At 67.6% G+C, this 227,479-nt stretch carries 202 protein-coding genes, 1 tRNA gene and 1 riboswitch (2 of these 204 cut by a window edge); of the genes, 90 read left to right on the top strand and 113 right to left on the bottom strand.

All coding sequences use genetic code 11. The features are described from left to right. Window positions 1-124, top strand: the 3' portion of a protein-coding gene (locus ACG3SL_RS12530) for an ATPase domain-containing protein (protein ID WP_448661480.1). Its footprint begins 1,373 nt before the window's first position; only the last 124 of its 1,497 coding nucleotides appear in the window; its start codon lies beyond the left edge, outside the window; its stop codon occupies window positions 122-124. Further along, window positions 121-2,133 (top strand): ATP-binding protein, encoded by a 2,013-nt coding sequence (locus tag ACG3SL_RS12525; RefSeq protein WP_448661479.1) that lies wholly within the window; start codon window positions 121-123, stop codon window positions 2,131-2,133. Before ACG3SL_RS12530 ends, ACG3SL_RS12525 begins: the two co-directional genes overlap by 4 nt. A 3-nt stretch (window positions 2,134-2,136) precedes the next feature. Here the strand turns inward: ACG3SL_RS12525 and cobU are convergent, their stop codons facing one another. Then, on the bottom strand, window positions 2,137-2,652 hold the full coding sequence (cobU, locus tag ACG3SL_RS12520) for a bifunctional adenosylcobinamide kinase/adenosylcobinamide-phosphate guanylyltransferase (protein WP_448661478.1): 516 nt from the start codon (window positions 2,650-2,652) through the stop codon (window positions 2,137-2,139). A 29-nt stretch (window positions 2,653-2,681) separates the two neighbouring features. Continuing rightward, window positions 2,682-2,886, top strand: a riboswitch (cobalamin riboswitch). 143 nt (window positions 2,887-3,029) lie between these two features. On the opposite strand from cobU, the gene ACG3SL_RS12515 reads away from it, so the two are divergent. The 12 genes from ACG3SL_RS12515 (at window position 3,030) to ACG3SL_RS12460 (ending at window position 14,477) form a co-directional block, all read left to right on the top strand. Further along, window positions 3,030-4,964 carry a TonB-dependent receptor plug domain-containing protein gene (locus ACG3SL_RS12515; RefSeq protein ID WP_448661477.1) on the top strand — a complete coding sequence of 645 codons (1,935 nt, stop codon included), beginning with the start codon at window positions 3,030-3,032 and terminating at the stop codon, window positions 4,962-4,964. Further along, window positions 4,964-5,962, top strand: a complete 999-nt coding sequence (locus tag ACG3SL_RS12510; protein WP_448661476.1) for an aminotransferase class I/II-fold pyridoxal phosphate-dependent enzyme — start codon at window positions 4,964-4,966, stop codon at window positions 5,960-5,962. The genes ACG3SL_RS12515 and ACG3SL_RS12510 overlap by 1 nt, the downstream gene beginning before the upstream one ends. Beyond that, window positions 5,962-6,573 (top strand): cob(I)yrinic acid a,c-diamide adenosyltransferase, encoded by a 612-nt coding sequence (gene cobO, locus ACG3SL_RS12505; RefSeq protein WP_448661475.1) that lies wholly within the window; start codon window positions 5,962-5,964, stop codon window positions 6,571-6,573. The genes ACG3SL_RS12510 and cobO overlap by 1 nt, the downstream gene beginning before the upstream one ends. After that, window positions 6,573-7,394 (top strand): ABC transporter substrate-binding protein, encoded by an 822-nt coding sequence (locus ACG3SL_RS12500; RefSeq protein ID WP_448661474.1) that lies wholly within the window; start codon window positions 6,573-6,575, stop codon window positions 7,392-7,394. The genes cobO and ACG3SL_RS12500 overlap by 1 nt, the downstream gene beginning before the upstream one ends. Continuing rightward, the gene (locus tag ACG3SL_RS12495) at window positions 7,391-8,362 is read left to right on the top strand and encodes a FecCD family ABC transporter permease (protein WP_448661473.1); all 972 of its coding nucleotides are present in this window, start codon (window positions 7,391-7,393) and stop codon (window positions 8,360-8,362) included. The genes ACG3SL_RS12500 and ACG3SL_RS12495 overlap by 4 nt, the downstream gene beginning before the upstream one ends. Then, entirely contained in the window at window positions 8,359-9,135 is a 777-nt protein-coding gene (locus ACG3SL_RS12490; protein WP_448661472.1) for an ABC transporter ATP-binding protein, read from the top strand. Before ACG3SL_RS12495 ends, ACG3SL_RS12490 begins: the two co-directional genes overlap by 4 nt. Beyond that, window positions 9,135-10,061 carry an adenosylcobinamide-phosphate synthase CbiB gene (cbiB, locus tag ACG3SL_RS12485; protein WP_448661471.1) on the top strand — a complete coding sequence of 309 codons (927 nt, stop codon included), beginning with the start codon at window positions 9,135-9,137 and terminating at the stop codon, window positions 10,059-10,061. The genes ACG3SL_RS12490 and cbiB overlap by 1 nt, the downstream gene beginning before the upstream one ends. Further along, a complete protein-coding gene (locus ACG3SL_RS12480; protein WP_448661470.1) occupies window positions 10,049-11,524 on the top strand; it encodes a cobyric acid synthase in 1,476 nt (491 codons plus the stop codon). The genes cbiB and ACG3SL_RS12480 overlap by 13 nt, the downstream gene beginning before the upstream one ends. Beyond that, window positions 11,521-12,528 carry a nicotinate-nucleotide--dimethylbenzimidazole phosphoribosyltransferase gene (gene cobT, locus ACG3SL_RS12475; RefSeq protein WP_448661469.1) on the top strand — a complete coding sequence of 336 codons (1,008 nt, stop codon included), beginning with the start codon at window positions 11,521-11,523 and terminating at the stop codon, window positions 12,526-12,528. Before ACG3SL_RS12480 ends, cobT begins: the two co-directional genes overlap by 4 nt. A 1-nt stretch (window position 12,529) precedes the next feature. Continuing rightward, window positions 12,530-13,318 carry an adenosylcobinamide-GDP ribazoletransferase gene (locus ACG3SL_RS12470; protein ID WP_448661468.1) on the top strand — a complete coding sequence of 263 codons (789 nt, stop codon included), beginning with the start codon at window positions 12,530-12,532 and terminating at the stop codon, window positions 13,316-13,318. Beyond that, complete coding sequence (locus tag ACG3SL_RS12465; protein ID WP_448661467.1) at window positions 13,315-13,932, top strand: histidine phosphatase family protein; 618 nt, start codon at window positions 13,315-13,317, stop codon at window positions 13,930-13,932. Before ACG3SL_RS12470 ends, ACG3SL_RS12465 begins: the two co-directional genes overlap by 4 nt. Before the next feature lie 113 nt (window positions 13,933-14,045). Further along, the gene (locus ACG3SL_RS12460) at window positions 14,046-14,477 is read left to right on the top strand and encodes a hemerythrin domain-containing protein (RefSeq protein ID WP_448661466.1); all 432 of its coding nucleotides are present in this window, start codon (window positions 14,046-14,048) and stop codon (window positions 14,475-14,477) included. A 15-nt stretch (window positions 14,478-14,492) separates the two neighbouring features. Here the strand turns inward: ACG3SL_RS12460 and ACG3SL_RS12455 are convergent. From ACG3SL_RS12455 to ACG3SL_RS12440, 4 genes are all read right to left on the bottom strand, one after another. Further along, a protein-coding gene (locus tag ACG3SL_RS12455) for an IS630 family transposase (RefSeq protein ID WP_448661465.1) occupies window positions 14,493-15,456 on the bottom strand; the annotation gives its coding sequence in 2 pieces (ribosomal slippage) (window positions 14,493-15,104 and window positions 15,106-15,456; 963 coding nt in all). A 297-nt stretch (window positions 15,457-15,753) separates the two neighbouring features. Further along, window positions 15,754-16,995 carry an adenosylmethionine--8-amino-7-oxononanoate transaminase gene (locus tag ACG3SL_RS12450; protein WP_448661464.1) on the bottom strand — a complete coding sequence of 414 codons (1,242 nt, stop codon included), beginning with the start codon at window positions 16,993-16,995 and terminating at the stop codon, window positions 15,754-15,756. Next, window positions 16,992-17,624, bottom strand: coding sequence for a dethiobiotin synthase (gene bioD / locus ACG3SL_RS12445; protein WP_448661463.1), 633 nt, complete (start codon window positions 17,622-17,624; stop codon window positions 16,992-16,994). Before bioD ends, ACG3SL_RS12450 begins: the two co-directional genes overlap by 4 nt. Further along, on the bottom strand, window positions 17,621-18,742 hold the full coding sequence (locus ACG3SL_RS12440) for an 8-amino-7-oxononanoate synthase (protein ID WP_448661462.1): 1,122 nt from the start codon (window positions 18,740-18,742) through the stop codon (window positions 17,621-17,623). Before ACG3SL_RS12440 ends, bioD begins: the two co-directional genes overlap by 4 nt. A 92-nt stretch (window positions 18,743-18,834) precedes the next feature. On the opposite strand from ACG3SL_RS12440, the gene ACG3SL_RS12435 reads away from it, so the two are divergent. Next, the gene (locus ACG3SL_RS12435; RefSeq protein ID WP_448661461.1) at window positions 18,835-19,932 is read left to right on the top strand and encodes a PLP-dependent cysteine synthase family protein; all 1,098 of its coding nucleotides are present in this window, start codon (window positions 18,835-18,837) and stop codon (window positions 19,930-19,932) included. Here ACG3SL_RS12435 and ACG3SL_RS12430 read toward each other — a convergent pair. Further along, a complete protein-coding gene (locus ACG3SL_RS12430; RefSeq protein ID WP_448661460.1) occupies window positions 19,929-20,393 on the bottom strand; it encodes an Lrp/AsnC family transcriptional regulator in 465 nt (154 codons plus the stop codon). The genes ACG3SL_RS12435 and ACG3SL_RS12430 overlap by 4 nt on opposite strands. A 104-nt stretch (window positions 20,394-20,497) precedes the next feature. On the opposite strand from ACG3SL_RS12430, the gene phhA reads away from it, so the two are divergent. Continuing rightward, window positions 20,498-21,364, top strand: coding sequence for a phenylalanine 4-monooxygenase (gene phhA, locus ACG3SL_RS12425; RefSeq protein ID WP_448661459.1), 867 nt, complete (start codon window positions 20,498-20,500; stop codon window positions 21,362-21,364). 35 nt (window positions 21,365-21,399) lie between these two features. Here phhA and ACG3SL_RS12420 read toward each other — a convergent pair whose 3' ends face one another. The 15 genes from ACG3SL_RS12420 to ACG3SL_RS12350 form a co-directional block, all read right to left on the bottom strand. Further along, window positions 21,400-22,998, bottom strand: a complete 1,599-nt coding sequence (locus ACG3SL_RS12420) for a family 43 glycosylhydrolase (protein ID WP_448661458.1) — start codon at window positions 22,996-22,998, stop codon at window positions 21,400-21,402. A gap of 126 nt (window positions 22,999-23,124) precedes the next feature. Further along, window positions 23,125-25,629, bottom strand: a complete 2,505-nt coding sequence (locus tag ACG3SL_RS12415) for a hypothetical protein (RefSeq protein WP_448661457.1) — start codon at window positions 25,627-25,629, stop codon at window positions 23,125-23,127. Continuing rightward, the gene (locus ACG3SL_RS12410; RefSeq protein WP_448661456.1) at window positions 25,626-29,378 is read right to left on the bottom strand and encodes a hypothetical protein; all 3,753 of its coding nucleotides are present in this window, start codon (window positions 29,376-29,378) and stop codon (window positions 25,626-25,628) included. Before ACG3SL_RS12410 ends, ACG3SL_RS12415 begins: the two co-directional genes overlap by 4 nt. Window positions 29,379-29,388: 10 nt before the next feature. Next, window positions 29,389-29,823: a GPW/gp25 family protein gene (locus tag ACG3SL_RS12405; protein ID WP_448661455.1), complete on the bottom strand. Its 435-nt coding sequence runs from the start codon at window positions 29,821-29,823 to the stop codon at window positions 29,389-29,391. A gap of 2 nt (window positions 29,824-29,825) precedes the next feature. After that, window positions 29,826-30,125: a PAAR domain-containing protein gene (locus tag ACG3SL_RS12400; protein ID WP_448661454.1), complete on the bottom strand. Its 300-nt coding sequence runs from the start codon at window positions 30,123-30,125 to the stop codon at window positions 29,826-29,828. Window positions 30,126-30,160: 35 nt separating this feature from the next. Further along, entirely contained in the window at window positions 30,161-31,960 is a 1,800-nt protein-coding gene (vgrG, locus tag ACG3SL_RS12395; RefSeq protein ID WP_448661453.1) for a type VI secretion system tip protein VgrG, read from the bottom strand. Beyond that, the gene (locus ACG3SL_RS12390) at window positions 31,957-32,655 is read right to left on the bottom strand and encodes a CIS tube protein (RefSeq protein WP_448661452.1); all 699 of its coding nucleotides are present in this window, start codon (window positions 32,653-32,655) and stop codon (window positions 31,957-31,959) included. Before ACG3SL_RS12390 ends, vgrG begins: the two co-directional genes overlap by 4 nt. Before the next feature lies 1 nt (window position 32,656). Further along, the gene (locus ACG3SL_RS12385) at window positions 32,657-32,845 is read right to left on the bottom strand and encodes a DUF5908 family protein (RefSeq protein ID WP_448661451.1); all 189 of its coding nucleotides are present in this window, start codon (window positions 32,843-32,845) and stop codon (window positions 32,657-32,659) included. A gap of 17 nt (window positions 32,846-32,862) precedes the next feature. Then, a complete protein-coding gene (locus ACG3SL_RS12380; RefSeq protein WP_448661450.1) occupies window positions 32,863-33,387 on the bottom strand; it encodes a phage tail protein in 525 nt (174 codons plus the stop codon). Beyond that, complete coding sequence (locus tag ACG3SL_RS12375) at window positions 33,388-33,840, bottom strand: phage tail protein (RefSeq protein WP_448661449.1); 453 nt, start codon at window positions 33,838-33,840, stop codon at window positions 33,388-33,390. Between the two features lie 52 nt (window positions 33,841-33,892). Continuing rightward, window positions 33,893-35,899: a phage tail sheath family protein gene (locus ACG3SL_RS12370; protein ID WP_448661448.1), complete on the bottom strand. Its 2,007-nt coding sequence runs from the start codon at window positions 35,897-35,899 to the stop codon at window positions 33,893-33,895. Between the two features lie 49 nt (window positions 35,900-35,948). Further along, window positions 35,949-37,250, bottom strand: coding sequence for a hypothetical protein (locus ACG3SL_RS12365; protein WP_448661446.1), 1,302 nt, complete (start codon window positions 37,248-37,250; stop codon window positions 35,949-35,951). After that, window positions 37,247-37,849 carry a DUF4255 domain-containing protein gene (locus tag ACG3SL_RS12360; protein ID WP_448661445.1) on the bottom strand — a complete coding sequence of 201 codons (603 nt, stop codon included), beginning with the start codon at window positions 37,847-37,849 and terminating at the stop codon, window positions 37,247-37,249. Before ACG3SL_RS12360 ends, ACG3SL_RS12365 begins: the two co-directional genes overlap by 4 nt. A 117-nt stretch (window positions 37,850-37,966) precedes the next feature. Continuing rightward, window positions 37,967-39,316 carry an ATP-binding protein gene (locus tag ACG3SL_RS12355; protein WP_448661444.1) on the bottom strand — a complete coding sequence of 450 codons (1,350 nt, stop codon included), beginning with the start codon at window positions 39,314-39,316 and terminating at the stop codon, window positions 37,967-37,969. After that, window positions 39,303-43,190 carry a contractile injection system tape measure protein gene (locus tag ACG3SL_RS12350; RefSeq protein WP_448661443.1) on the bottom strand — a complete coding sequence of 1,296 codons (3,888 nt, stop codon included), beginning with the start codon at window positions 43,188-43,190 and terminating at the stop codon, window positions 39,303-39,305. Before ACG3SL_RS12350 ends, ACG3SL_RS12355 begins: the two co-directional genes overlap by 14 nt. A gap of 226 nt (window positions 43,191-43,416) precedes the next feature. Between ACG3SL_RS12350 and ACG3SL_RS12345 the strand changes: the two genes are divergently transcribed. From ACG3SL_RS12345 to ACG3SL_RS12325, 5 genes are read left to right on the top strand one after another with little or no spacing between them, the layout of a single operon-like run. Further along, window positions 43,417-44,163 carry a GntR family transcriptional regulator gene (locus ACG3SL_RS12345; RefSeq protein ID WP_448661442.1) on the top strand — a complete coding sequence of 249 codons (747 nt, stop codon included), beginning with the start codon at window positions 43,417-43,419 and terminating at the stop codon, window positions 44,161-44,163. Window positions 44,164-44,198: 35 nt separating this feature from the next. After that, a complete protein-coding gene (locus ACG3SL_RS12340) occupies window positions 44,199-46,298 on the top strand; it encodes a TonB-dependent receptor (protein ID WP_448661441.1) in 2,100 nt (699 codons plus the stop codon). A 26-nt stretch (window positions 46,299-46,324) separates the two neighbouring features. Beyond that, complete coding sequence (locus tag ACG3SL_RS12335) at window positions 46,325-47,449, top strand: serine hydrolase domain-containing protein (protein WP_448661440.1); 1,125 nt, start codon at window positions 46,325-46,327, stop codon at window positions 47,447-47,449. Then, window positions 47,446-48,213 (top strand): SDR family NAD(P)-dependent oxidoreductase, encoded by a 768-nt coding sequence (locus tag ACG3SL_RS12330; RefSeq protein WP_448661439.1) that lies wholly within the window; start codon window positions 47,446-47,448, stop codon window positions 48,211-48,213. The genes ACG3SL_RS12335 and ACG3SL_RS12330 overlap by 4 nt, the downstream gene beginning before the upstream one ends. Further along, on the top strand, window positions 48,210-49,490 hold the full coding sequence (locus ACG3SL_RS12325) for an MFS transporter (RefSeq protein ID WP_448661437.1): 1,281 nt from the start codon (window positions 48,210-48,212) through the stop codon (window positions 49,488-49,490). Before ACG3SL_RS12330 ends, ACG3SL_RS12325 begins: the two co-directional genes overlap by 4 nt. Here the strand turns inward: ACG3SL_RS12325 and hmgA are convergent. Continuing rightward, a complete protein-coding gene (gene hmgA / locus ACG3SL_RS12320; RefSeq protein ID WP_448661436.1) occupies window positions 49,487-50,770 on the bottom strand; it encodes a homogentisate 1,2-dioxygenase in 1,284 nt (427 codons plus the stop codon). The genes ACG3SL_RS12325 and hmgA overlap by 4 nt on opposite strands. Before the next feature lie 324 nt (window positions 50,771-51,094). Further along, window positions 51,095-52,138 (bottom strand): 4-hydroxyphenylpyruvate dioxygenase, encoded by a 1,044-nt coding sequence (gene hppD, locus ACG3SL_RS12315; RefSeq protein ID WP_448661434.1) that lies wholly within the window; start codon window positions 52,136-52,138, stop codon window positions 51,095-51,097. A gap of 107 nt (window positions 52,139-52,245) precedes the next feature. Between hppD and ACG3SL_RS12310 the strand changes: the two genes are divergently transcribed. Next, complete coding sequence (locus ACG3SL_RS12310) at window positions 52,246-53,745, top strand: UxaA family hydrolase (protein ID WP_448661433.1); 1,500 nt, start codon at window positions 52,246-52,248, stop codon at window positions 53,743-53,745. Between the two features lie 122 nt (window positions 53,746-53,867). On the opposite strand, the gene ACG3SL_RS12305 is transcribed toward ACG3SL_RS12310, so the two are convergent. Both ACG3SL_RS12305 and ACG3SL_RS12300 read right to left on the bottom strand, forming a co-directional pair. Beyond that, the gene (locus ACG3SL_RS12305) at window positions 53,868-55,739 is read right to left on the bottom strand and encodes an ABC-F family ATP-binding cassette domain-containing protein (protein WP_448661432.1); all 1,872 of its coding nucleotides are present in this window, start codon (window positions 55,737-55,739) and stop codon (window positions 53,868-53,870) included. Between the two features lie 70 nt (window positions 55,740-55,809). After that, window positions 55,810-56,385 carry a 3'-5' exonuclease gene (locus ACG3SL_RS12300; RefSeq protein ID WP_448661431.1) on the bottom strand — a complete coding sequence of 192 codons (576 nt, stop codon included), beginning with the start codon at window positions 56,383-56,385 and terminating at the stop codon, window positions 55,810-55,812. Window positions 56,386-56,885: 500 nt separating this feature from the next. Between ACG3SL_RS12300 and ACG3SL_RS12295 the strand changes: the two genes are divergently transcribed. Then, the gene (locus ACG3SL_RS12295; RefSeq protein WP_448661430.1) at window positions 56,886-57,782 is read left to right on the top strand and encodes a hypothetical protein; all 897 of its coding nucleotides are present in this window, start codon (window positions 56,886-56,888) and stop codon (window positions 57,780-57,782) included. Here ACG3SL_RS12295 and ACG3SL_RS12290 read toward each other — a convergent pair. Beyond that, a complete protein-coding gene (locus ACG3SL_RS12290) occupies window positions 57,779-61,015 on the bottom strand; it encodes a PAS domain-containing protein (RefSeq protein ID WP_448661429.1) in 3,237 nt (1,078 codons plus the stop codon). The two genes, ACG3SL_RS12295 and ACG3SL_RS12290, sit on opposite strands and share 4 nt — an antisense overlap. 117 nt (window positions 61,016-61,132) lie before the next feature. Then, window positions 61,133-61,711, bottom strand: a complete 579-nt coding sequence (locus ACG3SL_RS12285; RefSeq protein ID WP_448661428.1) for an alpha-ketoglutarate-dependent dioxygenase AlkB — start codon at window positions 61,709-61,711, stop codon at window positions 61,133-61,135. 148 nt (window positions 61,712-61,859) lie between these two features. On the opposite strand from ACG3SL_RS12285, the gene ACG3SL_RS12280 reads away from it, so the two are divergent. Next, window positions 61,860-62,171 (top strand): helix-turn-helix domain-containing protein, encoded by a 312-nt coding sequence (locus tag ACG3SL_RS12280; RefSeq protein WP_448661427.1) that lies wholly within the window; start codon window positions 61,860-61,862, stop codon window positions 62,169-62,171. Here ACG3SL_RS12280 and ACG3SL_RS12275 read toward each other — a convergent pair. The 4 genes from ACG3SL_RS12275 to manD all read right to left on the bottom strand — a co-directional run bounded on the left by ACG3SL_RS12275 (window position 62,117) and on the right by manD (window position 66,562). Further along, window positions 62,117-63,079, bottom strand: a complete 963-nt coding sequence (locus ACG3SL_RS12275) for a 1-phosphofructokinase family hexose kinase (RefSeq protein WP_448661426.1) — start codon at window positions 63,077-63,079, stop codon at window positions 62,117-62,119. The genes ACG3SL_RS12280 and ACG3SL_RS12275 overlap by 55 nt on opposite strands. A gap of 2 nt (window positions 63,080-63,081) precedes the next feature. Continuing rightward, the gene (locus ACG3SL_RS12270; protein ID WP_448661425.1) at window positions 63,082-64,092 is read right to left on the bottom strand and encodes an AAA family ATPase; all 1,011 of its coding nucleotides are present in this window, start codon (window positions 64,090-64,092) and stop codon (window positions 63,082-63,084) included. A gap of 98 nt (window positions 64,093-64,190) precedes the next feature. Next, entirely contained in the window at window positions 64,191-65,339 is a 1,149-nt protein-coding gene (locus tag ACG3SL_RS12265) for an endo-1,4-beta-xylanase (RefSeq protein WP_448661424.1), read from the bottom strand. Between the two features lie 11 nt (window positions 65,340-65,350). Next, window positions 65,351-66,562: a D-mannonate dehydratase ManD gene (manD, locus tag ACG3SL_RS12260; RefSeq protein WP_448661423.1), complete on the bottom strand. Its 1,212-nt coding sequence runs from the start codon at window positions 66,560-66,562 to the stop codon at window positions 65,351-65,353. A gap of 125 nt (window positions 66,563-66,687) precedes the next feature. Between manD and ACG3SL_RS12255 the strand changes: the two genes are divergently transcribed. Continuing rightward, window positions 66,688-68,835: an alpha-glucuronidase family glycosyl hydrolase gene (locus ACG3SL_RS12255; RefSeq protein WP_448661422.1), complete on the top strand. Its 2,148-nt coding sequence runs from the start codon at window positions 66,688-66,690 to the stop codon at window positions 68,833-68,835. Window positions 68,836-68,863: 28 nt separating this feature from the next. Next, a complete protein-coding gene (locus ACG3SL_RS12250; RefSeq protein ID WP_448661421.1) occupies window positions 68,864-70,657 on the top strand; it encodes a glycoside hydrolase family 43 protein in 1,794 nt (597 codons plus the stop codon). Between the two features lie 137 nt (window positions 70,658-70,794). Here ACG3SL_RS12250 and ACG3SL_RS12245 read toward each other — a convergent pair whose 3' ends face one another. Beyond that, window positions 70,795-71,130 carry a hypothetical protein gene (locus ACG3SL_RS12245; RefSeq protein WP_448661420.1) on the bottom strand — a complete coding sequence of 112 codons (336 nt, stop codon included), beginning with the start codon at window positions 71,128-71,130 and terminating at the stop codon, window positions 70,795-70,797. 331 nt (window positions 71,131-71,461) lie between these two features. Here ACG3SL_RS12245 and ACG3SL_RS12240 point away from each other — a divergent pair, with 331 nt between their 5' ends. Continuing rightward, window positions 71,462-72,463 carry an IS30 family transposase gene (locus ACG3SL_RS12240; protein WP_448661419.1) on the top strand — a complete coding sequence of 334 codons (1,002 nt, stop codon included), beginning with the start codon at window positions 71,462-71,464 and terminating at the stop codon, window positions 72,461-72,463. A 62-nt stretch (window positions 72,464-72,525) separates the two neighbouring features. Here ACG3SL_RS12240 and ACG3SL_RS12235 read toward each other — a convergent pair whose 3' ends face one another. Next, on the bottom strand, window positions 72,526-74,961 hold the full coding sequence (locus ACG3SL_RS12235) for a glycoside hydrolase family 3 N-terminal domain-containing protein (protein WP_448661418.1): 2,436 nt from the start codon (window positions 74,959-74,961) through the stop codon (window positions 72,526-72,528). Between the two features lie 161 nt (window positions 74,962-75,122). On the opposite strand from ACG3SL_RS12235, the gene ACG3SL_RS12230 reads away from it, so the two are divergent. The 5 genes from ACG3SL_RS12230 to ACG3SL_RS12210 all read left to right on the top strand — a co-directional run bounded on the left by ACG3SL_RS12230 (window position 75,123) and on the right by ACG3SL_RS12210 (window position 81,096). Continuing rightward, on the top strand, window positions 75,123-76,238 hold the full coding sequence (locus ACG3SL_RS12230; protein ID WP_448661417.1) for a LacI family DNA-binding transcriptional regulator: 1,116 nt from the start codon (window positions 75,123-75,125) through the stop codon (window positions 76,236-76,238). Between the two features lie 86 nt (window positions 76,239-76,324). Next, window positions 76,325-77,731 carry a sugar porter family MFS transporter gene (locus ACG3SL_RS12225; RefSeq protein WP_448661416.1) on the top strand — a complete coding sequence of 469 codons (1,407 nt, stop codon included), beginning with the start codon at window positions 76,325-76,327 and terminating at the stop codon, window positions 77,729-77,731. Between the two features lie 153 nt (window positions 77,732-77,884). Beyond that, on the top strand, window positions 77,885-79,660 hold the full coding sequence (locus tag ACG3SL_RS12220; RefSeq protein WP_448661415.1) for an IlvD/Edd family dehydratase: 1,776 nt from the start codon (window positions 77,885-77,887) through the stop codon (window positions 79,658-79,660). A gap of 58 nt (window positions 79,661-79,718) precedes the next feature. Then, the gene (locus ACG3SL_RS12215; RefSeq protein ID WP_448661414.1) at window positions 79,719-80,402 is read left to right on the top strand and encodes a GNAT family N-acetyltransferase; all 684 of its coding nucleotides are present in this window, start codon (window positions 79,719-79,721) and stop codon (window positions 80,400-80,402) included. A 55-nt stretch (window positions 80,403-80,457) separates the two neighbouring features. Beyond that, window positions 80,458-81,096: a TetR/AcrR family transcriptional regulator gene (locus ACG3SL_RS12210; protein WP_448661413.1), complete on the top strand. Its 639-nt coding sequence runs from the start codon at window positions 80,458-80,460 to the stop codon at window positions 81,094-81,096. On the opposite strand, the gene ACG3SL_RS12205 is transcribed toward ACG3SL_RS12210, so the two are convergent. The 12 genes from ACG3SL_RS12205 to ACG3SL_RS12150 form a co-directional block, all read right to left on the bottom strand. After that, window positions 81,097-81,987, bottom strand: coding sequence for an SMP-30/gluconolactonase/LRE family protein (locus ACG3SL_RS12205; protein ID WP_448661412.1), 891 nt, complete (start codon window positions 81,985-81,987; stop codon window positions 81,097-81,099). A 1-nt stretch (window position 81,988) separates the two neighbouring features. Continuing rightward, on the bottom strand, window positions 81,989-82,783 hold the full coding sequence (locus tag ACG3SL_RS12200) for an SDR family NAD(P)-dependent oxidoreductase (protein ID WP_448661411.1): 795 nt from the start codon (window positions 82,781-82,783) through the stop codon (window positions 81,989-81,991). Between the two features lie 63 nt (window positions 82,784-82,846). After that, window positions 82,847-83,974, bottom strand: a complete 1,128-nt coding sequence (locus ACG3SL_RS12195; RefSeq protein ID WP_448661410.1) for a fumarylacetoacetate hydrolase family protein — start codon at window positions 83,972-83,974, stop codon at window positions 82,847-82,849. A 129-nt stretch (window positions 83,975-84,103) separates the two neighbouring features. Next, window positions 84,104-84,760: a dTMP kinase gene (locus ACG3SL_RS12190; protein WP_448661409.1), complete on the bottom strand. Its 657-nt coding sequence runs from the start codon at window positions 84,758-84,760 to the stop codon at window positions 84,104-84,106. A gap of 45 nt (window positions 84,761-84,805) precedes the next feature. Beyond that, complete coding sequence (locus ACG3SL_RS12185) at window positions 84,806-86,425, bottom strand: putative bifunctional diguanylate cyclase/phosphodiesterase (protein WP_448661408.1); 1,620 nt, start codon at window positions 86,423-86,425, stop codon at window positions 84,806-84,808. Window positions 86,426-86,531: 106 nt separating this feature from the next. Then, window positions 86,532-87,692 carry a helix-turn-helix domain-containing protein gene (locus ACG3SL_RS12180; protein ID WP_448661407.1) on the bottom strand — a complete coding sequence of 387 codons (1,161 nt, stop codon included), beginning with the start codon at window positions 87,690-87,692 and terminating at the stop codon, window positions 86,532-86,534. A gap of 83 nt (window positions 87,693-87,775) precedes the next feature. Next, complete coding sequence (locus ACG3SL_RS12175; protein ID WP_448661406.1) at window positions 87,776-88,294, bottom strand: hypothetical protein; 519 nt, start codon at window positions 88,292-88,294, stop codon at window positions 87,776-87,778. A 63-nt stretch (window positions 88,295-88,357) separates the two neighbouring features. Continuing rightward, window positions 88,358-89,404 carry a sigma factor-like helix-turn-helix DNA-binding protein gene (locus ACG3SL_RS12170; RefSeq protein ID WP_448661405.1) on the bottom strand — a complete coding sequence of 349 codons (1,047 nt, stop codon included), beginning with the start codon at window positions 89,402-89,404 and terminating at the stop codon, window positions 88,358-88,360. Window positions 89,405-89,853: 449 nt separating this feature from the next. Then, window positions 89,854-90,900 (bottom strand): peptidoglycan-binding protein, encoded by a 1,047-nt coding sequence (locus ACG3SL_RS12165; RefSeq protein ID WP_448661404.1) that lies wholly within the window; start codon window positions 90,898-90,900, stop codon window positions 89,854-89,856. Beyond that, on the bottom strand, window positions 90,897-91,322 hold the full coding sequence (locus ACG3SL_RS12160) for a hypothetical protein (RefSeq protein WP_448661403.1): 426 nt from the start codon (window positions 91,320-91,322) through the stop codon (window positions 90,897-90,899). Before ACG3SL_RS12160 ends, ACG3SL_RS12165 begins: the two co-directional genes overlap by 4 nt. Next, window positions 91,319-92,677 carry a flagellar protein export ATPase FliI gene (fliI, locus tag ACG3SL_RS12155; RefSeq protein ID WP_448661401.1) on the bottom strand — a complete coding sequence of 453 codons (1,359 nt, stop codon included), beginning with the start codon at window positions 92,675-92,677 and terminating at the stop codon, window positions 91,319-91,321. The genes ACG3SL_RS12160 and fliI overlap by 4 nt, the downstream gene beginning before the upstream one ends. 11 nt (window positions 92,678-92,688) lie before the next feature. Next, entirely contained in the window at window positions 92,689-93,084 is a 396-nt protein-coding gene (locus tag ACG3SL_RS12150; protein ID WP_448661400.1) for a flagellar biosynthesis repressor FlbT, read from the bottom strand. A 167-nt stretch (window positions 93,085-93,251) separates the two neighbouring features. On the opposite strand from ACG3SL_RS12150, the gene ACG3SL_RS12145 reads away from it, so the two are divergent. Genes ACG3SL_RS12145 through ACG3SL_RS12135 form a run of 3 tightly spaced genes read left to right on the top strand, consistent with a single transcriptional unit; the run spans window position 93,252 to window position 97,651 of the window. Beyond that, window positions 93,252-94,589: a flagellar hook protein FlgE gene (locus ACG3SL_RS12145; RefSeq protein ID WP_448661399.1), complete on the top strand. Its 1,338-nt coding sequence runs from the start codon at window positions 93,252-93,254 to the stop codon at window positions 94,587-94,589. A gap of 24 nt (window positions 94,590-94,613) precedes the next feature. Continuing rightward, complete coding sequence (locus ACG3SL_RS12140) at window positions 94,614-96,734, top strand: flagellar hook-associated protein FlgK (protein WP_448661398.1); 2,121 nt, start codon at window positions 94,614-94,616, stop codon at window positions 96,732-96,734. A gap of 11 nt (window positions 96,735-96,745) precedes the next feature. Continuing rightward, window positions 96,746-97,651: a flagellin gene (locus ACG3SL_RS12135; protein WP_448661397.1), complete on the top strand. Its 906-nt coding sequence runs from the start codon at window positions 96,746-96,748 to the stop codon at window positions 97,649-97,651. Window positions 97,652-97,745: 94 nt separating this feature from the next. Here the strand turns inward: ACG3SL_RS12135 and ACG3SL_RS12130 are convergent, their stop codons facing one another. Next, window positions 97,746-99,530, bottom strand: coding sequence for a hypothetical protein (locus ACG3SL_RS12130; protein ID WP_448661395.1), 1,785 nt, complete (start codon window positions 99,528-99,530; stop codon window positions 97,746-97,748). Further along, on the bottom strand, window positions 99,530-99,778 hold the full coding sequence (locus ACG3SL_RS12125) for a hypothetical protein (RefSeq protein ID WP_448661394.1): 249 nt from the start codon (window positions 99,776-99,778) through the stop codon (window positions 99,530-99,532). The genes ACG3SL_RS12130 and ACG3SL_RS12125 overlap by 1 nt, the downstream gene beginning before the upstream one ends. Window positions 99,779-99,857: 79 nt before the next feature. Here ACG3SL_RS12125 and ACG3SL_RS12120 point away from each other — a divergent pair, with 79 nt between their 5' ends. Then, the gene (locus ACG3SL_RS12120; RefSeq protein WP_448661393.1) at window positions 99,858-100,283 is read left to right on the top strand and encodes a hypothetical protein; all 426 of its coding nucleotides are present in this window, start codon (window positions 99,858-99,860) and stop codon (window positions 100,281-100,283) included. A 77-nt stretch (window positions 100,284-100,360) separates the two neighbouring features. On the opposite strand, the gene ACG3SL_RS12115 is transcribed toward ACG3SL_RS12120, so the two are convergent. The 4 genes from ACG3SL_RS12115 to ACG3SL_RS12100 are packed head-to-tail and all read right to left on the bottom strand — an operon-like array spanning window position 100,361 to window position 102,880. After that, a complete protein-coding gene (locus tag ACG3SL_RS12115; RefSeq protein ID WP_448661392.1) occupies window positions 100,361-100,882 on the bottom strand; it encodes a MotE family protein in 522 nt (173 codons plus the stop codon). Further along, window positions 100,879-101,313 (bottom strand): DUF6468 domain-containing protein, encoded by a 435-nt coding sequence (locus ACG3SL_RS12110; protein WP_448661391.1) that lies wholly within the window; start codon window positions 101,311-101,313, stop codon window positions 100,879-100,881. Before ACG3SL_RS12110 ends, ACG3SL_RS12115 begins: the two co-directional genes overlap by 4 nt. Next, a complete protein-coding gene (gene fliM / locus ACG3SL_RS12105; RefSeq protein WP_448661390.1) occupies window positions 101,310-102,332 on the bottom strand; it encodes a flagellar motor switch protein FliM in 1,023 nt (340 codons plus the stop codon). Before fliM ends, ACG3SL_RS12110 begins: the two co-directional genes overlap by 4 nt. Then, on the bottom strand, window positions 102,329-102,880 hold the full coding sequence (locus ACG3SL_RS12100) for a flagellar basal body-associated FliL family protein (protein WP_448661389.1): 552 nt from the start codon (window positions 102,878-102,880) through the stop codon (window positions 102,329-102,331). The genes fliM and ACG3SL_RS12100 overlap by 4 nt, the downstream gene beginning before the upstream one ends. 112 nt (window positions 102,881-102,992) lie before the next feature. Here ACG3SL_RS12100 and ACG3SL_RS12095 point away from each other — a divergent pair, with 112 nt between their 5' ends. The 7 genes from ACG3SL_RS12095 to ACG3SL_RS12065 all read left to right on the top strand — a co-directional run bounded on the left by ACG3SL_RS12095 (window position 102,993) and on the right by ACG3SL_RS12065 (window position 107,873). Then, window positions 102,993-103,733 carry a flagellar hook-basal body complex protein gene (locus tag ACG3SL_RS12095; protein WP_448661388.1) on the top strand — a complete coding sequence of 247 codons (741 nt, stop codon included), beginning with the start codon at window positions 102,993-102,995 and terminating at the stop codon, window positions 103,731-103,733. A gap of 25 nt (window positions 103,734-103,758) precedes the next feature. Next, window positions 103,759-104,541 carry a flagellar basal-body rod protein FlgG gene (flgG, locus tag ACG3SL_RS12090; protein WP_448661387.1) on the top strand — a complete coding sequence of 261 codons (783 nt, stop codon included), beginning with the start codon at window positions 103,759-103,761 and terminating at the stop codon, window positions 104,539-104,541. After that, complete coding sequence (gene flgA, locus ACG3SL_RS12085; RefSeq protein ID WP_448661386.1) at window positions 104,541-104,969, top strand: flagellar basal body P-ring formation chaperone FlgA; 429 nt, start codon at window positions 104,541-104,543, stop codon at window positions 104,967-104,969. The genes flgG and flgA overlap by 1 nt, the downstream gene beginning before the upstream one ends. A gap of 11 nt (window positions 104,970-104,980) precedes the next feature. Beyond that, the gene (gene flgH, locus ACG3SL_RS12080) at window positions 104,981-105,724 is read left to right on the top strand and encodes a flagellar basal body L-ring protein FlgH (protein ID WP_448661385.1); all 744 of its coding nucleotides are present in this window, start codon (window positions 104,981-104,983) and stop codon (window positions 105,722-105,724) included. Window positions 105,725-105,991: 267 nt separating this feature from the next. Beyond that, entirely contained in the window at window positions 105,992-106,849 is an 858-nt protein-coding gene (locus ACG3SL_RS12075) for a flagellin (protein WP_448661384.1), read from the top strand. A 167-nt stretch (window positions 106,850-107,016) separates the two neighbouring features. Next, window positions 107,017-107,418 carry a hypothetical protein gene (locus ACG3SL_RS12070; protein ID WP_448661383.1) on the top strand — a complete coding sequence of 134 codons (402 nt, stop codon included), beginning with the start codon at window positions 107,017-107,019 and terminating at the stop codon, window positions 107,416-107,418. A gap of 236 nt (window positions 107,419-107,654) precedes the next feature. After that, window positions 107,655-107,873 (top strand): hypothetical protein, encoded by a 219-nt coding sequence (locus tag ACG3SL_RS12065; RefSeq protein WP_448661382.1) that lies wholly within the window; start codon window positions 107,655-107,657, stop codon window positions 107,871-107,873. Between the two features lie 404 nt (window positions 107,874-108,277). On the opposite strand, the gene ACG3SL_RS12060 is transcribed toward ACG3SL_RS12065, so the two are convergent. The 8 genes from ACG3SL_RS12060 to ACG3SL_RS12025 all read right to left on the bottom strand — a co-directional run bounded on the left by ACG3SL_RS12060 (window position 108,278) and on the right by ACG3SL_RS12025 (window position 118,051). Then, the gene (locus ACG3SL_RS12060; protein WP_448661381.1) at window positions 108,278-108,937 is read right to left on the bottom strand and encodes a flagellar hook assembly protein FlgD; all 660 of its coding nucleotides are present in this window, start codon (window positions 108,935-108,937) and stop codon (window positions 108,278-108,280) included. Between the two features lie 9 nt (window positions 108,938-108,946). Beyond that, entirely contained in the window at window positions 108,947-110,536 is a 1,590-nt protein-coding gene (locus ACG3SL_RS12055; RefSeq protein WP_448661380.1) for a flagellar hook-length control protein FliK, read from the bottom strand. A gap of 74 nt (window positions 110,537-110,610) precedes the next feature. Continuing rightward, complete coding sequence (gene flhA / locus ACG3SL_RS12050; protein WP_448661379.1) at window positions 110,611-112,692, bottom strand: flagellar biosynthesis protein FlhA; 2,082 nt, start codon at window positions 112,690-112,692, stop codon at window positions 110,611-110,613. A 3-nt stretch (window positions 112,693-112,695) separates the two neighbouring features. After that, window positions 112,696-114,027, bottom strand: a complete 1,332-nt coding sequence (locus ACG3SL_RS12045) for a sigma-54-dependent transcriptional regulator (RefSeq protein ID WP_448661378.1) — start codon at window positions 114,025-114,027, stop codon at window positions 112,696-112,698. Beyond that, on the bottom strand, window positions 114,027-114,377 hold the full coding sequence (gene fliN / locus ACG3SL_RS12040) for a flagellar motor switch protein FliN (protein ID WP_448661377.1): 351 nt from the start codon (window positions 114,375-114,377) through the stop codon (window positions 114,027-114,029). Before fliN ends, ACG3SL_RS12045 begins: the two co-directional genes overlap by 1 nt. Before the next feature lie 11 nt (window positions 114,378-114,388). Further along, window positions 114,389-115,996, bottom strand: a complete 1,608-nt coding sequence (gene fliF, locus ACG3SL_RS12035) for a flagellar basal-body MS-ring/collar protein FliF (protein ID WP_448661376.1) — start codon at window positions 115,994-115,996, stop codon at window positions 114,389-114,391. A gap of 359 nt (window positions 115,997-116,355) precedes the next feature. Then, window positions 116,356-117,000 (bottom strand): FliH/SctL family protein, encoded by a 645-nt coding sequence (locus ACG3SL_RS12030; protein WP_448661375.1) that lies wholly within the window; start codon window positions 116,998-117,000, stop codon window positions 116,356-116,358. Window positions 117,001-117,016: 16 nt separating this feature from the next. Beyond that, a complete protein-coding gene (locus ACG3SL_RS12025) occupies window positions 117,017-118,051 on the bottom strand; it encodes a flagellar motor switch protein FliG (RefSeq protein ID WP_448661374.1) in 1,035 nt (344 codons plus the stop codon). A gap of 92 nt (window positions 118,052-118,143) precedes the next feature. Between ACG3SL_RS12025 and ACG3SL_RS12020 the strand changes: the two genes are divergently transcribed. Then, entirely contained in the window at window positions 118,144-120,927 is a 2,784-nt protein-coding gene (locus ACG3SL_RS12020) for a hypothetical protein (RefSeq protein WP_448665120.1), read from the top strand. Between the two features lie 3 nt (window positions 120,928-120,930). Further along, window positions 120,931-121,344: a flagellar basal body protein gene (locus ACG3SL_RS12015; RefSeq protein WP_448661373.1), complete on the top strand. Its 414-nt coding sequence runs from the start codon at window positions 120,931-120,933 to the stop codon at window positions 121,342-121,344. Between the two features lie 315 nt (window positions 121,345-121,659). Here the strand turns inward: ACG3SL_RS12015 and ACG3SL_RS12010 are convergent, their stop codons facing one another. The 4 genes from ACG3SL_RS12010 to ACG3SL_RS11995 form a co-directional block, all read right to left on the bottom strand. Then, window positions 121,660-122,136, bottom strand: coding sequence for a nuclear transport factor 2 family protein (locus ACG3SL_RS12010; protein ID WP_448661372.1), 477 nt, complete (start codon window positions 122,134-122,136; stop codon window positions 121,660-121,662). Window positions 122,137-122,305: 169 nt separating this feature from the next. Next, window positions 122,306-122,728 carry a flagellar protein FlgN gene (locus ACG3SL_RS12005; protein WP_448661370.1) on the bottom strand — a complete coding sequence of 141 codons (423 nt, stop codon included), beginning with the start codon at window positions 122,726-122,728 and terminating at the stop codon, window positions 122,306-122,308. Next, window positions 122,728-123,018 carry a rod-binding protein gene (locus ACG3SL_RS12000; RefSeq protein ID WP_448665119.1) on the bottom strand — a complete coding sequence of 97 codons (291 nt, stop codon included), beginning with the start codon at window positions 123,016-123,018 and terminating at the stop codon, window positions 122,728-122,730. The genes ACG3SL_RS12005 and ACG3SL_RS12000 overlap by 1 nt, the downstream gene beginning before the upstream one ends. Beyond that, window positions 123,018-124,121: a flagellar basal body P-ring protein FlgI gene (locus ACG3SL_RS11995; protein WP_448661369.1), complete on the bottom strand. Its 1,104-nt coding sequence runs from the start codon at window positions 124,119-124,121 to the stop codon at window positions 123,018-123,020. Before ACG3SL_RS11995 ends, ACG3SL_RS12000 begins: the two co-directional genes overlap by 1 nt. A gap of 84 nt (window positions 124,122-124,205) precedes the next feature. Between ACG3SL_RS11995 and ACG3SL_RS11990 the strand changes: the two genes are divergently transcribed. Next, the gene (locus ACG3SL_RS11990) at window positions 124,206-124,622 is read left to right on the top strand and encodes a flagellar assembly protein FliX (protein WP_448661368.1); all 417 of its coding nucleotides are present in this window, start codon (window positions 124,206-124,208) and stop codon (window positions 124,620-124,622) included. Window positions 124,623-124,670: 48 nt separating this feature from the next. Here the strand turns inward: ACG3SL_RS11990 and ACG3SL_RS11985 are convergent, their stop codons facing one another. The 6 genes from ACG3SL_RS11985 to flgC form a co-directional block, all read right to left on the bottom strand. Beyond that, window positions 124,671-127,346, bottom strand: coding sequence for a glycoside hydrolase family 3 C-terminal domain-containing protein (locus tag ACG3SL_RS11985; protein ID WP_448661367.1), 2,676 nt, complete (start codon window positions 127,344-127,346; stop codon window positions 124,671-124,673). Between the two features lie 82 nt (window positions 127,347-127,428). Next, window positions 127,429-128,496, bottom strand: coding sequence for a flagellar biosynthesis protein FlhB (gene flhB / locus ACG3SL_RS11980; RefSeq protein WP_448661366.1), 1,068 nt, complete (start codon window positions 128,494-128,496; stop codon window positions 127,429-127,431). After that, window positions 128,497-129,255 (bottom strand): flagellar biosynthetic protein FliR, encoded by a 759-nt coding sequence (gene fliR / locus ACG3SL_RS11975; RefSeq protein ID WP_448661365.1) that lies wholly within the window; start codon window positions 129,253-129,255, stop codon window positions 128,497-128,499. Next, window positions 129,252-129,518: a flagellar biosynthetic protein FliQ gene (locus ACG3SL_RS11970; RefSeq protein WP_448661364.1), complete on the bottom strand. Its 267-nt coding sequence runs from the start codon at window positions 129,516-129,518 to the stop codon at window positions 129,252-129,254. Before ACG3SL_RS11970 ends, fliR begins: the two co-directional genes overlap by 4 nt. Window position 129,519: 1 nt before the next feature. Continuing rightward, window positions 129,520-129,834, bottom strand: a complete 315-nt coding sequence (locus ACG3SL_RS11965; RefSeq protein WP_448661363.1) for a flagellar hook-basal body complex protein FliE — start codon at window positions 129,832-129,834, stop codon at window positions 129,520-129,522. Window positions 129,835-129,866: 32 nt separating this feature from the next. Beyond that, window positions 129,867-130,274, bottom strand: a complete 408-nt coding sequence (gene flgC, locus ACG3SL_RS11960) for a flagellar basal body rod protein FlgC (protein ID WP_448661362.1) — start codon at window positions 130,272-130,274, stop codon at window positions 129,867-129,869. Window positions 130,275-130,389: 115 nt separating this feature from the next. Between flgC and ACG3SL_RS11955 the strand changes: the two genes are divergently transcribed. From ACG3SL_RS11955 to fliP, 3 genes are read left to right on the top strand one after another with little or no spacing between them, the layout of a single operon-like run. Beyond that, a complete protein-coding gene (locus ACG3SL_RS11955; protein ID WP_448661361.1) occupies window positions 130,390-130,626 on the top strand; it encodes a FliM/FliN family flagellar motor switch protein in 237 nt (78 codons plus the stop codon). Then, window positions 130,626-131,189 (top strand): flagellar biosynthetic protein FliO, encoded by a 564-nt coding sequence (locus ACG3SL_RS11950; RefSeq protein ID WP_448661360.1) that lies wholly within the window; start codon window positions 130,626-130,628, stop codon window positions 131,187-131,189. Before ACG3SL_RS11955 ends, ACG3SL_RS11950 begins: the two co-directional genes overlap by 1 nt. Continuing rightward, window positions 131,182-131,910 carry a flagellar type III secretion system pore protein FliP gene (gene fliP / locus ACG3SL_RS11945; RefSeq protein ID WP_448661359.1) on the top strand — a complete coding sequence of 243 codons (729 nt, stop codon included), beginning with the start codon at window positions 131,182-131,184 and terminating at the stop codon, window positions 131,908-131,910. The genes ACG3SL_RS11950 and fliP overlap by 8 nt, the downstream gene beginning before the upstream one ends. Window positions 131,911-132,256: 346 nt before the next feature. Here the strand turns inward: fliP and ACG3SL_RS11940 are convergent, their stop codons facing one another. The 14 genes from ACG3SL_RS11940 to ACG3SL_RS11875 form a co-directional block, all read right to left on the bottom strand. Beyond that, entirely contained in the window at window positions 132,257-132,898 is a 642-nt protein-coding gene (locus tag ACG3SL_RS11940) for a PilZ domain-containing protein (protein ID WP_448661358.1), read from the bottom strand. A gap of 94 nt (window positions 132,899-132,992) precedes the next feature. Then, entirely contained in the window at window positions 132,993-133,430 is a 438-nt protein-coding gene (locus tag ACG3SL_RS11935; protein ID WP_448661357.1) for a hypothetical protein, read from the bottom strand. A gap of 11 nt (window positions 133,431-133,441) precedes the next feature. Next, entirely contained in the window at window positions 133,442-134,290 is an 849-nt protein-coding gene (locus ACG3SL_RS11930) for a flagellar motor protein MotB (RefSeq protein ID WP_448661356.1), read from the bottom strand. A 3-nt stretch (window positions 134,291-134,293) separates the two neighbouring features. Next, window positions 134,294-134,626, bottom strand: coding sequence for a hypothetical protein (locus ACG3SL_RS11925; RefSeq protein ID WP_448661355.1), 333 nt, complete (start codon window positions 134,624-134,626; stop codon window positions 134,294-134,296). Further along, window positions 134,626-135,150: a chemotaxis protein CheD gene (locus ACG3SL_RS11920; protein WP_448661354.1), complete on the bottom strand. Its 525-nt coding sequence runs from the start codon at window positions 135,148-135,150 to the stop codon at window positions 134,626-134,628. The genes ACG3SL_RS11925 and ACG3SL_RS11920 overlap by 1 nt, the downstream gene beginning before the upstream one ends. After that, window positions 135,150-135,539, bottom strand: coding sequence for a response regulator (locus tag ACG3SL_RS11915; RefSeq protein WP_448661353.1), 390 nt, complete (start codon window positions 135,537-135,539; stop codon window positions 135,150-135,152). The genes ACG3SL_RS11920 and ACG3SL_RS11915 overlap by 1 nt, the downstream gene beginning before the upstream one ends. After that, window positions 135,539-136,585, bottom strand: coding sequence for a protein-glutamate methylesterase/protein-glutamine glutaminase (locus tag ACG3SL_RS11910; protein WP_448661352.1), 1,047 nt, complete (start codon window positions 136,583-136,585; stop codon window positions 135,539-135,541). Before ACG3SL_RS11910 ends, ACG3SL_RS11915 begins: the two co-directional genes overlap by 1 nt. Beyond that, window positions 136,582-137,466 (bottom strand): CheR family methyltransferase, encoded by an 885-nt coding sequence (locus ACG3SL_RS11905; RefSeq protein ID WP_448661351.1) that lies wholly within the window; start codon window positions 137,464-137,466, stop codon window positions 136,582-136,584. Before ACG3SL_RS11905 ends, ACG3SL_RS11910 begins: the two co-directional genes overlap by 4 nt. After that, window positions 137,463-137,948, bottom strand: coding sequence for a chemotaxis protein CheW (locus tag ACG3SL_RS11900; RefSeq protein WP_448661350.1), 486 nt, complete (start codon window positions 137,946-137,948; stop codon window positions 137,463-137,465). The genes ACG3SL_RS11905 and ACG3SL_RS11900 overlap by 4 nt, the downstream gene beginning before the upstream one ends. Beyond that, on the bottom strand, window positions 137,945-140,140 hold the full coding sequence (locus ACG3SL_RS11895; RefSeq protein WP_448661349.1) for a chemotaxis protein CheA: 2,196 nt from the start codon (window positions 140,138-140,140) through the stop codon (window positions 137,945-137,947). Before ACG3SL_RS11895 ends, ACG3SL_RS11900 begins: the two co-directional genes overlap by 4 nt. Continuing rightward, complete coding sequence (locus tag ACG3SL_RS11890; protein ID WP_448661348.1) at window positions 140,137-140,502, bottom strand: response regulator; 366 nt, start codon at window positions 140,500-140,502, stop codon at window positions 140,137-140,139. Before ACG3SL_RS11890 ends, ACG3SL_RS11895 begins: the two co-directional genes overlap by 4 nt. Further along, window positions 140,499-140,777, bottom strand: coding sequence for an STAS domain-containing protein (locus tag ACG3SL_RS11885; RefSeq protein ID WP_448661347.1), 279 nt, complete (start codon window positions 140,775-140,777; stop codon window positions 140,499-140,501). The genes ACG3SL_RS11890 and ACG3SL_RS11885 overlap by 4 nt, the downstream gene beginning before the upstream one ends. A gap of 16 nt (window positions 140,778-140,793) precedes the next feature. Continuing rightward, complete coding sequence (gene motA, locus ACG3SL_RS11880; protein WP_448661346.1) at window positions 140,794-141,678, bottom strand: flagellar motor stator protein MotA; 885 nt, start codon at window positions 141,676-141,678, stop codon at window positions 140,794-140,796. Window positions 141,679-141,953: 275 nt separating this feature from the next. Then, on the bottom strand, window positions 141,954-144,362 hold the full coding sequence (locus ACG3SL_RS11875) for an HAD family hydrolase (RefSeq protein ID WP_448661345.1): 2,409 nt from the start codon (window positions 144,360-144,362) through the stop codon (window positions 141,954-141,956). Window positions 144,363-144,477: 115 nt separating this feature from the next. Between ACG3SL_RS11875 and flaF the strand changes: the two genes are divergently transcribed. Beyond that, the gene (gene flaF / locus ACG3SL_RS11870) at window positions 144,478-144,837 is read left to right on the top strand and encodes a flagellar biosynthesis regulator FlaF (protein ID WP_448661344.1); all 360 of its coding nucleotides are present in this window, start codon (window positions 144,478-144,480) and stop codon (window positions 144,835-144,837) included. 294 nt (window positions 144,838-145,131) lie between these two features. On the opposite strand, the gene ACG3SL_RS11865 is transcribed toward flaF, so the two are convergent. Beyond that, a complete protein-coding gene (locus ACG3SL_RS11865; protein ID WP_448661343.1) occupies window positions 145,132-146,907 on the bottom strand; it encodes a methyl-accepting chemotaxis protein in 1,776 nt (591 codons plus the stop codon). A 247-nt stretch (window positions 146,908-147,154) separates the two neighbouring features. Here ACG3SL_RS11865 and ACG3SL_RS11860 point away from each other — a divergent pair, with 247 nt between their 5' ends. After that, on the top strand, window positions 147,155-148,324 hold the full coding sequence (locus ACG3SL_RS11860) for a carbohydrate porin (RefSeq protein ID WP_448661342.1): 1,170 nt from the start codon (window positions 147,155-147,157) through the stop codon (window positions 148,322-148,324). An 87-nt stretch (window positions 148,325-148,411) separates the two neighbouring features. Here the strand turns inward: ACG3SL_RS11860 and ACG3SL_RS11855 are convergent, their stop codons facing one another. Beyond that, the gene (locus ACG3SL_RS11855; RefSeq protein ID WP_448661341.1) at window positions 148,412-150,316 is read right to left on the bottom strand and encodes a HAMP domain-containing methyl-accepting chemotaxis protein; all 1,905 of its coding nucleotides are present in this window, start codon (window positions 150,314-150,316) and stop codon (window positions 148,412-148,414) included. A gap of 233 nt (window positions 150,317-150,549) precedes the next feature. Between ACG3SL_RS11855 and ACG3SL_RS11850 the strand changes: the two genes are divergently transcribed. Both ACG3SL_RS11850 and ACG3SL_RS11845 read left to right on the top strand, forming a co-directional pair. Continuing rightward, window positions 150,550-151,224 carry a hypothetical protein gene (locus tag ACG3SL_RS11850; protein ID WP_448661340.1) on the top strand — a complete coding sequence of 225 codons (675 nt, stop codon included), beginning with the start codon at window positions 150,550-150,552 and terminating at the stop codon, window positions 151,222-151,224. A gap of 106 nt (window positions 151,225-151,330) precedes the next feature. Then, window positions 151,331-151,687, top strand: a complete 357-nt coding sequence (locus ACG3SL_RS11845) for a hypothetical protein (protein ID WP_448661339.1) — start codon at window positions 151,331-151,333, stop codon at window positions 151,685-151,687. Window positions 151,688-151,789: 102 nt separating this feature from the next. Here the strand turns inward: ACG3SL_RS11845 and ACG3SL_RS11840 are convergent, their stop codons facing one another. Together ACG3SL_RS11840 and ACG3SL_RS11835 are read right to left on the bottom strand one after the other, a co-directional pair. Continuing rightward, window positions 151,790-152,404, bottom strand: coding sequence for a response regulator transcription factor (locus ACG3SL_RS11840; RefSeq protein WP_448661338.1), 615 nt, complete (start codon window positions 152,402-152,404; stop codon window positions 151,790-151,792). Then, window positions 152,401-155,055 (bottom strand): PAS domain-containing sensor histidine kinase, encoded by a 2,655-nt coding sequence (locus ACG3SL_RS11835; RefSeq protein ID WP_448661337.1) that lies wholly within the window; start codon window positions 155,053-155,055, stop codon window positions 152,401-152,403. Before ACG3SL_RS11835 ends, ACG3SL_RS11840 begins: the two co-directional genes overlap by 4 nt. 278 nt (window positions 155,056-155,333) lie before the next feature. On the opposite strand from ACG3SL_RS11835, the gene ACG3SL_RS11830 reads away from it, so the two are divergent. The 4 genes from ACG3SL_RS11830 to ACG3SL_RS11815 all read left to right on the top strand — a co-directional run bounded on the left by ACG3SL_RS11830 (window position 155,334) and on the right by ACG3SL_RS11815 (window position 159,844). Then, window positions 155,334-156,755, top strand: coding sequence for an amidohydrolase (locus tag ACG3SL_RS11830; protein WP_448661336.1), 1,422 nt, complete (start codon window positions 155,334-155,336; stop codon window positions 156,753-156,755). Next, window positions 156,755-158,065 (top strand): amidohydrolase family protein, encoded by a 1,311-nt coding sequence (locus tag ACG3SL_RS11825; protein WP_448661335.1) that lies wholly within the window; start codon window positions 156,755-156,757, stop codon window positions 158,063-158,065. Before ACG3SL_RS11830 ends, ACG3SL_RS11825 begins: the two co-directional genes overlap by 1 nt. Before the next feature lie 102 nt (window positions 158,066-158,167). Continuing rightward, window positions 158,168-158,533: a hypothetical protein gene (locus tag ACG3SL_RS11820; protein ID WP_448661334.1), complete on the top strand. Its 366-nt coding sequence runs from the start codon at window positions 158,168-158,170 to the stop codon at window positions 158,531-158,533. Window positions 158,534-158,599: 66 nt separating this feature from the next. Then, a complete protein-coding gene (locus ACG3SL_RS11815; RefSeq protein WP_448661333.1) occupies window positions 158,600-159,844 on the top strand; it encodes a dienelactone hydrolase family protein in 1,245 nt (414 codons plus the stop codon). Between the two features lie 59 nt (window positions 159,845-159,903). Here ACG3SL_RS11815 and ACG3SL_RS11810 read toward each other — a convergent pair whose 3' ends face one another. Further along, window positions 159,904-162,390, bottom strand: a complete 2,487-nt coding sequence (locus ACG3SL_RS11810; RefSeq protein WP_448661332.1) for an alkaline phosphatase PhoX — start codon at window positions 162,388-162,390, stop codon at window positions 159,904-159,906. A gap of 160 nt (window positions 162,391-162,550) precedes the next feature. Between ACG3SL_RS11810 and ACG3SL_RS11805 the strand changes: the two genes are divergently transcribed. Genes ACG3SL_RS11805 through ACG3SL_RS11795 form a run of 3 tightly spaced genes read left to right on the top strand, consistent with a single transcriptional unit; the run spans window position 162,551 to window position 163,952 of the window. Beyond that, window positions 162,551-163,078 carry a hypothetical protein gene (locus ACG3SL_RS11805; RefSeq protein WP_448661331.1) on the top strand — a complete coding sequence of 176 codons (528 nt, stop codon included), beginning with the start codon at window positions 162,551-162,553 and terminating at the stop codon, window positions 163,076-163,078. Then, the gene (locus ACG3SL_RS11800; protein ID WP_448661330.1) at window positions 163,075-163,530 is read left to right on the top strand and encodes a hypothetical protein; all 456 of its coding nucleotides are present in this window, start codon (window positions 163,075-163,077) and stop codon (window positions 163,528-163,530) included. The genes ACG3SL_RS11805 and ACG3SL_RS11800 overlap by 4 nt, the downstream gene beginning before the upstream one ends. Next, window positions 163,527-163,952, top strand: a complete 426-nt coding sequence (locus ACG3SL_RS11795) for a hypothetical protein (protein WP_448661329.1) — start codon at window positions 163,527-163,529, stop codon at window positions 163,950-163,952. The genes ACG3SL_RS11800 and ACG3SL_RS11795 overlap by 4 nt, the downstream gene beginning before the upstream one ends. Window positions 163,953-163,962: 10 nt before the next feature. Here ACG3SL_RS11795 and gspD read toward each other — a convergent pair whose 3' ends face one another. Genes gspD through gspG form a run of 5 tightly spaced genes read right to left on the bottom strand, consistent with a single transcriptional unit; the run spans window position 163,963 to window position 168,152 of the window. Further along, window positions 163,963-166,017: a type II secretion system secretin GspD gene (gspD, locus tag ACG3SL_RS11790; RefSeq protein ID WP_448661328.1), complete on the bottom strand. Its 2,055-nt coding sequence runs from the start codon at window positions 166,015-166,017 to the stop codon at window positions 163,963-163,965. Between the two features lie 11 nt (window positions 166,018-166,028). Further along, window positions 166,029-166,832 (bottom strand): type II secretion system protein N, encoded by an 804-nt coding sequence (locus ACG3SL_RS11785; RefSeq protein ID WP_448661327.1) that lies wholly within the window; start codon window positions 166,830-166,832, stop codon window positions 166,029-166,031. Next, window positions 166,829-167,197 (bottom strand): type II secretion system minor pseudopilin GspI, encoded by a 369-nt coding sequence (gspI, locus tag ACG3SL_RS11780; protein ID WP_448661326.1) that lies wholly within the window; start codon window positions 167,195-167,197, stop codon window positions 166,829-166,831. Before gspI ends, ACG3SL_RS11785 begins: the two co-directional genes overlap by 4 nt. Beyond that, window positions 167,194-167,676, bottom strand: a complete 483-nt coding sequence (locus tag ACG3SL_RS11775) for a prepilin-type N-terminal cleavage/methylation domain-containing protein (protein ID WP_448661325.1) — start codon at window positions 167,674-167,676, stop codon at window positions 167,194-167,196. Before ACG3SL_RS11775 ends, gspI begins: the two co-directional genes overlap by 4 nt. Before the next feature lie 5 nt (window positions 167,677-167,681). After that, window positions 167,682-168,152 (bottom strand): type II secretion system major pseudopilin GspG, encoded by a 471-nt coding sequence (gene gspG, locus ACG3SL_RS11770; RefSeq protein ID WP_448661324.1) that lies wholly within the window; start codon window positions 168,150-168,152, stop codon window positions 167,682-167,684. 45 nt (window positions 168,153-168,197) lie between these two features. Between gspG and gspL the strand changes: the two genes are divergently transcribed. The 7 genes from gspL (at window position 168,198) to ACG3SL_RS11735 (ending at window position 174,210) form a co-directional block, all read left to right on the top strand. Next, complete coding sequence (gene gspL, locus ACG3SL_RS11765; protein ID WP_448661323.1) at window positions 168,198-169,307, top strand: type II secretion system protein GspL; 1,110 nt, start codon at window positions 168,198-168,200, stop codon at window positions 169,305-169,307. Beyond that, a complete protein-coding gene (gspM, locus tag ACG3SL_RS11760) occupies window positions 169,304-169,801 on the top strand; it encodes a type II secretion system protein GspM (protein WP_448661322.1) in 498 nt (165 codons plus the stop codon). The genes gspL and gspM overlap by 4 nt, the downstream gene beginning before the upstream one ends. Beyond that, window positions 169,798-171,279 carry a type II secretion system ATPase GspE gene (gspE, locus tag ACG3SL_RS11755; RefSeq protein ID WP_448661321.1) on the top strand — a complete coding sequence of 494 codons (1,482 nt, stop codon included), beginning with the start codon at window positions 169,798-169,800 and terminating at the stop codon, window positions 171,277-171,279. Before gspM ends, gspE begins: the two co-directional genes overlap by 4 nt. A gap of 2 nt (window positions 171,280-171,281) precedes the next feature. After that, window positions 171,282-171,590: a phage tail protein gene (locus tag ACG3SL_RS11750; protein WP_448661320.1), complete on the top strand. Its 309-nt coding sequence runs from the start codon at window positions 171,282-171,284 to the stop codon at window positions 171,588-171,590. After that, the gene (locus tag ACG3SL_RS11745; protein ID WP_448661318.1) at window positions 171,583-171,915 is read left to right on the top strand and encodes a hypothetical protein; all 333 of its coding nucleotides are present in this window, start codon (window positions 171,583-171,585) and stop codon (window positions 171,913-171,915) included. The genes ACG3SL_RS11750 and ACG3SL_RS11745 overlap by 8 nt, the downstream gene beginning before the upstream one ends. A gap of 18 nt (window positions 171,916-171,933) precedes the next feature. Then, entirely contained in the window at window positions 171,934-173,160 is a 1,227-nt protein-coding gene (locus ACG3SL_RS11740; RefSeq protein WP_448661317.1) for a type II secretion system F family protein, read from the top strand. An 86-nt stretch (window positions 173,161-173,246) separates the two neighbouring features. Next, window positions 173,247-174,210 (top strand): IS630 family transposase gene (locus ACG3SL_RS11735; protein WP_448661315.1). Its coding sequence is split into 2 segments (ribosomal slippage): window positions 173,247-173,597 and window positions 173,599-174,210, totalling 963 coding nucleotides; the frame shifts between segments, so codons are not numbered across the junction. A gap of 42 nt (window positions 174,211-174,252) precedes the next feature. Here the strand turns inward: ACG3SL_RS11735 and ACG3SL_RS11730 are convergent. Further along, window positions 174,253-174,573, bottom strand: coding sequence for a hypothetical protein (locus ACG3SL_RS11730; protein ID WP_448661314.1), 321 nt, complete (start codon window positions 174,571-174,573; stop codon window positions 174,253-174,255). A 104-nt stretch (window positions 174,574-174,677) separates the two neighbouring features. Continuing rightward, a complete protein-coding gene (gspN, locus tag ACG3SL_RS11725; RefSeq protein WP_448661313.1) occupies window positions 174,678-175,313 on the bottom strand; it encodes a type II secretion system protein N in 636 nt (211 codons plus the stop codon). Between the two features lie 95 nt (window positions 175,314-175,408). On the opposite strand from gspN, the gene ACG3SL_RS11720 reads away from it, so the two are divergent. Genes ACG3SL_RS11720 through ACG3SL_RS11710 form a run of 3 tightly spaced genes read left to right on the top strand, consistent with a single transcriptional unit; the run spans window position 175,409 to window position 177,872 of the window. Continuing rightward, window positions 175,409-176,452 (top strand): ABC transporter substrate-binding protein, encoded by a 1,044-nt coding sequence (locus tag ACG3SL_RS11720; RefSeq protein WP_448661312.1) that lies wholly within the window; start codon window positions 175,409-175,411, stop codon window positions 176,450-176,452. Further along, a complete protein-coding gene (locus ACG3SL_RS11715; protein WP_448661311.1) occupies window positions 176,449-176,994 on the top strand; it encodes a type II secretion system protein GspJ in 546 nt (181 codons plus the stop codon). Before ACG3SL_RS11720 ends, ACG3SL_RS11715 begins: the two co-directional genes overlap by 4 nt. Then, complete coding sequence (locus ACG3SL_RS11710; RefSeq protein WP_448661310.1) at window positions 176,991-177,872, top strand: general secretion pathway protein GspK; 882 nt, start codon at window positions 176,991-176,993, stop codon at window positions 177,870-177,872. The genes ACG3SL_RS11715 and ACG3SL_RS11710 overlap by 4 nt, the downstream gene beginning before the upstream one ends. Here ACG3SL_RS11710 and ACG3SL_RS11705 read toward each other — a convergent pair. Together ACG3SL_RS11705 and ACG3SL_RS11700 are read right to left on the bottom strand one after the other, a co-directional pair. Further along, complete coding sequence (locus ACG3SL_RS11705) at window positions 177,869-179,197, bottom strand: sensor histidine kinase (protein ID WP_448661309.1); 1,329 nt, start codon at window positions 179,195-179,197, stop codon at window positions 177,869-177,871. The genes ACG3SL_RS11710 and ACG3SL_RS11705 overlap by 4 nt on opposite strands. Next, on the bottom strand, window positions 179,187-180,587 hold the full coding sequence (locus ACG3SL_RS11700; RefSeq protein WP_448661308.1) for a sigma-54-dependent transcriptional regulator: 1,401 nt from the start codon (window positions 180,585-180,587) through the stop codon (window positions 179,187-179,189). The genes ACG3SL_RS11705 and ACG3SL_RS11700 overlap by 11 nt, the downstream gene beginning before the upstream one ends. A gap of 116 nt (window positions 180,588-180,703) precedes the next feature. On the opposite strand from ACG3SL_RS11700, the gene ACG3SL_RS11695 reads away from it, so the two are divergent. The 4 genes from ACG3SL_RS11695 (at window position 180,704) to ACG3SL_RS11680 (ending at window position 185,666) form a co-directional block, all read left to right on the top strand. Next, entirely contained in the window at window positions 180,704-180,901 is a 198-nt protein-coding gene (locus ACG3SL_RS11695) for a hypothetical protein (protein WP_448661307.1), read from the top strand. Between the two features lie 64 nt (window positions 180,902-180,965). Continuing rightward, window positions 180,966-182,273, top strand: coding sequence for an efflux RND transporter periplasmic adaptor subunit (locus ACG3SL_RS11690; protein ID WP_448661306.1), 1,308 nt, complete (start codon window positions 180,966-180,968; stop codon window positions 182,271-182,273). Window positions 182,274-182,293: 20 nt separating this feature from the next. Continuing rightward, entirely contained in the window at window positions 182,294-182,974 is a 681-nt protein-coding gene (locus tag ACG3SL_RS11685) for an ABC transporter ATP-binding protein (protein ID WP_448661305.1), read from the top strand. Window positions 182,975-183,158: 184 nt separating this feature from the next. Then, the gene (locus ACG3SL_RS11680) at window positions 183,159-185,666 is read left to right on the top strand and encodes an ABC transporter permease (protein WP_448661304.1); all 2,508 of its coding nucleotides are present in this window, start codon (window positions 183,159-183,161) and stop codon (window positions 185,664-185,666) included. Window positions 185,667-185,726: 60 nt separating this feature from the next. On the opposite strand, the gene phnX is transcribed toward ACG3SL_RS11680, so the two are convergent. The 4 genes from phnX to ACG3SL_RS11660 all read right to left on the bottom strand — a co-directional run bounded on the left by phnX (window position 185,727) and on the right by ACG3SL_RS11660 (window position 189,749). After that, entirely contained in the window at window positions 185,727-186,533 is an 807-nt protein-coding gene (phnX, locus tag ACG3SL_RS11675; protein ID WP_448661302.1) for a phosphonoacetaldehyde hydrolase, read from the bottom strand. After that, window positions 186,530-187,645, bottom strand: a complete 1,116-nt coding sequence (locus ACG3SL_RS11670; RefSeq protein ID WP_448661300.1) for a TIGR03364 family FAD-dependent oxidoreductase — start codon at window positions 187,643-187,645, stop codon at window positions 186,530-186,532. Before ACG3SL_RS11670 ends, phnX begins: the two co-directional genes overlap by 4 nt. Beyond that, window positions 187,632-188,918 carry a DUF5690 family protein gene (locus ACG3SL_RS11665; protein WP_448661299.1) on the bottom strand — a complete coding sequence of 429 codons (1,287 nt, stop codon included), beginning with the start codon at window positions 188,916-188,918 and terminating at the stop codon, window positions 187,632-187,634. Before ACG3SL_RS11665 ends, ACG3SL_RS11670 begins: the two co-directional genes overlap by 14 nt. An 87-nt stretch (window positions 188,919-189,005) precedes the next feature. After that, window positions 189,006-189,749: an acid phosphatase gene (locus ACG3SL_RS11660; protein WP_448661298.1), complete on the bottom strand. Its 744-nt coding sequence runs from the start codon at window positions 189,747-189,749 to the stop codon at window positions 189,006-189,008. Window positions 189,750-189,943: 194 nt separating this feature from the next. Between ACG3SL_RS11660 and ACG3SL_RS11655 the strand changes: the two genes are divergently transcribed. Then, a complete protein-coding gene (locus tag ACG3SL_RS11655) occupies window positions 189,944-190,495 on the top strand; it encodes an HD domain-containing protein (RefSeq protein ID WP_448661297.1) in 552 nt (183 codons plus the stop codon). A 62-nt stretch (window positions 190,496-190,557) separates the two neighbouring features. After that, window positions 190,558-191,316, top strand: coding sequence for a UTRA domain-containing protein (locus ACG3SL_RS11650; protein WP_448661296.1), 759 nt, complete (start codon window positions 190,558-190,560; stop codon window positions 191,314-191,316). A gap of 55 nt (window positions 191,317-191,371) precedes the next feature. Here the strand turns inward: ACG3SL_RS11650 and ACG3SL_RS11645 are convergent. Then, window positions 191,372-191,448 (bottom strand) — tRNA-Pro (locus tag ACG3SL_RS11645). A 218-nt stretch (window positions 191,449-191,666) separates the two neighbouring features. On the opposite strand from ACG3SL_RS11645, the gene pnuC reads away from it, so the two are divergent. Together pnuC and ACG3SL_RS11635 are read left to right on the top strand one after the other, a co-directional pair. Next, window positions 191,667-192,227: a nicotinamide riboside transporter PnuC gene (pnuC, locus tag ACG3SL_RS11640; RefSeq protein WP_448661295.1), complete on the top strand. Its 561-nt coding sequence runs from the start codon at window positions 191,667-191,669 to the stop codon at window positions 192,225-192,227. Next, the gene (locus ACG3SL_RS11635) at window positions 192,224-192,760 is read left to right on the top strand and encodes an AAA family ATPase (protein ID WP_448661294.1); all 537 of its coding nucleotides are present in this window, start codon (window positions 192,224-192,226) and stop codon (window positions 192,758-192,760) included. Before pnuC ends, ACG3SL_RS11635 begins: the two co-directional genes overlap by 4 nt. A 94-nt stretch (window positions 192,761-192,854) precedes the next feature. Here the strand turns inward: ACG3SL_RS11635 and ACG3SL_RS11630 are convergent, their stop codons facing one another. After that, window positions 192,855-193,826, bottom strand: a complete 972-nt coding sequence (locus tag ACG3SL_RS11630) for a CsgG/HfaB family protein (protein ID WP_448661293.1) — start codon at window positions 193,824-193,826, stop codon at window positions 192,855-192,857. A 102-nt stretch (window positions 193,827-193,928) separates the two neighbouring features. Here ACG3SL_RS11630 and lepA point away from each other — a divergent pair, with 102 nt between their 5' ends. Next, on the top strand, window positions 193,929-195,737 hold the full coding sequence (gene lepA / locus ACG3SL_RS11625) for a translation elongation factor 4 (RefSeq protein ID WP_448661292.1): 1,809 nt from the start codon (window positions 193,929-193,931) through the stop codon (window positions 195,735-195,737). 143 nt (window positions 195,738-195,880) lie between these two features. Here the strand turns inward: lepA and ACG3SL_RS11620 are convergent, their stop codons facing one another. Then, complete coding sequence (locus ACG3SL_RS11620; RefSeq protein ID WP_448661291.1) at window positions 195,881-198,373, bottom strand: TonB-dependent receptor domain-containing protein; 2,493 nt, start codon at window positions 198,371-198,373, stop codon at window positions 195,881-195,883. 188 nt (window positions 198,374-198,561) lie between these two features. Between ACG3SL_RS11620 and modA the strand changes: the two genes are divergently transcribed. Next, window positions 198,562-199,317 (top strand): molybdate ABC transporter substrate-binding protein, encoded by a 756-nt coding sequence (gene modA / locus ACG3SL_RS11615; protein WP_448661289.1) that lies wholly within the window; start codon window positions 198,562-198,564, stop codon window positions 199,315-199,317. A 127-nt stretch (window positions 199,318-199,444) separates the two neighbouring features. Here the strand turns inward: modA and ACG3SL_RS11610 are convergent, their stop codons facing one another. From ACG3SL_RS11610 to ACG3SL_RS11600, 3 genes are all read right to left on the bottom strand, one after another. After that, complete coding sequence (locus ACG3SL_RS11610; RefSeq protein ID WP_448661288.1) at window positions 199,445-200,251, bottom strand: hypothetical protein; 807 nt, start codon at window positions 200,249-200,251, stop codon at window positions 199,445-199,447. Window positions 200,252-200,753: 502 nt separating this feature from the next. Then, complete coding sequence (locus ACG3SL_RS11605; protein ID WP_448661287.1) at window positions 200,754-202,463, bottom strand: hypothetical protein; 1,710 nt, start codon at window positions 202,461-202,463, stop codon at window positions 200,754-200,756. Further along, complete coding sequence (locus ACG3SL_RS11600; protein ID WP_448661286.1) at window positions 202,460-204,163, bottom strand: Hsp70 family protein; 1,704 nt, start codon at window positions 204,161-204,163, stop codon at window positions 202,460-202,462. The genes ACG3SL_RS11605 and ACG3SL_RS11600 overlap by 4 nt, the downstream gene beginning before the upstream one ends. A 189-nt stretch (window positions 204,164-204,352) precedes the next feature. Between ACG3SL_RS11600 and ACG3SL_RS11595 the strand changes: the two genes are divergently transcribed. From ACG3SL_RS11595 to ACG3SL_RS11585, 3 genes are all read left to right on the top strand, one after another. Then, a complete protein-coding gene (locus ACG3SL_RS11595; RefSeq protein WP_448661285.1) occupies window positions 204,353-205,354 on the top strand; it encodes an IS30 family transposase in 1,002 nt (333 codons plus the stop codon). A gap of 115 nt (window positions 205,355-205,469) precedes the next feature. Beyond that, on the top strand, window positions 205,470-206,159 hold the full coding sequence (gene modB, locus ACG3SL_RS11590; RefSeq protein ID WP_448661284.1) for a molybdate ABC transporter permease subunit: 690 nt from the start codon (window positions 205,470-205,472) through the stop codon (window positions 206,157-206,159). Next, window positions 206,149-206,757, top strand: coding sequence for an ATP-binding cassette domain-containing protein (locus ACG3SL_RS11585; RefSeq protein ID WP_448661282.1), 609 nt, complete (start codon window positions 206,149-206,151; stop codon window positions 206,755-206,757). Before modB ends, ACG3SL_RS11585 begins: the two co-directional genes overlap by 11 nt. A 109-nt stretch (window positions 206,758-206,866) precedes the next feature. On the opposite strand, the gene ACG3SL_RS11580 is transcribed toward ACG3SL_RS11585, so the two are convergent. Next, a complete protein-coding gene (locus ACG3SL_RS11580) occupies window positions 206,867-207,718 on the bottom strand; it encodes a hypothetical protein (protein WP_448661281.1) in 852 nt (283 codons plus the stop codon). A 171-nt stretch (window positions 207,719-207,889) separates the two neighbouring features. Between ACG3SL_RS11580 and ACG3SL_RS11575 the strand changes: the two genes are divergently transcribed. Continuing rightward, entirely contained in the window at window positions 207,890-208,507 is a 618-nt protein-coding gene (locus ACG3SL_RS11575) for a DJ-1/PfpI family protein (protein WP_448661279.1), read from the top strand. An 87-nt stretch (window positions 208,508-208,594) separates the two neighbouring features. Then, window positions 208,595-209,038, top strand: a complete 444-nt coding sequence (locus tag ACG3SL_RS11570) for a metal-dependent hydrolase (RefSeq protein ID WP_448661278.1) — start codon at window positions 208,595-208,597, stop codon at window positions 209,036-209,038. Between the two features lie 32 nt (window positions 209,039-209,070). Here the strand turns inward: ACG3SL_RS11570 and ACG3SL_RS11565 are convergent, their stop codons facing one another. Then, entirely contained in the window at window positions 209,071-210,363 is a 1,293-nt protein-coding gene (locus ACG3SL_RS11565; RefSeq protein ID WP_448661277.1) for a nucleotide disphospho-sugar-binding domain-containing protein, read from the bottom strand. A 167-nt stretch (window positions 210,364-210,530) separates the two neighbouring features. Between ACG3SL_RS11565 and ACG3SL_RS11560 the strand changes: the two genes are divergently transcribed. Continuing rightward, window positions 210,531-211,124 (top strand): hypothetical protein, encoded by a 594-nt coding sequence (locus ACG3SL_RS11560; protein WP_448661276.1) that lies wholly within the window; start codon window positions 210,531-210,533, stop codon window positions 211,122-211,124. Further along, window positions 211,121-211,603: a hypothetical protein gene (locus ACG3SL_RS11555; protein WP_448661275.1), complete on the top strand. Its 483-nt coding sequence runs from the start codon at window positions 211,121-211,123 to the stop codon at window positions 211,601-211,603. Before ACG3SL_RS11560 ends, ACG3SL_RS11555 begins: the two co-directional genes overlap by 4 nt. An 18-nt stretch (window positions 211,604-211,621) precedes the next feature. Here ACG3SL_RS11555 and ACG3SL_RS11550 read toward each other — a convergent pair whose 3' ends face one another. From ACG3SL_RS11550 to rpoB, 4 genes are all read right to left on the bottom strand, one after another. After that, window positions 211,622-212,494 (bottom strand): 2-dehydropantoate 2-reductase, encoded by an 873-nt coding sequence (locus tag ACG3SL_RS11550; protein ID WP_448661274.1) that lies wholly within the window; start codon window positions 212,492-212,494, stop codon window positions 211,622-211,624. Next, window positions 212,491-212,997, bottom strand: a complete 507-nt coding sequence (locus tag ACG3SL_RS11545) for a DUF1993 domain-containing protein (RefSeq protein ID WP_448661272.1) — start codon at window positions 212,995-212,997, stop codon at window positions 212,491-212,493. The genes ACG3SL_RS11550 and ACG3SL_RS11545 overlap by 4 nt, the downstream gene beginning before the upstream one ends. Before the next feature lie 182 nt (window positions 212,998-213,179). Beyond that, window positions 213,180-217,472 (bottom strand): DNA-directed RNA polymerase subunit beta', encoded by a 4,293-nt coding sequence (gene rpoC / locus ACG3SL_RS11540; protein ID WP_448661270.1) that lies wholly within the window; start codon window positions 217,470-217,472, stop codon window positions 213,180-213,182. 136 nt (window positions 217,473-217,608) lie between these two features. Next, complete coding sequence (gene rpoB / locus ACG3SL_RS11535; protein ID WP_448661268.1) at window positions 217,609-221,790, bottom strand: DNA-directed RNA polymerase subunit beta; 4,182 nt, start codon at window positions 221,788-221,790, stop codon at window positions 217,609-217,611. A gap of 358 nt (window positions 221,791-222,148) precedes the next feature. On the opposite strand from rpoB, the gene ACG3SL_RS11530 reads away from it, so the two are divergent. From ACG3SL_RS11530 to ACG3SL_RS11520, 3 genes are all read left to right on the top strand, one after another. Further along, window positions 222,149-224,416 carry a TonB-dependent receptor gene (locus ACG3SL_RS11530; protein WP_448661266.1) on the top strand — a complete coding sequence of 756 codons (2,268 nt, stop codon included), beginning with the start codon at window positions 222,149-222,151 and terminating at the stop codon, window positions 224,414-224,416. A gap of 198 nt (window positions 224,417-224,614) precedes the next feature. Further along, entirely contained in the window at window positions 224,615-225,886 is a 1,272-nt protein-coding gene (locus tag ACG3SL_RS11525) for a hypothetical protein (RefSeq protein ID WP_448661265.1), read from the top strand. 167 nt (window positions 225,887-226,053) lie between these two features. Continuing rightward, a protein-coding gene (locus ACG3SL_RS11520; protein ID WP_448661263.1) for a CocE/NonD family hydrolase crosses the window boundary here: on the top strand, window positions 226,054-227,479 show its 5' portion. The gene runs 509 nt beyond the window's last position; the window shows 1,426 of its 1,935 coding nt (coding positions 1-1,426); it begins with the start codon at window positions 226,054-226,056; the stop codon falls past the right edge of the window.

Genomic DNA, 227,479 nt, shown 5'->3' with positions numbered 1-227,479 from the left:
GATCGGTCGCACCGGCGTTCGCCTGGGCGAGCCGCTGGTCGGGTTCCAGGGCGTGCTGCGCGGGGTGCCCAGCCTGATTGCCGACGCGACGGCCTCCCCTTTGCTGGAAGACGTGCCCGCGTGATCCCCAATATTTCGGAACGCGCGATCCTGCTCACGCCGCACGGGCGCGATTCCGCCATTGCGGGCGCCATTCTGGCCGAGGCGGGGTTGCGCACGCAGGTTGCTGCATCGTTGGCGGAACTTGTGGAGGAATTGGAGCGCGGGGCCGGCTTCGCGCTGCTGAGCGAAGAGGCGCTGCTGACGACCAACCTGACACCACTGGCCCACTGGCTGGAGGCGCAGCCGGAATGGTCGGATTTCCCCTTCGTCCTGCTGACGCGGCAGGGCGGGGGGATCGAACGCAACCCGGCAGCGCGGCGGTTCCTAGACATGCTGGGCAATGTCACGTTCCTGGAGCGCCCGTTCCACCCGACCACGCTGGTCAGCCTGGCGCAATCGGCATTGCGCGGGCGGCGGCGCCAATATGAGGCGCGGTCGCGGCTGGAGGAGCTGCATCGCGGCGCCGACAAATATCGCTCGCTGTTCGAATCGATCGATGCCGGGTTCTGCGTCATCGACATGGTGTTCGATGCGGACGGCAAGCCGGTCGACTATGTGTTTCTGGAGGCCAACCCCGCCTTCGCGCGGCAGACGGGCCTGGAAGATGCCGTCGGCAAATCGATGCGGTCGCTGGCGCCGGGGCATGAGCAGCATTGGTTCGACATTTACGGCAAGGTCGCGATGACCGGCGAGCGCGTCCGGTTCGAGGAACATGCCGAGGCGCTGGGCGGCATCTGGTACGACGTCTATGCCTTTCGCGTCGGCGAACCGCCCGACACCCATGTCGCGGTGCTGTTCACCGATATTTCGGACCGGCGGAAAATGGAGCTGGCGCTGCGCGAGAGCCAGGAACGGCTCAAGCGGCTGAACGAGACGCTGGAGGAGCGCGTGGCCGAGCGCACGCACGAGCTGGAGCTTGCGCAGGAAGCGTTGCGGCAATCGCAGAAGCTGGAATCGATGGGCCAGCTGACCGGCGGCGTGGCGCATGATTTCAACAACCTGCTCACCCCGATCGTCGGCAGCCTGGACCTGTTGTACCGGCGCGGCGCCGGCACCGAGCGCGAGCGCAAGCTGATCGAAGGCGCCGTGCAGTCCGCCGATCGCGCGCGGATGCTGGTCCAGCGGCTGCTGGCGTTCGCGCGGCGCCAGCCGTTACAGGCGACCGCGATCGACGTGGGACAGTTGGTGCACGACATGGCCGATCTGATCGCCAGCACCTGTGGCCCGCGCGTGCGGCTGGACCTGCAGGTCGCTGACGATCTTCCGCCCGCCTGCGCCGATGCGAACCAGATCGAAATGGCGCTGCTCAACCTGGCAGTGAATGCGCGCGACGCGATGCCCGATGGCGGCACGCTGACCATCGCAGTGGCGGGCGTAACGCAGGCGGCGGACAACGTCGCCGAACTGCACGCCGGGCGCTATGTCCGGCTGACCGTTCAGGACACCGGCGTCGGCATGGATGCGGAAACGCAGGCGAAGGCGGTCGAACCGTTCTTCACGACCAAGGGAGTCGGGCAGGGCACCGGGCTGGGGCTGTCGATGGTGCATGGCCTAGCCGCGCAGCTGGGCGGCGCGCTGACGATCGAGAGCGCGCCGGGCGCGGGCACGGCGATTCACTTGTGGCTCCCGGTCAGTGCCGTGCCGCTGCAACAGCCGGTGGCGACGACGGACTCCGCGCCGGCGGCACAGGCATGCGGCACCGTGCTGGTGGTCGATGACGAGGATCTGGTGCGCGCCAGCACCGCCGACATGCTGTCCGACCTGGGCTATGCCGTGATCGAGGCGGATTCGGCGGAACAGGCGCTTGCCGTGCTCGAACGCAATCCCGCCATCGACCTGCTCGTCACCGATCACCTGATGCCCGGCCTGACCGGCACCGACCTGGCCGAACGCGTCCGCGCGATGCGGCCAGGGATGCGCGTGCTGCTGGTGTCTGGCTATGCCGAGACGCGGGGCATTTCGGCGGACCTGCCCCGGCTGTCCAAACCGTTCAAGCAGAACGACTTGGCAATGAGCCTGTCGCAGCTTTGATGGCTATTTAAGCCGCATCTCCAGCCCCGCGACGACCAGCACCACATGGTCTGCCGCCGCCGCCACCCGCTGGTTCAACCGCCCGGCGATGTCGCGGAAGCGGCGGGCGAGGGCGTTGTCCGGGACGATGCCGAACCCAACCTCGTTGCTGACCACGAACACCGGGCAGGGGGCCGCCGCCAGTGCCGCGACCAGAGCGTCGCTGGCCGCATCGGGATCGGCATCGGCGAGCAGCAGGTTGCTCGCCCATAATGTCAGGCAATCGACCAGCAGCACGCGCCCCGGCGCCGCTTCGCGCAGGATCGCGGCGGGGAGATCGGTGGGGCATTCGACCGTGCGCCATTCGGGGCCGCGATCGGTGCGGTGGCGGTCGATCCGGTCGCGCATCTCGGCGTCGAATGCCTGCGCGGTCGCCAGATAGACGCGCTCGCCCGGCACGCCTTCGGCCAGCGCCTGTGCCCGCGCGCTCTTGCCCGAACGCGCGCCGCCCAGCAGCAACGTTACCCTGGCGTCCGTCATTCCCGCTTGCCCTGTCACTGTCTCGCTCATAAGGGGCCTATGCGTCAGGTTCCCAGGGATGGGAATAATAGGGAACGCGGAAGCCGGCGGAAATGCCGGTAAGCCGTGGCTGTCCCCGCAACTGTGACCGGAGAGCGGTCGCCCCACATGCCACTGGCTGCGCGAGCAACCGGGAAGGCGGGGCGGGCGTGATGACCCGGGAGCCAGGAGACCTGCCTGACGCGGTCGGTCCTTTGCGCGGACGGGGTGTTCAGCGTGATCGAGGTTCTTCCTCGCGTGACGACATCGTTCGGGGTGGCGTGCGTGGAAGCGATTCCTCGCTGGTCCTGGTGTGTCTTCGGCGCGCGCGACCCCTGGTTGTTAGACAGGGGAAAGTGATGAACACCCGTATTATCTATGCGTCCGCAGCATCGTTGCTGCTTTCCACCACCTCGGCCTTTGCGCAGCAGGCGCCCGATACGGTCGCGACCGACAGAGACCAGATCGTGGTCACCGCCGGCCGCACCGCCGAGCCGCTGTCGCGCGTCGGCCAGTCGATCACCGTGATCGATGCCCAGGAAATCGCCCGCCGCCAGACCGATACGGTCGCCGATCTGCTGCGCACCACGCCCGGCGTCTCGATCAGCCGCAACGGCCCGATCGGCGCCAGCACTGCCGTGCTGATCCGTGGCGCGGAAAGCGACCAGACCGCCGCGCTGATCAACGGCGTCAAGCTCAACGATCCGTCGTCGCCGGGCGGCGGCTTCAACTTCGGCAATCTGCTGATCGGCAATATCGAGCGGATCGAAGTGCTGCGCGGGCCCTCTTCGGTGCTGTGGGGCAGTCAGGCGATCGGCGGCGTCGTCAACATGATCACCGCCCAGCCGACCGAAGTGCTGACCGTCAATGCGCGCGGCGAATATGGCTATCGCAACACGGCGCAGGGCGTCGCGAACGTGTCGGGCAAGGTCGGCCCGCTCTCGTTCAGCGGCGGCGGCGGCTATTTCCGCACTGACGGCATCTCGGCGTTCAGCGAGGCGCGCGGCGGCAAGGAGAAAGACGGCTACACCAATTACGGCGCCAACCTGGACCTGCGGCTCGCGCTGACTGACGCAATCTCGGTCGATGCGCGCGGCTATTATTCGGACGGCAAGGTCGGGATCGACGGCTTCCCGGCGCCGACCTATGCCTTTGGCGACACGAAAGAGACGTCGAAGTCGCGCGAGTTCGTCGGCTATACCGGCCTGAACGTCGCGCTGTTCGACGGGCGGCTGCGCAACCGCGTCGGCTATGCCTATACCGACACCAAGCGCCGCAATTTCGATCCTGATTCGGTGCCGACCGAGACCTTCGCCGGCAATGGCCGCAACGAGCGGCTGGAATATCAGGGCGTCGCCGACATCCTCGACCAGGTCCAGGCGACCTTTGGTGCGGAGCGCGAGACTTCGCACTTCACCACGTCCAGCTATGGCGGCCCGCAGACGCGCGGGCGGGCGCAGATCGACAGCTTCTATGGCCAGCTGGCCGTGACGCCGGTGTCCGGGCTGACCGTGACCGGCGGCGTGCGGCGCGACGACCACAACCAGTTCGGCGGGCAGACCAGCTTTGCGGCCAGCGGTGTGTTCTCGCCCAATGGCGGCTCCACCACCTTCCGCGCCAGCTATAGCGAAGGGTTCAAGGCACCGACCTTGTACCAGTTGCAGAGCGAATACGGCAACGCGCGGCTCCGGCCGGAGCGGGCCAAGGGATGGGATGCGGGCATCACCCAGCGCGCGCTGGATGGCGCAGTCGAGGCAAGCGCCACCTATTTCCGCCGCAACGCGACCGATCTCATCAACTTCGTGTCGTGCGCAGCACCGCTGACCGGCATCTGCACCGGGCGCCCCAGCGGCACCTATGACAATGTCGCCAAGGCACGGTCCGAAGGCGTCGAGCTGACGCTGGCGCTGCGCCCGGTCGATGCGCTGCGGTTCGCGGCGAACTACACCTATACCGACGCGACCAACCGGTCGGAGGGCACTGCCAATTACGGCAAGAAGCTGATCCGCCGCCCGGATCAGACGATCAATGCGTCGGTCGACTATCGCCTGCCGTTCGGGCTGACGACGGGGGCCACGGTCACGTCGATCGGGTCGAGCTACGACACCGCCAACAACAGCCGCAAGGTGCAGGGCTATGTCCTCACCGACATCCGCGCGGCGCTGCCGGTGCGCGAGGGCGTGGAAGTCTATGGCCGCATCGAGAACCTGTTCGATGAGCGGTACGAGACGATCTATCGCTACGGCAGCATGGGCCGCGCGGCCTATATCGGCGTGCGGCTGCGCTACCAGTGATGGAACGCGACCAGATCGGGCCCTTCGCCGTCCATGGCGGGCGGCTCGATCTGGCGCGGGTGCATTTCCCGGAGGTGACGTGCTGGTTCGACCTGTCGACCGGCCTTGCCCCGTGGAGCTATCTGGCGCGGTGGGAACAGGACTGGATCGAGCGTCTGCCCGATCCGGCGGCGCTCACCGCGCTGGAGGCCTCTGCCGCCCGCTATTTTGGCGCACCGGCCGAGGCAGTGGTCGCGGTCCCGGGGAGCGACGTCGCGCTCCGGCTGCTCGGCGCGCTGCTCCCCGGACGCGCCGCCGTGGCGCGCCCCGGCTATTCGGGCCATGTCGCGATGTGGGGCGGGCGCGACGTGCTGCCTGTCTCCGCCGACACGCTCGCTATTGAAGACGCCGACACGCTGGTGCTTGCGCGACCCGGCAACCCCGATGGCGCGATTGCCGACGCCGCCGCGCTGGAGCGCACCGCCGCGACGCTGGCGGCACGCGGCGGGCATCTGATCGTGGACGAGGCTTTTGCCGACATGATCCCCGACGCCAGCCTTGCCGCCAGCGGCTGGCCGGGGCTGATCGTGCTGCGATCCTTCGGCAAGTTCTTTGGCCTGGCCGGGCTGCGGCTGGGTTTCGTCATCGCGCCACCGGCGATCGTCGCCGGGCTGCGGCAACTGCTGGGCGACTGGCCCGTGTCTGGCCCGGCGGTTGCGATCGGCAGCATAGCCTATGCCGACACCGCCTGGCACGCGGCGCAGCGGGCGCGGATCGCGGAAGGCGCGGCGCGGCTCGATGCGCTGTTGGCCGGCGCGGGACTGGCCATCGTCGGCGGCACGCCGCTGTTCCGGCTGGTAGAGACCCCCGCGCGCGACGCGCTGTTCCGCCACCTTGCCACGGGCGGCCTGCTCACGCGCCCCTTTGCCGATGCGCCCACGCGGCTGCGCCTCGGCCTGCCCGGCAGCGAACGGGCATGGGCCCGGCTGCACCACGCGCTTGACACCTGGAGACTGTGATGACGGAACCCGAAGACCAGTTCGCCCGCCACAATGCCCGGATGAAGCGGGTGCAGGAGGCCCGCGCCAAGATCCAGGCGCGCCATACGCTGGAGCGCGGGCTGCTGATCGTCCACACCGGCAACGGCAAGGGCAAGTCCTCCTCCGCCTTCGGCATGGCGATCCGCAGCCTGGGATGGGGGATGAAGGTCGGCATCGTCCAATATGTGAAGGGATCGTGGGAAACGGGCGAGAAGACCTTTTTCCAGGCCAATCCCGACCTGCTCACCTTCGAAGTGATGGGCGAGGGCTTTACCTGGGACACGCAGGACCGCGCCCGCGATATCCAGGCGGCGCGCGCGGCGTGGGAGCGATCGAAGGAACTGATCCTCGACCCCGCCTATGACTTCGTCATCCTCGACGAACTGAACATCGTGCTGCGCCACGACACGCTGCCGATCGAGGAAATCGTCGCGTTCCTGAAAGAGCGCCCGCTGACCAAGCATATCTGCATCACCGGGCGCAGCGCGAAGCCCGAGCTGATCGAGATGGCCGACCTCGTCACCGAATTCGCCGAAGTGAAGCACCCGTTCAAGGCGGGGTTCAAGGCGCAGAAGGGCGTCGAATACTGATGCGGCGCGCGCTGCCCATCCTGCTGCTGCTCGGCGGATGCGGCGCGGCGGCGTCGGGCAGCGATGCGCCTGGCGGACCGCGCGTGGTGTCGATCAATCCGTGCGTCGACGCGGTGCTGATGCACGTCGCCGATCCGGCGCAGATCGCGGGGATCAGCCATTATTCGCAGGACCCCGACGCGACCTCGATCGACCTCGCGCTCGCCCGCAGGTTCAAGGCGACGTCGGGCACGGCGGAGGAAGTCGTCGCGCTGCGCCCCGATCTGGTGATCGCCGGCGCCCATGTCGCCCCGGCGACCATCGCCGCGCTCAAGCGGATGCATATCAAGCTGATCCAGTTGCCCGTGCCGGACAGCATCGCCGAAAGCACCGAACAGGTCCGCACCATCGCCAGCGCCATGGGCCATGCCGATCGCGGCGAGGCGCTGGTCGGCGCGATCGACCGTGCCGTCACGCGGGCGCAAGTGGCGGGCGCGGCGCCGGTGCCCGCGCTCATCTGGCAGAGCGGCGGGCTCGTCCCCGGCGCGAAGACGCTGCCCGACGAATTGCTGCGCGTCAGCGGGTTCAGCAACTTGAGCGCGGCCTATGGCCTCAAGCGGTGGGACGTGCTCCCGCTCGAATATCTGGTGGCGCGCCCGCCGCGCGTGCTGTTGTCGGTCGGCGATGCGGGGCAGGGCGACCGGATGCTCAGCCACCCGGTGCTCAAGCGGCTGCACGCGAACATCGCGGTGCGCGCCTATCCCGAGCGGCTGATGCACTGCGGCGGCCCGACGATCATCGACGCCACCGCGCGCCTAGCCGCGATCAGGAGTAGCTTATGAACCGGGCGTTGCGCCTGAACCTGTTGCTGGGCCTTGCGGTGGTGGCGGCGATGGTCCTTTCGGTGATGGCGGGGAAGGTGTGGATTCCGCTCTCCGCCCTCAACAGCGGCGATCCGCGCTGGCTCATCATCGTCGAGCTGCGGCTGCCGCGCACCGTGCTGGCGGCGCTGATCGGCGCGGCGCTGGCGCTGTCGGGGGCGGCGATGCAGGGCTATCTGCGCAACCCCATGGCCGATCCGGGGCTGTTCGGCGTGGCGCCGAGTGCGGCGCTGGGCGCCGTCCTGTCGCTCTATTTCGGCTATACGGCCCAGGCATGGCTGTTGCCGGCCTTCGCGCTGGCGGGGGCGGCGGGGGCGATGGCGCTGCTGGCACTGATCGTCGGGCGATCGGGCAATATCCTGCTGTTCACGCTGGCTGGGCTGGTGCTGTCGAGCATTGCCGGATCGATGACCGCGCTGGCGATCAGCCTGTCGCCCACGCCCTTTGCGACGTCACAGATTGTGACATGGCTGGCGGGCGCGCTGACCGATCGGAGCTGGGACGATGTCGCGGTGGCCGCGCCGATCGTCGCCATTGGTGCTGCCCTGATCGCCGCCACGGGCCGCGCGCTCGACGTGCTGACGCTGGGCGAGGGCGCGGCGCGATCGATGGGAGTCGATCCGGTGCGGCTGCAATGGCTGATCGTCGCGGGCGTCGGCCTGTGCGTCGGCGGATCGGTGGCGAGCGCGGGGATCATCGGCTTTGTCGGGCTGATCGTGCCGCATCTGGTGCGGCGTCTGGCGGGCAACAGGCCGTCGGCGGTGCTGCTCCCCTCGGCGCTTGGCGGCGCGTTGCTGCTGCTGCTGGCGGACAGCCTGGTCCGCGCTGCGCCGACCGTCAGCGAACTGCGGCTGGGCATCGCCATGTCGATGCTGGGCGGGCCGTTCTTCCTCTATCTGCTGCTCAGCATGCGCCGGAGGCTGGCATGAACACACTGGTTGCACAGGGGCTGACGGTGGCGCTGGGCGGCGCGACCGTGCTCGACGCGGTGGACGTGACCTTTGCGCCGGGCCGGGTGACGGCGGTGCTGGGGCCCAATGGCGCGGGCAAGTCCAGCCTGATGGCGTGCCTTGCCGGGCTGCGCAGCCCCGATGCCGGGCAGGTGCTGCTGGGCGGGGTGCCGCGCGCGGCGCTGGGGCGGCGCGAAGTCGCGCGGCGGATCGGCTATCTGCCGCAGAGCGCCGATGTGCATTGGGATATCGACGTGGCGACGCTGGTGGGGCTGGGCCGCTATCCGCATCGCGGGCGCTGGGGCGAGAGCGAGGCAGATCGCGCGGCGGTGGCAGCGGCGATGGCGGCGACCGACGTGACGCGCTTCGCCGCGCGCCCGGCCAACACGCTGTCGGGGGGCGAGCGGGCGCGGGCGCTGCTCGCGCGCGTGCTGGCGGGGGAGCCCGAATGGCTGCTGGCCGACGAACCCTTCGCCAATCTCGATCCCGCGCACCAGCTCGACGGGCTGGACGGCCTGCGCCGTGTCGCCGCGCGGGGCGCCGGGGTGGTGGTGGTGGTGCACGACTTGAACCACGCCGCGCGCGTCGCCGATGCCGTGGTGCTGCTGCGCGAAGGCCGCGTAGTGGCGCATGGGGCCCCCGATGCGGTGCTGACGCCTGCGCTGGTCGCCGAGACCTATGGCGTGACCGTGCATGTCGGAACGACGCCCGAGGGGCAGCGATTCCTGATCCCCACGGGGCGCAGCGGCTGATGCTAGACCGGGGCGAACTGGTGCTGGCGACGCTGATTGCCGAGGCGGCGATCGGCTATCCGGCCGCGCTGTTCGCGGCGATCGGGCATCCGGTGAGTTGGGTAGGCGCGCTGATCCGGGGCATCGAGCGGCGCTGGAACCACGGCGCGGCGGCGCGGCGGCGGGTGGCGGGGGTCGCGTTGCTCGGCGTGCTGGTGGCGGTTGCCGGCGCGCTCGGCTGGGGCGTCCAGTGGCTTTGCGGCGGGGGCTGGGGGCAGCTTGCGGTGATCGCGGTTGCGACGACCGGGCTCGCCCAGCGCAGCCTGTACGATCATGTCCGCGCAGTCGCGCTGCCGCTGCGCGCCGGCGATGTCGAGGGCGCGCGGGCAGCCGTGTCGCGCATCGTCGGGCGCGATACGGCGAAGCTGGACGAAGGCGGCATCGCCACGGCGGCGATCGAGAGCCTGGCGGAGAGCTTCTGCGACGGGGTGCTCGCGCCCGCATTCTGGTTCCTGATCGGCGGGCTGCCGGGGCTGTTCGTGTGCAAGGCGATCAGCACGGCGGATTCGATGGTGGGCCACCGCACCGCCCGGTTCGAGGCATTCGGATGGACATCGGCCCGCGCCGACGACGCCGTGAACTATATCCCGGCGCGGATCGCGGGCGTGTTGCTGTGCATCGCCGGGGCGGGCGGATGGCGGACGATGTGGCGCGACGCGCCGCACCACGCCTCGCCCAATGGCGGATGGCCCGAAGGCGCGATGGCGGGCGCGCTGGGGCGGCGGCTGGGCGGGCGCGTCGCCTATGACGGCGAACCCAGCCGGCGCGCAGTGCTGGGGCGCGGGCCGGTGCCCGATGCGCGCGATCTCGACAGGGGGTTGCGGATGTATCTGCGCGCGTGCCTGTTGCTATGGATCGGCGTGGGGGGCGTGGCATGGCTGCTGTGATGCTGCAAGGCACGGGCTCGGACGTCGGCAAGTCGGTGCTGGTCGCCGGGCTGTGCCGTCTGTTCGCCAATCGCGGACTGACGGTGCGCCCGTTCAAGCCGCAGAACATGTCGAACAACGCCGCCGTCACCGCGCCCGACGCGCAGGGGCGGCGCGGCGAGATCGGGCGGGCGCAGGCGCTCCAGGCGATGGCGTGTCGCACCCCGCCGACGGTGGACATGAACCCCGTGCTCATCAAGCCGCAGTCCGATACCGGCGCCCAGATCGTGGTGCACGGACAGGTGGTGGGGCCACTGGCGGCATCGGGCTATCAGGCGCGCAAGGCTGAGTGGCTGGGCGCAGTGCTCGAGTCCTATGCCCGGCTGCGGGCGCAGGCCGATCTGGTGATTGTCGAGGGCGCGGGCAGCCCGGCGGAGATCAACCTGCGCGCGGGCGACATCGCAAACATGGGCTTTGCCCGCGCGGCGGGTGTGCCGGTGGTGCTGGTGGGCGACATCGACCGCGGCGGGGTGATCGCGTCGCTGGTCGGCACCCATGCGGTGCTGGAGCCCGAGGACGCGGCGATGATCCACGGCTTCCTCATCAACAAGTTTCGCGGCGATCCGCGCCTGTTCGACGATGGTTATCGCGCGATCGAAGCGCGGACCGGCTGGCCGGGGCTGGGCGTGGTCCCCTGGCTCGCCGCAGCGCGCCGGCTGCCGGCCGAGGACGCGGTGGTGCTCGACACGGCACAGGCCGGGGCGGGGACAGTGACGATCGCGGTGCCCATGCTGTCGCGCATCGCCAATTTCGACGATTTCGACGCACTCGCGCACGAACCCGGCGTGCGGCTGGTGATGGTGCCGCCGGGCCAGCCGATCCCCGGCGACGCCGCGCTGGTGATCCTGCCCGGCACCAAGGCGACGATCGCCGACCTCGCCTTCCTGCGCGCGCAGGGATGGGACGTCGACATCGCCGCGCATGTCCGGCGCGGCGGGCGGCTGCTCGGCATCTGCGGTGGATACCAGATGCTGGGCGAGAGCATTGCCGACCCCGACGGCGTGGAGGGCCCGCCCGCCACTGTGCCCGGCCTTGGCTATCTGCCGGTCGAGACGCTGCTGACGGGGGACAAACGGCTGACCGAGGTGCAGGGCGAGAGCGTCGCCGAGGGTGCCGCCTTCACCGGCTACGAGATCCATGTCGGGCGCACTTCCGCGCGGGCGCCGCTCGACCCGCTGCTGCGGCTGGGCGACGGTACGGCTGAGGGGGCGATCAGCGCCGATGGCCGCATCGCCGGCTGTTACATCCATGGGCTTTTCAACCATCCCGCCCAGCGCGCGGCATGGCTCGCCCGGCTGGGGGCCGCGTCGGACGGCATCGACCAGACCCACCGTGTCGACGCCGCGCTCGACGCGCTGGCCGAGGGGCTGGCCGCGCATATCGACACCGAAAGCCTATTTTCCATCGCAGGGACTGCATCATGATCGACCAAAGCCTCGCATGGGCGCGCCTCGACGCGCTGGCCAAGCCCGCCGGCAGCCTGGGCAAGCTGGAGGCCGTGGCGGCGCGGCTGGCGGCGATTCAGCAGCGGCTGGACCCGGTCACGCGCCCGCGCCGGCTGGTGCTGTTCGCCGGCGATCACGGCGTGGTGGCACAGGGTGTGACACCCTGGCCCTCCGCTGTCACGGGGATGATGGTGGGCACGATCCTGGCCGGGCGGGCGAGCAGCACCGCGCTGGCGGCGGCGCAGGATTGCGACGTGCGGCTGGTGGATGTCGGTGTCCAGTCGCCGCCGCCCGGACCCTATCCGGCGCATTATCGCTCGGCCCGGGTGGCGCCGGGCACCGCCGATCTCTCCATCGGCGCCGCGATGTCGGTCGCGCAGTTCGATGCCGCATGGGCGGTCGGCGCGGACGAGGCGCGGCAGGCGATTGCCGAGGGGCACCGCATCCTGATCGCGGGCGAGATGGGCATCGGCAACACTACCCCCGCCGCGTGCCTCACCGCGCTGCTTGCCGGGGTGCAGGCGGCGCAGGCGGTTGGACGCGGGGCAGGCGCCGACACTGCGATGCTGGACAACAAGATCACCGTCGTCCGCAGCGCCGTCAGCCGCGCGCAGGTGCTGCTGAGCCGGGACGTGCGCGCCGCCATCGCCAGCGTGGCGGGGTTCGAGATCGCGGCTATGGCCGGGTTCCTCGCCGCCGGGGCTGCCGGGGGGGCGACGCTGTTGCTCGACGGCTATGTCGTCACCGCCGCCGCGCTGGTGGCCGAGCGGCTGGCCCCCGGCACCATCGACGCGCTGATCGCCGCGCACCATTCGGCGGAGCCCGGCCACGGTGCCGCGCTGGCCGCGCTGGGGCTGGAGCCGATGCTCGACTGGCAGATGCGGCTGGGCGAGGGAACGGGCGCGCTGGTCGCGCTGCCGTTGCTCGACAGTGCGGCGGCGATCCTGCGCGACGTGGCGCTCCTGTCCGAACTGGGCGCCTGAGATGGGCGCGACCTGCCCGTGGTGGGCGCCGCCGCTGCTGGCGGTGCAGTTCCTGACGCGCATCCCGGTGGGCGGCACGGCGGGGCTGTCGTCAGCGCAGGTCGCCACCGGGCTGGTGCGCGCCACCGGCTGGTTCCCGCTGGTCGGCGCGCTGGTGGGGGTCGTTACGGCGGGCGTGGCAGTGGGGTCGGCGATGTTGTGGCCCGCCTGGGTCGCGGCGCCCATCGCGCTGATCGTCGAGGCGCGGCTGACCGGCGCGTTCCACGAGGACGCGGTCGCCGATTTCTGCGACGGGTTCGGTGGCGGCCACACGCCGGAGGATATTCGCCGCATTCTGAAGGACAGCCGCATCGGCAGCTATGGCAGCGTCGGGCTCTTCCTCGCGCTGGCGCTGCGTGGCGGGCTGCTGGTCGCGTTGCTCCAGACGCTCCCCCCGCTTGCCGCCGCCGCGGCGATCGTCGCCAGCGCCACGCTGGGGCGGCTGCTCGCGGTCGCCATGATGGCGATCGTGCGCCCCGCGCCCGCCGGCACCGGGCTGGCCAAGGATGTCGCGAGCGGTGTCGGCATCGGCACGCTGGCGGTTGCGTGCCTCACCAGCCTGCCGGGGCTGGCCGCGTTCGCGCTGGCGGAGCCGGGGCGGCTGGCAATAGCGCTTGTGGCGTGCGGCGGCTTCGCGCTGTGGTTCCGCGCGCTGTTGCTGCGCCGGATCGGCGGGAGTACCGGCGATTGCCTGGGGTTCGCCGCTTATGCCGGGCAGTTGCTCCTGCTGCTGGCAGCCGCCGCGCAGTGATCCTGCTGGTCCGCCATACGCAGGTGGCGCTGCGCTGGCGGGGCCGCTGCTATGGGCAGAGCGACGTGGGTCTCAGCCGCGCCGGACAGGCGGAGGTGCGCGCGCTGGCGCAGTCGCTGGCCGCATGGGCGCCCGATCGGGTGCTGTATTCGGGACTGCGCCGTACCGCATTGCTCGCAGTGCCGCTGGCCGCGCGCGCCGGTGTGGCGTGCGAGGCGGTCCCTGCGTGGCGGGAGCGCGATTTCGGCAGCTGGGAAGGGCGCAGCTGGAACGCGATCTACCGCGAAACCGGCAACGCGATGGACGGCATGATCGATGCGCCGGGCACCTTCCGCCCCGGTGGCGGCGAGACGACGTTCGACCTCGCAGCCCGCATCGCGACTGCGCTGGCGATGCTGCCGGCAGGGCGGATCGCGATCGTCACCCATGGCGGGCCCATCGCCGCTGCGCGGGGCATGGCCCGCCGAGTCGCACCGCGCGACTGGCCCGCGCTGGTGATTCCGACGGGGAGCCATGTCGAGATCGATCGGCGGACGGCAGCGGACATGGTAAATCGCGTCCAAGCATTGACCGACAAGCCTTTGATGCCATGGCAGGACGCCAGTAATGGTTGAAGAGGGGCTTGATTGCGCTCCGGCGAAGCGCTGTAATCGCCGGCTGGATAGGGAGAAATACTGAGTCTGTCCCAGACGCGATATTGGTAGAGCAACGCTTGAGAGGTAACGCCATGAAGACCGATGCCCGCGCTGAACTGCTCCGCGATCATGCCGCGATCGAAATGTTATCGGTCCGGCTGTCGACTCTGATCGCGCAGGAGGCGGAGCCGGAGGTGCTGGCGCTGGCGCTCGATCATCTGGTCCAGACCGTGGCGAGCCATCTCGAGGTTGAGGACGAGACGATCTATTGCCTCACCATGGAAAAGGAACTCGGCGCGCCGCCGGCAGAGGTCAGCCGCGCGCATGACGAGTTTCAGTGCCTGAAGGCAAATTGGGGCGCCTATCTGACCGCGTGGAAGGCCGAGGAAATCGCCGCCGACCGCGCAGGCTTTATCCGCGAGACCAAGGCGATGCTGCCCCGTCTGCGCGATCGCGTGCGGCTCGAGACGCACCTGCTCTCGCTGGTCAGCCGGTTCCCGGTCAGCGGGGGTGTGCCGGCATAACCCGCTAGAGCAATTTCACATTGACCGTTGATATCCAGCGGCCTGGAAGAAGTTGGCACATTCGCAGGGCGGGAAGCGATCAAGGAGTTCGCCGATGCGCTCGACAAGAGCATCGACGGTTCGGGCTGGCTGCTGGCGCAGGAGTGCCTTGAGCTTGGCGAAGGCCATCTCGATCGGGTTCATGTCGGGGCTGTAGGGAGGCAGGTAGAAGAGCTGGGCGCGCCGGGCGGTGATCGCCTCGCGGATGCCGGCCACCTTGTGGGCGGGCAGATTGTCGAGCACCACGACATCGCCGCGCCGGAGCGTGGGGGCCAGGACGTCGCGGACATAGACCCGGAAGGCATCGCCATCCATCGGCCCATCGAGCACCCAGGGCGCGGTCATGCCGGTCAGGCGCAGGCCGGCGATGAACGTCATCGTCTTCCAGTGTCCGAACGGCACGCGATCGCGGCAGCGCTCGCCGACCGGCGCCCAGCCATAGAGCCGCGCCATCTTGGTGTTCACCCCTGTCTCGTCGAGGAAGACGAGGCTTTCAGGGTCGATGAACGGCTGGGCTGCCCGCCACAGCTTGCGACGTGCCGCCACGTCCGGCCGCTCCTGCTCGGCTGCGTGCAGGGCTTTTTTTAAACGACAGGCCGAGCCGCCGAACCGCGTTCCACATCGCACCGGTGCTGAGCCCGATCCCATGTTCGGCCAGCAGCCACGCCTGCGCCTGCGCCAGCGTGATCCCAGGCCGCGAGCGGATGTGCGCCGCCAGCACCAGTTCCTGTGCCGGGGAGAGTTTGCGCGGAGGACGGCCGCGGTTCGGGTTGATCCCGGCATCACCGGTCAGCCGCCGTCGAATCCGCGCCTTGTAGATATAGGCAATACTGACCTTGAAGATTACTGCTGCCGCGCGGACCGGCATCCCGCTGTCCACCGCCGCCAGCACCCGATCACGCAAATCCTGCGAGTAACTCTGCCCAGGTCGCCAACCCATCGCCGCCTCCTTCGTGACGGCTGCCTATGAATCACACGATCAGCGAAAAGGGAATCCCCCGTGATTCCACCCGTCGTGAACCCGCTCTAGGTCGGATCGACACTCAGCAAGCCCCTTCCCCGGCGGGCAGGGGTGATCGCATCCCAAAACACGCCGTCACCCTGAACTCGTTTCAGGGTCCAACCCTCCACGGGCGACGCCACAGCCTTTTGCACGTTGGATGCTGAAACAAGTTCAGCATGACGGAAGGGGGAGGGTTGCCTCGCCTTCCCTAATGCGATTCGCCTTCGATCGACCCTACCCCAGCCATTCCTCGACGACTGCATATACCCGCGCCAGGTCCGCCGCGTCGATGCAATAGGGCGGCATGACGTACACCGTGTTGCCCAGCGGGCGCAGCAGCACGCCGCCGGCCAGCGCCGCCGCGCGCAGTGCCGGGCCCACATCCGACAGATAGCCCGCCCGATCGTCGCGGATCTCGAACGCCGCGATCGTGCCCAGCCGGCGCGTGCCCGACACGCGCGGCAATCCGGCGATCCGGTCCAGATGCGCCTGCTGGCGCGTGCCCAGATCTGCGATGCGCGCGCGCACCGGCTCGTCGCGCCAGATCGCCAGATTGGCATTAGCGGCGGCGCAGGCGATCGGGTTGGCGGTGTAGCTGGACGAATGGAAGAACATCCGCGCGCGATCGTCCGAGTAATGTGCGTCAAAGATCGGCGCGGTCGCCATCGTCACCGCCAGCGGCACCGATCCGCCGGTCAGCCCCTTGGACAGGCACAGAATGTCCGGCACCACCGCCGCCTGTTCGCACGCCAGCACCGTGCCGGTGCGTCCCCATCCGGTCATCACTTCGTCGGCGATGAACAGCACGCCGTGGCGCGCGCAGATGCGATGCATCTCGGCCAGCACCCATGTGGGGTAGAACAGCATCCCGCCCGCGCCCAGTACCAGCGGCTCGACCAGGAACGCGGCGGGGCCGGTGGCGCAGGCGGCTTCCAGCGCATCCAGCGTCGCCTGCTCGCTGCCCGGCGCAGGAAAGGGGATGCGCTCCACATCGAACAATATCGGCTGATAGGGGCGGTTGAACACCCCGCGCTCGCCCACCGACATGCCGCCGATCGTGTCGCCGTGATAGCCATGCTCCAGCACGACGACGCGGTGGCGCGGCGCCCCACGATTGTCCCAATAACCCAGCGCCATCTTGATCGCGACTTCGACGCTGGTCGATCCGCTGTCGCTGAAGAACACATGCGCCAGCGGCTCCGGCACGATCGCGCGCAGGCCGGCGGCGAGCGTTTCCGCCGGTTCATGCGTCCAGCCCGCGAAGATGATCTGGTCGAGAGTGCCCGCCTGCTCGGCGATAGCGGCGGCGATGCGCGGGTGGCAATGGCCGTGCGTTGTCACCCACCACGACGAAACGGCGTCGATATAGCGCGCGCCATCGGCGGTGTAGAGCGCCGCGCCCTCCGCCCGCGCAACGCAGGGAATGGGCTCGCCCAGCCCGTGCTGGGTGAAGGGGTGCCAGATGGGGGAGGTCATGGGCGGAAGTCCGTAAGCGTGAAATTCCCGGCAAAGGCGCGGGCGAGGCTGGCGGGGTCCAGCGCGTCGATCCGGGGCAGGCGGCCCAGTCGCCTGACCTTGCCAATGGCGGCGATGGTCTGCTCGCTGTCGGGATTGGCGTCGCCGTTGAACGCCACGCCCAGGATCGGCACGCCGCGCGCGCGCAGCGCCTCGATCGACAAGAGGCTGTGGTTGATCGTCCCCAGCGCCGTGCGCGCGACCAGCACGACCGGCAAGTGCCAGCGGGCGAACAGATCGGCGAACAACAGGCTGCGCGTCACCGGCACCAGCACGCCGCCGGCACCCTCGATCACCAGCGGGCGAGGGCCCGGCGGCGGCGGATCGAGCGCGTCGGCGTCGATCGTCACGCCATCGATCTCGGCGGCAAGGTGCGGCGAGCAGGGGGTGTGCAGCCGATAGGCTTCGGGTCGGATGCGCGCGGGCGCGATGCCCGCCAGCCGGGCGATGCCGTCGCTGTCGCTTTCCGGGGCAAGGCCGCTCTGGATCGGCTTCCAATAGTCGGCATCCAGTGCCTGTGTCAGCGCGGCGGCGAACACGGTCTTGCCTACGTCGGTATCGGTGCCGGTGACGACGATGCGCTGGGTCATGCCAGCGCCTCCGCCAGCGCCGTGCCGAGCGCGTCGATGTCGGCTTCGTCCACATTGCAGGTGATCGACAGCCGCAGCCGCGCGCTGCCCTGTGGCACGGTCGGCGGGCGGATGCCGCGCACGTCGAACCCGGCGGCCTGGAGCGCGGCGGCGGCGCGCATCGTCGGGCCGTCTTCGCCCAGGATCAGGGGCAGGATCTGCGATCCCGTCGCCACGGCGCCCAGCGGTGCCAGCACCTGCGCGGCATGAGTCGCCAGCGCGTGCAGCCGCGCGCGGCGCTCGGGCGCGGCGATCAGGCCTAGTGCGGCACGCACCGTGGCCGCGATCAGCGGGGAGGGCGCGGTGGAAAAGATGAAGCCGCGCCCGCGATTGACCAGGAAGTCGCGCAGGATCGCGGGGCCGCACAACAACGCGCCCTCGCACCCCAATGCCTTGCCACAGGTGTGCAGCGTGATGAGGTTCTCGCGCCCGGCGAGGTGGGCGGCCAGGCCCCGGCCATCGGTGCCGAACACGCCGGTCGCATGGGCCTCGTCCACCACCAGGATCGCGTCGCTCTCGTCCGCCAGCGCCGCCAGGGCGTCGAGCGGGGCGCTGTCGCCGTCCATGCTGTACAGGCTCTCGACCACGATCCACGCCCGCCCGGTACCGCCGCTGCGCCGCCAGCCCAGGATCGCCTCGCGAAACACCTGCACATCGTTATGCGCGGCGCTGGCCGTGGCGGCCCGCCCCAGCCGCATCCCCTCATGCGCGCTGGCATGGACCAGCGCGTCGTGCACCACCAGGTCGCCCGACTGGGGCAGCGTCGCGAGCAGCGCCGAATTGGCCGCATAGCCGGTCGAGAAGAACAGGGCCGCTTCCGACCCGAAGAAGCGGGCCGCTTCCGCCTCCAATGCGTCGTGCTCGGGATGATTGCCGCGCAGCAACCGCGATCCGCCCGAACCGATCGGCACGCCGCGTTCCAGCGCCGCCGCCGTCGCCGCGCGCAGTTCGGGCGCGCCCGCCAGCCCCAGATAGTCGTTGGACGCGAAGTCGCGTCCCGCCTGTGGCCGCAACGCGCGCAGCCGATCGCGCGCCGCCAGTTCCGCAAGATGGCGCTGCTGATGCTCGAAAAATTGCATGGCGCGCGCCGTACCGCCATCCATCGCCCCGCGCCATCCCCCGCGCTTTACGGGCTCGACGGCGCCGCCTGCGCTCGCCTAGAGGCCCCCTCATGGACTCCACCGACACTGCACCGCTTCTGACGACAACCTGCGACCGCGCCTGGCGCGACGCCGCCGTGCGGACGGTGGAGGCGGAACTTAATCGCTCCGCCGATACGCATCTGGTCCGCGTCGAGCTACCCGGCGCGCCGGGTATCACGCTGTATCTGAAGGACGAAAGCAGCCACCCGACGGGCAGCCTGAAGCACCGGCTGGCGCGGTCGCTGTTCCTCTACGCGCTGTGCAATGGCTGGATCGGGCCGCAGACGACGATCGTCGAGGCGTCGAGCGGATCGACGGCGGTGTCGGAGGCGTATTTCGCGCGGATGCTGGGGCTGCCCTTCGTCGCGGTGCTGCCGCGCGGGACGTCGCCGGAAAAGATCGCGGCGATCGAGTTCCATGGCGGCCGCTGCCATGCGGTGGACGACCCCCGGTGCGTCCGGTCGGAAGCCCAGCGGCTGGCGGCGGCGGCGGGCGGCCACTTCATGGACCAGTTCACCTATGCCGAACGCGCAACCGACTGGCGCGGGAACAACAATATCGCCCAGTCGATCTTCGAGCAGATGGCGCAGGAGGCGCATCCCGTGCCCGAGCACATCGTCTGCGGCGCGGGGACCGGCGGCACGTCGGCGACGATCGGGCGCTATATCCGCTATCGCCGGCTGCCGACGCAGCTGTGCGTCGCGGATCCCGAGGCGTCGGTGTTCCATCGCCATTATGCCGACCGCGCGGTGAGGGCGGTGGACGGCGCGCCCTCCTGCGTCGAGGGAATCGGGCGGCTCCAGCTCGAGCCGTCCTTCGTCCGCGACGTGATCGATCGGATGATCACCGTGCCCGACGCCGCCAGCATGGCCGCCGCGCGACGGCTCAGTCGCGTGATCGGCAAGCCGTGCGGCGCATCGACGGGCACGAACCTTTGGGCGTGCGCCACGCTGATCCGCGAGATGCGCGCGGCGGGGCGGACGGGCTCCATCGTCACGCTGCTGTGCGACGATGGCCGGCGCTATGCTTCGACCTGCTACGACGCGGACTGGCTGGACGCGCAGGGGTTCGACATTGCGCGGCTGGATGCGACGCTGGACGACCTGTTCTTGCCGCCAGCGTCTTAAGCGAGGGGTAGGGCGGTGGTGTATTTGACCAGCGCCAGCGCGAAATGCGACGAGGCCGACCCGACAGAGGGGTGTTCCAGCAGCGTGCCCATCAGAAAGCGCTCATAGTCCGCCACGTCGGCGGCCACGACGCGCAACAGATAGTCCCAGTCGCCGGACATGGAATAGCATTCGAGGATTTCGGGGCGCGAGCGGACAAAGGCCTCGAAGCCCGCCCGCACATCGCGGGTGTGGCTGCGCACGCGGACATTGCACAGCACGTTGACGCCCCGGCCGATTGCCTTGGCATCCAGCAGCCGCACGCTTCCTTTCAGAACCCCGGCGGCCTCCAGCGCCTTCACGCGCCGCCAGCACGAGGCGGCGGAGGCGCCGACGCGTTCGGCCAGGTCGGCATTGCTCAGCCCGCCATCGCGCTGAAGCGCGTCGAGGATGCGGCGGTCGATGGGATCGAGATGGATCATACAGCTCGCATATCCTACGATTCGGAAACGTTCGTTTCGCATATCGCTGCCAAAGCCGCAAATTTGAAACGAAATTCCAGCGATTCGGTGCAATACTGCCCGGCATGGCTACCGATACGATTTCCCCGCCGCCCGGCGCTGCCGCAGACTGGACCATTCCGCAGGACTGGGCGCGCTACACCGCGCAGGAACATGCGACCTGGGACCGATTGTTCGAGCGGCAGGCGCGGATGCTGCCCGGTCGCGCGGCGCCAGAGTATCTGGAGGGGCTGGACGTGCTGCGGATGGACCGCCCCGGCATTCCCGATTTCGACGCGCTGTCCGAACGGCTGATGCGCGCGACGGGGTGGCAGGTCGTGGCGGTGCCCGGACTGGTGCCCGAGGACGTATTCTTCGATCACCTCGCCAACCGTCGCTTCGTCGCGGGGCGCTTCATCCGCACGCCCGAACAGCTCGATTACCTGCAGGAGCCGGACATTTTCCACGACGTGTTCGGCCATGTCCCGTTGCTCGCGAACCCGGTCTTCGCCGATTACATGCAGGCCTATGGCCAGGGCGGGCAGCGCGCGGGGGGAATGGGCGCGATCGACAATCTCGCGCGGCTATACTGGTACACGGTCGAGTTCGGGCTGATCCGGTCGGACGCCGGGCTGCGCATCTATGGCGCGGGGATCGTCTCGTCCTTTGGGGAGTCGGTGTTCGCGCTCGACGATCCTTCGCCCAACCGGCTGGGGTTCGACCTGAAGCGGCTGATGCGCACCAAATACCGGATCGACGACTACCAGCAGAATTACTTCGTCATCGACAGCTTCGACCAGCTGCTCCGCCAGACGCTCGATACCGATTTCGGGCCGCTGTACGCGGAAATCCAGGCGCTGCCCGAGATCGAGATCGAGGCGATCCTGCCGACCGATACGGTGTATACGCGGGGCACGCAGGCCTATGCTCGGGGCAAGGCCGCGCTGGCATAGGTCCTCAAAAATCCTCCCCCGGAGGGGGAGGAATGCTACAGCGCCCGGAACCGGAAGTCGCGGAACCGCGCCGCCCCGCTGCCCGCCGCGTACAGCCCCGGCCGCAGCATCAGGAAGCCGCCGCGCACATTGTGGTGGTAGCCCGACACTTCCATGCCGCGATCGAACCGTTTCCACGTCGCGCCGCCATCGCCGCTGGTGTGGAAGGAGACGATGTGGCGATTGTTGGTCACGCGCATCCGCATCCGCGTGCCGTGCGGATTGGCGGGGCGTCCGCGCTCGATGCCATATTGGTGGGTGACGAAGCGCCCCCTGTCGAACCCCAGCCCGCAATAGAGCTTGTCGTCATAGAACAGCAGCAGCCCCGCCGTGGTGCCGGGATCGATCTCCACCTCGCATTCGAACTGATAGGCGGGGTCCCCCGCGATCAGCAGCAGCGGGGAGGAATCGACCGGCGCGGTGCCGCGTGCCTGGAGTATCAGCGCGCCGTCCTGCACCTGCGCGCGGCTGCTCTCGTCGGGGGCGGGGCGGAAGAAATTCCACTTGCTGCCCAGTGCCAGCGTCGTGAAATCATCGGACAGTTTCTGGCCATGGGGCAGGGCAGTGCCGCCCCTGGGCTTGGCGATGGGTTGCGACAAGTCGCCGCCCTTCATGCGGAACCAGCCGTCCGGCGTCCATTCGATCGGATCGAGCAGCGTCTGGCGGCCCAGCGTCCAATAGCCGTTTTCGAACCCGTGATAGACCGCCCACCAGCTGCCATCCGGCGCCGCAACCAGCGAGGCATGGCCGCGCGACCACCATTTTTCGCCCATGTCGACGGTGCGGACCAGCGGGTTGGCCGGGCAATTCTCCCACGGCCCGTGGATCGAGCGCGATCGCGCGGCGATGACCATGTGCCCGGTCGGCGGCCCCGCCGTGCCGCCCACGGCGGTGATCATGTAGAACCAGTCGCCATGCCGGTGGATCTTCGGCCCCTCGGGCGAGAAACCCTCGACATCCCAATCGTCCGGGTAGCGCCACGGATCATAGACATGCTCCGGCGTGCCCGCGAGCGAGAGCCCGTCGTGGGACAGCCGCACCCGATCGCCGCCCGACAGGAACAGCCAGCGCGAGCCGTCCTCGCCCACCGCATGACACGGATCGATATGGTTGGGCAGCTTCAGGTCGATGGGGTCGCTCCACGGCCCGTCGATATGGTCGGCCCACAGGACATAGATCGAATTGGGCTTCGCCTTGACCGGCACGTACAGGAAATAGCGGCCCTCGTGCTTCTCCAGGCTGACCGCCCAGACCGAGCCGATGTTGCGCGTCAGCGCCGCCTTGCGCGGTTGCCAGTTCACCAGATCGCGCGAGTGCCAGATCGTCAGCCCCGGATAGGATTCGAAGCTGGAAAAGGTCATGTAATAATCCGCGCCGTCCTTCAGGATGGCGGGATCGGGCCGGTCGCCGGCGATCAGCGGATTGCGGAAGCGTCCGTCGCCCAGATCGGCGATGCGCTGGTTGTCGAATCCGCGTCGCCATTGCGGGACGGAATCGGGCACGGGGCCTGCCTGCGCCGCGCCTGGACGGAGCACTGCCGCCGCCGTCCCGGCCAATGCCGCGCCAAAGGCGTCGCGCCTGCTGAAGCCGCTCATCCGTCCTTCCTCCATGGTCGCGGGCGCCTTTGCCGGTACCTCGCCGCTTACCCCGCTATCTTATGACACCGGTTGCATGTGGCGTATCGGACTGGATGCCGGACGGCAAGGCAGGCGGACGGGGGTTCAGGCGCCCGCGGGGCAAGCGCGCTCGTGGCGCTCCAGGAACTCGGCCAGGTTCCTGCTCGTCTGGGCGCGAGCGGCGGGGTCGCCCGAGCGTAGCGCGTCGGTCCAGGCGCGGTGGAGCGCGTGGAACCGGCGCATCGCGCAGTGGTCGAGGAACACCGGCTCGACCAGCGTGTGCGACGGCATGTTGGCGCGGACGATCCCGCTCGCCTGTTCGCGCCAGCCATCCGCGCGGGCGTCGTCTTCGCAGGCCGGGAGGACGGCGCTGATGCGGAAGCTATAGGCCCGGCGCGGGGGTGGGGGCGGCGGAGGTGGCGGCGGAGGAGGCGGGCATTTGCACGGGCAATCGCAGCCGCAGTGGCAGCAAGGCGGGGGCGGCGGCGGACAAGGTGGAGAGGGCGGGCACGGCGGGTGCGGACGCTCGCCGGCATAGCGCAGCAGCACCCATTCGACGAGCGTCAGCTCCGTGGCGCCGGTGACGGCGCGTAGCAGCCGGTGGGTGAGCGCCACCGCCCGCGCCGCATCCGGCAATTCGCCCACCACCCAGCACCGGCCATCCAGGTCCTGGCACAGCAGATACACCGGCCCACCCCCGCTCAGCGCGCCCAGCCGATAGCGCGCGGGGTCGCCCAGCGCGGGGAGCAGCGCGGCAGCCACGCTGTGCCCGGTCAGCGGCGAGGGACCATCCGCCACGCCCTCCGCCGCGCCCAGATCGACCGGCAGGAACGTCTGCGCCGCCACTGCGCCCAGCTCCGGCGGAAGCAGGCGGCCGAAGCTGGCGGCATCGGGATCGGCGACGACGGCCGCGCCATCGCTGCGCAGGATCGATTCGAGCAGCGACAGCTCGATCCGGCAGCGTATGTCGAGCCCCGCCGCCGCGCTGTCCCCGGCGAGGCGGAGATAGTCGAACCCGCGCCCGCGATCGCGCGTGGCGGGCATCATCCGCGCCAGCAGCGTGCGCTTGGCCTCCACCAGCGCGTCGGCGGGGGGCGTCAGTGCGTCGCCGCAACCGCTGTCGGCGGGCAGCACGAGCTGTTCGGCGTAGAGCGAGAGCAGGAAATCGAGCACCTCGTTCTGGCGTGCCGCCACCGGGTCGCCGGCGGCGATGAGCGCTTCCATGCCAACGGTATAGCCCGGCGACAGTACCGCACTGGCATCGGGTACGATCCCGCGCAGCGATTGCCAGGCATAGGTGCGCGCGCCCCCGGCGGAGACCGAGAACAGGTCGCGCGTGAACCCCAGTTGCGCGCAGAAATCGGCCATCAGCTGGTCGAACACCATCAGGTATCCCTTGAGCTGGTGGACCTGCGCTTCGCGCGCGGTAGGGGAATTGGCGGGTAGTCCGTAATGGCTGATGCCATAGACGGCGGGGAACTGGTCCTGCACCGATTCATAAGCGGTCAGATCCGCGCGGCGGCCGGTGGGTGCGGGATAGTGGCGGCGATAATCGGGCCCCAGGGGATAGGTTCGGTGCTGTGCGGTCCAGGCGCGGTCCAGGTGGCGCTGGACCTTGCGCGTATCGACTGGGCAGCGGGCGGCGCCGTGGTGCAGGCGGATCGATCCGCGTGCGATCGCGGCGGCGCTGTCGAGCACCAGGATCGCGTCGTCGTCGATCGCGATGCTTTCGCCGGGGTGATAGCGGTGGCCCGCCACCTCCACCACCAGATGCGAGACGGACAGCACGCCGGGGACTTCGGCGAGGATTTCGAGCAGATAGTCGACCGGCATGCGTAGCGGGCGCGGGGTGAGTTGGTCGTCGGCGATGAATCCGCGCAGCATCAGCGGGCCGTCGAAGATCTCGGACGTGGTCTGCCCGGCAAGCAGTGCCGCGTCGAGGCTGTGGCGGCGCGGCTCGGGCGCGAGCGCGAGGGCTGCGGCAAACAGCATGTCGGCCAGCACCACGTCCGGGTCGGCATGGTCGTCCAGCTGGACTTCGGCGGCGATGCGCGCCGGGATCGTGCGCAGGATCACGATCCGCTCGATATCTTCGCACAGCGCGCGGTGGGCGGTGTAGCAATCGCGCACGCGCCGGCGCACCGTTTCGGGATCGGGGCCGTGATCGGGGCAGCACGGATCGATATCGGGCACGAACAGCGCGATCTGGTACAGCCCGCCCACGCCGCGGGCCAGCGCCTGCGGCAGCGGGGTGACCCAGGCATTGGCAAGGTCGGCGACGCGATCGAGCAACAGCCGGCGCAGGTCGGCAACCGTCACCGGGTTCACCGGCATGATCGCGCGCGCGGGGTACAGCCCCTGGCGGCGCAGCCGGACGCGCCCGGTGGCGGGATCGGCGAGCAGATCGGCGGCGGGGAAGCTGGCGCGATAGGTGAGTTCGGTCAGCGCGTAGCAGAGCTGCTGAAGGATGGTGACGCCGGGATCGGACCAGTTGTGATTGGTCCACACCGTCCCCGAAAGCCGCTGGATCAGCGCCATCCCCTCCGCCAGCAGTGCGACATAGTCTGCGCCGGCGGGCAGGGGGGACGGGACAGTCGCGTCGTCGGTCATACGACCCCCGCCGCGTACATGCGATAGGCAGTGGAACCCTGGAGCGCCGGGTCGTCGCCTGCCTGCGCCTTGCCCTTGATCGTGTGGGCCAACGCGGAGGTGAGGTAGTGCCAGCCTTCGGGCGCGGGGGTCTGTGGGGCCAGCGCGATCGTGCGGATCGCGCGGACATAGGGGCGGCTGCGGATGAAATGCGCGACTTCGCGCAGCGTGTAATAGTCGCGCGAGCGGGGGCCTAGCGCGGGGGTGGGCCAGGGCGAGAGATAGGCGATCAGTTCGTCGTTCAGCAGAGCGGCGCTACCCTCGGCGGAATCGGCGTTGGTAAACACCAGGTCCGCCGTCACCACCAGGCGGACATAGTGCGGATCGCCCACGTGCAGCGTCACGAAGCCGCTGATCCGGGGCGTCAGATAGCTCTGGATCGCGCTCAGCTTCTGCGCGTCGTTCGACGGCGCCGTGCGATCGGCGATGGCGGGCGTTTCGGGGCCCGGTATCGGCATTACCCAGACATGGCCGGGCGCAGGCCGCGTGCCGCCGTCGCTGGCCGGCACCACCGCGACTTGCCATAGCGAGGGAAAGGCGGCGAGGAGCAGGGTGGCATAGTCCCAGTCCTGGATCGCGCGATTCTTGTGCCGCAGCCGTTCCGCGAGCCAGCCGCCAAAGGCCGCGCCCTCCAGGATCGGCGCGCCGCCGGAAGAGGGCATGGGCTGGTCGACCGAGTCCAGATCGCTGCGCGCCGTGGCGGGAGCCGTGATCGTACCGGCGGGCAGCGGCGTGGCGAGTGTGGCGCCGCCGCCGGGGCCCACCCAGGTCGCGGTGCCGGCGTTGGCGACGACCGCCGCCAGATCGGGAAACACCCCCGGCGCCGTCTCCACCCCGGCACGGATCCAGGTGAAGGGCGTGGTGCCCGACAGCGCGACCAGCCCGGAAATGCGCAGGTCGTCGGTCGTGTCGCGCAACGGCGTGACGGGAGTCCATTGCGTGCCGTCCCCCAACGCCCAGGCGACCGGCGATGTTCTTGTCGGCCACCCGCCCGGCGGCGGTGCGAGCTGGACGAGCAGCGCAAGGTCCTGCGCCGATGCCGACAGCCCGATCATCAGCGCCCCGGCCTGTTCGATCGGGGCGAGCAGCGCGGCAGTGCCGACGTCCCAGGCCACCGGCTGGACGGTGTCGAACGGGCAAAGATGGAACAGCGTCGCGCCGGGCGCGGTGTCGAGCGGCGCGGGGATGCTGGTCACCGCTTCGTAATCGACCGTCAGGTCGGCGACCGTCGGCAGCCAGGGAACGTTGGGAAAGGCAATCGGCCCCGCCGCCGCCATGCACTGATCGACGCAGTCGGTGCAAGAGGTGGCGACGGCAAGGTCGGCGCGCGCCTGCCCCAGCGTCGTCAGCGCGACCGGACGGGCGGCGGCGGCGCTTTCCTGTTTGGCCACCGTCGCGATCGATTGCACTGCGTCGGCCGCCGCCTGATAGGCGGATGCGTTTTCGGGCGGCGCTGAGGCGGCGGCGGTGGCGATCTGGCTCGCCGCGCGCTGGGCCGCCCACTGCACCCGCATTCCCCACAAGAACCCAGGTTCGCGCTCCACCGCCGTGGTCAGGCCTGCGAGCATCGCGGTTCCGTTCACCTCCGTCTCCCCGCATTGCTGGGCGCATGCCGAGGCTGTCGCAGTCAGCCGCAGCGAAGCGGCCATCACGTTGGGCCCGTACAGCACATTGCCGAATGCAGTGGAGGGGGCGGTCAGGGTGAGGTTCACGGCACTGAGCGCTGGATCGTAATACGGACCGGGAGTTGCCGCCGCCACTGCCGGGGTGAAGCAGATGGCGGCGCGCAGCGTGCCGCCGTCGTCGCTGTCGAACAGCGGGTTGGCCGCAGCCGTCATGTCCCAGGTGCCGGGATTGGCCACGGTGATGCCGGCCTGGAAACTGGCATTGTCATACTGGCTGCCGGGGGGCACCGTATTGCCATCGGCATCGACGACATAGGCCTGGTAATACCCCCGGAACCCCGTGGTCGTGACCGGCAGGCCTGCCCAAACCATGTTCAGGGTAAAGCTGGTCAGCGTCTTCACGAACAATTCGGTCGCGGCGATACCCATCGTCGCCCCGACCACAGGCGGCGAGCCGAACAGGGCAAAGGGCTGGCCGATGTCCGCCGGACCGCCGGGCGTGGTGATGGTCAGATCGGCAAGCCCGGACACGCCCGCCTTTATCAACACCTGGTCCAGCACCATCGGCGAGACGATGGCGTAGGGAAACACTTCCGTCGCCGTGACGGGATCGTCGCCGAGCAGAACCGGCTGTTGAAGCAGCCGCACGACCAGCACCGGCGCGTTGCTGTGCGGGCTGTCCGCGTCGGCCTGGGCGACGAAGGGCTCGGCATCGGGGTCCAGCTCGAACGAAAGCTGGAACAGCGGGTTCGTGGCGGAAATCGCCGTCACCTGATAGTCCGCGACCGCGGCCCAGCCGGTCGCCGTCGAGTAACGCAGCGCGAAGGCCGCGCCCATAAGGTCGGTGAACACGGTTTCGGGGGCGAGCCCCACGCCAGTGCCGATGGTTTCGCACAATCCCCAAACCGTGGCGCAACTCGCCGCGCTGAGCGTGAGATCGAGCCTCACGCGTCGCGTGCCCCCCGTCAGCATCAGCGTGGGGCTGGCAAGCGCGAAGCCCATGCTGGCGGGCGTGGTGACCAGCGCGCCATCGGTGCCGGGCGCGTCGGCGCCGAGCAGCGGGAAGGGATCGGCGATACGCGGTGCCGTGTCCGCCAGCGTCGCGGTGCCGCTCAGTACCTGGGCCGCAAGCGCGGGGATCGTTCCGTGCGGGAGCTGGGTCGTGGTGCGCAGCGTGCGCAGTGCCGCCACGGCCGCCGCATCGACCGACAAGGCATTGTCGAGCGCATAGGCGATCGTCGCGCCATCCTTGTCCGCGCCCGCATCGAACAGCGTGCCGCGCGGCAATTCGGCGCGGACGAGGTCCTTTGCGGGCGTGAAGGTGAGGACCACGCTGTCGGGCCGCCCGTCGCGGCGGGTCTGGCGCAGCACGTCCTCGCGATAGAAGCGCGCCAGCCGTTCGGGGAAGCGATTGAGCGCCGCCTGCGAATGGCCGAACAGCACGGCAAAGGCATCGTATAGCGCCCCCTGCGCCGGATGGTCGCCGGTCTCCAGCGACTGCGCCAATGCCGCGCGCGCAGCCGGGTCGCTTTGGTCGAGTGCGGTGAGCAATGCGTTGGCCAGCGCGTCGAGCCCGTCGGCCAGGTTGCCTGCGGGCGCGCCGAGCAGTTGCCGCTGGACCCTGCGCGCGGGCTCGGCGAGCAACGCGGACTGATCGTGCTGGACCAGCGCCGCCAGCGCCGTCTCGGTCCTGCCCCCGCCCGCGCCGTTGGTCAGCGCTTCGGCCATGCGGGTGATGCCGGTGAGCGCCTGCTTGCTGTACGTGGCCTGCGCCGCTTCGCTTTCCGCCGCGCGCAGGGCCGCGAGCACGCGATCGAACCCCTGCTGGATGTCCTCCCGGTCGAGCGCCAGCCGCGCGGCGAGCGCGATGCTCGGGTCCGAACGGAAAAACGCCGACCAGTCACCCTCCGGGGTATCGGTCAGATCGTAGAAGGTGATGAGCGTGCCATAGTCCGCGGCAAAGGCGAGCAAGTCGATCAGCGTCCGCCCGTCGACCTGCACTGCGTCGGGCGCCGGGAACGCGGCGACGCGATCGGCCTGGCTCAGGGCCTGGTTGAGTGCGCGAAGGTCTTGCCGGGCGGCCATGGATCGCGGCCTACATCGCCGGCGGGGCGAGTGTGGGTTCGTTGAGGTAGAACGGATAGACGAAGTTGCTGCGCGCATTCGTCTGGCGCACGACATAATCGACCGAAATCGTCACCGACCCTTGCGACGGGTCGAGCGGGGTCACGTCCACGCGCGTCACGTCGATGCGCGGTTCCCAGTCGAGCACGGCCTTGCGCACGATCGAGCCGATGTCGTTCATCAGCGTTTCGGTGAGGGCTTCGAACACCTTCAGGCGCAGGTTCGAGCCATAGGTGGCCGCCATGATCCGCTCGCCCATACTGGTCGAGAACAGCACCCACAGGCATTCGCGGATGTTCGCCTCGCCGCTGGACAGGACCACCGCCTGCGACACGCGGCTGAAGGTGGGGGGAAAGGCCCATCCGGTGCCGAGAAAGCTCGCGTCTGTCGCCGCCGGAGTGGGCATGATCAGCCCCCGATCATCACGGTGGGCATCCCCAGCACGATGCTGCCGCCATGTGCGGTACTGTCTCCCATCCGCGCGGCGGGGCGGCTCATGATCTTGACGGTGGCCGATCCCTTTACGATCGAATCGGGCGGCCCGACGCATACGCACATGTCGCCCAGGCACGCTGCGGGCATGCCGCCGATAATCACTGTCGGGGCGCCCGGCCCGACGATCGGCCCGCCGACATGCGGAATCGGGGGCAGGCCCGGCGTCATCATCGGGCAGGTGTGCATGTCGGTCAGGCGGGCGGCGGGGGGCATGGCGGTTTCCTTTGCGTGCTGGAGCGGAGCGGGGGTCAGTTGATTTTCACCATCCCTCCCTGGATCGTCACCATCCCGCTGGCGGTCAGCTTTGCCTCGGCCGATCCTTGCGCGGAGAAGCTGGTATCGGCCTTCGCGGCGATGCTCATGCCGGCGATCGTGACGCCAGCCGTGCCCTTCAGCGCCAGCTTGCCCTGCGCGGTGATGGCGATGTCGCCTTTTGCGGTCAGCGTAAGCTTGCTCGCGCTGTCGATCGCGATGCCGCTGCTCGACAGCGTGATGCTGTTCTTGTTGGCATCGGTGATCGTGACGGTCTTTGCCTTGTCGTCCACCCGGATGCTCTGCTTGGCCGGGGTGCTGATCTCGATCGCGGGGAGATCATCCAGGAAATCGATCCGCACCTTGGATTTGGTGACGATGGACTTCTTGGCGTTCTTGGCCTCGGGCGGGTTGGGCGGCTTGTTCTTCTTGGACCACAGGCTGCCCAGGATCACCGGGAAGCGCGGGTCGCCGTTCATGAAGGCGAGGACCACTTCGTCGCCCACTTCGGGATAGAATTCGGCGCCGATGTCGGCGGACGCATAGAATGTGCCCAGTCGGGCCCACAGCGTCTGCGATCCCGCCTGGAGCAGCGGCAGCTTTACCTGCACGCGATATTCGCCGTCCGGATCGCCATCGATCTTCGTCACCACCCCGGTCTGCAATTCGGGGACCGGCGGGAGCAGCCCCGCCGCACCGGGTGCCGCGATGTCGGGCGCGGCGGCGGCGAACCAGTCGGGCGACATGCCGATTTCCACATCGGTCAGCCACAGCCCGCTGGCGACGCGATGGTGCACGCCCGAGACATAGCCGGTGCCGTTGAACCGGCCGCCGAGCCCGGCCAGGTCGACCGTGCACCCGGTCTTTACCAGAGGGCTGCCCTGGAACTGCACGGTGCCGCGGATTTTCGCCAGCTTGCTCTTGAGCAATTCGGCCGAGGACCAGTCGGTCAGGTCGGCGGTCTGGAGCGTGCCCGCGCTCTGTTGCGGATAGGCGGAGATGCCGAATACCTTGGCCAGATCCTCCGACGACAGGTTGCCCGGTTCCTTGACCGTGGCGCTGGCCTTCCCCGATTGCGCCACCGCCTGCGCCGCCGGGTCCCAGGCATAGCTGTTGATCGCGCTGGGCGCATATTGGGTGGAGGCGTCCATCGCCGCGCGGAAATCGAGGATGGAATCGCCATAGGTGAGCGTGAGCACCGGGCTCGCCGCCGTATCCGGCTTGGCGACTGTCACTTTCGCCGCATCGACGATCACGACCATGCTGTTCGCCTGGGCGCGGATCAGCATCAGGTCCCAGTCGCTGGCATAATATTGCACGATCGAAGGCTGGACCGGGCTGGTCGATTCCACGCTGGCGCTGAGGCCGGACTGGCCGATCAGCTTCTTGATGACGTCGCTGTCGGACATCTTTTCAAAGATCGCGTTGCGCCGCGCCAGCGTCATCGCCATCGCCTTGTCGGTCGCCTCGACGATCAGCCGCGACGGGCCCTGCTGGCTGACTTCCAGCCCCTGGCGGTACAGGATGCCGGTGAACACCAAAGTTTCCTTGGTGTCGTAGCCGAGCGAGATAGTGATCGCCTTGCCCGGAATCAGCGCCGTCGTCTCGCTGATCGGGAAGGTCTGGGCGGCGGGTTCGCCGTCGGAGATGACGACGCGCGCCTTGGGCAGGCGGTTCACGCCGGTCCAGATGTCGACGGTGACGATCTGGTACGCAGAATCCAGCGGCTTGCCATCGGCGGTGATCGAGACCGCCACGATCGCGCCGGCCAGCTGGGCGGGGGAGGGGGCGGTCATGCGGCGACGCCCTGCATCGGCGGGAACACCAACTGGGTTCCGGGCACCAGCCGCCGGAAATCGACCAGCCGGTTATGCGCGGCGACGTGGAGGTAATAGGTGCTGCTGCCATAGATGCGGTGGCACAGATCGGGCAGCGTGTCGCCCGCCGAGACGGTGACGAGGTGGCTGAGATCGGGCGAGCGCATGTTCGCTTCAGCCGCCAGTTGCTTCTCGCTGGTGAAGGACTGGAACGACGTCGACACCTTGGCCCGGATCGGCGTGCCGTTGGGCTTGAACAGGGTATAGGCGATCTTGAGCTTGCACAGCACGCACTGGAACTGCAGCTGCGCCCAGGACAGTTTCAGATAGTTGGGCCGGTGGATCGCGCCGTTCACCGTTGCGGTCAGCTTGACGAACGCGTCGATCAGCCCCGCCACGCCATCCTCCGGGATCGGCATCCCGGCGATCGGCGGGGGGACCACGCCGGTGGTGTCGAACATCAGGTCGAACGTCACGGTTTCCTGCCCCACCCGGTTGTATTCGGGCGAGGGGCCGTTGCTGCCCGGCGCCTGGCGATCGGAATATTTGATCGTGAAATCGTGGGTGTAGCTGTCCGGGTTCATCCACACGGTGAAGGGGGCACCGGTCTGGCTGTTGAATTGCGGATCGGAAAACGCCGTGATCGTCATGCGCTTCAGCGTGCCCGAGCCCATGTCAGCGCGCCTCCACCAACCGCAGCGTTTCCAGCACCCGGCGCGTGCATTCGCGGGTGATCGCATCCACTTGTTGCGCCGACAGCGACGCCTGGCCCGACGAACCGCAGCCCTCGGCCTCGGCAGGGCCCATGCGCTGCGGATCGCCGACTGCGATCCGCACGCCGATTTCGCTGACGAACAATGCCATGGTCTTCCTGCTTCCTGTCAGCCGATCAGTGCGGATACGGCGGGTATCATCGTCACCGCCTCGGTCAGCGGAATGCGCGTGATGCCGGAGTGCGCGAATTCCAGGACTTCGGACAGGACGGCGTTCTTCTGGGAATCGAACGGGCCGGTCACCCATCGTACCGGCCACGCCCGATAGCAGTTCCACGCCACCAGCGGCACGCGGTCGCTTCCCAGCAGCAGCACGACCAGCGTCTGCGTCAGGATCGGATCGCTGAACGTCGATCCCACCGTCTGCGCCGCCCATTCCGACAGAAACGACGGCCGGGTAACATAGCCGCGTTTCAGCACCAGATTGGGCGAACTGGTCTTTACCGGCAGGGCATAGGAATAGTCGTTGACCCCGCCTTCGCGCACTGCCTCGGTCTCGATCTTGGCGTCGAGCCCCGATGCTTCCTGGAACCCGGTATCGGCACCGCTCGCCAACTGGAGCGCGGCGCCGACGCCCGCCACCGCAACGGTGAACGAAAAGGCCGGTGGCGGGTAATACGGGCTGCCGAACATTTACGGGGCCGAGATGACCATCGTCTCGAACGCGATGTCGAGGCTTTCGACCGCGACTTCGTTGCCTTCCGATTTCAGGTCGGTGCCGGTGACCTTGATCGGGAAGGCGTTGTTGAGCGTCCACACCATCTTGGGCGCCGCGGTCTGGTCGAGCAGGCTGACGACCACCGTCTGGCGGGCGATGGTGTTCAGCTTGATCTGGTCGAACCAGCTCCACAGCGTGGTGTCGTTGATGAAGATGCCCTTGCGCATCGTCACATTGCCCACTTTGCCCAGCCCCGGCATCTTGATCGGGTAGAAACTGGGATTGTCGCCGTGGCGATATTCGATCGGCGTATTTTCGGTGCTGAGCCCGGTTACTTCCTGGAAGCTGACCGTGCCCGAGGGAAAGCCCGCGACCGAGAAATAGAATTTAGGAAGCGGCCATACAGCATCTTCGACTTCACCTGCCATCGGAGGATCCTTTCATCGATAATGGGGAAACGGAGTGAATTACGTAGGGCGATCAGACGCCCTGCATCGTCTGGGTGAAGGTGAGCTCGATGAACTCGGCCGGGTGGATCAGCTGGACCGTCACGTTGACGACCATGTACCCGTTGAGCACATCCAGCCCGCTCATCGTCGTCGGAACACCGCACGCGACGGTGAACGCCTCGCTCGGCTTCGCGCCCATCAGACCGCCCGATGCCCACAACTGGGTCAGGAAGTTGGAGATGGTGGCCGTCACCGTGGCCCAGGTCACGCCGTCATTCGCCGCGAACACGAACTGTTGCAGCGCGTTCTTGATCGACTGTTCGATATAGATCAGCGTGCGCCGGACCTGGATATAGCGGTAGTCCAGGCTGTTGCCGTCCAGCGTGCGGGCGCCCCACACGATCGTCCCGCGATTGACCATCGACCGCAGAATGTCGATCGCATTGCCGTTGAGCGGAACGTTGTAATCGCCCTGATCGGCGTCGGTCAGCACGACCATGGGAGCGATGACTTCGTTCAGGGCGATGTTCGCAGGCGCATTCCACACGCCACGATTGTTGTCGTTCTGGGTCCAGATCCCAGCCAAGACGCCGCTGGGCGGCACGACGTTGAGCTTCTGGGCCAGCATCTGCTCGATATTGCCGATCAGCGGCACGGCGTTGGTCAGATACTGGTCCAGTTTCTGGATGCCGGCGGTGTCGGTTGCGGCGGGCGAAGGATATGCGGCGTTGCTTGCGCTGACGAGCATCGCGCTCGAACCGGTGCCGGAAATGACGACGGTGGTGGCGGGGTCGGTGTTTGCCACCGCCGTCGTAGTGCTGGTCACCGGAAAAGCGGCGGCGATGTTCCCGGCGACTTGCTGGAAGCTAGGGGAGAATGTCGCCGTCGTGGTCGTGGTCGACGTGGTTGTGTCCACCGTTGTCGTGATAACCGGAGGATAGAGCGCCAGCGCCTGCGTCGTCAGCAGGTTGTTCATCAGGGTGACGCTGGTCGCGTTGCCCGACAGGTTGGTGTAATCGACGTCGCTCAACCCCAGCAACGACGACTGGAGCGCGGGACCATAGCAGGCGCCGTAGCTGAACCAGTCCGAGGCGGTGCTGATCGCGTCGTAAAAGGCGTTCGCCTCGACCTTCATCGCGGGCGCGTTCCAGTTTTCCGGAACCAGAGCACCCGGCATGTCGAGGATCGCGACGCGGTCCTGCAACGTTGCGGACTGTCGCAGCATCTCGCGTGCGATCGTCTGGTATCCAGGATAGGTTATATTGTTGTTCGTGTCTTTGCCCACGAGCAGGCACGCATCGGGGACCACGAGCATCGTTCCGCCGCGGGTGTCGTTCGACACGGCGAGCCCGGCTAACAGGTCGTCCTTGTTGACCGCCGTGACCGTGGCGGTGGCCGATTTGGTGACCGATTGTTCGCCCCAGTAGTTGCCGACCGAGATCACGAAACAATTGCCTCCGCCGTTCGCAAAGAAAAGCTGCATCGCGGCGAAGAGATTGAACTGCGGGACGAAGGTCGCCGCATTGGCGGTGTTTACCGACGTGCCGACCAGATAGCTGCCCGCCGTGGAGGCGAACCCGCTGGCGGTAAACGCCCCGGACGCCGACTGCGCCTGGAAGTCATAAAATGACAACGACGTTCCGCCAATGGTCAATGCGCCGATCTCGGCTTCCTCGGTTTCGTCGCCTTCATTGGCTGGCGTGGGTGTCGGCGATGGCGCTGGGGCGGGCGTCGGCGTGGGGCCGGGCGTCGGCGTGGGGCCGGGCGTCGGCGTGGGGCTGGGCGCCGGTGTCGCGGACTGCACGACGCCCTGCGCGTCAAAGCCATAGCCGAAATAGCTGTAGTAATCGGCCATCGAGCTGATCGGCACAGCCTGGAGATACATCTGCTTTTTGCTCGACGGCTCCACCGCCGTCTGGGTGTAGCCGATGAAGATCGGCACCGCTGTCGCGACCCCGACGACCGAGGGCGGGAATGCCGAAAACTCGGTTACATACACGCCGGGTGTCTTGCGGTCCTTGGTAAGTGTCGTTGCCATCGCAGTGCTTCCTTTGCGGCTAGAGTGCGGCGAAGTCGCCGGGCGGACGTCAGACGTAGAGGAACATCTCCGATGTTCCGTAGGTGGGCTGGTCGGCATCTGCCGGCCAGACCGGAGCAGGCGGGGCCACCGGAAGCGGCGCCAGCCGGATCATGTTTTCGCCTCCGCGCGGATCGGATCGCAGACCCTGCAGCGCAAAGCGCTGGGGCGACTTCTGGCGCAGGGGCAGGGCGGTGTCGGTGGTGAACAGCGTGGCGAGCGATCCGTCGGGCAGCGGAACGCGGTTCGGCTGTTGCTGGAACGTCGCGTCGGGGCCGTCGATACTGAGATCCGAGAAGCTGCCGCCGGGAATCTGCGACACGACGTAATAGCGCCAATAGGTCTGGCGCGCATCGAACGGCAGGCGATAGAAAACGTCGCCCCATTCCGCGTTCTTGTTTGCGGGATCGAACAGCGACGGCACTGGATAGACCCCGCCGATCGTGTCCTCGGTCGGCTGGGTTAACAGCATGTCGAGCAGCACGAGCGCGTCGGTACGAACAGGGACGTACAGGACCTCGCGAGTGAGGATCGGCGTAACGCGGTCATCGGGCCCGAACGCGAGGATCGTGTAGAGATCGTGCGGCAGGCCGCTGAAATCCAGCGGTACGCTCTTGGCGCTGGGCAATGGTTCGGGGCTGTTCTCTGCGGCAGCATCGGCGCGCTTTGCCGCCTCCTGCGCCGCGTCCTGCGCTGCCTGTTCAGGCGTTGGCCAGTACAGGACGGTGGCGCCCGAAATATCCTCCACGATGATCGATTTCGTCTCCCAGGGCACGGTCAGGTCTACCGCGTCGCTTACGGTCGGGCGCAGCGCATCCGCGCTCAGGAACCGATCCGCGCTCAAGATGGCATAGTCGGTCATGCCATGCGGAGCGCTGATCGGGTAATGTGCTTCCTGGTTACACCCGTACAGGTTCTGATCCGATTGGCGCATCCCGATCGGCAGCGCGGTGATGCCGACAAAGGCCGGGTTTTCGAGCACGAGCAAAAAGGTCAGCCGGGTCCAGAAGCTGCGCGGCGTGCCTTCGCGGTCAGCCTCTTGCTCCAGATAGGTGCGGATCGCGGCTTTTCTGTCGGGCCGAAAGAAAACGCTGAACCCGGCGCGTTCGTTGTTCATCGCCAGCCCCAGCGTTGCCATCAGCTTCGCCGTCGCATCCGTGGGCATAACGTGGAAATCGCTGCAACGCCCCGCATTCTGGGTATAGAAATTATGCGTTATTTCCACCTGGAACAGCCGCCGATAGCGGTTGTCGGTTGCCTGACCATTGGCGTCGTTCGGCGCAGGGGCATAGGAAAATCGTGCCACTCTCATGTCGAACTCGCCGGTGTGGCGGCCTCTTCTTCGGCCACGCCCGCGCCACGTGCGGGATAGGTCCGGGCCTGCATCGCGCCTGCCGTGAAGGGCAGCATCCGCAGCTTGTAGAAGACGCTCGGCAGATATTTGGTGCCGAGCATGCTCATCACATAATTGACCTCGACCGGGTCATAGCTGGACATTTCCAGCGTAATCTTGTCGAGGTTGGGCGGCAGGCGGGGCGCGTTGGCCTGGGTGAACCAGGGATTCTGCTGGAAATAGGCGATCAGCCGCGAAATCGCGCCGAGCCCGTCAGCATAGTTGGCCGACGCGAAATTCGCCATGAATGCGATGTGCAGGTCGATATAGAGCGGGGGCGGCAGGATCGCGAAGCTGTCTTCACCCGCGCGCGCCGGCGTATAACTGCTGATGATATTCTCGCGCGTGATGTTGAACAGCGTCATCACCACCTTGTCCCTGGCATGCTCGTTGACGGAACCGTCGTGGTAGACGGGGCTGGTAAGCACGACCCAATCGTCCTCACGACGATCCAAATTCTGCATATACGCGTTTGAAAGGTCGCGGATTACTTCAAGAACACCGCGAATGCTTGTCATGGTCAAACAGTGCTTGCGGGGTGCGAGTCGTGCAAGCCGGTATCGCGGCGGTTTTCGAGGTAAATTGATCCGAAACCGCTGTTCATTTGTATAATAAATGCGCAGTGTCCGCGAATGTTATTGCGTTTCGTACCGGCCTTCCTTGCGAAACTCTTCGCGGATGCCGCTGGTGATGTCGGCGATTTCGATGCGGGCATCGCCGCGCATGACGGCGCGCAGACAGGCGTGGCGCAGGACGTTGACGATCGCGCCGCCCGCCATCGCATGGTCCGCCGCCAGCTGCTCGAAATCGACATCGGCGGCGACTGCGAAACGCTGGCCGCAGAACATGTCGCGCCACAGCCGGGTGCGCGCCGCCACATCGGGCATGGGAAAGAACACCGAGGACTGGAAACGGCGGGCAAATGCCTCGTCCATATGGTTGCGCAGATTGGTGGACAGGATCACCACGCCGGGAAATGCCTCCAGCCGCTGCAGCAGATAGGCGATCTGCTGGTTGGCGGAGCGATCGTTGGCGGTGCTGCCTTCGGTCCGTTTGCCGAACAGCGCCTCTGCCTCGTCGAAGAACAGGATCCAGTTGCGGTCCTGGGCATGGTCGAACAGCCCGGCCAGGTTTTTCTCGGTCTCGCCGATCCATTTGGAGACGATGCGCGACAGATCGACGCGGTACACCGGCAAGCCGTGATGCTTGCCCAGCAGCGCGGCGGTGAGCGTCTTGCCCGTCCCCGGGCCGCCATGGAACAGGCAGCGATAGCCGGGCTTGAGCCGATACCCGAGCCCCCAATCGTCCATCAGCGTGCGGGCGTGGGTGATCCATGCGCCGATCTCGGCGATCTTGGTGGCGGTGCCGGGATCGAGCACCAGGTCGGACCAGTCGAGCGGCGTCGTGATCCGCTCGGCCGGGAAATGCGCGCTGGGGGACAGCGTGGAGTCGCGTCCGGTCAGCACGCGTTCGAGCGGGTCCGGGGCGGGGCGCAGCATCGCGGCGGCGGCGGGCTCCTCGGAATGGCGCTGGTCGAGCAGCACCAGCCCGCGCCGCAGCAAGGGAGCGTCGGGATCGAACAACGCCAGCGCCCCGGATCGCGCGGCCAGATCGGCACCGCCGAGCAGGAACAGCGCGGTCTCCAGCGTCGGCAGGAAACCGGCATGGTCCTGCCCCGGCACGCCGCCGAATTCGGTGAACCGCCGCCCGGTCGCCTGGTTCTGGAGCAGGAAGGCGTCGAGCGCGGCGGGCGCGACATGCGGCGCGAGCGCGAGGATGAAGACCAGCCGTTCGGCGGCGCCCAGCCCGGCGCCACGCACGACCGCCGCGAAGCGATCGGCGCCGTCGGCCAGCTCTGGCGGCGCGCGCAGCACAGGGGCGCCGGCATCCCCATCGGCATAGGTGGCAAAGCGTGCCTCCAGCACGTCCGCGAGCCAGGCCAGTTCGCGCGCCAATGCTGCCGTTTGCGCCTCACCATTCGACATGCAGGGGCTCCTCCATCCATGGGTGGAACATCAGCCGGAAGCCCCACGGGATCTGATCGACCAGCACGTCGAGCGTCCGGCGCTCGACCGTGATGGTCCAGCGATCCTCGCTCTTGGCGATCCGACCGGCGCGCTGGAGAAAGGTCTCGCGCAGCGCATCGGGCGAGCTGTTGTTGAGCGCAGGCCAATTGGCGAGGACCGCTGTCGTCAGCGATGCGCACAGCGCAAGGTCTGCCTCCTCCAGCACGGTCGACGGCGCGACGGGAGTGTCGATCGGCAGGCCGCACAGCAGCTTGTTGAGCGCCAGCTCGGGCTCCGGCGCATCGAGCCGCTGGTCCACCAGATATTGCAGCGTGTGGACCGCGCGCGTGGCGGCGTCCCCCGCGGCAATGCGCAGTCGCCCCTCGGCATCGGGCGCAAGCACGCCGAGCTGCTCGAACAATCGCGGGAGATAGGGGTGCAGCAGGACGAGTCCGGCATTGGCGATATAGAGGGGCAAGGCGGCATCTCCGGCGGGGGCGTCGATGGGGGCGGTGGGGCGATCGGGGGGCGAAGGGGCATGGCGGGCGCGGATCGCGGCCTGCAATTCGGCATGCTGGCCCTGGCGAGTCAGTGCGACCGCCTGCGAGCGCAGCGCGGGGGCATGACTGCCGGCGCGCTGGGCCACGCGCTCCAGCAACTGCTCTATGGCGGTGCGTGGCGCGGGGATGGGCTCCGCCGCCACCAGCGCGAGCAGCAGCGCGGCGACTTCGGCGCGGGCCCGATGCGCCTCCGCCGGCGCCGCGCGTCGCCATGCCTGGGCCAGCAGCGCGCCGGCATCGAGCAGCAAGCGCGCGCGTGCCGGGGCCAGCCGATAAACGATGCGCGTCAGGATTTCCTCGGGCAATTGCTCCGCCCAGCGCGCCCGCGCTTCGGGCAGCGCCAGCCCTTGCCGAAGCGCCACGTCCAGCGCGGGGTCGCCGCGATCGGCGAGGGTGGCGATGCGCCGCAACCAGCGCGCACGGTGCGCAGCCGGGGCGTCGGCGTCCCCGCCCGCGAGCCAGCGGAGCAGCGCCGCATCGTCGTCAACCGCAGCCGGGGGCGGTGTCTCGGGCGCGGGGGCGGGGCGCGTGGAAAGCGGTGCACCGTCCTCCACAGCCGCCGCGCCGCACAGCGCAGTCGCGACGGCGCGGATGTGCGCGGTGTCGGCGGTGCCGATGCATTCGGGGGCGAGCTTTGCCAGCAGGGCCGCGCCCCGGCGGGTTCCCAGCTGCGACAGGGCGCGGTGCAGCCGAAGGGCAGTCTGCGCCGCGTCGCCGTCCGCGAGCAACGTCGCCAGCGCCGCGCCCGATGCGGCGTCCAGCCATGCCGCCACGGCATCGACGCGTAGGCGATCCTGCGCCCACCAGGGCAGGCTGCCGCGATCGAGCCAATGGCGCAGGATCGCCACCCGGTCCGGCCCGCCCAGCAGCGCGGCGGGCGGTGGCGCAAGCGCCGCGACTGCATCGTTGAGCGCGGCATCCAGCACCTGCGCCCAACCGGCGGCAAGCGTATCCGCCGCCGCATCGGCAAGGGCGGCGGCGAGCGTCGCGGCGTGCCCCGAATCCTCGGGCAGCAGCACCGCGACGATCTCTTCCGGCAGCATCCACAGCAGCAGGCGCTGGCGCAGCGCCGCCGTCCGCCCCGAGTGCGCCACGCTCAGCCTGCGTAACAGCGCCGCGAAGCCGCGCGGATCGGCGCGGGCGCACTCCACCAGCCGGGGCCCGAAGGCAGAGGGTGTGCCGGTCCGCAGGAAAGTCTCGGCCGCCGCCAACAGCGCGGGCCGGCTGTCCGCCGCGATTTCCGCGCCCATCCGCTCCAGGGTCGTCCAGTTTAGCGGTGCCGCGCGCTGTGGCCCGTCATGCGTGGCGACCCCCCGCAGCAGCGCCCGCCGAAACGCGCGGCGATCCCATGTGCCGCTGGCCTGTAGCGCATGCGCCGCGAGCGTCTCCGCCAGCGCCCGGAAGCGGGCATGGTCGAGCGCGGACAGCGGCGCGGCGGCGTGGATTCCGGCGAGGAGCGCGATGTCGGCGCGCACCGCGCCGGCAGTGGCGGCGTCGCGCTGCGCAAGCACTGTCGCCAGCGTGGGCGCGACGATAGGGAGGGCGCCGGCGCCCCCGCCCAGACAGGCATCAATGCGTGCGGCGTCGACGCCGGGAATCTGCGCCAGTGCGGCGGCAAACCGCTTGCGCTGCGTGGCTGCCCCCGCCGCTGGATGGAGCGCGCGGAACGCCGCCAGCCACAGCCGCTGCTCCCATGCCTGGGGCGACAGGGGGGCGAGCGGGGCGTGGTCCTGCGCTTCACACAGTGCGTCGATCGCGGCGCGCAGGCCGGGGGCGCCATCCGGCGCCAGCCGGGCAAGCACGGCGGCGAATGCCGCGCGCGAGAGCCCGGCCAGCAGCGCGGCGACAGCGCGGTCGTCGTCACGGTAGCGCAGCAGGCGTTCGGCAATCGCTCCGTCATCGTCGGGCAGGGGCGCCAGCGCGAGGTCCGCGGCCAGATCGGCCAGCGCGATCGGCAGCGATCCGGCCAGCGGGGTCTGGCGCCGCAGCACGGCCAGCGCCTGGCCCAGCCCGTCCAGCAGGAACGCATAGGATACGCCGCCGATCGCGGCCATGCGGCGCAGCAGCCGCTCAAGCCAGCTGCGCCGATTGAAGCGCGATCCGGCATCGCGGAGCAGGTGGCGGATCGTGAGCAGCCACAGCCAATGCACAAAGCCACGCTGCGACAGCGCCAGCAGCTTGCGACCGGCATGCAACTGGGCCAGGCCGTCGAGATGGGCGAGGATCGCGGCGGCATGGGCGGGCTCCAGCCGCTGGACGATCCGGGCAAAGGTCTCCGCATCGAGCAGGCGGACCATCGCGGACAGGCGGGCAGGCTCGCGCGCGGCGGCCCGCAAACGGCGTTCGAGCGTGTCCGCGCCATCGGCAGCGGAGGGTGCGTCGGCGGCGGACGGGACCTGCTCCGCGATCAGCGCGTGGAGCACCGAGGGAAGCGATCCGCTGAGCGGGCGCTGGCGCCGCGTATGTTCCAGTGCGCGTTCGATCAGGCCGAGCATCGCGGCATAGCTGATGCCGTGCGCGGTGGCGATGCCGTGCAGCAGGTGCGCGACGAAGGTCCGCCGGTTGAACTGGCTTCCGGGCTCGCGCAGCAGATATTCGAGCGACAGCATCCAGAAGGCGCGCCGCATCGCGGGTTCGGACAGCGCGGTCTCGGACTGGCGCACCAGCCCGTGCAGCGCGGCGTGATAGCGCAGGATCAGCGCGGCGTCCGCCGGGGCAAGCTGGCGCAGCAGCGCGCGAAGCTCGCGCTCGCCCAGCTGGAGGACCAGCCGTTCCAGTGCGCGGCGATCCTGCGCGTTCCGGCGCAGCATCTCCACCAGCGCCGCCGGCTGATCGAGCAGCCGGCGAAAGGCCTGCACTGGCGCCTCCGCGCGCGCGCCCATCCGCGCCACGCCGTGGACCAGGTAATATTCGAAATCGGTGATTTCGGCGCGGGCGTGCGAGAGGTAGCGTGCCGGTGTTGCACCGGGACCGGTCGCCTGGACCCGCAACAGGTCGCGGAGCGCATCGCCAAGCGCGCGTTCCAGCGCGGCGGGCACGTCGGCCTCGATCTTGTCGGCGGCAATCCTGCCCAGATCGATGTCGATGCGATCGATCTCGATATGCGTATCGTCGGACGTTGCGGCATCGAACACCCGCGCGATCGCGGCGGGAAAGTGGGTGGCGGCGATGTCCTCCACGCGTGCCCGGACGACCAGCGCATCGCCGAGCGAAGGCGCGGTCACGTCGATCGCGATGCGACCGACATGGTGCTGCATTTCCGGCACGGCGGGCAAGGACGATCGGTGGGCCATGCGGCCTCCATAGGGCGCGGGCCAGTGGACCCCGCAACCTGCACGCCGTCAACCGGCGGTCTGTCCGTTTCGGACTGCGAAAGGTAGGCTTGCCGCCGCAATTTGAGACGGACCGAGTGCCGAGGCACGCGCGCACTATGTTCGCTGACGGCCGTCGGCGCTAAGGCGCACGCTTTGGGGCGCGGGCGGCATCGCTCCGGCGCGCTGGGACATTTGGGAATACGACATGCGGCACTGGGCGATCGGGCACGAAGAGGAGGGCGGCGGGATTGCCGCAGTCGGCTCCGCCATTTTCGGCACCGGGCCGGCGCACGGCGCGGCCAAGACGTCGCTCGCGCAACAGGTCTATGCGGTGTTGATGGACTCGCTGGATCGCGGCGAGATGGAGGCCGGGGGCCGCATCGTCGCGCTGGAGGTAGCCAATCGGCTGGGCGTGAGCCGGGCGCCGGTGCGCGAGGCGCTGGCGGTGCTGGCCGGGCAGGGGCTGGTGGAACTGTCGCCCGATCGCGGGGCGCGGCTGCGGGTGATGAACCGTGCCGACCTGGCCGCAGTGTGCGAAGTGAACGCGCTGGTCGCCGCTGTCGGGCTGCGCGCGGCGGCGGCGCGCGTCAACGATGGCGATGCGGCGCAGCGCGTGGGGATGGCGATGGAGTGTATCCGTGCCGCGCGTGCCGTTGCGCCGCGCCATGGATTCTATCTCGCGATCAACGACTATCACCATGTCATGCACGCCATCGGCGAACGCCCGCATGTCGATTTCGTGTTCGGGGCGCTGAACGTCGAATATTGGAACCGGCTGCTGGCGCGCGCGATCGATCTCGAACGGCACGTCGATCGCTATATCGCCGATTATGCGCGGATCACCGATGCCGTGCTGGCAGGCGATGGCGCCTCGGCAGAGGCGATCATGCGGCATCACGCCGGGTGGTGCCAGGCGTTGCTGGTCCCGGAGCGGGGCCCCGTCGCCCAGTGAGCGCCGCGCGCCGCAGGGGTCTCCCCTCGATACTGGTGCAGATCGCTGCCGGGGCGCTGTATCCGGCAGTCGCGCGCGCGCAGAATACGCAGCCGGCCGACGCGATGCCGCAGATCGTGGTCACCGCCACGCGCGCGGGCGAAACCCGCCTTCAGGACACCGCCCTTGCCGTGACCGCGTTCGATGCGGAGACGCTGATGCGCACCGGGGCGAAGGACATTCGCGACCTCGCGACGCTGACCCCGAACCTGCAAGTGACGCAGAACGCGGCGTTCGGGCAGGTCTATATCCGCGGCATCGGATCGAACAACGTGTTCGGCGGCTCCGATCCGTCGACCACGATCAGCCTGGACGGCGTCTATCTCGCCCGCCCGGCGGCCTATCTCGCCAATTTCCTAGACGTCGAGCGCGTCGAGGTGCTGCGCGGCCCGCAGGGGACGCTGTATGGCCGCAACGCCGTGGGCGGCACGATCCGCATTGTCAGCCGTGTGCCGGGCGACACCGTGTCGGCGCAGGCGCAGGCGACCGCCGGCAATTACGGGCTGTTGCGCGGCGAGGCGTATGTCAGCGGGCCGATCGTGCCGGGGGTGCTTGCCGCATCGGTCGCGCTGCTCGGCACGCGCCGCGACGGCTATCTCGACAATATCGCGGACGGCGGCGAGGATGCCGATGACGAGCGCAGCGTCGGCGTGCGGGCGCAGCTGCGCTATACCCCCGCCGTACCGCTGGAGATCATCGTGCGCGGCGATTATCTGCGGTCGGACGATCATCTTGCCGGCTATGTGAAGCTGCTCCAGCCCGCCGCCGATCCGGTGGCGAACAGCGTGCTGGGCGATCTGGGCACCATCGCCACCAACATCACGCCCGCGTCGCAGCGCAGGCAGAAGGGCGTGGCGGCTGACATCAGCTATGCGCTGGGCAGCGCCACGCTCAAGTCGCTGACCGGCTATCGCGAGAGCCGGCTGGTCGCGGTGTCCGATACCGATGCGTCCGCGCTGAACATTCGCCGCACCGACCAGTTCGAGGCGCAGCACCAGTTTTCGCAGGAGACGACGCTGGCCGGCACGGCGGGCGCGCTTGGCTATATCCTTGGCGCTTATTATTTCACCGAGACGATCCAGGTCCGATCGACCGTGACCAGTTTCGCGACCAACCGCGTGACCTACACCCCGCTGATCGAGACGCGCGCGATCGCGGGATTCGGCCAGCTTTCCTATGCGCTGGGGCGCGTGACGCTGTCCGCCGGGGTACGCTACACCGACGAGCGCAAGGATTTCGATCAGGTCGCGGATCAGGTGAACGCCGCCACCGGCGCGCAGGGCGCCGGCTTTCCGCGCGGCTACACGCTGCGCGGGCAGTATCGCGCGTGGACGCCCAAGCTGGCGATCGAATATCGCCCCGCGCCCGACATTCTGCTGTATGCCAGCGCGACCAAGGGATTCAAATCGGGCGGGTTCAACTTTGCCAGCGCCAACCCGGCACAGGGCTTCGCGCCCGAGACGCTGTGGAGTTACGAAGGCGGCGCCAAGTTCGACCTGATGGGCCATCGCCTGCGGCTGAGCCTGGCGGCATTCCATTATGCGTACCGCAACCTGCAGGTGCAGTCGTTTCTGTCGCCGGGGGTGATCGACATCACCAATGCGTCGGACGCCAGGGTCGAGGGCGCTGAGCTGGAAAGCGTGTACCAGCCCGTGCCATGGGCGCGGATCGGCGCCAACCTGGCCTATCTCGACGCGCGCTATCGCAATTATCGGGGGGCGCTGGGGCCGGGGAACGTGTTGTTCGACGCCACGGGAAACCGGCTGAACCTGGCGCCGCGATGGTCATACACGGTGTATGGGCAAGTGACGTTGCCCGTCGCGCGGGGATCGGCGTTCGCGCGGGGCGAATGGAGCTATCGCAGCCGGCAGTATTTCACGGCGGCGAACAGCGGGCTCGACCAGCAGGCGCCCTATGGCCTGTTGCAGGCGACGCTGGGCTATACGCTGCCGGGCGGACGCTATGACGTGATGCTGTTCGGGCGCAACCTGACCGATCGCCGCTATGTCACCAGCACCGCCGGCTTTGCATCGGGCATTGTCGGGCGGGTCGGTGAGCCACGAGTCTATGGCGTACGGCTGGTGGGCCGCTATTGAAGGAACCGGTGAACCCGGGAACAGGCATGCGGATCGAAGGATATTGCGTACCAGAGTTTGCCGCGGTCCGCGACGCGTTCGCCGACAACTTCCGGCATCGCGGCGAACAGGGGGCTGCCGTGTGCGTCTATCGGCGCGGCCAAAAGCTGGTGGACCTGTGGGGCGGATGGGCGGATGCGGCGGGGACGCGGCCATGGCGGCGCGACACGATCGTCTGCATGATGTCGGTGGGAAAGGGCATGGCCGCGCTGTGCCTGTGGATGCTGGTCGATCGCGGGCGGATCGATATCGACGCGCCGGTCGCGCGCTACTGGCCGGAGTTCGCGGCGAACGGCAAGGGTGCGATCACGGTCGACATGCTGGTGAGCGGACGCGCCGGGCTGCTCTATGCCGATGCCGCGCCGACGGGTGCGGGGTTCGACTGGGACGTGATGGTCGCCGCCTATGCCGCGCAGGCGCCGGCGTGGGTGCCGGGGAGCGACCATGGCTATCACTCCGCCAGCCTTGGCTATCTGGTCGGCGAGATCGTGCGGCGCGTGGACGGCCGCCGGGTCGAGGATTTCCTGGAACAGGACATCGCCGGGCCGCTGGGCGTCGATTATGGCTATGGCACGCGCGGCGCCGATCCGGCACGGGTGGCGGACGTGATCGCCAATCCCGACAGCCACACCTTCACCCAATCGCGCGACCCGGCGACGCCGATGGGGCGCGCATGGCGGATGCGACCCGCCTCGCCCGATCACTATAACGACGCGCGGATGCGCAGCGGCGTGATGCCCAGCACCAACGGGCATGGCAACGCGCGCGCGGTCGCCCGCATCTATGCCGCGCTGGCATGCGGCGGCACGATCGGCGGCGTGCGGTTGATGAGGGCGGAGACGATCGAGCGGATGCGTGCGCAAAGCTGGTTCGGCCCGTGCGCGATGACCGGGCGCACGTTCCGCTACGCGCGCGGCTTTTTCCTGAACGAGCCGCAATTCTCGCCGATGGGCGCCAATCCGCGCGCCTTTGGCCATCCCGGTGCGGGTGGGGCGCTGGGCTTCGCGGATGTCGAGAATCGCATCGCCTTTGCCTACAGCCCCTCGCGCATGTGCGCCGGCGGCGGGCTGGGCGATCGGTGCGCGGCGTTGGTGGAGGCAGTGTACGCATGACCCAGGATTTCGCAGGCAGGGTGGCGATCGTCACCGGGGGCAGCTCGGGCATCGGTCGAGCCGTCGCGGAGGCACTGGCGCTGCGCGGCGCGCAGGTCGCGGTGGTGGCAAGCGCCGACCTGGCAAAGGCGCAGGCGGTGGTCGACTTCATCGAAGCGGCAGCGGGCAGCGCCAGCGCGCATGTCGCCGATGTGCGCGATCCCGCCGCGCTCGACGCGCTGGTCGCTGACGTTGAAAGCGCCAGCGGCAGCATCGACCTGCTCGTCAATGCGGCGGGCCTGTTCCTGCCCACGCCGGCAGGAGAAACGGCGGCGGTGGATGGCGAACGGCTGATCGATACCAATGTGCTGGGCGTGTGGAACAGCATCCAGGCGGCGGTGCCGGCGATGCGTCGGCGCGGGGGCGGGCGGATCGTGTCGATCGGCTCGGTCGCGGGACAGGTCGGGGTGCGCAGCTTCGCACTCTATTGCGCGAGCAAGGCGGCGGTGGCGATGCTCACCCGCACGCTGGGCGCCGAACTCGCGCCCGAGGGCATCCGCGTCAACGCCGTCGCCCCCGGCAACACCGCGACGCCGATGAATGCCGCCGTCCGCGCCGATGCCGATGCCGTGGCCGCGATGGCGCGGCTGACTCCCAGCGGCACGGTATTCAGCGACGCGCGCGACATCGCGAACATCGTCCTGTTCCTCCTGTCCGACGCCGCCGCGCCGGTGCACGGCGCGACCTGGCTGGCGGACGAGGGCGTGTCGGCGGCGATCGGATGAACGAAGCGCCGCGCGCGCCGGGCGCCACGGGCTATGGCTGGTACGTCGCGCTGCTGCTGGCGGGCGCGCACCTGTTGTCGTTCGTCGATCGCTTCCTGCTCAGCCTGGTGGCGGAGCCGGTAAAGGCCGCGCTTCGCCTCAGCGACCTGCAACTCGGCCTGCTGCAGGGGACGGGATTCGCGCTGCTCTATGCCGTGGTCGCAGTGCCGCTGGGGCGGATGGCGGACCGGGTGCATCGCCGCAACCTGATCGTCGCGGGGATGGTGCTCTGGAGCGTCGCGACGATGGCGTGCGGGCTGGCGGACACGTTCGGCACGCTGTTCGCCGCGCGGGTCGCGGTGGGATTCGGCGAGGCCGCGCTGGTGCCCGCCGCCATGTCGCTGCTCGCCGCGATTTTCCCGCCGCGCCAGCTGGGGCGGGCGGTGTCGCTGTTCACCGCCGGCGCGTCGCTGGGCAAGAGCGCGGCGCTGATCGGTGGCGGCGCTGTGCTGGCGGCGGTGACTTTGGCGGGCGGGCTGGCGCTGCCGGGCGGGGAAGTGCTGGCGCCGTGGCAGGCGACCTTTGTGCTGATGGGGCTGCCGGGGTTGGCGATGGCGGCACTGCTGCTCAGCGTGCGCGAGCCGGCGCGGGGGCGGGAGGTCGGTGGCCCCAGCTTCGGGGCTGCGTTCGCGCATATCCGCAGCCGGCGCACCGCCTTTGCCACCCATGTCGGCGCATCGGCGATCGTCGTGCTGCTGATTCAGTCGATCGCGGCCTGGGCCCCGGCCTTTTACGCGCGCTTCCTGTCGCTTGGTGCGTCACAGGCGGGCTATGCCGTGGGCACTGCCACGCTGATCGCCGCGCCGCTCGGGCATCTGGCGGGAGGCATGCTGACCGACGCATTCCAGGCGCGCGGCGCGCGGTCGCCGGGGGCGCCGGTGATCGCGCTGGGGCTGATCGCCGCCATCCCGGCGCTTGTTGTTTTCGCGACGGCGCGCAGCCTGCCGCTCTCGCTGGGGGCTTACGGGGCACTCACCTTTTGCCTGACGCTCGCGGCCCCGGCATCGCTGGCGGGCTTGCAGATGCTGGCGCCGGATCGGGTGCGCGGGACCGTGACGGCGATGTTCCTGGCGGTCACGACCCTTGTCGGGGTCGGGCTAGGGCCGCCGCTGATCGGGCTGCTGAGCGATCGGCTGGAGGGGCTGGACACGGCGTTGCTGCTCGCGGTCCCGGTGCTGGCGGTGGCAGGGGCGTGGCTGGCGCTGGCCAGCCGCGCGCCCTTCGCGGCGGCGCGTTAGGCGACCGGCAACCGCGCCTTGGGAAAGCCCGCCCATGCCGCGTCGTAATCGGGCTGGGCATGGTTCAGCGCATGGTCGGTCGGGCGATAGGGCCAGCAGCTCTCGAGCATGAAGGCCATGGTGCCGTCGATCTTGTGCGGCGCCAGCGTCGCATCGGTCGCGCCCTGCCAGCTGGCGACATCGGGCCCGTGCCCGGCCATGAGGTTGTGGAGCGAGAGCCCGCCCGGCGCGAAGCCATCGGCCTTTGCGTCATAGGCACCGTGGATCAGCCCCATCGCCTCCGACATGATGTTGCGGTGGAACCAGGGCGGGCGGAACGTGTCCTCCGCCACCATCCAGCGCGGCGGGAAGATCACGAAATCGGCATTGGCGCGCCCCGGCACGTCGCTGGGCGACGTCAGCACCGTGAAGATCGACGGATCGGGATGGTCGAAGCTGACCGTGCCCATCGTGTTGAACCGCGCGAGATCATAGCGCCACGGCGCCAGAGTGCCGTGCCATGCCACCACGTCGAGCGGGGAATGGTCGAGCGTCGTCGTCCACAGGCTGCCCAACGATTTCTGGACCAGTTCGAACGGCGCGTCGCGATCCTCGAACCACGCCGCCGGCACTTCGAAATCGCGCGGGTTGGCAAGGCCGTTGGCGCCGATCGGGCCCAGTTCGGGCAGGCGGAACAGCGCCCCGTGATTCTCCGCGACATAGCCCCGCGCCGCGCCATCGGGCAGCAGCGCGCGAAAGCGGACGCCGCGCGGCACCAGCGCGATCTGCCCCGGCGCGATGTCGATCCGCCCCAGCTCGGTCAGCAGCGTCAGCCGCCCCGCCTGCGGCACGAACAGCAATTCGCCATCGGCATCCATGAACGCGCGGTCGGTCATGTCGCGGTTCGCGGCATAGAGATGCAGCGCTACGCCCGTCAGTTCGGCGGGCGGGCGCGTGACGAGCATCGTCGTCATCCCGTCGATCAGGTCGACCGGATCGGCGGGGGCGTGGATGGGGTCCCAGCGGAGGCGGTTGGGGGCGAGCGGTGCATCGGGCACGGCGGGCGCAAAGCGCGGGGCGCCGGCATAGGGCACGAACGGCGGATGCTCGGCACTGGGGCGCAGGCGGTACAGCCACGACCGGCGGTTCTCGTGCCGGGGCGCGGTGAAGGCAGTGCCGCTCAGCTGCTCGGCATAGAGGCCGAAGGCGGGACGCTGCGGCGAATTGCGGGCCACCGGCAGCGCGCCGGGCACCGCTTCGGTCGAGACATGGTTGCCGAAGCCGGGGAAATAGTCGGTCATCGCCGTTGCATCCTCCTATGTCCTGCCGCGCGAGCGGAGGGTGGGCCGGGGTGTGCCTGTCGTCCTGCGGCGGGCACCCCCGGCTCTCTCCCTCTCCGACCTGTGTGCTCGCGATGGCGCGAGAAGAGAAGAAAGTGGTTCGCGCAGAGGCGCGGAGGGCGCAGAGGGGTGGGAGGTGACGCCGCCGCGTCAGCGGCTCTGTCTGCGGCTCCCCGGGAAAGAAGTGCCGCTGTCGCGGCAAGCCCTTCGCCTCTGCGCCCTCCGCGCCTCTGCGCGAACATTTCTTAAACCCCTTCGCGTCTTCGCGCCTTCGCGTGAATCAAATCAAGCGTCGACCTGGATCACGCCGCGGCGGATCTGGTCGAGTTCGATGCTCTCGAACAGCGCCTGGAAATTGCCGTTGCCGAACCCTTCATTGCCCTTGCGCTGGATGATCTCGAAAAAGATCGGGCCGAACATGGTCTCGGTGAAGATCTGGAGCAGGATGCCCTCGTCATTCTCCACCGATCCGTCGATCAGGATGCGGTTCTTGCGCAGCCGCTCCAGGTCCTCGCCGTGCCCGGGCACGCGCTTGTCGACCAGCTCGTAATAGGTCTCGATCGTGTCCTGCAGCCGCACACCGCGCGCGCGCAGGCGCTCGACCGTGTCGTAGATGTCGTCGGTGGTGAGCGCGAGATGCTGGATGCCTTCGCCCTTGTATTCGCGCAGGAATTCCTCGATCTGGCTGTTGTCGTCCTGGCTTTCGTTCAGCGGGATGCGGATCGCCTTGTCGGGGGCGATCATCGCCTGGCTGAACAGGCCCGTGGCCTTGCCCTTGATGTCGAAATACTTCTGTTCCTCGAACCCGAACAGCGTCTTGTAGAATTCGGACCACACCCGCATCTGGCCGCGCCGGACATTGTGGGTGAGGTGGTCGAGCAGGTCGAGCCCGACATTGTTCGCCGCCTCCGCCTCGCGCCAGCCGGGGAATTCCGCCCAGTCGGCATAGGGATCGGCGCCGTCGGCCATGAAATAGAGGTACGAGCCGCCAATGCCCTGGATGACGGTATCGTCCTCCTCGGTCGGCTGCGCGCCGTGCGCCAGCGCCCATTCCATCGCCTTGGCTGGATCGGCGACGCGGAACGCCATCGCGCTGGCGGAGGCGCCATGTTCGTTGCGGAACTGCGCCACGCGACCATCGGCATCGCGGTTGAGCATCAGGTTGATGCGGCCCTGCTTGAACCGGGTGATGTTCTTGGACGGATGGCGATGCGTGGCGACGAAGCCGAGCTGTTCGAACTGGCGCGCCATCGCCTCCGGGTCGGGCGAGGTGAACTCCACGAACTCGAAGCCGTTGAGGCCCAGCGGGTTGGTCGGATCGACAGTCATCGGCGGCGCCCTGAATAGTAACAATGGATACTATCTCGCATGGTTCGGCACCAACGTCAACGCACGGCGCTTGGCGGCGCGCGGCGGAAGCGCCTATAGGATCGGCCATGCACGCCCAGATCCTGCCCGCACTCCATCGCGTCGATCCCAAGGACGATGTCGCCACCGCACTACGCGATCTGGGCGCAGGCGAGCAGGTGCAGGGGCCATTGGGTGCCCTGACGCTGGGCAGCGACGTGCCCAGGGGGCACAAGGTCGCGATCCGACCGATCGCCCAGGGTGCGGAAGTGGTGAAGTTCGGCTGGCCGATCGGCCGCGCGACGCAGGCGATCGCGGCGGGCGACCATGTCCATGTCCACAATGTCGCGACGCTGCTGGAAGGCGTAGAGGACTATGTCTATCGCCCCCAGCCCGCCGAGGCGATGGCGTCCGGCGCGGTCCGCACCTTTCAGGGCTATCGCCGCGCCAATGGCCGGGTGGGGACGCGCAACGAGATCTGGATCGTCTGCACCGTCGGCTGTGTCGGCGCGACGTCGCGGCGGCTGGCGGAGCTGGCCAATGCGCGCTTTGCCGGTCGCGTGGACGGCATCCACGCCTTCCCGCACCCGTTCGGCTGCTCGCAGCTGGGCGACGATCTCGACCACACGCGCGAACTGCTCGCGGCGCTGGTGCAGCATCCTAATGCCGGCGGCGTGCTGGTCGTCGGGCTGGGGTGCGAGAACAACCAGTTGAAGGCACTGCTCAAGGCCGCCCCCGACGTCGAGCCGGAGCGGCTGCGGTCCTTCACCACCCAGATGGTGGCCGACGAATATGAAACCGGCCTCGCCATGATCGAGGAACTGGTCGCGCGCGCCGAGCAGGACCTGCGCGAGCCGGTGCCGCTGTCCGAGCTGGTGATCGGCCTCAAATGCGGCGGGTCCGACGGGTTTTCGGGCGTGACCGCCAATCCGCTGGTGGGGCGTATCGCCGATGCCGTGGCGGCGGCGGGGGGTACGCCGGTGCTCACCGAGATTCCCGAGATTTTCGGCGCCGAGCGCATCCTGATGGCGCGCGCCCGCGACGAGGGCGTGTTCGCGAAGATCCGCGACGTGGTGGACGATTTCAAACGCTATTTCATCGCGCACGACCAGCCGATCTATGACAACCCCTCGCCGGGCAACAAGGCGGGCGGGATCACGACGCTGGACGAAAAGTCGCTGGGCGCGGTGCAGAAGGCCGGGCGATCGACGGTGGTCGACGTGCTGCGCTATGGCGAGCGGGTGCGCGAGCATGGCCTGACGCTGCTGGAGGCGCCGGGCAACGATGCGGTGTCCTCCACGGCGCTGACGGCGGCGGGGGCAACGATCATCCTGTTCACTACGGGACGCGGCACACCGATGGGCTTCCCCGCGCCGACGGTGAAGATCGCGTCGAATAGCGGGCTGGCGGAGCGCAAGCCCAACTGGATCGATTTCGACGCCGGGCCGATGCTGGCGGGCGAAAGCGCGGAGGACGCAACCGCGCGGCTGCTCGACCTGGTGGTGGCGGTCGCCTCCGGCGCGGAGACGCGGGCGGAGCGCAACGGCGAGCGCGAAATCGCGCTGTGGAAGCAGGGGGTTACGGTCTAGCAAACGTCACCACGGGCCCGTCCCGGGGCCCAGCTTCTTCGCTACCTGTCTATCCGCTCGGATGGCAGCGGGACCCCGGCGCAAGGCCGGGGCGACGGGAAAGGAGAGGGGGGCGCCCGCCCCTACGCCGCCAACCCCTCCAACTCGCCGTTCGCCTCCAGCCATTCCGCCTCGATCGCGTCGATCTGCGTGGTCAGTTCGGCGCGGCGTTTCATCAGGTCGGTCATGCTCAGCTTGGCGAGGCTGGCCTCGGCGGTGCTCGGATCGAACATCGCCGCATCCACGGCGGTGCGCTGCTCGGTCAGCTTGGCCAGCTGTCCCTCCAGTTCCTTGACGCGCTTGCCCAGTGCCTGGCCCTTTTCGCGCGCCTCGGCGGCGGCGCGGCGAGCTTCCTTGCGCGCGGCCTTGGACTCGCCCTTGCCGCCGGGGCTCGAATCCTTCGACAGGACGAAGGCGATATAGTCGTCGAGGCTGCCGTCAAATTCGCTCGCGGTGCCGCTGTCGACCAGCACCAGCCGGTCGGCGGTCATTTCCAGCATGTGGCGATCGTGGCTGACCAGGATCACGGTGCCGCTATATTCGTTCAGCGCCTGGATCAGCGCCTCGCGCGCGTCGACGTCCAAGTGGTTGGTCGGTTCGTCCAGGATCAGCATGTGCGGCGCGTCGCGGGTGATGAGCGCCAGCGCCAGCCGCGCGCGCTCGCCGCCCGACAGCTTGCCGACTTCGGTCGTTGCCTTCTGCCCCGAAAAGCCGAAGCGCCCCAGCTGGCCGCGCACCGCGCTCTGGCTCGCCCCCTTCATCAGCGAAGTCATGTGCTGGAGCGGCGTCTCGCTGCGTTCCAGTTCCTCGACCTGATACTGGGTGAAATAGCCGATGCGCATCTTGCCCGATGCGTTCATCGACCCTTCCATCGGCGTCAGCTGCGCCGCGAGCAGCCGCGCCAGCGTGGTCTTGCCATTGCCGTTGCGCCCGAGCAGCGCGATACGGTCATCGGGGTCGATGCGCAGGTTGAGCCGCTTGAGGATCGGCTTGTCGCCATAGCCGACGGTCGCGAGATCGAGCGTGATGAGCGGCGGGCGCAGCTCGTCAGGGTTGGGGAAATCGAACGTCAGCGTGGGATCGTCGACCAGCTCGGCGATCGGCTGGAGCTTGGCCAGCGCCTTCTGGCGGCTCTGCGCCTGCTTGGCGGTGGAGGCGCGGGCGGAGTTCTTGGCGATATAGGCCTGGAGGTGCTCGCGCTGTGCCTGCTGCTTGGCGCGCGCCGAGGCGATCTGCGCCTGACGCTCGGCACGCTGGCGCTCGAACGCATCATAGCCGCCGGGATAGAGCGTCAGCTTGCCGCGCTCCAGGTGGAGGATATGGTCCACCACATTGTTCAGGAAATCGCGTTCGTGGCTGACGAGCAGGATCGTCGCCGGATAGGATTTCAGGAAATCCTCCAGCCACAGCACCGCTTCGAGATCGAGGTGGTTCGACGGTTCGTCGAGCAGCAGCACGTCGGGCTGCGAGAACAGCAGCGACGCCAGCGCCACGCGCATCTTCCATCCGCCCGAGAAACTGTCGAGCGGGGCGTGCTGCATTTCCTCGTCAAAGCCCAGGCCGACCAGGATCTGCGCCGCGCGGCTTGGCGCAGTATAGGCGTCGATCGCCATCAGCCGCTCATAGACTTCGCCCAGCCGGTCGGGATCGTCGCTGGTCTCGCTCTCCAGGAGCAGGGCTGCGCGCTCCAGGTCGGCGTCGAGCACGGTCTGGAACGGCGTGGCATCGCCATGCGGCGCTTCCTGCGCGATATAGCCCAGCCGGGCGCCGCGCGGCATGTCGACGCTGCCGGTATCGGGATCGAGCTGCGAGGCGATCACCTTCACCAGCGTCGTCTTGCCCGCGCCATTGCGGCCGATCAGGCCGATGCGTCCACGGGGCGGCAGTTTGGCGGTCGCATCGTCAATGATCGTGCGCCCGCCGAGGCGCACCGTGATGCCGGTAAGGTTGAGCATGGCGCGCGCCTACCAGAGCCGCGCGACGAACCCAATACCAAGCTTTGCAATCGTCACCGTGCGGCGAGCATCAGGAAGCGAGGCGCTGCTCCGCCACCAATTGCCCCGCCAGCGCGCTGGCGGCGGCGCGGACGTTGAGCCAGCGCTGGCGCTCGGCCTCCGCATCGGGGAGGGCACGATGGGCGGGGGTGCCGGTGCGGTCGCGTAACTGCACCAGTGTGATGCAATTGCCCGCGGTCGCGCCCAGCTTTTCGGCGGGCACGGCGTGGCGCAGCGCGCTTTGCGCCGCCTCGACATTGGCGTCGTCGCTGCCGCGCAGGCGCAGGCTGTGGCGGGGCAGGCCGGCGGCGCGGAGCAGCGCGCTCAGCCATTTGCCGTCCCAGGACGGAGCGCTGGCGCGCAGATCGTGCCCGGCAAGTGCCTCGATCATGCGTGCGGCGACGCGGTCATGCGGCTCGCCCTCGCGCAGCAACGTCTCGCGGCTGATCCCGTGCACGCGCTCGGCCGCAGGGTCCCAGTCGTCCCAGCCGGGGGCGGGACGGATCAGGTAGGATTCGCTGCGCCCATCCTCGAACACCCAGCCGGCTTCGATCGGATAGCTGTTGCGCGAGAGGGAGGAAGCTTCAAAATCGAGGAAGACGAGCATCGAATAAGGCCTTGTTCGGCATGAGCAACGCACAGTGGCCTCGCCCGATCCATCTGCCGGGTCACTAGGATTATAGTATTACTGCCGCACGCGGATTGCAGTTCCGTGATAGTACCGTTCCGGGCGTTCCCCTGCATCGGCGGAGGGCGATACGATTGTCGCCGATCCCCATTAGCGAAGTCAGTCGAGTCTGATCCGTAACGATGTGTGAAATTGGCGGCTTTTTACCCAAAGTGGCGGGATCGCGCGGGAGATGGCGTTTTTCGTTAGAACGCAGATTGCCGACAATCCCGGAATGAAATATAGGAAGTGCGCCGGGCAATACGGTATCTTGCAACCCACTCTTTAAAAGAGCCAAGTCTCTGACAGATCGAGCGTTCCCCCAGCCGACCCCTGCGGTCGATGCAGCGGCTGCAGCAGTCGCGCGCGGTGCTTCTTTCACTGCGGATAAGGCTGCGCCCCGTCGCGCGCTCATTCCCAGCGGCACGCGTGCCCCTGGCGTGAACCTTCAGGTTTTCGAGACTCCGCATAACACCGCGCTCCGCATCGAGCGTCCCGATGCCCGGATCGCCGACTGCGTCAGCGATTATTACGTGCTCGATTCGGATGGGCCCGAAGTGATGGGCGCGGTGGAGTGGAGCATGCCGGGCTCTGCCAATATCCGGCTGTTCATGAACGAACGCCCGATCAACGTGACGATCGGCAACCGCGTGTTCGCGCCGACGCCGCACATCGCGCTGTACGGTCCCAGCGGGCGCGCGTCGCGGGTCGAATCCTTTGGCGGCATCACGGTGGGAATCGGCGTGACTGCGCTGGGATGGGCGCGGCTGTTCGACGAGCCGGCGGAGCGCTTTCGTGATCGCATCGTGCCGCTGGTCGATGCGATGCCGGCGCGCGTCGTGAACGCGCTGTACGACAAGGTCCGCGCATCCGATTGCGGGCACGATGTGAAGCCGGTCCTCGACACCTTGCTGGTCGACCTGCTCGCGACGCCGCACCCTGACGAACCGATCATCCGGCGCCTGATGCAAATGATCGTGGACGAAACGGTGGCCGACATCACGGCCATCGCCGATACGCTGGACATGAAGCCGCAGCGCCTGCGCAACGTGTCGCTGCGCTATTTCGGGTTCCCGCCCAAGCGGCTGCTGCGGCGCGCGCGGTTCCTGCGCTCGCTGCTGCGCATGTATGCGGCGGGGGAGGCGGATTACGGGCTGATCGCGCGCAGTTATTTCGACGTGTCGCACTTCCTGCGCGATTCCGAGGAGTTTCTGGGGACCACGCCGCGGCGGTTCATGGCGATGCAGACGCCATATATGCGCCAGATCTTCCGCGCGCGGGCTGCCGTGCTCGGCGTACCCGTGCAGGCGCTCCACAGCCCCGGCGACGCGGTTTAGAGTCGGGCGACGCTTGCTGCCAGTTCGTCCCGGCGAAAGGGTTTTGCCAGCCGGGGCAGGTCGGGCGTGATGCCGTCCAGGTCGGCATAGCCCGATACGATCAGGATGCGCATCCGGGGCCAGCGTTCGCGGACCACCCGCGCCAGGTCGGTGCCGGTCATTCCGGGCATCAGATGGTCGGTCACCAATATGTCGGTATCGTGCCGGGCGAGATAGTCGATCGCCTCCTGCCCGCCGGGCGCCTGCGCCACGCGGTAGCCAAGGTCGGCCAGCATCTCGCCGGTGGCGGTGCGCACTGCGGGTTCGTCGTCCACCAGCAGGATGGAGCCGGCGGCGGCCTGCGGAGCCTCGGCACGGGGCTGCTCGGCGCGGACCACCGGCCCCTCGGCGATCGGGAGGAAAAGCTCGACGGTGGTGCCCAGTGCGGGGGTGCTCGACAGCAGCATCGCCCCGCCCAGCTGCGAGGCAAGGCCATGCACCATCGACAGCCCCAGACCCGTGCCCTTGCCGATGCCCTTGGTCGAGAAGAACGGCTCGGCCGCGCGGGCCATCGTCGCTGCGTCCATGCCGTGGCCGGTATCGGTGATCGCCAGCCGGATATAGCGGCCCGCCGCGAGATCGATCGCATGGTCCGCGCCGACGACGACAGGCGCGGCAGACAACGTCATGCGCCCGCCATCGGGCATGGCGTCGCGGGCGTTCACGCTGAGATTAAGGATCGCCATCTCAAGCTGGTTCGCGTCGGCCTGGGCGGGGGGAAGATCCTCGGCCAGCGCGACGTCTATCGCGATCTGCGGGCCCGCCGTGCTGGCGATCAGCCCTGCCATGCCGTTGATGAGCGCGCGCAGATCGACCGGCCCCGGTTGCAGCGGCTGGCGCCGGGCAAAGGCAAGCAGGCGCTGGACCAGCACCCGTGCGCGCTCCGCCGATTCGAGCGCGTTGCCGATCAGCCGCCGGTCGCGCGGGCTCTCCGCCTTGCGCTGGAGCAGGTCCAGGCTGCCCAGGATCGGCGTCAGCAGATTGTTGAAGTCGTGCGCCACGCCGCCGGTGAGCTGTCCAAGCGATTCCATCTTCTGCGCCTGGCGCAACGCGTCCTGCGCACGGTGCAGTTCTTCGCTGCGCGCGACGTCTTCGGTGACGTCGCGCCCGATGACATAGGCTTCACGGTCGCCCGGTGCGGCGCTCCACGAGAAATGCAGCCAGCGGCCATCCTGCGTCCGCACCCGCGCCGCGATGTCGCGCACCGGCCCGCCCGCCACCGCCCGCAATGCGTGCGCCACCGCGGCGCGATCCGCCGGGTGGAGGTAGCGATCGAAGCGCCGGTGCAGCACGTCGCGCGGCGCATAGCCGAGCAGGCGCGTCGCGGCAGGATTGACCGCGCGGATCTCCAGCCGCAGCCCCACCACCAGCATGAGATCGCCGCTGAGCCGCCACATCCGGTCCCGCTCTGCGGTGCGATCGGCCACTTGCTGTTCCAGCGTCTCGTTCAGCGCCTTCAGCGCTTCCTGCGCCCGGCGGCGCCGAGTGACGTCGCGAACGATTCCCGTGGTGCGCAGCGCGGTGCCCGTGTCGTCATACTGCACGGTCCCGCGCGACGAGACCCAGCGGATTTCGCCATCGGGGCGCTGAACGCGATATTCGCTGGCGAACTGCTCACCGCCGCCGACCGCGCGCGCTGCCTCTTCGCGGACCCGGTCGCGGTCGTCGGGATGGATCAATGCATAGCGCGCCTCCGGCGTGATATCGTCGCGCAGCGTCACGCCCATGATCTCGGCGGTGCGCCCCGACCAGCTTCCGCGCATCGTCCGCAGATCCCAGTCCCAGGTGCCGATCCGGGCGCCGTCGATCGCCAGCCGCAATCGGCTCTCGCTTTCGCGCAACGCCCGCTCGGCCTCGCGCCGCGCCACGGCGGCCCGTGTCCGCTCCGCTACGTCGCGCATCAACTCCAGCTCGGGCTGGGTCCAGACGCGGGGCTTGGCATGGTTGAGGAACAGCAGCGCGACGAAGCCGCCCTGTTCGGTCACCGGCATGTTGACGAAGGCGTGGGCGGTGATGTCCTTGAGGCTCTGTGCGGTCGCCGCCGTCCGGGGATCGCGGTCGGCATTCTCGACCACGACGGTGCGGCCGGCCTTCAGATCATCGATATAGCTGCCATAGTCGCGGAAGTGCAGCACCCCGGCCAGGCTTGGCACGCCGGGGGCGTTCCAGTCGCGACCGATGGTGATCGTCTCCGCCTGCGTATCGATCGTGCCATAGCCCGCCCGGCTGACGTTCAGCGCACGCCCTAATATCTCGGCGGCGGCAAAAGCGATCGCCTCGGGGTCCTCCAGCTCGCGCAGGCGGTCGGCCAGCTGGGCGAGCGCGGCGTGCCGGGTTTCCGCGCGGTGCTTCTCGGTGACGTCGAAGCCTTCGCAGATGATCCCGGTGATGCGTCCGCTATCGTCGCGCAGCGGCGCATAGACGAAGGTGAGGTTGCGCAGCACCTCCTCGCCAGCGGGGGTGCGATAGCGGGTGAGCACGCCGGTCGCTTCGAACGGCGTGCCGGTCTCATATACCTCGTCCAGCGCGGCGTAATAGCGTTCTTCGGCAATATCCGGTGGAAACGCGCTGCGGATCGTCTTGCCGGGCCAGTCGTCGCTGGAGAAAGTGGCGCGATGCGCGTCGTTGACGAACTCGACGATGTGATCGGGGCCGCGCAGGATGATGAGAAAGCCCGGTGTCTGCTCGAACAGCCGCCGCTGGTTCTCGGCATCGGCGGCGCGGCGCTGCTCCTCGGCGATTTCATGCGTGGTGTCGGTACAGATCGCCAGCACACCGCCGATCCCGTTCGGCGCTTGCGAGTCGTCGATCGGAGTGTACGAGCAGCTCCACGATACGGTGTTCGCGAGAGCAGCCCCGGTGCCGGGGAGCGTCACCTGCGCGTCCCAGACGGGGCCGGTGCCAGCGAACACCTGCGTCACCGCCGGCGCGACCGCGTCCCAGCTGTCGCCCCAGGCCGCCGGACCGGGCTGTCCCGGCGAAGCCAGATCGCGCGCGCTGCCCACCAGCGCCTCGAACGCGCCGTTGCAGAAACAATAGTGCGCCGGTCCCCACCACAAATACATCGGCTGGGGCGCGTTCAACATCAGGCGCAGTGCGGTGCGCAGCGACTGGGGCCAGGTTGCGGGTGGACCAAGCGGGTGGCTCGACCAGTCGAACGCACGCAACCGGCGCCCCGCGTCACCGACGCTCACTAGGAAATCATATGCCGCATCGACCATCATCGTGACGCAAAACTCGCTTGTCTGGCCGTTTCGTGGCCCGGACCATACAGCGTCACGCCGCCTGGACCAGCCGAAATCGGGCGATATTCAACGGCTGGCGGCATTGCGCAGGCTTCGAAACGTGATCGACCAGCGCGGCGCCGCCACCGGGGCGATGCTGTGTTCCCACTGGTGCCGCGCCTCGCCCGTCATATGATAGAGTGATCGCGGCGGCAGCGGTATCGCAACCCGGTCGAACCCGCGCTCTCGCCGCCGCCGGAACCGCAGCGACGCCGGGTTGCCCAGCGAAACGCCTGCGATATGATCGAACACCGGGCGGTCGCGATGCCAGCCGATCCCCGCGCCCGGATCGTACCGGGTCAGCAGCGCATGGACGAACCCGTCGGCCGGAAGGCCCGCGGATTGCGCCACGCGCTCTCGCAGGGGCAGCAGCCAGTCGGGCAGGGGCGGGCCGGGGGTGAAGCTCTGGTCGTCGAAATCATACCGCCATCCAAAGCTGGCGGTCAGGCGCTTGCCCACCCATCCCTGGAACCGGAAGGGCATGAGCGGCGCGGCGTCGATATGCGCGATCAAGGCCGATTCCGCTGCGGAATCGAGCATATCGGCGACTTGCGAGAGGCCGGGAATCGAGGCTGCGGGAAAGAGGTCGAGAAGGGCGCCGGACATTGCCGACGCTCAACGCACGCGGTGCCGATCGGTGCCCGAAGACCTGCATCCAAATGTATGCGTTCTGAGAATTACATCCAATTTACCGTATGATAGCGGTTGCAACCGGCGCCAACTACGCATAGCGACGATCCTTGTGAGAGATGAAATGCTTGCCGAGATCGACCGCGCGTCTTCGTTCCTGAAGACGTTGTCGGGCCGGAGCCGATTGTTGCTGCTGTGCCATCTGCTGGACGGCGAGAAGTCCGTCGGGGAACTGGCGCGGCTTGCCGGTGCCCGTGATACTGCCGTGTCGCAGCAGCTGGCGCTGTTACGCCGCGAGGGAATGGTGGCGGCGCGCCGTTCGGGCCAGATGATCTTCTATTCGCTCGCCAGCGCGCAGGCGCGGCAGATGCTGGAGGCGCTTCACGGCCTGTTCTGTGCGGCCCCGATACCCGAACGGGTGCGCGCCTCGGCATAGAGCCGCTCGACGTCGGCTCGCCGGGCCAGTTCGGTGCCGGGCGTCATCAATGCGGCTGCACCTGCCGCCACGCCGAACAACAGCGCATCCTCCAGATGCTGTCCGCGCGCCAGCGCCAGCGTGATCGCCGCCGTCATCGCGTCGCCGGCGCCCACGGCGCTGCCGGGCGGGACCGGGACGGCGGGCACGCGCAGCGCGACGCCGTCCGCCACCATCAGCGCGCCGCGTTCGGCGAGCGACACCACGATCACCTCGGCAAAGCCGCGCGCGCGCATTTCGCGGGCGGCGGCGACTTCGGCATCCTCGCTGTCCAGCGTGCGGCCGAGCAGGTCCTCGACTTCGCGCAGGCTGGGCTTGAGCAGATAGGCCCGTGCCCCCTCGCACCCCGCCAGCGCGGGGCCGGAGGTGTCGATGACCAGCCGCACCCCGTCCGCGCGGCATTGTGCCGCCAGCGTCGCCAGGATCGTGCCGTCGCATCCGGGCGGCAGGCTGCCGCTGGCGACGATGTATGCGATCGGTCCGGGCAACGCGCGCAGTCTTGCCAGCACTGCGGCCTGGGCATCGGCATCGAGCGGCGGGCCGGGCAGGACGAAGCGGAACTGCTCGCCGCTCTGCAGGTCGTTGACAGTGAAGCTCTCCCGCGTGGCGCCGGGGATCGCGATGACCTCGGCAGGAACCCCGGCGGCGGCGAGCAATTCGGCGATCATCGCGCCCGCCGGGCCGCCGCAGGGAAACACTGCCGTCACGTCGCCGCCCAGCGCGTGCACCACGCGCGCCACGTTGATGCCGCCGCCGCCAGGCTCGAAACCCGGAGGCGTGCAGCGCAGCTTGTGCGTCGGGCGGACATGATCGGTGTCCGTCGTCACGTCGAGCGCAGGATTGAGCGTCAGCGTGGCGATGGCGGGCATGGTCAGCGCTGCCCGCGATCGAGCGCCGCGCGCGCCGCCGGGACGATTGCGTCCAGCGGCCGGTTGACGCGCATCCGATGCCAATGGACTTCGCCGACCGAGCGTTTCGATTGCTCGCGCACGACCTGTTCGGTCGCGTCGGAGGCGTCGTTGGTCCGCGCTTTGACGCGGGCGATGCGATCCTGCTCGGGTGCCTCCAGCCAGAAACCGGTGAAGGGCACGCGGGCGCGCGCGGCCAGCGCCTCGGCCACGTCGCGCTCGCTGCGGCTCATGAACACCGCGTCCAGGATCACGCTGCTGCCGCACGCCAAATGATCGTCGGCCGATTCGAACATCGCCTCATAGGTTTCCTGGTCGCTGCGCCGGGTATAGTGGCGCGGCGGCAGCGGCGTCTCGGGGGGCACGCCCGCGATGCGTTTGCGGAACACGTCCGACCGCAGCACCCGCGCGCCGGGCGCCCGCCCGATCCGCGCGCCGAGCAGCCGCGCCAGCGTGGACTTGCCGGTCCCCGAAAGCCCGCCGATCGCGACCAGCCGGGGCGGCGCGGGGGCCAGGATCAGCTCCGCCAGCGCGCGATCCTCACGCTGGAGCGCGTGCAGGCCCAGATACAGCGGCAGCAACGCCCAGCCGGTCGCCCCCTGGGGGCGGGTGTCGAGATAGCGGTTGGCCAGCGTGTTCGCTTCGATCACATGGCCGCGCCGCACCAGCCCGAGCAGCGCGCGGGACAGGTCGAACAGGATGTCCTGGCTGCCGCCGATGGCGAATTCGCGAATCCGGCGCCCTTGCGCGCGGCGGGCGATATGCTGGCGCTGGCGCTCCAGCTCGCGCCGCTCGATCCCGCCGGCGGCAAGCGCGTCGATCTGGGCGCGAAACGCTGCGGCATCGCCCAGCGGGGCGTCGACGTGCAGCGTCGCGAGCCGGTCTGCGGCGTCGTGCAGTGCCGATACATCCAGCCCGCCCAGTGCGAGCGCGGCATCGTCAGTCTCGGTTCCGTTCGCGGCGGTCGCCGCCATGGTTTGCTCCTCTTCGCGCCTCGCTTAACGGGGGTTCGAGCGGGTAGCACCGCTTTTATGAACGGAACCCGACGAGCGTTGCGCAAGCGTTGCAAAATTCACACGCTGCGGGGCGCGGTTTCCCGGAAACACGCGGCGATGGCCTCGCGCAGCGGCTTCGGCCTGAAGGCCGCGTCATAGGGCGCACAGCGTTGCAGCCCGCCATCGGGGCGGGGCGCGAAGCCGGTCAGCCAGCTATATTTGTCGCTCATGCCCCAGACCAGCACGTCGCGCAGCTGGGGATAGGCGAACATCCGCTCCAGATACGCCTTCGCATAACCGGCAACCGCCGCGTCGCGCACTGCGATGTCGCTTGGCAGCCCCTTGTCGTTGACGTCCAGCTCGGTGACGACCAGCGCCAGGCCCATCGCGGTCACGGCGTTCAGGAAATCGCGCCACGGCCCTTCCTGGCGTTTGACGGCGGCGGCGATGTTCGTGTCGTTCACGCCGATATGCGATTGCACCCCCAGCGCATCGATGGGCACGCCGCGTTTGCGGATCCCCTCCAGCAGCGCGAGCACGCCGGCGCGATGCCCCTCGTTGCCGTCTTCCCAGCTCATATAGTCGTTATACACCAGCTGCGCCTTGGGCGCGTGGCGGCGGGCGGAGTGGAAGGCGAAGTCGATCATCGCCTCGGTCCCGCCAAATGCTTTGGACAGCGACGAGTCGCGCAATGCTCCGGTCTTCTCGTCGACGGCCTCGTTCACGACGTCGAAGCTGACGATGCGGTCGGCATAGCGGGTGCACAGCGTCGCGATGTGCGTCTCGAGCAGCGCTTCGGCGCTTCGGCGCCGGTTAGCGCCGAAATCATAGTCGCGCAGCCATTTGGGATAATATTGGGTCTTGTGCCACAACAGCGTGTGGCCGCGCATCGCCATGCCCTGGCCTTGGGCATAGTCGAGCATCGCCGCGAAATGACCGTCGGTGAACTGTGTCGCGTCGGGCCGCAGCGCCTGCCATTTGAACTCGTTCTCGGGCACCAGAATGCCGCAATCGCGCTCCAGTAGCGCGGCATAGGCCGGGTTGGCGAACGATCCGCGATCGGCGCCGGCGGGGCTCCAAGACGAACAGGAGCCGAAGCGCATTCCCTTTGCCCTGGCCAGCGTGTTCAGCCCATCGGCAGGGGCGGCGAGCGCAGGGGACGCCCATGCCGCCGCTGCGGTGGTCGCTGCCGCCGCCAGCATGTCGCGTCGCGTCAATCCGTGCATCGTCGCTCTCCTCACCAGTTGGTTATCGTGCCGTCTTCCAGCCGCGCGACGGGCAGATAGGCCCGCGCATAGGGGTGGCGCGCGGCGCGGTCCTCGTCCAGCTCGACGCCTAGCCCAGGTGCGTCGCCCGGATGCATCATGCCGTTTGCGTAGGAATAGGCGTGCGGGAAAACCGCGTCGGTTTCCTCGGTATGCGGCATCAACTCCTGAATGCCGAAATTGGGGACCGACAGCCCGAAATGCAGCGCCGCCGCCATGCACACCGGCGACAGGTCGGTCGCGCCGTGACAGCCGGTGCGGACCTGGTACAAATCGGCCAGCGCCGCGATCCGGCGCATATGGGTGAGCCCGCCCGCGTGCACGATCGTCGCGCGGATATAGTCGATCAGCTGCTCCTCGATCAGCTGCTTGGCGTCCCAGATCGTGTTGAACACTTCGCCCACCGCGATCGGGGTGGTGGTGTGCTGGCGGATCAGGCGGAACCCGGCCTGGTTCTCCGCCGGGGTCGGGTCTTCCAGCCAGAACAGCCGATACGGCTCCAGATCCTTGCCCAGCCGCGCCGCCTCGATCGGAGTCAGCCGGTGGTGGACATCGTGCAGCAGGTGGACGTCGTCGCCCAGCACTGCGCGCGCCTTTTCGAACAGCGGGGCCACCGAGCGCAGATATTTCTCGGTCGACCACAGGCTCTCGGTCGGCAGCGCGCCGTCGGCGGGTTCATAGCGCTGGCCCGGCTTGGCGACGCCATAGGTCGCCTTCAGCCCCGGTACGCCCGATTGCAGCCGGATCGCCTTGAACCCCATCTCCCGGTGTTCGATCGCCCGCTCGATCGTCTCCTCGATATCGGCGCCATTGGCGTGGCCATAGACCATGCACCCCTCGCGGCTGGCCCCGCCGAGCAGCTGATACACGGGCAACCCCGCGACCTTCCCCTTGATGTCCCACAGCGCCATGTCGACGGCGGCGATCGCGGCCATCGTCACCGGTCCGCGCCGCCAATAGGCACCCCGATACAGATACTGCCACACATCCTCGATCCGGTGCGCGTCGCGCCCGATCAGGCAGGGGATGACGTGATCGTTGAGATAGCTGACCACTGCCAGCTCGCGGCCGTTGAGCGTCGCGTCGCCCAAGCCATGGACGCCGTCGCGGGTTTCGATCCGGAGGGTGACGAAGTTGCGCCCCGGGCAGGTAACGATGACGCGCGCAGAAATAATGTCGGCCATCGCCGTGCCTTTGCCCCCTCCATGCGTGGCGCCATTTCCCGGCTGCCATCTGGTAGCGCTACCATGGGCAAGCTGTTACAAGCTTGTCAACGGCAGCACGCGACTGCCCAACGGAGTGGAAGCGGATGTGGCGGAATTTGCTGGCTATTTTGTCTGCGTTTTTGTGTTTTGGCGTTGCGAATCAAGCATGTGCGGAGGATGGTTACGACCTGTGGCTCCGCTATCAGCCGGTTGAATCCAGCTATCGCGACACGATCGTGCCGCGCCTTGCCAGCTATGTCGCCCCTGCCGGCGACCCCCGGATAGACGCCGCCGCCGCCGAACTTGAGCGCGGGCTTGGCGGCATGCTCGGCAAGACCCCGCAGCGCGCGTCCGTCGCCGGGGACGGAGCAATCGTCCTCGCTACCGCAGCCTCGCCGCTGGTACAGGGCATGGCCCTGCCGTTCGCGCGGCTGGGGGCGGAGGGGTTCGCGATCCGCACCGCGACGCTGGACGGCAAGCGCGTGATCGTGATCGCGGGGAATAGCGGGCAGGGCGTGCTGTACGGCGTGTTCCGCCTGCTCAAGCTGGTCCAGACCCGCCAGCCGATCGACGCGCTCGACATCGTCGACGCACCCAAGCTCAAGCTGCGCGTGCTCAACCACTGGGACAATATGAACCGGCATGTCGAACGCGGCTATGCCGGTCAGTCGATCTGGGACTGGCAGAAGCTGCCGGGGTACAAGGACCCACGCTACACTGATTACGCCCGCGCCAATGCCTCGATCGGGATCAACGGCACGGTGCTGAACAACGTCAATGCCAATGCCGACATCCTCAAGCCCGACTATCTGCAAAAGGTGAAGGCGCTGGCGGAGGTGTTCCGCCCCTATGGCATCAAGGTGTATCTGACCGCGCGTTTCTCAGCGCCGATCGAGATCGGGGGATTGAAGACCGCCGATCCGATCGATCCGGCGGTGGTGGCATGGTGGAAGGCCAAGATCGACGAGATCTATACCGTCATCCCCGATTTCGGCGGCTTCGTGGTCAAGGCCAATTCGGAAGGCCAGCCGGGGCCGAACGATTACAAGCGCAGCCATGCGGACGGCGCCAACATGATGGCCGATGCCTTCGCGCCGCATGGCGGCGTCGTGATGTGGCGCGCGTTCGTCTACGCCGCCGAGAATGCCGAGGATCGGCACAAACAGGCCTATACCGAGTTCAAGCCGCTGGATGGCACATTCCGTGACAATGTGCTGGTCCAGGTCAAGAACGGCGCGATCGACTTCCAACCGCGCGAACCCTTCCATCCGCTGTTCGGGGCCATGCCCAAGACGCCGCTGATGATGGAATTCCAGATCACCAAGGAGTATCTGGGGTTCGCCACCCACCTCGCCTATCTGGGCACGATGTGGGAGGAAGTGCTGGAGGCGGACACGTTCCGCCCCGGCAAGGGCAGCACGGTTGCCAAGGTGATCGAGACGCCCGTGGACCCTGGTGCTGCCACCGGCATGGCGGGCGTCGCCAATATCGGCAGCGACCGCAACTGGTCCGGTTCGCAGTTCGATCAGGCGAACTGGTACGCCTATGGTCGCTTCGCCTGGGACCCGAATGCGCGGGCTAGGGACATTGCGCAGGATTGGGCGGCGATGACCTGGGGCCCGGCGGTCGTGGCCCCGGTCGTCAGGATGATGATGGAATCGCGCGAGGCGGTGGTCGATTACATGACCCCGCTGGGGCTCGGGCACCTGATGGCGACCGGTCACCATTACGGGCCGGGGCCATGGGTGGCCGATCTTGCGCGCCCCGAGTGGAACCCGGTCTATTATCACAAGGCCGACGCGGGCGGCATCGGCTTCGACCGGACGAAGAGCGGCAGCGACGCACTCAGCCAATATGCGCCGCAAGTGGCGGCGCGCTGGGGCAATCTGAAGACCGTGCCCGAGGAACTGCTGCTGTGGTTCCACCACGTTCCATGGGATCGCCGCATGGCATCGGGGCGGACGCTGTGGGACGAGCTGGTCGCGCGCTATGATCGCGGTGTCGCCACGGTCGCGTCGATGCAGGCTGACTGGCAGGCGCTGGAGGCCAAGGTCGACGCCCGCCGCTGGGCCGAGGTGCGCGACTTCCTGGCGATCCAGCACGCCGAGGCGATCTGGTGGCGTGACGCCTCGATCGCGTATTTCCAGTCGGTCTCGAAGCGCCCGCTTCCCACCGGCCATGCCGCGCCTGCGCATCCGCTGGAATGGTACAAGGCGATCCGCACCCCCCATGCGCCGGGCAACGGCGAGTAATCCGTAGAAAACAGGAGAGGAAACAAGAATGTACGACGATTTCGACCACGGCAGTTCCCCCGCGAAAGCGGGGGCCCAGGGCGCAGAGCGCACCGCCCGTGACTCTGGACCCCTGCGTGCGCAGGGGAACAGTGCGGCGGGACGGTGGGGCATTGCGGCCCTCGCGCTGCTCGCGGCATCGGCTGCCCATGCCCAGCCGGTCGCCAGCTTCGACTGGTTCGACTATCGCGGCAGCGACCCGATCGACGCGACGCTCAAGCCCAAGCCGGGCCAGTATCGTAACCCGGTGCTCCAGGGCTTCTACCCCGACCCCAGCGTGACCCGGGTGGGCGACGACTATTATCTCGTCACGTCGACCTTCAGCTATTTCCCCGGCATCCCGATCTTCCACAGCCGCGACCTGGTGAGCTGGAAGCAGATCGGCAACGCCATCGACCGGCCCGACCAGCTCGATTTCAAGAAGCTGGGGCTGTCGCGCGGCGTGTTCGCGCCGTCGATCCAGGCGAAGGACGGGGTGTTCTACATCCTCAACACCTGTGTCGATTGCGGCGGCAATTTCGTGATTACCGCGACCAACCCCGCCGGGCCCTGGTCCAACCCAATCTGGCTGCCCGCGCTGGAGGGGGGCATCGACCCCTCGCTGTTCTTCGACGATGACGGGCGCACCTGGATCCTCAACAACGGCGCGCCCGAGGGCGAGCCGCAATATCAGGGCCACCGCGCGATCTGGATCCAGGAGTTCGACCGCAAATCGCTCAAGAGCTTCGGCCCGCGCACCGTGCTGGTGAACGGTGGCGTCGATTTCTCGAAAAAGCCGATCTGGATCGAAGGGCCGCACATCTTCAAGAAGGACGGCTGGTATTATCTCAGCTGCGCCGAGGGCGGCACGGCGGAGGGCCACAGCCAGGTCATCCTGCGGTCGCGCAGCGTCACCGGGCCGTTCCTGCCCAATCCGTCCAACCCCGTGCTGACCCAGCGCGACCTGCCGCGCGATCGGGCCAATCCGATCACGTCGGCGGGCCACGCGCAGCTGGTGCAGACGCAAAAGGGCGACTGGTGGGCGACCTTCCTCGCGGTGCGGCCCTATGCGGGCGATTTCTACACGATCGGGCGCGAGACGTTCCTGCTGCCGGTGACGTGGAAGGACGGCTGGCCCAGCATCACTGCGCCCAAGCAGCCCATCCCCTATCTGCACGCCCGCCCGGCGCTGCCGCGCGGTGCCAAGCCGCCGGTGCCGATGAACGGGGCGTTCGCGGTGCGCGACGCGTTCGACACCCCCGAACTGCCGCCCTATTGGATGCAGATGCGCAACCCACGCTCGCAATGGTCCAAGGTCGAGGGCGGCGCGCTGCACTTGACCGCGCGGCCGGAGGGGCTGGGGGACAATGGCAATCCGTCGTTCCTCGCCCGGCGGCAACAGCATCGCAGCGCCACTGCCGCCACCATCGTGCGCTTCACGCCCGAGAAGAATGGCGACCGCGCGGGGATGGCGGTGCTCCAGAGCGACGACTACTGGTTCTTCCTGGGCATCAAGCAAGTTGCGGGCAAGACCGTGGTGACGCTCGACCAGCGCGAGGGCAGGGATGCGCCGCGTGCCGGCAAGACGCTGTTCACGGCGCCCGCCAAGCCGGGGCAACCGCTGCAACTGCGGATCAGCGTGCAGGATAACCGCTACCGCTTCGACTATGCCCCGGTCGGCCCGGCACGCCGCGCCCCGGCGTGGAAGACGCTGGGTAGCGTCCAGACCGATGCGCTGACCACCAAGGTCGCGGGCGGGTTCGTCGGTTCGGTGTTCGGGATGCTCGCCGCGACGGGCGAGTGAGCGACAAGGGGGAGGGCGCCGAACGCTCTCCCCCTTTCTCTACTGCACGCGCTCCTGCGAACGCAGGCCCTCGCGCTGCCCCAAGAGCCTTTGCGGGAACGGCGAGGATATTTGGAAGGCGAGGCGGCGTGGACAATTTAGCGATGCCTGGCGAACAGGTCTCGTTGGGCTTGGTTGACCGATCCGCTGTCCCAGTCGACCTCCCGCTTTGACGGCGGGATGTGGTCTCGTCGTTGCTCATTGTCGTAGAACAGTGTGCCGTGGATGCCGAGCGCGTTGCGCTTCAGGATTGGTCGGCTCCAGATAGGCGTCAGCAAAGAGCCTGCAGCATCTTCCCCAAGTCGGTCGATCAGGTCTTCGACCAACTCGATGTCGCGCCCATCGGGAAAGACGGCAGCGAACTCCTCGTCCGTCGCCTGAAACACACTGAAAGTGGCGTTCACAGCACCATCGATAATCTGGATGTTCTTCATAGCGGTGTTTTGGCATCGGAAAGAACCATCGGCAATCGAACCGAAGTTTCGGACGCCGTCTGTTCGCATTGCAGCCACCCCTTCGTCGGGCGCGATGGGATGGTGACGCCAGACTTCAGCCTGTGCCCGGCGTGCGACGCGAGCGACTAGCGGCGTAGACGCCAGCGCTCCTGAGAACGCACGCCGTCGCGCCGCCCTTAAAAACTTTCGTCATTCCCGCGAAGGCGGGAATCCACTCGGCTGTGCGTTCGGGGAAGGAGCCGCAGCATCGGCGCCAATGGATTCCCCGGACTCACGGAACAAGTGCACCACCTGCTAAGGTGATTGCGCGATGGGACGACATTACAGGCAGCTCAGCCTCGACGAGCGGATCGAGATATACCGCCTTCATGAAGGCGGTATATCTTGCCGACAGATCGCCACCGCGATCGGGCGTGATCACACGACGGTCGGTCGGGAACTCAGGCGCAATAGCAAGCCGACCAAGGTCTGGCCCGGCGGCTATGCGCCCGGGCGTGCCCATAGGCTCGCGATCAGACGACGACGATGGGACGGCCGTTTCAAGCTGGCGCGCCAGCCGGACCTGCGAGATATCGTGAAGAACGGCCTTGCGATGGGATGCTCTCCCGAACAGATCGCCGGCCGACTGGCGCTTGAGCACGGTCGCACCATGGTCAGCCACGAGTCAATCTATCGATACGTCTATCATCGCTCGGCCCAGAAGGACTACTGGCACCGCCTTCTGCCCCGCTGCAAGGCAAGGCGCGGCCGCTATGGCCGCCAGGGCGGAAGCCCGGCCAGCTTCATCAAACAGCGCAGGCCGATCGGCGAACGCCCCCTCGAAGCCCGGGATCGCGCACAGCCGGGCCATTGGGAAGCAGACTATATGCTGTTCGCCCGATATGGGCACAATGTCCTCGTCTTGCACGAGCGCCACACACGCTACACCATCCTCGACAAGCCTCCCCACCGCAGAGCCGAGCTGACCGCACGCCGGATCACCCGCAGACTGCGCCATATCCCCCAGGATCTGCGCAGGACCATCAGCTTCGACAACGGCACCGAGTTCGCCGAACATCACCGCCTTCACGACAGTCTCGGCATCCAGACCTTCTTCTGCGATGTCCGAGCCCCATGGCAAAAGGGCGGTGTCGAAAACACCATCGGCCGACTGCGCCGAAGCCTGCCTCGCAAAACCGACCTCGACACCGTCAGCCACAGACAACTCCGTGCCTGTGCCGACCGGCTCAACAACATCCCCAGAAAATGCCTTGGCTTCCTCACACCCGCCGAGGCATTCTCCAAAATCTCAACCGGTGCACTTCAACCGTGAGTCCACATTCCCGCCTTCGCGGGAATGACGAGGGTCTTTGGTAAGCCGGGGGAAGGACCGGCTCAGCGCACCGTCAGCGTCGTGCTCTTAAGCCTGGTCGAATCCGGCCCGGCCGAGATCGTGAACGTGCCCGGCTCCACCACGCGCTTCATGTCGACATTGTAGAGCGACAGGTCGCGCGGGGTCAGCTCGAACGTCACCGTCTTCTTCTCGCCCGGCTGGAGCGTCACGCGCTGGAAGCGCTTCAGCTCGATCACCGGGCGCGTGACGCTCGCCTCGTCGTCATGGACGTAGAGCTGGACCACTTCGTCGCCCGCGCGGCTGCCGGTGTTGGCGACGTGGATGCGCACCTGCACCTTGTCGGCGACTCCGATCGTGGCGGCGCCCAGCGTCGGGGCCGACACGTCGAAGCTGGTGTAGCTGAGGCCATGGCCGAACGGGTAGAGCGGCGAGGTGTCGCCGAACAGGTAGCCGCGCCGGGCCGTGGGCTTCTTGTTGTAATAGATTGGCAGCTGGCCGACATTGCGCGGCATCGATACGGGCAGCTTGCCGCCCGGATTGTACCGGCCGAAGATCACATCGGCCAGCGCGTTGCCGGTCTGCTCGCCCAGATACCAGCCCTCGATCAGCGCGGGCGCCTTTTCGGCGAGGTAATTGACCGACATCGGGCGACCGTTGAGCAGCACCACGACCACCGGCTTGCCCAGCGCGATCAGTTCCTTGGCCAGCTGGTCCTGCGGCCCCACCAGGTCCAGCGTCTCGCTGTCGCCCAGATGGTTGTCGGCCCATGCCTCGCGGCTCAGCGCCTCGTTGCCGCCCAGTACCAGCACGACGACATCGGCGTTCTTCGCCGTCTCTACCGCCTCGGCGCGCAGCTTATCGTTCACTTCCGGCGGAGTCAGCGTCACGTCGTCCTGCGCCCAGACGCGGTGGGTGGTGGGGCGCACGCCCTCGGCGAAATCGACCTGGAACTTGCCCTTGCCCTCGGTCTGCATGCCTTCGAGCACGCTGACGACATGGTTCGGAATATCCGAATAGCCGCCGATCGGGGTATCCTTGGCATGGGTGCCGATCACCGCCATCCGCTTGATACCCTTTGCATCCAGCGGCAGCAGCCCTTCGCCGTTCTTCAGCAGCACGATCGATTCGCGCGCCGCCTTGCGCGCCAGTGCGATCGCCTCGGGCGTGTTGGTCAGCTTCGCGGCGGTGCGCACGTCGGCATAGGGGTTTTCGAACAGCCCGCCCTCGAACTTCATGCGCAGCACGCGGCGGACGGCATTGTCGATTTCGCCCTGGCTCACCCGGCCTTCGCGGACAAGCGCGGCCAGATGCTCGAAGCCCTCGCCGTCGGGCGTCTCGACATCGACCCCCGCATCGATCGCGCGCGCGGCCGCGTCCTTGACCGTCTTGTACATCTTGTGCCGGGTAACCAGCTCGCGGATCGCGAAATAATCGCTGACCACCGCGCCCTGGAACCCCCATTCGCCGCGCAGCACGTCGGTGAGCAGCCAGTGGTTCGCGTGGCTGGGGATGCCGTCGATCTCGTTATACGATGCCATCACGGCCATCACCGGCAGCTCGGTCACCGCGCGTTCGAACGGCGGGAAGAAATTCTCGCGCAGGCTGCGCTCGCCCAGCGATGCGGGGCCGACATTGGTGCCGTTTTCGGGCTGGCCATGGCCGGTCATGTGCTTGAGCGTGACGAACACCTTGTCCCTGGCGAGCGGCAGCGTGCTGCCCTGGAAACCGCGGATCGCCGCCAGCCCCATTTCGCCGACCAGATACGGGTCCTCGCCATAGGTTTCCTCGATCCGGCCCCAGCGCGGATCGCGCGCGACGTCCACCACCGGCGCCAGCACCAGATTGGCGCCGCGCGCCCGCGCTTCCTTCGCCGCGACGGAGAAAATGTCCTCGACCAGCTTCGGGTTCCAGGTCGAGGCGAGCGCGATGGATTGCGGGAAGCTGGTGGCCCCCGGCGCGACCAGTCCGTGCAGCGCTTCCTCGTGCATCAGCATCGGGATGCCGAGCCGAGTGTTCTCGACGGCCCATTTCTGGGCGGCGTTGATGTACTTCGCTGTATCCTCGGGATTGCGGTTCTGCACGCCCGCGGCCGCACCGGCGCTGCCCTGAGCGGGCGGCTTCACGCCGCGGCGGTCGGACGGGCGCGAGATCATGCCGAGGCCGTTGGGGAAGGCCTGGCTCGCCTTGGCGGGGTCGAATTCGCCCTCGGGCGTCTGGATGCGGCCCTTATGTTCCCAGATCGAGACAAGCTGGCCGATCTTCTCCTCCAGCGTCATGCGCGCCAGCAGGTCCTCGACACGAGCCGCCACCGGCTGTGCCGCATCCTTGTACGCCGGCTTGTCGGCGCGCGCGGCCTGCGTTTGCGCATGGGCGGCGGGGGCGATCAGCGGGACCAGTGCGACGGCGGCGACAGCGGCCAGCGCGGCGGCGCGGATGCTGCGGGCAGGGCGCCCCTCATGGTGTCGGGGAATGCGCATGATCCTCTCCTCTGGCTGAACGCGCGGCGCCGCTTGCGCCGTCTCAAGTTCTGGTAGCGCTATCATCTATACGGGGCGGCGTGGACCCCGGTCAACACGGCCATTGTTTCGTTTGTTTGCATTATTCGAAACTCGCCTTATTCCAGCGCGCAGAGAGTGGGATGAGCAGACCAAGCCGAAGAAGCCGGGGCACCGTTACGGTACAGGATGTCGCGCGCGCCGCTGGCGTGTCGGCGATGACCGTGTCGCGTGTCGTCAACGGCGGCGAGAATGTACGCGAGGCCACGCGCGTCGCCGTGATGGCGGCGATCGCGGAGCTGAATTATTCGCCGAACAGCGCGGCGCGCAGCCTGGCGGCGGGGGATGCGACGCAGATCGGGCTGCTCTATTCCAATCCGTCCGCCGCGTATCTGTCGCAATTCCTGATCGGTGCACTGGCCGCCGCCCGCCGGGCCGGGTGTCATCTGGTGCTCGAATCGTGCGAGAGCGAACGGCCCGAGGAACAGGCCGAGGCGACGCGCAGCTTTGCCTCGACCAATGTCGAGGGCGTGATCCTGCAACCGCCCTTGTCCGAATCGGCCCCCGTCCGCGCCGAGCTGGAGGCGGCGGGAATCCCCTGGGTGTCGGTCGCGATGGGCCTGCCCCCGGCGCACAGCATGAACGTGCGCATCGACGATTTCGAAGCGGCGGGCGCGATGACGCGGCACCTGCTCGAACTCGGCCATCGCCGGATCGGCTTCATTCGCGGCAACCCAAACCAGACGTCGAGCACCGAGCGGTTTCGCGGCTTTGCGGCGGCGCTGGACGAAGCGGGGCTGGCGGTGGAGGACATGCCGGTCGAGCAGGGCTATTTCACTTTCCGCTCGGGGATCCTCGCTGCCGAGCGGCTGCTCGATGCGGCGAACCCGCCCACCGCGATCTTTGCCAGCAACGACGACATGGCCGCCGCCGCCGTGGGCGTCGCGCATCGGCGCGGGCTGCATGTGCCACAGGATGTGAGCATCGTCGGGTTCGACGACACTTCGCTCGCGACGACGATCTGGCCCGAGCTGACCACGATCCGCCAGCCGATCGGCGCGATGGCCGATGCCGCACTCGACATGCTGCTGGCGCGCGTGCGGTCTGACCGGGGCGCCGATGTCGACCCGTTGCAGGATAGCGTGTTGCCGCATGAACTGATCGTGCGCGAATCCTCGGGACCGCCGCCTGAAGCGAACGGCGCGCGCAGCATCCGTGCGCCGGGAGGCGACGCGACGATCAATCCGAAGGTGGCGTGAACGACTGGCTTGCATTTCGTTGCGGGCCGCGCCACCGTTACCGCTAACAGGCCGGCACTCTGCCCGGGCCAGGAGAGGATTTGGGGATGAATCAAGTGCGAGAGAAGGCCAATATTGGCCTTATCAGCGCGATAGTCGCGGTAGCGACGATCGGCGGCCTGTTGTTCGGATATGACAGCGGTGCCGTAAACGGGACGCAGCCGGGTCTGAAGGCCGCGTTCGCGCTGGACGAGGCCGGTCTCGGCTTCACCGTCGGTTCGCTGCTGATCGGCTGCGTCGCGGGCGCCTTCTTCGCCGGTACGCTGGCCGACAAGATGGGCCGCCGCAACGTGATGCGGCTCGCCGCCGTGCTGTTCCTGGGCGGCGCGCTGGTTCAGGGCTTCGCGCACGATCACACCATTTTCGTCATCGCTCGCATCGTCGGCGGCATCGCCGTGGGCGCCGCATCGGTGCTGTCGCCCGCCTATATCTCCGAAGTCGCCCCCGCGAACATTCGCGGCCGGATGACGACGGTGCAGCAGATCATGATCATCTCCGGCCTGACCGCCGCGTTCGTGGTCAATTACTACCTCGCCGGGGCGGCAGGTGCATCGACCAACGCCTTCTGGGGCGGGCTCGAAGCATGGCGCTGGATGTACCTGATGCAGGCACTGCCGGCGGCAGTGTTCCTGGTCGCGCTGTTCTTCATCCCGGAAAGCCCGCGCTTCCTGGTGGCCAAGGGCCGCGATGCGGAAGCGACCAAGGTGCTGACCGACCTGTTCGGCCCGGCCGAGGCAAAGGCGAAGTTCCAGGACATCCGCGGCAGCTTCAGTGCCGACCACAAGCCGCGCCTGCGCGACCTGCTCGATCCCACCACCGGTCGCGTGCGTCCGATCCTGTGGGCCGGTCTGGTCATCGCGGTGTTCCAGCAGCTCGTCGGCATCAACGTGATCTTCTACTACGGCTCGACGCTGTGGCAGCTCGCGGGCTTCACGGAAGCCGATTCGCTGCTCATCAACATCGTCTCGGGCGCCGTCTCGATCGCCGCCTGCCTCGTCACGATCGCACTGGTCGACAAGATCGGGCGCAAGCCGTTGTTGCTGATCGGCTCGGCGGGCATGGCCGTTACGCTGTTCATCCTCGTCTATGCTTTCAGCCACGGCACGCTGGACCCTGAAGGCAAGCTGGTCCTGTCGCCCGAACTGGGCAAGCTCGCTGTCGTCGGCGCCAACCTCTACGTGATCTTCTTCAACATCAGCTGGGGCCCGGTGATGTGGGTCATGCTGGGCGAGATGTTCCCGAACCAGATCCGTGGCTCGGCGCTGGCGGTGTGCGGCTTTGCGCAGTGGTTCGCCAACTATCTGATCGCACAGAGCTTCCCGATCATGGCGGCGGCGCTGGGCCTGGCGGTCAGCTACACCTTCTACGGCGCCTGCGCGGTGATTTCGTTCTTCCTCGTCCTGAAGTTCATCAAGGAAACCAAGGGCAAGGAACTGGAGGCCATGGAGGGCTGAACGTAACGATCCTCCCCGGCACGGGGAGGGGGACCACCGCCGGCGGCGGTGGTGGAGGGGGATTGCCCCAACGGACGTCGCGTGTGGCTGGGCCCCCTCCACCAGCCTGCGGCTGGTCCCCCTCCCCGTGCCGGGGAGGATTGTGAGGAACCGATGACCCGCACCCCCGTCCGCCCCTTCCGATCGCGCGAATGGTTCGCCGCGCCCGGCCGCGCCGACATGGCCGCGCTCTATCTCGAGCGCTTCATGAATTACGGCATCACGCCGGAGGAGCTGACGTCGGGCAAGCCGATCATCGGCATCGCCCAGTCGGGCAGCGACATCGCGCCGTGCAATCGCATCCACCTGGAAACTGTGAAGCGCGCGCGCGCCGGCATCCTGGCGGCGGGCGGTATCCCGATGGAATTCCCGCTCCATCCGATCTTCGAGAATTGCCGCCGGCCCACCGCCGCGCTGGACCGCAACCTGGCGTATCTGGGGCTGGTCGAGATCCTCAACGGCTATCCGATCGACGCTGTGATCCTGACGACCGGCTGCGACAAGACGACGCCCTCGTCGCTGATGGCCGCCTCCACCGTCGACATTCCCGCGATTGTCCTTTCGGGCGGGCCGATGCTCGACGGCTGGCATGAGGGCGAGTTGGTCGGCTCGGGCACCGTCATCTGGCGCAGTCGCCGCAAGATGGCGGCGGGCGAGATCGACGAGGCGGAGTTCCTGAGGCGCGCGATGGAAAGCGCGCCGTCCTCGGGGCACTGCAACACCATGGGCACCGCCTCGACGATGAACAGCCTTGCCGAGGGTCTGGGCATGTCGCTCCCCGGCTGCGCGATGATCCCGGCGCCGTATCGCGAGCGCGGGCAGATCGCGTACGAGACGGGCAAGCGCATCGTCGACATGGCCTATGAGGACCTGCGCCCGTCGAAGATCCTGACCAAGGCGAGCTTCCTCAATGCGATCAAGCTGCTGACCGCGATCGGCGGGTCGACCAACGCCCAGCCGCACCTCAACGCCATGGCGGCGCATGCAGGCATCGAGATCACGCCCGAGGACTGGATGACCGGCTATGACCTGCCGCTGATCGTCAACATGCAGCCGGCGGGCAAATATCTGTCCGAACGCTTCCACCGCGCTGGCGGCATCCCGGCGGTGCTGACCGAGATGCTGGCGGCGGGTGCGCTCGACGGCAGCGTCGTGACCTGCACCGGCAAGACGCTGGCGGAGAATGTCGCAGGCCATGTCGCCACCGACCGTGAGGTGATCCTGCCCTTCGACGCGCCGATGCTGGAAAAGGCCGGGTTCCTGGTCCTCAAGGGCAATCTGTTCGACATGGCGATCATGAAGACCAGCGTGATCTCTCCCGATTTCCGCGCGCGCTATCTGTCCGAGCCGGGCAATGAAGGTGTGTTCCAGGGGCGGGCGATCGTGTTCGACGGATCGGACGATTACCACCACCGCATCAACGATCCGGCGCTGAACATCGACGCCAATTGCATCCTGGTGATCCGCGGCGCCGGCCCGATCGGCTGGCCCGGATCGGCGGAAGTGGTGAACATGCAGCCGCCCGATCACCTGATCCAGCAGGGCATCATGAGCCTGCCGACGCTGGGCGACGGCCGCCAGTCGGGCACGTCGGACAGCCCCTCGATCCTCAACGCCTCGCCCGAAAGCGCGGCGGGCGGCGGGCTTTCGTGGCTGCGCAGCGGCGACACGATCCGCATCGACCTGAACGCCGGCACCTGCGACGCGCTGGTGGATGCGGACGAGATCGCTCGCCGCAAGGCCGAACCCGCGCCGCCGATCCCGGAGAGCAACACCCCTTGGGAAGAGCTGTACCGCGAAAAGGTGGGCCAGCTGGGCGAGGGCGGGGTGCTCGACTTCGCGCTGAAATACCGCCGCACGAGCGAGAAGACGCCTCGGCACAACCATTGACGGGCCGCCGCGCCGGGGGCGTTTCCCCGGCGCGGCGCCGCGCGCTATACGCGATGCCATGACAGCCGCGCATCCCCTCGACCGCCCCGCCTGGGCCGCACTCCAGTCGCGCCAGGCGCCGCTCGCGGTGGGCGAGGGCGCGGCGCTGCGCTTCCAGCAGGACCATGCGATTTTCGCGGCTATAGGCGACCATGCGCCCGATACGCTGGCGGCACTGGGCGCGCTGGTGCGCGCTACCGGCCCCGCGATCGTGATGCAGCGCGAGGCGCTGCCCCCGGTGCCGGGTACGCGCGTCGAACGGGCGGCAGCGGGGGTGCAGATGGTGGCCGAGGCGCTGACCCCCGGCGCGGCGGACCTGGACTGCGTGGCCTTGGGCGATGCCGATGCGGCGGAGATGCTCGCGCTGGCGACGCTTACCAAGCCCGGCCCCTTTTTCGCGAACACCCATCGGCTGGGCCAATTCGTCGGGGTGCGCCGCGACGGGCGGCTGGTGGCGATGGCGGGCGAGCGGCTGAAGGCGAACGGCTTCACCGAAGTCAGCGGTGTGTGCACCCACCCCGATTTTCGCGGCCAGCGGCTCGCGCCCCGGCTGATCCGGCACGTCGCCGCGGCGATCCTGGCGCGCGGCGAGGTGCCGTTCCTGCACAGCTATGCCGACAATCCCGCAGCGATCGCGCTGTACGAGTCACTCGGCTTTCGCCAGCGGTGCGGCGTGGTGGTCACGACGCTCGCGCTCGCTTAACCGATCTGGCGCCTATCACCGGCGAGTGATAGCTTCGCGGCATCCGGGGGGATTTATGCCGCAAGCCAAGCCCATCGATGATCGACCACGCGATTCCGCCCGCACGCGCGGTGTCATCCTGGCCGCTGCCAAGGCGCTGCTGGCGGAACATGGCTTTGCCAAATGGGGCATCAACGCCATCGCCCGCGCGTCGGGGTACGACAAGCAACTGATCTATCGCTATTTCGGCGGCATGGGCGGGCTGGCCGAGGCCGTGGGGGAGGACGTGTCCGCCACGCTGGAAGCGGCCTTTGCGGCAAAGCCGGGCACGGCGCCTGCCGCCAGCTATGGCGAACTGGTCGGGCGGCTGGCGCTCCAGATGCTCGATGCGCTGCGCGAGGACCGGCTGGCGCAGCGTATCCTGGCGTGGGAACTCGCGGCGCCGGGGCCGCTGGCGGCGCGGTTCGCGGCGGCGCGCGAGCGAGCATTGGGGCAATGGATGGCGCGCGAGAGGGGCGCGTTGACGCGTCCCGCCGGGATCGACGTGCCGATGCTCAACGTGTTCGTGATCGCCGGCGTCCAGCAACTGGTGCTGGCGGCGGCATCGACCGGGCGCTTCCTGGGCATCGACCTCAGCGACGAGGCCGGATGGGCCCGCGCGCGGCCGGCGATCGTCGCGATGACCGCCGCCAGCTATCGCCCGGCAGGGGCCTGATTACACGCCTTCGCGGATCAGCACGCCCGGCAGGCCCGGCACGTCGACCGTGAAGCTGAACAGATCGCCTGCATGGGGCTCCGCGGCGAGCGCGTCGCCCTTCACATGCTTGTTCGCGGTGGTGGCGAACACGGTCTTCAGGTCCGGCCCGCCAAAGGTGACCTTGGTGATCGCGCTGACCGGGAACTTGACCGTTTCCAGCAGCTCGCCGGTGGGCGAATAGCGGCGCACGCCCCAGCCATTGTACAGCCCGATCCACACGCATCCCTCGGCGTCCACCGTCGGGCCATCGGGATGGCCTTCGCTGTTCGGGATGCGCACGAACTCGCGGCTGTTGGTCAGCGATCCGTCGGCGCCGATGTCGGCAGCAGTGACGATGCCGACCATGGTATCGACATGGTACAGCGTCTTGCCGCACGGGCTGACCGCCGGGCCGTTGGTGATCGAGACCTTTGGCGTGGAGGGGACGCACACGCCGTCCGCGCTCAGCCGATAGACGGTGCCCGTCTCTGCGCTTTCGCCATCGTCCATGCTGCCGAACCACAGCCGGCCCCAGGGATCGACCGTGGCGTCGTTCAGCCGGTTGCCGGGCAGATGCGGCTCGGGGCGCACGATTTCGGTGAAGCTGCCGTCACGCTCGTCGAACCGGAACAGCCCCTGTTGCAGGCCCGCGACGAACCCGCCGCTTTCGATCGGCAGGACAAAGCCGACCTGGCCGGGCGCGTCCCAGCTGCGGGTGGCGCCGGTGGCGGGTTCATAGCGGTGGATCTTGTGGCTTTTGATATCCACGAACCACAAAGCCTGATCGCGCTCGACCCAGACCGGCCCTTCGAGCAGCGGGCCGCCCAGTTGCCAGATGCTGATCGGGTCCGACGTCACCACGTTGCGCATGTTACCTCCAGCCTGCGTCCACGAAATATTCGTGGCCGGTTACCAGCCGGGCATCGTCCGATGCAAGGAACAGTGCCATCGCGGCGATATCGTCGGGGATCAGCCGGCCCTTCAGGCACTGGGCCTTGACGATCTCTGCCTCGCCCTCGGGCGTGTACCACTTCATCTGGCGCGGCGTCTTGACGTTGCCGGGGACGATGCAGGTCGAGCGGATGTTGAACGGCCCCAGTTCGCGCGCGAAGCTGCGGGTCAGCCCTTCGATCCCGGCCTTGCACGTCTGGTACAGCGCCAGTTCCTCCAGCGCGAGGTGCCACGAAATCGAGCCCAGGTTGATGATCGCGCCGGCGCCCTTGGCCTTCATGCCCGGAATCACGGCCTGTGCGACGAAGAACAGGTGCTTCAGGTTCACCGCGATGCGGTTTTCCCAATAGTCCTCGGTGACCTGCTCGATCGTGTGGCGATCGTCGTTCGCGGCGTTGTTGATGAGGATGTCGAACGCGCCGCCATCGGCGATCAGCCCGGCGATCAGCGCCTGCACGCTCTTGATGTCGGTCAGGTCGGCGCGCTTGAACACGGGGGCGACGTCCGCACCCGCCAGTTTCTCGACCAGCGCCTGCGAATCCGCTTCGGCAATGTCGAAAAAGGTCACGGCGGCGCCCTGCCGCACAAAGCCTTCGACCAGCCCGGCGCCGATGCCCGATCCGCCGCCGGTGATGAGCACCCGCTTGCCGCGCAGGCTGGGATAGACGGCGCGCTGGGCGGCAGCGAGCACGGGGGTCGGATCGGCGTTCGACATGCGTTTAGTGTACCTGCATAGAGAAGGGGTAGAGGCGCCGCGCGGAAACCGCGCGCGACGCGGTCATTTCAAAAGGCCGCGGTCCGCCAGATTGCGCATCAGGTCGCGGATGCCGAAGGTCCAGGGCGCTGCCGCCTTGGACGTGGTGACGCGGTTGACCAGCGTGCCCAGCCTGGGCGTGGCGATGCGCACGACGTCGCCGTCCTTGTGGGTGAAGCCGCGGCCCGGATGGTCGCGATCCTGCACCGGCGCGAACAGCGTGCCCAGGAACAGCGCGAAGCCATCGGGGTACTGGTGCTCGCTCAGCGTCTGGCGGACCAGATCGGTGGGGTCGCGGCTGATCTCGCTCATCTTGTTGGTGCCGGTCAGGCGATAGCCTTCGGGCCCGTCGATGGTCAGGTCGACCACGGCGCCGCGCACATCGTCCATCGTGAAGTTGTCGTCGAATAGGCGGATGAACGGCCCGATCGAGGTCGATGCGTTATTGTCCTTCGCCTTGCCGAGCAGCAGCGCGCTGCGGCCTTCGAAATCGCGCAGGTTGACGTCGTTGCCCAGCGTCGCGCCGTGGATCTTGCCGTGGCGGTCCACCACCAGCACGATTTCGGGCTCGGGGTTGTTCCAGTGGGAATCCGAACGGATGCCGATGTCGCCGCCCACGCCGATCGCCGAGAGCACCGGCGCCTTGGTGAACACTTCCGCATCCGGGCCGATCGCGACTTCCAGATATTGCGACCACATGCCGGCGTCGATCAGCGCGGCCTTGAGGTTCGCGGCCTCTTCGCTGCCGGGGACGACCGAACGGATGCCCGAGCCGACCTTTGCCTCCAGCTCGCCGCGAATCTCGGCGGCGCGGGCCGAGTCGCCGCGGGCGCGCTCCTCGATCACGCGCTCCAGTGCGGAAACGGCGAAGGTCACGCCGCACGCCTTGACGCATTGCAGGTCAATGGGGGCCAGCAGCACGGGGCCATCGGGCGTACCCAGCGCGTCGGTGGCGCAGATCGGGTCGCCCGCAATCGTCGCGGCGTCGCCGCGTTCCAGCAGGTCGGCTACGGTCGGCGCGCTGCGCGACACGTCATAGACGGTGCCGCCGCGCACGACGACGGGGGAGGGGCCGGCATCGGTCTGCACACGACCAACCAGCAGTGCCTGCGCATGATCGGCAGGCAGCAATGAGAATGAAGACGCTTCCAAGACCCTCTCGCCCTTACAAACAGGTGTTTTGATAGCGCTACCATGGTGCCCGTCGGGCGGCGATGTCAAGTCAGCGCCACTGCGATGTTTCCATGGCGCAACGCCGCGCCCGCCACATCGCGCGCGATTTCAGAGGTATCCGATGATTTCCGCGACAATCGCCTCGCGCGGGCGCATCGCGCTGCCCTCGCTGGCACGCACGACCTGCCACGGGCCGAGTAGTCCTTCCGCCACCATAGTCTCGTAATTGGCGCGGACTCGCTGTTGCAGCGCGATGTCGGCCTCATAGGCGTCGAAGCTCTTGTCGGTGTAGCTGCGCTCGGCCTTTTGCAGGATCTGCGCGCGCGCCAGTTCCCAGGGGGTGTCGAGATAGATCGACACCGCCGGGAGAGGCAGGCCGAACTGGCCCGTCTCCAACGCCAGGATCCAGTCCATGATCGTGCGCGGATCGTCGGCATCCTGCCGGGCGGCCTGATACGCCATGTTGGAGGCGACATAGCGATCGAAGATCACCACGTCGTGCGCGGCCAGCGCCTCGCCGATACGCGGCAGCCATTCGTAGCGGTCGAGCGCATAGAGCACGGCCGCCGCCTCGGGCGTGACCGGCACGGGCATGTCGCCCGCCAGGAACCGCCCGATCGTGACGCCGGCGACGGTCTCGCCATAGCGGGGAAAGCCGATCACGGTCGCGCTGCGGCCCGACGCGTTCAGTGCCGCGCACAGCCCGGTGGAAGCGGTGTTTTTGCCGACGCCGTCGGCGCCCTCGATCGCGACCAATATGCCCATGCGCCTGCACTTAGCATGCGCGCCGCAGATGTCACGGGCAGGGCGTCAGGTGCCGTAGCGGGTGCGCTCGGCCAGTGGTTTGGCGGGAGGAAGGGCCGCCGCCTTGGCCGGCCCGTGGCCGGGATACTGGCTGGACGTCGCGATCTTGAGCGCTTCGTCGGCGGCAACGGGGCGGCTGTACAGATAGCCCTGGCCATATTCGCAGCCCAGCGCAGCGAGCACTTCGGCGCTGTCGGTCGTCTCGACGCCCTCGGCTGTCACGGGCAGCCCCAATCCTTCGCTGAGGCTCAGGATCGCGCGGACGATCTGGCTGCTTTCCTCCGCGCGGATGTCGGTGATGAAATTGCGGTCGATCTTGATCCGGTTGAACGCCAGTTCGCGCAGATGCTTGAGGCTGGCATAGCCCGTGCCGAAATCGTCGAGCGCGATCTGGATACCGGCGCTCTTGAGCGATGCCAGGATCGCGCGCGCTGCATCGATGTCGCGCACCAGCCGGCTCTCGGTGATCTCCACCACCAGCCGGGCGGGGGGGAAGCCGGTGGTGAGCAGCACCTGGAGCACGCGTTGCGCCAGCCAAGGATCGTTGAGCTGCAACGGCGAGATGTTGACCGACAGCGTCAGATGATGGGGCCAGTGGCGTGCGTCGATGCACGCGCGGCGCAGCACCGCGAAGCCCAGGTCCTGGATCATGCCGGCGTCTTCGGCGATCGGAATGAAGGTATCGGGCGGGACCACGCCCCGCACCGGATGGCGCCAGCGCGCCAGCGCCTCGAACCCCATGACCGCGCCGCTGCTCAGCGCGACGATCGGCTGGAAATACGGAATGAACTCGCCGCGGTTGATGCCGGAGTGCATGTCGAGTTCCAGCTGCGCGCGCTCGCGCATCTCCTCCTCCATTGCCGGCAGGAACTGGCAATAGGTCGATCGCCCGGCGCGCTTGGCGCGGTACATTGCGAAATCCGCCGCACCCAGCATGTCGTCGGCGGATCGCTCGCCGGGGGCGCAGCTTATCAGTCCGATCGAAGTGCTGACCTCGGCCAGCCCGCCGCGCAGCTGCATCGGCTTGGCCACTGCGTGCAGGATCGCCTCGGTCAGTTCGATCGGCAGCGCGGAATCTGCGGGGTGGGTGATCGCGCAGGCGAATTCGTCGCCGCCCATTCGCGCGACGATGCCATGTTCGGCGACCAGCCCCTGGACGCGCGCGGCGATGATGCGCAGCGCCATGTCGCCGCCGTCATGGCCATAGGTGTCGTTGATCGGCTTGAACCGGTCGAGGTCGAGCGCCAGCAGCGTCAGCATCGTGCCGGGTGCGGCCTCGCTGGCGCGCGCGTCCATATAGGCAGTGAGCGACCGGCGATTGGCCAGCCCGGTCAGCATGTCGTGATGCGCCAGCGTCTCCGCTTCGCGCTGCGCGGCAAGGCGGAGTTGCAGTTCGCCGCGCAGGCGATGGCTGCGATACAGCAACAGACCCATATACAGCAGCGGCGCCGCGAGCAGCGCGTGGACGAACTCGTCGAGCTGAAAATGCTCCTGGCGATCCATCAGATGATCGAGCTTTTCGGCAAGGTTGTAGCGCATGCCGAGAAGGGCGAGGACAAACACCGGAATCAGCAACAGACAGGCCTCGCGGAAGACCCGGTATAGCGCACGGAGCCGCGTCGGCACGGGCAAGCCTCCCCGACGGCCGAGTGCCGTCATGCTGATATTATAGAGGCTGTGGAAAACGGGCGCGCGCGGGACGAACAGATACGTGGTTGTACGGGGGGCGGGGCTACAGAAAAGAAGCGCCAACCACTGCGGCAAGCCTGGCGGGATCGCAATCGTCGAGCGGCACTTCGATATCGGGGTTGCTGCTGTAGCCGATCATACGCCCGTCGCGCGACGATCCCACCGACAGCAGGCGCCACCCTTCGGCCTCGCGCAGCGCGACCAGTCCGCCCGGCGCGGGGAAACGATCCGGGTCGGCGATCACCGTCGCCTGCGCGGGAAGGCCCGCGCCCAGCGTCGCCCTGCACACTTTCAATCCGAAGCTGCGTGGGCCGGCGGCGGTTGGCGCCTCCACCTGATCGTCGGTGGCGGAATCGGCGATCAGCCCGTTGGGCAGCGGCGCCCCGCGCACGGGCACCATGCGGAGAGTGGCCGACGAAACGGGCAGCAGCGGAACTGTAGGCGCCTGTGGGGCGACGTCCGCCACGGCCGGCGGCGGGGGCACGGCTGGGGCCGCGCGTTCCAGGGGGGTGTCGCTGCGGATCGCCTGGGCGAGTTCGGCGATCCGGGCACTGCTGCGCGCGTGGCGCATCGCGGGATCGGCGATGCCGGAGAGAAACGGCTCCAGCACGCCCTGCGCATGGCGCGCCTCCACTAGCGCGCGCAAGGCGTGTTCCCCGGCGACGTCGAACAGTCGGTACAGCGCCTGCCGGGTCGCGGCATTCCAGCGGCCGAACGGCTTCTGCGCGTTTTCGATGCGCGAGAGATTGACGGGGGGGAGGCCGAAGTCGCGTTCGACTGCGGCGATCGTGAGAGTGGGATCGCTGGTACGGCGCGCGCGCAGCGCGGCACCGAGCAGAACGGCGAACCGCTCTTCCTCCAAATCGACGAGTTCGCCTTCGGAAAAGGGCCTGGCCCAATCCGCGATATCGAAGCCCGGAGCGTCGATGTCGAGCAACAGATCGGTTGCCGCGATGCCGAGCGCCGCGCCGATCCGGCGCAACTCGTCGGGCCGCGCCACGACTTCGCCACGCTCTATCTTCGACAGGCGAACATAGGGGATTTCAGGGATTTCCGCCGACAGGCGCAGCAGCTTTGGATAGCCCAGCCGACGGCGCTGCTCGCGCATCCGATTGGGGAAGACATGGGCGCGATAGGGATCGACCGGGACACCGGCTTTCGCCTGTCCTGCGCCCTGCTTGCCCTTGCCCTCTACCTTGACCATTCCAAGCCTCCGCGGCGCCCTTATGCCGCTTGAAGCCCTGTCCGATTAATTTCAGGATAACGCAAGTGATTTGCCCCGCTCCCCTAGTGGAGCGAGGCCTGCTGAATTCCTCCAGAAAGAAGCGCGCAGGGACCCGTGGGGTCCAGCGGCACAATAGCGAGCAGGGTAGAGAGGCCCGCCGCCTGGCGCGCGAGCCAGCCGGGCGCCGACAGCGTCGGGTGTTCGGGCGCGAATGCCACGCCCTGGCCATCGGTTATTACGCCCAGCCCCACGGGGAGAACGGGCCAGCGCCCTGCCAGATAAGAGAGAAGGGCGGTCGCCGCTTCCTGCAAGGCGCCTTCCTCGGTTTCCTCGGAGCAGTAACCGGCGGGAGAGGCGGAAATCTCGGCGACCAGGTTGAAGTCGCCACGGCGCCACCACAGCAGGCGCAGCACGCCGGCAGCGTTGAGTTCGAGCCCCAGGAACAGGCCGCCATCCTCGGCCAGCAGGGGCCGCGCGCAGCGCGCGGCTTCGATCGCCAATTGCGTCAGCCGCCGGTTGGGCCGGGGCAGCATGCCCCAGTCCAATGCTTCGCCGCCCATATCCTCAATGTCGGTACGCATACACCCTCCGCGTCTCAACAGATTATAGGAAGATTTTGTTTAGCCCAAACAAATCGGCGGGTTTCAGTGCACTGCCGCGCTGGCGGGCGCCGTGTTGCCGGGCAGGCTGATCGCTTCGACACCTTCCGAGCCCTGGGCAGTTGCGGCGACGCCGATCTGTGCGGGCGCGATCGGACGAACGCGGGCCAGACGGTTGTGGGGCAGATTGGCGTCGGGCAGCAGCGGAGTCGTTGCGGCGGGCGCCGGCTGGCGGCGCTTCGCGCCGGGGGCGCCATATTCGGCCATCAGGGCAAAACGCGGATCGGCAGCGGCGATTTCGGCAATCGCCTTTGCGGCGCGCTTAGTGATCTGGCGGACGCGCTCCTTGGTGACGCCGGTCTCGGCCGACAGGTCATCCAGCGTCGCGGTCTGGAACACGCGGCGGGCGACGATCTCGCGGTCGCGCGACAGCTTGGATTCGAGCTTGTCGAGTTCGACCGGGTCGATACCGTGCGTGGCATGGCGCAGACGCGGTCCCTCGCGGCGCAGCGCGGCTTCTTCGCGCTTGGGGCGGGGGCGGCGGCGCAGCGCTTCGATGCCGACCTTGCGGAGCTGATCGACATAGGCGTCGATCAGCGAGTCGATCGCGCCATCGGCGAGATAGTCCGACGCGGCGGCTTCGGTGCGGGCCAGCGCGTCTTCGTCCTCGATCATCGCCTCGGGCGACATTTCCTCGCCGTCGGGCGAGAGTGCGATCGCGCTGAGCGAAACGGTGGTAGCCTCGACCTTCTTCGCCGAGGGGCGCTGATCGGTCATCAGGCGGAAGCGCAGGCTCTGCAGCTCGCCGCGGATCTGCCAGTTCACGAAGGTGGTGAACTGCGCCTTTTCAGGGGCATAGGCCTGGATTGCGCGGTGCACGGCGATGGCGCAGCACTGTTCGGCGTCGTCCCAATGCGCGACGAGCCCGTACTGGCGGATGAAGTGGCGGATGCGCGGTGCGATGAGCTTCAGGATCTGCGCGAAGGCGCGATCGACATAGGCCCGCTGACGATTGGTCTGCGGCGCATCCTTGGGCGAATTTTCGATGACGGTGGCGACGGCAGCTTCAAGCGCGATCGTGATCTTAGACATTGCAGTGTGTCCCCCTGGTTGGACTGGAGGGCAGGCGGTTCGTCCGCTCTCCATGGACACACAGTGCGCTGGATCATCCTATCAAAAGGTTACCGATCCTGTATGTGATTGTACCCATCCGATAACTACGCAGCCCAAATGGGGGCTCCAAACGGGTGAACCGAGCGGAGCCAATCCTCGCACCGCATTTATAATTATAGACGGAAATCAGATACATAAGTGTATTTTTCTCCACCGGATTCGGATCTCAGGTGGAGGACCAAGGTATTAACGGATGTGTCGTGCGTCCCCTGCGGGCCATGCCGCCTTTACCGCTTAACTCGAGAATCGCGGTGCGCCGCTGCTGTAGGACGTGCGCGAACGGAGCGCCGATTCTCGCCGCCCCGCCTGCGCTTGCTACTATAATTATAGGAATATATCGCCGCTCTGAGCCGGGGCGCGCGATATTATCAGACGGCGAACTGGCCCGGGCGGATGCGGTCGTTGATGAACCCCAACAGCCATTTGCGATGCGCTTCGGTGGCATCGCCGGTGCTGGCAATGCGCTGCTGTGCGGCGCTCGTGCCGATCTGGGCGGCGAGTAGTCGGCTGGCGCGCCCTTCGTCCAGCCCGCCGCCCAGGAACTTGCGCGCATCGCCAAGGCCCAGATGGTGGCTGAGGTACGCGGCCTTGGCCAGCGTTTCGGAATCGGTGCGGACGCGGACCCCCGATTTCTCGAGTCGATCGAGGTTGAGCTTGGCGAGATCGGCGATGGTCACGATCGACGCTTCCGGGTCATAGCGCAGCGCGAGCAGTTCGGCGCGGTGCGCCGGATCGACCTTGCCCTGCGTGTCCAGCCACCCCTTGGCAGACGCCTGGGTGTTGAGCCAGGTGCCCTTGGTCTGCGCCAGATCCTGCCACGTCCCGCTTAGAAACTGTCCCAGCCCCGCCGCGCTGGAGCGCGGATTGCGCGACAGCACGTTCCAGCTGCCGTCGCGCCCCTTGGCGGCTTCGGCATCGACGATCGCGGCAATCGCGGAGGCGGGAATGCCGCTGCGCTGTTCGGCGGCGGCGAAGACACCGGCGAATCGGGCATTGCTGCCCAGCCGCACGGCGCTGTCGGCAAGGCCCGCCGCGGGGGCGCCGACGATTCCGGCGGGGGCGGTGATGGCCTCGTCGTCCTCGCGCATCATCGCGCTGCTCGGGGTGGAGCGGGCGTGGCAGGCGCAGGTGCAGGTGCAATTGCACGGCTGTTGCTGGGTGGCGTGCGCGGCGTGCGGCTGGGCCTGACCGGGAACGGCGCTGGTACCCGCATCGCGGGCGGCGCCGTTGACGACTTCGAGCAGCGAATCGAGGTTCATCCCCGCCTTGGCGAGGGGGGAGGCGTTGTCGCTGCGATCGGCATCGCCCAGCGCGGCCTTCCAAAGCCGCGAACTGAGCTCGGACTGCGCTTCGCTATAGATGACCTGCGCGCGTTGTGCGGGCGCCAGGCTGCCGAGATCGGGACGCGGGATCATTGCAGCTTGCCTCGTGCCGCGCGGGCGCGGAGGAATCGCGAGGCGGCAAGATCGTCGGCGGCGGCCTGTTCGGCGCCGGCGGCGATTCGCTCTTCCTCTGCGCGGTGCCGGTCGGCGGCGGTTTCGATGGCACGCATCGTGCCATAAGCCTCCACGGCCTGGTCGCGCAGGCGGCGCAGGCGCGCCTCGGCGAGCAGTGCCGCGTCTTGCATCCGGGCCCGCTCCGCGCGCATCCGCGCCGTCCACGCGTCCGACGCGATCGGCAGCGCGTGCGCCAGCGCGCGCTCTTCGCGCACCGTAATTTCATGCGCGCGCGTGCGCGTTTCCAGCGCCGTGATATGGTCGATCTCGACGCTGATCGAAACGCGCACGGCATCGACTTCGCGGCGCTGGACTCGCAGGGCGGTATCGAACGGCGTCATTGTACGGTCTCCGTCATGTCCTGGTCGGCAAGCTGGCCGGTGCCGACGAGCTGGGCGAGCGCGCCGAACGACGCCTCGACATGCCCGCGGTCTTCCTTGCCCTGGTTGATGAGTGTCTCGATCTGCGGCGCCAGCGCCACGGCGCGGTCGACGTCTTCCGAAGAGCCGGCCTTGTACGCGCCCAGCCGGACCATTTCCTCCATGTCGGCATAGGTCGACAGCAGCTTGCGCGCGGCCAGCCGGGTGGTGTTCTCCCCCTCCGACAAGCAATGCGGCAGCGTGCGCGACACCGATTTGAGGACGTCGATCGCCGGATAGCGACCGCGCTCGGCAATGGCGCGGCGCATCACGATGTGTCCGTCCAGGATGCCGCGCACGGCGTCGGCGACGGGCTCGTTATGATCGTCGCCGTCCACCAGCACGGTGAACAGCCCGGTTATCATGCCCTTGCCCGGCGCACCGGGGCCGGCGCGCTCCAGCAGGCGGGGGAGTTCGGCGAATACGGTGGGGGTATAGCCCTTGGTCGCGGGCGGTTCGCCGCTGGCGAGGCCGATCTCGCGCTGCGCCATGGCAAAGCGCGTGACCGAGTCCATCAGGCACAGCACGTTGAGCCCCTGGTCGCGGAAATGCTCGGCCACCGCCAGCGTGGTCCAGGCGGCCTGGCGCCGCATCAGCGCGGGCTCGTCCGACGTGGCGACGACCACGACCGAACGGGCCATGCCCTCTTCGCCCAGATCGTCCTCGATGAATTCCTGCACTTCGCGACCGCGCTCGCCGATCAGGCCGATCACCGCGACGTCGCACTGGGTCCAGCGCGCGAGCATCGACAGCAGCACCGACTTGCCCACGCCCGATCCCGCGAACAGGCCCAGCCGCTGGCCGAGGCAGAGCGGCGCGAAGATGTCGAGCGTGCGCACGCCGGTTTCGATCCGCTGGCCCACCCGGGCGCGGTTGGAGGCGGCGGGGGGCGGCGCCTTGATCGGCTGGGGCTCGGCACCGTTGGGCAGGGGCCCCTTGCCGTCGACCGGGCGGCCAAGGCCGTCGATCATCCGGCCCAGCCATTCGGAGGAGGGGCGCACCGTGAATTGTCCGGCGCCCAGCTCCGCGCGCGCGCCGAGCCCGACGCCCTGCGGATCGACAAAGGGCAGGCACAGCACGACATCGCGGTCCAGCGCCGTCACTTCGGCCAGAACGCGGCCATTGGCGGTGGTGATGTCGACGCGGCTGCCGATCTGGGCGACGCCGGTGAGCCCTTCGACTTCGATCAGCGCGCCGCGCACCGCCACTACCCGACCGAAGCGCCGGTCCGGCATCATCTCGCGGATTGCCCGCGCGGCGCTGGCAAGCGTTTGCACCGCAGGCGCCCTTACGCCGCCTGCGCCGCTTCGAGCGCCTGCGTCTCGAACGCGATCACGTCGCGCGCGGTGGCGAGCGCGCGGTAATAATTGCCCTGCGCCATGTCGTGCGCGAACGCGATGCAGGCTGCGCGCGCCTCCGGCGAGGGAAGGGCGATGATGAGCCGGCCGACCAGCGCGATCACCGTATCCTGATGGGCGGCGCGATCGGCGGGGTCGATATAGGCGAGCATCGCGGCGAAATAGAGCTGGCGCGCCGGGGTGGTCGCTTCCTCGGGCTGCATCACTTCGCGGCCGCGCAGGATCGACACCTGGTTCTCCACCGCAATCTGGGTGCGCCCCACCGCGCGCAGGACCGCGCCGTTTACGATTGCCTTTTCGCCGTCGCGAAGCGTGATACGCAGCATACCCAATCCAGTCCCATGACGTTTCGGCTACATTATAGGATCATCTTGCCGGTCAGGAGATTCACTCGGCAAATTTTGCCCAGTGTTGGGTGCGCGCGCACTTCATCCTACAATGAACGCGTAGCCTCGTGCGGCATCAGCGCGGGCTTTGCAGGGAGTGCAAGACCTTGAGCCTTTATTCCGCTCTTTACGCCGGCGTTTCCGGTCTCAGCGCGCAGGCAAGCGCGATGGCGACCGTCGCCGACAACATCACCAACATCAACACGGTGGGGTACAAGGGCACCGAGGCCCAGTTCCGCACGCTGGTCACCGGATCGAATTCGGGCGGCAACTATGCCGCCGGCGGTGTCATGGCTGCCTCGATTGCCCAGATCACCAAGCAGGGCCTGCCCCAGGCATCCGCCAGCAACACCGATATCGCGATCGACGGCGGCGGTTTCTTCGTGACGCGCACGGGCGCGGCGGGCAGCGGCGACGTGGCGTTCACGCGCGCGGGTTCTTTCAAGCCGGACGAGCAGGGCTATCTGCGCAACGCCAGCGGGCTGTATCTGTACGGCTGGCGCCTGGATGACACCGGCGGCTATACCAACACCGGCAGCACGGCGGCGCTCGAATCCGTCCGCTTGAGCGATCTGCAGGGCACGGCAGCGCCGACCACCACGGTGCAGGCGTCGATCAACCTCCAGTCGTCTGCGGCGATCACCACCGGCTACGCTGTCGGTAACATGGCGAAATACGCCGCCGATCCGACCACCGGCACGGCGCCCTCCTTCCAGCGCTCGTTCGACATCTTCGATGCGCAGGGCGGCTCGCACCGCGTCACCATGGGCTTCGTCAAGACGGCGGCCAATGAGTGGCAGGTGGAAACCTATGCCGTTCCGGCTGGCGATGTGTCGGCCACGGACGGCCTGCTCGTCAGCGGCACGTTGCGGTTCAACGGCGACGGCAGCCTGGATCGCACCATGCCGGTGACGGCGACCGCCGGATCGACCCCCGCGCTGTTCGCGCCCGTCAGCATCGGCTGGACCAACGACTCCAATCCGGGCTCGGTCACTTTCGCGCTGGGTAGCGACAAGGGCATCGACGGGATGACCTCGTTCGGCGATCCCTCCGCGCTGAAATCGTCGAACGTCAACGGCGGCACGCTGGGCAACCTGGCGAGCATCGAAATAAACAAGGCTGGCATCGTCCGCGCCGTGTTCGACGACGGCACCTCGCGCGCAGTGTTCCAGCTGCCGCTGGCGACGTTCCAGAACCCGGACGGCCTGACCCGGCTGAGCGGCAACGCCTATACCGTCAGCCAGGATTCGGGCAGCATGACGCTGAACGCCCCCGGCGCGCTGGGCGCAGGTGCGATTTCGGCCAACGCGCTCGAAGCATCGACCGTCGATCTGGCCGGCGAGTTCACCAACATGATCCGCTTCCAGCGCGCCTACAGCGCGTCGTCGAAGATCATCACGACGGTGGACGACATGCTCCGCGAAGTGAGCGACCTGAAACGCTGATCCTGGTGAGAGGGGAAGTATAGCGTGTCGCTTTCAGACGTCTTGGGATCCGCAGTATCCGGCCTGGCAGCAGCCCAGGCCGGACTGCGCGCGGTATCCAGCAACATCGCCAATGTCGGCGTCACCGGCTATGCGCGCGAGAAGGTATCGCTGTCGACGGGGGTCTCGGGGGGCAAGGTCAACGGCGTGGTGGTGGGCGAGCCCACCCGCGTCGCCGACCGGTTCCTGGAAGCCACCGTCTATCGGCGCGCCGGCGATTATGGCCGGGCGGAAGTGACGTCCAACTATCTCGATCGGCTCCAGTCGCTGTTGGGCGAACCGGGATCGAAGGCGGGCCTGCCCGCGCGTCTGGACGCCATCTCGGCATCGGCAGTCGCCCTGACCGGATCGCAATCCTCGACCCAGACCGTCGCGGCGTTCGCCGGCGACGTGCAGGACGCGATTGCGTCGATGCAGCAGTTGCAGACCGACGTGACCGGGCTGCGCGGCGACGTGGAGTCCGAGGTCGGCTATTCGGTCGACAAGATCAACACGCTGCTCTCGCGCATCCATGAGCTGAACGGCACGGTTGCGCAGGCGACCGGACTGGGGCGCACCGCAGGCGGCGCGACCGATCAACGGATGAGCGCGATCGAGGAACTCAGCAGCCTGATCGCGGTCAACGTCCGCGAACAGCCCGATGGCAGCGTGACGATCGATTCCGCATCGGGCCAGGTGCTGCTCGACAAGCGGCTTCGCCAGCTGTCCTATGCCGGCGGCAACGGCACGGGATCGGGCCAGCCGGTCTATCCCAGCATCGAAATCCGCTTTGCCGGAACCGAGGGCGCATTGGGTGCCTCTACCGGTGAGTCGCTGGAGACGGCGGCGGTGGGCGGCAAGCTGGGCGGCCTGCTCGACCTGCGCGACCGCGCGCTGCCCCAATTCTCCGAAAAGCTGGGCGCATTGTTCGGTGGGCTGGCGGAAACGCTGAACAAGGTGTCGAACGACGGCACCACGGTGCCGGCACCCGCATCGCTGACCGGGCGCAATACCGGCCTGATCGATAGCGACCGTCTGGGCTTCACCGGCAAGGCGGTGTTCGCGGTCACGGCCAAGGACGGCACGTTGTTGAAATCGACCACCATCGATTTCAGCAGCCTGCCCGCAGGCGCGACGATCAAGGACATGGTCGACAAGATCAATACCGATCTTGCCGGCAGCGCAACCGCGAGCTTCACCGATGGCAAGCTGTCGCTGACCGCCACGGGCGCCGGCAACGGTGTCGTCGTGGCGCAGGACCCGACCACGCCCAGCGCGCGGGCGGGCGTGGGCGTCTCGCAATATTTCGGCCTGAACGATTTCGTTCGCAGCGACGACAGCACGTTGGTGCCGTCGGGCTTTGTCGCTCCCGCCGCGCCTGGCTTCAGCGACCCGCATGGCTTCACCACGGGTGAGAAGACGCAGATCGTCCTGCGCGATTCCGCAGGGCGCACGCTGGGCAGCTATACGCTGGAGCCGACCAGCGGCGGCACGGTGCGCGATTTGCTGACCTCGCTCAACGGCAGCCCGCTGGCCGGCTATGGTAGCTTCGGGCTCGACGATCGCGGGCGGGTGCAGTTCACCGCGTCTGCATCGGTTCCCGGCGCAAGCCTGTCGGTTCCGGCGGACACCACCGATCGCTATGGCACCGGGCGCGGATTTTCCGCGCTGATGGGGCTGACCGGCAGCAGCAGCGGGCTTTCGACCGGGCAGGTTTCGCCCGCGATCCTGAACGATCCCTCCAAGCTGCCGCTTGCCCGTTTCCAGACCACGGTCGCGGTGGGCGGCAAGGCAATCGGCTCGGGCGACGTGCGCGGAGGCACTGCGTTCGTCGAACAGCTCGCCACTGCGGTGGACATGGGCAAGGACGGGGTTTCCACGGTCGAGCAATTCGCCGCATCGCTGATGGGGCGGACCGGGCTGGAGGCATCGCAGGCGGAAAACCGGCTGAACGATGCTACCGCGCGCAAGGACGATGCCGTCAATCGGCGTGACAGCTTCTCGGGCGTCAACATCGACGAGGAACTGTCGCAGATGGTGGTGTTGCAGAACAGCTACTCTGCCGCTGCACGCATCATCACCACTGCCAGCGAAATGTACGATACGCTGCTCGCAATGATCCGCTGAGGGAGGGATTCATGACTCGCGTCGCCACTATTCCATTGCAACGCACGATGTCGGACGCGATCCAGCGTTCGCAGGAAAAGCTTGCCATTACCCAGACCCGCCTGTCGACGGGCAAGAAAGCGGCGAACTTCGCCGACCTGGGCACCGAGACGATCCGCAATCTGTCTGCCCACAGCCTGTTGGCGCGGCAGGATGCGCAATCGACCGTTTCGAAGCGCGTCGGGACCACGCTGTCGCTGTACCAGGGGCATCTGGAGGGTATCGAATCCGCCACCACCAGCCTGCGCGAGCAGATCCTGACGGCAGTGGGCAACGGCAAGGCTGCCGGGTTGCAGGAAGCGATCGAGACGGCGTTCAGCCAGTTTCGCTCGTCGCTCAATTCGGCGGAAGGCGGCACGCCGCTGTTCGGCGGATCGCAGGCCGACAAGCCGCCCTTCGGCCCGGACACACTGGCCGATGTGGCGACGACGACCGCCGATGCCGCGTTCACTGACGACAATGTCCTGGCCAGCGCGCGCGTGGCGGACGGCGTTGACGTGACCTATGGCATTTCCGCCAGCGCCGTCGGCAAGGATCTGTACGCGGCGTTCAAGACGCTGGCAGAGGCCGGCACGATCGGCGACACGCCTACCGCGGCGCAGATGACCGCGTTGCAGAAAGCCGTCGGCCAGCTGAACACGGGCCTGGGCAGCCTGCGTGCCGTCAACGCCGAAAATGGCCGCAAACAGGTGCAGGTGGAGACGCTGACGACGCGCGGCGAGCAGCGCTCGCTGTTGCTCGAGGGTGTGATCGAGAGCAACGAGGACGCCGATCTGGGGCAGGTCGCGATCGACCTGGCGCAGCAAAAGGCGATGCTGGAGGCCAGCTATTCGGTGTTCTCGCAGCTTTCGAGCCTGAGCCTGGTCAAGTATCTCTGACGGCCCCGCCGTCCTGAACCCATGAAAAAGGGCCTCCCCGGAACGCTGCCGGGGAGGCCCTTTTCCTATGTGCCTGGGACGCTGTCGTGCCCGATCAGGGGGCGGCGTCGAACAGGTTGCCGACCGGTCCCGCTGGGCTCGCCTGAGGGATCGCGGCCATCGCGGCAGCGACCTTGCCCGGATCGATCCCGCTCGGATCGCGGGTCAGCACGTCAAAGGCTTCGCGGCTCGGCACGCCGGCAAAGGCCGCAGCATAGCGCGCGCGCAGTGCCTTAAGCCGGTCCTCGCGACCCAGCATCGCCAGCGCCACGGCCTGACGCAGCACCGCTGCCTGGGCGGGTTCGGACAGCGCCTTGGGCGCGGGCAGGCGGCCTTCGTTCTCGACGGCGAACGACGCCCAGTCCTTGCTGCGCCAGTGGATTTCCGCCCTGACCGCAGCCGCGTCGGGAACCCCTTCGAGCGCGGCCATCGCGGCGTCGTCGCGGCCCAGCCGGTGGAGCGCCACGGCTTCCATGCGTTTGCGGTCCTGCTGCATCGACGGCGAATAGCTCGCCTGTTCGGTTTCGTGCAGCATCTGGATCGCGCGCTCGGGCTTTCCGGCGAGGATGTGGAGCGCCGCGACCTTTATCGACAGCGGCCCCTGGGCCACGTCCTGCATGCGCTGCATCAGCTGGTATTGGAGCAGTTCGGCGGCGCGGGCATAGAGGCCGGCGCCCTGGAGCCGGTCCGCCAGCTTGAGCACCAGCACGTCACCCGCAGCACCGGCTGGAGCCAGTTCGCGATATTCCCAATACAGCCCTGCCGCCTCCGGCAGCGGCACGCCGCTTTCGGGGGACAGCAGCGTGCCGAGCGTCGCCTGGAGCTGCGCGAGCATCCCGGCGGATTCGGGCCCGAGCTTGAACCAGCGGAACAGCGTGGCGCCGGAGCGCAGCGTCGCGCGCGGATCGTTGATTTCAGTCGCGAGGCGATATTCCAGCGACAGCGCGCGGCGCTCCACAGGGCCGCCGCGCCAGCCATACCGTATCGCCTCCAGCTGCTTGATGGCATCCGGCGGCGCAATGCGATGCGTCGCGATGCTCGATTCAAGCAGCGAGAGCTTGATTTCGGCCATGTCCTCGGGGCGGGCGTCGCGTATCGCGCGCTGCAGGCGCAACGTGCCGCCGGCGATGTCGCCCGCCGCGAGCAGCGCACGACCGCGCAGCGCGTTGGCGTGCGAATCCTTGTCGTTGAACAGCTTCAGCCACGCCAGCGCCGGTTTGGGCTGCCCGGCCTCGATCGCGGCTTCGGAGGCTGCCAGCACGAAGGGCGCGCGCTCGGCAGCGCTGCGGGCATTGATCGCCGATAGCCCGCAATTGACTGTGCGGATCGCCGCCTCAGCGTGGCCGGCATGCGCGTTGGCAAGCATCCGCCACGCGCACGCTTCGGGGTTGCCGGCCAGTTCGGTGGTGTCCAGGGCGGCGACGGCATCGTCGTTATGCCCGATCATCGCCAGCGCGACGCCGTTCGCCAGCTGGAACTGCGCGACGAGATCGAGGTCCGCATCGCCCCGCCGCATGGTCTGGAGCACGCCCAGCGCCTCGGCGCCGCGCCCCGCGCCGATCAGGCCGAGCGCATAGGCCCAGCGCGCCGACTGGCGGCGGTCCTGCTTGGCCTTGACCAGCGCGGTCCACGCTTCCGATCCGGTCGGGCCATGCCAGCCGGTGGGGCCGACAATCGCCGCGCCCTGCGCCAACTCGGCGGCGAACGGCAATCCTGTGGGCGTCGACGCGGCGGCGGCCGCCGGCTTTGGCGCCTCGGCTGGCGGCGCGCCCGCGTGCTCGGTGGCGTGTGGATCGGAGGCTGCGGCAGTGGCGAGCAACGCGAACAGAACGGTCCGCATCAATGCGTCGCGAAAGGCTGGAGGAGGGCAAAGCCCACGCCGCCGGCGACGCACGCCAGCAGGAACAGCAGCGCCGCGAGGATCGGCAGCCCGCCCTTTGCCGGAGCGGCTGCGGGCGCGCCACCGGGGGCGCCCGCCGCTGCCGCGGCGTCCTGGGGCGTAGAGGTTGCGGCGTCGGCGCCGCCGGTGGGGGCTTTCGTCGTATCCTGGACGACGCGCAGCTTTCCGGGGCGTTGATCGTAGCTCACTGGGGCACCTTCGGCTTGAATTCCCTCTATTATAGAGGGCGGGCGCCATTCGGGCGGGCTGCAGGACGGGAGATTTGACGTGCGCAGGGGAACCCTTGCGGCGCTCGCGCTGACAAGCGCGCTGGTGCCATTTCCGGGAGGAACTGCGATCGCGAGCGGCGGCGGCGGTGCAGAGGCGGGTGCTGGTGCCGAAGGGCTGAACCTGGTGCCGATGGAAGAGATGATCGTCCCGATTGTCGATGCCGATCGCGTGACCGGCGCGCTCCGCTTCAAGCTGGTGCTCCAGGCGACCGACCCGGCGGCGGCGGCGAAAATGACCGAAGAACTGCCCATGCTCCGCGCGGCAACGGTTGCGGCGGGGCTGGAGTTCGCGCGCCTCAACGCGTCGGGGATGCGTGCCGTCGATGTCGCAAGGCTCGATTCCGACCTGACCAGCGCGCTCAAGGCGGCGGAGCCCGGCGTTTCGCGCGTGCTGATCGTCCAGGTAGGCGCCAATCGCGGCTGACGACGCCGACATCCCAAAACGAAAAGCCCCCGGCGAGCGATGCTTGCCGGGGGCTTTTCGTTTTGGGGGAAGGGGGGTTATCGCGGCTTGGCCGGCGGCTGCGCATTGGCCAGGCGTGCGCTCTTGCGCGCCATCGCCATGCTCAACGCGGCTGCGCCCTTGGGCGTCATCGCCCCCAGGATCATCGCAGTCGAACGCTCACGCATGCGCTGGGCGACCTTCATCTGTACTTCCATGTCGAGCTGCTCGAACACCACTGCCGCCTTGGCGGGCTTCATCGCCTGATAGATGCGGGCAAGGCCGTCGAACTGCGCGTCGGCGGGGTCATTGGCCGCAGCACCTGCGGTTTCCTTCTGGCGGGATTCGACATCGGCCTGAAGCCGCGCCTCCGCTGCCTTTGCCGCCTGCTCGCGCAGGTCGAGCCCGCGCTTGCGGCGCGCGGCGGCGGCGTCGCTGTCCTTCATGTCCTGTTCGATCGAATTGCCGAGACGGGTCTTTGCGGAGGTGTCCTGCGGCACCGCGATCGTCGCGGCGTTGGCCACGATCGCCAGCGCGGACGCCGCCGCCGTCATCAGCAGGAGCGAGGGGCGGTACATCATGCCGCCTCGGCGCGGAGCGTGTGGACGGTCGCAACGGGCGGAGTGCCTTCGTCGATCGTCGCATCGTCATCGATCATCGGCTCGCCATCGCTTTCCTCGCTGGACGGGCGGTTCGCATTGGCGAGCCCGACGGCGTTGACGATCCGCTCGCAGGCGGACTCGGCGATGCCCGTCATGACCGACAATTCGTCGCTCAGCTCGCGTGCCTGCTCGACCATGCGCGCGTTCTGGGCATAATCGGTCGACAGCGTCTTCTTCATGTCGGCGAGCACGAGCCTGGCCTGGCCGGTCGCCTTTTCCAGTGCGGCGACCACTTCGGTCAGCGCGCCGTCCTTCACCGTGCGCAGGCTGCGCATCATCCGCACGCTCTGGATCAGCACGGCGGCGCACAAAATCATCGTCAGCGCATTGGCCGCAATCGCGAGGTTCATGGCTTGGTCCTTTCCCTGGAAACGTCGGTGACCAGCCGCACGGCAACCTTGCCGCCACGCTGGCCGATCTGCGCCTGGGCGAGCGTCACGCCGCCACAGGCAATGTCGAGTGGGTCGTCGGGGCTTTTGAACAGCGGGATCGTCTGCCCCACTTCCAGCGCGCGCAGTTCGGCCAGCGCCATCGGGCGTTCGCCCAGCACGACGTTCACCGACACATGGGTCTTGCGGATCTCGGTGGCCATGTGCGCCTCCCAGATGCCGTCGCGCCCGCTTTTCTCACCCATGAAGCGCTGGACCAGCTTGTGCCGCACCGATTCGAAGGCGGCATAGGGGAACAGCATCGTGAAGCGCCCGCCGCGTCCGTCCATGTCGACGCGGAACGTGGCGATCGCGCACAGGTTGCTGGGGCCGGCGATCGCGGCGAAGCGCGGGTTGGTCTCGATCCGTTCGAGGTTCATGTTGATCGGCTCGATCGGCGTGAACGCCTCGGCAAAGTCGCGCAGCGCCAGATCGAGCATCCGCGACACCAGCCCGGTTTCGATCGTGGTGAAGGCGCGACCGTCGATCAGCATCGGCGGATGTCCGCCGCGCCCGCCCAGCAGCGCATCGACCACGGCATAGATCAGCCCGGATTCGACCGTGATGATGCCATAGCTTTCCCATTCGGCGACCTGGAACACGCCGACCATGGCGGGCAGCGCGACGCGGTTCATGAACTCGCCGAAGCGCGTCGAGGTCACTTCCTCGAGGCTGACGTCGATCGCGTCCGAAGTGAGCGTGCGCATCGAGCTGGCAAAGGCGCGGACCATGCGGTCGCACACGACTTCCAGCATCGGCAGCCGCTCATGGCTGATGACCTTGGATTCGATGACCGCGCGCAGTCCCTTCTTGCGCTCTGCCGGGCCACCGAAATCGCCGAACAGTGCGTCGATATCGGCCTGGTCGAACCGGACGTCGCCGCCGCCCGCGCCGGGTGCCGCAGGCGGTTCGGGGAGGTCGAAATCGTCGAGATCGATCATTGCTGGACCAGGTCCTGAATCAGAATGTCCTTGACCATGCCGTCGCCGGCGGCGGCGGTGGCGCGGATCATCATTTCCTCCTTGATGCGGAACACCGCCGCCGAACCGGCCAGATCCTCAGGGCGCAGTTCGCGCAGGAAGGGCTGGAACGCGTCTAGGATCACCGGCACCTTCTCCTTCAGCGCTTCCGCCGAAGCCTTGGGGCCGGGGACCAGCATGAAATGGAGCTTGAGGAAGCGCGCGGCGCCATCGGGCGAGCGCAGGTTCACGATCATCGGCGGAACGTCGAAAAACGCCTCCGCCCCGGCTTCGCCTTCGCCGCCCTTTTCCCCGTGGCCGGCTTCCGCCTTGGGGGCTGCTTCCGCGCCTGCTTCGACGGCGGCCTCTTCCTTGGCGCCGCCGCCCGACAGCATCACGAACGCGCCGCTGCCGCCGCCGATCAGCGTCACCGCTGCAGCCGCGCCTATAATGATCAGCTTCTTCTTCGACTTGGGCTTGGGGGCTTCCACGCCCTCTTCCGCACCAGCCTCGACGATATCGGTCGACATGTCCGCCCTTTCGAAATCTTCGCGCCAGCACACTGCGGGCTCATTTTCCTCTATTATAGGATCGTCACCCGGCAATTTCTGCCTAGCGACAATTTTTGAAGGACTGGTCCCGGTGGACATCTCTTCCTACGTATTGCTGAGCCAGGAACAGGCGTTGCGCCGCCGGCTCGACGTGGCGGCGAACAATCTCGCCAACATCAACACGGTGGGCTTCAAGCGCGAGCAGCCGGTTTTCCGCGAATATGTCGAGCAGGGCGACACCGCCATCGAGCCGACCAAGAAGACATCCTATGTGCTCGATTACGGCGCAGTGCACGACACCGCGGCCGGCGCGTTCCAGCAGACGGGCAATCCGCTCGACGTGATGATCGACGGCGCAGGCTATCTGAGCGTCGAGGCGCCGGATGGCGGCACCGCCTATACCCGCGCGGGCTTTATCAAGGTGCTCGAGAATGGCGATCTCGCCACCTCGGGCGGACAGCGCATCCTGGGCGCCGGGGGCAAGCCGATCAACGTCCCGCCCGAAGAGGCGGGGCAGCTGACGATCGGTCGCGACGGCACCGTAAACGGCGTGGCGGGCCCGCTGGGCCGCATCGCCGTGACGGTGTTCGACGACGAGAGCGCCGTCGATCCGCGCGGCGACGGGTTGCTGCGCGGCACCGGCGGGCGCGAGCTTGCCGCCGCCGACACCAAGCTCGTCAGCGGGGGCGTCGAGGGATCGAACGTCAACGCAATCACGGAGACGACCGACATGGTCGAAATTCTCCGCGCCTACCAGACCAGCCAGAGCCTCGCGAACAGCATGTCCGACATGCGCAAGCAGGCGATCGACAAGCTGGGTCGCGTCAACTGATCCTCAACGAAGGGAAAAATCTCGCATGCGTACGCTTTCCATCGCCAGCACGGGCATGCTTGCCCAGCAGACCAACGTCGATGTCATTTCGAACAACATCGCCAACATGAACACCACCGGGTTCAAGCGCCAGCGCGCCGAATTCCAGGACCTGTTGTACCAGCAGGTGCAGCGCGCGGGCGCCGCATCGGGCGCGGAAAGCAAGGCGCCGGTGGGCATCCAGATCGGCGCCGGCGTCAAGACCGGCGGCGTCTATCGCATCAACGAACAGGGCGCGACCGTCCAGACCAGCAACCAGTATGACGTTGCGATCGAAGGGCGCGGCTATTTCCAGGTCACGCTGCCTTCGGGCGATACGGCCTATACGCGCGACGGTTCGTTCCAGCTTTCGGACCAGGGCGAGATCGTGACGCTCGACGGCTATCAGGTACAGCCGGGCATCACCGTGCCGCAGGGCACGGTGGACATCGCGATTTCCAAGACCGGCCAGGTCGAGGCGACCATCGCCGGCAATCCGCAGCCCCAGGTGCTCGGCCAGCTCGAACTCGCGACGTTCATGAACGACGCCGGGCTGGAGGCAAAGGGCGGCAACCTGTTCCTGGAGACCTCGGCATCGGGCCAGCCCACCGTGGCGGCGCCGGGCGAGCCGGGCTTCGGTTCGCTGAGCCAGGGCTTTGTCGAGGCGTCGAACGTGAATGCGGTGTCCGAAATCACCGCGCTCATCACCGCGCAGCGCGCCTATGAAATGAACAGCCGCGTCGTGAAGACCGCAGACGAGATGCTGGCAACCACCAGCCAGCTGCGCTGATGCTGGCGCTGCTTGCACTGGCGCTGTTGGGCGCCACGCCTGAAGAGCCGGTGCAGGTCGCGATCCTCGACCATGCGGTGGCCAAGGGCGAGCGGATCGAAGCGGGCGACTTCGCGATGGAGCCCCGCCCGGCCGCTGCGGCGCGCGGCGCGCTGCGCGTCGAAGAGGCGGCCGGCATGGAGGCGGTGCGTACGCTCGCCGCCGGCTCGATCGTGCGGCGCAGCGACGTGGTGCACCCGCAACTGGTGCGGCGGGGCGAGCCGGTGACGATCCGGCTGGTCCACGGCAATTTGTCGATAACGGCATCGGGCCGCGCGCTGGGTAGCGGCGCGGCCGGAGACCCCGTGCGCGTCGTGGTGAACGCCACCAGCCGCACGCTGGATGGAACGGTGGAAGGCTCCGGCACGGTCCGGATCGCCACGCCCTGAGGAGAATTGCAATGCGTAAGGCTGTTGTACTGGTGGCGCTGTGCGCCACCCTGTCGGGTTGTGGCGCCGTCGGGCGGCTGAAACAGGTGGGCAAGGCGCCCAAGCTGTCGGGCATGGACGCGGTCGCCGCGCCCGAGCTGGAAGCGTCGCTGTCGGCGCCGGCCGATCGCGGCAACCGTGCGCTGACCGCGCCGACCGCGGCGCCCAGCGCGTCGCTGTTCCGCACCGGCGCCGGCGCGTTCTTTCGCGATCAGCGCGCGACCAAGCTGGGCGACATCCTGACGATCAAGATCAACATCCAGGACAAGGCCGATATCGGCAACAACACGTCGCGGACGCGCGGCGGGACCGAAACCGGGGGCATCGGCGGGCTGCTGGGCATCAAGCCGGTGGAGAAGCTGCTCGGCAGCGGCGCGTCGAGCGTGCTGGAGACCAATTCGGGCTCCAAATATGCCGGCGGCGGCACCACCGTGCGTTCGGAGACGATCAGCATGACGATGGCCGCGATCGTCACCCAGGTGCTGCCCAACGGCAACATGATGATCCGCGGCAAGCAGGAAGTGCGCGTCAATTTCGAGATGCGCGAGCTGATCGTGACCGGCATCATCCGGCCCGAGGACATCGCCCGCGACAATTCGATCCAGCACAGCCAGATCGCCGAAGCGCGCGTCATCTATGGCGGCAAGGGCCAGCTGACCGAGGCGCAGCAGGCGCGGTGGGGCCAGCAGATCTACGACGCGCTGTTCCCCTTCTGAACGACACGATCGCTGGTGCAGGGGCGGGGCGTGCGGACGGGAGTCCGCGCGCCCCGCTTCGTTGTGGGCGGTGGGAAATGTTGAGGAAGTTTAGGGTCCCCTGAACCCGGTTAAACGGCGCTAACGATGAAAAATCGCTCGCAAATTTGGGTCATCCTATAATTCTTCCCACAATGGAGATGCAGGCGCATTTAGCGCGCCCTGCCGAGGACCGGCGCCTCCGGTTCGAGCCGCAGAAGCAGCTCATTATCCAAGAAGGAAATCATCATGGCTTTCTCCGTCAACACCAACGTCGGCGCAATGGCTGCGCTTCAGAGCCTCAACGAAACCGGCAAGGGCCTCTCGCAGGTTCAGAGCCGTATCAACACGGGCCTGAGCGTCGCTTCGACCAAGGACGATTCGGCATCGTACACCATCGCGCAGGGCCTGCGCGGCGACATGGGCGGCCTGAAGGCCGTTTCCGCGTCGCTGAGCCGCGCCAAGAGCGTGACCGATGTCGCGGTTGCCGGCGCCGAGCAGATCTCGGACGTCATCAACCAGATGAAGGCCAAGGCCACCCAGGCCGCCGACGCGGGCATCACCGCTGAAGCACGCAGCGCCTACAACGAAGACTTCAAGGCACTGCGCGACCAGATCACGACCATCGTGAACTCGTCGGACTTCAACGGCACGAACCTGCTGAAGGCTTCGGGCGGTTCGGTTACGGCGCTTCAGTCGCTGAAGGATTCGGACACCTCGTCGGCAACGACCTGGAACCCGGATTCGCTGAGCGTCGCCAACCAGGGTCTGCAGCTCGGTGGTTCGGTCGTGACCGTTGCCGCCAGCGGCGACATCTCGACCCAGACCGCTGCGCAGACGATGGTGGACACGCTGACGACCACGCAGACCAACCTCAAGACCAGCCTGAGCACGCTCGGTGCAGCATCGCGCAAGATCGACGCACAGTCGGCCTTCACGAGCAAGCTGTCCGACGTGATCGAGGCCGGCATCGGCAACCTTGTCGACGCCGACCTGGCGAAGGAATCTGCCAAGCTGCAGGCTCTGCAGGTGAAGCAGCAGCTGGGTGTTCAGGCTCTGTCGATCGCCAATCAGGCGCCGCAGACGATCACTTCGCTGTTCCGTTAAGACCGATCTTAACCCTGGAAGATCTGGTCTAGACGGAGGCCGGGATGGGAAACCATCCCGGCCTCTTTTTTTGTCCCCTCGTTTCGGGAGCGATTCTCTTTTTGCCGGGCGCCGTCCGGCGGAAGGGTCGATCGCGCTATAATGATGGGAAAGCAGGAGGTTGTCGCTTGTTCCCCCGTATCCGTGAAATTACCGATGCCTTTGGCGGCCGCCTGCGTGTCAGCGTGGAGGAGCATCCTTCCGGCGCGCTGGTGGTGATCGAGCGTCCCGACCTGACCGGGCGGCCCCGCGTGCTGCTGGACGGCTATGGCGTGGATATCCTGTCGGGATACATCATGTCGGCCCGCCTGTCGGTGCCGCACCCGCTTCCCGACGAGCATGTCGACGGCACGTTCAGCACGCGTTTCCGCCTGGAGCTGGAGCCCAGCGCGTCGCTGTCGCTCAACCAGTCCGGCGATGCGAAACTGGAGATTCCGGCCCCATTCTGGGACAGATTGTACGCCGAACTATGCCTCGTCGCGGCCCATGCGCGCGAGCTTGCGAGGCGCGCCGAAGCCCGCGTGCACTGATTCGGGAAAACTACGTAGGGGCAAGACCTGACTACGCCAGAAACACTGCCTCGGGCATTTCGGCCCCAGAGCACAGATGCGACAGACACTGGGGGTCTCGAGTGATGAAGTTACGAGAATTTGGGCATAATTCCTCTAATCCCCCGGCAGGGTTCAGCATTACCCTGACGCTTACCGTGGAGGACGCGACCCGCCTTTGGGCTGCCGCCGCTGAACGCGCGCTCAGTGCCCCGGGCATGACGCTGGCTGACGTGCTGGACACGATCGGCCCGCGCGAGGACCCGCAGCTGGCGGAGTGCCTGAGCATGCTGACGGCGCCCTCGGCGATCCCCGGATGCGGCCTGGACAGCTTCACGGTGCGCGAGACGATCAGCCCGCTGACGGCGCAGCTGATCCACCTGCCGGTCGCGACCGACAGTGCCCGTGGCGACATGCTGCCGGTCGCCTTTGGCTGAACCGCCCGCCGCACGGCGGACTCTATCGCATCACGAACCGGCGGGCATTTTGCCCGCCGTTTTTTTTGCCCGGCGCGCGCCGACGCGGTCCCCGTCGCGAGGGCAAAAAAAACCCCGCCGAAGCGGGGTGGGAGAGACGAACGGTACGTAGAGGGGATCGGAACGTCCGCCCGTCTCTCTTGCTTTCATTATAGCGCTCGGGGGATGCCCCGTGGCGGAGCCAGGCTCCGATCTTGTGCGCTACGGGATCGTACGGATCGGTGCTGGTTATACCAAGGTTCATTGCCATGAACCCATGCGCCACCCGCCCCGCCTCCCCACCCGACCACCAAGGATACCATCAGGCGATGGTGGTCGAGTGGGGGGCGGGGCGGGTGGCAGGAGTTGCGCTCAACGCGACGAGATCACGCGCCGACGCGGACCAGGCTGCTCGTGGGGACCTTCACGCCGTTGACCGATACGGTGATGACGCCGTTGGCGAGCTGGACGTCGTCCACCTTGCCGATCGCATGCGCCTTGGCCGGCACGGTGTTGCCCGAGGCATCGGTGCCCTTCAGCGTGATCGTGTACTCGCCGGCTTCCATCGTCTTGCCATCGGTGGTCTTGCCGTCCCAGCTGAGCCCGCCGGAGACGGCGCCGGCCTCTACCGTGCGGGTGTCGACGACCTTGCCGGCCGAATTGGTGATCGTGGCGGTCAGCGTCTTGACGCTGCGATCGGCGGTCCAGCTCCACTGTGCGGGGGCGGTAGCGCTAAGGCCTGCCGTTGCGCTGTTGGTCTCGACATTCTTGCCGAGCAGCGCCGATGCCTGGGTCAGGTTCTGCGTGCCGAGGCTCGACAGGATCGACTTGAGCGTCGTGGTCTGCTCGATCGACTGTTCGACCTGCGAGAACTGGACGAGCTGCTGCGTATATTGCGCGGTGTCGGTGGGGTTGAGCGGATCCTGGTTCTGCATCTGCGTGGTCAGCAGCTTGAGGAACATGTTGTAATCGGCGCTCAGCTTGGTGCCGGCGGCGGTATCCGCGCCGGTCGGGCTCGTGCCGGTGGTGCCGGTGACGGTCGTCATATCAGGTTCCTATGCGAGAAGATCGACCTGCCCATCGCCCCGGATGGCGCGATAGGCGGGGTTGGTTTCGGACTCATCCTGCGCCGCGTTCTGGCGCCGGTCGTCGCCGCGCTGCTGCTGCGGATTGGACTGGCCGGACTGGCCATCGCCGGTGCGGCTTTCGAAGCGGAAGCTCTGGGCATCGGTGCGGATGCCCGCCTGGTCCAGCGTGCGCGCGAGATCGGGCAGGTCCTGGCGCAGCAGGTCGAGCGCATGGGCGCTGTCGGCGCGGAGCGTCGCCTTCATGCTGCCGGCATCGTCGAACGACAGCGTCACTTCGACGCGGCCAAGCTCGGCCGGGTTCATCCGGACGCGCAGCGAGGATTCGCCGGCCTCCACCTTGCGCGCAATCTCTACGCCCAGCCCCTGGCCCAGTGCGCCGGGACGGGCGCTGACCTGGGGCTCGGCGACGGGCAGCGGAGTCGTGGCAGCGACGGCGGGGCGCTGGGCGGCGGCATGGAAGGCGGGCGCGGGGGCGGTGCCGCTGTCCGGAAGCGTGAAGCGTGGTGCTGCGTCGTGCGACGCCGTGGCCATATCCTCACCCTTGCCCGAATCGGTGCTGGCGACCGAAGCGACGGGCGATCCGGTTGCGGTGCGCGACGGCGCGGGGCCTGCATGGGTAGCGACGCTGTTCGCAGCATCACCGATGCTGGTCGCGCGACCGGCGGGGCCGGACTTGCGCGTGGCTTGCGCGGTGGTCCGCGTTTCTGCCGGTGCCGTGCGGGGGGCATCGGGCGTCGCGGCGGACTGGACCGGAACGGGCTGGGGCGTGGGGGTCGCGACCGGGGTTTCGGTGGCGATTGGCACAGGCTGTGCCTCTGCCGGTGCGGCGGAGTCGGTGCCGGCGTCGGATGCCGCTTCGTCCGGCGTTGCCGTGGCGGGCATTTCCGGCGCGCCTGCGGTGTCGGCGGGTACGGGCGCCTCCGCCACGGGGGCATCGGTGGCGAGGGGCGCCGCCGGTTGCGGCGCAACGGGGCTGGCCGGTACGGGCTTGGTGGCGGCGGGCTTGGCCGTCGCGACGGGGACCTGCGCGGGCACTGGGGCGGCGGCATCGGCATCGGGCAGCGCAGGCGTGGCCGGCGACACCGCGTGCGCCGGAACCTGGGCGACTGCAGGCGCGGGGATTTCGCTATCGGCTGGCGCAGGCGTCACCGCCGGCACGGGCTGTGCGATCGCAGCCGGGGCGGGGGCGATCGCTGCCTCTGGTACGGGCGCGGTGGGAGTCATCCCCGTCAGGTCGGGCGCAGGCGCGGAATCGGGCAGCCGGGCAGCCGTCGCCACCAGCTGCGACAGCGCGTTCGGCGCCTGAAACGCAGCGAGCGGGCCGGGGGCGATGCCGGTGCCGGCGGTGCTCGCGATCAGGCCATTCGCCTGGGGCAGCAGCGGGGCGGGCTGCACCGATACGTCGAGCTTCTGGACCAGCGGGAGCTGCAACCCGGCGCCGACGCCATCGCCCAAGGCGGTCCCCAGAAGCTGGGCAAAGCCGCTGCTCATGGCAGTGCCGGGAGCGGGCAGGGCAACGCCGTTACCCGAAGTCGTTCCGAAAGGAAGGATGTTCATCCAGGCGCCTCTTGCTGGCCGCGAACGGCCCGTTACGTCATTATAGGACAAGTACGGGAGCGGCGGTGTTTCACTCAGCCGATCGTGCCCAGCGCGCGGATGCGGGCGCGGGCGTGGATTTCGTTCTGCGACAGCACGACGGTGGCCGGGCGCACCCGTTCGATGATCGAGCGGACGAACGGGCGGATCGACGGGCTGGTGAGCAGGCACGGGATTTCGCCGTCCGCCGCCAGCCGGTCATAGGTCTCGCGGACCGACGCGATGAAGCGCTGGAGCGAGGACGGGGCCATCGCGAGCTGGCGATCGTCGCCGCTGCCCAGGATCGAATCGGCGAACGCCTGGTCCCATTCGGGTGAGAGGGTAACGACCGGAATGGCATCGCCGCGCACCTGCGTCGCGCTGATCTGGCGGGCCAGGCGGGCGCGGACATGCTCGGTCATCTGGGTCAGGTTCGCGGTCAGCGGCGCGGCTTCGGCGATGCCTTCCAGGATCGTCGGGATGTCGCGGATCGAAATGCCCTCGCCCAGCAGGTTTTGCAGGATGCGCTGGACGCTGGAGATCGAGACCTTGGACGGGATGATGTCCGCCACCAGCTTTTCGGCGTCGCGGTGGACTTCCATCAGCAGCTTCTGCGTCTCGGTGTACGACAGCAAGTCGGCGATGTTGTCCTTGACCAGCTCGGTCAGGTGCGTGGTGATGATCGTGCCGCAATCGACCACGGTCAGCCCGCGAAAGCCCGCTTCGTCGCGCAGTTCGCGGTCGATCCACAGCGCGGGGAGGCCGAACACCGGCTCGCGCGTGTTCTCGCCCGGCAGGCCCACGGGCCCGCCGCCGGGATTGATGAGCAGCAGCTTGTCGAGGCGGATCTCGCCGCGTGCCGCTTCGGTCTCCTTGATCGTGATGACATATTCGTTGGGCTTGAGGCCCATATTGTCGATGATCCGGACCGAGGGGAGGACGAAGCCGAAATCGGTCGCCATCTGGCGGCGCAGCGCGCGGACCTGGTCGTCGAGCCGCGGTTCGCGCGTATCGTCGTTGATCATCGGCAGCAGCGCATAGCCGATCTCGATGCGGACCGCGTCGATCGCCAGCGTGGCGGAAATCGGCTGTTCGACGATCGCGGCCTGTGCCTCGTCTCGGGCGGTGATCGCCTTGTCCAGCGCTGCCCTGGCATCGGCGCGCTTCGACATCTTCCATGCCGCAAAGCCCGACAGCCCGGCAAAGGCCGCAAAGGGGATGAAGGGCAGGCCGGGCATCAGCGCCAGCGCGCCCATCAGCACGGCGACCATGCCGAATGCCTTGGGATAACGGCCCAGCTGGTCGCCCAGCGCGGTGCCGGTCTTGCCCTTGATCCCGCCCTTCGACACCAGCAGGCCGGCGGCGGTCGAGACGATCAGCGCCGGGATCTGGCTGACCAGCCCGTCGCCGGCGGTCAGCACGGTATAGGTGCGGAACGCCTCGCCCACGGGCACGCCGTGCGAGATGACGCCGATCGCCAGCCCGACGACGATGTTGATCGCGGTGATGAGCAGGCCTGCGACGGCATCGCCCTTCACGAATTTGGACGCACCGTCCATCGCGCCGTAGAAGCCGCTTTCGGCCTCCACTTCGGCGCGGCGTTCCTTGGCGGTGTTTTCGTCGATCATCCCGGCGGACAGGTCGGCGTCGATCGCCATCTGCTTGCCGGGCATCGAATCCAGGCTGAAGCGCGCGGCGACTTCGGCGATGCGGCCCGCGCCCTTGGTGATGACGACGAAGTTGATGACGACCAGGATGATGAAGATCGTCAGACCGATGATCGTCTCGCCGCCCATCAGGAATTCGCCGAACGCGCCGATCACGCCGCCGGCAGCGTCGGGGCCCTCGTGCCCGTGGCTGAGGATCAGGCGCGTGGAGGCGAGGTTCAGGCCCAGCCGCAGCATCGTCGCGACCAGCAGGATCGTCGGAAAGGCGCTGAGTTCCAGCGGCTTTTCGATGAACAGCGCGGTCATCAGGATCAGCACCGAAATGGTGATCGACAGCGCCAGTCCCATGTCGAGCATCCAGCCGGGCATCGGCAGGATGAGCATGGCGATGATCGCGATGACGCCGAAGCCCAGCGCGAGATCGCGGCTGAACCCCATGCGAGCGAACAGGGCGTTGAGGGCGGGAGGCATTTTCTACAGCGCCGGCGAAACCGGAATCCCGGCTTCGATAAAGGTTCTGAGCTTGTTGCGCATGGTCCGCACCGAAATCCCCAATATGTGCGACGCCGAAGTGCGGTTGCCGTGGCACCGCTCCAGCGTCTGCAGGATCAGTTCGCGTTCGACTTCCTCGACCGTGTGGCCGACCAGCCCCTGCACCTGGAACCGGTGCGGCTCGGTCGCCTCCAGGTCGATCAGGCGGCTGCCGTCCGACCGGACCAGGTCGCCCGGTTCGATCCGCGTGCCGCTGGACAACAGCAGCGCGCGCTGGACGCATTCCTCCAGCTCGCGGATGTTGCCGGGCCAGCCATAGCGGGTGACCAGCGCCAGCGCTTCGTCGCTGAACGGACGCGGCTGCACCCCATCGCTTTCGGCAAGCCGTTCGGCGAAGTGGCGGGCGAGGCGGGCGGCGTCGTCGCCGCGCGCACGCAGTGCGGGCACCGCGACGCGCACCAGCCCCAGCCGCTGGAGCAAATCGGCGCGAAAGACGCCGCTTTCCACGGCCGCGTCGAGATCGAGGCTGGTCGTCGCGATCAGCCGCGCGCGGAACGGCACTGTGTCGCTGCCGCCGACGCGGCGGAACTGCTGTTCCTGCAACGCCGACAACAGCCGTGCCTGGGTGGAGGCGGCGAGCGCGCCCACTTCGCGCAGCAGGATGGTGCCGGTGCCGACCTTTTCAAGGCGACCGATGCGGCGGGCGACGGCGCCGGCAAAGGCGCCTTCTTCGTGCCCGAACAGCTCGGAATCGATGATTTCCGCCGCGACGCCGGCGCATTCGACCACCAGCATCGTCGGCCCGCGCCCCGATCCGTCATGGATCGTGCGCGCCATGGTCTCCTTGCCGCTGCCCTTCTCGCCCGTGACGAGCACCGGCGCGCCGCTGGTCGCGACCGCGGCGGCGAGCGCCAGCGCGCGCGACAAAGCGGGGTTGTCCCCGATCGTCTCGGGCCGGCGCCGCTCGACCACCGATGCGATGGCGGCGGCGATCAGATCGCGTTGCGGGGGCAGGGGCACGTAATCGCGCGCACCGGCGCGGATCGCCGCCACGGCCCGTTCGGCCGAGGCATCGATCCCGCACGCCAGCACGGGAATGGGAAAGCGCTCGGCGCGGATGCTGGCCATGAATCCGGCAACATCGGCCTCGACGTCGATCATCACCAGATCGGCGCCGGTTTCGCGCAGCAGGACCAGCGCGTCGCCCGGCGAATCCGCCATGGCGACGTCGGCGCCGGCCTGTCGCGCCATTTCGGCGGCGCGCCGAAATTCGGTGCCGGGCGCGCCGACCAGGAGCATGCGAATGACCGGCATCAACGTTCCGCCCGCACGATCTCGGTCAGGGTGACGCCCAGCGCGTTGTCGATCAGGACGACTTCGCCGCGCGCGATCAGGCGATCGTTGACGAAGATGTCGACCGGCTCGCCGACCTTGCGGTCCAGCTCGACCACCGCGCCTGCGGAAAGGTGGAGCAGCTCGCCGACCGGCATCCGGGCGCGGCCGAGCACGGCCTGCACCTTGACCGGCACGTCGTGCACCGCTTCCAGCCCCTCGGAGCCGACGGGCTGGCCATCGCCGCCCGTGTTGATTTCGAAATCCTCGAACAGCGGTGCGGGCTGTTCTGCGGCGTCGGACGGAATGATGTCATGGGGATCGATCGTCATGGTCTCAGTTCCTATGTGTTCATCCACTGACGGATCACCGAGGCCGCTTCGGGCGGGCTCGCGTTGATCGCGTCACCGATGCGCTTGAGCGCGGAAAGTTTGATGCGTCCGTCGACCTGGGCGAGGGCGATTTCCTGGTCGAGCAGCGCGTGGGGCTCGGCGGCGTTCATCGCCTCGAGCTGCTGGGCCGCTTCGGCATCGCCATCCGCCGCGCGCTCGGCCAGCGCGAGCCGTTCGGCGTTGTGGCTGGCCAGCGCGGCGGCGTCGGCCAGTGCGGGATCGGGGGCCAGCACCTTGGGCTTCAGCATCCGCAGCGCGATCAGCCCGACGATGCCGATCACGATCAGCTGGAGCAGACCCCAGACCCGATCCATCGACAGCAGCGACAACAGGCCGCTTTCGTTGTCGGCCAGCGCATCGCCCGCCGAAAACTGCATGCTTTCCACCACCACGCTGTCGCCGCGCTCGGTATCGGCGCCGACGGCGTTCTCGACGAGGCGCTGGAGCCGCTGCATCTGCGGCTGGGGCAGGCCCTTTTCGCCGCCATCGATCATCACCGCGACCGACAGCCGCGTGACCTTGCCCGGCGCGCGCAGCGTCACCGTCTTGGTCGAGCTGTTGTCATAGGTGGTGTCTTCGGACGTCTGGTTGCTGGAGGTCTGCTTGCTCGGCCCGGTGCCGGGCGCCTGGCCCTGTGCGTCGGGCAGCTGGTTGGCGACCGAGGTGGTGGTGGGGGCGGCATCGGTCTCGCGGTTCTGGTCGCCGCTTTCGACGCTGACCTGGCGCGAGATGACCTGCTTGTCGGGATCGAAGGTGTTCGATTCCTCGCGCGTCTGGTCGCGGTCGATCTGGGCGGAAACCTCGGCGCGGACCTTGCCCTGGCCGACGATCGGTTCGAGCAGCGATTCGACTTCGGCGCGCAGCTTGGCCTCGACCGCCTGTTGCCGCTCATCGGCATCGCCGGCGCTCGCGGTGCCGGGGTCGCCGGCGCGGGCCAGCAACGCGCCGCTCTGGTCGATGACCGAGACGGCGTCGGGCGAAAGCTCAGGGACCGAGGAGGCGACGAGATAGCGGATCGACGCGATCGATTCCGACGACAGCCGGCCCTTGGTCTTGACGGTGACGGCGGCGGTCGCCTTGCGCGCATCGGTGGCGAACATCGCACGTTCGGGCATCACGATGTGGACGCGCGCGGCGCTGACATTCTGGATGGTCTGCACCGATTTGGCGAGTTCGCCTTCGACCGCGCGGGTCTCGTTCAGCTTGGCGCGGCTGGCGGAAACGCCGAAGGGCTGTTCCTCGTCCAGCACTTCATAGCCGATCTTGCCGCCCAGCTTTTCGCCGGCCATGCCCATGCGCAGCTCGGCCAGCTTTTCCTGCGGCGCCATGATCGAGGTGCCGTCGGCGGAAAGCGTGTATTCGACGTTCTGCGCCTTGAGCTTTTCGGTGATCGTCGCCGCGGCGGACGGATCGAGATCGGTGTAGAGGAATCCCATGGACGGGTCCGAACCGCGCGTCGCGACGAACGCCAGAGCGGCGAGCAGCGCGAACGCGACGCCCCCCATCAACATCAGCCGCCGGGGCCCCAGTTGCTCGGCAAATTTTTTGATCGCTTCCAAGGCCGCCCCGTCGCGTGGTGCCGGGGACGGAAATGTCCCCTCTCCGTTTCTTTATAGGAGGGGGTCGAGCGGCAGTTTGTGCCGGGTGGGAATTTTTTGCCTAGTTTGCGCTGCGCGCTTGGGTCCGCCGGTTCATTTTACGAATGCCCGCTCGCAAGACAGTACCACCGCACGGCAATGGGGCAGCCCTGAACGCCGTCATCCCGGCGAAGGCCGGGATCCATTGTCGCTCCGCTGCGCCAAAAACGCGGGCGGAGCGGCGAATGGATCCTGACTTTCGTCAGGATGACACGGATTTCCTGAATGCGATTGCTGGCGTTACCGGGCGGGTCGGGCGCGACTTTCCCAAGCGCGACACGTCAGCGCTTGAGCAGGCTTTCCAGCTCGGCGGCGATGGCTTCGCGGCGGGCGGCGGCGTCGAGCGAGAGGCCGCCCTGTTCCCAGCCGATCATCGCATCGCCGGGGGCGAGCGTGACGTCGCCCACCACGGCCAGCGACAATTTGCGCCGGTCACGCGACTGGCGATCGGCGATGCGCGCCTCGATCGCGTCGATCAGGTCGGGGTGCACGCGGATTTCCAGCTCGGTGCCGCGCGCGACCTGGCCGAGCACGCGTCCGATCGCCTGGTCGATCGCGTCGTCGGGCGCGGTCTGGAGCGCACGACCGGCGATCACGTCGGCGGCGGCCAGCGCGATCTGCGCGGCATCGCCCGTCACGCGATCGGTGACTTCGCCGAAACGCTCGTCGAGCATCTCGATCCCGGCCTGGAGCGCATCCACCGCGCTCAGCAATGCCACGTCGCGCTCGGCGCGGGCCTGGGCCAGTCCGGCTTCGAATCCCTGCGCGCGGGCAAGCGCCAGCTGCGAGCCATGCTCAGCCTTCAACGCGGCGATCTCGGCGCGCAGGGCGCCGACTTCCAGCACTTCCTCGGCGCGCGGGATATCGGCCCCGGGCGCGCTGAAGATGCGATCGAATGCAAAACGCTGAACAGTGTGCAGGCTCATCGTGGAACTGCCTTCCTCAAATGATCATCGCATCGTCGGCCTTGGGATCGACCAGCATGATTTCGCCGCGGTCGGCCAGAACCTTGGCGAGGCGCACCAGCGCGGACTGCGCTTCCTCGCAATCGCGTGCACGCACGGGGCCCATGCCCGCCATATCCTCGCGCATCAGCTTCGATGCACGCTCGGTCATCGCGCCGAAGAACAGCTGTTTCAGCTTTTCCGGTGCGCCCTTGAGCGCCAGCGCCATTTCTCGCTTGTCGGCATTGCGCACGATCACCGCGATGGCGGCCGGCAGCAGGTTCGACAGATCCTCGAACGTGAACATCAGCGCGCGGATGCGCTCTGCGCTCTCGGGGGCGCGGACGTCGAGCGCGGTCAGCATCGCCTCTTCGGTCGAACGATCGAGCGAGTTGAACAGTTCGGCCATCGATTCGTGCGGATCGCGCTTGTTCGAGCGCGACAGGTTGGTCATGAATTCGCTCTTCAGCGTCTGTTCGACCTGGTTGATGACGTCCTTCTGCACGGTGTCCATGCGCAGCATCCGCATGATGACGTCGACGGAGAAGTCGCGCGGCAGCTCGGACAGGACGCGCGCCGCATGGTCCGAACGCAGCTTGGACAGGATGACCGCCACCGTCTGGGGATATTCGTGGCGCAGCGCGCCCGCGAGCACGGATTCGCTGACGTTGGACAGCTTGTCCCACATCGTCCGGCCGGACGGGCCACGGATGTCCTCCATGATGTCCTTGACCTTCTCGCCCGGCAGGATGCCGGCGAGCAGGCGCTCGGTCGTCTCGTAGCTGCCATGGAGCGAGGCCATGCTCGACACTTCGGACGTGAACTGGACCAGCAGATGCTCGACCACTTCGGACGGGACGCGGCCGAGCCCGGCGATGGTCGAGGACAGTTCCTTGATCTCGTCGGTCGAAAGCTGGTCCCAGATCGCGGCGCCATGTTCCTTGCCCAGCGCCAGCATCAGCGCGGCTGCGCGCTGGGGGCCGGAGTATTTCTTCAGCTCGGGCGGCTCGGCAATGGGTGCCATCTGGCTCATTCGGATCCCCAATCTCGAAAAATGCGCGCCCGCACGAGGGCGGTGTCACGATTGCCTCTATTATAGGAGCACGAGGGAAAAGGGCGGTGACGATGGCAGTTAATTTGTCGAACAGTCTTGCGGGGCTCAGCCTGTTGACCGGGAGCAATGTGGCGAACAGCGCCACAACGGCGATTGCGTATGAATCCAAGGCTGTACGGGCGGCAAAGGCCCTGTTCACTGCCAAGGAAACCGTGACTCCGCCGTGGAAGGAGCCGAAGACCTCGACCCCGGTTTCGGCGCAGGTTGCGGCAGTCAAGGCGCTCAAGACCATCATCGACAAGGCCGGGACAGGGACCGACCTGCTCACCGACGACGTCCAGACCACCTTCACCACGTACAAGGCACTCGACCGGCTTCGGGTGCTGGCGGAGACGGCATCGGCCAAGACGACGTCCGCGGCGCAGCGCGCCCAGTTGCAGACGACGTTCGCCAAGGGCCTTGCCGATCTCCAGACTTATCTTGGCTCCGCCAAAACCGATGTCGTGAACCTGGCCTTTGGCCAGCCGACCCGCAGCACCAAGACGGTCGAGATTTCCGACCCCGAGCAATATACGCTGAAAAGTGCGGGGTTGGTGAAGACCCGCACCGACGCGCTGCCCGGCCTGACCGGCAATGAAGTCTTCACGATCACGCTGACCAAGCCGGGCGCGACCGACACGATCAACGTCGACCTGTCGAAGGGGCCGCAGCCGCCCACGATCGATTCGATGACCGACATGGTCAATGCGGCGATCGCGGGCATCCCGGCCAAGAACGCGGACGGCACGGTGCGGCTGGACGCCGAAGGCAACACCACGCCCCGCTGGCTCGCGCGTTTCTCGGCCGAGAAGACCGGCGACAAATGGGGCTTCAAGATATCCAATCCCAGCGGGATCGAGCGGATCACGCTGGACCAGGTGGGGGCAAAGGACTCGCTGGTCGTCGCCAGCGGCCAGACAGCGCTCGACGCGCCCACCGCGACCAGCGTGTTCCGTATCGACGATCCGGCGGGCGACCAGACGCGCAAGACGATGGCGAACCTGTCGGCGCTCGATCGGCAGGCGACCGAGCAGGCGACGCTGCTGGGCAAGACCACCACGCTGACCACGGCAAAGACCGACGCCGACGGCAAGGTCAAGGTCGAGACGACCAAGACCAGCAATGTCTATGCCTCGACCGACGCCGCCGCGCTCGTCACCGATGCGCAGGGCAACAGCTATGTCGTCGGCACGACCAAGGGCGATCTGGGCGCCAATCGTTCGGACGGCGATGACAATCTGTTCCTCACCAAGCTGGACGGCGAAGGCAAGGTCGTCTGGCAGCGCAGCCTGGGCGCCGCCGGCTCTTCGACGGGCGCCGCCGTGTCGCTGGGCGCGGATGGCAGCATCGTCGTGGCGGGCACCGTCAATGGCAAGTTCGATACCACCACCACCGATGGCGACATGCTGGTCGCCAAATATGATGCCGAGGGCGACGAGAAGTTCGCCACCGTGATCCGTTCGACCGGCGCCGACACGGCAAAGGCGGTGGCGGTGGGGGCCGACGGCTCGATCTATGTCGGCGGCCGCACGGCAACCGGCGGCGGCGACGCGTTCGTCGCGCGGATCGATTCCACCGGCAAGATCGCGGAACGCCAGACGCTGGTGGGCGCCGGCAGCGACACGATCAACGGCCTGGCGGTGGACGGGGACGGCAATGTCCTGGCGCTGATGGCGTCGAACGGCGAGGCGCAGGTGCGCAAGCTGAGCGGCAGCGCGCTGTCGTCCGAACTGGGCAGCATCTCGCTGGGCACCGCCGATGCGCGCGCCATCGCAGTGGGCCCCGACGGCACGATCGCGATCGGCGGAGCGACCAACACCGCGATGTCGGGCACACAGGTAAACGGGATCAGCGGTGGCCGCGACGGCTTTGTCGCGCGGATCGATTCCAACCTGTCGAGCGCCAGCGTCACCTATCTGGGCTCGTCGGCGGACGACCAGGTCGATTCGCTGACCTTCCTCAACGGCGATCTCTACGCCGGCGGGCGCACCACGGGCGAGATGGGCGCACCGCGCAAGGGCGCGACCGACGGCTTTGTCGCGCGGCTCGATGCCGCGACCGGCGCGGTCGCCAATGTGAACCAGTTCGGCGCGTCGGCACTGCGGACCGAGCCGGTGCGGATCACCGCGAACAAGGGCGGCGCCAACGCCATCTCGTCGCTGGGCTTTGCCCGTGGCACGATCAACCCCGAGACCACCGACAAGCTGACCAGCCAGACCGCGCTGCGCCCCGGCGACAGTTTCTCGATCCGAGTCGATGGCGGCGCCGTGCGCAAGATCACGATCAGCGCCGACGATACGCTGACGACGCTGGCCGAGCGCATTCGCGGCGTCGCGGTCAACAGCAAGGCGACGGTGACCACGCCCAAGATCGGCGAGGCGCGCTCGCTGCGCATCGATACCAAGGCGGGGCATTCGTTCGAATTCATCGCCGGCCCGGACGGCAGCGATGCACTGGCCAAGCTGGGTATCGAGCCACAGCGCATCCAGTCGCCCACCACGCTGTCGAGCCGCGCGCCCAAGGTGCGGCCGGGCGGCGATTTCGGGCTGAGCCTGACCGATGGGCTCAACCTCACCACCGCCGACGGCGCCAAGCTGGCGATGAAGAAAGTGGAGGAGGCGCTGTCGATGACCCAGACTGCCTATCGCTCGCTGTTGTGGGACGATGGCAAGGCGAAGCTGGTCGACGGTGTCAAGAACACCGCCACCGGCAAGCAATCGACGGCGCGCGAAACGGCGCAGCTCGCCAATTACCAGGCGGCGCTCAACCGCCTCAACAGCAACACGTCGAGTAACGGCAGCCTTTTGGGATTCTGAGCCATGACGACAACCCTTCCCCTGTTGGCCGGCATTCGCGAGCGGATGCAGAACCTCTCCGAGCGGCAGCGCGTGGTGGCGCAGAACATCGCCAACAGCGAAACGCCGGGATTCAAGGCACGCGACGTGTCCGAACCCAATTTCGCCGCGCTGGTCGGCGGCAGCGGCATGGTGGCCAAGCCCCGCGTCGAGCTGACCGCCGCGATGAAGAATCTGGGTGCGGTACAGCCGGTGGGATCGGGCGTGGTGCTCGACAAGAATATCACCGAGACCAAGCCCGACGGCAACAACGTCACGCTGGAAGACCAGCTGCTCAAAATGGGTTCGATCCAGGCCGATTTCTCGGCGATGACCAACCTGTACCGCAAGCAGATGCAGATGATGAAGACCGCGATCGGCCGCGGCGGCGGGGGCTGAGGCTAGGGCAGGGCGGACCTGGAGGGGAGGTCCGATATTGGTGGCGCGCGGTGGCGCCTGCGCATTCCTCCCCCGGAGGGGGAGGGGGACCAGCCGGAGGCTGGTGGAGGGGTAGTCTCCGCATGCTCCACTGCCCGAAAAAGGGTACTTATATCAGGGCACTGGTCCGAAAGTACGCGAGAATACTCCTGTCGGACTTGGCAGCCGCTGTCCGCCACTTCGGCATACTCGCCCGCCGAGATTACCCCTCCACCGGCTTCGCCGGTCCCCCTCCCCCTCCGGGGGAGGAGTGAAGGCCGGTCTGCGCGCTCTGCTTTATCGCTCGGTTGCCGCGCGCTGTTCGTCGGGCGTCGCCGGGCGATGGCCATAGCTCAGGACCGTGGTGATGCGCCATGCGCCGTCCTGTTTCGCCCAGACCATCACGAACTTCGCGATCCCCTCGCAGCGCCCGGTCGCCAGCTCGCAGAAGCGATGCTCGCCTTCCTCGATCGCGCCGTAATCCTTGACCGGATAGACCTTGAACGACGTGCGGATCAGCTCGCGCCGCACCTTGCCGCAGATATAGTTGCGCACCCCGTCGACCATCGGATCGCGATCGAACGTCGCACCGCCGGCGTCGTGGTAAAAGGCGACCTTCGGGTCGAAATAGCCCGAAAAGGCCGGGATGTCGCACCGGTTATAGGCATCGAACACCTTGGCATCGAGCGCAGCGATCTCGCTCGTCAGGGGATCGGCCTGCCCGGGCGCGGGTGCCGCAACCAGCGCGGCTGCAACGGCGATGATCGGCACCATGTCCATTCTCCTCGGCCACGGCTGCGCGGCTGTGTTGGTTGAATAACACAGTTAGCGGCGTGGCGCTGCGATTGCAATCTCTGCGGATCGACGGGCCAGGACGCCCCAACAACAAAACGGCGCCGCCCCCACCGGGAGCGACGCCGTTCGCGTTTCGATGCGCGGCCTTTTACAGCCGGGTGTTGATCGAGATCGGGGCAGGGGAGTCCATGCCGCCCAGGCCGCCGCACGCGCCATAGGTGCTGCTGCGGCTGCCGGTCAGGCGCTGGGCCTCGGCGGCGATCGCGGCCATCATGTCGACCGACAGTTCGATCTGGCGCGACAGGATTTCCTTGTTGACGGTGCACGCGTCGCGCAGGTCGCGGCTGGCATCGGCAAGCCGTGCCCGCGTGTCGGCGTCCAGCGCGACCATCCAGTCTTCGGAACTGCGTTTCAGCCGGGCGACCTCGGCCTCGATCCGCCCGGTCAGGCGCAGCTTGGCGTTGGCGATCTCCGACAAATCGGGGACATAGCCGTTTTGGGCCAGCTTTCCGCTCTCTTCCTCCATCAAGGACGTGAGCGAAACCATGGCGTCGATGAGGTGCGCGGTCATTACTTCCCCTGTTGAAGCTTGATGATCTGATCGAGCACCGCCGGCGCCAGGCCTATGCCGCCGCGCTTTGCCATTTCGGTGCCCAGTTTTTCCGCGAGCACGCCGCGGAACATTTCCTCGCCATGCCCGCCGCCGAACGTGTCGTCCTGCGGCACGCTTTCCAGCAGCAACTGCGTGATCTGGCCCAGGAACACGCCTTCGAAGCTCTGCGCCGTCTCGGCGTTCTTCTTGTCCACCTTGGGCTGGGCGGGCGCGGCCGGGTTGGGCGTGGTTGCGCGGAGTTCCTGCATCATTGCACCTCGATATCGGCCTGGAGCGCGCCGGCGCTCTTCACGGCCTGGAGTATGGTAATCAGGTCGCGCGGCGAGACGCCCAGCGTGTTCAGCCCGCTGACCAGCGATTGCAGCGATTCGCCCTCGATCCGGGCCAGCGACGCGCCGTTGCCGTCGTCCACCTGCACCTGGGTGCGGGGCACCACGGTGGTCTGGCCGTTGGAAAGCGGCGCGGGCTGCGACACCTGCGGCGCCTCGGTCACGGTGATGGTCAGCCCGCCCTGGGCGATGGCGACCGGGGTGATCTTGACGTCGTTGTTCATCACGACTGTCCCCGATGCCTCGTTGATGACGACGCGGGCCGGCTGATCGACGCGGATCTGCAGGTCGCCCACTTGCGTCACCAGCGCGATGACGTCGCCGACGAAGCGCGCGCCGGGGGCGACTTCGACCGTGGAGGGGTCGAGCACTTCGGCGCTGCCGGGGAACTTGCCGTTGATCGCGGCGGCGATGCGCGCGGCGGTGGCGAAATCGGGGTTCTTGAGCGCGAGCTTGAGGCTGGTCGCGGTCTTGAGCGCATAGGGAACCTCGCGCTCGATGATCGCACCGCCGGCAATGCGCGCCGAAGTGGTTACGCCCCGGCTGACGCTGGCAGCGGCGCCCTGGCCCTTGAAGCCGGACACGGCGACATTGCCCTGTGCGACAGCATAGATCTCGCCGTCCAGCGCGCGCAGCGACGACGCGATCAGCGTCCCGCCCTGGAGGCTGGAGGCATCGCCCAGCGCCGCGACCTGCACGTCGATCCTCGAGCCCGAACGGGCAAAGGGCGGCATCGTCGCGGTGATCGAGACGGCGGCGACATTCTGGGTCCGCATCTGGGTGCCGCGGATGTTGACGCCCATCCGCTCCAGCATCGCCTGCATCGATTCCTCGGTGAAGGGCGCGTTGCGCATGCGATCGCCGGTGCCCGCGAGGCCCACGACCAGGCCATAGCCGACGAGCTGGTTCTCGCGGACATTCTCGACATCGACGATGTCCTTGATACGCGTTTGCGCGGCCGCAACGGGTGCGACGGCGCCAAGGCCAAGGAGCAGAAAAATCAGGGCGGCGAGGCGCTGCATAAACCCTCTGGAAAGTGGAAAAACCGCAGTAAGTTTCTTATAGGATAAAGGTGGGGCGCGGTGCTCCGCAGAGGACAGTAAATCGTGCGTATCGAAGGTCTCTCACCCATTCTGGCCCGCAGCCTGCTTGCTGCGTTGCCCAAAGGTGTGCCGAGCTTTCCCCGCACGGACATCGATCCCCGCGCGCTCGCCAATCACCCGGTTTCCGGGCCCGGCGCGCCGCCGATGCCGACGGTGGAGATGCTGGTGGCGCTGGCCGTCGGCGATCCGGGCGTCGAGCGGCGGCGCAAACAGGCGGCAGCCGCCGAACGCGGCATCGACGCGCTCGATCGGCTGCACAAGGAACTGGTCGCGGGCACGCCCAGCGTCGAGCGGCTCCGCGAAGTCGCCGAATGGTCGCAATCGCTCGAGACACCGGACAATCCTGTGCTCGCGTCGATCCTCAAGGATATCGACCTGCGCGTTCGCGTCGAACTGGCGAAGTTCGACGTCGAAGCGTAATTTCGGGGTTCATTGGCATGAACCCCGCGCGGGCGGCCTGCCTCTAGCCTAGAGCGGCAGCGCGCGTTCTCCCTCGATCGTGAAGTCGGCGGCGACCGTGGGCGCAACTGTGCCCGGCTGGCCACCGCCGACGCTCAGCCGATAGCGGCCCGCGCGGACCAGCCGCTTGCCGTCGGCGGAGACGCTCGACAGGTCGCGCGGGTCGAGTTCGAAATGCACCGCGCGGCGCTCGCCGGGCGCCAGCGAGACGCGGGCGATGCCGCGCAGCGCGCGCACCGGCGTGCCCGGCGCATCGGGGAAGTGCAGATAGAGCTGCACCACTTCGTCGCCCGCGACCTTGCCCTCGTTGCGCACGTCGACATCGACGCCCAGCGCCTCGCCCGCGCGGATCTGCGCGCGCGACAGGCCGACCGCACTATAGCCGAACCGCGTGTAGCTGAGCCCATAGCCGAACGGATACAGCGGCTTGCCGGTGAAATAGCGGTAGGTGCGCCCCGTCATCGCATAATCGCGGAACGGCGGCAGCTGATCGACGCCGGTATAGAAGGTCACCGGCAGCCGGCCCGAGGGATTGTTCGCCCCCGACAGCGTCTGCGCGATCGCGGTGCCGCCCTCTTGCCCCGGATACCAGGCCTCGACGATCGCATCGGCATTCGCAGCGGCCCAGTTCACCGACAGCGCCGATCCGTTCATCAGCACCACCGCGAGCGGCTTGCCGGTGGCCTTGACGGCCTTGAGCAGTGCCTCTTCGGGCGCGGGCAGGTCCAGGCTGGTGCGGTCGCCCCCCTCGAATCCGGGGATGTTGACCGTCATTTCCTCACCCTCCAGCGCGGAGGTGATGCCGACTACCGCGATCACGACATCGGCGTTGCGGGCAGCGGCCACGGCGCGGGCGAGCGCGTCGGCGCGGATTTCGTTCCAGACGAAGCGCGGCGGGAAGCGGCTGGGCGATTGTTCGATGCGGACGGCGTGGCGTTCGCCCTTTCGGAACGCCATCTCGACCAGATTGGCGCCGCGTTGCTGCGCGCCGCTATTGTCGGCGACGAGCTTGCCGTCGATCCACAGCTTGGCCGCGCGCCCGTCGATCCCGATCTTGTAGCTGCCGTCGGCCGGCGCCGTGACGAACCCGGTCCAGCGGGCGGAGACGACGGGGGAGTCGGTGATCGCGGGCGGCGTGTTGCGGTCGAACGCGACCTTCGCGTCGATCCGGGTGAGGGCAGGGGCGCCCGAAAAATCGCCATTTCGCCAATATTCGGCCTTCAGCCCCGGCTGTCCGTCCGGCGTGAACAGCGCCGTGGGCGGCACCGGCTCGGCGAGGCGGAGGAAGTCGGTGCCCGGCTCGAAAACGATTTCCGCCCCCGGATATTCCGCCCGGATGCCGTCGAGCGCCGAGATCGTGCGCAGCGGCTGGCCGTGATAATTGCCGAGCAGCACTTCGGTCTGGTCCGCCAGCGGGCCGACCACCGCGACGCGCTTCACCTTGGCCGGGGCGAGCGGCAGCAGTCCGTTATTCTTGAGCAGCACCATGGATTGGCGCGCGGTCTTGAGCGCCAGCGCGCGGTGCGCGTCCGAATTGAGCATCGCGTCGGGCAGCGTGTCATAGGGATGCGAGCCCGGCGGATCGAACATGCCCAGCCGCATCCGCACCGTGAACAGCCGGCGTAGCGACTGATCGACCGCCGCCATCGGCAGCAATCCCTGCTGCACGGCCTCGCGATAGCGATCATAGTCCGATGTCGCGCCGGGCGCGCGGCCATATTCGGTGCAGTCATTGTCGACGCCGAGCTTCATCGACACGGCGGCAGCCTCGGCAAAGGTCTTCGTATAATGGTGCCCGCGCTCGATATCGGCGATCGAGTCACAATCGGCGACGACGTGCCCCTTGAATCCCCAGGCGTCGCGCAGCCGATCCTTGAGCAGCAGCGTGTTGGCGCAGGCGGGCTCGCCGTTGACGGCATTGTACGCGCACATCACGGACTCGACCTTGCCGCTGACCACCAGTTCGCGGAAGGCGGGAAGATAGGTGTCCTCCAGATCGTGCGCGCCGATCGGAATGTTGTCGCTGTGGCGCCCCGGCTCGGGGCCGCTGTGCACGGCATAGTGTTTGGCGGTGGCGGAGACGCGGTAGCGGTGGGGATCGTCGCCCTGCATCCCGCGCACGAACGCGACGCCCAGCTTGCCGGTGAGGAACGGGTCCTCGCCATAGGTTTCCTGCCCGCGGCCCCAGCGTGGATCGCGGAAGATGTTGATGTTGGGCGACCAGAAGGTCAGCCCCTGCATGATGCGGTGCGTGCCGCCAGCGCGCTCGACCTGGTTCCACTTGATCCGCCCCTCGGTGCCGATCGCTTCGCCCATCGTCTGGATCAGCGCGGGATCGAAGGTGGCGGCAAGGCCGATCGGTTCGGGGAAGACAGTCACGCCCTGCGACACCACGCCGTGCAGCGCCTCGCTCCACCAGTTATATTCGGCGATGCCCAGCCGGGGGATGGCGCGGGCCTGGTTGACCAGCTGCGACATCTTTTCCTCTAGCGTGAGGCGGCCGATCAGGTCGTCGACGCGCGCTTCGATCGGCAGATTGGGATCGCGGAAGGGCAGCTTTTCCGCATTTTGCGGCGCTGGCGGCGCCACCGGCGGAGCCGCCTGGGGCGCCATCGCGACCGTTCCCCCGTGATTCACGCACGCACTCGTCGCCAGCAAGCCGGCGATGACCAAAGCCCTTCGCATATCCCTCTCCCTTTTTCCGATAGGATATAGGATTCTGTGAAACGGGGAAGGGCTTTCGTGCTCCGCGCGCAAAAACGCAGGCTCAGCGGCGGTTGCGCGCGATCCGCAGGACGAAGCTGATGATTTCCGCCACGGCGGCATAGTGTTCGACGGGGATCGGGCGATCCAGTTCCGCGCTGGCATAGAGCGCGCGGGCCAGCGGGCGGTTTTCCACCATCGGGATGTTGTGCTGGGCGGCGATCTCGCGGATCTTGAGCGCGACGCCATCGACGCCCTTCGCCACCACCACCGGCGCGGCACTGACGCCGTGGTCATATTGCAGCGCGATGGCATAGTGCGTCGGGTTGGTGATGACGACGCTGGCCTTGGGCACGTTGGCCATCATCCGGCCGCGTGCGCGCTGCATCTGGATCTGGCGGATCTTCGCCTTGATCTTGGGGTCGCCATCGGCTTCCTTGTGCTCGTCCTTCACTTCCTGCAGGCTCATGCGCATCCGCTTCAGGAAGCTGCGCCGCTGCCAGACGAAGTCGAACAGCGCGAGCGCGCCGACCAGCAGCGCGATCGACTTGAGCATGGCATGGACGATGCCGTTGGCGGCGGCGCCCGTCGCCTGAAGGTCCGCGCCGACCAGCCGGTCGATGCCCGAAGCGTGCGGCCATGCGACCGACGTGGCGATGCTGGCCACCACGCACAGCTTGGCAAGCGTCTTGGCAAATTCGACCAGCGATTGCTTGCCGAAGATGCGCGTCAATCCGCTGAACGGATTGAGCTTGGAGAATTTGGGCTTGATCCGGGCGACCGACAGCATCGGCCGCCCCTGGAGCACGCCGCCGAGCAGCGCGAAGCCGAACATCGCGGCGAGCACCGGGAACAGCGCGCTGGCAAAGGCGCCCAGGATGCCGGCGGCGAAATCCTGCGATCCCTCCGGCGTCATGTGGAAATCGTCGGCGCTGCCCCATAGCCGCACGAACATGCCGCCCAGATGCTGGATGGTGTACACGCCAAGCCCACCCATCACGACCAGCATCGCGACGAACATCGCGGCGTGGCGCATTTCCGGCGCCATCGGTACGTCGCCCTTTTTGCGGGCGTCCTCCAGCTTCTTGTCGGTAGGATCGAGTGTCTTGTCCTCGTCGCTGTCCTCCGCCATTTACCAGCCGCCCTGCATCGCATCGGCCATTGCCTGGCCGAAAAAGGTCAGCATCGTGCCGATCGTGGCGGCGGCGAGCGAGAGGCCGAGCAGCAGGTTCAGCGGCTGGGCGATGAAGAACACCTGGATCGACGGCGCGACGCGCGCGGCAAGGCCCAGGGCGACGTTGAACACGATGCCATAGACGATCAGCGGCGCGGCAAGCGAAATGCCCAGCGTCATCGACCGGCCGATCGCGGCGATGGCGAGCTGCGCGAAATCCTGCATCGGTGGCAGCCCGCCGACCGGAAAGCTCTGATAGCTGTGGACGATCGCGCCGAGCCACAGATGGTGGACCTGCATCCCCATGCAGATCAGCGCGGCGGCAAGGCCCGCGAATTTGGAGAGAATGGGCGCCTGGCCGCTCTGCGCGGGATCGAAGATGATCGCCGAAGAAAAGCCTGCCTGCATGCTGACCAGCGAGCCGGCCATCGAAATGGAGAAGAACAGGATCTTCACGATCATGCCCATCGCCAGCCCGGTCATCAGTTCGGCGACGATCAGCGCGGGCAGCACCCCGCCGGCCTCCACGGCCGCGCGGGCAGGTGCGCCGACCAGGCCATATAGCGCGGCGGACATCGCAAAGGCGATCATCAGCCGGATGCGTCCCGGAATCGCATCCTCCCCGAACACGGGCAGCAGCATCAGTACGGCGCCGACGCGGGCGAATACGATGAAAAAGGCTGTGACCTGCAGCTCCAGGTCCGGGGGCACGGTCATCCGTTGTGGACGATCAGGTCGCTGATCTTGGCCATGAAGCCGGTCAGTGCCTGTCCCATCATCGGCAGGGTGAACAGGAACACCACCCCCATCGCCAGCAGCTTGGGCACGAAGGTGAGCGTGGTTTCCTGGATTTGCGTCAGCGCCTGAAGCAGGCCGATGACGCTGCCGACGATCAGCGACGTCAGCAGCAGCGGCCCCACCACGGTGAGGACCAGCAGCAGCGAGGCCTGGGCCAGCTCGACGACGGTCGCCGGCGACACGTCAGATCTGCATCCGCATGATGTCGCTATAGGCGCTGACCACGCGGTCACGCACCGCGACCATCGTGTCGAGCGCCGTCTCGGCGGCGCCGATCGCAGTCACGACGTCGATCAGGTCGCCCTTGCCCGCGACCTGCATCGCCGATGCGTGTTCGGCGGTGCGCATCTGATCGGCGGTGCCGGTGACCATATCCTCGACCATCGAGCCGAAGCCCCCGGTCTCGCCCGTCTTGCCCGTGGATTTCGCGGCACCGCCGCCAGCCAGCCCCGCGACCCGGCCATAGGCCGAGGTGGCGTCCAATGCTCCGATAGACATGGTTCGTCCCCTGTGACGTTAAGGTGGGAAAGTTATTTCAGCAGGTCGATGGTGCGCATCGTCAGGCTCTTGGCCGCTTCGATCGCACTCAGATTGGCTTCATAGCTGCGCTGCGCCGCCTTCATGTCGGCGGCCTCGACCAGCCCGCTGACATTGGGCTTCAGCACATAGCCCTGCGCGTCGGCCGCCGGATGACCCGGCTGATAGACGCGGGTGAAGTCCGACGTATCGTTCTGGATGCTGGTCAGCTTGACGCCGGTGGCGCCGGTGCTGCGATCGACTTCGGCCTGAAAGCTTGCCACGCGGCGGCGATACGGATTGCCGCCGGGGGTGGTGGCGACGGAGTCCTGGTTGGCCAGATTCTCCGCGATCACACGCATCCGCAGCGACTGGGCGCGCAGCCCCGATGCCGAAACGCCGAGCGATGCCTTCAAGTCCATGGGTCTCTTCCTCCGCGGCCAAAGCTGCCGTTGCGAACATTGTAGGCAATTTTTGCCGGGAGGGGCCGCTTAGGCGGAAAAAAGGTTCCTATAAGTCCTCCTGAAAGGGGGACGCATGTCCGTACTCGAAGGAATAATGATCGACCTGTCGATCGTGCTCGGCTCCGCCGAAGTGCCGATCCGCCAGATCCTGCAAATGAGCCGGGGGGCGATGATTCCGCTCGATTGCGGGCAGGACGATCCCAGCCTCGTCTATGTGAACGGCGAACTGGTCGCGAAGGGGCGCGTGCTGGTCGATGGGGACCAGATGTCGCTCGAAATCTCCGAACTCATAAAGAAGCAGCGCCACTGATGGACATTTTCTCGATGCTGCGCACTCTCGGTGCGCTGGGGATGGTATTGGGAATGCTTGCGGGCGCACTTTGGGTGGTGCGCCGTTATGACCTGAAGCTGCCGGGCCGGATCACCAGCGGGCGCGGCAAGCGCGTCGAACTGGTCGAGCGGCTGTCGGTGGATGCCAAGCGATCGGTCGCGCTGATCCGTCGCGACGGTTGCGAACATCTGATCCTGTTGGGGCCGGAAGGCCATGCGATGCTGGAAACCGGCATCACTGCGCCGCCAGCGCCGGAACCCGCGCCCAAGCCTGCGCGCCCGCCGCGCACGGTGCCCCGGCTGGTTCCCACGCCTGCGGCAGAGCGGGCGCCCGTGCCCGCGCCGGGTTTCGGCACGCTCATCGATTTCACGACCGCCGCCGCGCGGTTGACGCCGGCGCCCGCGCCCGAGGCACAGCCCGAAGCGGACGCCGCTATCGAGCCCGAGCCCGAGCAGGCGGAACCCGCCGCGCCGCGCACCCGCGCGCCGCGCGTGACTGCCCGTTGGAACCGCGCTGCGGTGCGCGAGGCGCTCAATGCGTAAGCTGATCGGCGCCGCTGTGCTGCTGGTGCTGTTGCCGGTGACGGCGCACGCCCAGGCGCAGGGCGCCACGATCAACATCGGTGGGGAAGGGGCGATGTCGGCCCGGGCGATCCAGCTCGTGCTGATGCTGACGGTGCTCAGCCTCGCCCCCGGCCTGTTGATGACGATCACCAGCTTTACCCGGATGGTGGTGGCGCTGTCGCTGCTGCGCACCGGCATCGGCGCGCCCGGCGTGCCGCCGAACCCCGTTATTATCAGCCTGGCGCTGTTCCTGTCGTTCTTCGTCATGGCGCCGACCTTCGAAAAGGCGTGGAACCAGGGTGTCGATCCCTACACCAAGGGCAAGATCACCGAGACCCAGGCGTTCGAGCGTACCGCCGAGCCCTTCCGCACCTTCATGCTGGGCCAGGTGCGCGACAGCGACCTCAAGCTGTTCGCCGATCTGGCCGGCAAACCGATCGCCGATCGCAGCGCCACGCCGCTGTCGACGCTGGCCCCCGCCTTCATGATTTCCGAACTGCGCCGCGCGTTCGAAATCGGGTTCCTGTTGCTGCTGCCGTTCCTCGTCATCGACCTGGCGGTGTCCGCCGTGCTGATGGCAATGGGCATGATGATGCTGCCTCCGCCCACGATCGCGCTGCCGATGAAGATCATCTTCTTCGTCCTGGTCGACGGCTGGGCGCTGGTGGCGGGGTCGCTGATCAAGAGTTTCGCCACCTGATCCAGGGCAGGGGGCGAAAAAACCAGGGGGAAAGGCCGGCCGCATCAGCGTGCCGGCCTTTTTTTGTGCGGCTATCGTTTCGCCGGAGCCGCGTGCTTTTTCTTCGTCCTGAGGCGGACCGGAGGCAAGGCGGGGGTTGTCGGCAGGGCTATCGCATATGGCAGTTGTGCGACCATAGAGTCCGTCATACCAGCGCAGGCTGGGATCCATTACCGCTCCGCCCAAGTCAAAAAAGCGCAGGCGGAGCACCGAATGGATCCTGACTTTCGTCAGGATGACGGTGAGATTACCGTGGCGGTGACGGGGGGGTGTCGGGCGGTGTGGATCGCGGTCGACGCGGCGGGTATCAGTCCGCCCCTGCCTGCTGGCCCAGCCACGCCGCCAGTTCGTGATACGGGATCACGTCGAGAAAGGTCAGCCCGGCGCGTTCCTCGTCGCTCCAGCGTGTGGTGCAGCGGCGCGGGGGCAGGCCGGGGATCGACAGGATCACCTGGGTATCGCGGTGCGGGGGCTTTGCCATGCGCAGCCCGGCGCCGCTCTGCGACACGTTCTCGACCATGACGTCGATAGAGCGGCCGAAGCTGTTGATCCGGGCGGCGCACTGCACGGCGAAGCGCGGGGCGCGGGGCACGCCAGCCTCGTTCATCGCCAGCCGCGACTTGGCGTTGGCCAGGATGTCGTCGACGACGATCGGCGCGTCGAACTGCACGCCCATCCGGCCGGGCTCGCACCAGGCGACGTCGCCGGCCAGCCGGTCGCCGCTGCGCAGCTCGACCCACACGGGTTCGCCGATCGCGACCAGCCGGTTGCTTTCGACCAGCATGCCGGTGGCCGAGATGTTGCGGATGCGGCAGAGATACTCGCGCCGGTCGCCGCCGAGCAGCTTTCCGACCAGCAACGTCGTGACGACGCGCGGCGCGCGGTCCACGGGCAGCGCGGCCTGGGCAGCCGCGCCGGGCGCGAGGGCGCTGTTTTGGAACGCTTCCAACGTTACCTCCATGCTTGCGGTCGTGGCCGACCCTGTAATGCAGTATAAACGCCCAGCCGGCGGCGGATGCGCTTCCGCAACCATCCGCTAGGGGTCATGCCGGAGTGGCTGCGGTGACCGCGACGCGGCGGACGACGCCGGCGCCGAATGCCTCGGGCGCGGCCGCCATCGCCACCTTGCGGAACATTTCGATGTTGACGATCATGCCGTCCGGGCCGGCGGCCATGGGCGTGCGATAGGTGCGCATGTTGATCGCGTGGAGCATCAGCGGCAGCCGCGCGGTTACGAAGCCGACCTTGTCGGGCGGCACCTGGAGCTGCATCTGGATCTGGACATAGCCGGCAAGGCGGCCGTCGGGGAATACCAGCGGCGCCAGGATCTGCCCGGCATCGACAAAGGCGGGATCGGGCTCGACCGGCTTTTCGGCCGCAGCACCCTTTTTCCCATAGAACATCGACGTGGCGAACGCGGCGCCCCCGCCCACGGCGAGGCCCGCGATCAGCATCGCGACGAAAAACAGGATCTTCTTCATCGGGCGGCCCTTCAGAACTTGAAGCTGGTGTCGCTCGGCATCGGCGAAGCCTCGGCCTTCAGCACGATCGTGATGCGGCGGTTTTCGGGGCGGCCGGGCTGGTCGGGATAGACCGGCTGCGTTGCGCCCATCGCCACGATCTCCGAAAAGCGATCGGGCGTGACGCCCGCGCCGATCAGCGCGACGCGCGCGGCGAGCGCGCGTTCGCCGGAGAGGCGCCAGTTGGCATCGCTCTGCCCGCCGGCGCCGTCGGTATGGCCCTCGATCGCGATCTGCGACCCGGAATTGACCAGACGCGCGGCGATCCGCGCCAGCATGCCGCGCGCATAGGCGTTAAGTTCGGCGGTGCCGCCACGGAACATCGACTGGCGATCGGTGTCCATCAGCGTGATGCGCAGCCCGTCGCGCGCCGGCTGAACATCGACGTTCTTCTTCTCGCCCTGGTCCTGCGGGATCGAATCCAGCGCGACGCGCAGTTCGGCGGCGATCACGCGCATCGATGCGTCGGGAACATTGGCCGTGCCGCCACGCGCGGCACCCGCCGTGGCGGCGTCGCTGGTCGGCGTGCCCTTGGCCTTGGTCGGCTCGGTCGCGGACTTGCGCGCCTGACCGCCGGCGCCGGTGGAGGCGCCCATGACCGGGGTTGCCGGCGCGCTGTCGCCGACGCTGGGCGTGAAATACTGGGCCAGGCCCTTCAGCCGGGCCTTGTCGGGATTGGAGATCAGCCACAGCAGCATGAAGAACGCCATCATCGCCGTTACAAAATCGGCATAGGCCACTTTCCAGGCGCCGCCATGATGGCCGCCGGCAATCTTCTTGACCTTCTTGATGATGATCGGGCGATCATTCGCAGCTGCCATAGCCTAGCCCTCCAGCGCTTGTCGCAGCCGTTGCTGGACGGCGCCCAGGCGGACATGGTTGATCGCGCTGAGCGAGTCCTCGCCCCCGGCGATGCGTTCCAGCAGGTTCACGCATTCGTCGGCATGCTGGATCAGATAGTCGAACGACTGGAGCTGTTCGAGGTAGGAGGTGGCGAAATGTTCGTCGCACACCAGCACTTCTGCCAACCCCTCCAGCTTGTCACGCATCTCGCGCAGCTCGCCGGCGATCACCGAATGCAGCACGGACGAGAACGGATCGAAGCCGGGGAGGGAATCTGCACCGGCCTTGTGCGGCTGGAGGGGTAAGCACGACATCAGAACAACTCCAACTCGCCACCGTCCACGGGACGGGGCAGCGAAACAGGGGGCTTTTCCTGGACCGCGTCCGATACATGTTTGCAGCGGCTACGGCCCTCGTGGGGCAGGAACTCGACCTTGCGCGCGGTACGCCCGCCAAGGTCGCAATGTGCGATCGTGATACCTTCGGTTTCCATGAAGCGGCGCGCGAACGCCGCGTTGGAATGGCCGATGCCGCCCAGGCCCGAGACGATGTTGCCACCGCCATATAAATGGGCCTGGAGCCGGCTGCGGGACGCGCCCTTGGCCATCATGCCGTTGATCAGAAGCTCCATGGCATGCACGCCGTAGCGGGCCATGTCGCTCTGCGAGACGGTATGGTCGGCACTGGGTTCGCCCAGCAGGAAGTGGTTCATCCCGCCCACCTTGGCCACCGGATCGTACAGGCACGCTGCGACGCAGCTGCCCAGCAGGGTCGAGATCATCACGCCGGCTTCGCCGGTGATCGCGTTCTCGCCCTGGACGATGGAGACCCGGCGCATCAGGTGAGCTCGCCGAAGACGCGCTCGATCTTTTCCTTGAGCGCGGCGGGTGCGAAGGGCTTCACAACATAGTTGTTCACGCCCAGCGCTGCGGCCTTCTGGACCACTTCGCGATCGGCCGAGCCGGTCAGCATGATGAACACGGTCTTGCCGATCACGGGATCGCCACGCACCGCCTCCAGGAACTGAAGACCGTCCATTTCCGGCATGTTATAGTCCGAAATGACCAGGTGGACCCGGTCGCTCTTGATGGCGGACAGTGCCTCGGTCGCGCTCGGTTTATCGCGCACGTCCTTGAACCCCAGATCCTGCAATGCGCGACGGATCATCGCGCGCATACTGGTCTGGTCGTCCACCACCATCACCTTGATTTGTGCTGCAGCGGGCATCAAACGCTCCCAACTTTACTCGTTTCCGCACGGCAAGCCTTGAGGATAGCCTCTGGCATTGCCGACAATCCGACTTCCCGTTCAACCGCCCCGATTTCCTTCGCGGCGCGGGGCATGCCCCAGACGACGCAGGTTTCGCGGGTCTGCCCGAAGGTGCGGGCGCCTGCGCGCCGCATTTCCAGAAGACCGCTCGCCCCGTCGGCGCCCATGCCCGTCAGGATCGCGCCCACGGCTGCTTCGCCGAGCGAAGCCACCGAGTTGAACAGCACGTCCACGGCGGGCCTGTGCCCTCCCACGGGGTCGCCCGGACGGAGCTTGATGTGCCCCCGTGCACCCCCTGAAAGTTCCATGTGCATGCCCCCTCCAGGAGCAATATAGACGGTTCCCGGCAGGACCGGCGCGCCATTCGTTGCTTCGACGACCTGGACGCGACATTCGCTGTTCAGCCGCTCTGCAAAGCTGCGGGTGAAGGTCGCCGGCATATGCTGGACGATCAGGATCGGCGGGCAGTCCTCGGGCATCGACGGCAGGATCGAGAACAGCGCCTCGACGCCACCGGTGGACGATCCGATCGCGATCAGCGTGTCGCCGCGCGCGCCGGCCGAGCCCTTGGGCTGCATCGGCAGGCGTTGCGGCCCTGCACGCGCGACCGAACGGGCCGCCGCCTTGACCTTTTCGCACAGCAGCTCCGCATCGCGTTCGATGTCCTCGGGCGTGCCGCTCGGCTTGGTCACATAGTCCACTGCGCCCAGGCGCAGCGCCTCGATCGTCACCTGGGCGCCGCGCGCCGTCAGCGTCGAGCACATCACCACCGGCATGGGGCGCAGGCGCATGATGCGTTCAAGGAAGGACAGGCCGTCCATCCCCGGCATCTCGACGTCGAGCGTCAGGACATCCGGGTTGAGCGTCTTGATCATGTCGCGCGCGGCATAGGGTTCGGGCGCCATGCCGACGACTTCGATTTCGGGGTCGGCGGACAGCATGCGCTTCAAGGTGGCGCGCATCGAGGCACTGTCGTCGACGATAAGCGTGCGTACGGGTTTCATACCCGGCCCTCCGGTTTCTTGTAGATGGTGTGTCCGCACGAGACCATGCGCGCCGCCGAATTGCCGATCAGACGTTCCGAGTGGCCGATGTACAAATGGCCGCCGGGTGCCAGCTGGTCGACGAACCGCTCCTCCAGCTCCCGCTTGGCGGGATCGGCGAAGTAGATCATCACGTTGCGGCAGAAGATCACGTCGTACGCGGCCTTTAGCGGCCATTGTCCGAACAGGTTCAGCACCTTTGCCGTCACGAGCTGACGTGCCTCTTCCGCCATCACGAAGCCGCCGGGCGCCGGGCGCAGCCAGGTGCTGCGGTACGGCTCGGGAATCCCTTCGACGACAGTGTCGGCATAGAAGCCGCGCTGGACCGAATCGACCACGTGCGGGGCGATGTCGGTGGCCAGCAGCCGGACGTCGGCATGGCGCAGCCACGAAGCGGCTGTGCGATCCGGGCCCAGCAGGCACATGGCGATCGTGAAGACCTCTTCGCCCGACGAGCAGCCCGCCGACCAGATCCGGATCGGCCCATTGCGCTTCTTCAACTCGGGAAGGACCGTGCTGCGGAAGTGATCGAAATGGTGCGGCTCGCGGAAGAAGTGCGTATGATTGGTGGTCAGCGAGACCACCATCGTATGCCGTTCCTGCGGATCGCGCTGGACCAGTGCCACATAGTCGCTGAACTTGCTCAGGCCATGCTCGCGCAGGCGCCGTGCAAGGCGCGACTGGACGAGCGTGGTCTTTGCCTCGGTCAAGGCGATCCGCGCGTCCTCGTGCATGATTGCGGCGATGGCGGCGAAATCGCGCGGCGTAAGCTCCGCACTATGGCTGGCCGCCACGCCAGCGTTGCCGCCGGCGAGCGCCGTGGCGCCCCCGGCCGCGCTCACGCTGCGAGATCCAGATGCTTGGTGAGGCTGAGCGCTTCGAGGTCGAGCAGCAGCACCATCGTACCCTTTTCGTCGCGCGTGCCATCCTTGGCGCGCGTGGCGATGCGGACCAGGCCGGCGATCACGCTGGCTTCGATCGTCTCGACTTCGGGCGCCGGCTGGATTTCCGCCTCGCCGATGCCGACGATGTCGTTGACTTCGTCCACCAGGAACCCCGCCTGCTTGCCGGCGATGTTGACGACCAGGATGCACGAACGGGCATGCAGCACGCTCGGCTCCCAGCCCAGGCGTTCGGCCAGGCCGACCACCGGGATCACGTTGCCGCGCAGGTTGGTCACGCCCTTGACGAAGCTGGGGACGTTGGGGAGCGGGGTGGGTTCGTCCCATTCCCGGATTTCGATCAGCGCCCGCATGTCGATGCCGAACGTCTGCTTGCCCAGCGAGAAGGTTACGATCTTGCGGTCAGTAGTGTCGGTGGTCATGCTGCCAGTCCTTTCGGCACGAAACGGTTGGAAGGCGAAGCGACGAGCGCTTCGATATCGAGGATGAGCGCGATCGAGCCGTCGCCCAGGATGGTGGCCCCGCCCAGCCCGCGGATCGGATGCAGGTTCTGGTCGAGGCTCTTGATCACCACTTCGCGGCGGTCGTCGATCGTATCCACCACCAGGCCGACATTGCCGGCGGTCTCGCTCTCGACGATCACCACCAGCGAGTCTTCGATGGCGCGGTCGTCGTTCAGGCCGAAGATCTCGGTCGCACGCTTCACGGGCACATAGTGGCCGCGCATGTCGATCACTTCGCTGTCCGGCGAGGTGCGCTTGACCTGGCCCGGTTCGGGCTGGACGGTCTCGAGCACATGGCTGAGCGGCAGCACGAAGCGCTGGCCGGCGAGGCGGACGATCATGCCGTCCAAAATCGCGAGCGTCAGCGGCAGGATCATCGTGAAGCTGGTGCCTTCGCCCGGGACCGAGTGGATTTCCACGCGGCCACCCAGTGCCTCGACGTTGGAACGGACGACGTCCATGCCCACGCCGCGCCCCGAGATGTTCGAGATCGTCTCTGCGGTCGAGAAGCCCGGCGCGCAGATCAGCTGGTCGATTTCCTCGTTGGTCAGGTGCGCATCGGCGGCGATGATGCCCTTTTCGATGGCCTTGGCCTTCACGCGTTCGCGGTTGATGCCGCGCCCGTCGTCCTGGACCCGCACGAAGATGCGCGCGCCCTTCTGTTCCGCCGACAGCTTGATCGTGCCCGCAGCGGGCTTGCCCGCGGCGATGCGTTCGGCGGGCGTCTCCAGGCCATGGTCCGCGGCGTTGCGGATCATGTGGGTCAGCGGATCGCCGATCTTCTCGATCACACCCTTGTCGACTTCGGTCGTCTCACCATAAGTCTCAAGATTGATCGTCTTGCCGGTTTCGACCGAAAGGTCGCGCAGCATGCGCGGCACGCGGCTGAACGCCTGGCGGATCGGCTGGGCGCGCAGGGACATGACGTTGTCCTGGATCTGGCGCGTCAGCCGGGCGAGTTCGGGCAGCTCCACCCGCACGCGATCGGCGGGCGAGAGCCGATCGGCCAGGATCGAGTTGCGGATCACCAGTTCGCCGACGAGGTTGAGCAGCAGGTCGAGCTTGCCCAGGTCGACGCGGATCGTCTGCGCCGCTTCGGCCGCCGGCTTGGGGGCGGTCGCGGCGGCAGCTGCGGGCGCCGGCGCTTCTGCCGGGGCTGCCGATGCGGCGGCGATGGCGGTGACCACCTGCTGCATGGTATCGGCCAGCGATTCCACCGTCGCGGTCACGGGCTCGAACGGGATCAGGTCCTCGACGGGCGCGGGGGCAGGGGCCTCCGCGACCGGTGCGGCGACGACTTCGGGCTCGAGCCGGCGGATTTCGACGACCGAATCCGGGGCAACGAAATCGAAGCAGTCGGTGATGTCGCCCTGCGACACTTCACCCGGCATGCTCAGGATCCAGGCGAAATAGCTGTCCTCCGGGTCCAGGTCGCGCAGCGGCGGCAGCTGGCCGGTCTCGACCGACTCCACCGTGGCGCCCAGGCCTTCCAGCTCGCGCACGGTGAGCAGCGGCTCGGCCGCGTTCATCATCGCAGCGCGCGAAGGCTTGAACCGGATGTACCAGCCCGGCGCGGCCGGCGGCTCGCTCGGCTCGATCTCGTCCAGCTGCACCAGCACCGGGCTGAAGCCGAATTCGTCTTCCTCGGCCGGCGCGGCTGGGGCAGCGGCGACAGGTGCCGGGGCGGGGGCAGGAGCGGCGGCTGCGCCATCGCCCTCTGCCACGCCCTTGTTGGCCAGCACCTGTTCCAGCACCGTCAGCGCGGCGGTGTCGTTCGGCCGGGGGGCGAGCCCCTTGGCATAGGCGACGTGATCGGCCAGGATGTCGAACGAACTCAGCATCACCTTGATGACGCCGGGGGTCGGGGAAATCTTGTTCGCGCGGACTTCGTCCAGCACGTTTTCAAACTTGTGGGCGAATGCCGTGAGGTCCGCATGGCCGAACGCACCCGCGCCGCCCTTGATCGAATGGACTGCACGGAAAACGGACGCGATCGTCTCACCAGAGACGTCGCCTGCCTGCATCGCCGACAGCCCCTCTTCGGCGGCAGTCAGGCCTTCAGTGCATTCTTCAAAGAAGATTGCCTGGATCTCGTCCATTTCGTCGCTCACGGGCAGACGCGGCGAATAGCCGCCCCCAGCTTCTCGGCCTCGAAGGGCTTGGTGATCCAGCCGGTCGCGCCCGCTTCACGGGCCCGCGCCTTTTTCTCGTCCGAGAATTCCGTCGACAGCACCAGGATCGGCGTGCCGCGGAAACTGCCCTCGGCGCGCACGGCTTCGATCAGCTCGAAGCCGTCCATCTTGGGCATGTTGATGTCCGTGATCAACAGGTCGGGCTTGACCTCGCGCATGCGCTCCAGGCCGTGCTGGCCGTCGTTCGCCGTCTCGATCTTGTAGCCCTGGGCCGTCAGCGATGTTTTCAGCAGCATTCGCATGCTGGCCGAGTCATCTACGGTGAGGATCAGCTTGGTCACTCTGCATCTCCGGTTTCAATGCCGATTGCTGCTGCCAGCTGGCAGCTGGTCACGCGGTCCAAAAAGGCGTGGCTTGGGTTGAGGATGGTGAAGGTCTGGCCTGCGGCCAGCGCATCGGCGCGCGCGGCGACGAGGAGCTGGAGCACGGCCTGGCCGACGCTCTCGACGTCCGACGCATCGATTTCGATGGCGTCTTCTTGTTCCGCCGCTTCGAGAAGGCGTGTCCGGAGATCGCCCGCAGTAACGGTGGATCCATGCGGGGGGAGGCGCAGCATGCGGTCCTCCACCTCGTCAGGCAGTGGCTGGGTTGAGTCCATTTTTCGCCTCGTCGAGAGCAGTTTCGAGTTGCTGGAAGCTCGGCGCATAGGCCGAGGGCGTCATGCGGCGCGCGATTTCGATCGCGACCTGCACGGGTTGGTTCTGCGCGTAGGCCACGATAGCGGTCTTCGCGATGAAGAAGGGCTGGGAGTCCTTTTCGATGATTTCGAGCAGCTTGTTCGCAAGCGGCGCCACCAGGCAGTAGCTGAGCAGCACCCCCATGAACGTGCCGACCAGCGCGCCGCCGATCATCGCGCCCAGGATCTCGGTCGGCTGATCGATCGAACCCATCGTCTTGATGACGCCCAGCACCGCGGCGACGATGCCGATCGCGGGCAGGCCGTCGGCCATGATCTGCAGCGCGTGCTGCGGGCCGGTTTCCTCGTGGTGGTGCTTGTCGATATCGGCGTCCATCGCCGCTTCGAGCTGGTTCGGGTCTTCGAAGTTGACCGTCATCATCCGCAGATAGTCGCAGACGAATTCGACCAGATGGTGATCCTTCAGGATCTGCGGATAGGGCTGGAACAGCGGGCTTTCCTCGGGCTTGTCGAGGTGCGGTTCCAGGCCGGTCGCGCCGCCCTTTTTAAAGGTCGTCAGCAGGCCGAACAACAGGGTCAGCAGATCCTTGTAGTCATTGGGCTTCCACTTCGTTCCCTTGAACGAACGGACGATCCCGGCGCCGGCCTTCTTCACCGTGGCCATCGAATTGGACACGATGAAGGCGCCGATCGCCGCACCGCCGATGGCCATCAGCTCGTGCGGCAGCGCGTGCAGGATGATCTCGAACTTGCCGCCCGAGATCATGAAGCTGCCGAACACGCAGACCAGGATAATGATGAGGCCGATGCCGTTTAGCATGGGGGGTGCCGATTACTTTCTCTGGGTAGTATCCAGAATTATAGGAAGGTTTTGCCCGCCTCGGTGCGGGCGGTGGTAAATCGGTCAGCCGGGTTTTCCCGGATGCCCGCCAGGGCCTGGCAAGTAATTGCCAAGTTGGTGCAACTCGATCGCCATGATGAGGGCAGCGTCGTCATCGTCGGCCACACCCGACGCTACGGCAGGCGCTGTCATGCCCGTCTGCGGGGGCAGGGGCACACGGTCGTGCGGCGCGGTGGCGGGGCGATGCTGCGCGGTCATTGCCGTGCCGCCTGGACGGTCGCCACCGGGGCCGCCACCGCGTCCGCAGCCGCGCGGGCGACGATCGGGCGGAAGGTGACTGCAAGCATCATCTGCTCGTCGCTCTCGCGCGGCGGGGGCGGGACCATCATGAACCCGAACGCATTCTCGCACTGGAACAGATGCGGTGCCGCCTGGGTCATGTCCTCCAGCGACAGCGTGGCATCGCGCTCGACGTCGCGACGCGGAGTCTCGCTCAGGAAATCGACGGTCGGCATGAAGACCGCGCTGTCGATCTGGAGCCACTCATAGATCTGGCCGAACTGGAGCGCGACCGAATAGCGGCAGTCGCCGATCGGGATCGGCGCCATGTAATAGCCGTCATGCGTGGGCGTGGCCGTGACCGTGCTGGTCGTGACGTTGGTGCCGTCGGCGACGATCACCGGCAGCGCGATCGTCCGGTCGATGAAATCGGCATATTTGAGCGCGAGCCCGAAACGCTTGTGCGCCAGCAGCGTCAGCTTGAGCGCCAGTCCCTCGCCATGCAGCTCCGCCGGCAAGTACATGCGTTCGGAGCCCTTCATGTAGAACAGGCCGCGCTGGCGCAGCCCGCGCTGGGCGATGTCGGTGTCGAACAGCGGGACGACATCGTCCACGCCCAGGTTCACGTCGTGCTCGAACGCGGCGATCACGTCGAGTTCCTGCGGCAGCGGCAGGAACATCAGCCGCGCGAGCGTTGCGGCGGCGTTGCGGCGCCACATCACCGCGGCGTCGGGTGCCGAGGCGCGCAGGATGCCGTCGCGCTGCGCCTGCTCGAAGCGGATGCAGCCCGCCTGGATGCGCTCGCGCACTTCGCTCTGGCGGCCCTTGATGCTGTTGGCGCGGCGCAGCGGCGTGCCGTCGGCTGCGTAATCCACCACCGAGCCCTGGGCCGCGGTGCACACCTGTTCGAGCACCGCGACATTGGCGCACATCGATTCGAGCGTGTGCGCGTCGTAATGGGTGGGGTCGATCAGGCCCTTCTTGTCGAAGCCGGTCTGATACTGCTCGCGCAGCAGCAGGTAGCGGCCGGCGACCTCGACGCCCAGCAGGCGGCGCAGCACGGGCTCGATCTCGTTCTGGACCGATCCGTTATAGCCAAGGTCGACCAGCATCAGCGTGTCACCCGGCGCCGGAGCGACGGTGGCGCGGACATGCTGTGCCAGCCGCTCCGCAAAGGCAGTCGAGCGCGCGATCGTCTGGCGCACCCGCGCCGGCGAAGAGACTGCCGCGAGGAAGGCGCCCAGCGTGCCCTTTTGGGGGAGCTGCTTCATCAGCGCGCCGATTTCGGCCTGGGTCAGCAACAGCTGCTTTGCCACGACCTTCATGTCGGTGCCGACTTCGTGCTGGAGATAGCGGGTAATCGCCTTGGGGCTGTCGAACGCGGCAGCGGTGGCGGTGAAGCGACTGATCTCGATCGCATGCGCCGGGGATTCGCGACCGCTGGCGGCGTGGACCCGCATCGGCAAATGGCCGTCGCGCATGAGGAACAGGCAGTGGACGGTGCCGCCATGCCGGGCCCGCAGCGCTTCGGCCTCGTCCGCCAGCCAGCGATCGAAGCCGTGCAGCACAGGGCCGAGCACCGAGAAGCCGAGCGCTTCGGCCGGATCCTCGATCAGCGGCTCGACGGCGGCCAGCGTCGCGCGGTGCGGCTGGAAATTGGTCGCGGCGAGCGCTTCCGTCGGGTGGAGCATCGTGCCCACCGCCGCCTCAAGCCGAAGCCGCTGCTCGGTCGCGTCCGAAAACTGGTGAAGATGGAGCGTGTGGACGCCGAACGGCTCGACGCCTGCGACGTCGGCATTGGGGTTGTCGCCGATGTGGAGGATCTTGTCGGGGGCGATCCGCAGCTTCTTCAGGACATGCTTGTACAGCCCCTCGCTCTTGGACGCGCCATGGACGGACGAACAGAACAGCTGGTCGATCAGCGCCGCGACGTCCGCACCGGCGGCGGCAGCGATCAGCGCGCGCAACTGAGCTTCGTCCAGATAGGTGTCGGACACGATGATGACGCGCAGCCCGCGCCGCTTGGCTTCGCGCATCAGCGCAACCGTGGGCGCGAAGGCGAAGCAGTGCAGCGCCTCTGCGTCCAGTTCGTGCTGGATCGCGGCGTCGCGTTCGGCGGCGGTCGCGTTTGGATAGAGCTCGGCATAGATTTCGCCGATGCTCACCTCTGCGCGGTGGCGCTTGACCAGCGACGCTGTGCGCGCGCGCTGTTCGGCCCATTGGCGCTGCGGCACCGTGATGGCGGGCAGCAAGCCGAACAGGTCGCGCGGCGCATGGGTGTCGCGCCACAACAGCGTGTCGAAACAGTCGAGCGAAAGCGTCGTGACGTCCGGATAGCGGCCCAGCGCCGTCGGCAATGCCTGCGGAAGGATAGTGTCGGCCAATGCAGTTTCCCTGGAAAAAGCGCCCCGCATCGTTGGACGCAGGAATCTTATAGGAAGACAGCAGCCGTGCGCGGCGAATCCGTTCTAGAATGAAGGGACCACTAAAGGAGCCAAAATGACTCTCAACGCCTATCGTGCTGCAGTAAGCCGCGCAGAGACGCCGCGCTCGACCGAGTATCGGCTGATGAGCGAGATTACGGGTGAGATGATGGATGCCGAGACGGCGGGCCTGCGCGGCGCGCTGTTGATGCCGGCACTCCACCGCAACCGCCAGATGTGGTCCGCCTTTGCCACCGATTGCGGCGCGCGCGGGAACGGGCTGCCGATCGAACTGCGTGCGCAGATCATCTCGCTGGGCCTGTGGGTCGAGCGCTTCACCAGCGACGTCGTGGCGGGCCGCGAGCCGATCGGCGAGCTGATCGCCATCAACCGCACGATCATGGAAGGGCTGCGCAACGAGCGCCTGGCCGCCTGATCCCTCCGCGACATCACGACACGAAAGGGGCGCCGCAGTACCGACTGCGGCGCCCCTTTGCTTTTGGCGTACGGGTTGCCGTTTCCGGGGACGGGGCGGGCAACCGAAAAGGGGGAGGGCGCTGCCGCGCCACTGCACGATCGGCAGGGGCTGTCGCAGCTGGCAGCGGGGAACCATAAATGCCGTCGTCCCGGCGCGGGCTGGGATCGATTGCCGCTCCGTTGCATCAAAAGGCGCGGGCGGAGCGCCGAATGACCGCACAATACCGGCGCCGGGCGCGCGGTGGCGTGGGCGTCAGAAGGACGCCCATTCCTCGCTGGAAATCGAGGTCACCGATGCGGCCGGCGCCGCTTTCGGGGCCGGTGCTGGCGTCGGCCCCGGCGCCGCGCTGCGGCGGGCGGGCTGGCGTGCGGTACCGGCGATGGTGAACTGTCCCGCCATCGCGCTGAGCGAACCCACTTCGGACGTCAGGTTGCGCGCGGCGGCAGAGGTCTGTTCGACCATCGCGGCGTTTTGCTGGGTGCTGTTGTCCATTGCGCTGATCGCCGTACTGATTTCGCCGATCGCGTTCGATTGCGCCTGGTTGTCCGCCGCCATCTGATCGAGCAGCGAATGGACTTCACGCACGTCGCCGGAGATGTTGATCAGCGCGCCGTCGACCTTCTGCACCATCTCCACTGCCGCGACGATGTCGGTCTGGGTGGTGGTCAGCTGGTCGCGGGCGCGCCCGGCTTCTTCCTCTGCGCGCATCGCGAGGGCGGACACGAGGTCGGCGACGACGGCAAAGCCGCGCCCCGATTCCCCCGCGCGCCCCGCCTCGACGGCGGCATTCATCGCGAGCACGCGCGTCTGGAACGCGATCTTGTCGAGCCCCTCGATCACGCTGTCGATTCCCTTGGCGCTTTCGGACACGCGCGTCATCGCCTGGACGGCCTCGTCGGCGATCGCGCGGCCACCGGCGACGGTGGCGATAGCGCCGTCGGCGCGGCTCACCGTCTGCTTCGCTGCCGTGGCGGTCGCCTTCAGCCGGGCGTCCATCTGGCTGACCGCGGCATTGGTCTCTTCCAGCGTCGATGCGTTGGCCTCGGTGCGGCGCGCCAGATCTTCGGAGGCCTGGGCGATTTCCGACGAACCCGTGCGGATCGTGGCGGCGGATTCGGTCACCGATCCGATCAGCGCGTGCAGGCTGGCAGTCGCTTCGTTGAAATTGACCTTGAGCTGGGTGAAGGGCGGGGCGAGATCGGCGTCGATCGACGCGGTCAGGTCGCCCGCCGCCAATGCGGTCAGCCCGTCGCCCAGCGAGCCGACGATCAACTGCGCCTGCGCATGCTTGGATTCCTCGGCAGCCGCCACCTGATCGCGGAACGCGAGCATCGCGTTGGCCATTTCGCCCAGTTCGTCCTGGCGATCGGTCCCTTCGGGCTGTGCCGACAGGTTGCCCGCGCCGAGTTCGCGCATCGTTGCCGTGAGCGACACGATCGGGCGGATGACGCGATGCGACGCGGCCCGCGCCAGCATGACCGCGACAGCCATCCCCAGCACAAGCGCGATGCCCAGCGTCACTTCAGCGAGCGTCCCGATCAGCGTGCCGGCTGCGGCGGTCTCGTCCTGGTGCTTGGCGATGGCGTCGGATGCGGCGGCCATGCTTTGTTCGAGCGTCCGGAACTGCACGAAAAAGGCCGGGAGTCCGGCGGTTGCGCGCAAGGAGTCGGTTTCCGCGATCGCCAGCATCGCCTGTGCCGCGTCGGTATAGGCGGTCATCGGTGCGGCCAGCTTGCCAGTCACGGCGGCCACTTCGGCCGATCCGGTGTAGCGCGCATCCTCGGCAATGGCTTCCTGCAGCGTCTTGAGATGCTCGGCGAAGTCGTCGAGGATATCCTCGCGCTTGAGCCCACTGCCGGGGTTCTTGGCTTCGATCGCTGCCAGCACGTCGGCGCGGATCGCGTCGTGCATCATGTCGGCGGTCATATGATTTTGCAGCAGGGCGGATGCTTCCGTCTGGCGATGCAGGCTCTGGCTCTGCAGCCAGGCGGCGCCGATGCCGGTCAGGCCCAGCACCATCACAAGCATGAATATTGCCGTGCGAACCAGCCATGTCGCCCGTTCCAGAGACAATCCGCTCGCATATCCGGTCGAGGTTGCACGCATCGCTTACTTCCACCCTGGTCCAACGCCACGCGCGGTGGCCCAGGATAAATATAGCGGGATTCGCGCACCCCCCAGAAACGCGGGGGTAAATACTTGCGCGTCCGACCGTGGGGGCTGGTCTTGCGCTATAAATCGATTGGGGATCGCATCTCTGCGCGAAAGACTTGCGATGAAGAAAGTGCAGCGGACGCTGTGTGCGTTTACGATGATTCCGGTGGCACCCGCATTCGCCCAGTCCGAGGCGGGTGCGCCGGTGACCGTGAGCGCGAGCTATACCGTCGATGCGGTCTCGGTTGCCGAAGGGGTGGAGCGCAAGAGTTTCGTCCTGCACAATGCGCAGCTTGTCGCGGACTTCGATTTCGATCGGATCGCCGGGGTTTCGGGCCTGACCGGGAACGTCCACCTGCTCGCCACGGCGGGCGGGGCGCCCAACGATGCCGCCGGCACGTTGCAGGGCGTGAACAATATCGAAGTGGCCCGCCACCGCGCCAAACTCTATGAAGCGTGGCTCGAACAGGGGTTCGCGGGTGGTCGCGCCTCGCTGCGCGTCGGGCTGAACGACCTCAATGCCGAATTCTATCAGAACGATTCAGCCGGGCTGCTGATCGCGCCCGCCTTTGGCATCGGATCGGAGCTGGCCGCCACGGGCCCCAACGGTCCGTCGATCTTTCCCTCCACGGCGCTCACCGTGCGCGGCAACGTGCAGATCGGGCGCCACGGCTATGCCCGCGTCGCCGCCGTCAATGCCCATGCGGGCGTGGTCGGCGATCCCGAAGGCGTGGATGTGACGCTCCGTGATGGGGTGTTGCTGATTGCCGAAGGCGGGCTGACCTATGGCGGCAAGGTCGCCGTCGGCGCCTGGCGCTATACGCGGCGGCAGGACGACATCCGGGCAATCGATGCGCGCGGGTTCCCCGTGCGGCGGATCGCAAGCGGTGGATACCTGTTGGTCGACCAGCAGGTTGCCGGCGACGACAAGCGCGGCGCCAGCGTGTTCCTGCGCGCCGGGGTGTCCGAAGGCCGCACCACGCCGTTTCGCGGCGGGTTCCAGGCGGGGGCGCTGCTCCGGGGCATCGTGCCCGGTCGGCCCGACGGCCAATTGTCGTTCGGCATCCAGCATGGCCGGCTGTCCGACGCCTATCGCGCGTCGCTGGAGGATGCGGGGGTAGAGAGCGGGCGGGACGAAGTGGGGTTCGAGCTGACCTATCAGGACGCGATCACCCCGTTCCTCGCGGTGCAGCCCGACGTGCAATATATCCGCCGCGCGGACAGGACGGGGGGCAGCCGCAACACGCTGGTCTTTGGCCTGCGGCTGATCGCCACGGTGGGCGGTAACTGAGAGCAGCGGCCCAGCGCGACGGACGAAGAGAAAAGGGCGCCGCAGTCGATACTGCGGCGCCCCTTTTTGTGTCGATCCTGCGTGGGATCAGAACGCGGTCCAGTCATCCCCGCCGCCGCCGGCGCCCAGCACTGCCGCTGGCAGCGCCTTGACCGGCGAGACATAGCCGTTCGATGCGCCCGCCGAAGTCGTCGGCTTGGCCTGCGCCGCCGGCTTGGCGACAGCCGCGGGGCGTGCAGCGGGACGGTTGGCCGGACGGGCGCCGTTGGCCGAGATCACGAAGCGCGTAGCCTGGTCGGCGAGCGTGCTCACTTCGGTGCTCAGGTTGCGGGCGGCTGCCGAGGTTTCCTCGACCATCGCCGCATTCTGCTGCGTCGAATGATCCATCGCGCCAATCGCCGCGCTGACCTGGGTGATCGCCGTCGACTGCGCCTGGTTATCGGTGGCGATCGTGCTCAGCAGCGAATGGACCTCGCTCACATCGCTCGAGATATTGACCAGCGCGCCGTCGACCTTTTGCACCATGTCCACGGCGGCGACGATGTCGGTCTGCGTCGCGGTCAGCTGGTCGCGGGCGCGGCCTGCTTCTTCCTCGGCGCGCATGGCCAGCGCGGAGACGAGGTCGGCCACGACCGCGAAGCCACGGCCTGCCTCGCCGGCGCGACCGGCCTCGACCGCAGCGTTCATCGCCAGAACGCGGGTCTGGAACGCGATCTTGTCGAGCCCCTCGATCACGCTGTCGATACCCTTGGCGCTTTCGGAAACGCGCGTCATTGCCTGCACCGCTTCATCGGCGATCGAACGGCCGCCCGACACGGTCGAGATCGCGCCATCGGCGCGCTCCACGGTGCGGCCGGCAGACGCCGCGGTCGCCTTGAGCCGCTGGTCCATCTGGGTGATGGCGGCGGAGGTTTCCTCCAGGCTCGCGGCGTTCGCCTCGGTACGGCGGGCCAGGTCTTCGGAAGCCTGGGCGATTTCGCCCGAACCCGTGCGGATCGAGCTTGTCGATTCGATCACCGACCCGATCAGGTCGCGCAGGCTGGACAGGGCCTCGTTGAAATTGCCCTTCAGCTCGGCATAGGCCGGCGGGAAATCGGCGTCGATCGAGGCGGTAAGATCGCCGTGCGCCATTGCCGACAGGCTTTCGTTGAGCGTCGTCGTCACGCGCGACTGTTCGGCTGCCAGCCGGGCATCGATTTCCGCGCGGCTCAGCGCGGCGCTGCGGAACTGTTCGACGGCCGAGGCGATCTGGCCCAGTTCGTCATCGCGGTTGCGATAGGGAACCTCGGCGGTGCCGCCCTCGGCCAGCGTCTTGGTGACGTCGGTCAGGCGGGCGAGCGGATCGGCGACGGTGCGATTGATCATCAGCCAGATGAAGCCAAGGCCCAGGAACGACAGGACCGCGAGCGCAATGGTGGTCAGCAGCGAGAAGGTCGCGGTGGCGTTGCCGCTGACATTCGCAGCTTCGGCGCGGGTGCGCGACGCCTCGAGCAGTTTGTTGATCTGTTCGCGCGCGGCCGTGGAAGCGTCCTTGCCGTCACCCTTGATGGTCTTGAGCGCGCCTTCCATGTCGCCGGCCTTTTTCTGGGCGAAGATGCGGGCGTCGGTCTGGTGCAACGTGGCGACCATGGCGCTCAGCGCGGTCACGTCGGCGGCGAAATCGTCGCCGGCGATCTTGGCATAGTCGGCGACGGCCTCGTCCAATTCCTTGTTGGTCTTGGCGAGCCGCTCTTCCAGCTTCTGCATGTCCTTGGGATCGACGGCGGCGTAATAGCTATAGACGATGATCCGCAGTTCCTTGACGTCGCTCAACAGGTCGGCGAGGCCGGAAATGCCCTTCACGCCCTGTTCGACGTGGGTCGCGGCAACGCGGGTCAGCGTCTTGTTCGAGATATAGCCATTGAGCGCCAGGCCCCCGGTCAGAAGCGCCAGGATCGCGAACGAAACCAGCATTTTCTTGGCCAGGCGCCAGTTGTCGATGAAAGCAAGCATGCACCATTCCAGTTCTGTCGCGCTTGTCGGCGCTCGGTTGTCAAACGAGGGCTCGTGCGACCTCGATGAGTCATTATAGAATGGACCGACGGCGGCGGTGGCTGCCCGGTGCAATGTTGGTCGCGTGCGGTTCCGGATCCGAAGATGTCCAATCAGGGAATGTACGGGGCGGAGCAGGCCGCGCGCGGAGCGGCGTTTCGTCTATAAGTAACGATACATTGCTGGAGATATTGGTGCCCGCGAGCCTCGACACGTGCGCGCCGCGCCGTGCTGCCGGGTTCGAGCCGGTTGCCGATGTTTGCGACGCCGACCATCGCGCCCCTGCCCACGCGGCTGAGCTGGAAGATGCCGACCGCTGGGGCAGCGTGCGGACGCGCTTGCCCGTGGCCAGGAAAAGCACGACGCCGACATCGCTTTCGCCGCAGCAGACAGGGTGGAAACCCCGCGCCCACTGGTCCCCGATCGTTGTAGCGGCGTTCGACGATCCCTACGGCCATGTCCTTCGGATGGTGCGCTACGGCCATGTCGACTTGCTCGGCTGGAGCGTTCCGCTGACCTTCGTTTCGCGGCGCAAGCACCGCGCGGGCGCGCAGGAGGCGGGGGCCAGTCCGGCGATGACGGGCGCGACGCTGCCCGAACCCGCGAGCCTTTCGGGTGTGCTGGGCGGGCTGATGCTGGCGCACCGGAGGGATGTGCCGCAATTGACTCGATCCGCCGCTCCGCCGAGTCAGGGGCGCCGCGATCGGCGGGAGCGTGCAGGGCCATCGCGCTGGGTCGCGCGCACCAGCGTTCAGCTTCCGGTCGGCGGCGGCTATGCGCCCGAAGCGCAGCTGTGGCGCGGCGCGCCCGCCACGGCCCGGGCCGGCGGCATCCGCTATGGCCATATCGGCCTGGGCCAGCAACGCTGAGTCCGTACGCGGACGTCGGTGGTGGGCGTAGGTACTAGTCCGGTATCGTCGGCATTGCGGGTTTCCGATACCTCAGCATCCACACCGGCAAGGCAAGGAAAACCACGTGCCAGAGATGCTGCTGTTCGTGCTGATCGTAAGCGAAGTGGCGTTGCGCAGCACGCTGGCCGCGCGCCTGACGCTTGCCGGCGCCGATCTGGTGACTGCGCGCGATTATGATGACCCGCAGCTTACCCGAAATACGGACCGGCCAGCGGTGCTCATCACCGATGCGGGCGCGGCGTTGCACCGTGAGGGGGGCGCACAGTCCCTGAGCGCGGATGCGCGGTGGAGCCGCGTCGTAGTGCTGACTCCGGGTGCCGAGGCCCGCGAGAGCGACGACCCGCGTCTCTTCTATGTCCAGGGGGCTACGGCGGCGGCGGGTATCACGTCGCTGGTCAGCGCCTGGGAAGCGGGCCGCTGACGGCACCGCCGGATTCGTTCTACGCCGTTACGCCTGCTCCCATGCACGCCCGCCCACCATCCGGAGCGTGGCTGCGCACGCCCGGATGGCGGGTGACCGGCATCAGTTCTTGGGAAACAGTCCCGCGGCGAAGGCGATACGCAGCGCTTCGGACAGGCTGCGAACTTCCAGTTTCTCCATCAGATTGGCGCGATAGATTTCCACAGTGCGCGGGCTGATATCGAGTTCATAGGCGATGATCTTGTTCGATCGCCCTTCGATCAGCCCCTTGAGCACGTCGGTCTCGCGCGGCGACAGCTTTGCGATCTTGGCTTCGGCAGCGCCGATCCGCGACGCGGCTTCGCTGTCCTCTTCCAGCCGGGAAAAGGCGTTGTCGATCACCTGCATCAGCAGTTCGGCTTCGTACGGCTTCTCGATGAAATCGAGCGCGCCGGCCTTCATCGCCTGAACCGCCAGGCCGACATTGCCCTGGCCCGTGAGCACGATCGGCACGAAGCGTCCCACGCCTTCCAGCGCGATCATCACGTCCAGCCCGGACGCGCCCGGCATGTGGAAATCGAGCAGCAAGACGCCGGGGTCCAGCTCGCCCGCTTCCTGGAGGAACGCATCGCCCGAGCGATAGCTTCGCACCACCAGATCGGCCCGAACCGAAAGCAGGCTGTGCAGCGATGCGCGGACGGCATCGTCATCGTCCACGATATAGATCGTCCTAGTCATTCATCCTCCTCGACAACGGGCAGGGTAAACCTGAAAATAGCGCCCCCCTGCGGCCGGTTTCCTGCACTCAATGTCCCGCCATGGGCCTCGATGATACGCTTACTTATGGAAAGCCCAATACCCATTCCGCCGCTGGGCCCCTTTGTCGTGGTAAACCGCGAGAACATCTGTTCGAGCACAGCGGCGGGGATACCGGGGCCGTTATCGGATACTTCGACTTCGACCATGTTGTCCGGCGCCGGGCGCGAGCCGATCGTGATTTCGCGTTCGGCGCGCGGGATCTGGCGCAGCGCCTCCATCGAATTGCGGATCAGGTTGACCAGCACCTGCTGCACCTGGATGCGGTCGGCGAAGACGTGGCGCACGTTGGGATCGAGCTGATAGATCACCCGGATCTGGAACTGGCCGGTGCCCACCATCACCAGCTCGGCCGCGTCGCGCACCGTGCGTTCGAGCGATTCCGCGCGGATCTCGACTTCGCCGCGTGCCATGAAGGCGCGCATCCGGCGGATGATCTCGCCCGCGCGCTGGGTCTGTTCCGATCCCATGCGCAACAGATCGGTGACGCGCTCCACCGCCTCGCCGCGATCGAGCAGGATGCGCGCGGCGGCGAGGAAGTTCGACGTGGCGCTGAGCGGCTGGTTGAGCTCATGCGCAAGGTCGGCGGCAAGCTCGCTCATCGCGCTCTGGCGCGAGACATGAGCGATTTCGGCGTTCAGCTCGCTCATCCGCTCTTCGGTCGCCAATTGGTGCGACAGGTCGTGGACGAAGATCGTCAGGAGCAGTTCGTCGTCGACATGCGCGATGCCGATGCGGCCTTCGATCGGGATACGCCGACCGTCCGCCGTCTCCGCGTCGCATTTCAGCACCCGGCCGACCAGTTCCTCGTCGGTTCGGACGAACGTGCTGAGCTGCTCCAGCTTTTCCGGGCGGCTATCGGCCGGGATCAGCATCGCGCCGTTCTGGCCGACGACATCGGCGGCGCGATAGCCCCATAGCGCTTCGGCGGCGGCGCTGAACTGCTGGATGACGCCGCTTTCGTTGAGCACGACCATGGCGTCCGGCACCGTTTCCAGGATCGAGCGCAGCTGCGCCTCGCGCCGGCGCAGGGCGCATTCGCGTTCCTCCTGCTCGCTGACGTCCAGGATCACGCCGAGGGTGCGGACCAGATTGCCCTCCGCGTCGTAAAAGGTGCGCGACGATCCCTCGACGGTGCGCTGCGCCCCGTTCGGCAGGCGGAAGCGATAGCGCCAGTTGAACCGGTCCGCACGCGTCTGGACCGCGCGTGCGATACTGTCCAGAATCTGTTGCAGGTCGGCGGGATCGACGATCCTGCGCCACGCCTCGAAATCGCGCATCGACCCGGTGGCCAGGCCGAGCCGCTGTTCGGTGCCGGGCGACCAGTCGATCCGGCCCGATGCCACGTCCCATTCGAGGATGCCCAGTTCGTGCACCGCCACGGCCATGGCAAGCCGCTCCTCGCTCTCGGCAAGCGCCTGCGCGGCGGCGATTCCCTGGGTCACGTCGGTGATGCTGAGCACCAGGACCGGCGCGCGACCGGGACTGTCCACCTTGTGCGCGCGCTCGATCACAGAGACTTCGCGACCGTCGCGGCACCGCTCGACCAGCAGAATATTCTCGGTATCGGCGGGGCGCGGCGCGCCGAAACCCGGCGCTTCGCAGCGCGACCGAAGCAGTGCGTACTTTCGCCTGCCCGTGGCTTCGGCCGCGGTCCAGCCGTACAATTGCTCGCAGCCTTGCGACCAATAGCTGATGCGACCATCCAGGTCGGTCAGCACCACGGTGGTCTGCTCCATCGCCTGGCTGAGTTCGATCACTTCCGATCGACCGCGATCGATGCGCGTGACCGCCCAATACAGCACGATCGCGACGATCATGACGTTGCCGACCACCACGACGATCTCGCGCGTGATATCGCTGAACAGGTCGTATCGCTGTAACAGCGCCTCCATCAGCGAGGGGACGACCGGCAGAGCGATGGCGATCGGCAGCAGGATGCGCAGGACCTGCCAATCCTTGCGCTGCACCGCCACCAGCCGGAACCATAGCGGGTCGCTGTGATGGACGATGAACGCCAGCGCCAACGCAATGGCAGTGACGATGCCCGGCGCCCCCAGGTTGGCCAGCGAATGGTCGGCGGACGAGGGCCAGACGAGCAGGATCATCACGGCGACGGTCGCCGACACCGTAAAGGTCGCCGCCGTGACCACGCCGCGCACCGGCGAAAGCCGTGGAGCCTGGGACAGCGCTACCCAGCCGCCGAACGACAGCAGCAGGAATATCGTGGACGGGTTGGGGCCGGGGCGCCCCGGCTTGTCCGCGTCGAACTGTACCACCTTGTCATGGAACAGCGCGGTGTCGATCCCGAGATCGATTCCCGACATCCACTGGAACAGCGAGACCCCGCCGAGCAGGACCGTGAAGCCCCACAGCGCGATGGCGGTGCGGCGCAGGCCCAGCAGGGCGCAGGTGAAGGCGATCGAGAGCGCGGAATAGCCGATGCCGGTCAGCGGCCATACGGGTCGGCCATCGAAGCCCAAGCCCTGCAGTGCGGGGAGGTCGAATGCCCATGGAGCAACCATCGCCAGGCTCGAAATGCTGGCGATGACGGTCAGTGCGGTGGCGATCAAGGTAGTTCTTGAAGCGGTGGCCGCCCAAGACCTTCCGTAATTGATAATCAAACGCAAATCACCTGCCCCTGAACAGGGTGGCCAGGCCCCCTGGTCTTCGTACCATCAATGAAACAGAATTCGATAGCTACGTACATTCACTATACGGAATTTATTTATGGTTTCCGGATCGTGCATCAGCGTCGGCTTCGCGCGGCGCTTGCAAACCGGGCGCTTCCCGGCGATCACAGGGGCAACGGGGCCGGGGGCCCGATACACAAAATCAAAGGGAGTTGCGCTTGATCCGATCGATCCTAATCCTTGGCGCCACCGTGGCGCTGGGGGCCTGTGCCGCAGGGGGCGGCAAGGCGCAGAGCGGCGGCGGCGCGCCTGCCACCGCATCGGGGCCCGGCAAGGGCAAGGGCTATGCCCATGATCCCTATCCGTCGACCTATCGCGCCTATCCCGGCGCGCCGACGCTGGTGACCAACGTCACCGTGCTGGACGGCGAGGGCGGCCGGATCGAGGGCGGTTCGGTGCTGTTCCGCGACGGCAAGATCGTGGCGGTCGGCCAGGGGCTGAGCGCGGATGCGGGCACGACCGTGATCGACGGGCGCGGCAAATACGTGACCCCCGGCGTGATCGACATCCACAGCCATCTGGGCGACTATCCCTCGCCGGGCGTGGAGGCCAATTCGGACGGCAACGAAGCCACATCCCCCGCCACCCCGGAAGTCTGGGCGGAGCACAGCGTGTGGCCGCAGGACCCCGGTTTCGGCCGCGCGCTGGCCAATGGCGGTGTGACCACGCTCCAGATCCTGCCCGGCTCGGCCAATCTGTTCGGCGGGCGATCGGTGGTGGTCAAGAACGTCTATGCCCGCACGATGCAGGGCATGAAGTTCCCCGGCGCGCCCTATGGCCTGAAGATGGCGTGCGGCGAAAACCCCAAGCGCGTCTATGGCAGCAAGGGGCGCCAGCCTTCGACGCGGATGGGCAATATCGCGGTGGATCGCCAGACCTGGGCGCGCGCTGTCGAGTATAAGCGCCGCTGGGAAAAATATGAGGAAAAGGGCGGCGAACCGCCCGCGCGCGACATCGCGATGGACACGCTGCGCGGGGTGCTGGACGGCGAGATCCTGGTCCAGAACCACTGCTACCGCGCCGACGAAATGGCCATCGTCATGGATATGGCCAAGGAGTTCGGCTATCGCGTGACGGCTTTCCACCACGCAGTGGAGGCGTACAAGATCGCCGATCTGCTCAAGGCGAACAGCACCTGTGCCGCCGTGTGGGCCGACTGGTACGGCTTCAAGATGGAAGCCTATGACGCGGTGCCCGAGAACCTCGCCATCCTGGAAAAGGAAGGCGCGTGCGCGATGATCCATTCGGACGACGCCAACGGCATCCAGCGGCTGAACCAGGAAGTCGCCAAGGCGCGGGCTTCGGGCCGAAAGGCCGGCTTCGAGATTTCGGAGGCGACGGCGTGGAAATGGCTGGCGATCAATCCGGCCAAGGCGCTGGGCATAGCCGACAGGACCGGCAGCCTGAAGCCCGGCAAGATGGCCGATGTCGTGTTGTGGAACGGCAATCCGTTCAGCGTCTATACCCGTCCCCAGATGGTCTGGGTCGACGGCGCGCTGCTTTATGATGCGGGCAATCCCAAGCTGCGCCCGGTTTCCGATTTCGAGCTGGGCCAGCCGGGCGAGGGGGATGTGAAGTGATGCACCGGATGCTCCTGATGGCCGCGACTGCGGCGGTGGCACTGGCAGTGCCGGCAGCGGCGCAGACCGTGGCGATTACCAATGCCAAGCTGGTGATCGGCGACGGCGCCGGCCCGATCGAGGGCGGCACGGTCGTGATCCGCGACGGGCGCGTGGTGGCAGCCGGCGCAGGCGTTGCCGTGCCTGCCGGAGTCCGCGTGGTGGATGCGGGCGGGCGCTGGGTTTCGCCCGGCATCTTTGCGGGCTTCACCCGCATGGGGATCGTCGAAGTCGACGCGGTCGAAGGCACCAACGACACCGCCGCCAGCGGATCGCCGTTCAATGCCGCGCTTGATGTCGCGCCGGCGGTGAACCCGAAGAGCAGCCCGATCGCGATCAACCGGCTGGAAGGCGTGACTCGCGCGGTCGTGGCGCCCGACAATAGCCGGGGATCGATCTTTGCGGGGCAAGGCGCGGTGATCGACCTTGGCGCGGATCTGGGCCCGGTGGCGCGTCCGCGCGCGTTCCAGTTCATGGAATATGGCGAGGCGGGCGCGCGTGCGGCAGGGGGCAGCCGCGCCGCTGCCTATGCGATGCTGCACAACGCGCTGCTGCTGGCGCGCGACTATGCCCGCAGCCCCGCGACGTTCGAGAGCAACAGCAAGGAAGCGATGCTGACGCGCGCCGATGCTGCCGCGCTGGTGCCGGTGGTGCAGGGCAAGATGCCGCTGCTGGTGCATGTCGAGCGGGCGTCGGACATTCTGGTCGTGCTGGGCCTCAAGAAGGATGTGCCCGGCCTGCGCCTCGTGCTGGTCGGCGCGACCGAGGGGTGGACCGTTGCGCGTGAGATCGCTGCCGCCGGGGTGCCGGTGATCGCCTCGCCGGTCGCCGACCTGCCCGAAAGCTTCGAGCAGCTTGCCGCCACGCAATCGAACATCGGCCGGATGAAGGCGGCGGGCGTGCTGGTGGGCATGGGCACGATCAACCAGGACGAAGCGCGCCAGGCCCGCTGGGAAAAGCAATATGCCGGCAATCTGGTCGCCATCGCACAGGTGCCGGGGGCCAGCGGGCTGAGCTGGGGCGAGGCGTTCGCCACGATCACCTCGCGCCCCGCCGAGGCGCTGGGGATGGGCGATGCGTTCGGCTCGCTCAAGCCGGGCCGCCAGGGCGATGTCGTCGTGTGGGACGGCGACCCGCTGGAGATCGGCAGCACTGCGCAGGCAGTGTTCATCGACGGCGTCGAGCAGCCGCTGGTCAGCCGCCAGACGCGCCTGCGCGACCGCTATTGGGAGCCCAAGGAGGGCGCCTTGCCCAAGGCCTATCAGCGGTAGGTATGATTGCCCGGTCGTTGCGGAACCTTACCAATGGATGCAGCATTGCATCTGGGGTGTAGTCACCAACGGCCGGGCGTCCCGGCATAAGGGAGCATTGAAATGACTTCGCGCTTAGTCCTAACCGCCGTCGCCGCACTGATGGTCGCGGGGTGCCAGCCCGCGAACGAGCAGACCCCGGCGAACACGACGACGACCGAACCCGCCAACATCGCCGACAACGCACAGGGCGAGGGCAATGTGCTGGCGACCGTGCTGACCATGTCCGACCGCGAGCGCAACGTCGTGTTCATCCGCGCGATCATGGACGCGGGCCTGCCGTGCCAGGAAGTGAAGGCATCGACGCGCATGCCCGACCAGGACGGCAAGCCGCTGTGGCGCGCCGATTGCGTCGGCGGGGCAAGCCACATGATCAGCATCACGCCCGATGGCACCGCCAACATCATCACCCGCACCGACACGCGGTAAGGCATCAACAGGCTGGGTCGGGGCGTTGGCTATCGACAGGGTATCGCGCTTCGCTAAAGGAGCGCGATGCATCACTCCCCAATCCGCCTGGGCCTTGCCCTAGGCATGCTCGCCCCGGCCCTTGTCGCGCCAGCTTTCGCCCAATCCCACCGCGCCGCTACAGCGCCCTCGGTCCCCGCGATCGAAGCGTGGCTTGCCCGGAGCGATGCCGCGCGACGGCTCGACGATCCGGCGCTGACGCGTCCTCTCACGCGCGCGCAGGCCGATAGCGCGCTGGCGCTGCTGGGCGCCGATCGGATGCGCGCCGTCGCCGCGCAATGGGCGGGCGCGATCGCCGCCAAGCAGATCACCATCGGCGACAAGACGCTGAAATGGGAAAGCAAGCTGTTCGGCGACGCCGCGCCGGGCAAGCGCAGCCTGTGGATTTCGATGCACGGCGGCGGCAATGCCGAGCCGGCCGTGAACGACCAGCAATGGCGCAACCAGATTCGCCTGTATGAGCCGGCAGAGGGCATCTACCTCGCCCCCCGCGCGCCGACCGATAGCTGGAACCTGTGGCACGAGGCGCATATCGACGCGCTGTTCCAGGCGCTGATCGACGCGCAGGTTGCGGTGAACGGCGTCGATCCAAACCGCGTGTACCTGATGGGCTATTCGGCGGGCGGCGACGGCGTGTGGCAAGTCGCGCCGCGCATGGCGGACCGCTTCGCTGCCGCCGCGATGATGGCGGGGCACCCGAACGATGCGTCGCTGCTGGGCCTGCGCAACCTGCCGTTCGCGATCTTCATGGGCGGTGCCGATGCCGCCTATGATCGCAACAAGATCGCCGCCGAGCGCACCGCCGAACTCGATCGGCTCGCGGCGGCGGACCCCGGCGGCTATGTCCATATGTCGCGCATCTATCCGGGCCTGCCCCACTGGATGAACCGCAAGGATGCCGAGGCGCTGCCGTGGATGGCGGGCTTCACGCGCGATCCGTGGCCCAGGCGCGTCGTGTGGGAGCAGGACGACGTGACGCACGACCGCTTCTATTGGCTCCAGATCCCGGATGCGGCGGCGGCGAAGCAGCGCGACACCATGACCGCGACGGTCGAGGGCCAGACGATCACGCTGACCGGCACCGTCCCCGCCGGCACCACCCTGCGCCTGTCCGACCGGCTGGTGAACCTGGACCGTCCGGTGCGTGTGACCGTGAATGGCAAGGTCGCGTATTCGGGCAAGGTCGCCCGGACGGGATTGGCGATCGAGCAGTCGCTGCGCGAGCGGGCGGACCCGAGCGCCGCCGCAACCGCGCTGCTCACGCTGCGCTGAAAACGAAAAGGGGGAGGCTCCGCGAAGGACCTCCCCCTTTCCGGTTACGGGTTGGGCGCTTAGAGCGCGATGACCCCGCCGTCGGTCTTGGTGATGACCGCCACCGCCGAGCGCGGACGAATCGTGGCGGCGGCAGTGCCGGTCGCCTGGCTGTCCGGCCAGTGGCTGCTGGGGGCAGCCGGGGTGCCGCCTTCGCCGGGGTGCTGGATGCCGACGAACAGCGTGCGGCCGTCCGGCGTCGTGTCCACGCCGGTGATCTCGCATTCGACCGGGCCGACCAGGAAGCGCTTGAGCGTCGCGGCCGTCGGTGCCGCGCCGACGCGGGTGGCCTGGGTTGCGGTCATGCCGCCCGTGCCGGTGTTGGTGATCGTGCGCGCGCCGCCATCGGCGACGGTGCCCGGCATCGCCGCCAGCATCATGCAGTTGGTGACATCGGTATAGGCGCCGTCATCGGTCTGCACCCACAGCACCGGCTTCACGAGGCCCGCCGCGTTGGTCGAGCGGCTGAACCACAGGCCGTCCGGCGACGAGAAGTCCTGATCGCCGGTCAGGCCCGATACGTTGATGTTCGCCGCATCCAGATCGGCACCCGCGCCGAACAGATAGATGTCCCAGGTGAACGTCGTCGCTTCGGTGGTGTCGCCGGCTTCGCGCAGGCGGATGATGTGGCCGTTGGGGTTGCCATAGTTTGCCGTCTGGGCCGCGCCGTTCGGATCGTTGTAGTGGCGCGGGTTGGCGGCGTCGGTGCCGTTGAGCGGGCGGCCGGCGGCGTTGTTGTTGGTCAGCGTCAGATAGACCTGGCCGTTCGCCGGATTGACCGCCGTCCATTCCGGGCGATCCATCGGCGTCGCGCCGACGACGTCCGCAGCGAGGCGGGCGTTGACGAGCACATCGGCCTGATCCGCGAACGGATAGGTGGTCGCCGAGGCGGTGATGCCGTTCTGGCCGAACACCAGCGGCAGCCAGGTGCCGGTGCCGTCCGCGTTGAACTTGGCGACGTAGAGCGTGCCGGCGTCCATATACTTGTCGCCGATCGAGAGGCGATCGGTGGCCGTGGCGTCCGCCGCGACCCAGGCGGTGTTCGACACGAACTTGTACAGATATTCGCGGCGCGAATCGTCGCCCATGTACCAGGCCGGCTTCTTGCCGACGACGAACAGGCCGGGCCAGCAGCCTTCATGGCCGAGACGACCCAGCGCCGTGCGCTTGCGCGGCGCGGCGGCGGGGCTGTACGGATCGATTTCGACGACCCAGCCGAACTGGTTGGGTTCATTGCGGAAATCGGTCGTGGCGCTGCCGCCGGCGGTGGCGCGGGCGTCCCAACGGCGGAACAGCGTGTTGGCGGAATCCGATGCGACCACCGTCGACCAGCCATAGCTGCCCGAGCTGCTCGTCACGCCATAGCGGCTGAGCGCGGTGACTTCCTTGGCGGTGCGTGCCGCATTGTCGCCGCTGCGGCGGAAATAGCCCGCCCAGTTCTCTTCGCAGGTCAGCGCCGTGCCCCAGGGCGTGGTGCCGTTGGCGCAGTTGTTGATCGTGCCGCGACCGGCGACGCCGGTGGGCGAGAACACGGTCTTGAGCAGGTCCGAACCCTTGGCCGGGCCGTTGAACACCATCGGCGTGCTGGGGGTGATGCGGCGGTTGAAGCTGCTCGACTGGCTGACGCTCCACACGCCGCTGGCGTTGACCGACACGTCGGTGACGCTGACGCCGTGGCACTCGATTTCCTTCAGCGCTTCGCCTTCGGGACGCACGCCGCCAACCGAGGTCGCGCCGGCGACGTGGAGATACTGCTGGTTGATGTTCTCATGGTTCTGCACGATCAGCCCGCGGGTCGAGCTGTTGTCGTCGCGCGTGCCAGTGCTGCTGAGGCCGTACCAGTACAGCGCGTCGCCATGATCGCCGATGCGCTGGGCGAAATTGGTGTCGGTGCCGTCATTCTTGTACGCGGCCACGTTCGCGGCGATCGGATCGCCAAGGCGGTTGATGACCTGCACCGAATAGCCGGCGGGGACAGTGACGACGTCGAGCTTGTTCTTGGCGACGGCAGTGAAGCCCAGCGTGGCGGGGTTCACGGTCACGGTCGTGGTTGCGGTCGACACGGACTTGCCGTCCGAGGCCGCGAACTGGAAGGTCAGCGTGGTCGCGGCGGAGACGCTGGGTGCGATGAAGGTGGCGGTATTGCCGGTCGCGCCGTTGAGCGTGACGGTGGTCGCGGTCGTTGCGCCCACCTGCGTCCACGAAACCGCGCCGACGGCGGTGTTGTCGGTCGCCGTGCCGGTCAGCGTCACGACGCGGCCCGACGTGGTGGTGGCGGAAGCGCCTGCGCTCACGGTCGGCGACGGATCGCTGTCCACGTCCTTGCTGTCGCATGCGGCCAGCACCGAGCTGCCGAGCGTGGCCGCAACGATCGCGGAGCCACCGCGCAGCGCGGTGCGGCGCGACAGGCGCTGCTCGGCGAGGTCGTTCAGGGTGACGGTCGTGCTGTGGTTGGTATCGACGTCACCGTCGGTATAGCCGAAGCCGATCTGAATCTGGTCGGTCATGGAATCCCCCAAGAATCCGAGTCATGCGTGACCCGGCTGGGTTCGCCTTGGGGGCGGCGTCTTACATGGGTATGCACCGGGCGTTGCGGAACGATGACGCGCGTGCGCGCGAATGTGACGCTTTGCCTTGTCGGTCGCCTCCGTCTAGAGCCTTTGCCGCATGGAGCATAGCGCGGAAACCCAGGGGCAGACGCCGCCGCCCAGCCTTGCCCAGCGGCTGGGGAGCGCGGGGCGCGAGGGGCTGCGTGCGATGCCGCGTGGCGATGCGCGGATCGGCCTTGCGGTCGCGGCGCTGATTGCGGTGGGGCCGGTGTTGACCCTTGCCGGGGCGCATGTGCTCGCCGGTCGTGTGGCGCGCGAGGTCCAGGCGCTGAGCGCTGCAGAGGCACCGCGCGAGGCGAAGCGGGCCGAGGCTCGGCAGGCGCGCGAACTGCTGGCGCCGGTGCTGGCGCGGCCCGGGCTGACGGCGGTGATGGACGCAGTGGCGCGCAGCCTGCCCGAGGATGCCCGGCTTGCGCGCGTGGAGCGGGGTGCCGACGGTGCGCTGGAAATCGATGCGACGGCCCCCGATCCCGATGCGGTGCGCAGCGCCCTGCGGCGTGAGCCGCTGCTGGCGCGGTTGCGCGATAGCGGCCAGCGGCGCGGCGATGGCGCGATGGTCGCCTCCTTCCGGAGCGAGGGCGAGTGAAGGCAACAGCGATCGGCGCGGCTGCCGGGTTGCTGGCGGCGCTGCTCCTTGCGCCTGCCACCGGCGACGCGCTGGGACGGCTGGCCACGCTGCGAGCGCACCGCGATGCGCTGGCGGCAGAGGCGGCGCACCCGCGCCCGGTGGCACCCGTCGTTGTCGAGGGGCTGGCAATCCCAGCCAGCGATGTGGCGGCAGCGCAGGGCGCCATCATCGCGCGCGTGCAGCGGCTGGCGCGCGCCGGCGGCGTGCTCGTCGAGGCGGCAGCGCCGATGGCGGGGCCGGCGCCGCTGGCGATGGTAAAGCTGCGCGTGTCGGGGAGCGAAAAGGCGGTGCTGGCATTCGCCGACGCGCTGGAGCGCGAGCGTCCGCTGATGCGGCTGCGCAGTTGGCGGATCGAGCCGGTCGCGGGCGGCGCGCGGCTCAGCGGGCAGGTCGTGGGGGCATGGCAATGATCGGGCGGGGCGACAGAGTCGCGCTCGCACTTGCGGGCGGATGTGCGGTGCTGTTGCCGCTGGCGTTGCTGGTGCCCCATGGGAGTTCCGCGCCGACTACAGCGGGCCGGGCCGACGCGCCGCTCGCCGCCCCGGAAATACCGGCGGCGAGTGCAGCCTATGAACGCCCGCTGTTCGGGGCGGTGGCGGGCGGCGAGGAGGCGGCGCTTCCGGCGGACGCGCCGCACTTGCTCGGTGTGGTCGGGCGGCTGGGCGCCGACGCCGTCGCGCTGGTCCGCGCCGCCGACGGCACGAGCCGCACGCTCAGGCCCGGCGACAGCATCGACGGCTGGCTGCTGGCGAGCCTGGCGATCGACGCCGCCTATTTCACGCGGGGCGGCAACAGCGTGCGCGTGCCGCTGCCTGCGGGGGACGGGGAATAGCGGCAGCCCCTCAGTAAATCCCGTTGATCTCCACCGTCAGGCGCGGGGTCGGGGGGGCGAGGAGCAGGCTGCTGCGCTTGGTGTTCTGAATTTCGTCCGAGCGCAGGCGGGCATATTTGTCCTTGGCCGCCGCCGCCGCGTCCTCCGGCGTGCGCAGGATCGTCGGCTTCAGGAAGATGAACAGCGTGCGCTTCTGGTGGGTTTCCTTGCGGCTCTTGAACAATTCGCCGACCAGCGGGATGTCGCCCAGGATCGGCACCTGTTGGCGGGTATCCTGATAATCGTCGCTGATCAGGCCGCCGAGCACGATGGTACCGCCATTGTCGGCCAGCACCGTCGTATTGATCGCGCGGCGATTGGTGATGAGGTCCGACGCGCCGGAAACGGTGACGGGAGCGATGGCGGACGCTTCTTGGTTGACCTGGAGCCGGATCGTGTCGCCCGCATTGACGCGCGGCAGGATGCGCAGGGTGATGCCCACATCCTTGCGCTCGATCGTGGTGTAGGGAGTCGCCGAGCTGGAATTGGTCAGGATCGATCCGGTGACGAACGGCACGTTCTGGCCCACCACGATCTCGCCCACGACATTGTCGAGCGTCGTGATCTGCGGCGTGGAGAGCAGGTTGGCGCGGGTGGAAGTGCCCAGCGCCTGGACCAGGATCGAGAAATTGTCGCCGATCGCCACGTTTCCGGTCAGCCCGCCCGTGAGCAGCGTGCCGGCCTTCACCCCCAGCGCAGTCAGGATCGTGCCGAGCGAGGCACCGGCGGTGTTGAATGAAGTGGCCGCGCCTTCGACGCTGTTGAGCGCTGCGCCGCTGGTGCCGAGCTGGACCGCCAGCGCCTCGGCATCGTCGCCGACGATCTCGGCGATGGCGGCCTCGATCAGCACCTGCGGGCGGCGGATGTCGAGATCGGTGATGAGCGGTTCGATCGAGGCGATGGCAGTGGGCGTGCCGCGCACGACGACGGCGTTCAGCTCGGGTGCGGGCTGGACGGTGAGCTCGGGGGTCTGGAAGCCCTGGGGCTTGGCCGAGCTGCCGTTGGTCATCTGGGCCGACATTGGCGCGGTGCCGCCCGTCGTTCCGCCACTCGCGGCGCCATTGGCCGCGCCGGCGCCCGCCACCCCGCCGAGCCCGGCGGCGCTGGAACGGCTGAACGGATTGGAGGCGCTGGTATCGGACAGGCTGCGCGCTACAGGATTGTCCGCGCTTTCGCCCTGGCCCAGCACGCCGCGCAGCACGTCGGTGACGGTCTCCGCATCGGCATAGTTCAGGCGGAACATGCGCGTGATCGGCGTGGCTCCGCCGGGCGCATCGAGCGACAGCGCAATCTTGCGCGCCTCTGCGACCGAAGCCGGGGTGCCGCGCACGATCACGGTGTTGCTGCGCCCGTCGGAGGCGACGCGCGCGCCGCCATCGCCCAGCACGCCCTGCAGCGACTGCGCGACGTCCGCCGCGTTGCCGTTGCGCAGCGTGATCGTGGTGAAGGTGGAGCCGCTGCCGCCGTCCAGCTGGCGCGCAATGGCTTCGACGCGGCGGACATTGTCGGCATAGTCGGTGACGACGATCGCGTTGGGCGCGGTCAGCGGCTCGACGCTGCCGAAGGTCGCGACCAGCGGGCGCACCACGCGCGCGACATCGGCGGCGGGGACGTTGGACAGGCGGATCATCCGCGTGACGAGTTCCTGCCCCGAGATGCCCCGGCTGGGCACGCCGCCGTCGCGCACCGCATTGGCGGCGGGAACCACGCGCCACGCCCGGCCCGAACGCACCGCGGAAAAGCCGTTGGCGCGCAGCACCGACTGGAACAGTTCCCACACGCCCGACGGAGTCAGCGGCGTCGCGGATGTGACGGTCACCACGCCCTTCACGGCGGGGTCGAGGATCAGCGTGCGGCCGGTGATGCGCGAGATCTGGTCCGCGACATCGGCGATCTCGACGCCGCGCATGTTGACGACGACATCGGCGCTTTCGCCGGCGGGCGCGGTCTGGGCGGTTGCGGCCACCGCGTCCAGCGCAGTGCCGGCGAGAGCCAGGGCGGCAAGGGTGAAGCGAATCTTTTGCACGGGGGCTCTCTTTAACGGAGCGGAACGGTAAGCGTGAGCCGCTTGCCGTCGCGCAGGACCTGAATCTGGGCAGAGCCGCTTTGCTGCGCGCCGGCAAAGGCGGCGTTGGCGGCGGCGGGATCGCTCAAGGGGGTGCCGTTGACCGACTGGATCACGTCGCCCGCGACCATCCCCGGCGGGCCGTTTTCGCCGATGCGATAGCCGCCGTTGACCGGCGCCGCGTCGAAGCGCTGGAGGACGGCGGCGGTCGCCGCAGCGGGCGCCACGCCGACGGGCGGGGGCGGCGCGCCGGGGGCAGGGGCCGTGCCCGGCGCCGGCTGGGGCTGTGCCTGCTGCGCGGCCTGGCGCTGCTCGGGCGAAAGCGTGGGATCGGGGAAGGCAAGGAACTCGCTGCGCCCGCCAATCAACAGGATGACGCGATCGCGCAGGATCGACTGGATGGTCGCGCCCGCCACGGTATCGCCGACATGGAAGGGCTTGGCCGGCTGGCCCCCTTCGGCAATGAAGGCAGTGGAGGCTGCGGTCGGGCCGGCGGCAAACACGCCCTTCAACTCCAGCGGCAGGCTGGTCGGCTGCGATGCCTCGCCCATGGTCTGTTTGCCGAACGGCGCAAGGGCCAGCGCAGGCGCGATGTCGGGCGCGGCGGCGGGGCCGGTGCGGCTGGCGGGGACGGTGATCGCGCCGGTGCCGGCATGGCCGGCGAGGCGCCACGTCAGCCCCGCCAGCGCAACCGCGACCGAGACGACGACCGCACCGGTCAGCAGGTCCAGCATCGTGCGCGCCTGGCGCGGGGTGGGAGAGGGGAGCGCGATCATCCTTTGCGTCCGTCCACGAAGCCGTCGAGCGATGCAAGGGGCGCGGTTTCGTTTGCCGGGAATACGTCGATCCGGACGCGCTCGATCTCGGGGTCGTCGGTGGCGCGGCGATCGACCTTCACGCGCCATTGCTGGCCCAGCATCTCCACCGTCTCAGCAGCGGCGGGCGCGCGGGCCTCCAGCTCGGCGAGGCGGTTTTCGGCGACCCACATCGCGGTGGTCCGGCGTTCGACCGCGCGCGTCGAATCGATATGCGCCTCGACCGTGCGCATCAGCCCCACCGTGGCGATGGCGAGCACGGCAAGGGCGACCAGCGCCTCGATCAGCGAAAAGCCGTCGTCATGGGCGGGGCGGGGCGCGATCATGCCGCAGGCGCCTGGACGGCCGTTGCGGTGAGGCCGTCATAGGAGACCATCCAGCGCTGGCCGCCGCTCTCGATCGTCGCCGCCATCGGCCGGCCCGATCCATCGACGCCCAGGATCACGGGCGGCTTCACGGTCAGCGTGACGACCATCCCGCTGGGCAGCTTGTGAAAGCCCAGCGCGTCGTCCCTGCGCGCGATCATCGTGCCGTCCGGGGCGATGGTGGCGAAGCCATAGCCGTGCTTTTCCACCGTGAATGCGATCAGCCGGTCGCCCAGCATCGCGTCATCCGCCGCCGCCTGGAGCCGGGTGGCGAGGCGCCGCGCCTCGGTCTCGACATTGGGGGCGCGCGTCACGCTGCCGATGCCGAGCGATACCGCGCCGGCCATCACCGCGATGATGGCGAGGACCACCAGCATCTCGACCAGCGTCATCCCGGCCTCGCCGGATGCGCCGTCGTCAAGGATGATGGCCCCCCGCACCGCGATCAGCGCTTCCGCTCGATGTCCGCGTCCACTCCCTCGCCGCCGGGCTTGCCATCGCGGCCCAGCGATTTGATCAAATAGGTCGCGCCGTTCGATTCATAGACATAGGGCTTGCCCCAGGGGTCCTGCGGCATCGTCGACAAATAGCCGCCATCGGGGAAAGTGACCGGCAGCGGCGGCACGGTGGTTTTTTCCACCAGCGCCTTCAGCCCCTGTTCCGTCGTGGGGTATGCGCCATTGTCGAGGCGATAGGTGGTGAGCTGGCTGGCGATCGTCGCAAGGTCGGTCGTCGCGGTGGTCACGCGCGCCTGATCGGGGCGGCCGATGACGTTGGGCACGATCAATGCGGCGACCAGTGCGATGATCGCGAGCACCACGATCATCTCCACCAGCGTCAGCCCGGCTTCGGATTCGGGCACCGCGCGGCGCTTGCTTGTGGCGTCCTGCGGTGCGATGTCACTAAACTGTTTCAATTCTATGCGCATCCCCACCCCATGCGTCCTGCCCATGAAGCTAATGTGACAACCACTCCCAGCGCCATCGGCGCGCCAGACGCGGGCGAACCGCACGCCGCAGGTGTATGGACGCTGGCGGGCGGACGGCTGAGCATAGCCGAGCCGGGCGGAGTCGCAACTATTCTGGTCCCGACCGAGCAGGTGCGCCTGCTTGCCATCGACCTGCCGCTGCCGAATCGGGCCAAGCGGCTGGAAGCATTGCCCTTTGCGGTCGAGGATCTGGTGGCGGAGCCGCTCGAGTCGCTCCACCTCGCGCTGGGCGGCGAAGTCGCGCCGAAACGCTATCTGGTGGGCGTGGTGGCGGATGCCGTGATGGCCGAGTGGGTCGCGCTGGCCGAGGCGGCGGGGCTGGGCCATGCCGCTATCGTGCCCGATGCGCTGGCGCTGCCGATTCCCGGAGCGGGGGCGTGGGCGGTCGATCTGGCGGGGGACCGCGCGCTGGTGCGCACCGGCGACGGCGCCGGATTTGCCGTGCCCGCCGCGCTGCTGGTGCCCGCATGGGAGGCGGCGGGGCGGCCCGCCGTGCAGGCCTATGGCGCGCCCTTGCCCGTCGAGATGGGGGCTGCGGCGGCGGTTTCGCCCGGAGCGCTGTCGGCACGTCTCGCGGCGCCTGCGCTGGATTTGCGGCAGGGCGTCTATGTCCGCCGCCGCGCGTCGCTGCCGAATATCGCGCGCCGGCTGGTGTGGATCGTGGCCATCGGGGTCGCCGCGCATGCGCTGATCGCCGGCGCGGATACGCTGATGCTGCGCCGGATCGCCGATTCGCGCGAGGACGATACCCGCGCGCTGGCGGCGATGGCCGCGCCGGGCGCCAGTCTGGGCGAGGATCTGGCCGCGAGCGTCACCGACATGCTGCCGCAGGGACGCGCAGGCCCGCCCGAACGCTTCGTGCCACTGCTCAGCCGCATTTCCGGCGCGCTGGCGCCGCTGGCGGGATCGGTGGCGGTGCGCAGTATCGCCTATCAGGCGGATACGCTGACGATGGACCTTGACCCCGGCACCGACCCCGGTCTGTCGGCCCGCATCGACGCCGCGCTGCGCGGCGCGCGGGTGGGGGGCAGCGTCACGCGCGGGACCGACGGCAGCATCCGTATCACGGCGAGGACCGCATGAACTTCATCCGTTCCCAGATGCCGACGCTCGACGCCGCGCTGCTCCGCTTCGACAGCTGGTGGGAAGCGCGTGCCCCGCGCGAGCGCATGCTGATCGGCGTGCTGGGCGCCCTCGCCGCGCTGGTCGTCGTTGTGTTCGGCGTAGTGAAGCCGCTCCAGGCGGCGCGCGCGCAGGCACTGGCCGACATCCGCACCTATGAAATGCTGAGCGCGCGCATCCGCGCGGCAGGCACGCTGACCACGGCAAAGGCGCCCCGGCGGGTCGGCGCGCCGGAAAAGGTCGCCAACGATGCGGCTGCGGCATTCGGTCTGGCAGTGACGGCGGAGCCGATCGCGGGTGGCGCGCGCGTCACGGTCGCCGACGCGACCTATGATTCGGTACTGGCGTGGCTGGCCGATCTGGCGGGGACGAGCGACCTGCGTGTGCGGCGTCTGTCGATCGTCCGCCGCCCCGCCGCCGGGCGCGTTTCCGCCAGCGTGGATCTGGGTGCATGACCGATACGCTTATCGTCGAGGTCGCGGCCTTGCCCTACAGCTTCGCGCGGCGGCACGGCGTGCTGCTGCGGCCGGGGCCCGACGGCTTCACCGAATGCGTGCACCGCGCCGGGGCGGGGCTGGACGGGTTGCTGGAAGTACAGCGACTGGCGCCCGGCGCGCGCTTCGTCGCGGTGGCCGACGATGTTTTCGACGTGGCGCTGGGCCAGGCCTATAGCGGGGCGGGCGCCGCCGCCGATATCGACCTGGGCGGGATGGACCTGGCCGCGCTGGCCGACAGCGCCGCGAGCGTCGACGATCTGCTCGACACGCGCGACGACGCCCCCGTGATCCGCCTGATCAACGCGCTGCTGCTGGAGGCGATCAAGGAAGGCGCGTCCGATGTGCATATCGAGACGCAGGAAAAGCGGCTCGTCGTGCGCTTCCGCGTCGATGGCGTGCTGCGCGACATGATCGAGCCGCCGCGCGCGCTGGCGCCGCTGCTGGTCAGCCGTATCAAGGTGATGGCGAAGCTCGACATTGCCGAGCGCCGGATCCCGCAGGATGGGCGCGTGACGCTGCGTATCGGCGGGCATGACGTGGATGCGCGCGTCTCCACCATCCCGACCCAGCATGGTGAGCGCGTGGTGCTGCGCCTGCTGGAAAAGGGATCGCTGCGCCTCGACATGGAAGTGCTGGGGATGAGCGAGCGCGACCGTACGGTGTTCACGCGGCTGCTCGAACGGCCGCACGGGATGCTGCTGGTCACCGGGCCGACGGGTTCGGGCAAGACGACGACGCTCTATGCGGGGCTCAACCGGCTCAACGACCGCAAGCGCAACATCATGACGGTGGAAGACCCCATCGAATATGAGCTGCCCGGCATCGGCCAGACCCAGGTGAACACGCGCACCGACCTGACCTTTGCCCGCGGGCTGCGCGCGATCCTGCGGCAGGACCCTGATGTCATCATGGTCGGCGAAATCCGCGATCAGGAAACGGCGCAGGTCGCGGTGCGATCGTCGATGACGGGGCATTTCGTGCTTTCGACGCTGCACACCAACAGCGCGGTGGGATCGGTGACGCGGCTGATCGACATGGGAGTCGAGCGATACCTGCTGGCGCCGATGGTGGTCGGGCTGTGCGCGCAGCGGCTGGTGCGCAGGCTGTGCCCCAGCTGCCGACAGGCCGATACCGCGACCGAGGCCGATTCGCTGCTGCTGGGCGGGGCGATCGCGCCGGGCGAGCCGCTGTGGCGCGCAGTGGGATGCGACGAGTGCCATGGCGAGGGCTATCGCGGGCGCGCCGGGCTGTACGAAGTGGTCGCGGTGGACGACCGGTTCCAGAAGCTGATCCACGACGGCGCCTCGGAAGCCGAGCTGGAGGCGCATGCCCGATTGGACAACCCCAGCCTGCTCGACGACGGCATCGACAAGGTGCGCCAAGGCGTAACCACGGTGGAAGAAGTCGCGCGGGTGGTGCGCGAAGAGGGGGTATAAGGATGCAGCAGCCTTGCGAAGTGCTGGTGGGCGGCGTGATCGCCTTTGCAGGCGATGTGACGTCGCCGGCTGGCGAAGCCTCGGTTATGTCGCAGGGGTGGGTGCCGTGCGACGGGCGAAGCCTGAGCATGGCCGAGTACCCGCTTTTATATGCGGTCATCGGGGGGCAGCCGGGCGATCCGGAAGGATATTTCACGTTGCCCGATTATCGGGACGTCGCCCCCCTCGGTGCGGCAGGCGGTGGGCCACGCCTGACCTACCTGATCCGGTACCGCGGCGGCGCCCGCGTATGGCCGGCCCCCCGTGGTTGAAGCAGCGCTTTCCTTTTTCGACTGCACGCGTGTTGGTCCCGGCAAGACGCTGGTGTGCAGTGTGCAATGGGACGGGCGCGCGATCCGGGGGCGGTTTGATCCTTCGCCGCTGGCGCATGGCGACGGGTATCTGATCCCGATCAAGCGCGGCGGCTGGCTGGGGCAGCGTTATGCGCTGGCGTATCTGGAGCCCGAAGCGGGGACGGCGCGGGTGGTCAGCCGGTCGCGGCGCTACATGCGACTGCTGGGCATCGAGGGGACGCGGCTGACCTATGCCCCGGACGTGGATGGCAGGAAGACACGGGTGCTCGATGTCGCGCTTTAAGCCCACGGGCCTTCGCTGATGCCGGCCTATGCCTATCGCGCGGCGGATCGCGCTGGCGCATCGAAGCGCGGCGTGATCGAGGCTTCAAGCCCCGCCGCCGCCCGCGCGCTGCTCCGTGAACAGGCGCTGTTGCCGCTGTCGGTCGAGCCGGCGGGGGAGCGCGGTGCGATGCTGGGCGGGGTCCGGCTGCCCAGCCTGCGCGGGGCGGGGATTTCTGCCAAAGCACTGGCGACGATCACGCGCCAGATCGCGACGCTGGTGGGATCGGACATCGCGATCGAGGAATCGCTGCGGCTGGTCGCGACGCAATCCGAACAGCCCAAGGTCAGTTCGCTGCTGCTCGACGTGCGCGGCGCGATCCTGGATGGGCGCAGCTTTGCCGCCGCGCTGGCCGCGCATCCCAAGGCGTTTCCCGAATTCTACCGCGCGTCGGTGTCCGCCGGCGAGGCGTCGGGCACGCTCCCCAACGTGCTCAACCGCCTGGCCGAATTCGTCGAGAACCGGCAGGCGAACGGACAGAAGCTGCAACTCGCGCTGCTCTATCCCGCGCTGCTGGCGGTGGTTTCGTTCGGGATGATGGCGCTGCTGATGGTCTATGTCGTGCCAGACATCGTGCGCGTTTTCGTGTCGCGCGGGGCCGATCTGCCGCTGTTGACGCGCATCCTGATCGGCGTGAGCTGGTTCCTCCAGCATTTCGGGCTGTACCTGATCCTGGGCGTCGCCGCGGCGGTGGTGCTGTGGGGACGCTGGGCGCGGGTGCCCGCCAACCGGCTGCGGATGGACCGGATGTTCAGCGAGCGCCGCCCGTTCCGCCGCTTCAGTCGCCAGCTGAGCGCGGCGCGCTTTGCCGGCAGCTTGGCGACGCTGGTGGGCAGCGCAGTACCGCTGGTCGACGCGCTCCACGCGGCGGCGGCGGTGACCCCCAATCGCTGGGTCCGCGAAAAGGCGGTGGGCGTGGCGCAGCGCGTCCGCGAGGGGATTTCGCTGCGCGCGGCGATGCAGGAAGCGGGGGTGTTCCCGACGATGCTGGTCGCGATCGTCGCGTCGGGTGAAAGCAGCGGACGGCTGGCCCCCGCGCTGGGGCGTGCCGCGACCGAACTGGAGCGCGAACTCGACGCGCTGGTCGCCACGCTGGTCGCGCTGGTCGAGCCGCTGGTGCTGCTGGTGATGGGCGGGCTGGTGCTGATGATGGTGCTGGCGATCCTGCTGCCGATCATCAATCTGAACAACCTGGTGACGATTTAGAGCGGGTTCACGACGGGTGGAATCACGGGGGATTCCCTTTTCGCTGATCGTGTGATTCATAGGCAGCCGTCACGAAGGAGGCGGCGATGGGTTGGCGACCTGGGCAGAGTTACTCGCAGGATTTGCGTGATCGGGTGCTGGCGGCGGTGGACAGCGGGATGCCGGTCCGCGCGGCAGCAGTAATCTTCAAGGTCAGTATTGCCTATATCTACAAGGCGCGGATTCGACGGCGGCTGACCGGTGATGCCGGGATCAACCCGAACCGCGGCCGCCCGCCGCGCAAGCTCTCCCCGGCGCAGGAACTGGCGCTGGCGGCGCACATCCGCTCGCAACCAGGGATCACGCTGCCGCAGGCACAAGCCTGGCTGTTGGCCGAACACGGAATCGGGCTCAGCACCGGCGCGATGTGGAATGGGGTGCGGCGGCTCGGCCTGTCGTTTAAAAAAAGCCCTGCACGCAGCCGAGCAGGAGCGGCCGGACGTGGCGGCGCGGCGCACGCTGTGGCGGGCAGCCCAGCCGTTCATCGACCCTGAAAGCCTCGTCTTCCTCGACGAGACAGGGGTGAACACCAAGATGGCGCGGCTCTATGGCTGGGCGCCGGTCGGCGAGCGCTGCCGCGATCGCGTGCCGTTCGGACACTGGAAGACGATGACGTTCATCGCCGGCCTGCGCCTGACCGGCATGACCGCGCCCTGGGTGCTCGATGGGCCGATGGATGGCGATGCCTTCCGGGTCTATGTCCGCGACGTCCTGGCCCCCACGCTCCGGCGCGGCGATGTCGTGGTGCTCGACAATCTGCCCGCCCACAAGGTGGCCGGCATCCGCGAGGCGATCACCGCCCGGCGCGCCCAGCTCTTCTACCTGCCTCCCTACAGCCCCGACATGAACCCGATCGAGATGGCCTTCGCCAAGCTCAAGGCACTCCTGCGCCAGCAGCCAGCCCGAACCGTCGATGCTCTTGTCGAGCGCATCGGCGAACTCCTTGATCGCTTCCCGCCCTGCGAATGTGCCAACTTCTTCCAGGCCGCTGGATATCAACGGTCAATGTGAAATTGCTCTAGGGGGCCGCATCGCAGTCAGGGCGTGCGCATCTCAATAAAGCGGGTGCGGGAGTTTCCACGCAGAAGGCACGTCGTCGAAGCTTCCCCACAACTGCCATTTGTCACGTGCCCGATCATGGGAGGCGAGGCTCCATTGCGGTGGGTCGGGCCATCCAAACCAATCGCGGTCGATCAGAAACAGCGTCTCATCGTCGAATTCGGCGACGAAGCCGGTGCCGGTTCGTCGCGCCCACTCATGGTCTCGGCCAAGCGCGTGGCCGGTGGGCCATTCCGCAGAACCAGCCCGCCGCCAGTCCAGCGGCCAACCCGCCCGCGCGTCGAAGCCTGATTTGATCCGCCAAGCACGGAACAAGCCGAGGGGCCAAGGATCAGGTCTCCAGCGCATATAGTCCTGCTGCCGCGCAATTTTCACGGCGACAGTCTGTGGTGGAATGCGCCAGCCCGCAATCCAAATCCCTACATCTGCCCCTGAATCCGGCTGCCTCCCGGGATCCCGAGGAACGGCAGCGTCGCGGCGCCATCGGGTGTCACGCCCAGGTCCAGCGTGCCGTCTTCGCCCAGCGTCGCGTCCACCAGCAGCTTGCGCCGCTGCGTGGCGGGGGCGAGGTGGAGGGTGGTCTTGTCGCCGATATGCTCGGCGGTGAGGATCAGCGCGGGGACCGATGTGGCGGCCCCGCCGGTCTTGGCGCGGCAGCTTCCCGGATCGGTCGCCGCCTTCCCGCTGAGCATCTGCCCCGATCCGCCGCCCACCGCGACGCGGTCCATCTGGACCTGCATCGTCAGGTCGCAGGTGAAGGGCAGGCTAGGCTGGAGCGCGGAAATCAGCGTGCCGTCGGCCGCGCCGCTGACCTTGTCCAGCACCACGCGGCCGCCCGGATGCACCAGCAACTGGCCGCCCAGATCGGTGTTGGGCCCGCTCGCTTTCCAATCCGCCGCATAGCCCAGCGACAGCAGCGAGCGCAGCGGTGCCATCTGCCATTGCAGCTTGCTGCCCCCGGCAACACCCACTTCGCCGTTCCAGATCGTGCCCGCGACGCCGGTGCGCCAGGGCCGGTTCTTCAACACGACGCTGGCGGGCATCATTACCAGCATCGCAAGCAGATAGGCCCCTATGCCTAGCCCTGCGAAGACGATAATACGCCGGCGTGCCACACCCCCAAAATCCCCTCCGGCATCTGGAATCGGCAATGAACCGGCGGTCCCTGTTGCGGTTGCTGCAATCTGGCCTGGTCGCATCGGCGGCATCGGTCGGACTTCCCTCATTCGCGCTTGCCGCAGCGGCGAAGAAGGACAAGCGTCCGATCGCGCTGCTGGTGCCGCTCACGGGGCCGCGAGCGCGGCTGGGCCATAGCATGCAGCAGGCGGCGTTGCTCGCGGAAAACAAGGAATATGTGCGGGTTTTCGACACCGCAGGCACGGCGCCCGGCGCCGCGACGGCTGCGGCAAATGCGCTGAAGATCAAGCCCGCGCTGATCCTGGGGCCCTTGTCGGCCGAGGAAGTACCGGCGGTGTCGAGCACGATCGCGGGGCGTGTGCCGGTGATTGCGTTCAGCAACGATTCGGTGCTGCGGGCGCCGGGCACCTATATCTTCGGCATCACGGCGGGGCAGGTGACCGGGGCGATCCTGCGCTATGCCCGGTCGCGCGGGGTGCGATCGGTGGTGATGATCGACGATGGCTCGCCATGGAGCGCGGCGGCGGCAGTGGCGGCGGGACAGGCTGAGGGCGAGCTGGGCATTCGCGTGCGCGTGCTGGAAGTGCGCGCGGGCCAGCCCATGCCCGATCCGGGCGAAGCGCCCGACGCGGTGCTGCTGCCTGGCAGCGGCGAGGCAGTGCTGGCGGCGGCGCGCAACCTGAAGGCGACCGGCGTGCAGCTGCTGGGCACGCTCCAGGGCCTCGATCATCGACCCGAAGCGCTGGAGGCGCTGGACGGCGCGTGGATCGCCAGCCCCGATCCGGTCGCGTTCGGCACCTTTGCGGCGGAGTTCAGCGCTCGCAACGGCGGCGCGCCGGGGACGATCGCGGCGCTTGCCTATGACGCGGCGGGAATTGCCAACGCGCTGCGCTCCGCCGACATGCTCAACCCGGCGGGACTGCTCGACAGCAAGGGGTTTCGCTGCGTCACCGGGCCGGTGCGGTTCCGCACCGACGGATCGGTCGCGCGCGATTTCGCCGTGCTGGTCGCGCACCCGCAAGGCTACGAACCCGTGGCGGTGAGCTCGGGCTCGTGAAACCCCGGCCCGAGGGCGAGGCCGGCTTCACGCTGATCGAGCTGATGATCTCGATGGGGCTGTTCGCGCTGATCGCCGTGGCGGGGCTCGCGCTGGTCGAGGGGATCATCAAGGTGCAGGGCCGCACCGAACAGCGGCTCGACCGGCTGGCCGACCTGCAGCGCACGATGTTCGTGGTTTCGAGCGACCTGGACCAGATCGCGGGCGGGCGGATCGAGGGTGGGGGCACCACGCTGAGCTTCACCCGCGCGGCGCCCGGCATGGGCGGGGCGGCGGTGCCGCTGCGCTATGCGGTGGCCGGCGGCACGCTGGTGCGCGGCGTGGGCACGGCGCCGCAACCGGTGCTGCGCGGAGTCGCGGGGGCGCGCTGGCGCTTCTGGGACGGGGCATGGGTGGATCGCTGGCCGGTGAACGACGAGGGCAAGGACCGCTGGCCGCGCGCGATCGCGCTGGAGATGCAGGTCGCGGGGCCGGGCGGCACGCCGGGGGTGCTGCGCCGCGTGATCGCGCTGCCGGCGCGCCCGCAGGAGCCGGCATCATGACCGCGCCGCGCGAGGATGAGAGCGGCATGATCCTCATCAACGTGCTGATGTTCGTCGCGATTGCGAGCGGGCTGGTGCTGTTGATGATCAACCGTGAGGAGCTGGCGCTCGACCGGGCGCTGCGCACGCGCGAGGCGGCGCGGGCGCTGGCGGTGGTGCGCGGCGGCGAATTGTCGGCGCTGGTGGCGCTGCGCCGCGATGCCGAGACGGCGGGCGATGTCGATCATCGCGGCGAACCCTGGGCAAAGCTGTCCGAAAACGGCGCGCGGATCGACGGCGGCACGTTCGACCTGGCGATTGCGGACGCCGAGGGGCGCTTCAACATCAATTCGGTGCGTGTGGGGGATGCCGCGTCGCTGGTGCTGTTCCAGACGATCGGCAACACGGTGGGCTTGACCCCGGAACAGATCGTCGCGGCGGTCGAATATGTCCGGCTGAAGGGGCCAGTCACCGATCTGCGGCCGTTGCGGCTGCTGGGGCTGGAGCCGGCCAAGGCCGACCGGCTCGAACGGCTGGTCACCGCGTTGCCCGGAACGACGGCGCTCAACCTGAATGCGGCGGACGCAGAGATGCTGGCGCTGTTGTTCCGCGATCCGCTGGTCGCGTCGCGGCTGGTGGCGGTGCGCGACCGGCAGGGCTATCTGACGCTCAAGGACCTCAACGACCAGAATGTGACCCTGCCCTGGGGCACGACGTTCCGCTCGAACACCTTCTGGGTCCGCACCCGCGCCACGATCGGCGAGACGAGCCAGCAGGCGGCGACGCTGATCCAGCGCCGGCGGACGCCGCAGGGCGCGGTCGAGGTGGTGCCGGTCGAGCGCTGGCGCGGGGCGGCGGTGCCGCCGGGGGCGCCGTCTTTCCCGCCCGCGCGGTCCTAAAGCACGATACGGAACAGCGCGCCGCCCACGGCACCGTCGCGGACGTCGATGGTGCCGCCATGCGCGACCACGATCTGCCGCGCGAGGTTCAGGCCCACGCCCGTGCCGGTCGGGCGCGTCGTGAAGAAGGGGAGGAAGATGTCCTGGCGCAGCGCCTCTGGAACGCCGGGCCCGTTGTCCTCGACTTCGATCACCGTCGCGGCACCGCGATCGGCAAAGATGCGCAGCGCCAGCCGGGGCGCGTGCGGCTGATCGGTCATCGCCTGCGCGGCGTTGTGGAGCAGGTTGATGAGCACCTGCGCCAGCAGGTCCGGGTCGGCGTCCAGCGCCAGCGCGTCGGGCGCGATCTCGATCTGTAGCGGTATCGCGGGCGTGTCGGCTGCGAACAGCCGCGCCAGCTCGGCGGCCCAGGGGCGTGCCGCAAAGGTCTGGCGGCGGATCTCGGGCGTCTTGGCGACCGCGCGATAGGCATCGATGAAATGCCCCAGCCCGCGCGCGCGCCGGGCCAGCGTCTCCACCGCGGCGCGCGCATCGCCGATCCGGGGATCGGGCGGCAAGTCGCGCTCCGCCAGCAGATCGGCGGCGGTGTCGGCCAGCGACGTGACGGGGGTGAGCGAATTGAGGATTTCGTGCGTCAGGACGCGGACCAGATCGGTCTGCGCCGCCATTTCCGCCGCGTCGAGCGTGCCCTGGATCGGTTGCACGCTGATTGCCCGCACCCGGCGCCCGAGCCGGTCGAGCGTCGCCGATCGCACCAGCGCGCGCTGGCTGCGCCCGCCGAGGTTGAGGAGCAGCAGTTCCTCGCTCGCGCCGCCCTGTGCCAGCCGCCGGGCAAAGGTGGCGCCATACGGCGCGAAGTCCTCGCTGCGCGCGCCCTGCGTTCCGGGAAACAGCCTGCGCGCGGCGCGATTGGTCAGCGCGACCTGGCCCGCTTCGTCCACGGTGATGAGCGCGACCGGCATGTCGTCGATCAGCGCATCGAGATAGCGCAGCTCGCCCGCCGCCTTTTCCTGTTCGGTGCGCAGCCGCACCAGCGCATTGTTGATCGCGCCGCCGAGCCCGCCAAAGCCCGCGCCGCCGGTCTCGTCGAACGCGAGGCTGGTGTCGCCAAACCGAAGCGCGTCGATGAACTGCGCCATGGTGCGGTTGGTGCGGGTGACGTGTCGCCACAGTCCGGTGAGTGCGCCGGCCACCAGGCACAGCGCGACGATCCTTGCGGCACCAAGCCCCGGCATTGCGACGGCGGCCACCGTCGCACCGATCGCAAGCGCCAGTGCCGCGACCCAGCCGATCAGCGCGGCGGCGAAGCGCTGGTCAAAGCCCATGTTTTTCCATGCGGCGATACAGCGCGGCGCGCGACAGGCCCAGCTCAGCAGCGGCGAGCGAGATGTTGTACCCGTGCTTCTTCAGCGCCTCCTCTACCAGTCGGCGTTCGACGCGCTCCAGGTTGAGATCGTCGAGCGGGGCGGCGGCGGCGGGGGGCACGGCGGCGGCGGGGGGCACGGCGGCGATGCGCGGGGGTGCCGATATCAGCGCAAAATCCTCCGGCTCCAGCGGCACCTCGCGCGCCAGGATCACGGCGCGCTCCAGCGCGTGGCGCAGCGCGCGGACATTACCGGGCCAGTCATGGGTCAGCAACGCATGGCGCGCGGCGGGGCTCAATACCGGCAGCGGGCGGCCATAGCGGCGGGCATAATGGTCGAGATAATGGTCGATCAGCATCGGCACGTCCTCGCGCCGGTCGCGCAAGGGGGGCAGGTCGATCTCGACCGTGTTGAGCCGGAAGAGCAAGTCCTGGCGGAAATGCGCCTCGTCGCGCAGCTTCTCGGGCGGCAGGTTGGTGGCGGCCACGACGCGGATGTTCACCGGCACCGGCTTGTTGGCGCCGACCGGGGTGACCTGGCGCTGTTCCAGCACCGTCAGCAATTTGGGTTGCAGCCGCAGCGGCAGGTTGCCGATCTCGTCGAGGAACAAGGTGCCCCCATCGGCGGCCTGGATGCGGCCGATCCGGTCGGTGCGGGCATCGGTGAAGGCACCCTTCACATGGCCGAACAGCTCCGAATCGATCAGGTCCTCGGAAACCGCGCCCAGATCGACGGTGAGCATCACCTGATTTGCGCGCAGCGACTGGCGGTGGAGTTCGCGGGCGACCAGTTCCTTGCCGGTGCCGTTCTCGCCCAGCACCAGCACATTGGCGTCGGTGGGGCCCGCGCGCGCGATCAGCGAATGGACCCGCGCCATCGCCGGCGATGCGCCCAGCAGCGGCGAGCTTCCGGCGGCGGGCGCGGGGGCGGGTGCACCGCCGGCGGTCAGGCGCGAACGGTGCAGCGATGCGGCGGTGCGCACCGTCGCCAGCAGCTTGTCGTTCGACCAGGGCTTGGACACGAAATCGGTCGCCCCGCGCTTCATCGCCGCCACCGCGACCTGAACCCCGGCATGGGCGGTAATCATCACCACGACCATGTCGGGATCGAGCGCGAGCAGCTTGTCGAGCCATGCCAGCCCCTCGGCCGCATTGGTCGCGCCGCGCGCGAAATTGGCGTCGAGCAGGACCACGTCGGGCGTGCGCGCTGCCATCAGCGGCATCGCCTGGTCGGGCGTGTTGGCGATCGCCACATCCTTGAACAATCGGCGCAGCAACAGGCGCGACGCCATGAGGATGTCGTCGTCGTCGTCGATCACGACGCAAAAGTCGAATTCCGGCGCGGTCCCCATTGGCTCCCCTCCCGTACAGCGGCTGTACGGATACGGACAATCAATTTGCGTGCCATCCGTCCATCGCGGACGATTTGGCACGGTGCGTGCTCTTCTGGACGGCAGGAGGAAGCGAAGTGCGCCGTTCGATCAAGCCCGGAATGCTGTTGCTGGTGGTGGCGCTCCTCGCGCTCGCGGCGCCGCGCCCGACGATCGACCTGCGCATCGATCGGGCGGGCGTGCACGCGCTGGTCCGGATCGGCTTCGCGTCGGTGCGCATCGCGTTCGATTTCGGACACAGGTGTTCGCAATCGGACAGTTGCGCTGGGGTTTGACGATGGCGTTGCCGCGCTGCGCCCTTGGGCGCGGATTGGCACGCCGGTTGCTAAGTTGGGGGGCATGGCTGTGATACGGATGCAGAAAGAGGCGGGGGCGCTTCCTACAAGCGGCGGGGCGATGGACCAGGTGGTCGAAGTGCGCCGGGTGCCGGTGCGCGTGAAGGCCGCGCTGGCCATGGCGGCCGTGCTGCTTGCTGCCGCGCTGTTCTGGTGGTTTGCGCCGACGGGGTCGAGCCAGACCGTGGGCGCCGACCGGGTCACCATCTCCACCGTCACGCGCGGCACGTTCGACGATTTCATCCCGCTGCGCGCGCGCGTCACGCCGCTGCTCACGGTCTATATCGACGCAGTCGAGGGCGGACGGGTGGAGAAGATGCTGGTCGAGGACGGCGCCACCGTCGCCGCCGGCCAGCCGATCGCCCAGCTCTCCAATGCCGAACTCCAGCTTTCCACGCTCGCTCGCCAGACCGAAGTGGAACAGCAGATCAACAACATGCGCAGCCAGGAGCTGGCGCTGGCGCAGACGCGGCTGTCGAACGAGCGCGCGCTGCTCGAGGCCGGGCTCGCGCTGCAAAAGGCCAAGCGGCAGTATGAGCGCGAAAAGCCGCTCGCCGCGCGCGGGTTCGTCACGGCGCGGCAGTTTTCGGACACCGGCGACGACTATGCCTATCGCCAGCGCAATTATGCCGCGCTCCAGCGCAGCCAGGCGACCGACGCCCGGCTTCAGGGCAGCCAGCTGTCGCAGCAGCAGGCGGCGGCGCAATCGATGCAGTCGGGCCTCGCCATCGCCCGCGCCAACCTCGACGCGCTGCAACTGCGCGCGCCGGTCGCGGGGCAGCTTTCGGGCTTTTCGGTGCAGGTCGGCCAGTCGCTCCAGCGCGGCGAGCGGGTGGGGCAGATCGACAGTCCGGGCCGGAACAAGCTGATCGCCGGCGTGGACGAATTCTATCTGGGGCGCGTCCAGTTGCAGCAAAAGGCGCAGCTCGACGTCGGCGGCAAACTTTACGCCGCGCGCGTCACCAAAATCTATCCGCAGGTGCAGAACGGCCAGTTCCAGATGGACCTGCAGTTCCTGGGCGAAGAGCCCGCCAGCCTCCAGCGCGGCCAGACGCTGCAACTGCGCCTTACGCTCGGCGACGCGACGCCCGCGCTGCTGGTGCCCAACGGTGCCTTCTACAACGATACCGGCGGCAGCTGGATCTTCGTGGTCACGCCCGACGGACGTTCGGCCGTGAAGCGCCCGGTGCGGCTGGGCCGCCGCAACACCGATTTCGTCGAAGTTCTGGAGGGGCTGGATGTTGGCGAGAAGGTGCTGACCTCTCCCTATACCGGCTTCACCGACAAGACGCGCCTGGACCTGACCAAATGACACACGAGAAGGGGATTTCCATGCTGAAGATGCGCGAACTCTCGAAGGTCTATCGCACCGATACGGTGCAGACCACGGCGCTGGACGCCATCGACCTGGATATTGCCGCGGGCGAATTCGTGGCGATTATGGGGCCGTCGGGCTGCGGCAAATCCACGCTGCTCAACATGATCGGGATGCTCGATAGCCCGTCGAGCGGCAGCTATGTGTTCAACGGGCAGGAAGTCGCCGGGCTGACCGAGGCCCGGCTGGCGGACGTCCGTAAGGAGAATATCGGCTTCATCTTCCAGAGCTTCAACCTGGTCGATGAACTCAGCGTGCGGGACAATATCGAACTGGCGCTGCTGTATCACAAAGTCCCCGCCGCCGAGCGGCGCGCGCGGGTGGACGCCGTGATGGACCGGGTCGGCATCGCCCACCGCGCGAAGCATCGCCCGAGCCAGCTGTCGGGCGGCCAGCAACAGCGCGTCGCCGTGGCGCGCGCGCTGGTGGCCGAGCCCAAGCTGATCCTGGCCGACGAACCCACCGGCAACCTCGACACCCACCATGGCGAGGAAGTGATGCGGATGCTCCAGGCGCTGAACGGCGAGGGATCGACCATCGTGATGGTCACCCACTCGCCCGCGCACGCCGATTACGCGGGGCGCATCGTCAACATGCTGGACGGGCGGGTGCTGCAAGAGCGCCGCCGCGCCGCCTGAGAGACCGTTTGGAAATTCGCGAAAGAGCGAATTTCAAGGCGGTGCCGGCCCGCTCCCCCACCCGGCCACCCATAGGATGCTGTCGCTGGGTGGCCGGGTGGGGGAGCGGGCCGGCACCGCGAAATGCGCAACTGCGCATTTCCAAACAGGCTCTGAACGCAATCGCACAATCGGGGGAAATGCCATGTGGCGCAATTACGTGACCGTCGGCTTCCGCGCCTTGTCGAAGAACAAGGTCTATGCGGGCATCAACATATTGGGGCTGTCGATCGGGCTGGCGGCGTGCCTGCTGATCCTGCTCTATGTCCGATACGAGCGCAGCTATGACGAATGGCTGCCCGACAGCGACCGGATTTACCAGTTCCAGGCCTATTACAAGAGCAAGACGACCTCGGATCACTTCGAGAACCAGGGGTCGGTCTATGCGGCCAAGGCGGCGTTGCTCAAGGACTTCCCGCAAATCGAGCATGCCACCTATTTCGGTGGCGGAGCGCGGGTGACCGTGCTGAAGGACGGGCGCGCGTACACCACCGATGATGCCGCGCTGGTCGACAGCCCGTTCTTCGACACGCTGCCGCTGCCGCTGGTGCGCGGCGACGCACAGGCGCTGGTCCGTCCCGGCACCGTCGTGCTCAACGAAACCCAGGCGACCAAGCTGTTCGGCACCACCGACATCGTCGGGCGTACGCTCACGGTCCTCACCATGGGGGTTAAGGCGGACTATCGCATCACCGGCGTGCTCCAGGATCTGCCGAAGAACTCGCATTTCGCGATCGACACGCTGGTCCGTGCCGATTTCCCGAGCCTGTACCAGCAGGGGCATAATACCCAGTTCCTGACCAACTGGGGTTGGACCGGCGGCTGGGTGTATGTGAAGTTGCGCCCGGGCACCGACGTCGCGGCGATCAACAGCCAGCTGGCGGCATGGGAAAAGCGCAACATTCCCGATGATGTCGATGATGGCCACCGCACCAACATCGGTGACGAGCGCGACTATGGGCTGGTCAATGTGCGCGACGTGCATCTGGGCAAGGCGCAGCGGGGAAGCATGACGACCGGCAACGACTCCACCTCGATCGCTACCTTCGCGGTCGTGGCGCTGCTGATCCTCGGCATGGCGTGCATGAACTTCACCAACCTGGCGACGGCGCGTGCCAGCCAGCGCGCCCGCGAAGTCGCGCTGCGCAAGGTGCTGGGCGCCACGCGGCGCCAGCTGGTCGTCCAGTTCCTTGGCGAGTCCATCCTGCTCGCCGCGATTTCGATGCTCGTTGCGCTGGCGCTGACCGAGATCGCGCTGCCGTGGTTCTCGCGCTTCCTCGACGCCGATCTCGACCTGCATTATTTCGGGCGGGACGGGATGTTGATCCCGGTCGTCGCGCTGGTGCTGCTGGTGGGGGCTGCGGGCGGCATCTATCCCGCGCTGTACCTGTCCCGCTTCGAGCCCGCGCGCGTGCTGAAGGCCAATAAGTCGGCATCCGAGGCGGAAGGGTCCGGGCGGCTGCGCAGCGGGCTGGTGGTGATCCAGTTCGCGGTCTCGATCGGGCTGATGATCTGTACCGCCGTGGTCTATGGCCAGACGCTGTACGCCCGCGCACTCAATCCCGGCTTCGACCGCGAAGGGCTGATCCAGGTCAGCGGCGTCAGTTCGGAGGCGTTCAATGGCCGCCAGGAAGCCGTGATCCGCCAGGTTGAGGCGATACCGGGCGTCCAGGTGGCAGGTCGTACCGGAATCGCGGTCAATACCGGCAACACATCGACCACACAGGTCACGGTTTCGGGGCGGACCGCGCCTACCGATATCGGCATCTATGCCGCCGATCCGGGCTATTTCCCGGCGATGGGTATCCGCCCGATCGTGGGCCGGGTGTTCGAGCGGGGCCGGCCCGCCGATGACATGACCACGCCCTTTCCCGAAGACCCGGTCGCGGAGAAGGCCGTGGCACTACGCGGATCGAACGTCGTCATCAACGAGGCCGGGGTGAAACGCTTTGGATTCGCCAGCCCGCAAGAAGCGATCGGCAAGACCCTGCGCTACGGTATCGACGAAAAATATGGTGGTTCGATGCTGCTCACGATCATCGGCGTCGTCGAGAATGCGCGCTTCCGGGGCGTCAAGAGCCCGGTCGAGCCGATCCTGTTCTATTGGAACGGCAACAGCGCGCATTGGCTGGTGGCGCGCTTCAAGGGCGATCCCGCTGCGGTGCGGGCCGGCATCGAGCGCGTGTGGCGCAGCTTTGCGCCCGATGTCGCGTTCAACGGCGAGTTCGCGGATGCGATCCTGGAACGCAATTACAGGCGCATGGACGCGCGGGCGCAGATGTTCGGGATGTTCGCGATCCTGGCCGTGCTGATCGGGTGCATGGGCCTGTTCGGGCTGGCATCGTTCACGGCCGAGCGGCGTACGAAGGAGATCGGCGTGCGCAAGGTGCTGGGCGCACGCACCCGTGACGTCGTGCAACTGCTCGTGTGGCAATTCGCGCGGCCCGTGGTGATCGCCAATGTGATCGCATGGCCCATCGCATGGTGGGTGATGCGCGAATGGCTCAATCAGTTCGATGCGCGGATGCCGCTGGGGCCGCTGCCGTTCGTCGCGGCGGGCGTGCTCGCGCTGGTCATCGCGGTCCTCACCATCGGCGGGCAGGCGTTTCGCGTCGCGCGCACCAATCCGGTCCATGCCCTGCGCTACGAGTAGGCGCGTCAGTTCAGGGATGGCCGGTGCGGGCGAGGGGGCAACCCCTCGCCCGTTTCGCGTTCAGTGCTGTGGCAGGAAGCCGATGTCGAGCGGGAGCTGGCGCAGCGCGGCGGGCAGATCGGCGATGGTGTCGATCACCACATGCGCGCCCGCGTCGCGCAGCGCCTGTGCCGAGGCTGCGATCCGATCCGCGCGATCCTTGGGGGCAAGGGCGTCCAGCGCCGCGAGCGACAGCCCGACGCCATTGCCGCTGGCGGCGACCCCCACGGTCCAGGCGCCCGCCGCCAATCCCTCGGCAATGCCGACGGCGGCGTCGTCCACCTTCACGCACGCGGCGGCGGGCCAGACGCCCAGCGTCACCAGATTCTGCCACAGCATCAGCGGGGAGGGGCGCCCCGCCGGGGTGTCGCCCGCGCACACCAGGCAATCGGGGCGATAGCCCTGCTCCGCGGCGCGCGGCAGGATGTCCGCCATCATCTCGCGCGTATAGCCGGTGCACGAGCCGAGCAGCACCCCGCCCGCGCGCAGCCATTGCGCCACGTCGGCGGCGCCCGGAATCAGCGTGGCGCAATCGCGCGCAGCCTCGCGCATCAGCGGCGCGGTGTCGGCGAACAGCTCGTCGCCATCGGCTTCGGTCGGCGCGGCGCCATGGCGTTCGGTCCAGGCGGCGGCGATGCGCGGCTGGGCCAGCAGCGCGCGGATATGGTCGCGCTTGGCCACGCCCATGTCGGCGCGCGCCTCGTCCTCGCCGATCGGCACGCCCGCGCGTTCGAACAGCGTGCACAGCGCCACCACCGGCGCGCGGCTGCCGAAGTCGATCATCGTCCCCGCCCAGTCGAGGATCACGGCGTTCAGGCGGGGTGTCATGGTCGGCTTCCCATCAGATCGGTGACGACGTCCTCGGCAAGGGCAAAGGCAGTCGAGGCGCCGGTGCCGCTGGTGACGACCACCAGCTTCACGCCCGGCGCGGGCTGGCGGACGATGCTGTGCCCGGCGGCGGAGGCATAGGTGCCGGTCCAGCGTTCCAGCACCGGCGGGGCGATGCCCAGCACGTCTTCATAGGCATTGAGGATCAGCGCATCGACGGCGTCCGATGCGAAGGGATCGGGGGTCGGCGCATAGTCATGGCTGTCGCCGACGACCAGCGACCCATCGGCGCCCTGGACGGCGATCAGGTGGATGCCGTGCGCCAGCTCCTCCTCCGCTTCGTCCTGAAGGCGGGCGTGGAGCGGCGCCGCCTCGGGCAGGTCGGCATAGCCGAGATAGCGCGCCATGCTGAGATCGGCCATGATCGGCGACGCCGCCCGCCACGCAGGCGCGGCGAGGCGCAGCATCTGGAGCTTGCACCGCATGATGCCTTCTTCGGCATAGATGTCCGGGAACAGCGTCGCCGAATCGTCGCCGGGACAGACGATCACCGCGCCGGCCTGATGCACGCCGCGGCTGGAACGGACCCAGCCGGTCTCTACTGCGTGGACGGCGGCGCCGTAGAGGAATTCGACGCCATGCACATCGTGCAGCCAGCGCGCGAGCCGGGGGATCGCCAGCGGCGAATCGACGCGCAGGTCGTGCGGGCTGTGCAGCGCGGCGCGGGCACCCCGCACCATCGGCCAATGCGCACGCACGCCGCCTGCGGTCAGGAGCGCGCAGTCCGCGCCCATTTCGGTCGCGAGAAAGGCGTGGAGCACGTCCTCCGCCTCGGGGCGCTGCGCCACGAGCAGCAGGCCGCGTTGCTCGATCGCAATGCCGGCGGCGGCGGCAACCTCGGCCCAGATCGTCGCACTGCGCCGGGCAAGGTCCCACACCTTTCCGCGTGCCTGTCCGGTGACGGTGACGAAGCCGAAATTGCGGATCGACGCGCCATTGGCCTGGGCATCGCGATCGAGCACCAGCACCCGCTTGCCCCGGCGTGCTGCGGCCAGCGCATGGGCCAGCCCGACGATGCCGGCGCCGACGACGATCAGGTCATGCTGCGGCATGGCGTTTTCCCGGCATCTTGAGTCCCATGAAACTGAGCGCGGACAAGGTGGTCAGAACGGCGACCGCCAGCGCGGTCGCATAGGCACATTGGATGAAGAAGGGCAGCCATTGTATCTGCGGTGCCGCCAGGCTGCGGTACAGCAACAGCGCGACGCTGCCCGCATAGCCCGAGGAATCGGCGATATAGATCAGGAACCCCGCGTTCCCGGCGGTCCCGATCGCGGCGATCATCCGGTCGAACAGCATCGCGTTGAACGGCGTATAGGCCAGGTACAGCCCGGCGCCGGTCAGGATCATCCAGGGCAGCGGCGCGAGCAGCCCCGCCTGGAACGCCAGCGTCGACAGCCCCAGCATCGCGGCGCCCAGCAGGATCAGCGCATGCATCGCCAGCAGCGCGCGCAGATTGTCGCGCACCAGCATCAGCGCCGCCAGCCCGCCCAATGCGATGATCGCGACCGGTAGCTCGCTCGCCGAGAATACCGACGCGGCGCCGCCAAAGCCCATTGCGCTCCAAAGCTCGGCGGCAAAGTTATCGCGCAAGTCCCGCAGCGCCGTCAGCAGGACATAGCCTAGCACCAGCATCAGCATCGGCAGCCCGTGCGCGCGCAGGAACGCCAGCCGGTCGGCGCGCAGCATCGGGACGCGGACGGTGCGTTCCGCCTCGTCCTGGGCATCGGGCGGGGGCATCCGCTCCAACAGCCACAGCGACAGCACCAGCACCGGCGCGAACACCAGCCCGGTCGCCGCCGGCATCCACATTTCCGGCACACCGCCGTGGAGCAGCAGCGTCGCCACCGACTTCACCACGCCCGACGACAGGATGAAGCTGGCGCACAGCATCGCGCCCAGCAGTTCGGAAGCGCGTCGCCCCTCGACATAGCTGAACACCAGCCCCCAGATCATGCCGAGCGGCAGGCCGTTGAGGAACAGGCAGGCGACGTTCCATGGCGCCGGGATCAGCGCGAACAGCACCAGCGCTACCCAGGACGTGCCGATCAGCCCCAGGATCAGCGCGGCGCGCCCGCGTCGCCCGAATTCGGCGACCACGCGCACGCCGATCATCTTCGACAGCGCATAGCCCAGCACCTGGGCGATCAGCAGCGCGGTCTTGTAATCGATCGCGAAATGCCAGCCGGCGATGTCGGCATAGCTGGCGGCCGCAAACGGCTTGCGGAACGCGTACATCGCGAAATAGGCGCCGAACGCCGCAAGGCCACCCAGCAACAGCGTCAGAGTGTGGGCGGCGGAGCGCGGCGGCGGGGATGCTTGCATGTCGGAGTCTCGCTAGGTGGCGGAGCGGTGTGGCCCCGCCGCGCGAAGCTTTTGTGACGATGCCCGGTAAGATCGCTCCGGTTCGGTTCACCAGGGGTGCGTGGAGAGGGCGCTGCGCTCGGCATCGCATTGGGCAGGCGCGGGTTTTGCCGCGGCATCGCGCCGCGCGGCGATTTCGGCACGCGCAGCGGCCAGGTCGCTCTGGAATGCGGGGGTTCCGTTGAGCACCGCGAACATCGTCGCGCCGGCCAGCCACCCGGCCTCGACCGCGCTGCGGCTGTGCGACCCGCAAACCGCCCGGCTCTCGCCATAGGCGCGACCGCGCGCGAGAATCGCCGTCGCGCGATCGGGCATCAGTTCGGCGAGGATTAGCGCTTCCAGCCAGCCATTGGCGGTGTGCCCCGACGGATAATCGCCATTCTGGGCCAGGTGCGCCGTCTTGGGCTCGCAGATCGGCGCATCGGTGCCGAGATAGGGCCGGGGCGACTGGTAGTGCGCCTTCACCGGGTTCACGACCGCGCCAGTGCCGGACCGGTCGAGGAGGCGCATCAGCGCCGGGACCTCGGCTTTTGTCAGCTGCACGCCCATGGCGCAGGCGAATCGATCGAGGGGCGCGTTGGTGACGTCGTCGGTCGCAATCTTCCAGCGGGGCGAGCCCACCAGCTTTCGCGTTTGTTCAAAGATCGCGCGATCCGCGCGCGCCGCAATACTGCCCGGAACGGGCGGCGGCGGCAGGATGGCCAGGCCGTCGGGCGCCTGGGCGGCGGGCACATAGGGGCCGGAGTCCTGCACCGGGGCCGCAGCCACCAGCGCGAGCAGCAGTGCGGGCATGTAGCCGCGCCACCGGCGCGCGTTCCCGATATTCCGGCGCATCTCTAACCGCATCGTAACCTTATTTCCCTTGCCAACTGGACAGGCACAGTCGCGCCCCTACTATTGGTCTAGTCCAATCAGGCTACAAATTGGCGACACCCGGCGGCGGCCTCCCGTCGCCGCGTAAAACCTCACGCAGGAATTCGAGCAGCATGGCCGACGCGATCATCGAGCGGATTTTCGACATCTTCGAACGGTTCGGCGCTTCGCACTATGGGGAAGACGCGTCCCAGCTCGCGCACGCCTTGCAGACTGCCGAGCTGGCCCGGCGCAACCATTGTTCCGACGCGATGATCGTCGCGGCACTGCTTCACGACATCGGCCAATTCCTGGGCGACGCCGGCAATGCTGCCGAAAAATCGGGCGTCGACGCGCTGCACGAGGAAGCCGGCGCGCAATTCCTGCGCCCTTACTTTCCGCCAGAGGTAACAGAGCCGATCCGGCTGCACGTGATCGCCAAGCGCTATCTCTGTTCGGTCGAGCCCGGCTATCTGATCGGGCTTACTCGTGCTTCGGCATTGAGTCTGCGGCTCCAGGGCGGGCCGATGACGCCGGACGAGGCCCGCGCATTCGAGGCGAATCCCTATTTCGCCGACGCCGTGCAGTTGCGCCGGTTCGACGATATGGGCAAAAATCCGGCGTGGCGTGTGCCCGATCTTGCCTCGCATCGCGCGCGATTGGCCTTCGTGGCGTGCGTTGGTTGAATCGGGGAGGGCGGGGGTCATCGCCGGGGTGCATGTAACGCTTGCCTATGCGATGGGGGACAATGCCAAGCGCGTTCGAGATGCAGTTGCTCCCCCGAGGCGAAGGCGCCATGGGCCCGCACTATCTGGCACTGCGCGACCAGATCGCGCGGGGGATCGAGAGCGGCCGTCTGGCGCCCGGATCGAAGCTGCCGTCCGAGCGTAGATTGCAGGGGGATAGCGGGGCGGCGCGCGGCACGGTTCGCGAGGCGCTGTTCCATCTGGAGGCGGAAGGGCTGATCTATCGGCGCGACCGCAGCGGCTGGTATGTTTCGCCGCCGGCCATAACCTATGATCCGACTCGCGCCTCCGGCTTTATGACCTATGTCGCCGAACAGGGGCGCACGCCGGGCACGGAGACGCTTTCCAAGCGGCTTTCACCGGTATGCCCCGCCGTCGCCGACGTGTTCGGGACGGCGCCCGACATGGCGTTGTACGACATCCACCGCCGCCGTTCTGTTGATGGCCGGTCAGTGCTGGTGGAACGGATCTTCGTCGATCCCACGCTGGCGCCGGGGCTGCTTGAGCATGGGCTCGACGGCTCGCTGATGCACGTCCTGACGACGCACTATGGTCTCGCGGTCGTGCGTAATCGCATCGACATGCGCCCCTGCGCGCTGGTGGGCAGCATGGCGCAGGCACTGGGCGTGAAGCCCGGCACGCCCGGGCTGCTGGTAGTGCGCACCTGTTTCGGAGCGGACGGCCGCGTGGTGGAATATGACCACGAATATTGGCGTCACGACGCGATCCGGGTCCATGTCGATGTGGACGTGCGCGATTAGGCCCGCGGTGGCTGGCCGTGGCGCCTTGAGGGCGGTGATCATTTCGTTTGAAATGTGGTCGGGAAGAGAGGATTCGAACCTCCGGCCCCTGCCTCCCGAAGACAGTGCTCTACCAGGCTGAGCTACTCCCCGACGGAGTATCGATCCTTGCGGCCTCGGGGCCGGATCGATGCTGGAGCGGGGCCTATAACCACGGCTTTCGAGTCGTGCAAGCGCTCCGTTGCGCAATTTCGCAATGTCCGCGCGCAGCCGCTTTGCGCGGCGGATTTCCGCCATTTTGGGGCACTTTGCCGCGTGCCGACATAACTGGGCTCTCGACCCTCAAATATAACATGGTTAACGACTTGCACGTGAACCTTGTCGAGATTGCCGCGTCCGTGCTCGGACTGATGACCGTGCTGCTGGTGGTGCGCCGTAGCATGTGGAACTATCCCTTCGCTCTGGCGATGGTCGCGCTATATGGCGGCATATTCTATCGTGAGAGCCTGTACAGCGATGCGCTGCTTCAGGTCTTTTTCTTTGCAGTCAATCTGTACGGCTGGTGGAACTGGTCGCGGGCACGCATCGACGGCGGCGGCGTTCGGGTCGAACGGTTGGGACGGGCGGCGCGTCTCGCATGGCTTGGCGCCTGCGTGGTGTGCACGGTCGCCTGGGGAGCGTTGATGCACCGGGGTACGGACGCGGCCTATCCATGGTGGGACGCCGCCATTGCCGTGCTGAGCATCGCGGCGCAGATATTGCTGTCGCGCCGGGCGATCGAAAACTGGGTGTTGTGGATCGTGGTCGATCTGCTCGCGGTGCCGCTGTTCGCGGTCAAGGGGCTTTGGCTGACAGCGGGATTATATGGCGTGTTCCTGGGGCTGTCCGTGTGGGGCCTGGTCCAGTGGCGCCGGGCGGAGCGCGTCGCATGACGCCGCGCACCATTTGCCTCCACGGCCCCGAAAGCACGGGCAAGTCGACGCTGGCGCCCCAGCTCGCCGCGCATTTCGGCGCCGAGGTGATCGATGAATATGGCCGAGAATATGCCGAAGCGCGCGGCACCGACTTCACGATGGCCGACCTGCTGGAAATCGCCAGGATCCACGATGCCGGCACGCGGATGATGGTGCAGCACTGCGCGGGCCCGCTGATACTCGATACCGATCCGCTGATGACGGCGGTGTGGGCGGACATGTTGTTCGGCCGGCGCGACCCATGGTTCGATGCGTGGAGCGGGACCGCGGACCTGTACCTGCTGTTCGATATCGACTTGCCCTGGGTCGAAGACGGCACGCGGCTGTTCGGCACCGCGGGGCAGCGGCGACGCTTTTTCGAGCTATCGCGCGCGGAACTGGTCCGGCGCGGGGTGCCGTGGGTGCTGGTGCGCGGGCAGGGCGAGGCGCGTCTCGCCCAGGCGATCACTGCGATCGAGGCTGCTGGCGTAGCGCCCGTGCACCGCGGTTGATGCGCGCTGGGGGCATCCGCAATTGCATCCTGCAACGTAAAAAGGGCCGCCACGGGGTTTCCGTGGCGGCCCTTTTTCGTTGTCTGTCCGTCGATCAGTTGGACGGTGCGAGCTTGGTGTTCAGCACCCAGCCGACATTGTCGTTCTCGTCGGCGACTTCCCACCACAGGCCGTTCTTGTTGCCGGTGGGGTACAGGATCGCGCCGGGATTGAGCGTGCGGATGATCTTGCCCGTCGCCGCCGGCGTGGTGCGCAGCGCAACGGGGGCCTGCGCGGTGAAGGTCTTGGCCGGCGCTGCCTGCGCCGTGCCGGCGTCGCCGGGGCGCACCAGGCCCAGGCCGTCGACCATCTTGGCATAGGCCTGGATGAACGCCAGCGTCACGATCCGGCCGATATCGGTGTTGTCATAGCCGCCGCCGACCGCGCCCAGACCGCCGCCCAGAAAGCCGACGCCGCCGCCCGCGCCCCACGAGACGCTGTTCTTCGACGCATAGCCGTCTTCGGTCGCGATCGTCTCGGTCGTGCGGACGTTGGTGAGCGAGAGGACGGTGTTCGCCTCCATCTTGCGCGACTTGATGCCGCCCAGCAGCCCGCCGATCGGACCGCCGATCACGCCGCCGGCCGCACCCGCGATGCCGCTGCCGCTGGCGTTACGGTTCGATGCCTGGACTTCGGCGACCAGCACATAGTCCGCTGCCTTGATCTGGCCCTGGCCAACGTTCGAGCCGCGCTGGAGACCCAGGTTGCCGCCGATGTTGCGCTCCTTCTCTGCCGCCTGCAGGCCCGATCCGCGATCGACCAGCGTGAAGCAACCCGAACGCTGGACCAGCACCTTGAGCAGCTTCTGCGGCGGGGCCAGCTGATACTGCGTCCAGCCCGAGGGATCGTCGCCGTCGACGATCGACAGCGTGCCGAGCTTGCGCGCGCAATGCGGCACGTCGGTCATCGCCTGATCCTGCGTCTTCTGGGTCTTGGAAGCCCGACTCTGCGCCGCTGCTTCCTGCGCCCCGAACAGGAGCGCCAGCGTCGCGGCCACGGTGTTCAGGCTCTTGTACACGATGTTCATGCTTACCCCCACAAACGAATTGCGCGGCATCCATGCCCGAAACGGGCCGCCAGTGAAATCGGCTTTGTTGATGTTCGCGGCAGTGCTAGGCGCTGGCGGATCATGGCTACCGAACTCTCCCGCATCCGCAATTTCTCGATCATCGCGCACATCGACCATGGCAAGTCGACCCTGGCCGATCGGCTCATCCAGCGCACCGGCGGCCTCACCGAGCGTGAGATGTCCGCCCAGGTCCTCGACAACATGGACATCGAGAAGGAGCGCGGCATCACCATCAAGGCGCAGACCGTGCGCCTTGAGTGGAAGGGCCATGTCCTCAACCTGATGGACACGCCGGGCCATGTCGACTTCGCCTATGAAGTCAGTCGCAGCCTGGCCGCGTGCGAAGGCGCGCTGTTGGTGGTGGACGCGGCGCAGGGGGTCGAGGCGCAGACGCTCGCCAACGTCTACCAGTCGATCGAGCATGACCATGAGATCATCCCGGTCATCAACAAGATCGACCTGCCCAGCGCCGAGCCCGAGAAGGTGCGGCACGAGATCGAGGAGATCATCGGCATCGATGCCTCGAACGCCGTGCTCGCCAGCGCCAAATCGGGGATCGGCATCGACGAGATCCTCGACGCGATCGTCGAGCGCATTCCCGCGCCCAAGGGCGACCCCGACGCGCCGCTCAAGGCGATGCTGGTCGATAGCTGGTACGACCCGTATCTGGGCGTCGTCATCCTGGTCCGCGTGATCGACGGCACGATCAAAAAGGGCCAGCAGATCAAGTTCATGGCCGCCGGCACCACGCACCTGATCGACCGCGTCGGCGCGTTCCGCCCCAAGATCGAGCAGCTGCCCGATCTCGGCCCCGGCGAAATCGGCTTCATCACCGCACAGATCAAGGAAGTCGCGCAGGCGCGCGTCGGCGACACGCTGACCGACGCGAAGCGCCCCGCGCTCCAGGCGCTGGAGGGCTTCAAGGAAGTCCAGCCGGTGGTGTTCTGCGGCCTGTTCCCGGTCGATGCGGCGGATTTCGAAAAGCTGCGCGAGAGCATCTCGAAGCTGCGGCTCAACGACGCCAGCTTCTCGTTCGAAATGGAAACCAGCGCGGCGCTGGGCTTCGGCTTCCGCTGCGGCTTCCTGGGGCTGCTCCACCTGGAAATCATTCAGGAGCGGCTGACGCGCGAATACGACCTCGACCTCATCACCACCGCGCCGTCGGTGGTGTACAAGCTCAAGCTGACCAAGGCGGCGGGCGAGGCCGCGGCGCGTGAGATCGAGCTGCACAACCCCGCCGACATGCCCGATCCGAACCGGATCGAGAGCATCGAGGAGCCGTGGATCAACGCGGTCATCTATGTCCCCGACGAATATCTGGGACCGATCCTCAAGCTGTGCCAGGATCGTCGCGGCATCCAGAAGAACCTGACCTATGTCGGCGGCCGCGCGCAGGTGACGTACGAACTGCCGCTCAACGAAGTCGTGTTCGATTTCTATGACCGGCTGAAGAGCATCAGCCGTGGCTATGCCAGCTTCGATTACGAGCAGATCGGCCACCGGGAGGGCGACCTGGTCAAGATGAGCATCCTGGTCAACAACGAGCCCGTCGACGCGCTGAGCATGATCGTCCACGCTTCCACCGCCGAAACGCGCGGGCGCGGCATGTGCGAACGGCTCAAGGACCTGATCCCGCGCCACCTGTTCAAGATCCCGATCCAGGCCGCGATCGGCGGCAAGGTGATCGCGCGCGAAACCATCGCCGCGCTGCGCAAGGACGTGACCGCCAAATGCTATGGCGGCGACGCCAGCCGCAAGCGCAAGCTGCTGGACAAGCAGAAGGAAGGCAAGAAGCGGATGCGCGAATACGGCAGCGTGCAGATCCCGCAGGAGGCGTTTATCGCGGCGCTAAGGATGGGTGAGGAATAAGGGCTCTTTGCCCAGAGGTCTGAAGGGGCCGTTCGCGCACTCTGAAGCGCGGCGCGGTGCAGACGAGCGCAGTTTTCTCGATAGCGCACGAAAAAGCCCGGCCGCGCAGGTATGCGCGACCGGGCCAAAGGGGGCGTCCGGGTTCAGAAGTTGAAGCGGACCGATCCGGCGACGGTGCGGCCCTGGACCGAGCGGGCCCAGCCGATGCCGTTGGCGGGCATGTCGCCCTGGCTGATGTCGAGGAAGCCCTTGGTATTGAACAGGTTCTGCGCGGTGATTGCCACGTCGATCCGGTCGATCGGGTGGAAGATCACGAACGCGCCTACGGTGGTGAAGCCGGGCAGCTTGAGCTTGTTGATGTCCTGCGCATAGCTGCTGGTGATCGTCACCACGCTGGCGCCGACGGTGGCGTACTTGGTATCGACCTGCGGGGTCGCCTGGAGCGTCCAGGCGGGCTGGTGGCGCGGTTCCTTGCCGGTCAGCGTGGCGTCGAAATAGTCGCGGGTGATCTTCGCCTTGGTATAGGTGGCGCCCGCGGTCATGCTGAACGGGCCGCGCCGGATGCCGCCCTCGACTTCGAGGCCATAGGTGCGGTATTTGCGATAGGTCTGGGTCGCGGTGCCGTTGAGCTGGTTGTGATCGTCGGCATGCGCGAGGAAGCCGGTCGCGTTGAGCGTGATGCCGTTCTTGCGGAACTTGAACCCGCCTTCGAGCTGGCTGACCGCGTCATAGGCCTGGCGCGAGTCCGAGAGGTGTCCGGTGGTGAAGTCGATCGCGCTGGTGAACAGGATCTTGTCCGCGTTCATGCGCCCGCCCCGGCTGTAGCGGCCGAAAAAGGCGAGTGGCTCGGCGATGCGATAGTTGATGCCGGCGGAATAGCTCAGATAATTGACGTCATAGTCGACCGGCGCGGCCTGGCCGAGCGGGAGGTAGGAGACGCGGGTTTCGGGCGCGCTGATGCGGCCGTCGCCGTTCATGTCGTAGCTGACCGTACCGATCCGCCCGCCGCCCAGGTCCGCGCCGACCTGGCGACCACGCGCGCGGCCCGTGTCGTAGCGCAGGCTCCCGCCGATCGCGATCTTGCCGAAGCGATAGTTGATCGAGCCATAGGGCGCGGCGACGCTGTAATCGACATCATAGGCGCGGCGCAGCTTCGAGCCGTTGCGGCTGAACGCGTAATAGCCGTCCTGCGTCTGGGGCACGCCTGCCGCGCTGGTCAGGTTGACGAGCGCGGTGCGATTGCCGCCGACCACGTCGGTGACCAGCGACACCTGGAGCGCGTCGACGGCAAGCGTCTGCGATGCCGCATAGAAACCGCCGGTGACTGTCAGGTCGCCCGCGCCGACCCGCCAGACGCGCGTGGCACGGAAATCATTGGCGAAGTGATCGCCATTCTTCATGTTGTAGGTGTTGGCGAAGAAATTGGAGAGCAGGCCGTTGCCATTGGCGTTGGTCGGCACCGCCTTGCCCGCGTTCGGCCCGTTGGCATAGGTCGCCGTCGCGCCGGCACCCGCCAGCGTGGTCGCGACCGTCGCGATCGGGGCGACGGTGCTGGGGAAGGCGCGCAGGAACTCGCCCGAGGTGTTGGTGTAGCGCATGCGATCGGTGATCGTCCAACCGGCCACTTCGAACTGCGCCTCGAGCCCGATCGACTTGCTCTGCGGATGCTGGCCGCCGCGGATCGCATATTGGGCGAACTGGTTGTTGCCGTCGAGCGTGAGCAGCGACGTGACGTTCGAGGACAGCATCGTGTCCTTGAGGATGTCGAAGCCGGGGATGTTGCCCAGCTTGGGCTTGTCGTTGCTGCCCGTGATCGTCACCGGATAGGTGGCATAGCTGGGCGCGCGGTCGTCGAGCATCTTGGCGTAGAGCCGGATATAGCCGTTCGCGAATTCCTTGGTCACGTTCAGCTTGACCTGGCCGCCCTTGAACGACGTCATGCCGGTGCTGCGCGGGCCTTCGCCGACGCGGTAGAAGCCGCCGACATGGAAGCGCAGCGTGTCGCTGAGCTTCGCGCCATAATCGAAATCGAGGCGCTTCATGTCATAGCCGAGGCCGGTGGTGACCTGGATCGCGCCGCCTTCGACGTCGCCGGTCTTCGAGATCAGGTTGATGAGCCCGCCAGGCGAGTTCGACGCGAAGGTCGAAGCGGAGCCGCCGCGGATCGTTTCCACCTGCGCGATGTTGAAATCGGCGCGAAAGAACGAATCGCCCGCCATGTTGAAGACGTCCATGAACTCCATGACGGGCAAGCCGTCTTCTTCAATCTGGACATATTTGGAGCCGCCCGAACCGATCGGCAGCCCGCGCACGGCATAGTTGTTGTTGCCTTCGCTGATGCCCGATTCCACGCGGATGCCGGGCATGGTGCGCAGGATGTCGGCCAGGCCGACGGGGCCGAGCTTCTGCGCTTCGGTGCCCTTGAGCGAACTGGTCGACGTCGCGCTGTCCAGCCGGTCGCGGCCCTTGGCGACGCCGGTGGAGAAGACTTCCTTTTCGGGCTGGGGCTTTGCATCCTTCTTGCCGGCGTCCTGCTTTTCAGCGGCGCGGGGCGGGTTGGAAGCGGTTTGGGCGAGGGCAGGGGTAGAGAGAGTCGTCGTCGCGGCCAGGACCGCGAATAGCGTGCGAGAGTGCATTCTTCACCCGTTCATAAGACTGTCACCCCTCAATCCGCGTTATAGGAGGCGGCGAGGCCGCGCCTGGGGATCGCAGCCGCGTTCTTCGCGCAATTCTCGAAAATCGTGTCGTTATTGCCACAACGATGCCCGCTTTCTCGGGCGCGCGACGCTGCTATGACCGGCGGAGGCAGGAGGGACGCAGCGTGATGAACCGGCGGGAGTTTCTGGGGTGTGCAGCGTTGGCGGGCGTGGCACCGCGCGGGGCATGGGCCGCGCCGGCTGCGCCGCTGGTGCTCGCCGCCGCGAGCCTGCAGGAATCGATGAACGCCGCCGCCGATGCCTGGGCGGCGCAGGGCCACGCCCGGCCGGTGCTGTCGTTCGCGGCATCCTCCGCGCTGGCCCGCCAGATTGCGGCGGGCGCGCCGGCGGACCTGTTCGCCTCCGCCGACGAAGCCTGGATGGATGATCTGGAAAAGCGCGGGCGGATCGTGCGGGGCACGCGCGCGCCGTTCCTCGGCAATCGGCTGGTGGTGGTGCAGCCCGCCGACCGGCCGATGCCGGAGGCTTCGATACGGTTGGCGCAGTTGCTCCGCACCGGCCGCATTGCGCTGGCCGACCCGGAATCGGTGCCGGCGGGGCGCTATGCCAGGGCGGCGCTGGAGCGGATGCGTCTGTGGGAGATGGTCGCGCCGCGCGTGGTGCGCGCCGAGAATGTCCGCGCCGCGATGGCGCTGGTCGAGCGCGGCGGGGCGGACTGGGCGGCGGTCTATGCCACCGACGCGCGGGCATCGGCCAAAGTGCGCGCGATCCGCATGTTCGACGCGCGCAGCCATCCGCCGATCCGCTATCCGCTGGCGCGGCTGACCAGCGCGACCAGCCCCGATGCCGAGCCGCTGCGTCGCTTCCTGCTGTCGGCCAGGGGCAAGGCGATCTTTGCGGGGTTCGGGTTTCAGCCGCTTTGAGGGGGCTTGATGGGGGCGACAAGCGGCGTGGGGCTGCGCCGGGAGACGCGGACTTTGCCGCCCGGGGCACGGTCAACGGGCTGGCCCTGGCCCCCGACCGCCTCTCGTCTTGCAGCCTTTCGCTATGTCACGGCATATATGGATTACGAAATCCTACAGCGGCACTCACGTAGTGCCCCTGCCAGTTTTCCCCGACATGAGTGACAATAATCTCCTCTGCGCTGGGGCCCACGAATAACAATCGGAACTGTCCCGACGCCGAGGGGAAGGTGGAAGTGGTGGGGCCGGTGACTGAGTTGCCGGCGATCACGCCTTTGAATATGGCATAGTAAATCCCGCCGGAAGCGCCATCGTATAGGTTTTTTCCGCTGGCAGAAATTGTACCGTATACTTTTCCGGTGCCAAAGTCTACGGTAACTTCATCATGCTGCGTCGCAAAATGCAGGCTGGTGTCGGTGGCAAAATTTCCAGAGCCAGTAAGTGAAAACTTCACTACACCGGAACGCGGCATCGCGCTTGCTGGCGTTATCGGACCGAACGCGAAGTAATTTAACCGCGTTCGACGAGCGCCAGGGTCTGAAATGCTATGTTGCCAACCGCCCACACCCGCGGATCGGGGCTCAACTGTGCCTGACCCGAGAATTGATGAGGTTGTTACCTTGAATTTGTAGAGCGCTAGGTAATCGACCGCAGCTGTGGACGGCCTGGTGAACAAAACCGTGGGATTGAAGCTGTCGGCTGTTGTGTCGCTGGTTAGCTGCGCGGCTCCGAAAGTGGCCGCGTTGAAAGAATCAGTTAGAGAGTACCCATATCGGGCATCATAGGTGGCCCTGAAACCCGGCGTGTCGAGTATGACTGAGCGATTGCTAGTGGTACCGCCTGACGTTTGCCCGGTCACTTCGCTGGTCGAGCCAGCGGTGGTCGTCATTTCCATCGTAGCAGCAATGAAGGTCGCGTCGGCAGTTGGCTTCAGTTCTCCGGTCTTCAGCGCTCCGGGTGCAGGCGCTGGCGCTGGCGCCGGCGATCCGGCAGGCGAGGGTGTTGGAGAGTTCCCCGTGGAAGGCACGCGAACCGTACCGCTCTCCCCCCCGCCACAGGCCGAGAGCAGTGCCAAAGACGCCAGGCCAACATTTACGCGCAGTTTAAGATCGCCCACAAAAATCCCCCTTAAGGAAGGCGCATGCCGCACGAGCCATTGTTCTGCAAGCGCAAGCGGAGCCCTACGCCGGCTACCGCCGCCCTAAATCCCGTCGTTTGGAGTCCCTTGAAGAGGAAGCGGCATTCCAGTGTGCTTGCGCTCTCGGATTGATCGGGTAGCCGAGAGCCCTTGCGACGATCGACAAGATCGTGGCAAGGATGTTGGGTGATCCAAATATTGATCTGCCTCAGCGGAAGATTTCTGCGCTCGGCAGGTGGATATCGTCCCCGCCCCACCGCTATTGCAGCAGCGGCGTGCCCTGTTCCGGGGGAAGGGCGATGGCGGTTTCCATCAGCGCGATGCGGGCGACGCAATTGGTGCGGGCGTCGGCCTTGAACACCAGTGCGTCGCGGAGTTGCTCGGTCGTGATCTTTGCGCGGTCGGCGATGGCGCGCATCAGGGCGGGGGTGACCGAGAAGGTGCCGCGTGCGGATGGCGGGCGGGGTTCGGCTTGGGTTTGGAGCAGTACCGGGCCGACCAGCGTGCGCTCGGCTTGGCGCAGGCGGGGCGGTACTTGGTCGGCGGGATAGCTCTGCCCCTTCATCATCGCATCGCACTTTTCGGGCGCGATCGAGAGCATCGCCTGTGCTTTCTGAATCAATATGCGGTTGTAGGTGACGCGCAGCGGATAGGGCGCATAAGGTAGCTGACGCTCGAAACGCTCGGCCAGCGTGTCGAGCATCGGCTTGAGCCATTCGTTGCGGCTCTTGTTCTCCCGCCTGGCAGTACGCCAGCTGGATTGCAGCAGGTCTGCCAACGGTCTGTTTTGCCCCTGTACCGCGCCCCATTGCAGTGAGCCGTCGCCCATCTGCGAGAGCACAGCCTGAATGTCCGAGGCCTCCGCTGATAGCGGCGGATTTGTGGACGGCAGGAACGGTTCCCGATCCGCGACCAGCCGCCCGAGGTTGACCAGTACGATGAAGAGAACGATCCAGAACCATGGACGCTGGAACAGGGACTTGCCGCGTGTGGGCCGGGCGGGGCCGACTTCCTGCTTCGGGTCCCACAGGGCGACGCGCTCCGCGTCGAACGCACCTTCCAGATCGGGGAAATGGGTGCGGGTGATGTTGAGCAGTGCGTGGACGGGATCGCGCTTCACCTTGCCGCGCCGGGCGCCTTCGGGAGCCGGGGTTGTGAGTTCTACCCATGCCGCATGGTGCTCGTGACCGGGGACCTGGATGTCCGCCAGGAAGCGCAGCATCCGGTAGCGCGCGGTGATTTCCGCCATGCCGGGGCTCTGGCGGATCGTGCCGTCGTCGCGGTACCAGCCGAAATACTCGGTCACCGGCACGATCAGCGCGTCGGAAAAGGGGATGCTGTACCCTACCGCCTGCGCGATCCACGCTTCGGTATCGGCGGCGAAATCGAGCCGCTCCATCGCGGGATTGCCGCTGAGCACGCGCCAATGCTCGAGCATTTCGCGCTGCTCGATCGACGTGGGCGGCCGGGCCGGGTCATCGTGCGCACGGTCGAGCAGCGCGGCGAGCGCGGCGGCGTGGCGCTGGTAATAGTCGGGGCCGGGCTGCGCCCAGGGGTCGGGGCGGGGGGAGGGGGTGGGCTGGGGGGTGGGCTCTGCGTCGGTATTTGGTTCTTCGATTGGCGGGGCATCATCTTCTCTATCCCCCTCCCGCAAGCGGGAGGGGTTAGGGGAGGGGCCGCGCTCGCGCGGCGCTTCTTCCACCTCAGGCACAGCCGACCCCAAACTCGCATGCGGGAGGGGAGAAAGAACGCGCCCCTCTTCCTCGACCGGGACGGCCTCCTCCTCTTCCCAATCCTCGCTTCCGACCCACGGCGCTTCCTCGGTCGCCGCCTCGAACGCCTCGCGCAGCGCGATGAAGGCGGCGGGGTCGGCTTCGACGTCGATCGTCTTGAGCCGCACGGCGTAGGCGCGGCGGATCGCGCGGGTGTCGCTGGTCGGGTCGATCCCCAGCGTGCGCCAGGCGCTCACAGGAAACGCTCGCCCTCGATCGAGTCCAGCGCATCGACCAGCCGCTGGCGCGCGGCGTGGATCGTGCGCGGGTCCTGCGTTTCCAGCGCCTGTTCGAACTGGCCGATCCAATGGCCGACAAAGGCGCGCTGGTCGCCGATGAACCCTTCGTAACAGCGTTCGGCCCGCGCGAGCACGGCGGCATTCTCGCTCTCCGCGCGCGGATGGACCTTGAGCGCGGCGAGCGCGTCGCGGCGCTTGGCGACTTCCGCCTCGGTCATCGCGTCGGCGTCGTCGACGATCACCAGGTTGCGCGACACATCGGTGCCGGGGACCGAGATGTCGACTTCGAGCAAGCCGCTGGTGTCATAGGTGAAGCGGCATTCCACGCCCACCTGTCCGGCGGGCCGCTTGGGCACGGGGACCGTGATCTCGCCCAGCTTGACGTTGCCCGATACGTCGCGGGCCTCGCCCTGATAGATGCCGAAATGGATCTGCTTCTGGTTGTCGGTGACGGTCTGGTAGTGGCTGACGCGGCTGGCGGGGATCGTGGTGTTGCGGTCGATGATCGGCGAGAAGATGCCCGTGCGCCAGCCGCCGCGCCCGTCGGGTTCCGCCGAATCCACCCCCAGCGTGAAGGGGCAGACATCGGTCATTCGCACTTCCTCCAGCGCCTCGGAGCGCGCGATCAGCCCGGCCTGCACCGCCGCGCCCAGCGCCACAGCATGATCGGGATGCACCGTCGCGTTGGGAAAGCGCCCGAACATCCGCGTGATCGCCCGGCGCACCACCGGCATCCTGGTCGATCCGCCGACTAGCACGATCTCGCTCAGTTCCTCCACCCGGATGCCCGAATCGCGCAGGCTGCGCAGCACCGGATCGCGCAGCCGCTGGAGCAGCGCCCCCGCCGCCTCCTCGAATGCGCCCGCCGTCACGGTGGTGGTGAGCGCCTGTTCGCCCAGCACGATGCCGAATTCGGCGCTGTCATTGTCGCTCAGCGCGCGGCGGGTGCGTTCGGCGGCGGCGCGCAGCAGTTCGTGGAGCACCAGCGGATCGGCGGCGTCGAGCGCGCTGCGCGGCTGGAGGCCGGGGCGGGCGACGCCGATCACGATGTCGTTGAAATCCTCTCCGCCCAGCCGGTTGTCGCCCGACGAGGCGCGGACTTCGATCACGCCTTCGAACACCTCCACGATCGACACGTCGAACGTGCCGCCGCCCAGGTCGAACACCAGAAACGGCTCCTGCTCGCGCGTCTGCACGCCAAAGGCGAGCGCGGCGGCGGTGGGTTCGTTGACCAGCCGCTCGACCTGCAGCCCGGCGAGCTGGCCCGCGCGGCGCGTCGCCTTGCGCTGGCGATCGTTGAAATAGGCGGGGACGGTGATGACCGCGCCGGTCACGGCTTCGCCGGTGAACGCCTCGGCATCGGCCTTGAGCTGGCGCAGGACGAGCGCGGAGAGCTCCTCGGCGTTGAAGCTGCGCTTTCCCAGCGTGGCGATCTGTTGCGTGCCCATGTGCCGCTTGAACGCCGTCACTGTGTCGCGCGGATGCGTCGCCTGCCGCTCGCGCGCGGCCATGCCGACCAGCAGCGTGCCGTCGGCGGCGATCGACACGGCGGAGGGGGTGAGCATATCGCCCAGCGCATTGGGCACCAGCACCGGCTGGCCATCGCGCCACAGGGCGGCGGCGCTGTTGGTGGTGCCCAGGTCGATACCGATAATCACACGCGCGCTCCCTCATGCTGCCGGGGCAGGACTAACGAGGCGCAATCGGGTTCGCCAGCGGCAACCCGTCATTCCCGCGAAGGCGGGAATCCATTCTCCCTTACGTTTGAGGAAAGAGCCTCAGCACCAGCGTCAATGGATTCCCCGGACTCACGGAACAAGTGCACCACCTGCTAAGGTGATTGCGCGATGGGACGACATTACAGGCAGCTCAGCCTCGACGAGCGGATCGAGATATGCCGCCTTCATGAGGGCGGTATATCTTGCCGACAGATTGCCACCGCGATCGGGCGTGATCACACGACGGTCGGTCGGGAACTCAGGCGCAATAGCAAGCCGACCAAGGTCTGGCCCGGCGGCTATGCGCCCGGGCGTGCCCATAGGCTCGCGATCAGACGACGACGATGGGACGGCCGTTTCAAGCTGGCGCGCCAGCCGGACCTGCGAGATATCGTGAAGAACGGCCTTGCGATGGGATGCTCTCCCGAACAGATCGCCGGCCGACTGGCGCTTGAGCACGGTCGCACCATGGTCAGCCACGAGTCAATCTATCGATACGTCTATCATCGCTCGGCCCAGAAGGACTACTGGCACCGCCTTCTGCCCCGCTGCAAGGCAAGGCGCGGCCGCTATGGCCGCCAGGGCGGAAGCCCGGCCAGCTTCATCAAACAGCGCAGGCCGATCGGCGAACGCCCCCTCGAAGCCCGGGATCGCGCACAGCCGGGCCATTGGGAAGCAGACTATATGCTGTTCGCCCGATATGGGCACAATGTCCTCGTCTTGCACGAGCGCCACACACGCTACACCATCCTCGACAAGCCTCCCCACCGCAGAGCCGAGCTGACCGCACGCCGGATCACCCGCAGACTGCGCCATATCCCCCAGGATCTGCGCAGGACCATCAGCTTCGACAACGGCACCGAGTTCGCCGAACATCACCGCCTTCACGACAGCCTCGGCATCCAGACCTTCTTCTGCGATGTCCGAGCCCCATGGCAAAAGGGCGGTGTCGAAAACACCATCGGCCGACTGCGCCGAAGCCTGCCTCGCAAAACTGACCTCGACACCGTCAGCCACAGACAACTCCGTGCCTGTGCCGACCGGCTCAACAATATCCCAAGAAAATGCCTTGGCTTCCTCACACCCGCAGAGGCATTCTCCAAAATCTCAACCGGTGCACTTCAACCGTGAGTCCACATTCCCGCCTTCGCGGGAATGACGAGGCTTTTTTGGGGGCACGCCTCGCGCTTGCGGGGCGGGGCGGGGGCGGGCATGGGGGCGCGATGCCAAGCGATCTTTCCGCGCCGTGCTGACCGCCGCCGAATGGGGCATCGTGCTGCTGTCGCTTCAGGTGGGTGGCGTGGCGGTGCTTGCGACGATGCCGGTGGCGTTCGCGCTGGCATGGGCGCTGGCGCGGGGGCGGTTTCCGGGGAAAGTGCTGCTCGACGGGCTGGTTCATCTGCCGCTGGTGGTGCCGCCGGTCGTCACCGGATGGCTGTTGCTGCTCGCCTTTGCCCCCGCCGGGCCGGTGGGGCGCTGGCTGGAGGCGTGGTTCGGGGTTAGCGTGCTGTTCCGCTGGAGCGGCGCCGCGATCGCCGCCGCCGTCATGGCGCTGCCGCTGATGGTGCGGGCGATGCGGCTGTCGATCGAGGCCGTCGATACGCGGCTGGAACAGGCGGCGCGGACGCTGGGGGCGGGGCCGTGGCGGTGTTTCCGCACGATTACGCTGCCGCTGAGCCTGCCGGGGATCGTCGCGGGCGCGGTGCTGGGCTTTGCCCGCGCGCTGGGCGAGTTCGGGGCGACGATCACCTTTGTCTCGAACGTGCCGGGACAGACGCAGACGCTGCCGCTGGCGATCTATGCCGCGCTCCAGGTGCCGGGGGGCGAGGCGATGGTGCTGCGGCTGGCGGGCATTTCGGTGGCGCTGTCGCTGGTCGCGCTGGTCGCGTCGGAACTGATCGCGCGGCGCGCGGGGCGGGGGCTGCATGTCCTTTGACATCGATGTCGCGCGCCGTGTCGGCGAGGCGGAGGTCGCGTGCCGGATCGCGGGCGAGGGGCTGACCGTGCTGTTCGGCCCATCGGGCGCGGGCAAGACGAGCGTGCTCAACATGGTCGCGGGGCTGCTGGCGCCCGAGCGGGGGCATGTCCGTGTCGGCGACGCGACGCTGTTCGACGCGGCACAGGGCATCGACCTGGCGCCCGAGGCACGGCGCGCAGGCTATGTGTTTCAGGACCCGCGCCTGTTCCCGCACCTGCGCGTGCGGGCGAACCTGCTCTACGGATGGCGCGCGGGCGCAGGCGCCGCGGACGTGGACGAGACGATTGCGCTGCTGGGCCTCGCCGCGCTGCTCGATCGCTGGCCGCGCAGCCTGTCGGGCGGCGAGGCGCGGCGCGTGGCGATCGGGCGGGCGCTGCTGTCCGCCCCGCGATTCCTGTTGCTCGACGAGCCGCTATCGTCGCTCGACCGCGCGCGGCGTGAGGAGATCATGGGGCTGATCGAACGGGTGCGCGATCAGGTGCGGCTGCCCATCCTGATGGTGACGCACGACCGCGACGAAGCGGAGCGGCTGGGAAACCGGGTGGTCGCGATTTAGGTCGGGAAGCCGTGAACGGGTGCTTTCGGTCTTAGGGCCGAATGTCGGAGATTGGATGGGAAGCGCTCAGGCAGCTTTCGGAGCAAGCGAGCGCAAACTTGCCGTTCCGTTATCCCTTCAGGGCCAGCGGCTCCCAGACGAAAAAGTTGGGCATTGGAGCCGTCGAGGCATAGGTCATGAACATGACGCGCACTTCTTCAAAATCGAATATGTACTTGCTATGTTTCGCAACCGTAGGAGCCCTTTGAGGTCGCGCCGCGCGGAAGTGTGATCGGCTATTTCCACACCGCTTTTCTACGATGTACCCGCCGTCGCGATATGCGGTCTGAATGTAGGTTTCCGGACCTGCCTCCAAGACTACGACACTTCCCTCCCCCACTCCAACCAGGGCGTCTTGGATCAACTGTGGTTTTAATGGGCCCGCAAGCTTCTCGCCGTCGACACTCAGCGCAAATCCCTGGGATATGGTCAGCTCGGCTGACTTTCGTCCAAGTGTTCGACCGTAGGCGGTCAAGCTATCACGAAGAAAACGAACGAGAGGCTCAGCCCCTCGCCTATCCTTGTGCGCTACCCAGTAGATGAAGGGCCCTCCGACGAGGAAAACAGCCGCGATGACGATCAACTGACCAACAGATGCAGACCCTTCGGCAATCAATTGGTATGTTACAAATGCCATTAGCGGGATCAGGAGCGAAAACGCCACCACCCCATTTAGGTCGGAACCTGCTAGGCCGCGTACTCGCGTACCGGCGCTATCGCCGGAGATAATGCCAAACAACATGGGACCGCGCTGATCGAAGGCGCTGAACCAGAGGCATATGAATGGTCCGGCAATCCAACCCCGTGCGCCGTTCTTCGCGTCGAACCAGCTCTTTTTGCGCGACCGGAGGACCTTTTTCACTTCGGCTGGCGACTGCGACGACGTCACCTCGAAGCGATACCCAAACGGTTCAAAGGACATGAAAAACCTACCCCCTGCGAGCCCCGTCGCACCTGATATTAGAAGCTGGGCCACCGGCCGATTCTAAGCAAGTGCGACGTCTTTCTGGTGGCCGCAACTGGGCGATGGCTGACAGCGCACTTTATGAGGCCTAAAGCCTACGAAGGGCCGGGTTTCTTGAGGGATAGGCGCGTGCAGATTGCGGTTTTGACGTTCGACGGGTTCAACGAACTGGATTCGTTCATCGCGGCGGCGATCCTCAATCGGATGCGGCCACAGGGCTGGGCGGCCTATATCACCGCGCCCACCGAGCAGGTCACGTCGCTGAACGGCGTGACGGTGCAGCGCCAGAAGCCGCTGGCCTTCGCCGCCGAGGCGGACGCCGTGCTGATCGGCAGCGGCAGCCGCACGCGCGCGCTGGTCGAGGATGCCGCGCTGATGGGGCAAATCCGCCTGGACCCCGCGCGCCAGCTGATCGGCGCGCAATGCTCGGGCACGCTGATGTTGGCGAAGCTGGGGCTGGTGGGCGACCTGCCGGCCTGTACCGACCTGACGACCAAGCCCTGGGTGATTGAGGCGGGGGTGGCAGTGCTCGACGCGCCGTTCGTCGCGCACGGCAATGTCGCGACCGCCGGCGGCTGCCTCGCCTCGCAATATCTCGCCACCTGGATGATTGCGCGCGGTGCTTCGCTGGCGGATGCGGAGGCCGCGATCCACTACGTCGCGCCGGTGGGGGAAAAGGCGCGCTACGTCGATCAGGCGATGGCGGTGGTGGCACCTTTCGTGGCGCGGGAGGCGGTCGAGGGGTAAGCCGGGCGCGGCGTTGACAGGATTGCAGGTGCATCAGATCGGAGGAACGCCGTGCCCTTTACACCTTTTCATCTGGGTCCCGGGGCGTTGATCAAGGCGGTCGCCGGTGATCGTTTCAGCTTTGCGGTTTTCGGCGGCGCGCAGGTACTGATGGATATAGAGCCCCTGGTGCATATGCTGAGGGGAGACGCGGTCCTTCATGGGTTCACGCACACCAGTGCCGGCGCGTTCGTCGTGGCAGTGGTTGCCACTCTGGTAGGGCGCCCGACCGGCACTCTGGTGCTGCGGCAGGTCGGTCTTATCGACCGACCTATCCGTTGGTCGGTTGCCGCGTGCAGCGCGTTTGTGGGCACCTATTCGCATATCGGCCTGGACGCTTTGATGCATGGGGACATGCGCCCGTTCTGGCCGTTCGCCGATGGCAATCCTGCTCTGGCCGCGGTGTCGATCGGATTGCTGCACGCCCTGTGTGTCGGCGCGGGCGTGCTGGGTGGCGGTGCGATCGTCTTTCGCACTTTGCGGGACGCATAGGACCGACGCAATGGCGCGGCAGACGCCAAGGCTTACTTGCGCGCTGCAGCCCCCACCACGCCAAGAATCGCCTCTGCCGCCGCGCTCGCGCCGTCCTCCTCCGCCATTGCCGCCGCTACCGCCGCCGCTCGCGTGGCGAAGGTCGGTTCTTCCAGCAGCCGCTCGATCAACGCCGCGCCGCCCTTCGCAAACCGCCCCGGCAGCGTCGTCAGGCCCACGCCAAGCCGCGTGATCCGCGCGCCATGGTCATATTGGTCGCCCATGAAGGGGACGATGAGCTGCGGCCGGCCCGAACGCAGCGCCTGGCCGGTGGTGCCGACGCCGCCATGGTGCACGATCGCGGCGGCGTGGGGGAAGAGCAGCGAATGCGGGGCATAGCGGCTGACGAGCAGGTCCGCGCCCTCGATGCCCAGCGGCTCGCCGGTCAGCAGGATCGCGCGCAAGCCCAGCGCGCGGGCGGCTTCGGCGGCGCGGCGGTACAGGTTCTGCTCGGCATAGGGCACGAACGAGCCCAGCGACACGACCAGCGGCGGCGGGCCGGCGGCGAGGAAGGCGGCGATGTCGGGCGGCAGCACCGGGGCGGCGCCATCGTCGCTGTCGAACCATGGGAAGCCGGTCAGCCGTGCCGGGGCGGGCGCGTCGGCGGGGAGCGGCGCGAGGGCGGGGGAATAGAGGCCGAGCGACAACGCGGGCGCGGTGCCGGCCTCCAGCAGCGGCGTGCGGCGCGTGGCGGCAAGCCCCTGTGCCGCCCGGACGGCGTTGATCGCGGGCGCATAGCGGCGCCGCAGCTCCGCCGCCATCAGCCGCGCCACGGCCCTGTTCCACCCGCGTCCGATGCTTCCGAGCGGCGGGCGCGCGAACAGGCGAAAATTGGGGCCGGTGCCGGGGTCTTCGGGCGAGAGCCACGCCATCGGCTGGAGCACGGCGGACACGAAGGGGATGCGCGCCCGCTCCGCCGCGATCGGCGCCGCGAGCGCGAACAGCGAGCCGACCATCGCCTGCGATCCTGCCGCGATGCGGGCGAGGCGATCGGCGCTGTCGGTCAGCGGGGGCAGCAAAAGCCGCCGGACCAGGAAATCCTGATCGCGCAGTACGCGGCGCACCACTTCGGCGTCGTCCAACCCGGTGTCGCGCGCGAGATCGGCGAAGCTGCCCAGCATCGCCTCTGCCTCCAGCCCGGCATTGCGGCACTTGTCGACATGATCGAGCGGCACCGCCATCACCGGCGCCGCCCCCCGCGCCGCCAGCGCGCGCCCGATCGCGATGAACGGGTGGAGGTCGCCCAGCGAGCCGACCGTGGCGATGGTGATCCGTGGGCTGTGCATTGCGGTCCCCGTCTCGCCCGGCGCAGGCGTGCCGCAGGCAGGGGAAGCTATCCAAATAGCCGCGCGGCGGGAAGGGGGCGTGCGTTGGGTGCGCGTCCATTATTGGCGATTGCTTCGATGCCGTAACGAACATAGCCTTGGGCCAAGAATCGCTTGGGGAGGGGGCTTTGCTGGTTGTGCGTGCTACGCTTGCGTGTGCCGGGATGGGGCTGGCGGCGTCTTTTGCCGCTGCACAGGAAGCGCCGCGCGTGGAGACGGGCGCTCCCCCGGCACAGACGGTAGAGATATCGCGCCTGGCGGCCGGCACTGCGGTCGAGTTCGCTTTCGTGGACGCGCTCAGTTCAAAGACAAGCAAGATCGATGACTGGTTTGCCGTCCGGCTGACCAAGCCGGTGTCGATTGGCGATACGCTGGTCCTTCCCGTCGGTACGCCGGGCAAGGGGCAGGTGGTCCACGCCGCCAAGGCCGGGGGCGGCGGCAAGGCGGGCGAGCTTATCGTCACGGTCCGGTATCTCGACGTGGCCGGGCAGCGCGTTCCGCTCCGGCGCTTTCGGATGGGCAGCCTGGACATCGGCGCGGATCGCCGGGACGAGGCGCTGGGCGTCGGGCTGGTCGTGCCGTTCGGCGGCTTCCTGGTCCGGGGCGGGGAAAAGACGATCGCGGCGGGCGCGTTGGGCAATGCGATCGTCGCCGGCGCCGCGCCGGCGCCATCTACGCAATCACCGGCGGAGGGGCCGGAAAACAGGGGGAACGTCCAATGAAAACCAAGATGATGATCCTGGCGGCAGCCATGCTGGCATGTGTGCCGGTAGCCGCGACAGCGCAGGAGGCGGCAGCGCCGGCGGACGTCGTCCTCACCACCAAGAGCGGCGCGATCGGCGCCCCGCCGGAGGGCATGGCGCAGGTCGTGTTCTGGCGCCCCGGTTCGCTGATGGGCATGGCGCTGGGCTGCACCGTGCGCGAAGGCGAAGGCGCGGCCGAAGTCGAAGTGGCGCGGCTGGGCGCCGGGAAATACTGGGTTCACCTCGCCACGCCGGGCAAGCACCAATATTACACCACCGGGGAGGCGACCGACCGGCTGAACATGGAGCTGGAGGCAGGCGAAACCTATTTCGTGCGCTGCGCGATCGGCGCGGGCATCATGTCGGGACGGGCGCAGGTCTCGCCCTCGGACCGGGCGACCTTTGTCGGGCGCGCGAAGAAGATGAAGCTGTGGGACAAGAAGGACGCGAAGGACTGACGGGAGGCGGCGCGCGGCTCAGGCCGCCGCCGCCAGCAGCGCCGCGAGCGCCCGGTTCATCGGGGTAGCGATTTCGTGGCGCTCGCCCAGGCGGACGATGACGCCGTTGCGGGCGTCCAGCTCCATCGGGCGGGCGGCGACGCGGTCGGCGTGGAGCGAGTTGACCGATTGCGGGTCCGCCGCGCGCATCTGGGCGACGACGTGGTCGGCCACGCTGTCGGGCATGTCGGCGCCCTCCGCGCGGCCCACCGCGCAGCATTCGCGCACCAGCGCGCGGATCACCTGCGCGATACCCGCGTCGTTCGCGACTTCGGCGGGGCGCAGCGTGAGGGCGTTGACGATGCCGGCGCAGTTGATCGCGAGCTTGCGCCACGCCGCTGTTGTGAAATCGGCGGTGGTCGAAACCGCGATCGGGGTATCGACGAACAGTGCGGCAAAGCCGTCGCCCGCGACGCCTGCGGGGACCAGGATGGTGCCATTGCGCCGCTGAAGGATGCGGCCCGGCGCCGTGCGCTCGGCGGGGATGTCGACGATGGCGGGCAAAACATGCGCGTCGGGCACAAGGCCCCGAAACCGCTCGCGATGCTCGACGCCGTTCTGGAGCACTGCGAGCTGCGTCGTCGGGCCCATCAGTCCGGGCAGCCAGGCCGCTGCGCCGGTGGCGTCATAGGTCTTGGTCGCGGCCAGCACCCAGTCGACGCGCCGCGCATCGGCGGGATCGGTCAGCACGCGCGGGGCGGCGCGGATCGTGCCTTCGGGGCTGTCGATTTCCAGGTTGTCCAGCGGCGAGCGAACGCACAGCGTCACCGCGTGCGCTTGCGCCAGCCACGCCGCCACGGTCCCGCCGATCGCCCCGGCCCCGATCACTGCGATGCGTGTCACCTCGCTCACCGGGGCCCCAGATAGTCCAGCTTCGCCAGCGGCACGCCCAGATGGCGCAGGATCGCGTAGGCGGTGGTGACGTGGAAATAGAAGTTCGGCAGCGCGAAAATCTGGAGATAGCCGAGGGCAGTGTATTGGTAGCTGCCTGACCCGGTCTTTAGTTCGACCTGTGCGTCCTCGCGGCCCTGCATCGCTTCGGGCGTCAGCGTGTCGAGAAAGGCGAGCGTGGTGGCGATGCGCGCGGCCAGCTCGGCGAAGCTGGTCTCGACATCGGGCATGGACGGCGGGGTGATCCCGGCCAGCCGCGCGCCTGCGAACTTGGCGGAGTCGGTCGCCATCTGCACCTGCGCGAGCAGGGGGCGCATGTCGTCGGCCAGCCTTGCCTGGAGGACCTGCTCGGGGGCGATGCCCTGTTCCTCGGCATAGGCGCGGCCCTTTTCGAGGATCGCGGCAAGCTGGGTAAGGCCCCGGCGCAGCGGCGGGACGGCGAGTTCGTAGAGTTCGGTGGCCATGCGCGCGGGTGTACACCGGGGCGGGGCGGATGACGACGGTTTTGCTGGAGGGAGGGGGGCTTCGGCGAGATCGGGGCGAACCACGGGAGGGCGCTTCGACCCCCAAAAGGAAAAGCCGCCGTCCGGGTTTCCGGGCGGCGGCTTTCCTGTTTTCAGCGCGGGTGCGGCTGAACCGGGGAGGGTTACTCCTGGTTCAGGTAATCGCCCGCGTCGGCATCGGTGCCGTGGCCCGAGGGAACCACTGCTGCCAGCGCGTCGTCGCCGGTGCCGCCGGCGTCGCGGGCGCTGCGCGCCAGCTCTGCCTTGTGCTCCTCCGCTGCCGAATTCGGCGCGATCAGCGAGGCTGCATCGACCCGGCGCTGGGCAACCCGCAGGGCTGCGTCGCGCGAGGAAGCGGCAACCCGCAGACGGTTCATGCCCGCGCCGGTGCCGGCGGGGATGAGACGGCCCACGATCACGTTCTCCTTCAGGCCCATCAGCGTGTCCTGCTTGCCCTGGACCGCCGCCTCGGTGAGGACGCGGGTGGTCTCCTGGAACGACGCCGCCGAGATGAAGCTGCGGGTCTGCAGCGACGCCTTGGTGATGCCGAGCAGGATCGGCTTGCCCACTGCGGGGGCCTGGCCGGGCTGGAGCTTGGCGTTCTGCTCGTCCATCTCGTCGCGGTCGAGCTGTTCGCCCGCGAGCAGGGTGGTGTCGCCGCCGTCGGTGATCTCGACCTTTTGCAGCATCTGGCGAACGATCACCTCGATGTGCTTGTCGTTGATCTTCACGCCCTGGAGTCGATAGACTTCCTGGATTTCCGACACGAGATATTCTGCCAGCGGCTCGATGCCGAGCACTTCCAGAATGTCGTGCGGATCGGGCGAGCCGCCGATCAGGTTGTCGCCACGCTTGACGTAGTCGCCTTCCTGGACGTCGATCACCTTCGACTTCGGAACCAGATACTCCACGACCTCGCCGCCATCGTCCGGCATGATGCCGATCTTGCGCTTGGCCTTGTAGTCCTTGCCGAACACGACGCGGCCCGAGACCTTCGCGATGATCGCGTTTTCCTTGGGCTTGCGGGCTTCGAACAGCTCGGCGACGCGCGGCAGACCGCCGGTGATGTCGCGGGTCTTGGCGGACTCGCGGCTCACACGGGCCAGAACGTCACCGGCCTGGACCTGTGCGCCGTCCTCGACCGAGAGCACCGCACCCGGCGCCAGCATGTAGCGGCCGGTTTCGCCCGAGGCTTCGTCGAGCAGGGTCAGGCGCGGACGCAGATCCTCCTTCTTGGCCGAAGCGCCGCGGTTTTCCACGATCACACGCTGGGCGATGCCGGTCGCTTCGTCGACCTGCTCGCTCATCGTCTTGCCGTCGATCACCTCGACATACTTCACCATGCCCGGGTTTTCCGTGATCACCGGCATGGTGAACGGATCCCATTCGGCCATCCGGTCGCCCTGGCTGACGATGTGCCCGTCGTCGAACAGCACATAGGCGCCGTACGGGATGCGGTGCACCGCCAGTTCGCGGCCGTCCATGTCGACGATCGCCAGTTCGCCCGAACGGCTGAGCACCACGCGCCGACCACGCTGGTCGATGATGATGCGCAGGTCACGATATTCGATCGTGCCGTCCGAGGTCGCTTCCAGGTTCGACTGCTCGTTGAGCTGTGCCGCGCCGCCGATGTGGAAGGTACGCATCGTCAGCTGCGTGCCCGGCTCACCGATCGACTGTGCCGCGATGACGCCCACCGCTTCGCCGATGTTCACCGGCGTACCGCGTGCGAGGTCACGACCATAGCATTTGCCGCACACGCCGATCTTGGCTTCGCAGACCAGCGGCGAGCGGATCTTCATCCCCTGGATGCCCATGCCTTCGATCGTGGCGACCATCGGCTCGTCGAGCAGCGTACCCGTGGGGATGACGATCGCGTTGGTCTTGGGATCGACCACATCCTCGGCCGTGGTGCGGCCCAGGATGCGCTCGCCCAGCGACGCGATGGTCGAACCGCCCTGCACGATCGCCCGCATTTCCAGCGCGCGTTCGGTGCCGCAATCCAGCTCCATGATGACGCAGTCCTGCGACACGTCGACCAGACGGCGGGTCAGGTACCCCGAGTTCGCCGTCTTGAGCGCCGTATCCGCCAGGCCCTTACGCGCGCCGTGGGTGGAGTTGAAGTACTCAAGGACGGTCAGGCCTTCCTTGAAGTTCGAGATGATCGGCGTTTCGATGATCTCGCCCGAAGGCTTGGCCATCAGGCCGCGCATACCGGCGAGCTGCTTGATCTGTGCCTGCGAACCACGCGCGCCCGAATGGGCCATCATGTAGATCGAGTTGATCGGCATCTCGCGGCCCTTGTTGGGGCCGTCCTGGTAATATTTTACCGCCTTGATCTCGTCCATCATGGCGCCCGCCACCTGGTCGCCGCAACGGCTCCAGGCGTCGATCACCTTGTTGTACTTCTCCTGCTGCGTGATCAGGCCGTCCTGATACTGCTGCTCGTAATCCTTCACGAGCGCCTTGGTCTCGTCGACCATCGCGACCTTGGCGTCCGGGATGATCATGTCGTCCTTGCCGAACGAGATGCCGGCGCGGAACGCGTGACGGAAGCCCAGCGCCATGATCGCGTCGGCGAACAGCACGGTCTCCTTCTGGCCGGTGTGACGATAGACCTCGTCGATCACGTCGCCCACGTCCTTCTTGGTGAGCAGGCGATTGACGGTGTCGAACGGCACCTTGTGGCTGTGCGGCAGGCATTCGCCCAGCAGCATGCGGCCCGGCGTCGTCTCATACCGCTTGAGGTAGGTGTTGCCTGCCTCATCGGTCTGCGGAACGCGGCTGATGATCTTGCTGTGCAGCGTCACGGCACCGGCGTGGAGCGCCTGGTGCACTTCGGCCATGTCGCCGAGCAGCATCCCCTGGCCCGGCTCGTTCTCCTTCATCATCGACAGATAATAGAGACCGAGGACCATGTCCTGCGACGGCACGATGATCGGCTTGCCGTTGGCGGGGGACAGGATGTTGTTGGTCGACATCATCAGGACGCGCGCTTCCAGCTGGGCCTCGAGGCTCAGGGGGACGTGCACGGCCATCTGGTCGCCGTCGAAGTCGGCGTTGAACGCCGAGCAGACCAGCGGGTGAAGCTGGATCGCCTTGCCTTCGATCAGCACCGGCTCGAACGCCTGGATGCCCAGACGGTGGAGCGTCGGTGCGCGGTTCAGCATCACCGGGTGCTCGCGGATCACTTCGTCCAGGATGTCCCAGACTTCCTTGCGCTCCTTCTCGACCCACTTCTTCGCCTGCTTCAGGGTCATGGACAGACCCTTGGCGTCGAGACGGGCGTAGATGAACGGCTTGAACAGCTCGAGCGCCATCTTCTTCGGCAGGCCGCACTGGTGCAGCTTGAGCTCCGGGCCGGTCACGATGACCGAACGGCCCGAATAATCGACGCGCTTGCCGAGCAGGTTCTGACGGAAGCGGCCCTGCTTGCCCTTGAGCATGTCGGACAGCGACTTGAGCGGACGCTTGTTGGCGCCCGTGATGGTGCGGCCGCGGCGGCCATTGTCGAACAGCGCGTCGACGGCTTCCTGCAACATGCGCTTTTCGTTGCGGACGATGATGTCCGGCGCGCGCAGTTCCATCAGGCGCTTGAGGCGGTTGTTACGGTTGATCACGCGGCGGTACAGATCGTTCAAGTCCGACGTCGCGAAGCGGCCGCCGTCGAGCGGCACCAGCGGGCGCAGCTCGGGCGGGATGACCGGAACGACGTCCAGGATCATCCACTCGGGCTTGTTGCCCGAATCGATGAACGATTCGACGACCTTCAGGCGCTTGATGATCTTCTTGGGCTTCAGCTCGGACTTGGTCACGGCCAGCTCTTCGAGCAGGTCGCGGCGTTCGCCTTCGAGGTCGAGGTCCATCAGCATCTGCTTGACGGCTTCCGCGCCGATGCCGGCCGAGAAGGCGTCTTCGCCATACTCGTCCTGCGCGTCGAGCAGCTCGTCCTCGGTCAGCAGCTGGTACTTCTCAAGCGGGGTCAGGCCCGGCTCGATCACGATATAGCTCTCGAAGTACAGCACGCGCTCGAGCTGCTTGAGCTGCATGTCGAGCAGCAGGCCGATGCGCGACGGCAGCGACTTGAGGAACCAGATGTGCGCAACCGGGGCGGCCAGTTCGATATGGCCCATGCGCTCGCGGCGGACCTTCGACACGGTCACTTCCACGCCGCACTTTTCGCAGACGATGCCCTTGTACTTCATGCGCTTGTACTTGCCGCACAGGCACTCGTAATCCTTGATCGGACCGAAGATGCGCGCGCAGAACAGGCCGTCACGCTCGGGCTTGAACGTGCGATAGTTGATGGTCTCGGGCTTCTTGATCTCGCCGAACGACCACGAGCGGATACGGTCCGGGGACGCGATGCCGATCTGGATCTGGTCGAAGGTTTCCGGCTTGGCGACCGGGTTCGCGAAATTGGTCAGTTCGTTCATTTTTCAACTCCATCCCCCTCCCGCGTGCGGGAGGGGTTAGGGGTGGGCGCCCGCCATCCGCGGGCCGTGTCGCTTGTGGAGGGCGGGTGCCCACCCCCCGACCCCCTCCCGCAAGCGGGAGGGGGAGTAGAGCGCCTTACTCCGCCGCGATCTGGACGCCGTCGGTGTCGTAGCCGGGTTCGTCCTGCTTCAACTCGACGTTCAGGCCCAGCGAGCGCATTTCCTTGACGAGAACGTTGAAGCTCTCCGGGATGCCGGCCTCGAACGTATCGTCGCCCTTGACGATCGCCTCGTAGACCTTGGTGCGGCCGACCACGTCGTCCGACTTCACCGTCAGCATTTCCTGGAGCGTGTACGCCGCGCCATAGGCCTGCAGCGCCCACACTTCCATTTCTCCGAAGCGCTGGCCGCCGAACTGCGCCTTACCGCCCAGCGGCTGCTGGGTGACGAGGCTGTACGGCCCGATCGAACGCGCGTGGATCTTGTCGTCCACAAGGTGGTGCAGCTTGAGCATGTAGATGATGCCCACGGTGACCTTGCGATCGAACGCGTCGCCGGTGCGACCGTCATACAGCGTCGACTGGCCCGACGTATCGAGGCCCGCCAGCGTCAGCATGTCGGACACGTCCGCTTCGCGTGCGCCGTCGAACACCGGGGTGCCCATTGGAATGCCCGTGCGGGTGTTGTTCGCCAGCTCGATGATCTGGCCCGCATCGCGTGCTTCGATCTCGTCGATATAGTGACCGCCGTAGATCTCCTTGAGGCGATCCTTGACCGCATCGGGCATCGCGCCGGGCTGTGCGTCCGGGTTCGCTTCGCGCCAATCCTCCAGCATCGACGACACCTGCATGCCCAGGTTGCGGGCAGCCCAGCCGAGGTGCGTTTCGAAGATCTGCCCGACGTTCATGCGCGAAGGCACGCCCAGCGGGTTGAGCACGAGGTCCACGGGCGTCCCATCGGCGAGGAACGGCATGTCCTCCGCCGGCAGGATGCGCGAGATGACGCCCTTGTTGCCGTGACGGCCGGCCATCTTGTCGCCCGGCTGCAGCTTGCGCTTCACCGCGACGAAGACCTTGACCATCTTGAGCACGCCCGGCGGCAGCTCGTCGCCACGCTCCAGCTTCTCGCGGCGATCCTCGAACTTCTCCTTGATGCGCTTCACGGCCTCGTCATACTGGCCCTTCACCGCTTCGAGGTTCGACTGCATCGCGTCGTCCTGAACGGCGAACTTCCACCATTCGTGACGATCCACGCTGTCGAGCAGCTCGGCGTCGATCGTCGAGCCCTTGCGGATGCCCTTGGGCGCCGCAGTGGCGACCTGATCCAGCAGCATCTCGCGCAGACGCGACCAGGTCGCGCGGTTGAGGATGTTGCGCTCGTCGTCCGAGTCCTTCTTCAGGCGCTCGATCTCTTCGCGCTCGATCGCCATCGCGCGCTCGTCCTTGTCGATGCCGTGGCGATTGAAGACGCGCACGTCCACGATCGTACCGGCAACGCCCGGCGGCAGGCGCAGCGACGTGTCGCGCACGTCGGACGCCTTTTCACCGAAGATCGCGCGCAGCAGCTTCTCTTCCGGCGTCATCGGCGATTCGCCCTTGGGGGTGATCTTGCCCACCAGGATGTCGCCCGGCTCCACTTCGGCGCCGATGTACACGATGCCCGCTTCGTCGAGGTTGCGCAGTGCTTCCTCGCCGACGTTCGGGATGTCGCGCGTGATATCCTCGGGCCCGAGCTTCGTATCGCGGGCCATCACTTCGAACTCGTCGATATGGATCGACGTGAACACGTCGTCCTTCACGATCCGCTCGGAGATCAGGATCGAGTCCTCGTAGTTGTAGCCGTTCCAGGGCATGAACGCGACGAGCGCGTTGCGGCCCAGCGCCAGCTCGCCGAACTCGGTCGAGGGGCCGTCGGCGATGATGTCGCCGGCGTTCACGACTTCGCCCACCTTCACCAGCGGACGCTGGTTGATGCAGGTCGACTGGTTCGAGCGCTGGAACTTCATCAGCGTGTAGATGTCGACGCCGCTGGCGGTCGCTTCCACATCGCCCGATGCGCGGATGACGATACGAGTCGCGTCGACCTGGTCGACGATGCCCGCACGGCGTGCGGCGATTGCTGCACCCGAGTCACGCGCCACGGTTTCTTCCATGCCGGTGCCGACGAAAGGCGCTTCCGCCTTCACCAGCGGCACGGCCTGACGCTGCATGTTCGAGCCCATCAGTGCGCGGTTGGCGTCATCGTTTTCCAGGAACGGAATGAGCGATGCGGCGACCGAAACCAGCTGCTTGGGGCTGACGTCCATCAGCGTGATCTGCTCGGGCAGCGCCATCAGGAATTCGCCGGCCTGACGCGAGGACACGAGATCCTCGGTGAAGCGGTTTTCGCTATCCAGCTCGGCCGATGCCTGCGCGATCGTGTGCTTGGCCTCTTCCATCGCCGACAGATAGACGACGTCGTCGGTGACCTTGCCGTCCACGATCTTGCGGTACGGCGTCTCGATGAAGCCATACTTGTTGACGCGGCTGAACGACGCCAGCGAGTTGATCAGACCGATGTTCGGGCCTTCCGGCGTTTCGATCGGGCAGATGCGGCCATAATGGGTCGGGTGAACGTCGCGGACTTCGAAGCCTGCGCGCTCACGCGTCAGACCGCCCGGCCCGAGGGCCGAAACGCGACGCTTGTGCGTCACTTCGGACAGCGGGTTGGTCTGATCCATGAACTGCGACAGCTGCGACGAGCCGAAGAATTCGCGCACCGCGGCAACCGCCGGCTTGGCGTTGATGAGGTCGTTCGGCATGACCGTGGACACGTCGACCGACGACATGCGCTCCTTCACGGCGCGCTCCATGCGGAGCAGGCCGACGCGGTACTGGTTCTCGAGCAGCTCGCCCACCGAACGGACGCGACGGTTGCCGAGGTTGTCGATGTCGTCGACTTCGCCCTTGCCGTCCTTGAGGTTCACGAGCGTCTTGACGACTTCGAGAATGTCCTCGGTGCGCAGCGTGGTCACCGTGTCCTCGACGTCGAGGTCGAGGCGCATGTTGAGCTTCACGCGACCCACGGCCGACAGGTCGTAGCGCTCGGGATCGAAGAACAGGCCGGCGAACAGCGATTCCGCCGTCTCCAGCGTCGGCGGCTCGCCAGGGCGCATCACGCGATAGATGTCGGACAGCGCCTGCTCGCGCTCTTCGGCCTTGTCGACCTTGAGCGTGTTGCGGATCCACGGACCCGTGGCGATGTGATCGATGTCGAGCAGTTCGAGACGGTCGATGCCCGCCTGGTCCAGCCGCTCGAGATTCTCGCCCGAAACTTCGTCACCGGCTTCGATATAGATCTCGCCGGTCGACTCGTTGATGAGATCGAACGCGCTGTAGCGGCCGTAGATTTCCTCGGTCGGGATCAGCAGCGTGGCGAGGCCGTCCTTGGCCGCCTTGTTCGCGGCGCGCGGGCTGATCTTCTGCCCGGCGGGGAACACGACTTCGCCCGATGCCGCGTCGACGATGTCGAACATCGGCTTCTGGCCGCGCCAGTTTTCCGCCTGGAAGGGGATCTGCCAGCCGTTCGGGCCGCGGACATAGGTCACGCGGTTGTAGAAATAGTTGAGGATGTCTTCGCTGTTCAGGCCCAGGGCGTACAGCAGCGTCGTCACCGGCAGCTTGCGCTTACGGTCGATACGGACGTTGACGATGTCCTTGGCGTCGAACTCGAAGTCCAGCCACGAGCCGCGATACGGGATCACGCGCGCGGCGAACAGGTACTTGCCCGAAGCGTGGGTCTTGCCACGGTCATGGTCGAACAGCACGCCCGGCGAACGGTGCATCTGCGACACGATCACGCGTTCGGTGCCGTTGATGAAGAAGGTGCCGTTCTCGGTCATGAGCGGCATGTCGCCCATGTACACGTCCTGCTCCTTGATATCGAGCACCGACCGGGCTTCCGTATCGGGATCGACCTCGAACACGATCAGGCGAAGGGTAACGCGCATCGGCGCCGCATAGGTGATGCCGCGCTGACGGCATTCCTCGACGTCGAACTTGGGGTTTTCCAGCTCGTAGTTGACGAAGTCCAGCTCGGCGGTGCCGGCGAAGTCGCGGATCGGGAACACCGACCGCAGCGTCTTTTCCAGGCCCGACACATAGCCGATCGAGGGATCGCTGCGCAGGAACTGCTCATAGGATTCGCGCTGAACCTCGATCAGGTTCGGCATCTGCACCACTTCGTGGATGTCGCCGAACACCTTGCGGATGCGACGCTTGAGCGTCCCGCCCGAGCCTGCGCGCGATGTCGCGCTTCCCTCGATTGCCTTGGTAGCCATGGGTGTAATGTGCCTCGTCAGCCGTAAATTCGGTGCCCCTTGTCCGGGGCCGGGACGTGCAAAAGGACGCGAAAAGGCCGCACGACACCCGAGGGTTTCGGCAGCTTTCAGCGTCCTGTCAGAGCCACAGCGCCCAATTCGCCCGATGCACTGCGCGACGGCGCATCATTTCCCGGAGGCTGTGGTGGAGGCGCGGATATAGGGCGGATGTAGGAAAGTGTCAAACCCGCTGGGCGAACGCGACAATCGGGCAACACTCGTGCAGTTTATGCAATCGTAGCATTTCTGTCGTTGCGGTGCAGCAATGGTTTCACAATTGCGCGTCAGGGGCCTGCGGGAACACCCAGGGAGCACTTTCGTGAAAACCAAAAACAATCTCGTGCTGGTCGCACTGCTTACGTCCGTTTGCGCCACCGCTGCCGCTGCGCAGACCGCGCCGTCGCAGGGAGTGGTCGACAGCAACGACATCGTCGTCACCGCGCAGAAGGTCGAGCAGCGCGCATCCGACGTGCCGATCACCATTTCGGCGGTGTCGGGCCAGCGCATGGAACAGCTGGGCGTGTCCGACCTGGACGAGCTGTCCAACTATATCCCTGGCCTGAACATCCAGGAACAGAGCGCCAACAACCCCGGCATCGTCATCCGCGGCATCACGTCGGACAGCGGTTCGTCGCAGCAGGCGGCGCGCGTCACGCTCTATTACAACGGCATCGACATCTCGCGCTCGCGCGGGTCGTATCAGGCGATTTATGACGTCGATCGCATCGAAGTCATCAAGGGGCCGCAGGCGACGCTGTTCGGCACCGCATCGGCGGTGGGCGCGATCAGCATCATTTCCGCCCGCCCGCGTGAGGGCTTCTCGGGCGAACTGACCGGCGGGATCGGCAATTACAACCAGCGCCTGCTGGGCGGCCACCTGAACCTGGGCAACGATGTGATCGCGGGCCGGGTGGCGTTCGAGTACAAGAAGCGCGACGGCTATGTCGACAACCTGTCGACCACGCAGGACGACCTGTACGCCCAGAACCAGCTCGGCGTCCGCGCCTCGCTGCGCTACACCCCCAGCGACGCGATCACGGTGGACCTGATCGGCACCTATGATCGCCAGCGCAACAGCGGCACGCCGTTCATCTCGAAGCTGTATCCGACCTCTGCCGGCCCGGCCAATCCGTTCGGCAAGGCCAATCTGTCGGGCTCGCCGCTGTCGGCGACCGCGCTGGGCAAGGATAAGCTGGGGCTGGACCGCAACGTCTATGACGTGAACCTGACCGCAAGCTACGACTTCGCCGATGGCTGGAACTTCACCACGGTCAACGGCTATCGCGCGTTCGACTCGCTGGAAGTGTTCGATGCCGACGGTTCCGCCGCCTGGTATCTGGAATTCGCGGAAGGCGCCTATGGCTCGCAGCTGAGCCATGAATCGCGCTTCGCCTATAGCGATGACCATTTCCGCGCCAGCTTCGGGTGGAACATCTTCCACGAAAACGGCCGCCAGGAAGTGCCGTTCTCGACCGAGGAGGGGACCTATCTCCAGTGCGCGGCGAATGTCATCAAGGGGCTGGGCTGTGTATCGGCCAACGGCACGGTGACTGCGTCGCAGGCGACGGCGCTGCTGACCGGCGGCAAGGCGACGGCGATCCCGTATCGCTCGATCTTCACCAACAAGGGGATCAACGACAGCTATTCGATGTTCGGCGAAGTCACCTGGATCCCGGTGCCGAAGCTGGAACTGACGGCGGGCGTGCGCGCGCTGATCGAAAAGCGCCAGTCGGGCTATGTCTCGGTCGCGCCCAAATCGGTGCTGAGCGGCGCGCCGCTGATCCCGGGACAGGCGACCACCAACGGCACGCGCTGGTCCGAAGACAGCTTCCAGGCATTCCTGCCGCGCTTCAATGCGCTGTACCGCCTGAGCGACGCGGTGAACCTGTACGCCACCATCTCGAAGGGGCGTCGCTCGCCGACGGTCAACCAGAACGCGACGACCACCTCGCTGATCCCTGAGGAAACCGTCTGGAACTATGAAGGTGGCATCAAGGGCGTGCTGGGCATCGCCTCGGGCTCGCTGGGCGTCTATTACCAGCGCTACGACAATTTCCAGGTGTCGCGCACCACGGGCACCGGCCAGACGATCACCGAAAGCGCCGGCAGCGCGGGCAATCTGGGCGTCGAGGCCGAATTGCTGGTGCGTCCGGTCAAGTGGTTCAGCGTGTTCGGCAATGTCGGCTATATCAAGGGCGGCATCGACAAGAAGGCGTCGAACGGCATCTATGCCGGCAACAAGTTCCGCCTCCAGCCCGAAGTCCAGGCGGCCGGCGGCTTCACCATCGACGCGCCGATCGGCGACGGCATCCGCCTGTTCGCCACGCCGAGCGTGACGTATCGCAGCAAGATCTATTTCGAGATCCCGAACAAGGAAGCGATCTCGCAGGCGGGCGTCACGCTGGTCAATGCCAAGGCGGGCGTCAGCTTTGCCGACAACCGTTATGAAATCGCGGTGTTCGGGCGCAACCTGACCAACGAGGACTATCTGCTCGACGCGGGCAACACCGGCGGCGGCTTTGGCAACCCGACCTATATCCCGGCGGAACCGCGCTTCTACGGCGTGCAGCTGACGGGTCGTTTCTGATCCACGGCGCTTTCCGGCGCAAAACCATGCGGCCCGTCACTTCGGTGGCGGGCCGCTTTGTTATCAGCATGTTATTTGCAATAGCTCAGCAAGTAGTGTGCCTGAATGGACGATTAATCGCTCGCATCGCCGCGCGGGCGCAACGGGTCGGCGCAAGTGCGGCGCCCGGAATCGGGTTCCCTTCGTTGAACCTTCGTCATGAAGCAGATACGCACCCCGCTAAGCCCCCGCGCCGCGCTGTTGATCGGTGCCGCGCTCGTCGCAACCCCCGCCGTGGCGCAGGACGCTCCGGCGGCCCAGCAATCGGTCACGCCGCCGCCGATCTTGGTCGCGCCCGCCCCGGCGCCGCCGCCGATCGCCGCGCCGGTGATCCGGATGCAGCCGGCCTCGCCGGTGGTGCAGCCGCTGCCGCCCGAGCCTGTTGCAGAGGCTGAAGCGGCCCGAGCCGCGCCTGCGCGCACGCCGACGCGAACCGCCGCCCGGCCGGCCGCGCGCGAAGCCCGCGCTTCCGCTCCGGCCGCCGCCCCGGCTCCTGAAGCAGCCCCGGCACAGCCTGCGACCGCAGAGCCGCCGGCGACTGCACCCACCGCGCCCGTCGCCGAGCCCGCCCCGGCGGCCCAGGCACCGATCGCCACGTCCTCTACCGAGCAGACCACTACCCAATCGAGCAACAACAGCCTGGCTTGGATCATCGGCGGGCTGGTCGTCGCACTCGCTGCGATCGGCGCATTCCTGCTGCTCCGCCGTCGTCGTCCGGTCGAAGAGGACTATGCCGATTACCGCGCCGAGCCCGAGGCGGAGCGGCCGATGCCGGCTGTGCTCCCCGTCGTCGCGCCCGAGCTGGAGCCGCGCGCCGAGCCGCAATATGCGCCGTTCGTCGCAGCCCCCACGGCGGCCATCGCCGAGCGTCCTGTCGAGCCCGCTGCGCACAGTGACATCGCGCTCGCCGAGCCCGATGCCGAGGATCTGGCGACAGTCGCCGACGTCGCCGCGCCGGTCGCCAACCGCCCCTGGATCGAACTGGCGATGCGTCCGGTGCGCGCCGGCACGAGCGAGGACGAGGCGCTGGTCGATGTCGAGCTGACCGTCGGCAATGCCGGCGACACCCCGGCGCGCGACGTGCGGATTTCTACTTTCCTGCTGGCCGATGCCGAGCCCAGCGCAATGGAATCGCTGCTGATCGAGCCGCACGCCGCCGGCACCGTGCCCCCCGTCACGATCGCGCCGGGTGACGGCACCCGCGTCGATGCGCAGCTTGCGGTGCCCAAGGGCGAACTGGGCCGCACGTTCAACCCGGTCGTGGTGGCCGAGGCCCGCTACACGCTGCCCGACGGGTCGGAAGGGCGCACCGCCGCTGCGTTCCGCATCGGTCGCCCCAGCAATGACGGCATCGGCCCGATCGGCGCCACCCGCCCGCACATGGTGGATGCGGTCGAGGCAGAACTGGTGGGCGAGCCCGAGCACGCCTGATCCGGGCCGAACGACTGAACGGGTCCGTCCCTGCCGGGGCGGGCCCGTTCTCGCGTGCGTGCATCGCGCTCTCGCCACGTCCCGTCGCACGCGATAGGACATGCGCATGGCCGCTTCCCAGCGGCCCAATGTGATACTATCACATGCGCATTCGGATCGGGAGACTTATGCACTACAAATCCTTTGCCCTTCTCGGGCTCGCCGTCACCGCGCTTGCAACCGCGACCATGGCCGATGCGCAGCAGGCGCCCGCCGCGCGCACGCCGGGGTTCAACGACATCCCTGAAAAGTTCGTGATCCCCGAGGATCGCAACGACTATATCCGCCGCGAAGTGATGATTCCGATGCGCGACGGGACCAAGCTGTTCACCGTGCTGATGATCCCCAAGGGCGCGAAGAACGCGCCGATCCTGCTCACGCGCACGCCCTATAACGCCGCCGGCCGCACGCGCCGCATGACCAGCCCGCAGATGCTGTCGATGCTGCCCGAAGGCGACGAGGTGTTCGTCAAGGCCGGCTATATCCGCGTGTTCCAGGACGTGCGCGGCAAGAACGGGTCCGAGGGCGAATATGTCGTGACGCGCCCGCCGGTCGGCCCGCTCAACCCGACCAAGGTGGACCACACCACCGATGCCTGGGACACGATCGACTGGCTGGTGAAGAACACGCCCGAGAGCAACGGCAAGGTGGGGATGCTCGGTTCGTCCTATGAAGGCTTCACGGTCGTCATGGCGCTGCTCAATCCGCATCCCGCGCTCAAGGTCGCGGCGCCGGAAAGCCCGATGATCGACGGGTGGATGGGCGACGACTGGTTCCACCACGGCGCGTTCCGCCTGCCCAATATCGGCTGGATTTCGGGCATCACCGGCTACAAGGCCGGCGGGCCGACCCCGCCCGATGGCGGCTGGGACGATTACGAGACGTTCCGCAAGGTTGGATCGGCCGGCGATTGGGCCAAGAAATACGGCTATGACCAGCTGCCCTTCTGGAACCGGCTGAGCCAGCATGTCGCCTATGACAGCTGGTGGCAGCAGCAGGCGCTCGACAAGCTGCTTGCGGCGAACCCCTCGAACGTCCCCACGCTGTGGGAACAGGGGCTGTGGGACCATGAGGACATGTACGGCGCGATCCACAGCTTCGAGGAGCTGCAGAAGACGCCGCAGGCCGACAAGAACTTCCTGCTGATGGGCCCATGGCGCCATTCGGGCTTCAACTATGACGGGTCGAAGCTGGGGGAGCTGAAGTTCAACGGCGACACGGCGCTCCAGGCGCGCCGCGACATCCTGCTGCCGTTCTTCAACGCCTATCTGAAGGACGGCGCGCCCGCGTTCACGCCGGCCAAGGCGAGCATCTACAACACCGGCGAGAACCGCTGGGAGTTCCTGAACAAGTGGCCGCTGGCTACCGCCGATGCGCTGACGCCACTGTACCTGACGACGGGCGAGGGGGCGGGCTTTGCCAAGCCGGGGGCAGGGCAGGATAGCTATGTCTCCGACCCCAACAAGCCCGTCCCGCATCTGCCGCGCCCGATCAACTTCAGCGATGGTCGCTGGGGCACCTATCTGGTCACCGACCAGCGCTTCGTCGACGGGC

Source organism: Sphingomonas degradans (genome assembly GCF_053502645.1).
Note: the sequence above shows the minus strand (reverse complement) of the source record. Positions and strands in the feature narration are given on the sequence as shown.

Excerpts from the sequence above, each read along its gene's own strand:
- cobU (WP_448661478.1), bottom strand. The coding sequence starts at position 2,652 with ATGACGGACGCCAGGGTAACGTTGCTGCTGGGCGGCGCGCGTTCGGGC.
- ACG3SL_RS12515 (WP_448661477.1), top strand. The coding sequence starts at position 3,030 with ATGAACACCCGTATTATCTATGCGTCCGCAGCATCGTTGCTGCTTTCC.
- ACG3SL_RS12510 (WP_448661476.1), top strand. The coding sequence starts at position 4,964 with ATGGAACGCGACCAGATCGGGCCCTTCGCCGTCCATGGCGGGCGGCTC.
- cobO (WP_448661475.1), top strand. The coding sequence starts at position 5,962 with ATGACGGAACCCGAAGACCAGTTCGCCCGCCACAATGCCCGGATGAAG.
- ACG3SL_RS12500 (WP_448661474.1), top strand. The coding sequence starts at position 6,573 with ATGCGGCGCGCGCTGCCCATCCTGCTGCTGCTCGGCGGATGCGGCGCG.
- ACG3SL_RS12495 (WP_448661473.1), top strand. The coding sequence starts at position 7,391 with ATGAACCGGGCGTTGCGCCTGAACCTGTTGCTGGGCCTTGCGGTGGTG.
- ACG3SL_RS12490 (WP_448661472.1), top strand. The coding sequence starts at position 8,359 with ATGAACACACTGGTTGCACAGGGGCTGACGGTGGCGCTGGGCGGCGCG.
- cbiB (WP_448661471.1), top strand. The coding sequence starts at position 9,135 with ATGCTAGACCGGGGCGAACTGGTGCTGGCGACGCTGATTGCCGAGGCG.
- ACG3SL_RS12480 (WP_448661470.1), top strand. The coding sequence starts at position 10,049 with ATGGCTGCTGTGATGCTGCAAGGCACGGGCTCGGACGTCGGCAAGTCG.
- cobT (WP_448661469.1), top strand. The coding sequence starts at position 11,521 with ATGATCGACCAAAGCCTCGCATGGGCGCGCCTCGACGCGCTGGCCAAG.
- ACG3SL_RS12470 (WP_448661468.1), top strand. The coding sequence starts at position 12,530 with ATGGGCGCGACCTGCCCGTGGTGGGCGCCGCCGCTGCTGGCGGTGCAG.
- ACG3SL_RS12460 (WP_448661466.1), top strand. The coding sequence starts at position 14,046 with ATGAAGACCGATGCCCGCGCTGAACTGCTCCGCGATCATGCCGCGATC.
- ACG3SL_RS12450 (WP_448661464.1), bottom strand. The coding sequence starts at position 16,995 with ATGACCTCCCCCATCTGGCACCCCTTCACCCAGCACGGGCTGGGCGAG.
- bioD (WP_448661463.1), bottom strand. The coding sequence starts at position 17,624 with ATGACCCAGCGCATCGTCGTCACCGGCACCGATACCGACGTAGGCAAG.
- ACG3SL_RS12440 (WP_448661462.1), bottom strand. The coding sequence starts at position 18,742 with ATGCAATTTTTCGAGCATCAGCAGCGCCATCTTGCGGAACTGGCGGCG.
- ACG3SL_RS12435 (WP_448661461.1), top strand. The coding sequence starts at position 18,835 with ATGGACTCCACCGACACTGCACCGCTTCTGACGACAACCTGCGACCGC.
- ACG3SL_RS12430 (WP_448661460.1), bottom strand. The coding sequence starts at position 20,393 with ATGATCCATCTCGATCCCATCGACCGCCGCATCCTCGACGCGCTTCAG.
- phhA (WP_448661459.1), top strand. The coding sequence starts at position 20,498 with ATGGCTACCGATACGATTTCCCCGCCGCCCGGCGCTGCCGCAGACTGG.
- ACG3SL_RS12420 (WP_448661458.1), bottom strand. The coding sequence starts at position 22,998 with ATGAGCGGCTTCAGCAGGCGCGACGCCTTTGGCGCGGCATTGGCCGGG.
- ACG3SL_RS12415 (WP_448661457.1), bottom strand. The coding sequence starts at position 25,629 with ATGACCGACGACGCGACTGTCCCGTCCCCCCTGCCCGCCGGCGCAGAC.
- ACG3SL_RS12410 (WP_448661456.1), bottom strand. The coding sequence starts at position 29,378 with ATGGCCGCCCGGCAAGACCTTCGCGCACTCAACCAGGCCCTGAGCCAG.
- ACG3SL_RS12405 (WP_448661455.1), bottom strand. The coding sequence starts at position 29,823 with ATGCCCACTCCGGCGGCGACAGACGCGAGCTTTCTCGGCACCGGATGG.
- ACG3SL_RS12400 (WP_448661454.1), bottom strand. The coding sequence starts at position 30,125 with ATGCCCCCCGCCGCCCGCCTGACCGACATGCACACCTGCCCGATGATG.
- vgrG (WP_448661453.1), bottom strand. The coding sequence starts at position 31,960 with ATGACCGCCCCCTCCCCCGCCCAGCTGGCCGGCGCGATCGTGGCGGTC.
- ACG3SL_RS12390 (WP_448661452.1), bottom strand. The coding sequence starts at position 32,655 with ATGGGCTCGGGCACGCTGAAGCGCATGACGATCACGGCGTTTTCCGAT.
- ACG3SL_RS12385 (WP_448661451.1), bottom strand. The coding sequence starts at position 32,845 with ATGGCATTGTTCGTCAGCGAAATCGGCGTGCGGATCGCAGTCGGCGAT.
- ACG3SL_RS12380 (WP_448661450.1), bottom strand. The coding sequence starts at position 33,387 with ATGTTCGGCAGCCCGTATTACCCGCCACCGGCCTTTTCGTTCACCGTT.
- ACG3SL_RS12375 (WP_448661449.1), bottom strand. The coding sequence starts at position 33,840 with ATGGCAGGTGAAGTCGAAGATGCTGTATGGCCGCTTCCTAAATTCTAT.
- ACG3SL_RS12370 (WP_448661448.1), bottom strand. The coding sequence starts at position 35,899 with ATGGCAACGACACTTACCAAGGACCGCAAGACACCCGGCGTGTATGTA.
- ACG3SL_RS12365 (WP_448661446.1), bottom strand. The coding sequence starts at position 37,250 with ATGAGAGTGGCACGATTTTCCTATGCCCCTGCGCCGAACGACGCCAAT.
- ACG3SL_RS12360 (WP_448661445.1), bottom strand. The coding sequence starts at position 37,849 with ATGACAAGCATTCGCGGTGTTCTTGAAGTAATCCGCGACCTTTCAAAC.
- ACG3SL_RS12355 (WP_448661444.1), bottom strand. The coding sequence starts at position 39,316 with ATGTCGAATGGTGAGGCGCAAACGGCAGCATTGGCGCGCGAACTGGCC.
- ACG3SL_RS12350 (WP_448661443.1), bottom strand. The coding sequence starts at position 43,190 with ATGGCCCACCGATCGTCCTTGCCCGCCGTGCCGGAAATGCAGCACCAT.
- ACG3SL_RS12345 (WP_448661442.1), top strand. The coding sequence starts at position 43,417 with ATGCGGCACTGGGCGATCGGGCACGAAGAGGAGGGCGGCGGGATTGCC.
- ACG3SL_RS12335 (WP_448661440.1), top strand. The coding sequence starts at position 46,325 with ATGCGGATCGAAGGATATTGCGTACCAGAGTTTGCCGCGGTCCGCGAC.
- ACG3SL_RS12330 (WP_448661439.1), top strand. The coding sequence starts at position 47,446 with ATGACCCAGGATTTCGCAGGCAGGGTGGCGATCGTCACCGGGGGCAGC.
- ACG3SL_RS12325 (WP_448661437.1), top strand. The coding sequence starts at position 48,210 with ATGAACGAAGCGCCGCGCGCGCCGGGCGCCACGGGCTATGGCTGGTAC.
- hmgA (WP_448661436.1), bottom strand. The coding sequence starts at position 50,770 with ATGACCGACTATTTCCCCGGCTTCGGCAACCATGTCTCGACCGAAGCG.
- hppD (WP_448661434.1), bottom strand. The coding sequence starts at position 52,138 with ATGACTGTCGATCCGACCAACCCGCTGGGCCTCAACGGCTTCGAGTTC.
- ACG3SL_RS12310 (WP_448661433.1), top strand. The coding sequence starts at position 52,246 with ATGCACGCCCAGATCCTGCCCGCACTCCATCGCGTCGATCCCAAGGAC.
- ACG3SL_RS12305 (WP_448661432.1), bottom strand. The coding sequence starts at position 55,739 with ATGCTCAACCTTACCGGCATCACGGTGCGCCTCGGCGGGCGCACGATC.
- ACG3SL_RS12300 (WP_448661431.1), bottom strand. The coding sequence starts at position 56,385 with ATGCTCGTCTTCCTCGATTTTGAAGCTTCCTCCCTCTCGCGCAACAGC.
- ACG3SL_RS12285 (WP_448661428.1), bottom strand. The coding sequence starts at position 61,711 with ATGTCCGGCGCCCTTCTCGACCTCTTTCCCGCAGCCTCGATTCCCGGC.
- ACG3SL_RS12280 (WP_448661427.1), top strand. The coding sequence starts at position 61,860 with ATGCTTGCCGAGATCGACCGCGCGTCTTCGTTCCTGAAGACGTTGTCG.
- ACG3SL_RS12275 (WP_448661426.1), bottom strand. The coding sequence starts at position 63,079 with ATGCCCGCCATCGCCACGCTGACGCTCAATCCTGCGCTCGACGTGACG.
- ACG3SL_RS12270 (WP_448661425.1), bottom strand. The coding sequence starts at position 64,092 with ATGGCGGCGACCGCCGCGAACGGAACCGAGACTGACGATGCCGCGCTC.
- ACG3SL_RS12265 (WP_448661424.1), bottom strand. The coding sequence starts at position 65,339 with ATGCACGGATTGACGCGACGCGACATGCTGGCGGCGGCAGCGACCACC.
- manD (WP_448661423.1), bottom strand. The coding sequence starts at position 66,562 with ATGGCCGACATTATTTCTGCGCGCGTCATCGTTACCTGCCCGGGGCGC.
- ACG3SL_RS12255 (WP_448661422.1), top strand. The coding sequence starts at position 66,688 with ATGTGGCGGAATTTGCTGGCTATTTTGTCTGCGTTTTTGTGTTTTGGC.
- ACG3SL_RS12250 (WP_448661421.1), top strand. The coding sequence starts at position 68,864 with ATGTACGACGATTTCGACCACGGCAGTTCCCCCGCGAAAGCGGGGGCC.
- ACG3SL_RS12245 (WP_448661420.1), bottom strand. The coding sequence starts at position 71,130 with ATGAAGAACATCCAGATTATCGATGGTGCTGTGAACGCCACTTTCAGT.
- ACG3SL_RS12240 (WP_448661419.1), top strand. The coding sequence starts at position 71,462 with ATGGGACGACATTACAGGCAGCTCAGCCTCGACGAGCGGATCGAGATA.
- ACG3SL_RS12235 (WP_448661418.1), bottom strand. The coding sequence starts at position 74,961 with ATGCGCATTCCCCGACACCATGAGGGGCGCCCTGCCCGCAGCATCCGC.
- ACG3SL_RS12230 (WP_448661417.1), top strand. The coding sequence starts at position 75,123 with ATGAGCAGACCAAGCCGAAGAAGCCGGGGCACCGTTACGGTACAGGAT.
- ACG3SL_RS12225 (WP_448661416.1), top strand. The coding sequence starts at position 76,325 with ATGAATCAAGTGCGAGAGAAGGCCAATATTGGCCTTATCAGCGCGATA.
- ACG3SL_RS12220 (WP_448661415.1), top strand. The coding sequence starts at position 77,885 with ATGACCCGCACCCCCGTCCGCCCCTTCCGATCGCGCGAATGGTTCGCC.
- ACG3SL_RS12215 (WP_448661414.1), top strand. The coding sequence starts at position 79,719 with ATGACAGCCGCGCATCCCCTCGACCGCCCCGCCTGGGCCGCACTCCAG.
- ACG3SL_RS12210 (WP_448661413.1), top strand. The coding sequence starts at position 80,458 with ATGCCGCAAGCCAAGCCCATCGATGATCGACCACGCGATTCCGCCCGC.
- ACG3SL_RS12205 (WP_448661412.1), bottom strand. The coding sequence starts at position 81,987 with ATGCGCAACGTGGTGACGTCGGACCCGATCAGCATCTGGCAACTGGGC.
- ACG3SL_RS12200 (WP_448661411.1), bottom strand. The coding sequence starts at position 82,783 with ATGTCGAACGCCGATCCGACCCCCGTGCTCGCTGCCGCCCAGCGCGCC.
- ACG3SL_RS12190 (WP_448661409.1), bottom strand. The coding sequence starts at position 84,760 with ATGGGCATATTGGTCGCGATCGAGGGCGCCGACGGCGTCGGCAAAAAC.
- ACG3SL_RS12180 (WP_448661407.1), bottom strand. The coding sequence starts at position 87,692 with ATGGTCAAGGTAGAGGGCAAGGGCAAGCAGGGCGCAGGACAGGCGAAA.
- ACG3SL_RS12175 (WP_448661406.1), bottom strand. The coding sequence starts at position 88,294 with ATGCGTACCGACATTGAGGATATGGGCGGCGAAGCATTGGACTGGGGC.
- ACG3SL_RS12170 (WP_448661405.1), bottom strand. The coding sequence starts at position 89,404 with ATGTCTAAGATCACGATCGCGCTTGAAGCTGCCGTCGCCACCGTCATC.
- ACG3SL_RS12165 (WP_448661404.1), bottom strand. The coding sequence starts at position 90,900 with ATGATCCCGCGTCCCGATCTCGGCAGCCTGGCGCCCGCACAACGCGCG.
- ACG3SL_RS12160 (WP_448661403.1), bottom strand. The coding sequence starts at position 91,322 with ATGACGCCGTTCGATACCGCCCTGCGAGTCCAGCGCCGCGAAGTCGAT.
- ACG3SL_RS12150 (WP_448661400.1), bottom strand. The coding sequence starts at position 93,084 with ATGCTGCGTATCACGCTTCGCGACGGCGAAAAGGCAATCGTAAACGGC.
- ACG3SL_RS12135 (WP_448661397.1), top strand. The coding sequence starts at position 96,746 with ATGACTCGCGTCGCCACTATTCCATTGCAACGCACGATGTCGGACGCG.
- ACG3SL_RS12130 (WP_448661395.1), bottom strand. The coding sequence starts at position 99,530 with ATGCGGACCGTTCTGTTCGCGTTGCTCGCCACTGCCGCAGCCTCCGAT.
- ACG3SL_RS12115 (WP_448661392.1), bottom strand. The coding sequence starts at position 100,882 with ATGATGTACCGCCCCTCGCTCCTGCTGATGACGGCGGCGGCGTCCGCG.
- ACG3SL_RS12110 (WP_448661391.1), bottom strand. The coding sequence starts at position 101,313 with ATGAACCTCGCGATTGCGGCCAATGCGCTGACGATGATTTTGTGCGCC.
- fliM (WP_448661390.1), bottom strand. The coding sequence starts at position 102,332 with ATGATCGATCTCGACGATTTCGACCTCCCCGAACCGCCTGCGGCACCC.
- ACG3SL_RS12100 (WP_448661389.1), bottom strand. The coding sequence starts at position 102,880 with ATGTCGACCGATATCGTCGAGGCTGGTGCGGAAGAGGGCGTGGAAGCC.
- flgG (WP_448661387.1), top strand. The coding sequence starts at position 103,759 with ATGCGTACGCTTTCCATCGCCAGCACGGGCATGCTTGCCCAGCAGACC.
- flgA (WP_448661386.1), top strand. The coding sequence starts at position 104,541 with ATGCTGGCGCTGCTTGCACTGGCGCTGTTGGGCGCCACGCCTGAAGAG.
- flgH (WP_448661385.1), top strand. The coding sequence starts at position 104,981 with ATGCGTAAGGCTGTTGTACTGGTGGCGCTGTGCGCCACCCTGTCGGGT.
- ACG3SL_RS12075 (WP_448661384.1), top strand. The coding sequence starts at position 105,992 with ATGGCTTTCTCCGTCAACACCAACGTCGGCGCAATGGCTGCGCTTCAG.
- ACG3SL_RS12065 (WP_448661382.1), top strand. The coding sequence starts at position 107,655 with ATGACGCTGGCTGACGTGCTGGACACGATCGGCCCGCGCGAGGACCCG.
- ACG3SL_RS12060 (WP_448661381.1), bottom strand. The coding sequence starts at position 108,937 with ATGACGACCGTCACCGGCACCACCGGCACGAGCCCGACCGGCGCGGAT.
- ACG3SL_RS12055 (WP_448661380.1), bottom strand. The coding sequence starts at position 110,536 with ATGAACATCCTTCCTTTCGGAACGACTTCGGGTAACGGCGTTGCCCTG.
- flhA (WP_448661379.1), bottom strand. The coding sequence starts at position 112,692 with ATGCCTCCCGCCCTCAACGCCCTGTTCGCTCGCATGGGGTTCAGCCGC.
- ACG3SL_RS12045 (WP_448661378.1), bottom strand. The coding sequence starts at position 114,027 with ATGCCGGTCATTCGCATGCTCCTGGTCGGCGCGCCCGGCACCGAATTT.
- fliN (WP_448661377.1), bottom strand. The coding sequence starts at position 114,377 with ATGACGATCGATCCCCATGACATCATTCCGTCCGACGCCGCAGAACAG.
- ACG3SL_RS12030 (WP_448661375.1), bottom strand. The coding sequence starts at position 117,000 with ATGAGCCTGCACACTGTTCAGCGTTTTGCATTCGATCGCATCTTCAGC.
- ACG3SL_RS12025 (WP_448661374.1), bottom strand. The coding sequence starts at position 118,051 with ATGAGCCAGATGGCACCCATTGCCGAGCCGCCCGAGCTGAAGAAATAC.
- ACG3SL_RS12020 (WP_448665120.1), top strand. The coding sequence starts at position 118,144 with ATGGCAGTTAATTTGTCGAACAGTCTTGCGGGGCTCAGCCTGTTGACC.
- ACG3SL_RS12015 (WP_448661373.1), top strand. The coding sequence starts at position 120,931 with ATGACGACAACCCTTCCCCTGTTGGCCGGCATTCGCGAGCGGATGCAG.
- ACG3SL_RS12010 (WP_448661372.1), bottom strand. The coding sequence starts at position 122,136 with ATGGTGCCGATCATCGCCGTTGCAGCCGCGCTGGTTGCGGCACCCGCG.
- ACG3SL_RS12005 (WP_448661370.1), bottom strand. The coding sequence starts at position 122,728 with ATGACCGCGCACCTCATCGACGCCATGGTTTCGCTCACGTCCTTGATG.
- ACG3SL_RS12000 (WP_448665119.1), bottom strand. The coding sequence starts at position 123,018 with ATGCAGGAACTCCGCGCAACCACGCCCAACCCGGCCGCGCCCGCCCAG.
- ACG3SL_RS11995 (WP_448661369.1), bottom strand. The coding sequence starts at position 124,121 with ATGCAGCGCCTCGCCGCCCTGATTTTTCTGCTCCTTGGCCTTGGCGCC.
- ACG3SL_RS11985 (WP_448661367.1), bottom strand. The coding sequence starts at position 127,346 with ATGCGAAGGGCTTTGGTCATCGCCGGCTTGCTGGCGACGAGTGCGTGC.
- flhB (WP_448661366.1), bottom strand. The coding sequence starts at position 128,496 with ATGGCGGAGGACAGCGACGAGGACAAGACACTCGATCCTACCGACAAG.
- fliR (WP_448661365.1), bottom strand. The coding sequence starts at position 129,255 with ATGACCGTGCCCCCGGACCTGGAGCTGCAGGTCACAGCCTTTTTCATC.
- ACG3SL_RS11965 (WP_448661363.1), bottom strand. The coding sequence starts at position 129,834 with ATGTCTATCGGAGCATTGGACGCCACCTCGGCCTATGGCCGGGTCGCG.
- flgC (WP_448661362.1), bottom strand. The coding sequence starts at position 130,274 with ATGGACTTGAAGGCATCGCTCGGCGTTTCGGCATCGGGGCTGCGCGCC.
- ACG3SL_RS11955 (WP_448661361.1), top strand. The coding sequence starts at position 130,390 with ATGTCCGTACTCGAAGGAATAATGATCGACCTGTCGATCGTGCTCGGC.
- ACG3SL_RS11950 (WP_448661360.1), top strand. The coding sequence starts at position 130,626 with ATGGACATTTTCTCGATGCTGCGCACTCTCGGTGCGCTGGGGATGGTA.
- fliP (WP_448661359.1), top strand. The coding sequence starts at position 131,182 with ATGCGTAAGCTGATCGGCGCCGCTGTGCTGCTGGTGCTGTTGCCGGTG.
- ACG3SL_RS11935 (WP_448661357.1), bottom strand. The coding sequence starts at position 133,430 with ATGAAGAAGATCCTGTTTTTCGTCGCGATGCTGATCGCGGGCCTCGCC.
- ACG3SL_RS11930 (WP_448661356.1), bottom strand. The coding sequence starts at position 134,290 with ATGGCAGCTGCGAATGATCGCCCGATCATCATCAAGAAGGTCAAGAAG.
- ACG3SL_RS11925 (WP_448661355.1), bottom strand. The coding sequence starts at position 134,626 with ATGTCGTGCTTACCCCTCCAGCCGCACAAGGCCGGTGCAGATTCCCTC.
- ACG3SL_RS11920 (WP_448661354.1), bottom strand. The coding sequence starts at position 135,150 with ATGCGCCGGGTCTCCATCGTCCAGGGCGAGAACGCGATCACCGGCGAA.
- ACG3SL_RS11915 (WP_448661353.1), bottom strand. The coding sequence starts at position 135,539 with ATGCCCGCTGCAGCACAAATCAAGGTGATGGTGGTGGACGACCAGACC.
- ACG3SL_RS11910 (WP_448661352.1), bottom strand. The coding sequence starts at position 136,585 with ATGAAACCCGTACGCACGCTTATCGTCGACGACAGTGCCTCGATGCGC.
- ACG3SL_RS11900 (WP_448661350.1), bottom strand. The coding sequence starts at position 137,948 with ATGACCACCGACACTACTGACCGCAAGATCGTAACCTTCTCGCTGGGC.
- ACG3SL_RS11885 (WP_448661347.1), bottom strand. The coding sequence starts at position 140,777 with ATGCTGCGCCTCCCCCCGCATGGATCCACCGTTACTGCGGGCGATCTC.
- motA (WP_448661346.1), bottom strand. The coding sequence starts at position 141,678 with ATGCTAAACGGCATCGGCCTCATCATTATCCTGGTCTGCGTGTTCGGC.
- flaF (WP_448661344.1), top strand. The coding sequence starts at position 144,478 with ATGACTCTCAACGCCTATCGTGCTGCAGTAAGCCGCGCAGAGACGCCG.
- ACG3SL_RS11865 (WP_448661343.1), bottom strand. The coding sequence starts at position 146,907 with ATGCTTGTGATGGTGCTGGGCCTGACCGGCATCGGCGCCGCCTGGCTG.
- ACG3SL_RS11860 (WP_448661342.1), top strand. The coding sequence starts at position 147,155 with ATGAAGAAAGTGCAGCGGACGCTGTGTGCGTTTACGATGATTCCGGTG.
- ACG3SL_RS11855 (WP_448661341.1), bottom strand. The coding sequence starts at position 150,316 with ATGCTTGCTTTCATCGACAACTGGCGCCTGGCCAAGAAAATGCTGGTT.
- ACG3SL_RS11840 (WP_448661338.1), bottom strand. The coding sequence starts at position 152,404 with ATGACTAGGACGATCTATATCGTGGACGATGACGATGCCGTCCGCGCA.
- ACG3SL_RS11825 (WP_448661335.1), top strand. The coding sequence starts at position 156,755 with ATGCACCGGATGCTCCTGATGGCCGCGACTGCGGCGGTGGCACTGGCA.
- ACG3SL_RS11820 (WP_448661334.1), top strand. The coding sequence starts at position 158,168 with ATGACTTCGCGCTTAGTCCTAACCGCCGTCGCCGCACTGATGGTCGCG.
- ACG3SL_RS11815 (WP_448661333.1), top strand. The coding sequence starts at position 158,600 with ATGCATCACTCCCCAATCCGCCTGGGCCTTGCCCTAGGCATGCTCGCC.
- ACG3SL_RS11810 (WP_448661332.1), bottom strand. The coding sequence starts at position 162,390 with ATGACCGACCAGATTCAGATCGGCTTCGGCTATACCGACGGTGACGTC.
- ACG3SL_RS11805 (WP_448661331.1), top strand. The coding sequence starts at position 162,551 with ATGGAGCATAGCGCGGAAACCCAGGGGCAGACGCCGCCGCCCAGCCTT.
- ACG3SL_RS11795 (WP_448661329.1), top strand. The coding sequence starts at position 163,527 with ATGATCGGGCGGGGCGACAGAGTCGCGCTCGCACTTGCGGGCGGATGT.
- ACG3SL_RS11785 (WP_448661327.1), bottom strand. The coding sequence starts at position 166,832 with ATGATCGCGCTCCCCTCTCCCACCCCGCGCCAGGCGCGCACGATGCTG.
- gspI (WP_448661326.1), bottom strand. The coding sequence starts at position 167,197 with ATGATCGCGCCCCGCCCCGCCCATGACGACGGCTTTTCGCTGATCGAG.
- gspM (WP_448661322.1), top strand. The coding sequence starts at position 169,304 with ATGAACTTCATCCGTTCCCAGATGCCGACGCTCGACGCCGCGCTGCTC.
- gspE (WP_448661321.1), top strand. The coding sequence starts at position 169,798 with ATGACCGATACGCTTATCGTCGAGGTCGCGGCCTTGCCCTACAGCTTC.
- ACG3SL_RS11750 (WP_448661320.1), top strand. The coding sequence starts at position 171,282 with ATGCAGCAGCCTTGCGAAGTGCTGGTGGGCGGCGTGATCGCCTTTGCA.
- ACG3SL_RS11740 (WP_448661317.1), top strand. The coding sequence starts at position 171,934 with ATGCCGGCCTATGCCTATCGCGCGGCGGATCGCGCTGGCGCATCGAAG.
- gspN (WP_448661313.1), bottom strand. The coding sequence starts at position 175,313 with ATGCTGGTAATGATGCCCGCCAGCGTCGTGTTGAAGAACCGGCCCTGG.
- ACG3SL_RS11720 (WP_448661312.1), top strand. The coding sequence starts at position 175,409 with ATGAACCGGCGGTCCCTGTTGCGGTTGCTGCAATCTGGCCTGGTCGCA.
- ACG3SL_RS11710 (WP_448661310.1), top strand. The coding sequence starts at position 176,991 with ATGACCGCGCCGCGCGAGGATGAGAGCGGCATGATCCTCATCAACGTG.
- ACG3SL_RS11705 (WP_448661309.1), bottom strand. The coding sequence starts at position 179,197 with ATGGGCTTTGACCAGCGCTTCGCCGCCGCGCTGATCGGCTGGGTCGCG.
- ACG3SL_RS11700 (WP_448661308.1), bottom strand. The coding sequence starts at position 180,587 with ATGGGGACCGCGCCGGAATTCGACTTTTGCGTCGTGATCGACGACGAC.
- ACG3SL_RS11690 (WP_448661306.1), top strand. The coding sequence starts at position 180,966 with ATGGCTGTGATACGGATGCAGAAAGAGGCGGGGGCGCTTCCTACAAGC.
- ACG3SL_RS11685 (WP_448661305.1), top strand. The coding sequence starts at position 182,294 with ATGCTGAAGATGCGCGAACTCTCGAAGGTCTATCGCACCGATACGGTG.
- ACG3SL_RS11680 (WP_448661304.1), top strand. The coding sequence starts at position 183,159 with ATGTGGCGCAATTACGTGACCGTCGGCTTCCGCGCCTTGTCGAAGAAC.
- phnX (WP_448661302.1), bottom strand. The coding sequence starts at position 186,533 with ATGACACCCCGCCTGAACGCCGTGATCCTCGACTGGGCGGGGACGATG.
- ACG3SL_RS11670 (WP_448661300.1), bottom strand. The coding sequence starts at position 187,645 with ATGCCGCAGCATGACCTGATCGTCGTCGGCGCCGGCATCGTCGGGCTG.
- ACG3SL_RS11665 (WP_448661299.1), bottom strand. The coding sequence starts at position 188,918 with ATGCAAGCATCCCCGCCGCCGCGCTCCGCCGCCCACACTCTGACGCTG.
- ACG3SL_RS11660 (WP_448661298.1), bottom strand. The coding sequence starts at position 189,749 with ATGCCCGCACTGCTGCTCGCGCTGGTGGCTGCGGCCCCGGTGCAGGAC.
- ACG3SL_RS11655 (WP_448661297.1), top strand. The coding sequence starts at position 189,944 with ATGGCCGACGCGATCATCGAGCGGATTTTCGACATCTTCGAACGGTTC.
- ACG3SL_RS11650 (WP_448661296.1), top strand. The coding sequence starts at position 190,558 with ATGCCAAGCGCGTTCGAGATGCAGTTGCTCCCCCGAGGCGAAGGCGCC.
- ACG3SL_RS11635 (WP_448661294.1), top strand. The coding sequence starts at position 192,224 with ATGACGCCGCGCACCATTTGCCTCCACGGCCCCGAAAGCACGGGCAAG.
- ACG3SL_RS11630 (WP_448661293.1), bottom strand. The coding sequence starts at position 193,826 with ATGAACATCGTGTACAAGAGCCTGAACACCGTGGCCGCGACGCTGGCG.
- lepA (WP_448661292.1), top strand. The coding sequence starts at position 193,929 with ATGGCTACCGAACTCTCCCGCATCCGCAATTTCTCGATCATCGCGCAC.
- ACG3SL_RS11620 (WP_448661291.1), bottom strand. The coding sequence starts at position 198,373 with ATGCACTCTCGCACGCTATTCGCGGTCCTGGCCGCGACGACGACTCTC.
- modA (WP_448661289.1), top strand. The coding sequence starts at position 198,562 with ATGAACCGGCGGGAGTTTCTGGGGTGTGCAGCGTTGGCGGGCGTGGCA.
- ACG3SL_RS11610 (WP_448661288.1), bottom strand. The coding sequence starts at position 200,251 with ATGGAAATGACGACCACCGCTGGCTCGACCAGCGAAGTGACCGGGCAA.
- ACG3SL_RS11595 (WP_448661285.1), top strand. The coding sequence starts at position 204,353 with ATGGGACGACATTACAGGCAGCTCAGCCTCGACGAGCGGATCGAGATA.
- ACG3SL_RS11585 (WP_448661282.1), top strand. The coding sequence starts at position 206,149 with ATGTCCTTTGACATCGATGTCGCGCGCCGTGTCGGCGAGGCGGAGGTC.
- ACG3SL_RS11580 (WP_448661281.1), bottom strand. The coding sequence starts at position 207,718 with ATGTCCTTTGAACCGTTTGGGTATCGCTTCGAGGTGACGTCGTCGCAG.
- ACG3SL_RS11565 (WP_448661277.1), bottom strand. The coding sequence starts at position 210,363 with ATGCACAGCCCACGGATCACCATCGCCACGGTCGGCTCGCTGGGCGAC.
- ACG3SL_RS11555 (WP_448661275.1), top strand. The coding sequence starts at position 211,121 with ATGAAAACCAAGATGATGATCCTGGCGGCAGCCATGCTGGCATGTGTG.
- ACG3SL_RS11545 (WP_448661272.1), bottom strand. The coding sequence starts at position 212,997 with ATGGCCACCGAACTCTACGAACTCGCCGTCCCGCCGCTGCGCCGGGGC.
- rpoC (WP_448661270.1), bottom strand. The coding sequence starts at position 217,472 with ATGAACGAACTGACCAATTTCGCGAACCCGGTCGCCAAGCCGGAAACC.
- rpoB (WP_448661268.1), bottom strand. The coding sequence starts at position 221,790 with ATGGCTACCAAGGCAATCGAGGGAAGCGCGACATCGCGCGCAGGCTCG.
- ACG3SL_RS11525 (WP_448661265.1), top strand. The coding sequence starts at position 224,615 with ATGAAGCAGATACGCACCCCGCTAAGCCCCCGCGCCGCGCTGTTGATC.